Source organism: Pseudoclavibacter helvolus, assembly GCF_014191305.1.
Taxonomy (GTDB): domain Bacteria; phylum Actinomycetota; class Actinomycetes; order Actinomycetales; family Microbacteriaceae; genus Pseudoclavibacter; species Pseudoclavibacter helvolus.
In genome coordinates this window covers 222224-444482 of record NZ_JACHWJ010000003.1, presented here as the reverse complement: position 1 = coordinate 444482, position 222259 = coordinate 222224, and the positions used below count along the sequence as shown (strand labels likewise).

At 68.3% G+C, this 222259-nt stretch carries 221 protein-coding genes, 7 pseudogenes and 2 riboswitches (2 of these 230 cut by a window edge); of the genes and pseudogenes, 103 read left to right on the top strand and 125 right to left on the bottom strand.

Annotated elements, in window-relative coordinates; translation table 11 throughout:
- From FHX72_RS11845 to FHX72_RS11805, 9 genes are all read right to left on the bottom strand, one after another.
- Window positions 1-459, bottom strand: partial view of a pyridoxamine 5'-phosphate oxidase family protein gene (locus FHX72_RS11845; protein ID WP_183625282.1) — the 5' portion only. The gene continues 129 nt to the left of window position 1, outside the view; 459 of the gene's 588 nt are visible here — the first part of the coding sequence; the start codon lies at window positions 457-459; its stop codon lies off the left edge, out of view.
- Window positions 459-2045, bottom strand: coding sequence for a CYTH and CHAD domain-containing protein (locus tag FHX72_RS11840; protein WP_183625281.1), 1587 nt, complete (start codon window positions 2043-2045; stop codon window positions 459-461). Before FHX72_RS11840 ends, FHX72_RS11845 begins: the two co-directional genes overlap by 1 nt.
- A gap of 183 nt (window positions 2046-2228) precedes the next feature.
- Window positions 2229-2636, bottom strand: a complete 408-nt coding sequence (locus FHX72_RS11835; protein WP_244964198.1) for a DoxX family protein — start codon at window positions 2634-2636, stop codon at window positions 2229-2231.
- A gap of 114 nt (window positions 2637-2750) precedes the next feature.
- On the bottom strand, window positions 2751-3503 hold the full coding sequence (locus tag FHX72_RS11830) for an alpha/beta fold hydrolase (RefSeq protein ID WP_068476538.1): 753 nt from the start codon (window positions 3501-3503) through the stop codon (window positions 2751-2753).
- Window positions 3504-3740: 237 nt separating this feature from the next.
- Entirely contained in the window at window positions 3741-5027 is a 1287-nt protein-coding gene (locus tag FHX72_RS11825; protein ID WP_068476535.1) for an adenylosuccinate synthase, read from the bottom strand.
- Between the two features lie 148 nt (window positions 5028-5175).
- Window positions 5176-5613 carry a DUF3151 domain-containing protein gene (locus tag FHX72_RS11820; protein WP_068476534.1) on the bottom strand — a complete coding sequence of 146 codons (438 nt, stop codon included), beginning with the start codon at window positions 5611-5613 and terminating at the stop codon, window positions 5176-5178.
- 80 nt (window positions 5614-5693) lie between these two features.
- Window positions 5694-6137, bottom strand: coding sequence for a PaaI family thioesterase (locus tag FHX72_RS11815; protein ID WP_068476532.1), 444 nt, complete (start codon window positions 6135-6137; stop codon window positions 5694-5696).
- Window positions 6138-6289: 152 nt separating this feature from the next.
- Window positions 6290-6475, bottom strand: a complete 186-nt coding sequence (locus FHX72_RS11810) for a hypothetical protein (RefSeq protein ID WP_183625279.1) — start codon at window positions 6473-6475, stop codon at window positions 6290-6292.
- Between the two features lie 101 nt (window positions 6476-6576).
- Complete coding sequence (locus FHX72_RS11805; protein WP_183625277.1) at window positions 6577-7161, bottom strand: MarR family winged helix-turn-helix transcriptional regulator; 585 nt, start codon at window positions 7159-7161, stop codon at window positions 6577-6579.
- 300 nt (window positions 7162-7461) lie between these two features.
- On the opposite strand from FHX72_RS11805, the gene FHX72_RS11800 reads away from it, so the two are divergent.
- Genes FHX72_RS11800 through FHX72_RS11790 form a run of 3 tightly spaced genes read left to right on the top strand, consistent with a single transcriptional unit; the run spans window position 7462 to window position 9280 of the window.
- Window positions 7462-8292, top strand: a complete 831-nt coding sequence (locus FHX72_RS11800) for a mycofactocin-coupled SDR family oxidoreductase (protein ID WP_183625275.1) — start codon at window positions 7462-7464, stop codon at window positions 8290-8292.
- A 2-nt stretch (window positions 8293-8294) separates the two neighbouring features.
- The gene (locus tag FHX72_RS11795; RefSeq protein ID WP_183625273.1) at window positions 8295-8780 is read left to right on the top strand and encodes a nuclear transport factor 2 family protein; all 486 of its coding nucleotides are present in this window, start codon (window positions 8295-8297) and stop codon (window positions 8778-8780) included.
- Window positions 8777-9280: a nuclear transport factor 2 family protein gene (locus FHX72_RS11790; protein ID WP_183625271.1), complete on the top strand. Its 504-nt coding sequence runs from the start codon at window positions 8777-8779 to the stop codon at window positions 9278-9280. The genes FHX72_RS11795 and FHX72_RS11790 overlap by 4 nt, the downstream gene beginning before the upstream one ends.
- 54 nt (window positions 9281-9334) lie before the next feature.
- Here the strand turns inward: FHX72_RS11790 and FHX72_RS11785 are convergent, their stop codons facing one another.
- A complete protein-coding gene (locus FHX72_RS11785; protein WP_235812572.1) occupies window positions 9335-10969 on the bottom strand; it encodes an AAA family ATPase in 1635 nt (544 codons plus the stop codon).
- Between the two features lie 210 nt (window positions 10970-11179).
- Here FHX72_RS11785 and FHX72_RS11780 point away from each other — a divergent pair, with 210 nt between their 5' ends.
- Together FHX72_RS11780 and FHX72_RS11775 are read left to right on the top strand one after the other, a co-directional pair.
- Window positions 11180-12550 (top strand): NAD-dependent succinate-semialdehyde dehydrogenase, encoded by a 1371-nt coding sequence (locus FHX72_RS11780; RefSeq protein ID WP_183625269.1) that lies wholly within the window; start codon window positions 11180-11182, stop codon window positions 12548-12550.
- Between the two features lie 102 nt (window positions 12551-12652).
- On the top strand, window positions 12653-13813 hold the full coding sequence (locus FHX72_RS11775; protein WP_183625267.1) for an AAA family ATPase: 1161 nt from the start codon (window positions 12653-12655) through the stop codon (window positions 13811-13813).
- 24 nt (window positions 13814-13837) lie between these two features.
- Here the strand turns inward: FHX72_RS11775 and FHX72_RS11770 are convergent, their stop codons facing one another.
- Entirely contained in the window at window positions 13838-15490 is a 1653-nt protein-coding gene (locus tag FHX72_RS11770) for a bifunctional 3'-5' exonuclease/DNA polymerase (RefSeq protein WP_183625265.1), read from the bottom strand.
- Window positions 15491-15638: 148 nt separating this feature from the next.
- On the opposite strand from FHX72_RS11770, the gene FHX72_RS11765 reads away from it, so the two are divergent.
- The 3 genes from FHX72_RS11765 (at window position 15639) to FHX72_RS11755 (ending at window position 17795) form a co-directional block, all read left to right on the top strand.
- A complete protein-coding gene (locus FHX72_RS11765) occupies window positions 15639-16292 on the top strand; it encodes an SRPBCC domain-containing protein (RefSeq protein ID WP_183625263.1) in 654 nt (217 codons plus the stop codon).
- A 105-nt stretch (window positions 16293-16397) separates the two neighbouring features.
- Window positions 16398-17426 (top strand): MsnO8 family LLM class oxidoreductase, encoded by a 1029-nt coding sequence (locus FHX72_RS11760; protein WP_183625261.1) that lies wholly within the window; start codon window positions 16398-16400, stop codon window positions 17424-17426.
- 39 nt (window positions 17427-17465) lie between these two features.
- Window positions 17466-17795 carry a DHCW motif cupin fold protein gene (locus tag FHX72_RS11755; protein WP_183625259.1) on the top strand — a complete coding sequence of 110 codons (330 nt, stop codon included), beginning with the start codon at window positions 17466-17468 and terminating at the stop codon, window positions 17793-17795.
- 26 nt (window positions 17796-17821) lie between these two features.
- Here FHX72_RS11755 and FHX72_RS11750 read toward each other — a convergent pair whose 3' ends face one another.
- Both FHX72_RS11750 and FHX72_RS11745 read right to left on the bottom strand, forming a co-directional pair.
- Entirely contained in the window at window positions 17822-18172 is a 351-nt protein-coding gene (locus tag FHX72_RS11750; RefSeq protein ID WP_183625257.1) for a hypothetical protein, read from the bottom strand.
- A 68-nt stretch (window positions 18173-18240) separates the two neighbouring features.
- Window positions 18241-18999, bottom strand: coding sequence for a methyltransferase domain-containing protein (locus tag FHX72_RS11745; RefSeq protein ID WP_183625255.1), 759 nt, complete (start codon window positions 18997-18999; stop codon window positions 18241-18243).
- 46 nt (window positions 19000-19045) lie between these two features.
- On the opposite strand from FHX72_RS11745, the gene FHX72_RS11740 reads away from it, so the two are divergent.
- Window positions 19046-19549: an SRPBCC family protein gene (locus FHX72_RS11740; RefSeq protein ID WP_183625253.1), complete on the top strand. Its 504-nt coding sequence runs from the start codon at window positions 19046-19048 to the stop codon at window positions 19547-19549.
- Between the two features lie 10 nt (window positions 19550-19559).
- On the opposite strand, the gene FHX72_RS11735 is transcribed toward FHX72_RS11740, so the two are convergent.
- Complete coding sequence (locus FHX72_RS11735; RefSeq protein WP_183625251.1) at window positions 19560-20918, bottom strand: ice-binding family protein; 1359 nt, start codon at window positions 20916-20918, stop codon at window positions 19560-19562.
- A 174-nt stretch (window positions 20919-21092) separates the two neighbouring features.
- Window positions 21093-22121 carry a LysR family transcriptional regulator ArgP gene (locus tag FHX72_RS11730; RefSeq protein WP_183625249.1) on the bottom strand — a complete coding sequence of 343 codons (1029 nt, stop codon included), beginning with the start codon at window positions 22119-22121 and terminating at the stop codon, window positions 21093-21095.
- A gap of 70 nt (window positions 22122-22191) precedes the next feature.
- Here FHX72_RS11730 and FHX72_RS11725 point away from each other — a divergent pair, with 70 nt between their 5' ends.
- From FHX72_RS11725 to FHX72_RS11715, 4 genes are all read left to right on the top strand, one after another.
- Complete coding sequence (locus FHX72_RS11725; RefSeq protein ID WP_068495207.1) at window positions 22192-22806, top strand: LysE/ArgO family amino acid transporter; 615 nt, start codon at window positions 22192-22194, stop codon at window positions 22804-22806.
- A 90-nt stretch (window positions 22807-22896) separates the two neighbouring features.
- Entirely contained in the window at window positions 22897-23028 is a 132-nt protein-coding gene (locus FHX72_RS19435; protein ID WP_276510502.1) for a hypothetical protein, read from the top strand.
- On the top strand, window positions 23025-23372 hold the full coding sequence (locus FHX72_RS11720) for a GntR family transcriptional regulator (protein ID WP_068478158.1): 348 nt from the start codon (window positions 23025-23027) through the stop codon (window positions 23370-23372). Before FHX72_RS19435 ends, FHX72_RS11720 begins: the two co-directional genes overlap by 4 nt.
- Before the next feature lie 95 nt (window positions 23373-23467).
- Entirely contained in the window at window positions 23468-23614 is a 147-nt protein-coding gene (locus FHX72_RS11715; RefSeq protein ID WP_167349042.1) for a hypothetical protein, read from the top strand.
- Window positions 23615-23682: 68 nt separating this feature from the next.
- Here the strand turns inward: FHX72_RS11715 and FHX72_RS11710 are convergent, their stop codons facing one another.
- The 4 genes and pseudogenes from FHX72_RS11710 to kdpB form a co-directional block, all read right to left on the bottom strand.
- Complete coding sequence (locus FHX72_RS11710; protein ID WP_183625247.1) at window positions 23683-24375, bottom strand: response regulator; 693 nt, start codon at window positions 24373-24375, stop codon at window positions 23683-23685.
- Window positions 24372-26773, bottom strand: a pseudogene (locus FHX72_RS20020) (ATP-binding protein). The gene FHX72_RS11710 and the pseudogene FHX72_RS20020 overlap by 4 nt, the downstream one beginning before the upstream one ends.
- 3 nt (window positions 26774-26776) lie before the next feature.
- Entirely contained in the window at window positions 26777-27451 is a 675-nt protein-coding gene (kdpC, locus tag FHX72_RS11690; protein WP_183625245.1) for a potassium-transporting ATPase subunit KdpC, read from the bottom strand.
- Between the two features lie 49 nt (window positions 27452-27500).
- Window positions 27501-28792 (bottom strand): annotated as a pseudogene (kdpB, locus tag FHX72_RS11685) (potassium-transporting ATPase subunit KdpB); the annotation flags it as partial.
- Between the two features lie 310 nt (window positions 28793-29102).
- Between kdpB and FHX72_RS11680 the strand changes: the two are divergent.
- From FHX72_RS11680 to FHX72_RS11670, 3 genes are all read left to right on the top strand, one after another.
- The gene (locus FHX72_RS11680) at window positions 29103-30131 is read left to right on the top strand and encodes a tyrosine-type recombinase/integrase (protein ID WP_244964197.1); all 1029 of its coding nucleotides are present in this window, start codon (window positions 29103-29105) and stop codon (window positions 30129-30131) included.
- Window positions 30128-30466: a helix-turn-helix domain-containing protein gene (locus tag FHX72_RS11675; protein WP_183625243.1), complete on the top strand. Its 339-nt coding sequence runs from the start codon at window positions 30128-30130 to the stop codon at window positions 30464-30466. The genes FHX72_RS11680 and FHX72_RS11675 overlap by 4 nt, the downstream gene beginning before the upstream one ends.
- Before the next feature lie 393 nt (window positions 30467-30859).
- The gene (locus FHX72_RS11670) at window positions 30860-31378 is read left to right on the top strand and encodes a hypothetical protein (RefSeq protein ID WP_156479806.1); all 519 of its coding nucleotides are present in this window, start codon (window positions 30860-30862) and stop codon (window positions 31376-31378) included.
- 42 nt (window positions 31379-31420) lie between these two features.
- On the opposite strand, the gene FHX72_RS11665 is transcribed toward FHX72_RS11670, so the two are convergent.
- Window positions 31421-32872, bottom strand: a complete 1452-nt coding sequence (locus FHX72_RS11665; protein WP_244964229.1) for a SulP family inorganic anion transporter — start codon at window positions 32870-32872, stop codon at window positions 31421-31423.
- Between the two features lie 217 nt (window positions 32873-33089).
- Here FHX72_RS11665 and FHX72_RS11660 point away from each other — a divergent pair, with 217 nt between their 5' ends.
- The 5 genes from FHX72_RS11660 to FHX72_RS11640 all read left to right on the top strand — a co-directional run bounded on the left by FHX72_RS11660 (window position 33090) and on the right by FHX72_RS11640 (window position 36318).
- Window positions 33090-33461, top strand: a complete 372-nt coding sequence (locus FHX72_RS11660; protein WP_183625239.1) for a MerR family transcriptional regulator — start codon at window positions 33090-33092, stop codon at window positions 33459-33461.
- A 208-nt stretch (window positions 33462-33669) separates the two neighbouring features.
- The gene (locus FHX72_RS11655; RefSeq protein WP_156475629.1) at window positions 33670-33843 is read left to right on the top strand and encodes a hypothetical protein; all 174 of its coding nucleotides are present in this window, start codon (window positions 33670-33672) and stop codon (window positions 33841-33843) included.
- A 170-nt stretch (window positions 33844-34013) separates the two neighbouring features.
- Window positions 34014-35687 carry an FAD-dependent oxidoreductase gene (locus tag FHX72_RS11650; protein ID WP_183625237.1) on the top strand — a complete coding sequence of 558 codons (1674 nt, stop codon included), beginning with the start codon at window positions 34014-34016 and terminating at the stop codon, window positions 35685-35687.
- On the top strand, window positions 35684-35983 hold the full coding sequence (locus FHX72_RS11645; protein WP_068478149.1) for a rhodanese-like domain-containing protein: 300 nt from the start codon (window positions 35684-35686) through the stop codon (window positions 35981-35983). Before FHX72_RS11650 ends, FHX72_RS11645 begins: the two co-directional genes overlap by 4 nt.
- A 44-nt stretch (window positions 35984-36027) precedes the next feature.
- The gene (locus FHX72_RS11640; RefSeq protein WP_068478292.1) at window positions 36028-36318 is read left to right on the top strand and encodes a metal-sensitive transcriptional regulator; all 291 of its coding nucleotides are present in this window, start codon (window positions 36028-36030) and stop codon (window positions 36316-36318) included.
- Window positions 36319-36365: 47 nt separating this feature from the next.
- On the opposite strand, the gene FHX72_RS11635 is transcribed toward FHX72_RS11640, so the two are convergent.
- Window positions 36366-36773, bottom strand: coding sequence for an arsenate-mycothiol transferase ArsC (locus FHX72_RS11635; protein ID WP_183625235.1), 408 nt, complete (start codon window positions 36771-36773; stop codon window positions 36366-36368).
- A complete protein-coding gene (locus FHX72_RS11630) occupies window positions 36770-37141 on the bottom strand; it encodes an ArsR/SmtB family transcription factor (RefSeq protein ID WP_068495214.1) in 372 nt (123 codons plus the stop codon). The genes FHX72_RS11635 and FHX72_RS11630 overlap by 4 nt, the downstream gene beginning before the upstream one ends.
- A gap of 100 nt (window positions 37142-37241) precedes the next feature.
- On the opposite strand from FHX72_RS11630, the gene arsB reads away from it, so the two are divergent.
- The 6 genes from arsB to FHX72_RS11600 all read left to right on the top strand — a co-directional run bounded on the left by arsB (window position 37242) and on the right by FHX72_RS11600 (window position 42550).
- Window positions 37242-38336, top strand: a complete 1095-nt coding sequence (arsB, locus tag FHX72_RS11625; RefSeq protein ID WP_068478140.1) for an ACR3 family arsenite efflux transporter — start codon at window positions 37242-37244, stop codon at window positions 38334-38336.
- 33 nt (window positions 38337-38369) lie between these two features.
- Window positions 38370-38780 (top strand): arsenate reductase ArsC, encoded by a 411-nt coding sequence (locus tag FHX72_RS11620; protein ID WP_068478138.1) that lies wholly within the window; start codon window positions 38370-38372, stop codon window positions 38778-38780.
- Window positions 38781-38786: 6 nt separating this feature from the next.
- Entirely contained in the window at window positions 38787-39467 is a 681-nt protein-coding gene (locus FHX72_RS11615) for an arsenate reductase/protein-tyrosine-phosphatase family protein (protein WP_183625233.1), read from the top strand.
- Window positions 39464-40468, top strand: a complete 1005-nt coding sequence (gene trxB / locus FHX72_RS11610) for a thioredoxin-disulfide reductase (RefSeq protein ID WP_183625231.1) — start codon at window positions 39464-39466, stop codon at window positions 40466-40468. The genes FHX72_RS11615 and trxB overlap by 4 nt, the downstream gene beginning before the upstream one ends.
- 16 nt (window positions 40469-40484) lie before the next feature.
- The gene (locus FHX72_RS11605) at window positions 40485-41867 is read left to right on the top strand and encodes an FAD-dependent oxidoreductase (protein WP_183625229.1); all 1383 of its coding nucleotides are present in this window, start codon (window positions 40485-40487) and stop codon (window positions 41865-41867) included.
- 80 nt (window positions 41868-41947) lie between these two features.
- Window positions 41948-42550: a TetR/AcrR family transcriptional regulator gene (locus FHX72_RS11600; RefSeq protein ID WP_221186903.1), complete on the top strand. Its 603-nt coding sequence runs from the start codon at window positions 41948-41950 to the stop codon at window positions 42548-42550.
- Window positions 42551-42768: 218 nt separating this feature from the next.
- Here FHX72_RS11600 and FHX72_RS11595 read toward each other — a convergent pair whose 3' ends face one another.
- Window positions 42769-43398 carry a biotin transporter BioY gene (locus FHX72_RS11595; RefSeq protein WP_183625227.1) on the bottom strand — a complete coding sequence of 210 codons (630 nt, stop codon included), beginning with the start codon at window positions 43396-43398 and terminating at the stop codon, window positions 42769-42771.
- A 69-nt stretch (window positions 43399-43467) separates the two neighbouring features.
- Here FHX72_RS11595 and FHX72_RS11590 point away from each other — a divergent pair, with 69 nt between their 5' ends.
- Window positions 43468-44154, top strand: a complete 687-nt coding sequence (locus FHX72_RS11590; RefSeq protein WP_183625225.1) for a TetR family transcriptional regulator — start codon at window positions 43468-43470, stop codon at window positions 44152-44154.
- Between the two features lie 22 nt (window positions 44155-44176).
- Here FHX72_RS11590 and FHX72_RS11585 read toward each other — a convergent pair whose 3' ends face one another.
- The gene (locus FHX72_RS11585) at window positions 44177-44824 is read right to left on the bottom strand and encodes a TrmH family RNA methyltransferase (RefSeq protein WP_183625223.1); all 648 of its coding nucleotides are present in this window, start codon (window positions 44822-44824) and stop codon (window positions 44177-44179) included.
- A gap of 75 nt (window positions 44825-44899) precedes the next feature.
- Between FHX72_RS11585 and FHX72_RS11580 the strand changes: the two are divergent.
- The 6 genes and pseudogenes from FHX72_RS11580 to FHX72_RS19030 all read left to right on the top strand — a co-directional run.
- A pseudogene (locus tag FHX72_RS11580) lies at window positions 44900-45565 on the top strand (NUDIX hydrolase); the annotation flags it as partial.
- A 7-nt stretch (window positions 45566-45572) separates the two neighbouring features.
- On the top strand, window positions 45573-46871 hold the full coding sequence (gene nadA / locus FHX72_RS11575) for a quinolinate synthase NadA (protein ID WP_183625221.1): 1299 nt from the start codon (window positions 45573-45575) through the stop codon (window positions 46869-46871).
- A gap of 1 nt (window position 46872) precedes the next feature.
- Window positions 46873-48645 carry an L-aspartate oxidase gene (nadB, locus tag FHX72_RS11570; RefSeq protein WP_183625219.1) on the top strand — a complete coding sequence of 591 codons (1773 nt, stop codon included), beginning with the start codon at window positions 46873-46875 and terminating at the stop codon, window positions 48643-48645.
- Window positions 48645-49550: a carboxylating nicotinate-nucleotide diphosphorylase gene (gene nadC / locus FHX72_RS11565; RefSeq protein ID WP_183625217.1), complete on the top strand. Its 906-nt coding sequence runs from the start codon at window positions 48645-48647 to the stop codon at window positions 49548-49550. The genes nadB and nadC overlap by 1 nt, the downstream gene beginning before the upstream one ends.
- 1 nt (window position 49551) lies before the next feature.
- Window positions 49552-50730, top strand: coding sequence for a cysteine desulfurase family protein (locus FHX72_RS11560; RefSeq protein WP_183625215.1), 1179 nt, complete (start codon window positions 49552-49554; stop codon window positions 50728-50730).
- Between the two features lie 40 nt (window positions 50731-50770).
- Complete coding sequence (locus FHX72_RS19030; RefSeq protein ID WP_183625213.1) at window positions 50771-51562, top strand: DUF805 domain-containing protein; 792 nt, start codon at window positions 50771-50773, stop codon at window positions 51560-51562.
- Between the two features lie 69 nt (window positions 51563-51631).
- On the opposite strand, the gene FHX72_RS11550 is transcribed toward FHX72_RS19030, so the two are convergent.
- Entirely contained in the window at window positions 51632-52636 is a 1005-nt protein-coding gene (locus FHX72_RS11550; RefSeq protein WP_420892900.1) for a DNA-methyltransferase, read from the bottom strand.
- 54 nt (window positions 52637-52690) lie between these two features.
- Between FHX72_RS11550 and FHX72_RS11545 the strand changes: the two genes are divergently transcribed.
- The gene (locus tag FHX72_RS11545; RefSeq protein WP_183625211.1) at window positions 52691-53269 is read left to right on the top strand and encodes a sugar O-acetyltransferase; all 579 of its coding nucleotides are present in this window, start codon (window positions 52691-52693) and stop codon (window positions 53267-53269) included.
- 69 nt (window positions 53270-53338) lie between these two features.
- Here FHX72_RS11545 and FHX72_RS11540 read toward each other — a convergent pair whose 3' ends face one another.
- Genes FHX72_RS11540 through FHX72_RS11505 form a run of 8 tightly spaced genes read right to left on the bottom strand, consistent with a single transcriptional unit; the run spans window position 53339 to window position 59475 of the window.
- The gene (locus FHX72_RS11540; RefSeq protein ID WP_183625209.1) at window positions 53339-54169 is read right to left on the bottom strand and encodes a hypothetical protein; all 831 of its coding nucleotides are present in this window, start codon (window positions 54167-54169) and stop codon (window positions 53339-53341) included.
- Window positions 54166-54798, bottom strand: a complete 633-nt coding sequence (locus FHX72_RS11535; protein ID WP_183625207.1) for a hypothetical protein — start codon at window positions 54796-54798, stop codon at window positions 54166-54168. The genes FHX72_RS11540 and FHX72_RS11535 overlap by 4 nt, the downstream gene beginning before the upstream one ends.
- A 4-nt stretch (window positions 54799-54802) precedes the next feature.
- On the bottom strand, window positions 54803-55051 hold the full coding sequence (locus FHX72_RS11530) for a hypothetical protein (RefSeq protein WP_183625205.1): 249 nt from the start codon (window positions 55049-55051) through the stop codon (window positions 54803-54805).
- Window positions 55051-55434, bottom strand: coding sequence for a hypothetical protein (locus tag FHX72_RS11525; protein ID WP_183625203.1), 384 nt, complete (start codon window positions 55432-55434; stop codon window positions 55051-55053). The genes FHX72_RS11530 and FHX72_RS11525 overlap by 1 nt, the downstream gene beginning before the upstream one ends.
- A 7-nt stretch (window positions 55435-55441) precedes the next feature.
- Complete coding sequence (locus FHX72_RS11520; protein WP_068478104.1) at window positions 55442-55705, bottom strand: hypothetical protein; 264 nt, start codon at window positions 55703-55705, stop codon at window positions 55442-55444.
- A 43-nt stretch (window positions 55706-55748) separates the two neighbouring features.
- Complete coding sequence (locus FHX72_RS11515; protein ID WP_183625201.1) at window positions 55749-56195, bottom strand: hypothetical protein; 447 nt, start codon at window positions 56193-56195, stop codon at window positions 55749-55751.
- Entirely contained in the window at window positions 56192-58876 is a 2685-nt protein-coding gene (locus FHX72_RS11510; protein WP_183625199.1) for an FtsK/SpoIIIE domain-containing protein, read from the bottom strand. The genes FHX72_RS11515 and FHX72_RS11510 overlap by 4 nt, the downstream gene beginning before the upstream one ends.
- Window positions 58873-59475: a hypothetical protein gene (locus FHX72_RS11505; protein WP_082775127.1), complete on the bottom strand. Its 603-nt coding sequence runs from the start codon at window positions 59473-59475 to the stop codon at window positions 58873-58875. Before FHX72_RS11505 ends, FHX72_RS11510 begins: the two co-directional genes overlap by 4 nt.
- Window positions 59476-59645: 170 nt before the next feature.
- On the opposite strand from FHX72_RS11505, the gene FHX72_RS11500 reads away from it, so the two are divergent.
- Window positions 59646-60410, top strand: coding sequence for a TMEM175 family protein (locus FHX72_RS11500; protein ID WP_183625197.1), 765 nt, complete (start codon window positions 59646-59648; stop codon window positions 60408-60410).
- A gap of 25 nt (window positions 60411-60435) precedes the next feature.
- Here the strand turns inward: FHX72_RS11500 and FHX72_RS11495 are convergent, their stop codons facing one another.
- The 5 genes from FHX72_RS11495 to pyrE all read right to left on the bottom strand — a co-directional run bounded on the left by FHX72_RS11495 (window position 60436) and on the right by pyrE (window position 64349).
- Window positions 60436-61503: an ABC transporter substrate-binding protein gene (locus FHX72_RS11495; RefSeq protein WP_183625195.1), complete on the bottom strand. Its 1068-nt coding sequence runs from the start codon at window positions 61501-61503 to the stop codon at window positions 60436-60438.
- Between the two features lie 32 nt (window positions 61504-61535).
- Window positions 61536-62345 (bottom strand): ABC transporter permease, encoded by an 810-nt coding sequence (locus tag FHX72_RS11490; RefSeq protein ID WP_183625193.1) that lies wholly within the window; start codon window positions 62343-62345, stop codon window positions 61536-61538.
- Between the two features lie 100 nt (window positions 62346-62445).
- Window positions 62446-62572, bottom strand: a riboswitch (FMN riboswitch).
- A 182-nt stretch (window positions 62573-62754) separates the two neighbouring features.
- Entirely contained in the window at window positions 62755-63180 is a 426-nt protein-coding gene (locus FHX72_RS11485) for an SRPBCC family protein (protein ID WP_183625191.1), read from the bottom strand.
- A 23-nt stretch (window positions 63181-63203) separates the two neighbouring features.
- Window positions 63204-63776, bottom strand: a complete 573-nt coding sequence (locus tag FHX72_RS11480) for a septum formation family protein (protein WP_183625189.1) — start codon at window positions 63774-63776, stop codon at window positions 63204-63206.
- A 9-nt stretch (window positions 63777-63785) separates the two neighbouring features.
- Window positions 63786-64349, bottom strand: a complete 564-nt coding sequence (gene pyrE, locus FHX72_RS11475; protein ID WP_183625187.1) for an orotate phosphoribosyltransferase — start codon at window positions 64347-64349, stop codon at window positions 63786-63788.
- A 135-nt stretch (window positions 64350-64484) separates the two neighbouring features.
- Here pyrE and FHX72_RS11470 point away from each other — a divergent pair, with 135 nt between their 5' ends.
- Window positions 64485-66167, top strand: a complete 1683-nt coding sequence (locus FHX72_RS11470) for a DUF262 domain-containing protein (protein ID WP_183625185.1) — start codon at window positions 64485-64487, stop codon at window positions 66165-66167.
- Window positions 66168-66256: 89 nt separating this feature from the next.
- On the opposite strand, the gene FHX72_RS11465 is transcribed toward FHX72_RS11470, so the two are convergent.
- The 5 genes from FHX72_RS11465 to FHX72_RS11445 form a co-directional block, all read right to left on the bottom strand.
- Complete coding sequence (locus FHX72_RS11465) at window positions 66257-67330, bottom strand: IS630 family transposase (protein WP_183625183.1); 1074 nt, start codon at window positions 67328-67330, stop codon at window positions 66257-66259.
- Between the two features lie 656 nt (window positions 67331-67986).
- Complete coding sequence (locus tag FHX72_RS11460) at window positions 67987-68823, bottom strand: alpha/beta fold hydrolase (protein ID WP_183625181.1); 837 nt, start codon at window positions 68821-68823, stop codon at window positions 67987-67989.
- An 89-nt stretch (window positions 68824-68912) separates the two neighbouring features.
- Complete coding sequence (locus tag FHX72_RS11455; RefSeq protein ID WP_183625179.1) at window positions 68913-70052, bottom strand: GNAT family N-acetyltransferase; 1140 nt, start codon at window positions 70050-70052, stop codon at window positions 68913-68915.
- Entirely contained in the window at window positions 70049-71116 is a 1068-nt protein-coding gene (locus FHX72_RS11450; RefSeq protein ID WP_183625177.1) for an LLM class flavin-dependent oxidoreductase, read from the bottom strand. The genes FHX72_RS11455 and FHX72_RS11450 overlap by 4 nt, the downstream gene beginning before the upstream one ends.
- Window positions 71113-71964: a DUF1684 domain-containing protein gene (locus tag FHX72_RS11445; RefSeq protein WP_068478082.1), complete on the bottom strand. Its 852-nt coding sequence runs from the start codon at window positions 71962-71964 to the stop codon at window positions 71113-71115. The genes FHX72_RS11450 and FHX72_RS11445 overlap by 4 nt, the downstream gene beginning before the upstream one ends.
- 235 nt (window positions 71965-72199) lie before the next feature.
- Here FHX72_RS11445 and FHX72_RS11440 point away from each other — a divergent pair, with 235 nt between their 5' ends.
- From FHX72_RS11440 to FHX72_RS11425, 4 genes are all read left to right on the top strand, one after another.
- On the top strand, window positions 72200-73468 hold the full coding sequence (locus FHX72_RS11440; protein ID WP_183625175.1) for an ammonium transporter: 1269 nt from the start codon (window positions 72200-72202) through the stop codon (window positions 73466-73468).
- Between the two features lie 143 nt (window positions 73469-73611).
- Window positions 73612-74193, top strand: a complete 582-nt coding sequence (locus FHX72_RS11435) for a hypothetical protein (RefSeq protein ID WP_183625173.1) — start codon at window positions 73612-73614, stop codon at window positions 74191-74193.
- Between the two features lie 146 nt (window positions 74194-74339).
- On the top strand, window positions 74340-74723 hold the full coding sequence (locus tag FHX72_RS11430) for a hypothetical protein (RefSeq protein ID WP_183625171.1): 384 nt from the start codon (window positions 74340-74342) through the stop codon (window positions 74721-74723).
- A gap of 115 nt (window positions 74724-74838) precedes the next feature.
- On the top strand, window positions 74839-75162 hold the full coding sequence (locus tag FHX72_RS11425) for a DUF7882 family protein (RefSeq protein ID WP_183625169.1): 324 nt from the start codon (window positions 74839-74841) through the stop codon (window positions 75160-75162).
- Window positions 75163-75177: 15 nt separating this feature from the next.
- On the opposite strand, the gene FHX72_RS11420 is transcribed toward FHX72_RS11425, so the two are convergent.
- From FHX72_RS11420 to FHX72_RS19025, 4 genes are all read right to left on the bottom strand, one after another.
- Window positions 75178-76440, bottom strand: a complete 1263-nt coding sequence (locus tag FHX72_RS11420; protein WP_183625167.1) for a DUF3500 domain-containing protein — start codon at window positions 76438-76440, stop codon at window positions 75178-75180.
- Window positions 76441-76528: 88 nt separating this feature from the next.
- The gene (locus FHX72_RS11415) at window positions 76529-77446 is read right to left on the bottom strand and encodes a lytic transglycosylase domain-containing protein (protein WP_338110118.1); all 918 of its coding nucleotides are present in this window, start codon (window positions 77444-77446) and stop codon (window positions 76529-76531) included.
- A gap of 10 nt (window positions 77447-77456) precedes the next feature.
- A complete protein-coding gene (locus FHX72_RS11410; protein ID WP_068478077.1) occupies window positions 77457-77810 on the bottom strand; it encodes a DMT family transporter in 354 nt (117 codons plus the stop codon).
- Window positions 77811-77812: 2 nt separating this feature from the next.
- Window positions 77813-78127, bottom strand: a complete 315-nt coding sequence (locus tag FHX72_RS19025) for a DMT family transporter (RefSeq protein WP_068478076.1) — start codon at window positions 78125-78127, stop codon at window positions 77813-77815.
- A gap of 10 nt (window positions 78128-78137) precedes the next feature.
- Window positions 78138-78203: riboswitch (guanidine-III (ykkC-III) riboswitch) on the bottom strand.
- A gap of 137 nt (window positions 78204-78340) precedes the next feature.
- Between FHX72_RS19025 and FHX72_RS11400 the strand changes: the two genes are divergently transcribed.
- Together FHX72_RS11400 and FHX72_RS11395 are read left to right on the top strand one after the other, a co-directional pair.
- Window positions 78341-79681 (top strand): APC family permease, encoded by a 1341-nt coding sequence (locus FHX72_RS11400; RefSeq protein ID WP_183625165.1) that lies wholly within the window; start codon window positions 78341-78343, stop codon window positions 79679-79681.
- Window positions 79682-79797: 116 nt separating this feature from the next.
- The gene (locus FHX72_RS11395) at window positions 79798-80769 is read left to right on the top strand and encodes a manganese catalase family protein (RefSeq protein ID WP_183625162.1); all 972 of its coding nucleotides are present in this window, start codon (window positions 79798-79800) and stop codon (window positions 80767-80769) included.
- 391 nt (window positions 80770-81160) lie between these two features.
- Here FHX72_RS11395 and FHX72_RS11390 read toward each other — a convergent pair whose 3' ends face one another.
- Window positions 81161-82657, bottom strand: a complete 1497-nt coding sequence (locus FHX72_RS11390; RefSeq protein WP_183625160.1) for an HNH endonuclease signature motif containing protein — start codon at window positions 82655-82657, stop codon at window positions 81161-81163.
- A 172-nt stretch (window positions 82658-82829) separates the two neighbouring features.
- On the opposite strand from FHX72_RS11390, the gene FHX72_RS11385 reads away from it, so the two are divergent.
- Entirely contained in the window at window positions 82830-83357 is a 528-nt protein-coding gene (locus FHX72_RS11385; RefSeq protein ID WP_183625158.1) for an MSMEG_6728 family protein, read from the top strand.
- On the opposite strand, the gene FHX72_RS11380 is transcribed toward FHX72_RS11385, so the two are convergent.
- From FHX72_RS11380 to FHX72_RS11345, 8 genes are all read right to left on the bottom strand, one after another.
- Complete coding sequence (locus FHX72_RS11380; RefSeq protein WP_377603689.1) at window positions 83266-84762, bottom strand: PepSY-associated TM helix domain-containing protein; 1497 nt, start codon at window positions 84760-84762, stop codon at window positions 83266-83268. The genes FHX72_RS11385 and FHX72_RS11380 overlap by 92 nt on opposite strands.
- Window positions 84763-86010, bottom strand: a complete 1248-nt coding sequence (locus FHX72_RS11375; protein ID WP_183625156.1) for a Dyp-type peroxidase — start codon at window positions 86008-86010, stop codon at window positions 84763-84765.
- The gene (locus tag FHX72_RS11370) at window positions 86010-86627 is read right to left on the bottom strand and encodes a copper chaperone PCu(A)C (protein WP_183625154.1); all 618 of its coding nucleotides are present in this window, start codon (window positions 86625-86627) and stop codon (window positions 86010-86012) included. Before FHX72_RS11370 ends, FHX72_RS11375 begins: the two co-directional genes overlap by 1 nt.
- Before the next feature lie 49 nt (window positions 86628-86676).
- Window positions 86677-87318: a copper resistance CopC family protein gene (locus FHX72_RS11365; RefSeq protein ID WP_068478054.1), complete on the bottom strand. Its 642-nt coding sequence runs from the start codon at window positions 87316-87318 to the stop codon at window positions 86677-86679.
- 218 nt (window positions 87319-87536) lie between these two features.
- A complete protein-coding gene (locus tag FHX72_RS11360; RefSeq protein WP_183625152.1) occupies window positions 87537-88373 on the bottom strand; it encodes a hypothetical protein in 837 nt (278 codons plus the stop codon).
- A gap of 63 nt (window positions 88374-88436) precedes the next feature.
- Window positions 88437-89753, bottom strand: a complete 1317-nt coding sequence (locus FHX72_RS11355) for a glycosyltransferase (protein ID WP_183625150.1) — start codon at window positions 89751-89753, stop codon at window positions 88437-88439.
- An 11-nt stretch (window positions 89754-89764) separates the two neighbouring features.
- Window positions 89765-90466 (bottom strand): lysophospholipid acyltransferase family protein, encoded by a 702-nt coding sequence (locus FHX72_RS11350; protein ID WP_183625148.1) that lies wholly within the window; start codon window positions 90464-90466, stop codon window positions 89765-89767.
- A 70-nt stretch (window positions 90467-90536) separates the two neighbouring features.
- On the bottom strand, window positions 90537-91088 hold the full coding sequence (locus tag FHX72_RS11345; protein ID WP_183625147.1) for a hypothetical protein: 552 nt from the start codon (window positions 91086-91088) through the stop codon (window positions 90537-90539).
- Between the two features lie 166 nt (window positions 91089-91254).
- Here FHX72_RS11345 and FHX72_RS11340 point away from each other — a divergent pair, with 166 nt between their 5' ends.
- Window positions 91255-92319, top strand: a complete 1065-nt coding sequence (locus tag FHX72_RS11340; RefSeq protein WP_338110117.1) for an alpha/beta hydrolase — start codon at window positions 91255-91257, stop codon at window positions 92317-92319.
- On the opposite strand, the gene FHX72_RS11335 is transcribed toward FHX72_RS11340, so the two are convergent.
- The 5 genes from FHX72_RS11335 to FHX72_RS11315 form a co-directional block, all read right to left on the bottom strand.
- Window positions 92303-93793 (bottom strand): MFS transporter, encoded by a 1491-nt coding sequence (locus FHX72_RS11335; protein ID WP_183625143.1) that lies wholly within the window; start codon window positions 93791-93793, stop codon window positions 92303-92305. The two genes, FHX72_RS11340 and FHX72_RS11335, sit on opposite strands and share 17 nt — an antisense overlap.
- A 17-nt stretch (window positions 93794-93810) precedes the next feature.
- Window positions 93811-94833: an ABC transporter substrate-binding protein gene (locus tag FHX72_RS11330; protein WP_068478045.1), complete on the bottom strand. Its 1023-nt coding sequence runs from the start codon at window positions 94831-94833 to the stop codon at window positions 93811-93813.
- A gap of 123 nt (window positions 94834-94956) precedes the next feature.
- The gene (locus FHX72_RS11325; protein ID WP_068478044.1) at window positions 94957-95775 is read right to left on the bottom strand and encodes an amino acid ABC transporter ATP-binding protein; all 819 of its coding nucleotides are present in this window, start codon (window positions 95773-95775) and stop codon (window positions 94957-94959) included.
- A complete protein-coding gene (locus FHX72_RS11320; RefSeq protein ID WP_221186900.1) occupies window positions 95772-96935 on the bottom strand; it encodes an amino acid ABC transporter permease in 1164 nt (387 codons plus the stop codon). Before FHX72_RS11320 ends, FHX72_RS11325 begins: the two co-directional genes overlap by 4 nt.
- A 377-nt stretch (window positions 96936-97312) precedes the next feature.
- On the bottom strand, window positions 97313-98803 hold the full coding sequence (locus FHX72_RS11315; protein ID WP_183625141.1) for a hypothetical protein: 1491 nt from the start codon (window positions 98801-98803) through the stop codon (window positions 97313-97315).
- 139 nt (window positions 98804-98942) lie between these two features.
- Here FHX72_RS11315 and FHX72_RS11310 point away from each other — a divergent pair, with 139 nt between their 5' ends.
- From FHX72_RS11310 to FHX72_RS19715, 4 genes and pseudogenes are all read left to right on the top strand, one after another.
- Complete coding sequence (locus FHX72_RS11310) at window positions 98943-99989, top strand: Gfo/Idh/MocA family protein (protein ID WP_183625140.1); 1047 nt, start codon at window positions 98943-98945, stop codon at window positions 99987-99989.
- An 89-nt stretch (window positions 99990-100078) separates the two neighbouring features.
- Window positions 100079-101578: pseudogene (locus FHX72_RS11305) on the top strand (NAD-glutamate dehydrogenase); the annotation flags it as partial.
- A 56-nt stretch (window positions 101579-101634) separates the two neighbouring features.
- A pseudogene (locus tag FHX72_RS19720) lies at window positions 101635-103632 on the top strand (NAD-glutamate dehydrogenase domain-containing protein); the annotation flags it as partial.
- The gene (locus tag FHX72_RS19715; protein WP_338110125.1) at window positions 103630-104865 is read left to right on the top strand and encodes a hypothetical protein; all 1236 of its coding nucleotides are present in this window, start codon (window positions 103630-103632) and stop codon (window positions 104863-104865) included. The pseudogene FHX72_RS19720 and the gene FHX72_RS19715, both read left to right, overlap by 3 nt.
- 180 nt (window positions 104866-105045) lie before the next feature.
- On the opposite strand, the gene FHX72_RS11295 is transcribed toward FHX72_RS19715, so the two are convergent.
- From FHX72_RS11295 to FHX72_RS11275, 5 genes are all read right to left on the bottom strand, one after another.
- Window positions 105046-105795, bottom strand: a complete 750-nt coding sequence (locus FHX72_RS11295) for a GOLPH3/VPS74 family protein (RefSeq protein WP_183625133.1) — start codon at window positions 105793-105795, stop codon at window positions 105046-105048.
- A gap of 61 nt (window positions 105796-105856) precedes the next feature.
- Window positions 105857-106609, bottom strand: a complete 753-nt coding sequence (locus FHX72_RS11290; protein WP_183625131.1) for an ABC transporter permease — start codon at window positions 106607-106609, stop codon at window positions 105857-105859.
- A 5-nt stretch (window positions 106610-106614) separates the two neighbouring features.
- Complete coding sequence (locus FHX72_RS11285) at window positions 106615-107547, bottom strand: ABC transporter ATP-binding protein (RefSeq protein ID WP_183625128.1); 933 nt, start codon at window positions 107545-107547, stop codon at window positions 106615-106617.
- Between the two features lies 1 nt (window position 107548).
- Entirely contained in the window at window positions 107549-107854 is a 306-nt protein-coding gene (locus FHX72_RS11280; RefSeq protein ID WP_068478028.1) for a winged helix-turn-helix domain-containing protein, read from the bottom strand.
- On the bottom strand, window positions 107851-108561 hold the full coding sequence (locus FHX72_RS11275) for a hypothetical protein (RefSeq protein ID WP_183625126.1): 711 nt from the start codon (window positions 108559-108561) through the stop codon (window positions 107851-107853). Before FHX72_RS11275 ends, FHX72_RS11280 begins: the two co-directional genes overlap by 4 nt.
- Window positions 108562-108627: 66 nt before the next feature.
- Between FHX72_RS11275 and FHX72_RS11270 the strand changes: the two genes are divergently transcribed.
- Entirely contained in the window at window positions 108628-109464 is an 837-nt protein-coding gene (locus FHX72_RS11270; protein WP_068478025.1) for an exodeoxyribonuclease III, read from the top strand.
- A 154-nt stretch (window positions 109465-109618) separates the two neighbouring features.
- Here the strand turns inward: FHX72_RS11270 and FHX72_RS19015 are convergent, their stop codons facing one another.
- Window positions 109619-109954 (bottom strand): TetR-like C-terminal domain-containing protein, encoded by a 336-nt coding sequence (locus FHX72_RS19015; protein WP_244964196.1) that lies wholly within the window; start codon window positions 109952-109954, stop codon window positions 109619-109621.
- Between FHX72_RS19015 and FHX72_RS19010 the strand changes: the two genes are divergently transcribed.
- Window positions 109930-110457 carry an SDR family oxidoreductase gene (locus tag FHX72_RS19010; RefSeq protein WP_244964195.1) on the top strand — a complete coding sequence of 176 codons (528 nt, stop codon included), beginning with the start codon at window positions 109930-109932 and terminating at the stop codon, window positions 110455-110457. The two genes, FHX72_RS19015 and FHX72_RS19010, sit on opposite strands and share 25 nt — an antisense overlap.
- A gap of 25 nt (window positions 110458-110482) precedes the next feature.
- Here the strand turns inward: FHX72_RS19010 and FHX72_RS11260 are convergent, their stop codons facing one another.
- From FHX72_RS11260 to FHX72_RS11250, 3 genes are all read right to left on the bottom strand, one after another.
- A complete protein-coding gene (locus FHX72_RS11260; RefSeq protein ID WP_377603679.1) occupies window positions 110483-111202 on the bottom strand; it encodes an NUDIX hydrolase in 720 nt (239 codons plus the stop codon).
- Between the two features lie 159 nt (window positions 111203-111361).
- Window positions 111362-111895 carry a ferritin gene (locus FHX72_RS11255; RefSeq protein ID WP_068478023.1) on the bottom strand — a complete coding sequence of 178 codons (534 nt, stop codon included), beginning with the start codon at window positions 111893-111895 and terminating at the stop codon, window positions 111362-111364.
- Complete coding sequence (locus FHX72_RS11250) at window positions 111892-112446, bottom strand: hypothetical protein (protein WP_183625120.1); 555 nt, start codon at window positions 112444-112446, stop codon at window positions 111892-111894. The genes FHX72_RS11255 and FHX72_RS11250 overlap by 4 nt, the downstream gene beginning before the upstream one ends.
- 92 nt (window positions 112447-112538) lie before the next feature.
- On the opposite strand from FHX72_RS11250, the gene FHX72_RS11245 reads away from it, so the two are divergent.
- Window positions 112539-113198, top strand: coding sequence for a helix-turn-helix domain-containing protein (locus tag FHX72_RS11245; protein WP_183625118.1), 660 nt, complete (start codon window positions 112539-112541; stop codon window positions 113196-113198).
- Window positions 113199-113252: 54 nt separating this feature from the next.
- Window positions 113253-113972, top strand: a complete 720-nt coding sequence (locus FHX72_RS11240) for a GOLPH3/VPS74 family protein (protein ID WP_183625116.1) — start codon at window positions 113253-113255, stop codon at window positions 113970-113972.
- Window positions 113973-114099: 127 nt separating this feature from the next.
- Here FHX72_RS11240 and FHX72_RS11235 read toward each other — a convergent pair whose 3' ends face one another.
- The 3 genes from FHX72_RS11235 to FHX72_RS11225 all read right to left on the bottom strand — a co-directional run bounded on the left by FHX72_RS11235 (window position 114100) and on the right by FHX72_RS11225 (window position 118706).
- Window positions 114100-116580, bottom strand: a complete 2481-nt coding sequence (locus tag FHX72_RS11235; RefSeq protein ID WP_183625114.1) for a YhgE/Pip domain-containing protein — start codon at window positions 116578-116580, stop codon at window positions 114100-114102.
- A gap of 14 nt (window positions 116581-116594) precedes the next feature.
- A complete protein-coding gene (locus FHX72_RS11230) occupies window positions 116595-117251 on the bottom strand; it encodes a TetR/AcrR family transcriptional regulator (protein ID WP_183625112.1) in 657 nt (218 codons plus the stop codon).
- A 210-nt stretch (window positions 117252-117461) separates the two neighbouring features.
- Window positions 117462-118706, bottom strand: a complete 1245-nt coding sequence (locus FHX72_RS11225) for an FAD-binding protein (protein WP_338110115.1) — start codon at window positions 118704-118706, stop codon at window positions 117462-117464.
- A gap of 452 nt (window positions 118707-119158) precedes the next feature.
- Between FHX72_RS11225 and FHX72_RS11220 the strand changes: the two genes are divergently transcribed.
- The gene (locus tag FHX72_RS11220; RefSeq protein ID WP_183625108.1) at window positions 119159-119701 is read left to right on the top strand and encodes an AAA family ATPase; all 543 of its coding nucleotides are present in this window, start codon (window positions 119159-119161) and stop codon (window positions 119699-119701) included.
- Window positions 119702-120042: 341 nt separating this feature from the next.
- On the opposite strand, the gene FHX72_RS11215 is transcribed toward FHX72_RS11220, so the two are convergent.
- The 5 genes and pseudogenes from FHX72_RS11215 to FHX72_RS11195 all read right to left on the bottom strand — a co-directional run.
- Entirely contained in the window at window positions 120043-121419 is a 1377-nt protein-coding gene (locus FHX72_RS11215) for an FMN-binding glutamate synthase family protein (protein ID WP_221186899.1), read from the bottom strand.
- Between the two features lie 19 nt (window positions 121420-121438).
- Complete coding sequence (locus tag FHX72_RS11210; protein ID WP_282857299.1) at window positions 121439-122188, bottom strand: GltB/FmdC/FwdC-like GXGXG domain-containing protein; 750 nt, start codon at window positions 122186-122188, stop codon at window positions 121439-121441.
- Window positions 122176-123084: a class II glutamine amidotransferase domain-containing protein gene (locus tag FHX72_RS11205; protein ID WP_183625107.1), complete on the bottom strand. Its 909-nt coding sequence runs from the start codon at window positions 123082-123084 to the stop codon at window positions 122176-122178. Before FHX72_RS11205 ends, FHX72_RS11210 begins: the two co-directional genes overlap by 13 nt.
- A 50-nt stretch (window positions 123085-123134) precedes the next feature.
- Window positions 123135-124550, bottom strand: a complete 1416-nt coding sequence (gene glnT / locus FHX72_RS11200; RefSeq protein ID WP_244964194.1) for a type III glutamate--ammonia ligase — start codon at window positions 124548-124550, stop codon at window positions 123135-123137.
- 318 nt (window positions 124551-124868) lie between these two features.
- Window positions 124869-125888: pseudogene (locus FHX72_RS11195) on the bottom strand (IS110 family RNA-guided transposase); the annotation flags it as partial.
- 236 nt (window positions 125889-126124) lie between these two features.
- On the opposite strand from FHX72_RS11195, the gene FHX72_RS11190 reads away from it, so the two are divergent.
- The 6 genes from FHX72_RS11190 (at window position 126125) to FHX72_RS11165 (ending at window position 130097) form a co-directional block, all read left to right on the top strand.
- The gene (locus FHX72_RS11190; RefSeq protein ID WP_183625103.1) at window positions 126125-127093 is read left to right on the top strand and encodes an aldo/keto reductase; all 969 of its coding nucleotides are present in this window, start codon (window positions 126125-126127) and stop codon (window positions 127091-127093) included.
- Window positions 127094-127211: 118 nt separating this feature from the next.
- The gene (gene fabG, locus FHX72_RS11185) at window positions 127212-128024 is read left to right on the top strand and encodes a 3-oxoacyl-ACP reductase FabG (RefSeq protein ID WP_183625101.1); all 813 of its coding nucleotides are present in this window, start codon (window positions 127212-127214) and stop codon (window positions 128022-128024) included.
- 97 nt (window positions 128025-128121) lie between these two features.
- Window positions 128122-128379, top strand: coding sequence for a hypothetical protein (locus FHX72_RS11180; protein ID WP_183625099.1), 258 nt, complete (start codon window positions 128122-128124; stop codon window positions 128377-128379).
- A 177-nt stretch (window positions 128380-128556) separates the two neighbouring features.
- Complete coding sequence (locus FHX72_RS11175; protein WP_068477998.1) at window positions 128557-128943, top strand: hypothetical protein; 387 nt, start codon at window positions 128557-128559, stop codon at window positions 128941-128943.
- 249 nt (window positions 128944-129192) lie between these two features.
- The gene (locus tag FHX72_RS11170; RefSeq protein WP_244964222.1) at window positions 129193-129720 is read left to right on the top strand and encodes a PadR family transcriptional regulator; all 528 of its coding nucleotides are present in this window, start codon (window positions 129193-129195) and stop codon (window positions 129718-129720) included.
- Entirely contained in the window at window positions 129717-130097 is a 381-nt protein-coding gene (locus tag FHX72_RS11165) for a hypothetical protein (protein ID WP_183625095.1), read from the top strand. Before FHX72_RS11170 ends, FHX72_RS11165 begins: the two co-directional genes overlap by 4 nt.
- Before the next feature lie 113 nt (window positions 130098-130210).
- Here FHX72_RS11165 and FHX72_RS11160 read toward each other — a convergent pair whose 3' ends face one another.
- The 3 genes from FHX72_RS11160 to FHX72_RS11150 form a co-directional block, all read right to left on the bottom strand.
- Complete coding sequence (locus tag FHX72_RS11160) at window positions 130211-130906, bottom strand: cache domain-containing protein (RefSeq protein WP_183625093.1); 696 nt, start codon at window positions 130904-130906, stop codon at window positions 130211-130213.
- Between the two features lie 108 nt (window positions 130907-131014).
- On the bottom strand, window positions 131015-131515 hold the full coding sequence (locus FHX72_RS11155) for a DUF5956 family protein (protein WP_068477994.1): 501 nt from the start codon (window positions 131513-131515) through the stop codon (window positions 131015-131017).
- Between the two features lie 58 nt (window positions 131516-131573).
- Window positions 131574-132374 carry a FadR/GntR family transcriptional regulator gene (locus FHX72_RS11150; protein ID WP_338110114.1) on the bottom strand — a complete coding sequence of 267 codons (801 nt, stop codon included), beginning with the start codon at window positions 132372-132374 and terminating at the stop codon, window positions 131574-131576.
- 115 nt (window positions 132375-132489) lie between these two features.
- On the opposite strand from FHX72_RS11150, the gene FHX72_RS11145 reads away from it, so the two are divergent.
- The 4 genes from FHX72_RS11145 to FHX72_RS11130 all read left to right on the top strand — a co-directional run bounded on the left by FHX72_RS11145 (window position 132490) and on the right by FHX72_RS11130 (window position 136585).
- Window positions 132490-133560: an ABC transporter ATP-binding protein gene (locus FHX72_RS11145; RefSeq protein ID WP_244964193.1), complete on the top strand. Its 1071-nt coding sequence runs from the start codon at window positions 132490-132492 to the stop codon at window positions 133558-133560.
- 69 nt (window positions 133561-133629) lie between these two features.
- Window positions 133630-134811 carry an ABC transporter substrate-binding protein gene (locus FHX72_RS11140; protein WP_183625087.1) on the top strand — a complete coding sequence of 394 codons (1182 nt, stop codon included), beginning with the start codon at window positions 133630-133632 and terminating at the stop codon, window positions 134809-134811.
- Window positions 134812-134909: 98 nt separating this feature from the next.
- A complete protein-coding gene (locus tag FHX72_RS11135) occupies window positions 134910-135764 on the top strand; it encodes an ABC transporter permease (protein WP_068477991.1) in 855 nt (284 codons plus the stop codon).
- Window positions 135765-135781: 17 nt separating this feature from the next.
- The gene (locus FHX72_RS11130; RefSeq protein ID WP_183625085.1) at window positions 135782-136585 is read left to right on the top strand and encodes an ABC transporter permease; all 804 of its coding nucleotides are present in this window, start codon (window positions 135782-135784) and stop codon (window positions 136583-136585) included.
- A gap of 151 nt (window positions 136586-136736) precedes the next feature.
- On the opposite strand, the gene FHX72_RS11125 is transcribed toward FHX72_RS11130, so the two are convergent.
- From FHX72_RS11125 to FHX72_RS11115, 3 genes are all read right to left on the bottom strand, one after another.
- A complete protein-coding gene (locus FHX72_RS11125; protein ID WP_183625083.1) occupies window positions 136737-137873 on the bottom strand; it encodes a DUF7822 domain-containing protein in 1137 nt (378 codons plus the stop codon).
- A 131-nt stretch (window positions 137874-138004) separates the two neighbouring features.
- Complete coding sequence (locus FHX72_RS11120) at window positions 138005-139057, bottom strand: cation-transporting ATPase (RefSeq protein ID WP_183625082.1); 1053 nt, start codon at window positions 139055-139057, stop codon at window positions 138005-138007.
- Between the two features lie 56 nt (window positions 139058-139113).
- Complete coding sequence (locus FHX72_RS11115; protein WP_183625080.1) at window positions 139114-140088, bottom strand: prenyltransferase/squalene oxidase repeat-containing protein; 975 nt, start codon at window positions 140086-140088, stop codon at window positions 139114-139116.
- 162 nt (window positions 140089-140250) lie between these two features.
- On the opposite strand from FHX72_RS11115, the gene FHX72_RS11110 reads away from it, so the two are divergent.
- Window positions 140251-141759, top strand: coding sequence for an RNB domain-containing ribonuclease (locus FHX72_RS11110; protein ID WP_183625078.1), 1509 nt, complete (start codon window positions 140251-140253; stop codon window positions 141757-141759).
- A gap of 4 nt (window positions 141760-141763) precedes the next feature.
- On the opposite strand, the gene FHX72_RS11105 is transcribed toward FHX72_RS11110, so the two are convergent.
- Window positions 141764-141988: a hypothetical protein gene (locus FHX72_RS11105; protein ID WP_068477982.1), complete on the bottom strand. Its 225-nt coding sequence runs from the start codon at window positions 141986-141988 to the stop codon at window positions 141764-141766.
- 309 nt (window positions 141989-142297) lie between these two features.
- Here FHX72_RS11105 and FHX72_RS11100 point away from each other — a divergent pair, with 309 nt between their 5' ends.
- Genes FHX72_RS11100 through FHX72_RS11090 form a run of 3 tightly spaced genes read left to right on the top strand, consistent with a single transcriptional unit; the run spans window position 142298 to window position 144856 of the window.
- Window positions 142298-143281: a Gfo/Idh/MocA family protein gene (locus FHX72_RS11100; RefSeq protein ID WP_183625076.1), complete on the top strand. Its 984-nt coding sequence runs from the start codon at window positions 142298-142300 to the stop codon at window positions 143279-143281.
- Window positions 143278-144303, top strand: a complete 1026-nt coding sequence (locus FHX72_RS11095; RefSeq protein WP_068477979.1) for a lactonase family protein — start codon at window positions 143278-143280, stop codon at window positions 144301-144303. Before FHX72_RS11100 ends, FHX72_RS11095 begins: the two co-directional genes overlap by 4 nt.
- A 28-nt stretch (window positions 144304-144331) precedes the next feature.
- Complete coding sequence (locus tag FHX72_RS11090) at window positions 144332-144856, top strand: GNAT family N-acetyltransferase (protein ID WP_183625074.1); 525 nt, start codon at window positions 144332-144334, stop codon at window positions 144854-144856.
- On the opposite strand, the gene FHX72_RS11085 is transcribed toward FHX72_RS11090, so the two are convergent.
- Complete coding sequence (locus FHX72_RS11085) at window positions 144822-145727, bottom strand: LysR family transcriptional regulator (protein ID WP_068495313.1); 906 nt, start codon at window positions 145725-145727, stop codon at window positions 144822-144824. The genes FHX72_RS11090 and FHX72_RS11085 overlap by 35 nt on opposite strands.
- Before the next feature lie 75 nt (window positions 145728-145802).
- Here FHX72_RS11085 and FHX72_RS11080 point away from each other — a divergent pair, with 75 nt between their 5' ends.
- From FHX72_RS11080 to FHX72_RS11060, 5 genes are all read left to right on the top strand, one after another.
- Complete coding sequence (locus tag FHX72_RS11080) at window positions 145803-147350, top strand: aminotransferase class I/II-fold pyridoxal phosphate-dependent enzyme (RefSeq protein ID WP_183625072.1); 1548 nt, start codon at window positions 145803-145805, stop codon at window positions 147348-147350.
- Between the two features lie 65 nt (window positions 147351-147415).
- Window positions 147416-148861 carry an amino acid permease gene (locus tag FHX72_RS11075; RefSeq protein WP_183625070.1) on the top strand — a complete coding sequence of 482 codons (1446 nt, stop codon included), beginning with the start codon at window positions 147416-147418 and terminating at the stop codon, window positions 148859-148861.
- 83 nt (window positions 148862-148944) lie between these two features.
- Entirely contained in the window at window positions 148945-149142 is a 198-nt protein-coding gene (locus FHX72_RS11070; RefSeq protein ID WP_156479813.1) for a hypothetical protein, read from the top strand.
- 14 nt (window positions 149143-149156) lie between these two features.
- Entirely contained in the window at window positions 149157-149351 is a 195-nt protein-coding gene (locus tag FHX72_RS11065; RefSeq protein ID WP_183625424.1) for a hypervirulence associated TUDOR domain-containing protein, read from the top strand.
- A 9-nt stretch (window positions 149352-149360) separates the two neighbouring features.
- The gene (locus FHX72_RS11060; protein WP_183625068.1) at window positions 149361-150224 is read left to right on the top strand and encodes a Cof-type HAD-IIB family hydrolase; all 864 of its coding nucleotides are present in this window, start codon (window positions 149361-149363) and stop codon (window positions 150222-150224) included.
- Window positions 150225-150596: 372 nt separating this feature from the next.
- On the opposite strand, the gene FHX72_RS11055 is transcribed toward FHX72_RS11060, so the two are convergent.
- The 4 genes from FHX72_RS11055 to rhaI are packed head-to-tail and all read right to left on the bottom strand — an operon-like array spanning window position 150597 to window position 156610.
- Window positions 150597-151856, bottom strand: coding sequence for an alpha-hydroxy acid oxidase (locus FHX72_RS11055; protein WP_183625066.1), 1260 nt, complete (start codon window positions 151854-151856; stop codon window positions 150597-150599).
- 19 nt (window positions 151857-151875) lie between these two features.
- On the bottom strand, window positions 151876-153357 hold the full coding sequence (locus tag FHX72_RS11050; RefSeq protein ID WP_183625064.1) for a rhamnulokinase: 1482 nt from the start codon (window positions 153355-153357) through the stop codon (window positions 151876-151878).
- Window positions 153357-155393 carry a bifunctional rhamnulose-1-phosphate aldolase/short-chain dehydrogenase gene (locus FHX72_RS11045; RefSeq protein WP_068495297.1) on the bottom strand — a complete coding sequence of 679 codons (2037 nt, stop codon included), beginning with the start codon at window positions 155391-155393 and terminating at the stop codon, window positions 153357-153359. The genes FHX72_RS11050 and FHX72_RS11045 overlap by 1 nt, the downstream gene beginning before the upstream one ends.
- Window positions 155394-155443: 50 nt before the next feature.
- Complete coding sequence (gene rhaI, locus FHX72_RS11040) at window positions 155444-156610, bottom strand: L-rhamnose isomerase (RefSeq protein ID WP_183625062.1); 1167 nt, start codon at window positions 156608-156610, stop codon at window positions 155444-155446.
- A 311-nt stretch (window positions 156611-156921) separates the two neighbouring features.
- On the opposite strand from rhaI, the gene FHX72_RS11035 reads away from it, so the two are divergent.
- The 4 genes from FHX72_RS11035 to FHX72_RS11020 all read left to right on the top strand — a co-directional run bounded on the left by FHX72_RS11035 (window position 156922) and on the right by FHX72_RS11020 (window position 161609).
- Window positions 156922-157932: a LacI family DNA-binding transcriptional regulator gene (locus FHX72_RS11035; protein ID WP_183625060.1), complete on the top strand. Its 1011-nt coding sequence runs from the start codon at window positions 156922-156924 to the stop codon at window positions 157930-157932.
- A gap of 282 nt (window positions 157933-158214) precedes the next feature.
- Window positions 158215-159423 (top strand): IS110 family RNA-guided transposase, encoded by a 1209-nt coding sequence (locus tag FHX72_RS11030; RefSeq protein ID WP_068483986.1) that lies wholly within the window; start codon window positions 158215-158217, stop codon window positions 159421-159423.
- A 232-nt stretch (window positions 159424-159655) separates the two neighbouring features.
- Window positions 159656-160171, top strand: coding sequence for an adenine phosphoribosyltransferase (locus FHX72_RS11025; protein ID WP_068477953.1), 516 nt, complete (start codon window positions 159656-159658; stop codon window positions 160169-160171).
- Window positions 160172-160241: 70 nt separating this feature from the next.
- Complete coding sequence (locus FHX72_RS11020; RefSeq protein WP_183625058.1) at window positions 160242-161609, top strand: amidohydrolase family protein; 1368 nt, start codon at window positions 160242-160244, stop codon at window positions 161607-161609.
- A 53-nt stretch (window positions 161610-161662) separates the two neighbouring features.
- Here the strand turns inward: FHX72_RS11020 and FHX72_RS11015 are convergent, their stop codons facing one another.
- From FHX72_RS11015 to FHX72_RS10990, 6 genes are read right to left on the bottom strand one after another with little or no spacing between them, the layout of a single operon-like run.
- Complete coding sequence (locus FHX72_RS11015; protein WP_183625056.1) at window positions 161663-162541, bottom strand: ABC transporter permease; 879 nt, start codon at window positions 162539-162541, stop codon at window positions 161663-161665.
- The gene (locus tag FHX72_RS11010) at window positions 162538-163347 is read right to left on the bottom strand and encodes an ABC transporter permease (protein ID WP_183625054.1); all 810 of its coding nucleotides are present in this window, start codon (window positions 163345-163347) and stop codon (window positions 162538-162540) included. Before FHX72_RS11010 ends, FHX72_RS11015 begins: the two co-directional genes overlap by 4 nt.
- A gap of 2 nt (window positions 163348-163349) precedes the next feature.
- On the bottom strand, window positions 163350-164174 hold the full coding sequence (locus FHX72_RS11005) for an ABC transporter ATP-binding protein (protein WP_068477947.1): 825 nt from the start codon (window positions 164172-164174) through the stop codon (window positions 163350-163352).
- Between the two features lie 4 nt (window positions 164175-164178).
- Window positions 164179-165270 carry an ABC transporter substrate-binding protein gene (locus FHX72_RS11000; RefSeq protein WP_068477946.1) on the bottom strand — a complete coding sequence of 364 codons (1092 nt, stop codon included), beginning with the start codon at window positions 165268-165270 and terminating at the stop codon, window positions 164179-164181.
- A 44-nt stretch (window positions 165271-165314) separates the two neighbouring features.
- Window positions 165315-168071 carry a molybdopterin cofactor-binding domain-containing protein gene (locus FHX72_RS10995; protein ID WP_183625053.1) on the bottom strand — a complete coding sequence of 919 codons (2757 nt, stop codon included), beginning with the start codon at window positions 168069-168071 and terminating at the stop codon, window positions 165315-165317.
- Window positions 168068-168895 (bottom strand): FAD binding domain-containing protein, encoded by an 828-nt coding sequence (locus tag FHX72_RS10990; protein ID WP_183625051.1) that lies wholly within the window; start codon window positions 168893-168895, stop codon window positions 168068-168070. Before FHX72_RS10990 ends, FHX72_RS10995 begins: the two co-directional genes overlap by 4 nt.
- A 169-nt stretch (window positions 168896-169064) precedes the next feature.
- On the opposite strand from FHX72_RS10990, the gene FHX72_RS10985 reads away from it, so the two are divergent.
- Window positions 169065-170177, top strand: a complete 1113-nt coding sequence (locus tag FHX72_RS10985) for an XdhC family protein (RefSeq protein WP_183625049.1) — start codon at window positions 169065-169067, stop codon at window positions 170175-170177.
- Between the two features lie 399 nt (window positions 170178-170576).
- Window positions 170577-171128 (top strand): nucleotidyltransferase family protein, encoded by a 552-nt coding sequence (locus tag FHX72_RS10980; protein ID WP_183625047.1) that lies wholly within the window; start codon window positions 170577-170579, stop codon window positions 171126-171128.
- A 210-nt stretch (window positions 171129-171338) separates the two neighbouring features.
- Here FHX72_RS10980 and FHX72_RS10975 read toward each other — a convergent pair whose 3' ends face one another.
- The 6 genes from FHX72_RS10975 to FHX72_RS10950 all read right to left on the bottom strand — a co-directional run bounded on the left by FHX72_RS10975 (window position 171339) and on the right by FHX72_RS10950 (window position 177569).
- Window positions 171339-171671, bottom strand: coding sequence for an L-rhamnose mutarotase (locus tag FHX72_RS10975; RefSeq protein WP_068477937.1), 333 nt, complete (start codon window positions 171669-171671; stop codon window positions 171339-171341).
- Between the two features lie 343 nt (window positions 171672-172014).
- Entirely contained in the window at window positions 172015-173046 is a 1032-nt protein-coding gene (rhaS, locus tag FHX72_RS10970) for a rhamnose ABC transporter substrate-binding protein (protein ID WP_068477936.1), read from the bottom strand.
- Between the two features lie 79 nt (window positions 173047-173125).
- A complete protein-coding gene (locus FHX72_RS10965; protein WP_183625045.1) occupies window positions 173126-174196 on the bottom strand; it encodes an ABC transporter permease in 1071 nt (356 codons plus the stop codon).
- Complete coding sequence (locus FHX72_RS10960) at window positions 174193-175245, bottom strand: ABC transporter permease (protein WP_183625043.1); 1053 nt, start codon at window positions 175243-175245, stop codon at window positions 174193-174195. Before FHX72_RS10960 ends, FHX72_RS10965 begins: the two co-directional genes overlap by 4 nt.
- Window positions 175245-176753: a sugar ABC transporter ATP-binding protein gene (locus tag FHX72_RS10955; protein WP_183625041.1), complete on the bottom strand. Its 1509-nt coding sequence runs from the start codon at window positions 176751-176753 to the stop codon at window positions 175245-175247. The genes FHX72_RS10960 and FHX72_RS10955 overlap by 1 nt, the downstream gene beginning before the upstream one ends.
- 192 nt (window positions 176754-176945) lie before the next feature.
- Window positions 176946-177569: a TetR/AcrR family transcriptional regulator gene (locus FHX72_RS10950; RefSeq protein ID WP_183625040.1), complete on the bottom strand. Its 624-nt coding sequence runs from the start codon at window positions 177567-177569 to the stop codon at window positions 176946-176948.
- A 159-nt stretch (window positions 177570-177728) separates the two neighbouring features.
- On the opposite strand from FHX72_RS10950, the gene FHX72_RS10945 reads away from it, so the two are divergent.
- Window positions 177729-181229: a glycosyl hydrolase gene (locus tag FHX72_RS10945; protein WP_183625038.1), complete on the top strand. Its 3501-nt coding sequence runs from the start codon at window positions 177729-177731 to the stop codon at window positions 181227-181229.
- A 78-nt stretch (window positions 181230-181307) separates the two neighbouring features.
- Here FHX72_RS10945 and FHX72_RS10940 read toward each other — a convergent pair whose 3' ends face one another.
- Window positions 181308-181691: a winged helix-turn-helix transcriptional regulator gene (locus tag FHX72_RS10940; RefSeq protein WP_183625036.1), complete on the bottom strand. Its 384-nt coding sequence runs from the start codon at window positions 181689-181691 to the stop codon at window positions 181308-181310.
- A gap of 76 nt (window positions 181692-181767) precedes the next feature.
- Here FHX72_RS10940 and FHX72_RS10935 point away from each other — a divergent pair, with 76 nt between their 5' ends.
- The 5 genes from FHX72_RS10935 (at window position 181768) to FHX72_RS10915 (ending at window position 186456) form a co-directional block, all read left to right on the top strand.
- Window positions 181768-182178 (top strand): RidA family protein, encoded by a 411-nt coding sequence (locus tag FHX72_RS10935; protein WP_183625034.1) that lies wholly within the window; start codon window positions 181768-181770, stop codon window positions 182176-182178.
- Between the two features lie 134 nt (window positions 182179-182312).
- Entirely contained in the window at window positions 182313-183344 is a 1032-nt protein-coding gene (locus FHX72_RS10930; RefSeq protein ID WP_244964192.1) for an NADPH:quinone oxidoreductase family protein, read from the top strand.
- Between the two features lie 101 nt (window positions 183345-183445).
- Window positions 183446-184573 carry a Gfo/Idh/MocA family protein gene (locus tag FHX72_RS10925; RefSeq protein WP_183625033.1) on the top strand — a complete coding sequence of 376 codons (1128 nt, stop codon included), beginning with the start codon at window positions 183446-183448 and terminating at the stop codon, window positions 184571-184573.
- Between the two features lie 45 nt (window positions 184574-184618).
- Window positions 184619-185848 (top strand): MFS transporter, encoded by a 1230-nt coding sequence (locus FHX72_RS10920; protein WP_183625032.1) that lies wholly within the window; start codon window positions 184619-184621, stop codon window positions 185846-185848.
- Between the two features lie 89 nt (window positions 185849-185937).
- On the top strand, window positions 185938-186456 hold the full coding sequence (locus tag FHX72_RS10915) for a hypothetical protein (protein WP_183625031.1): 519 nt from the start codon (window positions 185938-185940) through the stop codon (window positions 186454-186456).
- A 32-nt stretch (window positions 186457-186488) separates the two neighbouring features.
- On the opposite strand, the gene FHX72_RS10910 is transcribed toward FHX72_RS10915, so the two are convergent.
- The gene (locus tag FHX72_RS10910; RefSeq protein WP_338110113.1) at window positions 186489-187418 is read right to left on the bottom strand and encodes a DMT family transporter; all 930 of its coding nucleotides are present in this window, start codon (window positions 187416-187418) and stop codon (window positions 186489-186491) included.
- Window positions 187419-187673: 255 nt separating this feature from the next.
- On the opposite strand from FHX72_RS10910, the gene FHX72_RS10905 reads away from it, so the two are divergent.
- The 4 genes from FHX72_RS10905 to FHX72_RS10890 are packed head-to-tail and all read left to right on the top strand — an operon-like array spanning window position 187674 to window position 190407.
- Window positions 187674-188420, top strand: coding sequence for a DUF429 domain-containing protein (locus FHX72_RS10905; RefSeq protein ID WP_183625030.1), 747 nt, complete (start codon window positions 187674-187676; stop codon window positions 188418-188420).
- A 5-nt stretch (window positions 188421-188425) separates the two neighbouring features.
- The gene (locus tag FHX72_RS10900; RefSeq protein WP_244964191.1) at window positions 188426-189106 is read left to right on the top strand and encodes an esterase/lipase family protein; all 681 of its coding nucleotides are present in this window, start codon (window positions 188426-188428) and stop codon (window positions 189104-189106) included.
- A gap of 43 nt (window positions 189107-189149) precedes the next feature.
- Entirely contained in the window at window positions 189150-189926 is a 777-nt protein-coding gene (locus FHX72_RS10895; RefSeq protein WP_183625029.1) for a class I SAM-dependent methyltransferase, read from the top strand.
- A 43-nt stretch (window positions 189927-189969) separates the two neighbouring features.
- Window positions 189970-190407, top strand: coding sequence for a VOC family protein (locus FHX72_RS10890; RefSeq protein WP_104285568.1), 438 nt, complete (start codon window positions 189970-189972; stop codon window positions 190405-190407).
- Window positions 190408-190416: 9 nt separating this feature from the next.
- On the opposite strand, the gene FHX72_RS10885 is transcribed toward FHX72_RS10890, so the two are convergent.
- Both FHX72_RS10885 and FHX72_RS10880 read right to left on the bottom strand, forming a co-directional pair.
- Window positions 190417-191286: an SDR family oxidoreductase gene (locus FHX72_RS10885; protein ID WP_183625028.1), complete on the bottom strand. Its 870-nt coding sequence runs from the start codon at window positions 191284-191286 to the stop codon at window positions 190417-190419.
- A gap of 138 nt (window positions 191287-191424) precedes the next feature.
- The gene (locus FHX72_RS10880; protein ID WP_183625026.1) at window positions 191425-191793 is read right to left on the bottom strand and encodes a winged helix-turn-helix transcriptional regulator; all 369 of its coding nucleotides are present in this window, start codon (window positions 191791-191793) and stop codon (window positions 191425-191427) included.
- A gap of 179 nt (window positions 191794-191972) precedes the next feature.
- On the opposite strand from FHX72_RS10880, the gene FHX72_RS10875 reads away from it, so the two are divergent.
- Window positions 191973-192617 carry an NAD(P)-dependent oxidoreductase gene (locus FHX72_RS10875; RefSeq protein ID WP_183625024.1) on the top strand — a complete coding sequence of 215 codons (645 nt, stop codon included), beginning with the start codon at window positions 191973-191975 and terminating at the stop codon, window positions 192615-192617.
- A gap of 142 nt (window positions 192618-192759) precedes the next feature.
- On the opposite strand, the gene FHX72_RS10870 is transcribed toward FHX72_RS10875, so the two are convergent.
- From FHX72_RS10870 to FHX72_RS10855, 4 genes are all read right to left on the bottom strand, one after another.
- A complete protein-coding gene (locus FHX72_RS10870) occupies window positions 192760-193785 on the bottom strand; it encodes an NAD(P)-dependent alcohol dehydrogenase (protein WP_183625022.1) in 1026 nt (341 codons plus the stop codon).
- An 89-nt stretch (window positions 193786-193874) separates the two neighbouring features.
- Window positions 193875-194435, bottom strand: coding sequence for a hypothetical protein (locus FHX72_RS10865; protein WP_183625020.1), 561 nt, complete (start codon window positions 194433-194435; stop codon window positions 193875-193877).
- A gap of 41 nt (window positions 194436-194476) precedes the next feature.
- Complete coding sequence (locus FHX72_RS10860) at window positions 194477-195139, bottom strand: GAP family protein (RefSeq protein WP_221186897.1); 663 nt, start codon at window positions 195137-195139, stop codon at window positions 194477-194479.
- Between the two features lie 203 nt (window positions 195140-195342).
- Complete coding sequence (locus FHX72_RS10855) at window positions 195343-196674, bottom strand: aminotransferase class III-fold pyridoxal phosphate-dependent enzyme (protein ID WP_221186896.1); 1332 nt, start codon at window positions 196672-196674, stop codon at window positions 195343-195345.
- A gap of 235 nt (window positions 196675-196909) precedes the next feature.
- Between FHX72_RS10855 and FHX72_RS10850 the strand changes: the two genes are divergently transcribed.
- The 3 genes from FHX72_RS10850 to FHX72_RS10840 all read left to right on the top strand — a co-directional run bounded on the left by FHX72_RS10850 (window position 196910) and on the right by FHX72_RS10840 (window position 199767).
- The gene (locus FHX72_RS10850; RefSeq protein WP_183625017.1) at window positions 196910-197959 is read left to right on the top strand and encodes a phosphotransferase enzyme family protein; all 1050 of its coding nucleotides are present in this window, start codon (window positions 196910-196912) and stop codon (window positions 197957-197959) included.
- 82 nt (window positions 197960-198041) lie between these two features.
- Complete coding sequence (locus tag FHX72_RS10845; protein ID WP_183625015.1) at window positions 198042-199295, top strand: ammonium transporter; 1254 nt, start codon at window positions 198042-198044, stop codon at window positions 199293-199295.
- Window positions 199296-199428: 133 nt separating this feature from the next.
- Window positions 199429-199767 (top strand): P-II family nitrogen regulator, encoded by a 339-nt coding sequence (locus tag FHX72_RS10840; RefSeq protein ID WP_068477926.1) that lies wholly within the window; start codon window positions 199429-199431, stop codon window positions 199765-199767.
- 90 nt (window positions 199768-199857) lie between these two features.
- Here the strand turns inward: FHX72_RS10840 and FHX72_RS10835 are convergent, their stop codons facing one another.
- Window positions 199858-200352: a GNAT family N-acetyltransferase gene (locus tag FHX72_RS10835; RefSeq protein WP_183625014.1), complete on the bottom strand. Its 495-nt coding sequence runs from the start codon at window positions 200350-200352 to the stop codon at window positions 199858-199860.
- 70 nt (window positions 200353-200422) lie between these two features.
- Here FHX72_RS10835 and FHX72_RS10830 point away from each other — a divergent pair, with 70 nt between their 5' ends.
- Window positions 200423-201322: a LysR family transcriptional regulator gene (locus tag FHX72_RS10830; protein WP_183625013.1), complete on the top strand. Its 900-nt coding sequence runs from the start codon at window positions 200423-200425 to the stop codon at window positions 201320-201322.
- A gap of 22 nt (window positions 201323-201344) precedes the next feature.
- Here FHX72_RS10830 and FHX72_RS10825 read toward each other — a convergent pair whose 3' ends face one another.
- On the bottom strand, window positions 201345-201890 hold the full coding sequence (locus FHX72_RS10825) for a CGNR zinc finger domain-containing protein (protein WP_068481052.1): 546 nt from the start codon (window positions 201888-201890) through the stop codon (window positions 201345-201347).
- Window positions 201891-201928: 38 nt separating this feature from the next.
- On the opposite strand from FHX72_RS10825, the gene FHX72_RS10820 reads away from it, so the two are divergent.
- Window positions 201929-202939, top strand: a complete 1011-nt coding sequence (locus tag FHX72_RS10820; RefSeq protein WP_183625012.1) for an EamA family transporter — start codon at window positions 201929-201931, stop codon at window positions 202937-202939.
- Window positions 202940-203149: 210 nt separating this feature from the next.
- Here the strand turns inward: FHX72_RS10820 and FHX72_RS10815 are convergent, their stop codons facing one another.
- The 3 genes from FHX72_RS10815 to FHX72_RS10805 all read right to left on the bottom strand — a co-directional run bounded on the left by FHX72_RS10815 (window position 203150) and on the right by FHX72_RS10805 (window position 205413).
- Window positions 203150-203752, bottom strand: a complete 603-nt coding sequence (locus FHX72_RS10815) for a 2'-5' RNA ligase family protein (protein ID WP_183625011.1) — start codon at window positions 203750-203752, stop codon at window positions 203150-203152.
- Window positions 203753-203813: 61 nt separating this feature from the next.
- A complete protein-coding gene (locus tag FHX72_RS10810; RefSeq protein ID WP_183625010.1) occupies window positions 203814-204707 on the bottom strand; it encodes a dihydrodipicolinate synthase family protein in 894 nt (297 codons plus the stop codon).
- Entirely contained in the window at window positions 204700-205413 is a 714-nt protein-coding gene (locus FHX72_RS10805; protein ID WP_183625009.1) for an NUDIX domain-containing protein, read from the bottom strand. The genes FHX72_RS10810 and FHX72_RS10805 overlap by 8 nt, the downstream gene beginning before the upstream one ends.
- A gap of 242 nt (window positions 205414-205655) precedes the next feature.
- Here FHX72_RS10805 and FHX72_RS10800 point away from each other — a divergent pair.
- The 3 genes and pseudogenes from FHX72_RS10800 to FHX72_RS10790 form a co-directional block, all read left to right on the top strand.
- Window positions 205656-206555 (top strand): annotated as a pseudogene (locus tag FHX72_RS10800) (transposase); the annotation flags it as partial.
- Window positions 206556-206914: 359 nt separating this feature from the next.
- Window positions 206915-207496, top strand: coding sequence for a nitroreductase family protein (locus tag FHX72_RS10795; RefSeq protein ID WP_183625006.1), 582 nt, complete (start codon window positions 206915-206917; stop codon window positions 207494-207496).
- A gap of 153 nt (window positions 207497-207649) precedes the next feature.
- On the top strand, window positions 207650-208429 hold the full coding sequence (locus tag FHX72_RS10790) for an isocitrate lyase/PEP mutase family protein (protein ID WP_183625004.1): 780 nt from the start codon (window positions 207650-207652) through the stop codon (window positions 208427-208429).
- A 108-nt stretch (window positions 208430-208537) separates the two neighbouring features.
- Here FHX72_RS10790 and FHX72_RS10785 read toward each other — a convergent pair whose 3' ends face one another.
- Together FHX72_RS10785 and FHX72_RS10780 are read right to left on the bottom strand one after the other, a co-directional pair.
- Window positions 208538-209065, bottom strand: coding sequence for a hypothetical protein (locus tag FHX72_RS10785; RefSeq protein ID WP_183625003.1), 528 nt, complete (start codon window positions 209063-209065; stop codon window positions 208538-208540).
- A gap of 202 nt (window positions 209066-209267) precedes the next feature.
- On the bottom strand, window positions 209268-211439 hold the full coding sequence (locus tag FHX72_RS10780) for an ATP-dependent Clp protease ATP-binding subunit (RefSeq protein WP_082775386.1): 2172 nt from the start codon (window positions 211437-211439) through the stop codon (window positions 209268-209270).
- Window positions 211440-211643: 204 nt separating this feature from the next.
- Here FHX72_RS10780 and FHX72_RS10775 point away from each other — a divergent pair, with 204 nt between their 5' ends.
- On the top strand, window positions 211644-212210 hold the full coding sequence (locus FHX72_RS10775) for a methylated-DNA--[protein]-cysteine S-methyltransferase (protein WP_183625001.1): 567 nt from the start codon (window positions 211644-211646) through the stop codon (window positions 212208-212210).
- A 115-nt stretch (window positions 212211-212325) separates the two neighbouring features.
- Window positions 212326-213177 carry a hypothetical protein gene (locus FHX72_RS10770; RefSeq protein WP_068481028.1) on the top strand — a complete coding sequence of 284 codons (852 nt, stop codon included), beginning with the start codon at window positions 212326-212328 and terminating at the stop codon, window positions 213175-213177.
- A gap of 50 nt (window positions 213178-213227) precedes the next feature.
- Here the strand turns inward: FHX72_RS10770 and FHX72_RS10765 are convergent, their stop codons facing one another.
- Both FHX72_RS10765 and FHX72_RS10760 read right to left on the bottom strand, forming a co-directional pair.
- Window positions 213228-213644, bottom strand: coding sequence for an META domain-containing protein (locus FHX72_RS10765; protein WP_183624999.1), 417 nt, complete (start codon window positions 213642-213644; stop codon window positions 213228-213230).
- Between the two features lie 28 nt (window positions 213645-213672).
- Window positions 213673-214623 (bottom strand): hypothetical protein, encoded by a 951-nt coding sequence (locus tag FHX72_RS10760; protein WP_068481020.1) that lies wholly within the window; start codon window positions 214621-214623, stop codon window positions 213673-213675.
- A gap of 145 nt (window positions 214624-214768) precedes the next feature.
- Between FHX72_RS10760 and FHX72_RS10755 the strand changes: the two genes are divergently transcribed.
- Both FHX72_RS10755 and FHX72_RS10750 read left to right on the top strand, forming a co-directional pair.
- A complete protein-coding gene (locus tag FHX72_RS10755) occupies window positions 214769-215548 on the top strand; it encodes an L-threonylcarbamoyladenylate synthase (RefSeq protein ID WP_183624997.1) in 780 nt (259 codons plus the stop codon).
- A gap of 88 nt (window positions 215549-215636) precedes the next feature.
- Window positions 215637-216974: a hypothetical protein gene (locus FHX72_RS10750; protein ID WP_183624990.1), complete on the top strand. Its 1338-nt coding sequence runs from the start codon at window positions 215637-215639 to the stop codon at window positions 216972-216974.
- Between the two features lie 131 nt (window positions 216975-217105).
- On the opposite strand, the gene FHX72_RS10745 is transcribed toward FHX72_RS10750, so the two are convergent.
- Genes FHX72_RS10745 through FHX72_RS10735 form a run of 3 tightly spaced genes read right to left on the bottom strand, consistent with a single transcriptional unit; the run spans window position 217106 to window position 218929 of the window.
- A complete protein-coding gene (locus FHX72_RS10745; RefSeq protein ID WP_183624988.1) occupies window positions 217106-218293 on the bottom strand; it encodes a zeta toxin family protein in 1188 nt (395 codons plus the stop codon).
- Window positions 218293-218553, bottom strand: a complete 261-nt coding sequence (locus FHX72_RS10740; protein ID WP_183624986.1) for a hypothetical protein — start codon at window positions 218551-218553, stop codon at window positions 218293-218295. The genes FHX72_RS10745 and FHX72_RS10740 overlap by 1 nt, the downstream gene beginning before the upstream one ends.
- A 49-nt stretch (window positions 218554-218602) precedes the next feature.
- On the bottom strand, window positions 218603-218929 hold the full coding sequence (locus FHX72_RS10735; RefSeq protein WP_183624984.1) for a hypothetical protein: 327 nt from the start codon (window positions 218927-218929) through the stop codon (window positions 218603-218605).
- 72 nt (window positions 218930-219001) lie between these two features.
- Between FHX72_RS10735 and FHX72_RS10730 the strand changes: the two genes are divergently transcribed.
- A complete protein-coding gene (locus FHX72_RS10730) occupies window positions 219002-219139 on the top strand; it encodes a hypothetical protein (protein WP_183624982.1) in 138 nt (45 codons plus the stop codon).
- Here the strand turns inward: FHX72_RS10730 and FHX72_RS10725 are convergent.
- The 3 genes from FHX72_RS10725 to FHX72_RS10715 form a co-directional block, all read right to left on the bottom strand.
- Window positions 219136-220683, bottom strand: coding sequence for a maltokinase N-terminal cap-like domain-containing protein (locus tag FHX72_RS10725; protein ID WP_183624980.1), 1548 nt, complete (start codon window positions 220681-220683; stop codon window positions 219136-219138). The genes FHX72_RS10730 and FHX72_RS10725 overlap by 4 nt on opposite strands.
- 68 nt (window positions 220684-220751) lie before the next feature.
- Entirely contained in the window at window positions 220752-221870 is a 1119-nt protein-coding gene (locus FHX72_RS19710; protein WP_156479618.1) for a class I SAM-dependent methyltransferase, read from the bottom strand.
- Between the two features lie 2 nt (window positions 221871-221872).
- Window positions 221873-222259, bottom strand: partial view of a pyridoxamine 5'-phosphate oxidase family protein gene (locus FHX72_RS10715; RefSeq protein ID WP_068480997.1) — the 3' portion only. It continues 69 nt past the right edge of the window; only the last 387 of its 456 coding nucleotides appear in the window; its start codon lies beyond the right edge, outside the window — the gene reads right to left on this strand; it ends in the stop codon at window positions 221873-221875.

Sequence of the window (222259 nt, the reverse complement as noted above, 5' to 3'; positions counted from 1 at the left end):
GTAGGCCGCCTCGTCGTCGTTTGAGTTGGCGCTCGAGTCGCCGCCCGCAGCAGCATCGGCTTGAGGAAGCGGACTCCCCGGACTCAGCGGCGACGCGAACAGCTGCTTGGTTCCCGCGCCGAAGGAGTCCCAAGCGGTTCGACGGATGCGCTCGTCGGTGACGAGCTCGGCCCGGCCCTCGAGGCGCAGCTGCACATCCGCATCCGCGTCGTAGAAGGTGATCGCCACGAGCGGGTTCTGGTCGATCTCCCCAACCTTCGCCGAGAGCACGTGCGTCGAGAAGAAGACCGTGCCAGCATCGGCGTCGGCCTCGCGCAGGATGACGGCGCGCACGTGCGGCTGGCCGTCGATTCCGGCAGTGCTGAGGAACCCGAGCGTGAACGCGGTGCGGGCACGGGTCGCCGCATCCAGCGCATCCCAGATGGTCGATGCGCTCGCGATGCCGTTGTTGACTGCCATCAGACGAGGTCGTCGAGCAGGTCTCGGGCTCGAACCAATTCGGCGTCGTGCCGGTCACGGATGCGCTCCCGCGCACTCTCGAGCACTTCGACCGTCTCCCCAGGTAGCTCCACCCCGTCGCTCGCCTCGGCCTGGACCCGAGCGATCAGGCTCGTCAGCTCGTCGTCGAGGAGCGCACCATCCTGCACACCGCCGAAGACCTTCGCGACCCGCTTCCAGGCTTTCCGCTCGCCGCCAGCCTTGAGGTCCGGCAGCCCCTCAAGCGCCTCGAATGCGTACCTCACCGACTTCACGGACTTGCGCACATCGTGCCAGCGCTCAGACTTCTGCGGCTTCTTCCGCGCACGGTCGGTGCGAGCGGCCACTCGGCGCATCGCGTCCCGAGCCGCACGCCGCATGGCGCCCGCCGCGCGAAGCTCCGCGCGTGCCGCAAGCGGCGGATCGGCGAGGAAATCGACGATCTTGACGTGCAGGGCGTCCCAGCGGGCGCTATCCACTGCTGCCAGGAACTCGGAGAACGCGGCTTCGTGGCGCTCCCCCAGCCAGCCGAGGACAAGGTGCTGCACCTCGCCGACCCTGAGCTGCGTTTCATCCGCACCCAGCGCCTCAAACTCCGCCGCGAGCACCTCAGAGAGCACCTCAGCGTCGCGCGGCTCACCGAGCACGCGGCCCACCCATCGAAGCTCATCACGCAGCTCGTCCGTGGCACCCTTCTTGAACACGTCGGCGAACACCGTCAGCAGGCTGCGGAGGCGGCGGACGGCGACCCGCGTCTGGTGGACCGCATCCGGCTCATCGGTGCGGGCGAGCGCCTCGCTCGCCTGGAACTCGCCGAAGCGCCGCGCAAGCGCCGCTACGACGGCCGCGCCGACCGGGCCGCCCGCCGTTGCTGGCGGAGTCGCCTCGACCCCTTCGAGCGACCGAACCATCTTCGACTTGTGCGCGGAGGCCACCAGCCCGGCAGCGAAGAGGGCCGACTCGACCTCGTCGAAGACCCGTAGCGGGGCATCGCCTACAAGCTCGACCTCGTACTCACGCCACGCCAGCTCACGCTGGTGACCGAGCCGCACAACCTTCGCGTGCACGTCGTCCTCGCAGATGAGCGCCACGAGCGGTCGCTCGGCACCCTCGGTGTCCGCGGCGCCCCACACCTCGGTTGTCGTGCGCATCGTCGTCAGCTCGACAAGCGGCAGCACGGGGCGATCGCCCAGAATCTCCGCGAACTCGGCCCTCAGCTCTGGCGGCACGCGGCGCGGTGAGCCAACCGGCGCGTGCAGCTCGATGCGCTCGTCACCGCTGCGCGGCCGCTTCAGGTGCCACCCCTCGTCGTCCCCTCCCGTGCGGCGACGCAGCACGCAGCGCGCGCCGAGAATCACCAGGTCAGGGCTGTCGACGTACTCGGCAACAAGCTTCTCCGTGTTCGGCTCTCCGGCACTCAGGCCACCGCCGAGCTTCGACAGGTCCGGCTTGGCCGAGCCCTCGGGGATGTCGTACTTGCGCTCGACCTCCCGCTGCTGTGTCGGCGTGCGTGTCTGCTCAGTCTGCCCGGTCGAACTGCCCTGACCGCTCTGCCCTTCGATACCCATCAAAGCAGGCTAGCGCCCGCACCTGGCGGCGAGCGGCGCTTGCCCCGCGCACGGCTGGCTTTCACGGCCGAGCGTCGAACTTCGGTGACAACTCGGCGTCATGCGACGGTGAGCGGAGGGCACCAGCCGGTTGTCACTGAAGTTCACGGCGGATGCGCCGCCGCTCCACCGGCGGGGCCGGGTCTACGCGCGGAGCGCGGCCTTGATGAGCGGGACCTGCAGTGGAAGGCGCGCGACCGAGACGACAAACGCGACGGCGGACTTCGCGTCCTTCTTCCTCACTGCACGTCGCCCGAGGTCGACGCTCATCTGCGCGTTGGCGGGCCACACCGCGAGCAGCACGGCCGCGCTCGCGAGCCCCGCCGCCGGACGGGTGGATTCGCGCAGCAGGCCGGCAGCGCAGGCCAGCTCGGCGACTCCCGACGCAACAACAAGCTCTCGCGCTTTCCCTCGCAGCGGCTTCGGGATGATCGGCTCGAACACAGCAGGCTTCACGAGGTGGATGACCCCGGAGATAGCAAACGGAACGACGACGATCCACGGGATGCTTCCGTCGTGTTTGCGAGCGGGACGCTTCAGTGCCTTCGACATGTAGGCATCCTGCCGCCCACGGCCGAGCGCCGGCCCAGGCATCCCTTGACCGCGTCGGCTAGGTCCCGTCGCAGCGCAGGCGAGTCCGCACCGGCGCCGGGCTTCGAGTCGGCGTCAGGCTTCTTCCGCGAGGAAGGCGAGGGCAGCCGCGCGGAAGTCACGCGAGCCTGGCGCGTTGAAGTGGTGGCGATCCGGGATCTCGAAGAAGCGGGCCTGCGGCGTCGCAGCCGAGAGCGCCCTCGATCCCTCGATGATCCCGTCGAGGGAGCCCGTCGCGAACAGCACGGGCTGCTGCGGGACGCGTCCCAGGTCGGGGTCCGCCTTGCCGGATGCGCGCATCCCTTCTGCGATCGCGAGGAGCGCACGCAGGTCGTTGCCGCCGACGCGCTCGGTGAGGGCGAGGTAGTTCTGTGTCACCGGGTCCTGCACAGGCGTGCCGTGGTCGATGAGCTCACGGACCTGCCCGATGTCGAGGCGCCCGAGCGGCACCCCGTCCGGCACTCCGCCGAGCACAACGCGCGGGATGCGGTCGGCGAAGTCCTGGGCGACTTCCCACCCGACGCGCGCGCCGAGCGAGTAGCCCACGTACAGGGCCGTGTCGACGAGGTAGGCGTCGAGCACCGCCTCGACGTCGGAAGCAAGCGTGCGGATGTCGTAGTCGCGGCCCTCGTGCGGCTTGTCGCTCTGCCCGTGTCCGCGCTGGTCGAGCCCGAGCACGCGGTAGCCGGCTCGCAGCAGGTCGCGCACCCAGCCGGTCGCGACCCAGTTGTCTTTCGTGCTCGAGGCGAAGCCGTGCACGACGATGACGGTGGGCGCATCCGGCTCACCCCAGGTGTACGTGGCAATGCGGTGACCGTCGCCGACCATCACGAACTGGGGGTCAGGCAAGACGGTCAGGGCGGCGGGAGCGCTATTCACGTCGTCGATTGTCTCAGGCCGCGGGAGCCCCGCCGCTCACTCCCGCAACGCTGCGACTCGCGATGGGTTCCGCGTCCGCGGAAGTCTTCGCGGGGCCTCACGAAGGGGCACAGCGAGAAGGCCCGGACGGTCCCCATCTGGGGTTCCGTCCGGGCCTTCCTCGAACAACTGTGGCCGGCTGGCCCGTTAGTCGATGAGGTCGTGGATCTGGATGATCTCGTCGCGCTTCGGGCCGACGCCGATCGCGGAGATGCGGGCACCGGAGAGACGCTCGAGGGCCTTCACGTAGAGCTGCGCGTTCTCGGGCAGCTCCTCGAAGGTGCGGCAGCCGGAGAGGTCTTCCGTCCAGCCGTCGAAGTACTCGTAGATGGGCTTCGCGTGGTGGATGTCCGACTGCGACACGGGCATCTCGTCGAAGCGGACACCGTCGACGTCGTAGGCGACGCAGACGGGGATGCTCTCGATGCCACTGAGCACGTCGAGCTTCGTCATGACGAAGTCGGTGACGCCGTTGATGCGTGCCGTGTAGCGCGCGACGGGAACGTCGTACCAGCCGGTGCGGCGCGGGCGCCCCGTCGTGGTGCCGAACTCGCCGCCGCGGGTGCGGAGCAGCTCGCCCCACTCGTCGAACAGCTCGGTCGGGAAGGGGCCGGCGCCGACGCGCGTGATGTAGGCCTTGACGATGCCGATGATGCGGTTGATCTGGGTTGGCCCGACGCCTGCACCCGTGGATGCGCCTCCCGCGGTCGACGACGAGGACGTCACGTACGGGTAGGTGCCGTGGTCGACGTCGAGCATGGTGGCCTGGCCACCCTCGAAGACGACGTTGCGGCCCGCGTTGAGGGCGTCGTACAGCTCGAGCGAGGTGTCGCCGACCATGGGGCGGAGGCGTTCAGCGTGCACGAGGAGCGCATCCACGATCTCGTTGACCGTGATCGCGCGGCGGTTGTAGACCTTCACGAGGAGGTGGTTCTTGCCGAAGAGCGCGGCTTCGACCTTCTGGCGCAGGATGTTCTCGTCGAAGAGATCCTGCACGCGGATGCCGATGCGGTTGATCTTGTCGGCGTAGGCCGGCCCGATGCCGCGGCCGGTCGTGCCGATCTGGCGCTTTCCGAGGAAGCGCTCAGTCACCTTGTCGAGGGTCGTGTGGTAGCCCGTGATGAGGTGCGCGTTCGCGGAGACACGCAGCTTCGAGGTGTCGACGCCGCGCTCCTCGAGGTGGTCGATCTCGTGGAACAGCACGTCGAGGTCGATGACAACCCCGTTGCCGATGACCGGGGTCACGCCCGGGGTGAGGATGCCGGACGGCAGCAGGTGCAGCGCGTACTTCTCGTTGCCGATCACGACCGTGTGACCTGCGTTGTTGCCGCCGTTGAACTTCACGACGTAGTCGATGCGGTCGCCGAGGAGGTCAGTCGCCTTACCCTTGCCCTCGTCGCCCCACTGGCCGCCGATAATCGCTACGCCTGGCATGTGTGCCCCTGTTCTCTGTCGGATCGGCGCAGCTCGCGCCTGTCGTGTGCGTGGCGTGAGCCACGCGGTTGGGCTGGCCGATTCTGCGGCCCCGCCCCTTCCCTGCTTGTCCTGTGGTGTGACCCGGTGCGTCCGAGCGGATGCCCGCTCAGTCGGCCGCGTACGTCCGATCGATCTCGATGATCGCCTGCGGGTCAGCGTCATGCAGCAGGTCGGCGAGCCGCTCCGGCTCACCTTCCTCCCCGATCTCCGCCGCGCTTCGCCGGAGCGCGTAGAACGCGCGCAGGACTCCCCTGTTCGGCTCGTGCGACCACGGAACCGGGCCCTGCCCGCGCCAGCCCGCCTTGCGGAGCGCGTCGAGCCCGCGGTGGTAGCCGACCCGCGCATACGCGTACGCGCCGATCGTGTTGCCCTCGGCGTGTGCCGCATCCGCCAGCGCGGCCCAGGCCAGCGAAGACGCGGGGTGCTTCTCGACGATGGCCGCGAGCGCGGCCTGGTCGTGAGGCAGGTTCGAGAGGTCGTCGACGACCTCTGGCTCAGCAGCGAGGCGCGTCTCGGGGATACCGAGGAGATTCGTTCCGGTCACGGGACCCGATTCTATCCTGTGGTTGTTTCGGGGGCGCGGCCGGGCGCAAAGCTGTGGAAAGCGGCCGGCTCACCCAAGGGTCAACGGCTCGGGAAGATGGCGCAGGTACTCGTCGCCGTGGCGAGGAGTACCTCGCTGGAATCACGGAGCTCCGCTTCGACGAACGCTGCCCGCGCCCCCGACTTCACGACCCGGCCGCGGACTCGTACTGGCCCGGTCTCGGCCGTCATCGGCCGCAGGAAGCTGACCTTGATCTCGAGCGAGGTGTAGGCCTGCCCCGGACGCAGCGTCGTGTGGACCGCCGTCCCGCACGCCGAGTCGAGGAGCGTCGCGGCGAATCCGCCGTGGACGGTCCCGATCGGGTTGTAGTGCGTCCGGTCCGGCACACCCTCGAACACGACCTCGCCCTCAGCGAAGCTCACGACGGACATACCGAAATGCTGCGCGATCGGTGCGATCTCCGCCCCGCTCGCGAGGTGCGCCTGCAGTTGTTCGAGTCCGGTCATCGATGCGAGGTCGGTCATGTCGCTCCCTTGCGCCACGGCATCCGGGGTGGATGCGCATCCCGAGCCTGGCACCAATCGACCGGCCGGCCGAGCGCGTTGTGCCGACCATCCAAGTGAGCAAGACGACGTGCCGAGCGGGGCTGGGGCCTCCCTACCAGGACATCCTGCGCCTACCGGGGCATGAAGGCGAAGAAGGAGACGGCGATGCCGATCGAGATCGTGGCTCCGACGAAGCAGAGCGCGAGCAGCTCGCCAGGCATCACGGTGCGCTGGTACACATCCCAATATCGGTCCTCTGCCCGTCGTCGAGCGTCGGCTACTGCAGTGCGGTTGAGCCTTCGTCGTTGTCCGAGCATCTATGTAGCTTATCTAACTAAATATCTTGAACAAGGGGGTTGACTCGCATCGGCGCAGCGAGTAGGAAGCACCGCGACGATGCGGGATGCGGGATGCTCGACTAGCAGCCGTGCACAACCATGACCGGGGCATCGTCTGGACCCTCGGCCACTTGAGCGCCGGAGCCGTCGCCGGCGTCCACACCTTCAGGCTCTGGCGCCGCGACGGACCCGACCATTCCGGAGAGGAACTTGGCGACGCCGTCGAGCTCCTCGACACTCAGGGAATCCACGACGGCGATCATCCGCTGATGCATGACACCGAGGGTCTCTCGAACTTCCTTGTCCGACTCCCCGGTCGCCGCGATGATCGAAGCACGACGATCCGTCGGGTGCGGCCGACGTTCGACGTGACCGCTCTTCACGAGGCGATCCACCAGGCCCGTCACGGATGCGGAGGAGATATTGAGGCGCTCCCCAAGGTCTTTCTGCACAACGGCCTTGCCGTGCCTCTGCTGCTGGAGCAGGAAGCGAAGCGCGAGAAGGTCGTTCTCGTTCATGCGCATCGACGACCGCGTTCTGGCGCGCATCTTCGCCTCTGCCTCGCGGTACTCGCGAAGCAGGTTTAGCACGTCGACCGAGGTCGCGTGCTCCCCACCCGTGGGGTACCAGTACCCGGACGAGCGCTCGGCTGGCTTGTGCGCCATGGTCCTCCTCGTGCTGGCGCGCTGGACGCTAGGGAAACTAGTTCAACAAACTAGCAAAAGCGGATGCGGAACCGGCCACAAAACACAGATCGGCGCGCACATGCCGGTTTCCTGTCGACATTTCCGCCCGTGACGCCCGGGGAAGCTCCGCGACCGGCGACGACGCCCGAATGTCGGAGGTCGGTGAGACTGTCAGCCCAGCGCAGCGACTTCATCAGGCCAGCGCAGCAACTTCATGAGCCCAGCGCGGTAACTCTATGAGCCCAGCACAGCCACTTCATGAGGAGGAACAGGGTAGGCATGTCGGACGCACGACGGAACAGTTCGGGCAGACTCGCGGGATCCACCGCGCTCATCACTGGGGCGGCCGGCGGCATCGGCAGCGCCACGGTCCGTCGCCTCGCTCAGGAGGGGGCGAATATCGTCGCGCTCGACCGGGCGGAGTCGAGTGAGCGGCTCGCTGAAGTCGTGGCAGGCGCCGAGTCCCTCGGAGTTCGCGCCCTCGCGGTGCACGCCGACGTGACCGATCAGGGATCGCTTGATGCGGCCGTCCGGCACGGGGTCGACACACTCGGGGCATTCGATGTTGTCTTCGCGAACGCGGGAGTCCTCGGATCCGGGCTGGCGGAAGACGTCACCGAGGACGACTGGAACGCGCAGATCGACGTGAATCTCGGCGGCGTGTGGCGCACGGTGAAGGCCGCGATCCCCGTCCTCAAGGCCGAGGTGAGCCCTGGAAGCATCATCATCACCTCCTCGAGCGCCGGCCTGCGCGCCTCTGGCGGCGGGGGAACGTACGCGGCCGCGAAGCACGGCGTGGTCGGGCTCGCACGGGCGTGGGCGCACGAGCTCGGCCCATACGGCGTGCGGGTCAACACCATCCACCCCACCGCCGTCGCCACCCCTCTCGTCATGAACGACGCCAACCTGCGCGCATCCAGGCCAGACCTCGAGAACCCGACGCCGGACGACGTCCGAGAGCTCTGGAGTCGAGGCAAGCTCCTCGATGTTGGCTGGATCGAGCCCGTCGACGTCGCCAACGCCGTCCTCTTCCTGGCCTCATCCGAGGCTCGCTACATCACCGGAATCCAGCTGCCGATCGACGCTGGCTCGACAATAAAATGGGGCTGAACATGACCGCACTCACCGCAGACGAACTGACTGCAGACGACCGCTGGGGAATCCAGCAGACTCTTGCCCTCTACGGGCATTTCGTCGACAACGGCGAATGGGAGGCGCTCGCCACGATCGTCGGGGCGGATGCACGCTTCGAGACGCCAGCCGGCACCTTCGCAGGGCCCTCGGGAGCGCAGACCTTCGAGCTGCAGCTCGCCACGGCTTCGGGCGGGCACCTCCCGTCTCACCACACGCTCAACACCGTCATCCGCGCCGGTGACGCGCCGGGCACCGCCGTGGCCTGGAGCCGCTACGTGCTCGTCACCTACGAAGCGTCGGCCGCGGGCGGCGACTACCTCGATACCCTGGAAGAGCGCGACGGCACCTGGGTCATCACGAGCCGTCGGGTCACCGAGCGCAACCGCCAGCGACCGGACGGCGAGTACTCAGCCGCTGGCGCTGAGACGTTCGACTCGTTCGAGGCGTTCGAGGCGGGGCGATGACGACGGCAGCGGCAGGCACCGCGGATGCGCGGGACTCGACTGGAAACGTCTCTGATGCGCGGGTCTCGGCAAACGACGCCGCGGAAGTCCTTGACGTGCTCGCACGCTACGGGCAGCTCATCGACAACCGCGACTGGGCCCACCTGCGGAAGGTCTTCACGACCAACTTCTCGTTCGGAACCGGCCCGAACGCGGTGCGCGGCGACGAAGCGCTCGCCCGCGTCATCAACACCGTGAAGCCGTATCACCCGCACTACACGACCGACACGGCACTGCATCGCGTCGATGCCAGCACGATCAAGTCCTGGTCGAAGTTCCTCCTCGTCCGCACGGACGGCACGACGGCAAGCGGCGACTACATCGACACGTTCGTGCGCACGGCGGATGGCTGGCGCATCAAGGTGCGCGACTTCAGCCGAGGGACGCGCCCACCGAGCGACCCTGGCGGCGCATCCACGCGCACCTTCACGTCAACGTACTGGCGGGCTCCCTCCAGCTGAGGAACGAGCACCGGTGGCGTCCGGGCGTCCCGGCCCGTGCTTGACTGTCCCGGCTCAGCGCTCAGATTCGGGCGTCTGCTCGTCGAGCTCCGGACGGTAGACGTCGCCCGAATCGGGCACGTATGCGGTCCAGCCTGGGTCGACCTGGGCGCCCAGCGGGATGTAGGTGACGGCGCCGGTGCGGTCGCCCTCCGCCGTGGAGATGATCTCCATCCCACCTTCGCCCAGCTCATCGCCGCTCGGTTCCGTGCCGTCGCCGAGTAGCCGCCGTGTGAGCGCGGACTGCGCCGACATCAGCTCGTCGAGCTCGTGCAGCAGAATGCTGTCGTCAGGTTCGACGCCTGCCCTTGCCGCGGCGAGCACCGCACGGCGGACAAGCTCCTTCGCGAACGAACCCGTGGTCTGCTCGGCGCGCTCGGCCGCCTCCCTGAGCGCCGCCTCGTTGAAGGGCAGACCTGCTGAGTACTTCTCGAGGAGCCGGAAGCGTTCCGGCCCACCCGGGAGCGCGATCTCGACGGCAAGATCGACTCGACCTGGCCTGGACACCAGGGCGCGCTCGAGCACCTGCACTCGGTTCGTGGTCATGATGAAGGCGACGTCAGCGTCGCCGTCGAGCCCGTCGAGCGCATCGAGCACCTCGAAGAGCAGCGGTTGCGGCGACGCGTGCCGCTCCATTGCAACGAGGTCGATGTCTTCCATCACGACGATCGACGGCTGCAGCGTGCGCGCGAGCTCGGCCGCCGCACCGATGTATTGGATGCTTGACCCGGTCAGCAGCACGGCTGTCACTCCCTCGGTGCGGCTCAGGAGGTGCCTGACGGTGAGCGTCTTCCCGGTGCCGGGAGGGCCGTAGAGGAGCACGCCGCGCTTGAGGTGCTGGCCGGCGGCGAGCAGCGCCTCGCGCTGCTTCCCGATCTCGACGACGTGGGCGATCACCGAGTCGAGCACTCCACTGGGGAGGATCACGTCGGTGTCGGCCACGTTCGGCCGCTCCAGGAACGACGCACCAGCGTCCATCCGGTAGTCGCTGTTCTCGAAGGTGAGCACCTTGCCGCGCAGCACGGAGCGCTCGACCATGAGCGAGCGGACTTCGCTGAGCAGCTGGGAGACGAGCGGGGCGGATGCGGCGAGCACCTCGAGCTGCCCTTGCGGACGCCCCATGTCGCCGCGAGCGGCTCGCTGCATCACGACAACCGGCTCACCCAGGTAGGTGAAGAGGCGAGCGCCGAAGCTCACGACCTGTCGGGTGGTCGATGGGCCGGTCGCTTTCTCTGCGTATTCGGCCGGGCCGCTCCTGAAGCGCATGTGCGCACTCGTGATCAGTTCCGCGAGTCCGGCGTGGGCGTGGGCCGATCCCCCGGCCACGCCGATGAGCTGCGCGTCACCGCGGCCTGCGAGTTCTTCGAGCGCGAGATCTGCATCGACGATGCGGTAGCTCGCGAAGTCCTCCACGACGACCGGCAAGGCCGCGGCGTCGGCCCCGAGGAACTCGCTCAGCTCGTCCCCGAACGGTGTGCGCTGGGCTGCCTGCTCGGCCGGGGACTCGTTGACTCGGTCGAGGAAGCGCTTGAAGGCGCGCAGGAAGTCGTTGTCTTCCGTCGCGCCCGCGCTGGGTTCCCCGCCTGGCAGCGTGCCAGGCTGGTCGCTGGTGCGCCCGCCGCGTGCATCCGGTCTCTGCATCTCGAACATGCCCGCCTCTCAGCGGCGGGCGTCTCCCGCCGGTCGAGAGCATAGGGCTGCGCGGCTGGGAGCGCGCGAAGTCCAGGACACGGGGCGCCTGAGAAAAATGAACGACATTTAGTAAATCCGGTCCCGAACCCTGGGTTTCATAGGCCGCATCTCCTAGGCTTCACCCAATCGCGCGATGTTGCGCGCACGCATCCAATGTCTGGAGTGAGTTTGAGCACCTACGTAGTTGTGAACCCAGCGACTGGCGAGCAGGGAGAGGAATTCCCGCTCGTCACCGAGGACGGCATCGAGACTGCCCTGCAGAGCCTCGATGGTGCGTACCGCACCTGGTCGAAGCCCAGCACCGTCGCGGAGCGCGCCGCCCTCATGAGCCGCGCCGCCGAGCTGCACCGCGAGCGCCGCGAGGAACTCGCCGAGATCATCACGCGCGAGATGGGCAAGCCCATGGAGCAGTCGTACGGCGAGGTCGACTTCAGCGCCGACATCCTGCAGTACTACGCCGACAACGCGGAGAACTTCCTGAAGGATGCACCGATCGAGCTGCTCGGCGGCGAGGGCACGGCTCTCATCCGCCGCACCGCCATCGGGCCGCTCCTCGGCATCATGCCGTGGAACTTCCCGTACTACCAGGTCGCCCGCTTCGCCGGTCCGAACCTGGTGCTCGGCAACCCGATCCTGCTGAAGCACGCGGGCCAGTGCCCTGAGTCTGCGTCCGCTCTCGAGAGGATCTTCGCGGATGCGGGCTTCCCGGAAGGCGCGTACGTCAACATCTTCGCCACCAACGAGCAGATCGCCGACATCATCGCTGACGACCGCATCCACGGTGTCTCGCTGACCGGTTCGGAGCGCGCAGGCGCGGCCGTCGCCGAGATCGCCGGGCGCAACCTCAAGAAGGTTGTGCTCGAGCTCGGCGGGTCTGACCCGTTCATCCTGCTCAGCACCGACAGCGTCGACGAGGCCGTCGAGGCCGCGGTCGCAGCCCGCCTCGACAACTCGGGTCAGGCTTGCAACGGCGCGAAGCGCATGATCGTCATCGACTCGCTCTACGACGAGTTCGCCGAGAAGTTCACGGCCGCGATGTCCGCGGTCTCCCCCGTCGACCCGACGAAGGACGACGCCGAGCTCGGGCCGCTCTCGTCGGCACCGGCGACCAAGAACCTCGCCGAACAGGTCGAGCGCGCCGTCGCGCAGGGCGCGCAGCTGCTCGCAGGCGGCGGCCACGACGGGAACTTCTTCCAGTCGACGGTGCTCGCCGGAGTCACGCCGGATAACGACGCGTACACCGAGGAGTTCTTCGGGCCGGTTGCAGCGCTCTACAAGGTCAGCAGCGAAGAGGAGGCCGTCGAGCTCGCCAACGCGACCCCCTTCGGTCTCGGCTCGTACCTGTTCACGACCGACCAGGAGCAGGCGCAGCGCGTCGCCGACGCCATCGAAGCAGGCATGGTCTACATCAACGGAGTCGGCCTCGACAGCCCGGAGCTGCCGTTCGGCGGCGTGAAGCGCTCGGGCTTCGGCCGCGAGCTCGGCTCGCTCGGCATCGAGGAGTTCGTCAACAAGAAGCTCATCCGCCAGGTCAAGTAGGCCTCGTCGACCGGAAGCCCCTCGCGTCGGAGTTCAGCTCCGCCGAGGGGCTTCTTCGCGCCCTCAGTGATGTTTGTCGGCGGCACCTCCTAGCGTGTGAGCATGCTTGAACTCCTCGCCATCGAGAACTACCGGTCCATCAAGAGCGTCACGGTGGGGCTCGAACGCCTGAACGTCGTCACGGGCGCAAACGGCAGCGGCAAGTCGAACCTGTACCGCGCCCTTCGGCTACTGCACGACATCATCCGCGAGGGCGCCCTGTCGTCGCTGGCCATGGAGGGCGGCTTGCGCGCGGCACTGCACGCGGGCGAGCGATCGCGCGGAACCCCAGTCTCCCTCAAGCTCGGGCTTCGCACCTCGACCGCCTCGTACGCGACCGACCTCGGCATGCCACCGGTGAAGCATCCGCGGCCCCTGCAGAACTTCGCGATCGACCTCGGAATCCCGGTCATCTCAGACTTCCCGTTCGACCCGGTCGTCAAGAGCGAACTCGTCTGGTCGAGCGAGCTGCTGCGGCCATCGACGACGCTCGTCGAGCGGCGAGGGAACCTGGTCAAGGTGCGCGACGCCAACTTCAAACTGGTGCATGCCGAGTGGAGCGTCCGCGAAGCCGAGTCGATGCTCGCGACCCTCGCCGACCCATCCACGGCGCCAGAGCTCTCCGCACTCCGGGAGTCGGCGCGCGGCTGGCGCTTCCTCGACTACCTGCGCACCGACGCCGCGGCACCATCGAGGCTTCCGAGCCCCGCGACCTTCACGCCCGTGCTCCCGGACGACGGCTCACGGCTGCCGGCGGCGCTCGCGACCGTGCAGCGTGTCGGTCACGCGAAGGCCTTCCACGCCGCCATCGACGCGGCCTTCCCGGGGTCGCGGGTCGGCATCGAGGAGGACGAGTCGGGCATGGCGAGGCTCGTCATGTCGCAGCCTGGCCTCGCTCGACCACTGGATGCGCGGGAGCTGTCGGACGGCACGCTTCGGATGATCCTGCTCGCCACCGCCCTCCTGTCACCGCGGATGCCGGAGCTGCTGGTCCTCAACGAGCCGGAGGCGAGTCTCCACCCCAGCCTGCTCCCGACGCTCGCCGGCCTGATCCGACGCGCGTCCGAGCAGACGCAGGTCATCGTCGTCACGCACTCTCAGCCCCTCGTGGACGGGCTGCGCGACGACGCGAACGTCATCGAACTCGAGAAGGAAGGGGGCTCCACGAGCATCCGCGGCCAGCTCCAGTTCGAAGGGCCGCAGTGGGTGTGGCCGAAGCGCTGAGCCTGGGAGCGGCGTCGAGAGGCGCTACTTTGCCTCGCCGTAACTGTCGACGACGTGCGCGACAACGGGGAAGGTGACCTGGCTGCCCGAAAACAGAAGCCGTCCGGCCTCGGCCGCGGCCGCCACGACCTCCGCTGCCGCCCGCTCGGCGACTTCAGCGGGCGCGTGCACCACGACTTCGTCGTGCAGGAAATAGGCGAGGTGCGCGGTCTGCTCGAGTGGCGCATCCACGACGGCCCCGCTCGCTCCGCCTGCCACCGTGCCGAGCTTGGCGAGGCGCTGCCTGATGCCCGCCATCCAGGTGAGCGCCCACTCGGCGGCGGTGCCCTGCACGATGAAGTTGCGGGTGAAGCGGCCGAAGTCACGCGGCGAGAACTCCGCGGGTGGCCATGGCGAGGTGCGCCCAAGCCAGGTGTGCACCTGCTGGCCGCGCTCGCCCGACCGCGCGGCCGAGGCCACGAGCCCCATGGCCCGCGGGTAGGCCCGCTCCAGCCCTGGAAGCAGGACAGCACTCTGGCCGGTCGTCGCTCCGTACATGGCGCCGAGCATCGCGACCTTCGCGCTGTCGCGATCGGGCACGACGCCGCGGTCGACGAACGCTGTGTACATGTCGCGCTGCGCGCCGGCCCTGGCCATTGCCTCGTCGCCCGACATCGCGGCGAGGATGCGCGGCTCGAGCTGGGCCGCGTCGGCCACGATGAGTTTCCAGCCAGGGTCGGCGACCACGGCGTTACGGATCTCCTTCGGGAGCTGCATGGCCCCGCCGCCGCTTGTCGCCCAGCGGCCAGTCACGACGCCACCGGGGACATAGTCGGGCCGAAAGCGTCCCCCGTGGATCCACTCGTCTCGCCACGTCCACCCGTTCGCCGTGAAGAGGCGGTGCAGGCGCTTGTAATGCAGCAGCGCCTCAACGACGGGGTGCTCCTTCCCCCAGAGCTCCCACTTACTGGTGCTCGCGACGTCGAGCCCCGCCCGCCGCAGGGCCGCGAGCAGATCTTTCGGGGAATCGACGTTGAGCGTCGGCTCGCCGAGCGCGGCCCGGACCGCCGACGCTGCGGCTTCGAGCTTCGCGGGCCGCCCGCCGGCGCCCCGCGGCCCGAGCACGTCGACAAGCACACGCTCGTGGCGCTCAACACTGAACGGCATGCCCGCTGCGCGCAGCTCAGCGGCGACCAGTGCACCCGCGCTCTCCGCCCCGACGAGGAACGCGAGGGCACCCTTCCGGGGGCCCTCCTGGTCGGCGGCTTCGAGGGCCCCGAGCTGCGCCTCGAAGAGCTCACGAGTTGCGTCGGGCGTGCCCGGGTTCTCGGCGTCAAGGTCGAAAAGGCCATCGCCGGGGTGCGCGCCCCCTCGTGCGTCCGCGACGTCGAGGCTCGCATCGAGGTAGCCGGCCGTGATGAGGATGCGACCCGCAAGGCGAAGGTCGTGGCATCTGCCGACCCGCACGCCGTGGGCGAGAAGCCGCGGCACGATGTCCTGGCTGTTCCACACCCAGCGGATGGGATCACTCGCCGGCGCCGACCGCTCGCGCTCGGACACCAGCTGCGCGAGGGCGATCGCGTCAGGAGCCACCACGACCGCCGCGGTAGCCCTCGCCGCCGCGGCAGAGACAGGACCGGCGTCGCGGCGGTCTTCGAGCGCGAAACCGCGCTCGAGCGACGTGACCAGGATGTGCATCCGTTCATTGTGCGCCAGACCACGGACAAGCCGAGCCGCACCGACAAGCCGAGCCCGGCCTGATGATCCTCAGCGCCGATCCCGGTCGGGGCTCCGCGAATTCCCCGGGTCTGTGGGATTCCACAACAACGCCGGGCACTCTGGCCACATGGAAACGAAACCGGTATCCTCCGCCGGAGCGTCAACCGAGAGCCTCGAGAACGTCACGCGCAGCGTCGCGCGAGACGGCACGAGCTACGTGGTCACGCTCGAGCGCACCTTCCCGAACTCACCGGAAACCGTGTGGGCGGCGTGCACAACACCATATGGACTCTCCCGCTGGTTCGAGCCACTCGAAGGCGAGCTCACACGCGGCGGAAGGTACAGGCTGACCGCGAGCGGCACATCCGGCACCATCGAACGCTGCGAGCCGAACTCAGCACTCCAGGTGACGTGGGAGTACGACGGCGACGTCAGCCGTGTCCGCCTGACCCTCGAGCCCGCCGACACAGGCGGCACCGGCGGCACCCACCTCGCGCTGCACCACACCGTCCCGGACAACGAGCACTGGGCGCAGTACGGCCCGGCAGCCACCGGCATCGGCTGGGACGGCGCCCTCCTCGCCCTCTCCCTGGCCCTCGCCGACGAGGGCCTCGACGTGCAAGGCGCCATGTCCGCCTTCAACGACGCCGACGAGGGCAAGCAGTTCGTCGAGTCAGCTGCCGACCGCTGGTGCATCGCGCACCTCAGCGCTGGCGAGGATCCCGACGATGCGCACGACTCGGCCGCCCGCACCGCCTCCTTCTACCTCGGTGACGAGTAGCTCCAGCCTGGCCCGAGCTGGTCTCCCTGGGCCACCAGTGGGGCCACACGACACGCGACGCGAATCGCCGGGAACAGCAGTAGCGTGCGGACGGTTGCACTCAAGGTGACTGTTCCTCTCTCAATCCTTGACCTCGCCCCCATCGCCCCCGGCCAGACCGTCAGGGAGAGCTTCCAAGCAAGCGTTGAACTCGCCCAGGCCGCGGAACGGTCCGGATACCGCCGCGTCTGGTACGCCGAGCACCACAACATGCCAACGATCGCCTCGAGCGCAACCAGCGTCCTCATCGGGCACATCGCATCGCAGACCTCCACGATCCGCCTCGGCGCCGGCGGCGTCATGCTCCCGAACCACTCGCCACTTGTCATTGCCGAGCAGTTCGGGACCCTCGCCACCCTGTACCCGGATCGCATCGACCTCGGCCTCGGGCGTGCCCCTGGCAGCGACCAGGCGACCTTCCGCGCGCTGCGGCGCTCCCCCGCGTCAGCAAACGAGTTCCCGCAGGACGTCCTCGAGTTGCAGGCGTTCCTCCGCGGCGAATCGACCATCCCGGGCGTGCAGGCCGTGCCAGGCGGAGGCACCAACGTGCCCCTCTACATCCTCGGCTCGAGCCTCTTCGGTGCACAGCTCGCCGCGCAACTCGGCCTTCCGTACGCCTTCGCGTCCCACTTCGCACCCGACCAGCTGTTCCAGGCCATCGCGCTCTACCGCGAGCAGTTCCAGCCGTCCGAGCAGCTCGCCGCGCCGCACCTCATCGTCGGCGTCAACGTCGTCGCGGCCCTCGACTCGGCGGATGCGCAGGAGCAATTCACGCAATCCCGCCGGTCGCGCCTCCGCAGCATCCTCCTCCGCGGACCCAACTCCGACTTCACCGACGAGCAGATGGACCAGATCATCGCGAGCCCCCAGGGGCAGCAGATCGCGAACATGATGCGCTACACGGCCGTCGGGACGGGCCAGGAGGTGCGCGACTACCTCACCGAGTTCGCCGAGGCGACGGGTGCAGACGAGCTCATCATCGGGCACGGCGCCCTCCAGAGCTCCGACCGCATCCGCTCCCTCGAGATCACCGCCGACGCGATGCGCGACGCAGAGACCGCAGCGCGGCCGCTCGAGAACGCCGAACCCGCCTAGACGGCGAGCCCGCCGGCTCGGGCGGGGTAGCGTCGACGCATGGATCTCCTCGGGCACGCGTTCACCACAACCGACTGGGCGGCCCTGAGGCCAACCGTGCACTCGGGGACCACAGGCGAGGCGACCTGGCGCACCGAGCAGATCGGCGAGACGCGCATCCGCATGGTCGACTATTCGCCCGGCTACCTTGCCGACCACTGGTGCTCGCGTGGCCACGTGCCGTTTGTCCTCGAGGGCACGCTCGACACCGAACTCGACGACGGGCGCCGCGTCACCCTCAAGGCCGGTCAGAGCTACCAGGTTGGCACCGACATGGAAGCGCACCGCTCAATCACGACCACCGGCGCGAAACTCTTCGTCGTCGACTAGCCAGCGCTCCTGGCCGTCACGAAAACCTAGGGCGCGCGTCGAGCCCCGCCCGTCCCGCCGGTCCCGTCATCGTCTGGGTCGCTGGGGAGCCTTCCGTTGGCCGTCGCCGCGGCAGCCGACGCGTCAGAGGAGCTCCCGAACGCGAACACGTTTGCGAGCTTTCCGACAGCCCCCAGCAGGTCACCCTTCTCGGCGGCTGGCTCGGCTCCTGACTTCTCCTCGCTCGCGGTGAGGTCGGACGGGTCCCCAACCGGGTCTCCTGCGACCGACTCTCCGAGGCGCTCGTCGCTGTGCTGGTTGTCTTTCATGGTGGCTCCCGCCGTTTGGTTGCGGTGGTGCTCGCGGATGCTCTCCGCGGAGGTCGTCGGCCAAGGCAAGCACGCGTTCCTCCGCGTCTCGTGAGCGAAGACGGCGAAGGACTGGCAGAGAGTCAGCTGAAAATCGCTCAGGCGGGCAGGCGCGCCTCGATGAGGTGGCGCGTCGAGTGCGCGACGAAGGGCCCCTCGCTCTGGATGAGGTCGTGGAGCTCGCGCAGGCGTCCCAGATACGCGCCGACGGTGAAGCCCGGCACCCACCAGATCACCTTCCGCAGCAGGTACACGACCGCCCCGACGTCGCTGATCTCGACGCGGAGCCGCTCCTCACGGAGGTCGACGATCTCGAGGCCGGCAGCCCTCGCGGCGTCGGCCTCGACCTCGGCCCGCCGCTCCAGCCTCGCCTCGGGTTGGGGGCCGAGGAAGAACTCGATGAGCTCGAAGGCGCTGGCGGGCCCGACGTGCTGGGCGAAGTAGGCGCCGCCTGGCCGCAAGACGCGCGCGATCTCAGACCACCAGATCGTAGCGGGATGCCGGCTCGTCACAAGGTCGAAGGCTCCGCTCGCGAAGGGCAGCGGCGGCTCGTCAGGGTCGTCGACGACGGCCACTCCCCGTGGGTGCAGGAGCTGAGTCGCCTTCGCGACGTTCGGTGGGAACGACTCCGTCGCCACGGCGAGCGGCGGCACGATTGGTGACATCGCGAGCGCCTCGCCCCCACCGGTCTGGATGTCGAGTGATGCGCTGGCGTGCGCCATCCGTTCGCCGAGGAGGCGCGAGTAGCCCCAGCTGGGTCGCTCCTCCGTGGCCCGCCCCTCCAGCCAGGAGAAGTCCCAGCCGTCGACGTCGGCGGCCTCGGCCTCCGCGATGAGGTCCTCGAATGTTGCGCTCATGGCCCCATCCTCCCTGATGGCTGGCGGGCGCGTGTGACGATGGAGCATGCCCGTCGTCGAGTCTCGCTGCGTTGTTCACGTCGCCCCGGCGGTCGCGTTCGCCGTGTCCCAGACCACTGGCGAGGTGCGGATGCGGTGGGATCCGTTCATCCGCCGCCAGCACTTCCTCGACGGGGCCGCGCTGCCCGCGAAGGGTGTGCGCACCTTCACGGTGCAGCGCCTCGGCTTCCGCATGATCAGCGAGGACGTCTCCTACAACCCGCCGTCGAACGTGGGGATGAAGGTGACGGAAGGCTCCTGGTTCTTCGAGAGGCTCGGCGGGGGTTGGCGGTTCAGCCAGGCGCCGGACGACGAAGGCACCGGCCAGCCCGCGACTCTTGCCGTCTGGCGGTACAACTTCGCATGCAAGCCCAGGTGGCTCGCGCCCCTCGCCGAGCGAATCGGCGGGTGCCTTCTGCAGCGCGACATCGACCGCCGCATCGCGGGCTTCGTTCGTGGATGCGAAGACCCGGTTGTGCTCGCGGCGGTCGCTGCCTCACCGCTCACCTGAAGCCGAGCCCCTAGACCTCGTGGTTGTTGCGACGGCGAAGGCCTGCGACGAGCAAGGCTCCACCGGCCGCGAGAACAGTCAGCACACCAAGCAGCCACGGGCCGACATCGTCACCACCCGTGACAGCGAGGTCGGGCGAGCCGGGCGTTCCGGGAGCCAGCGGTGCGACAGACGGGGTCGCAGCTGAAGCCGTGGGGGCACCCGTGACGGTCGGGCTCTGGGTTGGGGTTGCGGTTGGGGTTGCGGAGGCGGTCGCGGTCGGCGTTTCCGTCGGCGTCACAGTCGCAGTCGCGGTCGCGGTCGCGGTCGCAGTCGCCGTCGGAGTCGCAGTCGCCGTCGCCGTCGGAGTCGCAGTCGCAGTCGCCGTCGGAGTCGCAGTCGCAGTCGCAGTCGGCGTCGCAGTCGGCGTCGGCGTCGGCGTCGGCGTCGGCGTCGGCGTCGCGGTCATAGTCGGAGTCGTGGTGGCGGTGGGCGTCACCGTGGGCGAAACGGTCGGGGTCGCGGTCGTCGGAGGGCTGGTCACAGTCGGCCCCGTCGTGCCGGTCGGCTCCGTCGTGCCGGTCGGCTCCGTCGTGCCGGTCGGAGGGACCGTGGTGACGGGCGGCACAGTGGCGCCTGTGCTGCATTCGCTGTTCGTGAACGTGTTGCTGTCGAGCGTGACCGAACCGTTCCGAGCGAGCGCGCGTCCGTCGACCGTCGAGGCCGTGTTGATGGTGATTGAAGTCAAAGCGAGGATCGAGCCGACAAAGCTCGTATCGGTGTCCAGAGTCGCTGAACTCCCGATCTGCCAGAACACGTTGCACGCTTGAGCACCGTTCAAGAGTGCGACCGTGCTGTTCGGCGCCGTCGTGAGCGCCGAACCGACCTGGAAGATGAAGACGGAATCGGGATCACCCTCGGCGTCGAGGGAGAGGGTCCCCGTGAGCCCGGCCGTGCTCGTCGCCTCGTAGACGCCGGGGGTCAGCGTCTGCCCGCCGAGGTCAGCGGTGATCTGTGAATCGTCAGCCTGCGCCGCGAGCGCGTTGTACGCGATCGTGAGGTCGGACTGCGCCTGGAGGGAGTGGGCGTCGGTGGCGTGCACATTACCGAGCACTTCCCCTGGTGGGAACCCGGTCAGCGCCGTCCCAGGGTTCACGCCCAGGTCAGCCCCAAGCTTGCTCGGCCCGGTGTTCGACACGCATTGGCCTGCCAGCACCGAGTAGCTCCCGGCAGTGCCGAGGTCGACGGCGGTTCCGATGGCCTGAGCCGATTGACTGCCGAGCATGCCGGGGAGCAGGCCTGCAACCGCGAGGGCCGACCCGCCGATGATGAGGAGGCGCTTTCGCCGCGAAAATGATTGGGAGGTGCTGTGGACGGGTGGTTTTCCCATGGGAGCCTCCTACAGGCGCTGGGGGACGCACGAGAGCCGCGACGGTATGCGGAGAGTATTTGACTCGCGACGAGACTTTTGGGGCTTGCGCATCGACCGCCCCGACCACAGAGTTGGTCGCCTCGTCCGCCGCAATGAGCCCGGCCTTGCCGCGCCGCGCGGATTGGCCCCGCGTCAGAGATGCTTGCCTGCCACCTCCGCCACGACCAGCGCAGTCCTCTGGAGCGCTGCCGTGTGCAGCTGCCACTGCTGCCAGAACAGGGGCACGTCGATCGACGCCCCTGGGTCGATCTCAACGAGCGAGGCGTCGTCGCCCAGCTGCAGTTCGGGGACAAGCCCCCAGCCGAACCCGAGGCGGATGGCGCGCACGAAGTCGGCGGACGAGGGCACGAAGTGGCACGGCGGGCTCGCCGGGTCTACGCCGAGGCCGCGCAGGTACCGATCCTGGAGCGTATCGGCGCGGTCGAACACGACAACCGGGGCGCGACCGAGCGAGGCAGCGAGCGTCCGCACACCGACACCGGCGCGGCCACGACCATCCCAATCCCCATCCCCATCCCCATCCCGATCCCGATCCCGAACCCGATCCCGATCCCGAACCCGATCCCGATCCCGATCACCGAACCAGCGATCCGCGAACTCGGGTGACGCCATCGGGATGTATCGCATCGCCCCCAACAGCACCGAGCTGCAGCCCTGCACCGGCACGGGGTCCGCCGTGATGGCGGCTGTCACGGTGCCCCGCCGCAGCAGTTCGGTGGTCTGGGTCTCGTCGGCCCGGCGCAGGTCGAAGGCGATCTCCCCGGCCAGGGACGCAAGCGCTGGCAGGAGCCAGGTCGCGAGCGAATCCGCGTTGACGGCGACCGCGAGCCGTTCGAGGACCGGCTCCTCGTCGCCCCCATCCGCGCCCACACCGGATGCACCGCCCACCCGGCCGAGGACACTCGACGCTTCCCTGCCGAGCGCATCCACCTGCCGTGCGAGGCGCAGCAGCACCTCGCCGGACTCGGTGGGCGCGACCGGCTTGCTGCGCTGCAGCAGCACGCGACCCGTCTGGCTCTCGAGCGACTTGATGCGTTGACTGATGGCCGAGGGCGTCACCCGCAGCTCGCGAGCGGCGGCCTCGAACGTCCCTGTCTCGACTGCAGCCCGAAGGGCGGCGAGGCGCTGAGGGTCGAAGTCGTGCACAGGAGAAATTGGCATGAAGCAATGCTAATGATTCACAAGAAACATGAGCTGGCATCAACTGCCAGCGCGGCAATATCGTCGCGGCATGACCTTGGATCTGCTCACGCCACTCGCCGGATTCGGCTTCGGCCTTTCCCTCATCGTCGCGATCGGCGCGCAGAACGCGTTTGTGCTGCGCCAAGGCCTGCTCCGCAAGCACGTCCTCGCGGTTGTCGCCGTGTGCGCCCTCTCAGACGCGCTCCTCATCCTGCTCGGCATCGGCGGCGCCGGCATCGTCTTCACGGCGCTCCCCTGGCTGACGACCGTTGTCCGGATCGCGGGCGCCGCCTTCCTCCTGACCTACGCCGTTCTCGCCGCTCGCCGGGCGATCAAACCGAAGGCGATGGATGCGGCCGACCCGCAGGCTTCGCCCACACTGCTCCCGACAGTGCTCACGGTGCTTGCACTGACCTGGCTCAACCCGCACGTCTACCTGGACACAGTGGTCTTGCTCGGCTCAGTCGCGAACACCCACGGCGAAGCGCGCTGGCTGTTCGGAGCCGGCGCGGCCGTCGCGAGCATCGTCTGGTTCACGGCGCTCGGCTACGGCGCGCGCCTCTTACAGCCGATCTTCGCGCGACCATCCGCCTGGCGGGTCCTCGACGCGATCATCGCGCTTGTGATGGCGAGCATCGCGGCGTCGCTGCTCATCGGGCTCTGACGTCGCTAGCGGATGCTGAGCTCAAGGTGCAGGAGTCGGAGGGGCAGCCGGAGCGCAGCTGAGCGCCCCGGCTACACCTGGGGCACCAGCATGGCCGCGCTCGAGCCGCTGCTCACCTGGGGAGGCCGCGTCGTTCGCGGGCTCGGCATCGCCCTGCTCTTCCTCGTCGGTCTCACGCACCGGAGCGGACGGGCGCGCCGGAGCGGACGGGCACGGCCATGAGCGAGGGCACGGCAGAGCAGGTCGCCGCCCACTTCCGTGGGCTGGTCCTCGCGGGGCGGATCGGAGCGGGCGAACGGCTCCCGACCGTGCGCCAGACGGCTCGGGACTTCGGGGTCGCGCTCGGCACTGCCGCCAGGGCGTACCGCATGCTTGAGGCCGAGGGCACGATCGTCACGCGGGGCGCCGCCGGCACGCGGGTGGCAGACCAGCCGTCAGCGCTGCCCGGCGGCGTCATCGCGAAGCTCCGTGCAGCCGTCGAGGATGCCAAGGCGGCGGGCACGTCCAAGGCCGAGGTCCTCAACGCTCTCCAGGCGATCTGGGACGCCGAGCACGAGCAGCCCTAGCCCACAGCGGAGCCCGAGGGAAGCCCCGCTGACTCCCCAGCCGGGAGCGCTATCGTCGCCCCAGTCAAGAAAGACCCCCGACCGGAAGGCCAACGATGAGCGACCAGAAGATCTCCCACGACAGCGAAGGCGAAGAGAAGCCGAACGGTCTCGGCGAGGACGGCACGATCCCCAACTCCGACGACGGCGTCGCGGTCGGCTATGACCCGGACGCCTCCACGTTTGAGCCAGAAGAGGACTGACCCGGCCTGCCCGAAAGGTGGAACGTGGCCCGCGACGCATCTGCTTCGCGGGCCACAGCCGTCGACAGTTAGGCGGGCTCGACCACGAGCCGGTACCCCATACCGGCCTCCGTGAGCAGGTGGCGAGGCTCCGAGGGCACCGGTTCGAGCTTCTTTCGCAGCTGAGACAGGTACAGCCTGAGGTAGCCGGTGTCGGTGACGTGCTCAGAACCCCAGATGCTCGTGAGCAGCATCTGCCGCGTCACGAGCTTCCCCGCGTTGCGGACGAGCAGCTCGAGCACCTGCCACTCGGTGGGCGTGAGTCTCACGTGCGTCGCCTCGCCGTCCACGGTGCGCACGACGCTCTTCGCCGCAAGGTCGACCGACACCTCACCGAATACGACAACAGGTGCGGCGTCGCCCTGCGGAACGCGACGCGACAGGGCACGGATGCGCGCGAGCAGCTCGTCCACGGAGAACGGCTTCGTCACGTAGTCGTCGGCCCCCGCGTCGAGCGCGTCCACCTTGTCGCCCGCACCGCTGCGCCCGGAGACGACGAGGATGGGCGCCTCCGACCAGCCGCGGATGACCTGGATGACCTCGAGCCCGTCGAGCTCGGGCATGCCGAGGTCGAGGAGGTACAGGTCGGGGTGGCTGTCGATGGCCACCGAGATGGCGTCCGCGCCGTCTCGGGCGACCAGGACCTGGTACCCCTTGGCAGTGAGGGTGATGCGTAGGGCGCGCAGCAGCTGCGGGTCGTCGTCCGCGATCAGGATCTTCACGCGCGGCCTCCCTGGCTTTCTCCGTGGCTCTCTCCGTGCACGTCGCCCGTGACCGGTAGCGTCACGACCATCGTGAGCCCGCCGCCCGGGGTGTCTTCCGGCACCAGTGTGCCGTGCATCCCCTTGACAAACCCCTTCGAGATCGCGAGTCCCAACCCGAGGCCGGTCGTGTTGTCCGTGTCGCCGAGGCGCTGGAACGGCACGAACTCGTCCTCGCGGCGCTCGGCCGGTATGCCTGGCCCGTGGTCGACGACCCTGATCTGCACGCGTCCCCCGAACTCGCTCGTCGCGAGCCGCACCCGCCTGCCCGTTGGTGAATGGCGCACCGCGTTGGCGAGGAGGTTCACGAGCACGCGCTGCAGCAGGGCCGGGTCGGCGGCGACGGATGCGGCGCTCGGGTCGAGCGCCAGCTCCACGCTGTCGGGGCCGAGCTGGAGCTCGTCGAGCGCTGGCACGATCACGTCGGCGGGGTCCGTCTGCATGATCGAGACGGCGAGCGCCCCCGACTGGAGACGGCTCACGTCGAGCAGGTCCGTGACGAGGGAGGCGAGGGTGCCGAGGCTCTCGTCTGCGGCCTCCAGGAGTTCCTCGCGATCGCCGACGCTGAGCTCCTGACCGGCCGAGCGGAGCCCGCTGACCGCCGCCGTCGCCGCAGCGAGTGGCCGCCGCAGGTCGTGGCTGAGCGCCGAGAGGAGCGCACGTCGCACTTTGTCGGACGCAGCGAGCGGGGCGACCTCGTCGGCCGCGTCCCGCAGGTCGCTGTGTTCGAGGGCCGCGCCGAGCTGCGCCACGATGACCGTGAGGAGGCGCCGCTCCGACGCGTCGAGCTCGCGCCCGTGCAGCTCGAGCACTGCCCCGGTGCCGTTCGCGGACGCCGCCGCCACGGGGACGGCCGTGTGCTGATTCCGCGCACCGGCTCCCCGCAGCTCGCGAGCACGCGAGACTCGGCTTCGCTCGCAACACGAGTATCCCGGCCACGAGCATCCTGAGCATCCCGGCCCCGCGCATCCCGCGCATCAACGAGCCGCACCCCGGCGAGCCCGAACGCCTCGCGAGTGCGCTCGACAAGCGCCTGCATGGCGTTCTGCCCCCGCAGCACGCTGCCCGCGACGGTCTGCAGGAGCTGCGACTCGGCGGCCGCCCGCCGCGCCTCGCGCGTCTTGCGGGCAGCGCGGTCGACGACGAGGCTCACGAGCGCCGCGATGACGACGTAGAGCACGATCGCGAGGAGGTGGCTCGGCTCCGTGATGAGGACCGTGCCGAACGGGGCAACGAAGAAGAAATCGAGGGTGACACCCGACAGCACAGCCGCGAAGAGCGCCGGCCAGAGCCCGCAGACGAGGGCGACCGCGACGACCAGCAGCTGGTAGCTGAGCGCGTGCGTCGTGAACGAGTCGACGCTGCCGAGCGACGCGAGCAGCCACGTGAGCAGAGGACCGGCGACGAGGGCGAGCACGAACCCGGCGATTCTGCGACGCATCGTGAGCGCCCCGCCGAACCTGGGCAGCCTGAGTCCGCCGCCTGCCTTCGCGTGGTTCACGATGTGGACGTCGATGCTGCCCGCCTCGCGCGTGACCATGCTGCCGACGCTGGGCCCCGTGAGCAGCGCCGAGAGCCTGCTCCGGCGGCTCACCCCCGATGACCAGCTGCGTCGCGTTGACCGATCTCGCGAACTCGATGAGGGCCGCGGGGATGTCCTCCCCGACCACCTGGTGGTAGCTGCCGCCGAGCTGCTCGACGAGTGCTCGCTGCCGCGCGAGGTGCGAGGGGTCGCCCGCGCGCAGCCCGTCCTGGCTCGTGACGTGCAGGGCGAGCAGCTCGCCGCTCCCCGACCTGGCCGCGATGCGCGCCCCGCGGCGCAGCAGCGTCTCCCCCTCCGCCCCGCCCGTGAGCGTCACGACGACCCGCTCGCGCGCCTCCCACGTGGAGTTGATGCCGTGCTCGTCGCGGTAGCTCTTCAGCGACTGGTCGACCTCGTCAGCGAGCCACAGCAGCGCCAGCTCGCGCAGCGCCGTCAGGTTGCCGAGGCGGAAGTAGTTGGAGAGCGCCGCGTCGACCCGCTCGGCCGGGTACACGAGCCCGCCGGCGAGCCGGTCCCGCAGGGTCTGCGGCGACAGGTCGACGACCTCGACCTGGTCGGCCCGGCGCAGCACGTCGTCCGGGATGGTCTCGCGCTGCGGCGCCCCCGTGATCTGCTCGACAACGTCGTTCAGCGACTCGATGTGCTGGATGTTCACCGTCGACAGCGCGTCGCGGCTCTGCCGTGGGTCTCGACAACCGCGACGACGACGTCTCGGCCGGCCTCGCGCATCCGCTTGCCCTCGTGGAGCATCGCGAACGTCTTGCCGACGCCGGGGGCAGCGCCGAGCAGCACCCGCAGCCGTCCCCGCTTCGCCATGGCTCAGTTCTCCTGGCTTCCTTGGGTCGAGGCGCTTCCGGGGGTCGAGGCCTGCAGCTCGCCAAGCGCCTGGTTGAGCTCGAGCACGTTGACGGTGGCATCCCCCAGGAACCCGAGGACGGGGCCAGCCGTATGCGCTGCGACAAGAGTACGGACCTCAGCGGGGTCGAGCCCACGCGCCGCCGCGACCCGCTCGACCTGCAGCGCCGCATACTCGGGGCTGATGTGCGGGTCGAGGCCGGACGCCGAGGCCGTCACCGCATCCACTGGCACCTCGTCGAGCGCAACCCCGTTGAACTCGGCGATCTGGGCGCGGCGCTCCTCGATGGCCGCGACCAGGTCGGCGTTCTCTGGCCCGAGGTTCGAACCGGAGGAGGCGCCGGAGTCGTAGCCGTCGCCCGCCGCCGACGGGCGCGACTGGAAGAACTCGGGCAGCGGGCTGCCTTCGGCGTCCAGGTACGCCTGCCCGATGAGGCTCGAGCCGACGACCTCGCCGGGCTCGCCCGCCTCCCCGCCAGGGCCGCGCAGCAGCGAGCCGTTTGCCTGCGCCGCGAACGCGAGCTGCCCGAGCCCAGTGATGACAAGCGTGCAGCCGATGCCGAGCACGGCAGTGAAGAGGAGCATCGCCCGAACGGCGACCCAGGTGGTGCGCGCCGTGGCGCGAGTTGACGAGTTCATGAGGAGTCCTGTCAGTTCTGTCTTGGAGAAACCGGTTGGGCGGCCGGGCTCAGAAGCCGGGGATGAGGCGCACGACGAGGTCGATGAGCCAGATGCCGACGAAGGGGGCGATGATGCCGCCGAGCCCGTACACGAGGAGGTTGCGCCCGAGGGTGCTCGAGGCGTTCGCGGGGCGGTACTTCACGCCCCGCAGGGCTAGCGGAACGAGCAGCACAATGACAACGGCGTTGAAGATGATCGCCGACAGCACGGCCGAGGCCGGCGAGTGGAGACCCATGATGTTGAGCACCCCGAGCCCCGGTAACACGCCCATGAACATGGCGGGGATGATCGCGAAGTACTTGGCGATGTCGTTCGAGATGGAGAACGTCGTGAGCGCGCCCCGCGTGATGAGGAGCTGCTTGCCGATACGCACCACGTCGATGAGCTTCGTCGGATCGGAGTCGAGGTCGACCATGTTGCCCGCCTCCTTCGCCGCAGACGTACCCGTATTCATGGCCACGCCGACGTCGGCCTGCGCAAGCGCAGGGGCGTCGTTCGTGCCGTCGCCCGTCATCGCGACGAGGTTGCCGCCCTCCTGCTCTCGGCGGATGTAGGCGAGCTTCTGCTCCGGCGTCGCCTCAGCGAGGAAGTCGTCGACTCCGGCTTCCTTCGCGATCGCTGCGGCCGTGAGCGGGTTGTCCCCCGTCACCATGACCGTGCGGATGCCCATGGAGCGCAGCTCCGCGAACCGCTCGCTCAGCCCCTCCTTCACGACGTCTTCAGGTGCACGACCCCGAGCACGCGGCCAGAGACCGCCCCCGCGACCGGTGTATCCATCATCGCGACGACCAGCGGGGTACCGCCGCTCTGCGAGATGCGACGCGTCGCCTCCTCGAGCTCCCCGAGCTGCGCGGCTTCCACCGACGAGCCCTCGTCGGCCAGCCAGGCGGTCACGGCAGACCCGGCGCCCTTGCGGATGCGCGAGCCGTCCGGTAGGTCGAGCCCCGACATTCGGGTCTGCGCCGTGAACGGAACGATCACGCCACGCGCGTCGCCGTCCGCCCCGCCCGCGGGGGCGCCGACGTCGACGCCCTCCTGGCTGGCGAGTTCGACGATCGAGACGCCCTCAGGGGTCGGGTCGGCGAGCGACGAGAGGGCCGCGGCCCTGACCAGGTCCTGCTCTCGCACCCCGACCATCCGCACGAACTCGGATGCCCGGCGGTTGCCGTACGTGATGGTGCCGGTCTTGTCGAGCAAGAGGGTCGTCACGTCGCCGGCGGCCTCGACCGCTCGACCAGACATGGCGAGCACGTTGCGCTGCACGAGCCTGTCCATGCCCGCGATGCCGATTGCCGAGAGACTGAGCATTATTCGTCTCGTGCGTGCCGCGGAACCGCAGGCTTTCGAGCCGGGCGCGCCACAACTCGAGCGAGGGTTTCGAAGGGTCGAGTTTCGAATCGAGCCGCTTGCGCTGAAATGGCGGCCGGTCGTGGACGTACTGGTGCGAAACGGGTCGATCTGACCTGGGTGCCAGAGGTGCGGTTAGCTCTCACTCGTGCATCATTGTTGAATCTGATGCAACACTTGGCGGGTGAGCGAGCAGCGCAGTTCTCGTGGCTTCCCAGGCAGACTGGATGCCAATGTCGTGCCCCTGAACCAGGAATGATTCTTGTTTGACGGCATGCTGGCGGGGTGGGCTGACCAGCAAGTGAGTCGTGGGCTCGCTCGATCAACGATCACCGCATGCATCGCGATGATCCGTCGTCTGCGTGAGTTCGCGGATGCGTACCCGTGGGCGTGGACGCCCGAGGATCTCGAAGCGTTCAGTGTGGAGTTGGCGTCGGGCGCGCGGCCGGTGACGAAATCGACACTGCGCGGATATCAGGTCGTTGTGCGCGCGTTTTGCGACTTCATCATCGATGCCCGCTATCCGTGGGTTGCCGAGTGTGTGGAGAAATTTGGGGAGCCTCCTGTCCAGATTTGCCACGAGTGGAACACGCTCGCGCACATCGTCGAGTACGAGGGGCGACCGCAGCGGCGAGCATTGACCTACGACGAGCTCGAACTGTTCTTCGCGGCCGCAGATGAGCGAGTGGCGGCGATCCAGCGCGCTGGGCGCAAGGGAGCGCTCTCTGCGTTGCGTGACGCCGTCCTCTTCAAGACCGTCTACGCCTTCGGGCTCCGCCGACGCGAAGCAGCCGGTCTGGATCTGGCGGACGTGAGATCTAGCCCAGGAGCTCCGAGATTCGGAGAGTGCGGTGGCGTATATGTGAGGTGGGGCAAGGCATCTCGAGGCTCCGGGCCGAAGCGACGAACGGTACTGGCGGTCCCGGAGTTCGACTGGGCAGTCGAGGGGCCTCGGCAGTGGATAGAGGAGGATCGAGCGCTCTATGGAGCTTCACGCTCTGATGCTCTCTGGCTGACCGAGCGAGGAACACGAGTGTCATTGCGGTATCTCGATTTCCGTTTCGCCGAGCTTCGAGACCATCTGGGACTGCCTCCGGAGTTGACTGTGCACGCGTTGCGACACTCGTATGTGACGAATCTGATCGAGTGGGGGTATGCCGAGCGCTTCGTGCAGGACCAGGTTGGGCATGCCTACGCGTCGACGACGGCGATCTACACCTCGGACGGTGATGACTTCAAGAACCGCGTCCTCGCTGCTGCCCTTCGACGAATCTATGGAGACGATTCATGACCACTCCCACCATCCAGTGGAATTTGCGAAAGCTCATGGCGGCCAACGGCATGTTCCAGACCACGGACCTCATCGAGCCGTTGCGAAAGCACGGCGTCAACCTGTCGCGGGAGCAGGTGTACCGGCTGGTGACAAAAGTTCCGGAGCGGCTCAACATGGCTGTCCTCGTCGCGCTGTGCCACATCTTCGGCTGTGGGCCAAACGATCTCGTAGAGATCCCGGACGTCGCGGCGGCGCGAGAGCGAAGCGTAGTTAACGGGTCAACGTCCTCGCCTGTGGTCCAACGTGAGCTGAAGCCGGTGCCGGCTCGGATTCAGCGTCCACCCAAGGCATAGAACCGTGGCGACGTGGGCGGATTGTTGCGACAACTGCCACCGAGACGTGATCAGTCGATACCAGCTGCTCGGAGGCCGGATCTGCAACGCCTGCTACAGCGGGTTGCGCAGGAATCCTGACCGATGCCCCGGTTGTGCAGAGATTCGCGTGCTGGCATATCTCGACAGTGTCGGTGCGCGCGTCTGTGCCGCATGCGTGGGGCGGGTCGATCGGTTCGGATGCAAGAGCAGCATTTGCAGCTCTCGACGATGGATCAGGCAGTCATTGATCGCTACTTCGTCGCGGCGTCCAGCCGTGATGTGCTGAGGCGGTTCCTCACCTGGGCAGCGGAGTCTGGGCTGTGCACGAGAGTCGAGGTTCCGCGGGTGCGCAGCGGGCCGCACCAAGCGGCCATGTCAGACGAAGCGCTGGCGGAACTCGCCGAGCGAGTCTTGGCGGACGTGGCGTTGTCTCCAGTCGGGCGCCTTCTCGCGTTGTTCGCGATCGTCTACGCGCAACCCGTCCGATCAAGCGTCGAGCTCCGCCTCGAGGCGGTGGAACGGCGTGAGGGGCGAGTGTCGATCAGGTTCGCTGCGACCCGAGTCCTCTTGCCGGCCACTATCGCCGAACTTCTCCAGGAGCATCTCGAGCAGCTTGAAGCACGCGGAAGCTACCACCCGATCGCGAATGAGTGGCTCTTTCCCGGCATCGTGCCAGGACGACATCTCGCGGCGGGCACGGGCATTGGGCTACTCACGCGCGCGGGCCTTAGCGCGCGAGCACTTCGCACGTCCAGGCTCGCCCTGCTTTCGCAGACCGTACCGGCCAGGGTGCTCGCTGATGTCATCGGGATCAGCACACAGACCGCGCATGCCCGGAGCGTTGCTTCCGGTGGTACCTGGCAGGACTATCCACACCTTCGAGTCACATGATCGAGCGGGGATCTCTAGTTCTTGAGCGCCAGCGGCATTGGCCTAGTGGCTGGAGGCCATTCCGCCGCTGAGTCGTTGGTGGAAGACCGTGGTCGCGTCGTTCATGCCCTCGATATGCACGGTCTTGTCGTTGGCTTCGTACTTGGTGACGATCGCGTCGAGCGCGGCGACGGTCGAGGCGTCCCAGATGTGGGATCGGGACATGTCGATGACGATGCGGTCCGGGTCGGCTGTGTACTCGAACTGCGTGGTGAGGTCGTTGCTGGAGGCGAAGAATAGCTCGCCTTCCACGTCGTAGTGGGCGGTGTCGCCGTCGATGCGGCGGGTGACGTTGGTGAAGTGCGCGACGCGGCGGGCGAAGAGGACCATTGCGACGAGCACGCCGAGCACGACGCCGATGGCGAGGTTGTGGGTCCAGACGGTCGCGACGACGGTGATGAGCATGACCGCGAGCTCACTCTTGGGCATTCGCTTCAGCGTGGCCGGGGTGATGCTGTGCCAATCGAAGGTCGCGATGGAGACCACGATCATCACGGCAACGAGGGCCGCCATGGGAATGACCGCGACCACGTCACCGAGGGCGAGGACGAGAACCAGCAGGAAGACGCCGGCGAGGAACGTCGAAATTCGGGTGCGAGCGCCGGACGCCTTCACGTTGATCATGGTCTGGCCGATCATCGCGCATCCGCCCATCCCGCCGAAGACGCCGGAGAGCATGTTCGCGACGCCCTGCGCCCAGGTCTCGCGGGTCTTGCGGGAGTGAGTGTCGGTGATCTCGTCGACGAGCTTCGCGGTCATGAGGGATTCGAGGATGCCGACGACCGCCATCGCGATGGCGAACGGGGCGATGATCTGCAGCGTCTCCAGGTTGAGTGGCACGTTCGGGATGAACAGCTCGGGCAGACTGCGCGGCAGCTCTCCCTGATCGCCAACGGTGGGCACGTTCAGGCCGAAGACCACGGCGGCACCGGTCAGCAGCACGATCGCCACGAGCGGCGCGGGTACGACTTTCGTGAGCCTCGGCAGCAGGTACATGATGAGGAGCCCTGCGACGACGAGCGGGTAGACGAGCCAGGGCACGCCGAGCAGCTGCGGCACCTGCGAGATGAAGATGAGGATGGCGAGGGCGTTCACGAATCCGACCATGACGCTGCGTGGGATGAAGCGCATGAGCTTCGCGACTCCGAGCAGGGCGAGGACGATCTGGATGAGCCCTCCGAGGATGACGGTGGCGATGAAGTAGTCCATGCCGTAGTCGCGCGCGACGGGTGCGATGACAAGCGCGATGGCGCCGGTCGCGGCGGTGATCATCGCGGGTCGGCCACCGAGGAACGCGATGGCGACAGCCATCACGAACGACGAGAACAATCCAAGTCGAGGGTCGACACCGGCGATGATCGAGAACGCGATCGCTTCGGGGATGAGGGCGATCGCCACGACAAGACCAGCGAGCACTTCGCGGGTCAGGATGCGGGGGCTCCGTAGCGCCTGCATGACGGTCGGTTCGATGCGGTAGCGGGAAGAGAGATCGGAAGTAGGGGCGACTGTTGTCACGGGAGCTCCTCGGTGGGTGCGGGAATAGGACGAGGGAGCACGCTCCGTTGCGCACCGCGAGAGCCTGAGCATCTCGGAAAGAGTGAGAGGATCGCGGAGAACCGCGAGCTCGCACAAACCTACCGTAACGTGAGAGTTAAGCCAAGAGGGGCACGAGATGACCGAGGAAACGATGCAGATCGGCAAGCTCGCCGACCGCACCGGCATGTCGATTCGGTCTTTGCGCCACTACGACGAGATCGGGTTGCTTGTGCCCTCGGCCCGCACCGAGGGCGGGTTCCGCCTCTACACCGCTGAGGACGAAGAGCGGTTGCTGCTCATCCGCCGCATGAAGCCGCTGGGCTACAGCCTGGAGCAGATGCGAGAGCTGCTGGACGTCGTCGACGAGCTCGAGGCGCACCCGGAGGACACCGAAAACCGGGCCCGACTGGATGAGATTCGCGCTGAAGCGCTTGAACGCCAGGCGAAGCTCCGCAAACAGGTAGCCGCCGCCGACGAGTTCGTGGAACGCCTCGCTGCCCTGGAGTAGGACCACCGGCTAGACGTGTCCTGATCATCGCATGCCTGTCATGCACGAATCACTCGACTACCAGGTACTCCTCGAGGAGCGCGAAAAGACGTTGCGCCATCAGACAGCGAGGGCAGTCGCGAGACCTACTAGCCCGACGCGCCCCGCAAGCATGAGTACGGAGTCGGCACGACCCCACCCTGATCGGCGCTTTCGCGGAGACCGATACATGCAGCCCTTGGAGGACAAGACCGAACAGGAGGCGCTCGACGTCGGCACTGCGGTTGACGCCGCAACGTCGTCGGCGACGCCCTCCATCCCCTCAGCGTCCGGAGCGCCCGAGAAGTCGAGCAAAGAAGCCGCCACCGCGTTCGGGTTTCTCGTGCCCCGCGCACCGCTCTGACCGCGGAACACCCCGGAGCACTTCGTCGACGTGCGCACCGCACCCCGCCCAGCTCGCCTTGCCGCAGGTGCGGCATGTCGTTCGTCGACACATCCTGACTCTCCTCTGCTCGTGGTGGCTCCAGTGGCCCACCTGAGTGAGCAATATACCCCATGGGGTATATTGCTCACATGCGAACAATCATCATCGGCGGAGTCGCCGCAGGCATGTCCGCGGCGACTCGCTTGCGTCGACTCGACGAGCAGCGAGAGATCATCGTCTTCGAGCGAGGCGAGTACGTGTCGTTCGCGAACTGCGGCCTGCCGTACTACATCGGCGGCGTCGTCCCGGAGCGCTCGGCGCTGCTTCTGCAGACGCCAGGGACCCTGCGCGCTCGCTTCGACCTCGACGTGCGCGTGCTCCACGAGGTCACCTCAATCGACCCCATCGCGCACACCGTGACCGTCACATCGCTCCGAACGGGCGACGTGTACGTGGAGCACTACGACGAGCTTGTCCTGGCCGCTGGCGCCGAGAGCTCCCCTGGCCTCGATCTGGGCGACGTCCCCACTCGAGACCTGCGCACGATTCCAGATGTCGACGCCATCATGGCGACCCTCGGGCAGTTGGAGACACCTTCGGACCTGCACGCCGTCGTCATCGGGGCCGGGTTCATCGGCCTCGAGGCCGCCGAGAACCTGCGCAGGCGCGGCGCGCACGTCACGCTGATCCAGCGGAGTGCGCAGATCTTCGCACCGCTCGATAGTGAGATGACCGCCCCGATCCTGCGTGAGCTCCGTGACGCAGGCATCGGCGTGCGCACCAGGACGACCGTGGCCAAGGGGGCGAGAGGCCACGTGGAGTTGAGTGACGGGAGCATGATCCGAGCTGACCTTGTCGTCACGGCCGGTGGCGTCCGTCCGGCCACCTCCCTAGCTCGCGGAGCAGGCCTCCGACTCGGCCCGACAGGCGGAATCGAAGTGGATGCACACCAGCGAACGAGCGACCCCTCCGTCTGGGCCGTGGGTGACGGCGTCGAGAAGATCGACCACGTCAGCGGGGAGGCGACGCTTGTGACGATGGCGGGCCTCGCCAATCGGCACGGTCGAGCGGCCGCAGACGACATCGCGGCCCACCGAGCGCACCCCGCGGCTCCAGCACTTGGCACCGCGATCATCGGCATGTTCGGCGCAACTGCCGCCAGCATCGGATGGAACGAGCGTCGACTGCGAGCGTCCGGCAGAGCGCACCGAGTCATTCACTCCCACCCGATGTCACACGCTGGCTACTACCCGGGGGCCCAGCAGATGTCGATGAAGCTGCTCGTCGATCCAACATCCGACAAGATCCTCGGCGCGCAGATCGTCGGCAGGGACGGCGTCGACAAGCGCATGGACGTCATCTCCGTCGCCATGAGCGCGGGCATCACGGCCAGCGGGTTGTCCCGTCTCGAGCTCTCCTACGCACCGCAGTACGGCTCCGCGAAGGATCCGATCAACCTGCTCGGCTACATCGCCGAGAACCATGCCACCGGGACGGCCGTTTCCGTGCAGTGGCACGAGCTCTCGGAGGCCCTCGCAGCAGGTGCCCACCTCGTCGATGTGCGAAGCCACGACGAGTACGCGGCTGGGGCGATTCCAGGCGCCGTCAACATCCCTCTCGATGAGCTGCGCGCGCGTCACACAGAGCTGCCGGATCGTCCGATCATCGTGCACTGCCAGGTGGGGCAACGAGGACACACGGCCGCACGCCTCCTCAGCCAGCTCGGGTACGAGGTCCGTAACCTCGATGGCGGCTGGCTCACCTGGAGTCACGGCACCGAATCCGCACCAGAAGCCGACACAACACCCCGGAGGGCATCATGAACACCATCACCGTAGACCGGCTCGCACACCTTGACGACGCCGTCGTCATCGACGTTCGCGAGGCGGACGAGTATGCGACGGGGCACGTTCCCGGCGCCGTGAGCCTGCCCCTGTCGACACTCCAGGAGAACCTGCAGAGCGTGCCCCGCGACACTCCAGTGCACGTGATCTGCCAGGCCGGCGGTCGCAGCGCGAAGGCGACTCAGCTCTTCACTGGCCTCGGCATCGACGCCACCAATGTCACGGGAGGCACGCAGGCCTGGATCGACGAGCAACTTCCCCTCGAGCGCCCGTGACCGAGCAGACAGCCGAAGCTGGCACCCTCCACGACGCCCAGGCGATGCGGAAGGTCAGAAGCCGCCTCTCCCGCGCGCACGGCCAGCTCGCAGCGGTGATCGCCGCCATCGACCGGGGCGGCGACTGCAGAGAAGTGGTCACTCAGCTCTCGGCGGTGTCGAGCGCAATCGACAGGGCGGGATTCCTCATCATTTCCACCGCGCTTCGCGAGTGCCTTGTCGATGAGCACGAAGCACCCGAGGATCCCGCTGGAGCGGCACTCCCGGTCGAGAAGTCAGCCTCCAAGAAGCTCACTGTCGATGAGTTGGAGAAGCTCTTCTTGAGCCTCGCCTGAACGACGGATGCAGGCCGCGAACATTGGCACGAGCTCGCGTGCAGGCGTCAGAGGCGCGTCAGCAGATCGCTGACGCGCGCTCTGATGTCGTCCCGCACGAGGCGCATGCGCTCCAGGCCTTCGATGCCGCGCTCGGAGGGCTCGTCCGTGATCCACGTCTCGATCTCCACACCAGGCGTCTCGGGGACGCGCGCTTCTGCGCCGAGCACGACGATGAGGTCGGCCGCGTCGATCATCTCCGGCGTGAGCTGCTTCGGATGCTCGTCTCCGACGCTCACGCCGATCTCGGCGAGCGAGTCCACGGACTGCTGATTGAGAGCAGCGCCGGGCTTGGTGCCCGCAGACGTGATGTGCACCTCGGGGCCGGCGACGGAGCGCATGAGCGCTGCGGCCATCTGCGACTTGCCGCCGTTCTTCTGGCAGACGAAGACGATGTTGCGAGGACTGGTGGTCATCGGGTCGCTCCGGTGAGTTCGTTGCTGGTGAGGAGGGCGGCGAGCGAGTCGAGCGCGCCAGGGACGAGACTGAAGTAGGCCCACGAGCCGCGCTTCTCGCGGGCGAGGATGCCCGCCTCGACCAGGATCTTCAGGTGGTGGGAGACGGTGGGCTGCCCGAGTCCGAGCGGCTCCGTGAGGTCGCAGGCGCACGCCTCCGCCTTCTCCTGCGCCGCGATCATCGAGATGAGCCGCAGTCGGGCCGGGTCGGCGATGACTTTGAGGGTGCGGGCGAGCTTCTCGGCGTTCTCCGCGGAGATCGCCTCGTCGGTGAGGGGCTCGCAGCAGGCGGTCACGTCGGTGAGCGGCAGGAGTTGTGTGAACGACATCTGAACGTCCTCCAAGGAAATTGACAGTCATCGATACCCTAGCCATACTCGTATCGATCCGCATCAATATCGACCGAGATCAATATCTCTCTGGAGCTTCATGACTGCTGTCACCCCGCCCGTCAAGCTCGGCACCACGGACCGGTTCCTGCCGGTCTGGATCATCGCGGCCATGGCCCTCGGCCTCGCTCTCGCGGTATTCGTCCCCGTCGTCGGGGAAGCGCTGCACGCGTTCGAGATCGGCTCGGTGAGCGTCCCGATCGCCATCGGGCTGCTGGTGATGATGTATCCGGTGCTCGCGAAGGTCCGCTACTCGGATGCCCGAGCCGTCGCCGGTGACCGGAAGCTCCTGATCTCCTCGCTCGTCATGAACTGGCTCGTAGGACCCGCCCTCATGTTCGCCCTTGCATGGCTGCTGCTGCCGGACCTGCCCGAGTACCGCACCGGGCTCATCATCGTGGGACTTGCTCGCTGCATCGCGATGGTGCTCATCTGGAACGACCTCGCCTGCGGGGACCGGGAAGCGGCCGCGTTCCTCGTGGCGCTGAACTCCGTATTCCAGGTCATCATGTTCGGGGCGCTCGGCTGGTTCTACCTGCAACTGCTCCCGTCCTGGCTGGGCCTGCCCACGACCAGCGCGGACTTCTCGTTCTGGGCGATCACCCTGAGCGTGCTCGTGTTCCTCGGCATCCCGCTGCTCGCCGGCTACCTGTCTCGGCGCATCGGGGAATCCACAAAAGGCCGCGACTGGTACGAGTCCCGGTTCCTGCCCAGGGTCGGCCCGTTCGCGCTCTACGGGCTGCTGTTCACCATCGTCATGCTCTTCGCCCTCCAGGGGCAGCAGGTCATCGACCGCCCCTGGGACGTCGCACGCATCGCTCTGCCGCTGCTCATCTACTTCGCCGTTACTTTCCTCCTCGGCTTCGGGCTCGGGAAACTCGTGGGTCTCGGTTACGAGCGCACCACGACGCTCGCGTTCACCGCGGCTGGCAACAACTTCGAGCTCGCCATCGCGGTCGCCATCGGCACGTTCGGCGCGACCAGCGGGCAGGCCCTCGCGGGCATCGTCGGCCCGCTGATCGAGGTGCCCGTACTCGTCGCCCTCGTCTACGTCGCGCTCTGGCTGCGCCCGCGACTCTTCCCCGCCGCAGCAGCCACCCCGGCACCCGCTGCATCGTCGACCACCCTCGTCTGACCCCGCTCCACCCAGCCCTTTGAAAGGCCCCTGATGTCCAAGAAACCTTCCGTGCTGTTTGTCTGCGTCCACAACGCTGGCCGCTCCCAGATGGCCGCCGGCTATCTCACCGCCCTCGCCGGCGGGCGCATCGAGGTGCTCTCGGCCGGGAGCGAGCCGAAAGACCAGATCAACCCCGTCGCCGTCGAGGCCATGGCCGAAGAGGGCATCGATATCGCGGGCAACACCCCCAAGGTGCTGACCACGGAAGCCGTGCAGGCCTCAGATGTCGTCATCACCATGGGCTGCGGCGACGCCTGCCCCTTCTTCCCTGGCAAGCGCTACGAGGACTGGAAGCTCGACGACCCCGCAGGTCAGGGCATTGAGGCCGTGCGTCCCATCCGCGACGACATCAAGCAGCGCGTCGAAGCGCTCATCGCTGACCTGCTTTCCGTGAAGGCGTAGCCGACCATGACCGATCTCAGCCAGCGCAGGGGCCTGCCCGGCCTCAGCTACCCCGAGGCGGCGCTGCACCGCCTCGCCGACCAGCTCGCCGAGCAGTTCACGGGCATCCTGAACAGGGAGACCGTCGAGCGGTACGTGCTCGAGTCGTACGCGGCACTCCTGCGCACCTCCGCCGTGAAAGCCCACCTGATCACCAACACCACCAGGTTCGTGAAGGAGCGTCTCACTGCTCTCGCGCAAGCCAAGGGCGCCATCGCCCGGCCCGTGCCGGAGATCCTGTTCCTGTGCGAGCAGAATGCAGGCCGCTCCCAGATGGCGGCCGTCCTCACGCAGGCGCTGGCGGGCGACCAGGTGCACGTGCGCTCCGCCGGCTCCGCACCGGCGAAGACCCTCCACCCGGAAGCGGTCGATGCGATGGCGGAGCTCGGCCTCGACCTCGGCCAGGAATTCCCCAAGCCCCTCACCGACGACGTCGTGCAGGCCGCGGATGTTGTCGTCACGATGGGCTGCGGCGACGCATGCCCGATCTACCCCGGCAAGCAGTACCAGGACTGGAACCTCACCGACCCCTCCGGCCTCGGGGCCGACGAGGTGCGGGTGATCCGCGACCAGCTCCACACGCACGTCACCGAGCTGCTCGCCAGCCTCGGCGTCACCCCCATCGCGCTGGAAGGCTCCCGCGCGTGAGCGTCGAGAACGTCATCGTCGTCGGCTCCGGGCCCGCCGGGTACACAGCTGCGATCTACCTCGCCCGCGCAGGGCTCTCTCCGGTGCTGCTCACCAGCGCGGTCGAAGCGGGCGGAGCCCTCGTGAACACCACGGAGGTCGAGAACTTCCCCGGTTTCCCGTCCGGCATCCTCGGCCCCGACCTGATGGAGAACATGCGGCAGCAGGCCGAGCGGTTCGGGACGCGCATCGTCATCGACGACGCCACGGAGTTGCAGCTCGAGGGTCCGGTCAAGACCGTCGAAACCGGATACTCGGGCACCTTCGAGGCGCACGCCATCGTCCTGGCCATGGGGTCCGCGTACCGGAAGCTCGGTGTTCCGGGTGAGGAGCGATTGACCGGGCACGGGGTGTCCTGGTGCGCGACGTGCGACGGGTTCTTCTTCAAGGGCCAGGACATCGCGGTCGTGGGCGGTGGGGACTCCGCCCTGGAGGAGGCGATGTTCCTGACTCGCTTCGCGAACAGCGTCACGCTCATCCACCGCCGCGATTCGCTGCGTGCGTCGAAGATCATGCAGGATCGCGCGTTCGCGAACCCGCGCATCACCGTGCGCTGGGACTCGGAGGTGCTCGAGGCCGTCGGCACCGATCACCTCGAATCGCTGCGCCTGCGCGACACGGTCACGGGTGAGCTCGGCGAGCTGTCCGCGACGGGCCTGTTCATCGCCGTCGGGCACGACCCCCGCAGCGAGCTCGTCGACGGGCAGGTCGACGTCGACGACAACCGGTACGTGCGCGTGAGCGCACCCACCACCCACACCTCCCTTCCCGGGGTGTTCGCGGCAGGCGACCTGGTCGACTTCCGGTATCGGCAGGCGATCACCGCTGCGGGCACCGGCTGCGCCGCAGCCCAAGACGCGGAGCACTACCTCGCTTCCGCGGGCCTCGCCACCTACCCGCAGGCCGCCACCGCACAACTCGACACGGTAGAGCTCGACACCGCCGCAACCACCGTCCGCTGATCCCAAGGAGTCACCCATGACCGCCTCCCCTGCCCTCACCCCCGCGGCGACCACCGCGCTCGACGCGTTGCCGGTCGCGATCATCGGCGCGGGGCCAGTTGGCCTCGCCGCCGCCGCGCAGCTGCTGGAGCGAGGGCAGGAGGTGGTCGTGTTCGAAGCGGGAGACCAGGCTGGAGCCTCTGTCGCGGCGTGGGGGCACACGCGCTTGTTCTCGCCGTGGGAGTACCTCGTCGACGAAGCTGCTGCGCGTCTCCTGGATGAGGCCGATTGGGAAGCGCCGCCTGCCAAGACTCTCCCCACCGGGCAGCAGCTCGTCGACGACTATCTCTTGCCGCTCGCCGCGGTGCCAGCTCTTGCGGACCGCATCCGCTACGGGCACCGGGTGCTCGCGGTCACGCGCCGTGGCCTGGACCGCACTCGCACGCTCGGACGCGAACGCGCCCCCTTCGTGCTCCGCACCGAATCAGCAGCTGGGGTCACGGAAACGCTCGCGCGTGCAGTGATCGACGCGTCCGGCACGTACGAGACGAGCAACGCCATCGGCTCCAGCGGCCTCGAGCCCATCGGCGCAGACCAGGTGCGCGAGCACCTCAGTCACGCCCTGCCCGACGTGCTCGGCAAGGACCGTGCTCAATTCGCGGGGAAACGCGTCCTCGTCGTCGGTGCCGGCCACTCCGCCGCGAACACCCTGCTGAAGCTCGCCTCCCTTGCGAAGCGGGAACCTGCCACGCAGATCTTCTGGGCCATTCGAGGCACGCAGCCCACCCGCGTGTACGGGTCCGCCAACGACGAGCTCGCAGCGCGAGGTGAGCTCGGCGGGGCCATCCGGGCGCTCGTGACCTCAGGGCAGGTGCAGCTCCTCGACCAGTTCGAGATCGACGCTCTCGCCCCCGCGGAGGATGGCGGCGTCCGCGTCACCGGACTCCGCGCGGGAGTCGCCGCCTCCGTCGACGTCGCCGTGATCGTGAACGCGACCGGGTTCCGCCCCAATCTTGACCTGCTGCGCGAACTCCGACTCGACCTCGACACCGTCGTGGAAGCGCCCCGAGCACTCGCGCCGCTGATCGATCCGAACGCGCACTCCTGTGGCACGGTCTACCCGCACGGCGTGGACGAGCTCACCCACCCAGAACCCGGCTTCTACATCGCCGGCATGAAGAGCTACGGCCGCGCCCCCACCTTCCTGCTCCTCACCGGGTACGAGCAAGTGCGGTCCATCGCGGACGAGCTCGCCGGACACCACGAGCAAGCGCGCCTCGTCACGCTCGTGCTCCCGGAAACCGGCGTGTGCTCCACCAGCACACACGAGGAGAGCGACGGCGCGAGCTGTGAAGCACCAACGCCAGTCAGCGCTGGCGGGCAGGAAGTAACAGCGCCAGCGTCTGGCTGCTGCGCCTAGACGGGCACCTGGTGCGACGGGCAGCTGGTGCAGAATCCAAGGAATCGGTCCTCAAGAGCGCGAGTAATGCTCCACGAATATTGCTCGGTACCAGTAGCATCCGCACGACGAGCGCGACGAAGCTCCTCGACGCCGCCGAGGAGCTGTTCTTCAGCCATGGCATCCATGCGACCCCAGTCGACGCCGTAATCGAGCGTGCCGGCGTCTCGGCAGCGACGATGTACCGCGGCTACGCGAGCAAGGAGGCGCTGCTCGCGGCAACCCTCGCCCGCCGCCAGGACGAGTGGCTCGAGACCTGGGATGCAGCGATCGCCCGCCAGGAGACTCGGGAGGGGCGCATCCTCGCCGTCTTTGATGCACTCGACACATTCCGCGGGCATCGAGTGCGGGCCCAGTGGTGCGCCTTTCTGGGCGCTGCGGCCGAGTACGCAGACGCTCCGACCGAGGTTCGGGACGCCATCGACACCGACACCGAATCACTGCGCGGGCGACTCACAGCCAGCATCGCGGGCGACGCGACCCCGTCGCCGGAGGGCGGCGAGCTGGCAGAAGCACTCCTACTGATCGTCTCCGGCGACCTAGCCATGCGCCTTCGGGACTCGAGACACACGACGGCCTCCGCTCGCCGCATCGCGGCCGCCCTCATCCGCGACCACGCGAAGGGCACCAAACTGGACCGGTGACCAGCTGGGAAACCTGTGGTTTCTCGACAGAGTTGATCACGTTCTGGCGAATCTGGGCCGCCTCACATGCGCCGGAGACTAACGTCGCTGACGCCAAGTGGCTGCACGCACGCTCGGCCCCACGGGGCCTCGACGCTGTGCATGCAACTCGCGGCGCGACTGGATCGGGGGATCGGGGTCGCGCCGCGAGTTTGGCATCGCAGGAAATCAGGTCGCGATCAGCGCCTGAGGAGCTTCCAGGCCGACGGCAGCAGCGCGCTCACGGCCGCGATCTTGATGGCATCGCCGATGAGGAACGGGACGACGCCAAGTGCGAGCGCGGTGCCGAAGTCGACGCCGAGCGAGACCGCAAGCCACGGCACGCCGGCCGCGTACACGAGGAGCGTACCCAGCACGGAGGCGCCGACCGTGGATGCGACGTGACGGTCAGCCCGGCGACGGGCGAGCGCCCCGACGGCGACCGCGGCGAGCACGTAGCCGACGATGTAGCCGAAGGACGGGAAGAGGACGCCGGAGGCGCCGTCGGCGAAGATCGGCGCTCCGAGAGCACCGAGCGCGAGGTACAGGCCGGCGCTCGCCGCCGCGCGGGCGGGCCCGAGGGACGCACCCGTCAGCAGCACGGCGAAGGTCGCGAGCGAGACGGGCACGGGCGTGAACGGCAGAGGGATGACGATGAAGCCCGCCGCGATGAGGAAGAGGGTGCCGCCGAGCACGAGCGCGACATTGCGGAGCACAGCACCGGAGAAAGCCCCGGATGCGGACCCGACTCCAGCAACGAGGTCGGCGAGGACACGCGGCGCCGGGCCGCTGGCGGGACGCCCGGAGGCGCCGATCGATTCGGTGCTCATGGGGGTGATGACCTTTCTCCGGAAACTCCTGAACGGTGTTCAGTGAACAGTGTTCAGTAGATTAGCGTCATGACACCCCGTGGTCCAACCGGAGGAGCTCCGCGTGACGCCCCACGCGCAGCCGCGAACAGCCTCGACAAGCTCAGCCGCAGCGAAATCGTGACGACCGCACTCGAAGTCCTCGACGAACACGGCCTCCCGAACCTCTCGATGCGACGTATCAGCGACTATCTGGAGGTGCAGCCGAGCGCCCTCTACTGGCATTTCTCGAACAAGCAGTCGCTGCTCGCTGGCGTGAGCGATCGCATCCTGCAGCCACTCACCGCTGAGACCTGGCTTTTCCCGGACCAAGGGACACAACAGGGCACGCAACAGACCCGCACCCTCGCAATTCAATTGCGCGGGGCGCTGCTCTCGCGCCGGGACGGTGCCGAACTCGTCTCGAGCTCCTTCGCCCTCGACCTCCTTACCGTCGACCTCGCAACGATGATCTCCGGTGCCGCCCATAGCGACTTTGGTCTGGGCACACCTCAGAGTCGGACTTGTGCGGAAGCGATCGTCCACTACACGATCGGGCAGGCCTTCCACGAGCAGCAGCAGGCCCACGCTGCAACAGTCGGCGCACTTCAACCGCGGAGCATCAGCCCGTACATCCTTCAGGACCCCACCGAACGCTTCACCGCCGGCCTCGACCTCATCCTCGCCGGAGCGGCAGCCCTCGCAAGCCAGACGGACACCCCGGACACACAGAGCTAGGCGAAGGAGTTAGGTGAAGCACCTAGGCGAAGTCGACGTGCTGGAGCACCCAGGTGTGCATGGCGACGGCGGCCGCCGCTGACGCGTTGATCGAGCGGGTCGAGCCGAACTGCGAGATCTCGAGCACCGCATCCGAGACCTCGATCGCCTCCTCCGAGACACCGGGCCCCTCCTGCCCGAACAGCAGCACGCACCGCTCCGGGAGCTCGTAGGTCTCCATGGGCACGCAGCCCGGCACATTGTCGATGGCGAGCACCGGCATCTCCTCGCCCCTCGCCCACTGGATGAACGCCGCGACGCTCTCGTGGTGCACGACGTGCTGGTAGCGGTCGGTGACCATGGCGCCGCGCTTGTTCCAGCGGCGCTTGCCGACGATGTGCACCGTGTCGGCCGCGAACGCGTTGGCACTGCGCACGATCGAGCCGATGTTCATGTCGTGCTGCCAGTTCTCGATGGCGACGTGAAACGCGTGGCGCTTCGTGTCGAGGTCGGCGACGATCGCATCCATCGACCAGTAGCGGTAGCGGTCGATGACGTTGCGGCGATCGCCGTGCTCAAGCAGCTCCGCGTCGAACCACGGACCCTCGGGCCACTCCTCGCGACCACCCGGCCAGGGGCCAACCCCGTGCGGGGCGTCGTCTTCACTGCCGAACTGCTGCTGTTCACTCACCGCCACAGCCTAGGCGGGCGTGGCGTACACTGCACTTAGAGTCGAACTGACCATAAGTGACAGGAGGAGCAAAGCATGCCAGGCACCAACGCGACCCTCGCCGTCTCCACGGTGATCTTCGCGCTGCGCCCGTCGCCCCCCTCGTCGCACCGCGCCCCCGCACCGACGATCTGGGTGCCCCTCGTGCGGCGACAGCGGCAGCCGTTCATCGATCTGCTCGCCCTGCCTGGCGGGCCGCTCGGCGACGAAGACCTCGCCGCCGCCGCCTCCCGCACTCTCTTCGAGACCATGCGCCTCGCCCCCAAGTACCTCGAGCAGCTCTACGCCTTCGGCGACGCCGACCGCGTCTTCGGCAGCGACCCGCGCGTCGTGTCCGTCGTTTACTGGGCGCTGGTCGGGAACGAGGAGGCAAGCTCGGCCCGCCTCGGCGACAACGTGCGGTGGCACCCCGTCGACAGCCTCCCGCCCCTCGCCTTCGACCACCGCCGCATCATCGACTACGCGCTCTGGCGTCTCCGCAACAAGGTCGAGTACAGCTCGATCGCGCACAGCTTCCTGGGCGAGTCCTTCACCCTCGCCCAGCTGCGCGAGGTCTACGAGGCCGTGCTCGACAGACCGCTCGACGCCGCCAACTTCCGCCGCGACATGCTCGCCTCGCAGTCCCTCGCCGAGACCGGCGAGACCCTCGCGGGTACGAGGCACCGACCCCCGAAGCTCTACCGCTACCTCCCCCAGAAAGACCAGAGCCATGACAACAACCGCTTCAGTGCACACGACCATCACGCGCATCCAGACCGGGAAGCAGGCCGGCGAGAGCTGCTCTCCGGAACTCGTGAAGTCGCCGTGGGTGTTCGACCTGCAAGCTCCGTCCTACGGGCCTGGGGCGTCAATGGCCGACCGGCTGCCAACAGCGGCGCCCCGGCAGGAGCTGCTGCCGGAGGAGTACCGGACGGCGAGTGACGAGGAGATCCACGCGCGCATCCTCGCCGCGAAGGCGACGCTCGGCGACCGGGTCGTGACCCTCGGCCACTTCTACCAGCGCAACGAGGTGGTGCAGTACGCCGACTTCATCGGCGACTCCTTCCAGCTCGCGAACGCGGCGAAGGCCAAGCCGGAGGCCGAGGCCATCGTGTTCTGCGGCGTGCATTTCATGGCCGAGACGGCCGACATCGTGTCCTCGCCTGACCAGGTTGTCATCCTCCCGAACCTCGCGGCCGGGTGCTCGATGGCCGATATGGCAGACAGTGACTCGGTCGAGGAATGCTGGGAGCAGCTCACCGAGCTCTACGGCACGGAGCCGGACGCCGACGGCCGCGTGCCCGTCATCCCCGTCACCTACATGAACTCCTCCGCCGACCTGAAGGCGTTCTGCGGGCGCAACGGGGGCATCGTCTGCACGTCGTCCAATGCGGAGACGGTGCTCAAGTGGGCCTTCGAGCGCGGGCAGCGGGTGCTGTTCTTCCCCGATCAGCACCTCGGCCGCAACACGGCGAAGGCCATGGGCGTGCCAACGGAGGAGATGCCCCTCTGGAACTCGCGCCGCCCCCTCGGCGGACAGACGCCAGAGACGCTCGACGCCGCCAAGGTGATCCTCTGGAACGGCTTCTGCTCCGTCCACAAGCGCTTCACCGTCGCGCAGATCGAGAAGGCTCGCGCCGAGTACCCGGAGGTGCGCGTCATCGTGCACCCCGAATGCCCCATGGCCATCGTCGACGCGGCCGACGAGTACGGCTCCACGGACTACATCACGAAGGCCATCGCGGCCGCCCCCGCCGGGTCCGTGTTCGCGATCGGCACCGAGATCAACCTCGTGCAGCGCCTCGCGGCCGAGTACCCGCAGCACACGATCTTCTGCCTCGACCCCGTCGTGTGCCCCTGCTCGACCATGTACCGCATCCACCCCAGCTACATCGCCTGGGTACTCGAGGGGCTCGTGGCAGGCGAGGTGCGCAACCAGATCAGCGTCCCCGCCCACGTCGCCGAGCCCGCGAGGGTCGCGGTCGAGCGGATGCTCGCGGCCAGGCCAGACACCACGATGGCGTCCTGACATGGCCGCGGCGGTTGGCCTGCCCAGGGAAGGCGGGCGCCTGCGAGTCCTTGTGGTCGGCAGCGGCATCGCGGGGCTGACGGCGGCGCTCGCCGCCTCCGCCGACGGGCACGAGGTGACCGTCGCCACGAAGTCGACGCTCGACGACACGGCAACGGCCCACGCACAAGGCGGTATCGCGGCCGTGATCGATGCCGGTGCTGGTGCTGGTGCTGGTGACAGCGTCGCGGCACACGTGCGCGACACCCTCACCGCGGGCGCTGGGCTCGGCGATCGGCGTGCGATCGAGGTGCTGTGCGGCTCGGCGGATGCGCGCATCCGCGAGCTAATCGCGCTCGGCACGCGCTTCGATGGTGCGTCGAGTGGTCAACTCGCGCGCGGGCTCGAAGCCGCGCACTCGCATCCGCGCATCCTGCACGCGTTCGGAGACTCGACCGGCCGCGAGATCCAGCGGGCGCTGAGCGGAGCCGTCCGCGGGGCGGCCGAGCGCGGAGAGCTGCGGCTGCTTGAGCAGACATTCCTCGCGGACCTCGCGCAGGACGTGGCGCACGACGGTGGGCGCGACGGCGCCCGGGTTGTCGGCGCGTGGCTGCTCGGCCGCGGCGAGACCTCGCCGAGCTTCTTCGCGGCCGACGCGGTGCTGCTGGCGACGGGTGGGGCCGGGCGGCTGTTCGCGCACACGAGCAACCCCGAGGTGTCGACGGGCGACGGCATCGCCGCCGCGGCGCGAGCCGGCGCGACGATCGCCAACCTGGAGTTCGTGCAGTTCCACCCGACCGTGCTTGCCGGGTCTGGCGGCGCGCTCATCTCGGAGGCCGTGCGCGGCGAGGGCGCCGTGCTGCTCAACGAGGCCGGCGAGCGGTTCCTCGTCGGCGTGCACGCCGACGCCGAGCTCGCCCCGCGCGACGTCGTGGCGCGCGCCATCGCCGACGAGATGGCGAAGCAAGGCGGGCGCCCCGTGCGCCTCGACGCGCGACACCTGGGCCGCGAGTTCCTGGAGCGCCGCTTCCCGAGCATCACGGCCCGCATCGACGAGAGCGGGCTCGACTGGTCGAGCGAGACGGTGCCCGTCACGCCGGCGGCGCACTACCTGATGGGCGGGGTCGTGACCGACCTGTTCGGTCGCACGAGCATCCCTGGGCTCTACGCGGCCGGCGAGACGGCCCGCACCGGCGTGCACGGCGCGAACCGGCTCGCCTCGAACTCGCTGCTCGAGGGTGCCGTCTTCGGGCGCCGCGTCGCGGAGGCTCTGCTCGAGCAAGCGCTCGACCCCGACGCGAGGCTAGAACGCTCCCCGCTCGCTGGCCAACATCCGTGCAGATCTGCCCCCGCAGACCCTGTTCGGCCGTTTTCTGGCCGGAATCGCACTCAAGTTGGACAGGCAACGTCGCGCGACGAAGGTCCGGCCTTCTCCAGATGGGCCCTGCAGCAGCTCATGTGGGCGAACGCGGGCCTGCACCGCAGCGGTCCGGCGCTTGAAGAAGCGATGCGAACACTCGACACGTGGTCTAGCTCCCGCCCGGTGGCGACGCCGGTCGCGCCGGTCGCGCCGGTCGCGACGGTCGCGACGGTCGCCGAGCGCGAAGACGCGAACCTGCTGCTCCTCGCGCGGCTCACGGTCGCCGCAGCCTTGGTCAGAGAAGAGTCGGTCGGCGCGCACTTCCGTACCGATCGGCCCAGCCGTACCGATCAGCCCAGCCGTACCGACCTGCCGAGCAACACCGACCTGTCCGCAGCCCGACTCCACCTCCCACAGAAGGCAATGGCCCACTGATGCTGACTTCCGCCCACATCGCGACGGCCGTGAGCGCCGCCCTGCTCGAGGACGCCCCTTGGGGCGACATCACGGTCGAGACGCTCATCCCGGGCGACGCGACCGCGTGCGCAACCCTCGTGGCGCGGGAGCCCGGCGTGCTCTCCGGCATCGAGGTGTTCGCTGCCGCGTTCCGGCTGACCGATGCGCGCATCCACGTCGAGCGGCACGCGGCCGACGGCGACGTGTTCGCTCCTGGGCAGACCCTCGCGACCGTCACCGGGCCGGCGAGGTCGGTGCTCACGGCCGAGCGGGTCGCGCTGAACTTCGCGCAACGCATGAGCGGCATCGCGAGCCTCACGCGGAGCTACGTCGACGCCGTGGCGCACACCTCTGCCCGCATCACCGACACCCGCAAGACGACGCCGGGCCTCCGCGCCTTCGAGCGGCACGCCGTGGCGAGCGGTGGCGGCCGCAACCACCGCTTCTCGCTCTCCGACGCCGTCATGGCGAAGGACAACCACCTGGCCGTGCTCGTGCAGCAGTCCGGCCTGAGCCTCACGGAGGCGCTGCTCGCCGCGCGCGCGAAGCTCGGCCACACGACACACTTCGAGGTGGAGGTCGACCGGCTCGACCAGGTCGCCCCGGTGCTCGCGGCGGGCGTCGACACGATCATGCTCGACAACTTCTCGATCGCCGAGCTGCGAGAAGGCGTGGAGCTCATCGCGGGCCGCGCGACGGTGGAAGCGAGCGGCGGGGTGAGCCTCGACACGGTGGCGGCGATCGCCGAGACTGGCGTCGACGTCATCTCGGTTGGCGCCCTCACGCACAGCGCGCGCGCCATCGACCTTGGGCTCGACATGACGCTCGAGGTCGCCACCGAGTCCGCCTTCGAGACCGCGCCCGCCACGGGGGCCGGCGCCTGACATGCTCCACCTCGACAACGCCGCGACCTCGCCCGTGAGGGAGGAGGCGCTCGCCGCGGCCTGGCCGTACCTGACCGCATCCTTCGGCAACCCGTCGAGCACGCACGGCCTCGGCGAGCAGGCGGCGGCCGCGCTCGCCGATGCCCGCAAGAGCGTGGCGGCGGCGCTCGGCTGCCGCGCCTCCGAGGTGATCTTCACCTCGGGAGGCACCGAGGCGAACAACCTCGCGATCAAGGGCATCGCCCTCGGCAACCCGCGCGGGCGGCACCTCGTGACGAGCCGAATCGAGCACGAGTCGGTGCTCGCATCCGTCGACTACCTGGCGCGACTCCACGGCTTCGAGGTGACGTTCGTCGAGGTGGATGCGCGTGGCCTGGTCACGGAGGAAGCGCTCGCGGCGGCTCTCCGCGACGACACGACGCTCGTCTCGCTGTCGACGGCGAACAACGAGGTCGGCACGGTGCAGGATGCGCCGGCGCTCGCAGCCGTCGCCCACGCCCGCGGGGTCCCCTTTCACGCTGACGCGATCCAGGCAGCCGGCTCGCTCGACCTGTCGATGGCGGCAACCGGCGTGGATGCGCTCAGCGTGTCTGGCCACAAGCTCGGCGCGCCGAAGGGCGTCGGGGTTCTTGCGGTGCGCGCGCGGCTCCCGCTCGAGCCGCTCATCCACGGCGGCGGGCAAGAACGAGGGCGCCGCTCCGGCACGGAGAACGTCGCGTTCGCGGTGGCGTGCGCAGTGGCCCTGCGGCTCGCCGAGGCGGAACGGCTGGCGCAACAAGAGCAGCCGGCCCGGGAGCAGCCGCTGCCGGGGAGCGCCCGCGACGCCTTCATCGCGGACGTGCTCGCGCGCATCCCGGATGCACGCCTCACGGGCCACCCATCGGCTCGCCTGCCCCGGCATGCCTCGTTTGTGCTGCCAGGTGTGAACGGCGAAACGGTGCTCCTCGAGCTCGAGCAGCGCGGCGTGCTCGCGTCTGCCGGAGCGGCGTGCGCGGCCGGGCACGACGAGCCGTCCCACGTGCTCCTCGCGCTCGGCATCGCGGAGGACGACGCGCGAACTGCGTTGCGGTTCACGTGGGGAGCATCCACCACTTCGGTGGACCTCGAAGGGGTCGCCGAGGCGCTCGCCGACGTCACCTCGAAAGTCTCCTCCCTTACACGCCCACCTGCTCTGCAATAGGGTTTGCCGTTGCACCATTCGATCGAGCACAGAGGAACACATGAGCTACGGACAGCTTCCAGCTAGCCAGCCAGCACTCGACCAGCCGTACTACGGGGCGCCCTTCCCCGTGGCCATCACGCGCTTCGTAAAGAAGGCGTTTGTCTACCGCGGGCGGGCGAGCCGCAGCGAGTACTGGTGGGTCGCCTTGGCCCTCGCAGGAGTCACGATCGTCTTCAACGCGATCTCGATGGGCTTCGACGCGTCCGACAGCAGGGGCCTCGCGATCGGCGGCGTCCTGTTCGGCCTCCTCAGCCTGCTCGTCAACCTCGCGCTGCTCCTGCCATCGATCTCGCTCACGGTGCGCCGCCTCCACGACGCGAACTTCTCCGGCTTCTTCGCGTTCCTCGGCCTCGTGCCGTTCCTCGGACCGATCGCCCTCATCGTGTTCGCGTGCCTGCCGTCCGTGCAGCAGGGAGCTCGCTTCGACGGGACAGGACAGTACGTCGCACCGGCTCAGGCCTACGGCCAGCAGCAGGGCTACGGCCAGCAGCAGGGCTACGGCCAGCAGCCCCACGACCAGCAGCCGCCAGCCCAGCCCTACGGACAGCAGCCGAGCGCCGCTCCCTACCAGGCGCCCGCGCAGCCCCAGGCACCCGCACAGCCCCAGACTCCGGGCCAATACCAGACCCCTGGGCAGTACCAGGCTCCGGGCCAGTACAGCGCACCGAACCAGTATTCGGCGCAGCCCTCGGCCCCTTCGCAGCAGACGGAGTCGGCCCAGTCGGACCCGTACTCCACTCCTGATGAGAGCGACGCCCCTTCTTCGACGAACTACGGGCAGCCCCGCTAGCCCGAAGCCGTCACGAGCCAACCCGGAGCCCTCACGGGTCTCCCGAAACGGGCCAGGCAGCGCCGCGACTCAGCGGCTCGGCCTGGCCCGTTTTGGTGCCGCCGACAGCAGCCGCGTGCCGTCCTTCGTGAGCTTGCGGTACTCGACGCCCTCGGGGCCGAGGCGCCCCCGCATGGTGCGCAGCGCATCCACGGACGCGTCCACGGTCACGAATCGGCGCCCGGTCTCGCGCGCGACGGCCGCCGTCGTGCCGGAGCCGCCGAAGAAGTCGGCCACCCAGTCCCCCTCGCGGCTCGAGGCCCGGATCATGCGCCGCAGCAGGCCCGCCGGCTTCTGCGTCGCGTAGCCGGTGCGCTCCTTGCCGGTCGGCGACACGATGGTGTGCCACCAGACGTCGGTCGGCAGCTTCCCGCGTTCGCGCTTCTCCTCGGTCACGAGGCCGGGCGCCATGTACGGTTCCCGGTCGACCTCGGCGGCGTCGAAGTGGTACCGCTTCGGGTCTTTCACGTAGACGAGGATCGTGTCGTGCTTCGCCGGCCACCGCTTCGAGGTGCGCGCCCCGTAGTCGTACGCCCAGATGATCTCGTTGAGGAACTTGTCCCGCCCCACGAGCGCGTCGAGCACGACCTTCGCGTAGTGCGATTCCCGGTAGTCGAGGTGCAGGTAGAGGGTGCCGGTCTGGTCGAGGAGGCGCCACGCCTCCACGAGCCGAGGCTCGAGGAACCCCCAGTAGTCGGCGAACTCGTCGTTGAACGCCGACAGCTCGCCCAGGGTGTGTTCGTAGCTGCGCCCCTGGAAGCCGGTGCGGGTGAGAGGTGTGGATGCTGGAGCGTCAGTGTCCGCCGGCGGCACGTCGTGCGCGAGCGCCTCACCCAGCTCGGCGGCCTCGACCGATTCTTCGACGGGCGACTGCCGCTTCACCTTCACCGACTGTCGCGTCTGTTGCTTGCCGGTGTTGAAGGGCGGGTCGAGGTAGATGACCTGGAAGGCACCGTCGGGGAGGCGACGCATGGCGTCGAGGTTGTCGCCGTGCACCACGAGGTCGGGGCTGGCGGCGTTCCACAGCGAGGTCACGTGTCGAGGTTAACGTGACTCGGCCATCTGAGGTGCAAGCTAGGGTTTTGTGCCATGACGCTGAACCTCGACGATGGCCGCACGATGAAGCAGCGGATGCTCGCGGGTGACCTCTATCACGCGGACGATGCCGAGCTTTCGGAGGGGTCGCAGCGCGCGATCCGGCTGCAGGCTGAGTTCAACGCGACGTACCCGGTCGACGGGGAGCGTGCATCCGAGATCCTCGCCGACCTCATCGGCGACCTCGGCAAGGACGTCGCCGTGAAGGCGCCGCTCTACGTTGATTACGGCTCGAACATCACGATCGGCGACGGCACGTTTGTGAACGTCGGGCTCGTGGCCCTCGACGTCACGCCCATCACGATCGGGGCGCACTGCCAGATCGGGCCGAACGTGCAGCTGCTGACGCCGACGCATCCGCTCGACCCCGAGCCGCGACGCGCGGGCTACGAGGCGGGCGAGCCGATCACGCTCGGCGACAACGTGTGGCTCGGCGGCGGCGTCATCGTCTGCCCTGGCGTCACGATCGGCGAGAACACGGTCGTCGGTGCGGGCGCCGTCGTCACGAAGGACCTCCCCGCGAACGTCGTCGCGGTTGGCAACCCTGCGAAGGTCATCCGGACTCTCGGCTAGCTGAGGAGACAAGACTGTGCGCACCGTCGATGAGCTCACCCGTTAGATGAGCTCCGACGGTAGATGAGCTCAGAGGGCGCTTCGATACTTCTCCACGTCGACACGCGCTTGGTCGAGTGCCCTTGCGCTCGCAATGACGGCCTCCGTCGCCTCCTCAACCGACCGAGTCGCCTGGCGATACGACGAGCGTGACGAGCCCTGCAGATACGCGTCGACGGACGCTCCAAGCGGCTTGATCCGTCCGGTCATGAGCTCCACAAGCTGGGCGCGCCCGACCTTGAGCGCGGCCACGAGTTCCCCGAGGCGCTTGTCGAGATCTCGAACGCTGCGGATCGGCCCCGATGGAGGAGCCGCAGCCGGGCCCCCCGCGTTCGAAATCGACCTCGTCGCCGATTGACGCCCTTCCGTGCTTGCGGAGCGCGGCGGAGCTGCCGTGAACCCCTTGATGAGTCCGCCCGCGAGTGTCATCGTCGTCGCCGCAACCATCAGCGGAACGGTCACTGTCGGCGCGAACAGGGGCGTCACGGACGCGACGCCTGAAGCCACGGCGCTCAGGTCGTTCAGGAGCGATGAGCTGGCCGCCAGAGCCGCCCTACCCCTGGAAGTGCCTGCTGGCGCGCTGTTCCACGCGTCGACGACCTTCATCGTGTCCTCGGCGGCGTTCAAGGCCCCCACGACGCCCTTCGGCACCGCGATCGCCGCCGTGATGAGCGCCTCACTAAGCCCAAATGCCGGCGTGCCGTCACCGAGGGTTTCCTTGAGGGACTTCGAAGCTTCCAAGGGCACGACAAGGAAGCCGTCGATGCGCGCGCCTACTCCCGCAAGCTTCTTGATCAGGTCGCGTGCAGCCCGGCCTTCACCGCCCGAGGACACGGATCCCGACGCCTGCGCACCGGTCACGTCGCCGGTGCGTCCGCACTCAGGTCGAGCCGGCCGAGCCCGTGCAGCAGCATGTGCAGCACCGTGCCCGCGACATCGGCGTCACTTGCCGCGTCCACGTGGGCCTGCTGGGTCAGAAATCGACGCACCTCGCGGATGCTCTGCCCGGTCCGCGCGTACAGCCAGAACCAGTAGTAGACCCCGCTCACAGCAAACACCTGGCCATCCCCGCGCTCGATGCCAAGCCCTTCACCCTTGAGACCCCTGCTGCGCCCCGAAGGGCGCACCACACAGTCGTCGAGCCAATCGGCGACGGTTTCGGGCGACCCCGATCGCACCAACCCAGCCTCCACCAGCTGCATCCAGTCGGCATGGGTCGCGACGCTGCGCTCGCTCTCGAGGAGCGCAACGATCTCCGCCCCTGTCCGCACCACACGGCAGTGGGCGAGGATCTCGGCGGTTCCGGGCCCGAGCCGGATGAGCGAGCCTGCACGCATGAAGGTCGCAACGGTTTCGAACGCCTCTTCGGGCGCCGAGTACGGGAGCGTGCCCAGGTACTCACCGACGCTCACCACGATCTCCTCAGCGGTGGGCAAGCCAATCGCTGCGCCAGCAGGTTCCGGGAGCCTCCACGTGTTGTTGTCGTTCACCAGGTCACCCCGCCAATCCGGCCGCGAACCTCGCTGCCTCTTGCGACGACGCCAGCGCATCCGCCGACATGGTCTGCCAAAGACGAACCGCGTCAACAAGTGCCGCCTGCGCCGAAGCCGCTTCTGGCGTCGCGTCGATGGCGGTTGCCGCGCTCGAGAGCGCAGAAGTTACTCCGGTTCGGTCGTTTGCGAGGCGCCCGCAGGATCCGCTGAGCAGCTGCACGGCTAGGCTCAGGCGCTTGAGTTCGCTCATCAGAACTTCCTCATCGCCTGCGCTGCGATCGCGCGCTGTCGTTCCAACTCCCGCAGCCGTTCGAGCTCGCGACGGCAATCCGCCTGCTCGGCTTCGAGGCGCCGCGCCGCGCCGTGCAGGTCAGCGAGCGCGCGCTCAAGGACGGCAACAAAGGCCCTCGCGTTGGCCTCCGTCGCACCGAGCGAGCGCGCCAGTCTGGTGTCAACGCCCGTCGCCGAGCCCGCCACGAGTGCGCGCGCGGATGCGGCGACGCCGCGGGCGCCCGAGCCGAGCGAGCGTCCGTCCGCAAGGCACGAGTTTGCTGCGCCTTGTGCCCTGCGCATCCCCGCCAGAGAATCGTCAATCTCTGCGATGCGCGCCATCAGAGCATGTTCGGTCGACATGCTCGACCTATAGGCTCGCCGCGTACTCGCGGCTGATCTGCGCGGCACGCTCCAGCGCCGCCGTTGCTTCCTGCACTTTGCGCGCCGCATCCTGCAGGCTGTTGACGACCTCCTTGTCTTTGCGCTGCGTCGAGCCTCCGATCGCCTGCTCGACCGCGGTGACCTGCGATCGGAACGTGTTCTGGAAACCTGTCAGGCTCGCCCCGGTCCTGCGGGTCTCCTGCGAGAGCGCGTCGATCTGCGACTTGAGCTGAGTGAGCTGTGAGGCCATGGCCTATCTCCGAGGTTCGGTCATACAAATGGGTGTGCGTAGGTCACGCGAGAACGAGGGATGGGAGGACGTGCAGCGTGATCATGCCCACCACTGCCAGGCCGAGCCAGGTCCACGTGAGGACCTTCCTCGGCGCAGCCAAGCGGCGCTCTTCCGCTTCCGCTCGCTCACCCGCCTCCAGTAGAGACGCGTGGCCCCACCGCTGACGGATTGCTTGCTCCTGCGCGTGAATGTCCTGCGCGGCGCGCACACGTCCGGGCGCATCCCACGATTCGACCCCCAGCGTCGCTCCCAGCGAGCCGACGCTGTCGCGCATGTTCGCAACGCTTGACGCCTCCGCGTCATGCTCAGCGCGTGCCGTGGCCAGTTCCCTAGCGGCTTCCGCCTGAGCGCGCCGCTGCTCCTCTTCGAGTCGGCGCTGGGCGCGCGCCAGCTGCGCGTCCGCGTGCGCAAGCTCGCGCAGTGCCTCGTTCACTCGCGTCGAATTCATGTGCGCACTCCAGGCTCAACGAGGGGACGTTCCACGAAAAGGCGGTAGGGCACGGCCACAGCTGCTTCAGTCGCCCCCGCGCGCACGTACACGAACCGAGGCTCCCCCTGGGGCGCTTCGGCGTTGTAGCCGAGCAGCTGCCTCAGCTCCGCGAGGGGCACCTCCGCGAGCGCGTAGCCACCGACCCCGCCGCTGCCATCTCGCGCGTAACCGAATACCTGATCGAGAGACGCGAACGACTGCGCGCTGACCACCAGGTCGCAATCGGCCGAGTGGCCCGTGGCGAGCCGTTGGAGAATCAGCTGCGCCGAGATCTGCTCCGAAAACGGGTCGTCCGGGTTCGCCAGCACTGCCTCGCTCAGTCCCGGAGCGCGCTGGAGGTCGGAGAAGACGACAAGCGTGCCGCTCCCACGCAGGGTCGACTCGAACTCGAACAGCCAACGCGCGGCGTCTGCGACGTCGACCGTGGTCAGTTCGGGCTGCGCGAGCTGCGCATGCTGCGTCGTGAGGGTCGCGAGCGCGCCGCGGCTCCAGTCGAGTAGTTCGCGACCGCCAACAACGACGACGCGCCGATAGGCGCCTCCCAGGAATGCGCTCTCGATGCTGGAGCGCACAAGCTGCTCCCGGACTGTGACATCCGACCCGACAACGGCGAGCGCATTCATGGGGTCGCTGCCGAAGACATGCGCGACGGACGTGCCGAAGACATCGACGGCGGCGCCTAGCTGAACGCATCGAAGCGGACCCGCATCCCGCGCGTGCATCGGCGGCTCAGCAAACGAAGTGCCGATGAAGACGTGTGGCCGGGCAGTCCCAGCGTGCTCCTCCCACAGTCGCCGCTGCAAGCGAGCGGTAAACGCGGCTTCGGCGTACGTCGACATGCCGACGATGTTCTCGTCCGGGTTCTGTCCGCCGCCGCTGTTCACGACAACCTCTCCGCGGAACCGCAACTTGGCGGCCGCCCTGTTGCCGGGGCTCAGAATGGTCTGCGATTCGCTCTCCGGATTCCAGAGCGATATGCGCGTGGACACCTGCGCGAGGATACCGTCGAGCCTCGTCGCTAGACTCCTGATGCCACTCAGCGTCTGTGTGGCGAGCACGATGTGGATGCCCGCAACGCGCCCCTGCCTCACGATCTGGTCGAGCAGCTGCACCGACGAGGACGCAAGTTCGTCTTCGCCGTCGAACAACACTTGGAACTCGTCAACGACGACCACAACACGCGGCAGCTCGTGGCCCGCCGCGCGGTACGCGTCGTAGTTGGCCACACCGACCGACTTAAACAGCGACGAACGCTCACTCCTCAATCGTGAGATGTGTCGAAGTGTGGCCACCCCGAACTGACGGTCGCTTTCGAGTGCGACGACCTTCGCATGAGGCAGCCAGCCCTCGGCAGAGTCGCCGGCGAAACGCTGGAACTCGAGCCCTTCCTTGAAGTCGAGGAGCAACATCTCGACCTCCTGCGGCGGATACTTGGCCGCGATCGCGTAGATCAGCGCGAGGAGCAGGTTCGACTTACCCTGGCCGACGGCACCGCCGATGAGCGCGTTCGGCGTAGGCGGGTTCTGGCTCCTGAGCCCAACCGTGAGCGGCTTCCCGTCGTGCCTCTCGCCGATGACCACTTCGATGCCGTGCGCGCTCGACACGTTCGTGGCGGCCGGGAGCAGCCGCTCCGCCGGCACGACGGGTCCAGCGCTTGACGTTGCTTCGCGGATACTCGCCGCCACAACTTCGCGTGCGTTCCCCGCGTCGAGCGGTGGCAGCGGCGTGAACGGCAGCTCAGCGTCGGCGAGGTGCAGGGTCGCGTTGCCGCGGTCGTCAAACGTGATGGTCGTCGCCTGGCCTTCTGCACCATCCAACACATCCTCGGTTTGAGCGATGCGCACGGCAAGCAAGCCGAGGGCAGCCCCGCGGTGCGCGACCCGGTCGAGCGCCGCGCGCTCGCGCAGCGAGCCGGGCACGAGGTCTACGACCAGTACGTCGAGGACCGGTGCGGGTGTCGCCTGCCGCCAGATGTCGGCGATACTCCCCGCACCGGCCACCCGCAGCTGCTCTGCCATGACCGTCATCGAATCGGTGAGCTGCTCGAGTCGCTTCTGGAAGTCGTACTCGTTCACGAAGGCACGCGGGAAGGAGCCACGTTGGGCGTGGTCGCGCAGTTCCGCGAACGCGCCGAGGATGCCGCGGACCTGAGGGTCGAACACGGTGAGGCGGAGCGAGGACAGCGGCACGGAGGCGACGATGCGCCCGAACAGCGCCTCGGCGAAGGCGGTCGCGTGTTCCTTGTCGCCCCGGAGCACGAGGCCCCGTGCGCCGAAGAGGGGAATCAGCACCGGGGCGCCCTTGGCGATTCCGATGGCGACACCCTGCGGCGGCACGTCAAGCAGACCGAAGTCGAACGTTCGCGCGACCACGCCCAGCGCACCCGGGATGCTCTCCAGTTCGTGCCTCAACGCCGCGACCGCGCGATCGCTGCGCTGATGCTGCTCCGCGTCCGCCATCGCATTCGCGGCCCGGTGGTGCGATCGAAGATCCGCCACCTGGTCCCGCTCACGGCGCTCAGCGGCCGCAAGGCGGTCGGCGTTCTCTGTCTGCCTGTGACGGGCGGAGGCGTCGACGTCGGCGAGCAGCGCCTTCATGTCGTCGCGTAGCTTGGTCGAGAGGGGCGGGAAGGCGCTCATCGACGACCGCCGATCGCCCAGGTCACGATGAAGAGAACGCCGAAAGCGAGGGTCGCAAAGACTGCTGACCCGGCGTCGGCATCGACTGCCCCGTAGGCGACAGGCTGCATGATCAGGAGGTAGAGCAGGCAGAACGCTCCCACGATGCCGAGAATCACGCGGAGCGCGCGCGGTACTGCGAGCGTCAACAGCAGGCTGCAGGCGAGCGCGATCGTGAGGGGCCACACGAACGTGCCTGTCGCGTCCTCCAGGACGGACTGCCTAGTAGCCCCGGGTGGGATGGCGCTCGGCGCCTCACGAATCACGAGGGCCAGGAGAACGACGAGGTAGACGCTCAGAGCAATTGCCGGAACAGCAAGTACCACTGATCGGATATCGACGATTCTCTGCCTCGGATACGGGTTCCGCAGCCGAGCACGCAGGAAACGCATCGATCGTTCGGCACGCTTGCGCTCCTCCGCCGAGATGCCCGCATCCGGTGCCTGAACCCAAGCGAGGGCTGCATCGAGCGACGACGACGTCACACGGTGCCCCTCCACGGCGATGCTCGCTTCTCCAACGGCGGCACCCGCCGCGTTTACCACCTGGTGACCAGTCATGTTCTCCTCGATTCCGCCGAGCGTGAGGCTAGCAGGAGGTTGGCCCGTTCCAATCGCCTTGGGGAGCACTAGCCTCCAGATCCGCGCATTTCACTCCCTCATCATGGAAACTGGTCATCGTGGGCACTTCCCGCCGCACCTCGCCCCCTCACGAGTACGGAGCATCCCCCATGGCTTCACGCAGCTACGCACGAGGCACCACGGAGTTCGATCGCGGGCTGACGTTCTTCGATGCGATCTTCGCGGTCGCGATCACGCTCCTCATCGTCAGCATCGAGCCGCCGACGGCGGAGCACTGGGCGAGCTGGGATGCGCTCGCCGGCTCCGGGGTACTCGACCAGCTGCTGGCGTTCACGATCAGCTTCTTCGTGATCGCGAACTTCTGGAAGGTCAACCATCGACTCATGGGCCAGGTGTCGGCCCTCGACGGGGCGCTCCTGAACGCCAATATCGTCGCCATGTTCTTCGTCGTCGTGCTGCCATTCACGACCGCGGCGATGAGCGAGGCGACCCTCGACACGCAGCCTCTGCCGGTGGTCGTCTACGCCGTGAGCATCATCTGCGCGTCGCTTGCGCAGCACATGATCTGGGTGGTCGCCGTGCGCCGCGGGCTAACGGAGGACTCGGCGGCTGCGCGTCGACGTTCGGCGTTCACGTTCGTGGTTCCCGCCGTCTTCGCGCTCTCGATCCCGGTCGCCTACCTCTTCGGCCCCGACCCGGCGCGCTACACCTGGCTGCTCCTTCTGCTCACGGGCCCCGTCACTGCGGCCATCCAGACGCGGATGGCCGCGCGCGACCCTGACACCTCGGCCTCTGACGCCCGTCCCCCGACGCCGCATCCCCAGGCCCCTCATCCCCGGCGCAAGAATGAGCCAGAAGCACGCTCCCTTCGACAGGAACGTGCTTCTGACTCACTCTTCGCGCCGGGACGGTGAGGTCTGGCGCCGAGCGCCGCCATGCCTAGCCCTGAGGCACGTACGCGTTCGTGAAGGCGTCGCCTTCGAGGGGCTTCTCGAGCAGGTCCTGCTCGTTCATGAAGGTCGCCATCGTTGCCCAGACTTCGGCGTCGTTCGTGAAGAGCGGCTGGCCGTCCTGCGCCGAGAGGAATGGGATGGTCGCCTCGAGCGTCGCGAGCGCGTCGCTCTTCGCCTCGTCCGTGTAGAGGGTGGGGATGTACTCGGAGGCGATGTCGATCGACTCCTCCGGGTTGTCGATCACGTACTGCGTCGCGAGGGCAAGCGCCTCGAGCACTGGCGTGATCGCCGCGTCGTCGCCTTCGATGATCGAGTCGGCAACTCCGAGCGACGGGCCGACGAGGGTCGGCGCATCCGCGGGCGCGATCTCGATGGTGCGCACCGGGAAGCCCGCCTTCTCGAACTGCACGGCGTCGTTGTTGATGTAGCCCATGACGCCGTCGACGGCGCCCGTCGTGAGGGCCGCCTGCTGCGTGTAGCCGATGTGCTCGATCTTCACGTCGTCGGCCGTCAGCCCGTTGCTCTGCAGCAGCGAGAGGAGCGCAAAGTACGTCTGTCCGTAGGGGCCGGGCGTTCCGATCGTCTTGCCGCGCGCATCCGCGGCGGTCTTGATGTCGGAGTCTTCCGGCACGATGAGCGTCGCCGGGTACGTGTTGTAGAGCGTCGCGACCGACGTGACCGGGATGTCGGCGGCGCGAGCCTGCGTGATCTCGTCGCCGCCGGCGTACACGAAGTCTTCCGTGCCGTTCGCGAGCGCCCCGAAGAGGTCCTCGCCCTCGCCGTGGTGGCGCAGCTCGACGTCCACGCCCTCGTCCTCGAAGAAGCCCTTCGCCTCGGCGACGTAGAACGGCACGAACTGGATGTTCGGGGTGTAGGTGAGGCCGATCGTCACGGCCCCCGCGGGCTGGGCCGTCGCATCCGTGCTGTTGCCGTCGGCGGAGGTCGAGCAGCCGGCGAGCACGGCGACGGCCGCCACGGCACCGGCCGCGATGAGGGAGCGCAATGCCCGCGAGCCGCGTGAGCCGCGGCCGGAGCTGGTGTGGCGAGTGTTCATGAGCGTCTCCTGGTCGAGAGATGAGGTGTGGGTCAGGCGGGGAGGGGCTCGTCGGCGAGCACGCGGGCGCGCCGCTTCGACTTGGGTTCGTCGTCGTTCCAGGTGACGGCGTTCTGGAACAGGCGCATGAGGATGTAGAGCGTCACGGCGAGGAGGACAAGCATGAGGAGGGTCGAGAAGATGCCGGGGATGTCGTTGGCGTCCCTGTTGAGCGTGAGGAGCATCCCGAGTCCCCTGCCGCCCATCGTGAACTCGCCGACGACGGCGCCCGTGATCGAGAGCGTCACGCCAGCCCGGATGCCGGCGAGCACGCTCGGCAGGGCGAGCGGCCCCTCCACCCACCACAGCAGCTGGTACCAGTTGGCGCCGTCAATGCGGCCGGCTTCGATGACGTCCTGCGGCAGCTGCCGCACGCCGAGGACGGTGGTGACGAGCATCGGGAAGAACGACATGATGGCGCACAGCACGACCGTCGGGGCGAGGCCGTAGCCGATCCACAGCACGAGCAGCGGGGCGAGCGCAATGGCCGGCACTGCCTGGGATGCGGCGACGTACGGGGTCACGGCGACGTCGACCCACGGAAGCCTGGCGATGAGGTAGCCGAGCGGCACGGCGACGACGATCGCGAGGAGGCTACCGAGGAGGGCAGCAGAGAGCGTCACCCAGGCGTGAGCCAGCATGGGCCCCTTCGTCACGTCGAGCCAGAAGCGCTCGGCGAGCTGGCCGGGGGCCGGCAGGAACTGCGGCGAGATGAGGCCAGCAGCCGTGACGAGCCACCACACAGCGAGCACCACTACCGCCACCGACATCGGTGCGAGGATGCGTGCTGACGTCGTGTTCATCTACCCGGCTTTCGTGAAAGCTCCGGGGATGACGAGGCGCGTGGGCTCGCCGAACGGGTCAGCGGGTTCCACGAGCTGACGGTACGCCAAGGCGTGCCGTCACGTGCGCCTCCCTTCCGGACTTTCACCGTCGGTTCCGGAATTTCACCAGATCAGCCACTCCCTTGCGGGAGCAGGTCGCGGACTATAACCGCCGGCTCGGAATTACACCGACCCCGGAGCACGTGGACTCTGCCGTCAGATTACGCCAGGTCCCCGGGAAGCGCGACATCGTGACGCTCCGCGACAAGCGAACGCACCCAGGGAATACGCCGCCGCCGTCGCCGCGATCATCTCGGGATGGGTTACACACACGCGGATGGCTTGCAACGCATCCCGAAGCGCGAAAGCCATCCCGAAACGTGGCTGGCTAGCTGGCGGCCTGCGCCTCCGCGGTCTTCTTCGCGCTGCGGAGCTCGCTGGCGATCGCGGCTGCTGCGATGGGCTTCGCGAGGCCGAGGCGCTCGGCGATGCCGCCGGCGTCGAACTCCGCATCCACCGTCACGCGGGTGCTGGCCGGGGTGATCGCCTCGGTGCGCACCTCGGCGGCGAAGGACGCACGGCCCTCGACCGATTCCCAGCGAAGGCGCTTGCCCGGCTCGTTGACGACGACCTTCGCGTCGATCGAGCGTCGCTGCCCGACGAGCTCGACGTCCCACCGGATGAGGTCGGGGCCGAGCACCTCGACGTGCTTCACGATGCTGAGGACGCTCGGGAGCGACTCCGGCTCGGCGTAGAGGTTGAAGAGCACGTCGACGGGCACATCGATGTCGATGGATTCACTCACGGAGGTCATGCGATGAGCGTAGCCGTCGCACGCTACCGGTTAGCCGCGAGCGAGCCGGTCGTGGTTGCCCCCGGTGTGGAGGCGAAGCAGCGGTAGCCGCGCAGCCCCGCGTCCCAGTCCGCCTGGTTCAGGGGGTAGCTGGCCTCGATGACCAGCCCTGGCACGGCCGCAGCCGCGGCGGTGTCGAGGACGTCGCTCGCCTGGCACGTGATCTGGGCGCGGTCCCTGAGCGCCTCCTCGCCCGGATACTCGGCGTCCGCAGACAGCGTCGTTGCCTCGACCTCGGCGAGCAGCTGCCCCGAGTGCTCGGCGTCGCACTCGACGACATCGAACCTGGGCTCCCAGGGCGAGACGTAGTCGCGGATGCACTGGCCCGGCTCGAGCAGCGACGCGTCGACGCCCGCGAGTGGCACCTCGGTGAGCGCGGGCCCGGCCGTCTCCTCTGGCGGGACCTGCCCGTCGCCGAACGGCTGGAGCCAGACTCCGAGCGCGGCCCCACCGAGGAGGAGGACCCCGATCAGCGCTGCGAGGACGCCGCGGTTGCGGCGCTTCGCGGCGCGCTCCACCTGCTGCTCGCGCGCCTCAGGCGTGGGGGTCGCTGCCATGGGGAGTGCCTAGGCGAGGCCCAGGTCTTCGAGGCCGATCGCGGCGCGATACGGGTAGCCCGCGGCTTCGATGACGCCCTGCGCTTCCGTGGCGCGGTCGACGATGACGGCGACGCCGACGACCTTCGCGCCGACCTTCTCGAGGGCTTCGATGGCCTTGAGTGGCGAGCCGCCCGTGGTGGACGTGTCCTCGAGCACGACGACCCGCTTGCCTTCCAGATCCGGCCCTTCCACCTGGCGGCCGCGGCCGTGGTCCTTCGGCTCCTTGCGCACGACGAACGCGTCGACGATCTTGCCCTGCGCGAGCCCCTGGTGCATGACGGCGCTCGCGAGCGGGTCTGCACCCATCGTGAGGCCGCCGACTGCATCCACCGGTGCACCCGTGATGGTCTCGAACTCTTCGATGACCTCGAGCAGCACGCGGCCGATGAGCGGCGAGGCACGGTGGTCGAGGCTCAGCTTGCGGAGGTCGATGTAGTACGTCGCCTTCTTCCCGCTCGTGAGGGTGAAGTCGCCGTGGAACACGGCTTCGTCGCGGATGAGTTCGATGAGGGCGTCGCGGTCTGTCGTCACGGGTCAAGCCTACAGATGTGCAACGGCCGCCCGGGCCGATGAACCAAGTACATGGTTTGACCTGTGGATAACCCCACTTCACCCCTCGGCCATGTAGGTTTCAACTTAGGAATCCAAGAGAACCAGGGGCACTCCATGACCGGAAGCAGCATTGACTTCAATCTTGACGGCATCGGCCACCAGCTGGGCGACCGCCTCATGGAAGTTCCCCTATATCAAAGATCTTATTCGTGGGGCAAAGACCAAGTTATGGACTTTAGGTCAGACATTCGGAACGCGTTTAATTCCGACATGGCCGAGCACTTCATGGGAACTATCGTACTGTCGGGCCCTCGGGGGGCCGCAGCGACCGTGATCGACGGACAACAGCGCCTGGCCACTACCACTCTCCTACTTGCCGCGCTTCGCGACTACTACGATTCTCGAGGTGACTCGAATCGCGCCAACGCCATCGATAGCGAATTCCTCAACACTTTCCGTGACGAGACTGGCACCCACGAACCCCGCTTAACGCTCAACGCTGAAGACAACGAGTTCTTCCGCAAATTTATTGTGAGAGGTAGCCCCACCTTGCTACCTAGTCGCGATTCACACAAACTTATAGCCGACGCGTACGAAGCGCTGTTGGAGTTCGTCACAGAGGAGGCATCCTTAGCTGGGAACGCCTGGGTCGCGCGACTAGTCAAGTGGCGCAAATTCATCGAGATGAATCTTCGCGTCATTTATGTCGCTGTGCCGACAGAATCAGACGCTTTCATGATCTTCGAGACCTTGAATGACCGCGGCGCCGACCTGACACTCGCCGATCTCCTAAAGAACTATCTTTTCGGAAAGGCGAGCAGTGCTACGAATGGCTTGGAGCAGGTTCGAGAGCGCTGGCTTGTCGCACTCGGAGCAGTCGATACCAACCAAGAGCTCTTCATCAACTTTCTACGCCAGCTCTGGAGTAGCCGCAACGGGGCAACTAGGGAAAGAGACTTGTACAAGAAGATCAAGAGCGAGGTCGTGACCGAACAACAGGCCATAGCCTTCAGCTCAGACATTCAGACTGCTTCTCGACTGTACGCGGCGCTCCTCGCTGGTGACCACGACTACTGGAGCAGTTGGGGGACCGAAACACGCAGCAACGTCGAAACACTGAATCGCCTTGGGCTGGAACAGAACCGACCGATGCTTCTAGCTGCACTGCAGCACTTCTCTCAATCGGAAGCAAAGAAACTTCTTCGACTCGCAGTCAGCTGGGGCGTTCGTGGACTTATCACCGGGGGTAGCGGTGCAGGTTCCACAGAAAAAGCTTACTGCGACGCGGCCGTCGCGATCCGGTCTGGGTCTGTCAAGATTGCGAGAGAGGTGCTGCCAAACCTTGAATCCATAGTTGCTACCGACAGCGAATTCGAGGCTTCGTTCTCAGTTGCGCGCGTCACCAAAACGAGCCTCTCCAGGTACTACCTTCTGGCGCTAGAGTCTCACGCTACCAGCCAACATGAACCCGAACTTGTACCAAATAAGGACGAAGAAGCGGTGAACCTAGAGCATGTCCTGCCGAAGAACTCCAGCCGCACTGAGTGGCCCAAGTTCACAGAAGAGGACTCACGGCAATGGGCAGACAGGCTCGGCAATCACGCACTCCTCCAGAAAAGCAAGAACAACAGGATTGGGAACAAAGCATTCTCTATCAAGAAGCCCATACTGGAGAAATCCTCGTTCAACCTCACCCGGTCAGTTGGCGAGAAAGCGGCATGGACATCGACTGAAATCGAGGAACGCCAGAAGAGCATGGCAGCATCTGCACCTAAGGTCTGGCCCAGAAACCTGTGATCGGAGCGACCCAGGTCGAGGGATCAAGAGCCCTGGATCATGCACCACAGACGCGGTTCGGACCTGATCTTTTGCGCCAATTCGTGGTGCTAGTGTCGCGTTTCTGAAGTTGGTTGACGGTTCGCTTTCGCGAGGATCTCGTCGCTGGTCTTGGTCCAGACGAATGGGTGCTTTCGGTCGTTCCAGCCAGTGATGAACTGCCGGATCTTCGCGTTGAGGTCTTTCACCGAGGTGAAAATCCCGCGACGGATCGCTTGCCGGTCGATGATCCCGAACCACACCTCGACCAAGTTCAACCACGACCCGGACGTCGGCGTGAAATGAACGTGGAAGCGGGGTCGTTTCTCGAGCCAGGTCTTGACCTCTGGCGTTTTGTGGGTGGCGTAGTTGTCCATCACGAGGTGCAGGTCCCGTTCCGGGTAGGCGCGGTCGAGTTGCCGGAGGAACGAGAGGAACTCTTGCCGGCGATGCTTGGGTTTGACCGCTCCGGTGACGTGTCCGGTCGCGACGTCTAATGCAGCGAACAGTGTGGTCGTGCCGTGGCGCTTGTAATCATGCGTGCGCTTCTCGGTGTCCCCGATCCGCATCGGCAGCATGGGTGCGGTCCGGTCAAGGGCCTGGATCTGGGACTTCTCGTCCACGCAGAGCACGATCGCGTTCTCGGGCGGCGCGAGATACAAGCCGACAACGTCGGTGACCTTCCCGACGAGCTCCGGGTCGGTCGAGAACTTGAACGTCTCCGACTTCCATGGCTGCACCCCGTACTCCCGCCACGCCCTGGCCACCGTCGCGTTCCCAACCCCCAGGCGCTGCGCGAGCAGGCGCGAGGACCAATGTGTCACGCCGTACTTCTTCGGCGGGGCCGTCAAGGTCGCTGCCACGATCTCGGCATGATCGAGATGCTTCGGCCGGCCAGAGCGCGGCGCATCGGAGAGCCCCGCAATTCCGGCCTCGGCATACCGTTTCCGCCACTTCCACACCGAGGTCGTCGTAGTCCCAACCTCGGCCGCGATCCGCGAGTTCGCGACACCTTCCGAGGCGAGCAGCACGATCCGCGCTCGCATCGACAGGCCCGCACGAATACTCGTCGACCGAGCCCACGACACCAACTCAACACGATCCACGTCAAGGAGTAGCAGAGCCGCAGCAGGAGAATTCGCCATTCCACATTCTCCCAAACACAAACCGTTTAGGAACTAACGACACGCAGCACTAGTGTGCTCACACTGATGAGCTCTGGGCTGGATGGCCTGGCGAAGGCGGCACGCAAACCGTTCACGTGGCGTTAGTAGGCAGCGACGGCATCTGCGATGGTTGCATCAGGATGCTCTCTGGTCCAAGCAAGCAGGGTGGCGCCTGTGGGCAATCCGTGTGCGTCCCGTTTCGGAGGATTAGGGCCGCTGGTCGTGCTCGACGTTCCTGATCCGTCTGCCCCGGACGAGGTGGTCGGGTCGAGTTCGCTGGTCTTCGTCACGGTGTTCGTCTTCATCACGCCTCCTCCGGCCAGCGCCTCGCTGGCCTTCGTTGTCTCGGGATGCTTCCGGTCCTGCGCGTCGAGCTGTGCTGCGTTTCGAGCTGCTGCCAGCCCATCAATCCCCTCGGCCTGCTGTCAAGCGCCCAGGGCTGTCGATGGCCCGGATTCGCCCGATCCAGCGACTCCCAGCGAACTCTGCGAACCCTGCAATGGCGGCGATCCCGTCGCCTCCAGGGCCGCCAAGCGCGCGCACACTGTGAGATCGCCGAGACGCCGAGACCCGGCCACCGAATGAACGGTGGCCGGGTCTCGGCGTTCGGCGGAGTTGGCGCCCTCCTCGCGAAATCAGCGGCCGAGGAACTCCGGCACGACCCGGTTCCACTCGTCGACGTGACTCACGTTGACGCCGTGGGGCGCATCCGCCACGACGTACAGCTCGGAGCCGGCGACGGCCTCGTTCGTGCGAGCTCCGGACCCCTCGAAGGGCACGGTCGCGTCGCTGTCGCCGTGGATGACAAGCGTCGGCACCTTCACGGCCTGCAGGTCGTCACGGAAGTCGGTGCTCGCGAACGCCGCCATGGCCTGCAGGGCGGCGGGCTTGAACGCCTGCTTGGTCAGCTCGATGGCAGCCTGGCGCTCCTGCTCGGAGACGACGAGCTTGTCGTCGACCGAGTAGAACGTGGTGATGAAGCCGTCATAGAACGTCTCCTGGTTGGCGGTGAGCGCGGCCGTCATCTTGGCGGCCTCTCCAGCCTCGAGGGGGCCGTCCGGGTTGCCGACGGTCTTCAGCAGGTACGGCGGGACAGCGGATGCGAAGACGACGCTGTGCACGCGCTCGTCGCCGAACTTCGCGAGGTAGCGGGCCACTTCGCCGCCGCCCATGGAGAAGCCGACGAGGGTGACCTCGCGCAGGTCGAGGGCTTCGAGCACCGACTGCAGGTCGTCGGCGAAGCTGTCGTAGCTGTACCCCGTGAGGGGCTTGTCGCTGCGGCCGAAGCCGCGGCGGTCGTAGGTCACGACGCGGTGGCCGGCGGCCTCGAAGGCCGGCACCTGGTGGTTCCAGGCTTCGCCCGAGAGCGGCCAGCCGTGGATGAGGACAACGGGGCGACCGGTTCCGCCCGTGTCGTCGACGTGGAGCTTCGTGTCCGCGAGCAGGCCGTGGTGTGCGGTGATCTCAGTCATTGCGATGCCTTCCCGCGCCGCGACTTGCGACGCATCGGGAATCATTCGGAACCGGCCTCCGCATCGGATCGGTGGCTCGGAGGCAACGCTCAGACGTCGATCGTGAAGGCGAGGAGCTGGAACGGCGGCCGCCCGTCGCCGGGGTCGACCGTGCGCACGCGCGACTCGAGGATGGAGAAGCCGAGCCGCTCGTAGAGGCGGTGCGCTCGCACCATCTGCGGTCCGCTGTTCATGACCACGCGCCGCAGCCCGCGCCGTCGCGCGAGCTCGATGACGAGCCTGGTGAGGATCGCGCCGACCCCGCGCCCGCGAGCGCCGGGATCGACGGCGAGCAGCCGGAAGTCGAGCTCCTCGTCGCTCTCGGGCAGCGTCGTGAGGTGCTCCCCCGGCTTCGGCGTCACGACGGATCCGAGCAGCTCCCCGCTCAGCGCATCCACGGCGACCCACACCTGACCGGCTTCGGCGCGCTCGGCGACGGAGACGATGTCGTCGCGGTAGTTGCCCGAGATCGTGTACTCGAGTTCGTAGGCGCGCAGCGAGAGGGCCGAGACGGCGTCGATCTCGTTCGGCCGCACGAGACGCACCACGACGCCGGGGTCGAGCTGCAACGGCAGCCGGTAGTCGATGTGCGGGATGCGGGATGCGTCGGCGACCGCCTCGGTGTCGCTCGCGTCGTCGGCCCCGTTGGTGCGCCGATACCCCAGGCCCTCGTAGAGCGCCTGCGCGGCGAGGTTCTTGCCTCCCGTGTCGAGCACGAGCGCGGATGCGCCCCACCCGAGGGCCGTCTCGCTCGCCGCCTGCATCAGGCGCTTCGCGACGCCGAGCCGCTGCGCGGTGGGTGAGACGGCGAGGAGGCGCACCTCCGCCTCATCCCCCGTGGCGAGGCGCGATGGGCCCGTGCCGGCGCGCGCGATGCTGAGCGTGCCCACGATCTCGGCGCCGTCGCGACCGCCGGAACCGTCGCGTTCGGCGACGAGCACGGCACCAGCTGCGGCTCGGCCTTCGACGTCGCGCACGAAGCGTCTGCGCTCTTCGCCGACCTGCAGGTGCCCGTACGGCCCAGCGGCGAACGCCGCCTCGCTGACACGGACGACCTCGGGCCAATCGGCGGGCGTTGCCTCGCGAACGCGGAGCACAGCGGGCACAGCGGGCACAGCGGGCACAGCGGGCCTTGCGGGCCCCGGCCCGGCCGACGCCGCCTGCGTCGGCACGGGTGCGGTCTGCGTCATGCGGCGGATGCCCCGACCAGCTCGTCGCTCCAGAGCGTCGTGGGGAACTCCTCGCGGAGCGCTGGGATGACGGCGGTGGCGAAGTACTCCAGCTGGTCGAGCTGCTGCTCGTGCGGGAGCGTGGTGGGGAGGCTGATCGACTGCAGGTCGTGGCCGAAGGCGCCGTGGAAGCGGCCGATCTTGTCGATCACCTGCTGCGGGCTGCCGACGAGAGCCGGCCCCTCGGCGATGGCGTGGTCGATGTCTCGGAACACGGAGTTGTTGCCTGGCACGTTGGTGGCGGCGACGAGGGCCTCGTAGACGGGCCCGTACTGCTCCTTCGCCTCCTGGGAGGTCTCGGCGATGAAGAGCGAGCCCGCGCCCGCGCCGACGAACGCGGTGCGGGGGTCATGGCCGTGGCGCTCGAACTCGTCCCGGTAGTGGCGCACGAGCACCTCGTAGTTGCGCAGGGGCTGGATGGCGTTCGCCGAGAAGAGCGGGTCGCCCCACTTCGCCGCGAGGGCTGCTGAGGCGAGCGTCGTCGCCGAGCCGTGCCACACGCGGGGCGGTCCGGCATACGGCCGCGGCAGGGTCGTGACCTTCGTGAGGGGACGCGTGAACTCGCTGCCTGGCCAGTCGAGGTCGGTCTCGCGCCAGAGCTGCCGCAGGAGCGCGTACTTCTCGGCGAGGAGCTCCCACTGGTCGTCGATCTCGAGACCAAAGAGGGGGAACTGGGCGACCTCGTTGCCCTTGCCGATCGTGATCTCGAGGCGGCCTCGCGAGAGCTGGTCGATCGTCGCGAAGTCCTCGGCGACACGCACGGGGTCGAGGATGGACAGCACGGTCACGCCCGTCTGCAGGCGGATCGTGGAGGTCTGGGCGGCGATGGCCCCGAGCAGCACGCTCGGCGACGACGACAGGAAACGGCCGGCGTGGCGCTCGCCCACGGAGAAGGCGTCGAAGCCGAGTTCCTCCGCCCGCAACGCGAACTCGAGGGTCTCGTGGAGGCGCTCCGAGGGCGTCAGCTGCTCACCCGTGACCGGGTTGGCGACGTACGGGACGATGTCGAGGACTTGGAACTTCACGCGGCCTCGCCCGCCTTCGTGAGTGGCGTCTTCTCGCCGGCCTCGATGCCGACCGGGAGGCGGTTCTCGGCGGGCGGCAGTGGGCACGTCGCGAAGACCGTGTACGCGCATGGGAGGTTCACGGCGCGGTTGAAGTCGACCGTGACGCGACCATCCGCATCCGGTGCCGCGATGGCGAGGGAGCGGTTCGCGGCGTACGTCGTGAGGCCGCTTGTCGCATCCGTGAACAGCACGAAGAGCGAGCCGGGCTCGTGGCCGTTGAAGGCCGTGAGCGAGAACTGCTCGCCCCGCAGCTCGAAGGTCACCTTGCCAGGAGAGGAGTAGACGTGCTCGAGGCCCTCGACGGCGGCGCCGACCGTGACGTCGCGCGGCTCATCGAACGCCTCGAAGGTGCCCTCCGCGCGCCAGCGCAGGTTCGGCAGGTAGGTAGGTGTCCCCGAGTAGGAGGCCAGGTAGTCGTAGTCGGGGTCGCGCGGGCGCACGATCGTGAAGCCGCCGCGCTTAGCGATCTCGATGAGGACCTTGCCTGCGCGCGCGTTCACGCCGTCGCGCTCGGCGATGCACGGGAAGCGGTGCAGGCGAGGGCCCTGGAGGAGCAGCCCGTCAGCCTCGAGCGTCTCGCCATCGGCGAGGTCGACGATCGCCTGACCGTCCTCGAGCGACCAGGTGCCAGGGATCCCTTCGATGGCCTGGGGCTCCTCCGAGAGGAAGTTGAGGCTCGTCACTGCGAGGAAGCCGTGGCCGTCGGTGCGCCGCTTCTCGTGCTCGACATGCCACGCCTCCCAGTCCCGGTTGAACTGGGCGCGGTCGACGGATGCGTCTTGGACGAGGGAAGCCGAGGTGCTCATGCGGGGATGGTAGGCAGACGCCGACCGCAACCGTAAGACGGGGACTACGCCGGGCTACTCAGGGCGTCACATTCCGCAAGGCAAGGCGTGCGCTTCCCGCGACACCGCGGAAACACGACCGCAACACACTTCGTTCGTTCGCGTAACACCACCGCCGCGCAGGCGAAACAGGCTGAGCGCAAGCTGAGTGCACCCCGACGCCCCACGTGCGTCCCTTGCAGAGAGGTCTACAACGATGGATCAAGGAAATACCGCATTCATCCTCTTCGCGGCGGCGCTCGTGCTGCTGATGACACCAGGACTCGCCTTCTTCTACGGCGGCCTCGTGAAAGCGAAGAGCGTCATCAGCATGATGATGATGAGCTTCGGCGCGATCGGCCTGATCGGAGTGCTGTGGGTGCTCTTCGGCTACTCGATCGCCTTCCCGGCGGCCGAGGGCCTCAGCCCCCTGTTCGCGATCGACCCGTCCGCGATGGGGCTCTCCAGCCTCCTCGAAGTTCCTGAGGACGCCGCCTACCCGCCGCTCGCGTTCGCCGCCTTCCAGGCGACCTTCGCGATCATCACCGTCGCGCTGGTCTCCGGCGCCATCGCCGACCGCGCGAAGTTCGGCTCGTGGATGATCTTCGCCGGCATCTGGGCGACCGTCGTCTACTTCCCCGTCGCCAGCTGGGTCTTCAACTTCGGCCTCGCCGAAGACGGCTCCTTCGCGTACGGCGGATGGACCACCTACGGGCTGCAGGAAACGTTCGGCCTCGGCGTCATCGACTTCGCCGGTGGCACGGCAGTGCACATCACGGCCGGTGCGGCCGCTCTTGCCCTCGCGCTTGTCCTCGGCCGCCGCGTCGGCTTCGGCAAGGGAGCGCATGTCCCCCACAACCCGCCGTTTGTGCTCCTCGGCGCAGGCCTCCTCTGGTTCGGCTGGTTCGGCTTCAACGCCGGCTCCGAGCTCGCAGCTGACGGCGTCGCAGCCCTCGCCGTCGTCAACACGATCGCGGCCCCAGCGGCGGCGCTCCTCGCCTGGCTCGTCGTCGAGAAGATCCGCGACGGCAAGCCCACCTCCGTTGGTGCCGCATCCGGTGCCGTCGCTGGCCTGGTCGCCATCACGCCCGCCTGCGCTTCGCTCGACCCGGTGTGGGCGATCCTCCTCGGCGTCATCGCCGGTGCGGTCTGCGCCATCGCGATCGACCTTAAGTTCAAGCTGGGCCTCGACGACTCGCTCGACGTCGTGGGCATCCACCTCGTCGGCGGCCTCATCGGAACCCTCTACCTGGGCTTCTTCGCCAACGGCACCGGCCTCTTCCTCGGAGGGAACGGCACGCAGCTGCTCGTGCAGGCCATCGCAGCCTTCGCGATCATGGCGTACTCGTTCGTCGGTGCCCTCGTCATCGGATTTGTCATCCACAAGACGATCGGCTTCCGCGTCAAGGACGAGGACGAGATCGCCGGACTCGACACCGTCTCGCACGGTGAAGCCGGCTACGTGCTCGAGGATGCCCGCGTCTAGCATCCGCACCGCACACCGAGCATCCGCTCACTGACCATGAAGGTGGCGGCACAGTTTCCCGACTGGCCGCCACCTTCTGGCCATTTCTCCCCCGGTCGGCTGACCCCCACCAACTGAGCTTCACGCAGATTGGACGCCGTTCGATGAAGATCGTCACGCCGCAGTCGCTGCCACGGGAACGACTCGGCACGGACCTCCGCTCCGGGAGCGTGCACGAGATCTGGCGCGACCCAGACGACGAGGTCGACCCGAGGTGGAGCCTCTCCCTCGTCGACGTGAAGCGCAACGTGAAGTCGCTGCATCGACCGGAGGGGACGGTCGACCACTGGCTCGGCATCAGCGGGCCGCAGCTTCGGCTCGTGGATGGCACCAGGCAGGAGAAGGTGCGGGCCGATCACCAGATCGTGGTCGAGTCGACGACGCCGCTGCTCCTGCTGCGCAGCTCCATCGGCCGCGCGAAGAGCACCCGACTGCTGCGGGTGACGCGCAAGTCGGAGATGCAGCCCATCATCCTCGGCCGGGTGTTCGTGAGCGACCCCATCGAGTTCGACCCTGACGTTCGGGCCATCTACCTCATCAGCGGTCGCCTCCGCCTCGCCGACACCGAGCTCGCTGAGGGCGAGGCGGCGATCTTCGACGAAACGGTGCCGCCGGTCATGCACTCTGACGGCGCCTTCGTGGCGACCATGGCGATCCCCTGCGTTGAGGTTCCGCCGGGCTCGTGACCCGCCCGTGACCTGCCGTGACCGCGCTGTCTCCGCCGGTGCCCAACCGTTACCGTCCGTGGCACCCCGCGCGCGCTGTAAGCCCATACGGTGATTCCCATACTGCGATTAGGGCGCCGCACGGTGCGGACGGACAGGGAGCATCCATGAGCATCAACTCGACGAGCCGGACAATTCTTGCGGCGGGGCTCGTGCTCGCAGCCCTCGGGCTCGCGGGATGCTCGTCGGCCGACTCCGAGCCCGCCCCGTCGGCATCCCTCGTCGCCGAGTACACGATCGAGCCGACGCTTGCCCTCACTCGCGAAGAGGCGGTCAGTAAGTGCGTCGCGGCGATCAAGGACCAGTACGCGGAGCCGGTGCCAGGAGACGAATCCGGGCTGACCTCGTATGACCGCATCTTCGGCAGCCTCGAGCCGGAGGTCTCTCAGGAGGGCAGTGACTGGGTTGTCTCCTACACGGGCGCCGAGGCGTTCTACCTCGAGTGCAGCACCCAGGGCGACCAGGTGAAAGTCGCGCTGCCCGGCTACTGATGACGCACTTACCTAAACAAATCTCCATGAGAAGTCAAGAGATTCAGGTCTAACTGCTCTGTTCAATACCGTCGTCTGGCGCGGAAATGCTCACCGCATCCGCGCCAGACAAACTATGGGCACCTTTATCTACGACAACACACCGGCCGAGTTCGACGACCGCGTGCTCGCGCACCTCGAAGCGGTCGTCGCACTGAAGTTCAAGCGAGGCGAGGCGTTCCTGCTGAGCTGCCGCAACGACGCCATGTCCGGCGGAGGCCGCGACACCGTGTGGATGAGCGCCAACGTACCCGTCCTCTTCAACTATCAGGGCGCGCGGCCCAGCGACCTCGACCAGAGCGTCATCGAGCGCCTCCTCCGCATGGCGAATAGCCCCGGCGGATTGGTTTCGCCGAGCCCGGACGACTTCGAGATGACGTCACCGGCGGGCCTGGCCTAGAAGCACCGCTCTGGCCTAGCCGTTTGGCGGGGTGCCGCCGTCGCTCGGTGCTCCCCCGCCGCCTATCCCGGTCGCCGCCGCCTGCGTGACGCTGTTCGCGTAGTCGTTTGTCGGGTCGCGGTAGATGGTGTGGACGTGGCCCCAGCCGCTCGTGGTGACGCCGCTCACATCCGCCCCCGCGGAGCCCTGCTGGCTCGCGAACTCGACGTACGCCTTCGGGCCGGAAATCTGGAAGTAGATGCCGTCGCCCTGCGTCATGTCGTAGACGGTCGACCCGGACCAGTTGATGTACGTGTCGTCGAGGGTCGCCTCGATCTCGGCGAGCGCGTTGGCCGTGGTCTCCTCGTCGGCGAGCCCAACCCAGTTGGCGATGACGTCGAGCAGGAGCTGCTTCTGCTCGTCCGTCAGCTCTGACCCCGCGAGCCCGGTGCCGGTCGGGTAGTCGCAGGTCGATCCTGGCGCGCAGACCATGCTCGCGACCTCTTCACCCTGGTACAGCTCGGCCTGCTGCTCGGCCGTGAGGCTGTCGTAGAACGCAAATGCGCTCTCGTAGAGAGCAGAGAAGGGCTGCACCTCGTTGCCGTTCTCGTCGGTGTAGACGGCGGGCTGCACGCCGAGGTGGGTCGGGGCGAACGTGATGGCGTCGGACGCTCCGTCGAGCGTCGCATTGATGCCGAGGTGGTGACCGCCGAACTGCACCTCCCACGCGCTCGAGTCGGAGGTGTCGCCGAAGAAGGCGATGTAGTACTGGCCGAGCGAGGCCTCCGTGCTGCTGCTGTTGTCGAGGAGGTACTGGTCGCCGTTCATGATCCCCGTGACCGTCGCGTAGCCCTCGTCGCTGAGCAGCGCCTCGAGCACCTTGAGGGCCGCGGCCTGCTGCACCTCGGTCAGGTCGGAGAGGTTGAGGCCGGCGCGCTCGACAAATGTGACGGGGAAGTTCGACCACGACGTCGACTTCGTCTCGTCGTCGTACGCGTAGGTGAGCTGCTCGACCTGCTCGGCCGAGAGGGTCGCCATGAACGCCTCGGCTGCGGCGGTCGTGTCGGCGATCGTCTGCGCGGTCGTTCCCGTCGACGCGTCGGCAGTGACACTCTCCGCCGTCGCGGCGGCCGAGCTGGTCGCCGAGGTGGCGGTCGTGGCAGCCGACGCCGCGCTGTCCACGGCCGCGCATCCCGACAGGGCGAGGCTTCCGGCGAGAAGGACCGAGGCGATCCAGGCCGTTCTCTTGCGGCCCGAGCGCCGCTTCGCATCCACGTCTACAAGCTTGATTTTCTCCATGAGGATGACCGTACGAAGCGGCACTATCGCTTCCCTACGCAGTTCCTATGAAGTTCCTACGACGCGGAAGCCTTGCGACGCGGTGTTCCTACGGTGCGTAGAGCTCGGCGTAGGCCGCGACTTCGCGGGCGTACTCGGCCGGCAGGTTGTAGGCCGAGATGGCGGAGTTCCAGCCCTCGTCGGTCGTGAGGTCTCCGCCCCGCTCGCAGAGGTACGCAGCGGCCGTCTGCACGGCGTCGTCGATGTGGTGAGGGTCGGCGACCCCGTCGAAGTTCGCGTCCTGCCCGTGCTTCGCCCACGTCTCCGGGATGAACTGCATGGGGCCGACCGCGCGGTCCCACTCGGTGTCACCGTCGAGGGCGCCGCCGTCGGTGTCTGGGATCGCGAGGAACCCGGCGCTTCCATCGAGGGGCACCCCGATGATGGGCGGCTCGACCTGGCCAGAGTCCAGCACCTGCGACCCGCCGTACGTGCCGTGCTTGGACTCGACCGCGCCGATGCCGGCGAGCGTGTTCCAGCCGATCCCGCACTCCGGACGTGTCTCCGCGACTCGGATCGCGGCGCCCGCGTACGCCGAAAGCGCCCGCACCGGGATGCCGGTCGCCTCGGAGGTCGCCTGCGCCCAAGTGGGCGACGGCAGCTCAGCCACCGGTACATTCCAGATGCCGTAGCCGGCCGACTCGGGGAGCAGTTGGGCCGGGGCCGTGGGGTAGCCCTCGGCGGACGGATCCAGATACGGCTCCGTCTGCACCTGCTGCTCCTGGGCCCTGCTGCCAACTTCGTCCTCGCCGTAAGCCGGCGAGAAGAAGGACCCGGCGCATCCCGTCAGCAGCGAAGCCGACCCGATGCCGACGCCGACGGTCAGGAGGAGACGGGTGCGAGCGGGGGAGCTTGCAGACGAGACGATGATGCGGGCCCTTCCTGGGTGCAGCGATGGGGTCGGCGGATTCAGCTGGAGCCGAAAGACACAGCGTACGTGCGACCGCGGACACTCGACTGGACGCACGCCGAGCACTTCAGTCGCGCGAGACTTCCCCTGCTGGTAGCGCTTTCTTCTCGGGCACAAGCTTCAGGCCGATGACGGCGAGGATGATGCCTGCGATAAAGACGGCCTTCCACGCGGAGAACGCTTCGTCGCCGGTCGCCATCGCGTAGATGACGGTGAGGGCAGCCCCAATGCCGACCCAGACGGCGTAGGCCGTGCCGATCGGGATGCGCGCCGCGGCCCAGCCGAGGCCGATCATGCTGAGTACGAGGGCGACGAAGAAGACGATTGTCGGGACGGGCTGCGTGAACCCGTCGGAGTGGCCGAGGGCCGTGGCCCAGACGGCCTCGAGGATTCCGCTGACGATAAGCGCGATCCATGCCATGGTCAGCTCACCACCTTGAGGCCGACGACGGAGCCGACGAGCAGCAGGAGCAGCAGCACTCGTGCGACGGAGACACGCTCCTGCTTCGTGATCATGGCCCAGATGACGGTGAGGGTCGCGCCGATGCCGACCCACACGGCGTAGGCGGTGCCGGTGGGCAGCTGCGTCATCGCCCACGCGAGGCCAGCCATGCTGACCGTGAGCGACACGAGAAACACGACGACGGGGACGGGCTTCTTGAACCCCTTCGAAGCGGAGAGAGCTGAGGCCCAGACGGCCTCGAGCATCCCGGACAGAATTAATACGAGCCAAGCCACGACATATCCTTCTGAGTCAGTCTTGTCGTGGTGCGGGTACTGCTCCCTCGTCCGCAAGCCCGATTCCGGGGATTCAAGGTCCAACGGTAGCAACACCCCACGCCAATGGCCAGGGTGCGTGCGCATGCGGATGCAGATGCGGTGCGGATGCACAGCTCAGGCACCCCTGACAAGGGCCAGCTGCATGCCCGGGCCGCGCCGCAGACTCGTTGCATGAGCTCCCCCGCACCTGCCTCGCCGGCGACCCCGGCCCTCAAACGCGACGTCACTGGGCTCCTGCTCTTCGTCTTCATCCTCGGCGACGTGCTCGGGGCAGGCATCTACGCCCTCGTGGGCACCATCTCGGGCGAGGTGGGCGGCGTCACCTGGTTGCCGCTACTGGTCGCGCTTGGCATGGCGCTGCTCACGGCGGCGTCGTACGCGGAGCTCGTCACCAAGTACCCGAAGGCTGGCGGTTCGGCGGTGTTCGCGCAGCGCGCCTACCGTTCGGAGTTCGTGTCGTTCATGGTCGGCTTCTGCATGCTCGCCGCCGGTGTCGTGAGCGCGGCCAGCCTCGCGCTCGCGTTCAGCGGCGACTACCTGGCGACGTTCATCGATGTGCCACCCGTCGTCGGCGCGACCCTGCTGCTCGTGCTCATCGCCCTCGTCAACCTGCGCGGCATCAAGGAATCGCTGCGCTCCAACATCGTCATGACCTGCATCGAGCTGACCGGGCTCGTGCTCGTCGTGGTGCTCGTTGGCGTGCTCGTCGCGGGTGGCAGCGGCGACGTCGGCCGTGCCGTGTCGTTCGGAGACGACATCGATCCGTTCCCCGCCGTGCTCGGCGCTGCGCTGCTCGCGTACTACTCGTACGTGGGGTTCGAGACGTCGGCGAACCTCATCGAAGAGGTACGCGAGCCGTCGAAGGTGTACCCGAAGGCGCTGTTCTTCTCGCTGCTGACCGCGGGCGCCATGTACATGCTTGTCGGCACCGCCGCATCCATCGCCGTGCCCTCGGGTGAGCTCGCCGAGTCGACGGGCCCGCTGCTCAACGTCATCGAGGCCACCGGGGTTCCCGTGCCGACGTGGCTGTTCAGCGCGATCGCCCTCATCGCCGTTGCCAACGGCGCCCTGCTGACCATGATCATGGCAAGCCGCCTCACCTACGGCATGGCGGGCGAGGGACTGTTGCCGCGGGCGCTCGGGCGAGTGCTCCCCGGCCGTCGCACCCCGTGGGTCGCGATCGTCGTGACGACGGCCTGTGCCATCGTCCTCACCGCGACGGGTGGCATCGCCGTGCTCGCCGAGACGGTCGTCATCCTGCTGCCCATCGTGTTCATCAGCACCAACCTCGCCGTGCTCGTGCTGCGCCGCGACAAGGTCGACCACGCCCACTTCAGAGCCTGGACGGCGCTGCCCGTGCTCGCCATCGTGTCCTGCCTCGTGCTCCTGACCCAGCAGAGCGGCGAGGTCTGGCTGCGGGGCGGCATCATCGTCACGGTCGGTGTCGCCACGTACTTCGTGCTGAGGTTCGCGCGACGGCGGGTCAGCGACGGGAACTCGAACCGGGCCTAGGGTTCTCCACCCTCGCCTCCGTCGGCGATACCCCTCGGGGAAACACAGGCCCGCTTGGTCTGGTGGGATCAACGGCGCCTCCAAGGCGTCGGGCTCGATGACGAAGAGACTCCCCCATGTACTTCCACGCACAGACCTGGATCAACGACATCGCCGACGGCGAACCCGACCCCGCGGCCGCCAATGCGCTGCAGGAGGGACTCGGCGGGCAGTTCGGCGAGATGCGCACCATGATGCAGTACCTCTTCCAAGCAATGAACTTCCGCGGCCCAAGCGCCAAGCCGTACCGGGACCTCATTCAGGGCATCGGCACCGAGGAAATCAGCCACGTCGAACTCATCGGAACCACCATCTCGCGCCTCCTCGACGGGTCGCCCAAGTACACCGGCAAGCTCACCGACCCCGTCGACAAGCCGGGCGCCGGGGGCGCGACGCCGCTGAAGATCGCCCTCGACACGAGCAACATCCACCACTACCTCGTCGGCGCGCAGGGTGCGCTGCCGGTGGATGCGGCGGGCAACCCGTGGAGCGGCAGCTACGTGTACAACTCCAGCAACCTGCCCCTCGACCTGCTGTACAACCTCATGCTCGAGTCGACGGGGCGCCTGCAGAAGTGCCGCATCTACGAGATGACAGACGACCCCACGGCCCGCGCGACGATCGCGTACCTGATCGTGCGCGATCAGGCCCACGAGAACGCGTACGCGAGGGCCCTCGAGACGCTCGGCGTCAACTGGAACGCCCTCCTGCCCATCCCGAAGACCAACGCCGAGTCGTTCCCCGAGGTGAAGAAGCTCCTCGAGCTTGGCCTGCAGAGCAAGCAGTACTCGTTCGACCTCGACGGGAAGTCGGAGGCGGGCAAGATCTTCCAAGGAGCTTCCCCGTCCAACGACGGCACCACGCTGGATGCCTCCGAGCAGGCGCCCGCCGGGGCTCCGTCGTTCATCGCCGACGAGCGCCTCGAGGAGTTCGCTCCCGGACTCGACGCCGACCTGCTCGCGCTCGTTCAGGCAACGGCCGAGCTCGAGCTCTCCGAGGTCAACGGGTTCTACGGGTTCTACGGGTTCTACGGGCCAACGACGAAGTAGCTCGGGCTCGCGCTGTTCTCGCCCGCCGCAGCCGCACGGAGCGGCCGGGAGCCAAACGGAATCGCGCGAAATCGCGCGTCGTCGGCGCCGCGTCGGCGCGCGACCGAGGGCGACAGCGGAACCGCCTGGCCAGTGCGGGACTGGGCAGTGCTGGTCCCGGGACGGGACCGGACGAGACCGGACGAGACCGGACGAGACCGGACGAGACGGGACGAGACGGGACGAGACCGGACGAGACGGGACGAGACCGGACGAGACGGGACGGGACCGGACGAGACGGGACCGGACCGAACGGGAACGGACGGGACGGATGCCGAGTGCCGGCACCCGGCACCTGACTCCGCGTCTCAGCCTGTCCCTGTACCCGCACCCGCACCCGCACCCGATGGAACTAGAACGGCGGAGGTTCGAGGCCAGGGTCGGGACAAGCCTCGTTCGACTGTCCCTCGCTCCACTGTCCCTCTCTTGACCGTCCCTCTCTTGACCGCCCGGTCTCACTGTCCGGCGGCCGCACCCTGTACGTTCGGCCGTCGACCTGCAGTCCTGGTTCGCCCGGCGGCGATGGCACGAAGGTCACACCTCGCGGTTCGGGGCTGTCGATGAGGGCAATGCCCGTGGGTGAAACCCACTCGATGACACCGCCGGGGAGCTGTCGCATCTGCCACCCGGTGTTGCCCTTGACCGTGTGGTTCCAGCGGCAGAGATCGGCGAGGTTGACGAGGCTCGTCGGCCCACCTTCCGATGCCGGGATCGTGTGGTCGAGGTCGCAGTTCTCGGCGGGGAGCCGGCAGCCCGGGAAACGGCAGTGCACGTCCCGCGCCCGCAGCCAGGCGCGCATGGCCTCCGTCGGCCGGTAGCGGTCAACCTCGACCACCGTTCCCGTGATCGGATGCGTCAGGATGCGCTCGAAGACCGGCGCTGCTGCGGCGAGCTCCCGCGCCAAGCTCATCGGGATCGGAGTGACGCCGTCGAGAAGCGCAGGGGTCGTATCGATGGCCGCACCGGCACCGCCGCCCGCGGCACCGCCATCCGCGAGCATCGTCAACACGGGGATCGCGACGGATGCCTTCGCGACGATCCCCGCGGCCTGCGGACACGACGTCAGCTCGCCCGTGAGCAACAGCTCGGCGAACACGTCGGCCTGCACCTGGTGGAACGTTCGAGGGTCGTCGGAATCATCGCCCCTCGCCGAGATGATGGCCTTCGCCATCTCGGACAGGCGCCCATCGATGGCAGTCAGCACGGGCAGCGAGTGACGCACGCCAAGCGAGCCCATGCCGTCCTGTTCCCGCGTGACGAGCACCGCCCGGGACTTCATCGCCTGCTCGTAGCGCTGCTCCAACGACGACGCTGTCAGCCGCTCCGCCTGTTTGATGGCGAAGTCCTTCAACCTGCCAGGCGACGTCGAACGCGCCTTCTCGAGCACCACCTGCACAAACAGCTCACGACGCGCGGCCTGCTCGGCGGGGTCGTCGTGCACGACGATCGCCCCGGCCGCACACACGATGCGGGCGTGCGCCATCGAGACCTCACCCGCCGCGAGCGCCGCGTGCACAAGCGGGAAGTCCTCCGTGAGAACCGCCGAGCGGCCCATGATGCCGGCGACGGCCTGCCGCGACGAGTTCGTGACCGCCGCGATCTCCGCCTTCCACGAACGCAGCGCCCACTCCTGTTCGAGCGTGCCCTCGCGCTCGTCCTCGGCGACGGCGGTTCGCGCCGCGAGCGCGTAGACGCGGGCCTGCTCGGCCTGCGCGCGGGCGAGGTCGGCGTCGGCATCAGCGACGAGCCGGACCACGAGGAAACGCTCGAGGATGCGCACGCGCTCGACCATCGGAGCGGGTGGCTTCCACCCCTCCGGGATCCTCGTCGCGAGCGCTTCATCGATCATGCAGACAGCCTCTCCCCGACCACCGACATTCTTGGTCCGGTCCGAACTTCTGCCCGCCTACCGACCCGTCTCCCCGTCTGCCTGCCTGCCGACCGATTTGCCTGCACCTCTTCCAGGGAACCAAGAAACGCGCTCCCCGCATCCGCTGATCCCCGCGGGGTAGAACGGACGGATGCAGACCTTCCTCCCCTACCCCGACTTCGCCGAGTCGGCCAGCGTGCTCGACCGGCAGCGCCTCGGCAAGCAGCGCGTCGAGACCCTGCAGGTCATGAAGGCGCTCACCGTGCCCGGGTACGGGTGGCAGCAGCACCCAGTCGTGAAGATGTGGATCGGCTACGAGCGCACCCTGCTCGACTACCAGGACGCGTTCTGCGCCGAATGGGTGGGGCGCGGATACGCCGACACGTGCGCCGAGAAGACGCTCGTCGTCTTCGAAGAGGCCGCGGAGAGCAGAGGGCCGGACTTCCGGGAGTCCGGCCCTCCGCCGTGGCTCGGCGATGAGGCCCTGCACGAGTCACACCGCTCGAAGCTCGTCGCCAAGGACGAGCAGTTCTACGGCGCGATCTTCCCCGAGGCCGAGCGCGGCCTCGACTACGTGTGGCCCGGCGTCACCTCGAGCTCGCAGGACCCGCCCGTCGGCGAGCGAACAGCCCCACGACAACGTCGACGGCCAGGAACGCGGCCAAGCTCACCCCGATGAGCGGCAGGAACATCCCGACAGCCAAGGTCGCAGCGAGCACAATCAGCGCGCCCCACCACGGCGCACGCAGCAGCGCTCCGCGCGGAGGCGCAGCACCCACACCCCGCGACGGGTCGTGCTTCGGCCTCCGCTGCCACCACATCACGTAGCCCCACACGACCATGCCCGCGATGCCGACCGCGACCGCGAAGAGCACCAGCTGGTTCGCGAGGCCGAACAGCGACCCCATGTGCAGGTCGATGCCCCACCGACTGAGCTTCGCGACGAGCCCAAACCCGGCAAAGTCGACCCGGTCGGTGACCTGCATCGTCGCGCCGTTGATCGCGACCGCGTCCACCTCCGTCGGGAAGCTCCGCTGGATCTCCTGCACAACCCACGCCGCCCCCGGCTCGGCAGGAGGCCTGATCTCGACAAGCCCCGTGTTGACGTTCACCTCGCGGGCGACGGACAGGACCGAGTCATAGGCGCCTGGGCTCAGCTCGCCTGCCGCACCCGCCGAACCGCTCGGAGCCGGCGCCCCGTGCCCGGCGTGCTCGCCGCCAGCCGCATCGGCCGTTCCGTCGAGGCTCGTGCTGAGCGACGGGGTTGTCCAGCCGACAGCCGCGCGCAGCTCGGTGAAGTTCGCTCCGCCGTACTGCGACCAGGTGATGCCCGTCACGGACAGGAAGAGCGCCCCGGCCAGCACCCAGATACCGGTGGATGCGTGCAGGCTGCGGGTGCGCACGTACCCCGTCGCCGTGAGGTTCGGCCGCAGGAGGTCGCGTTGCGACGCGACTCGCTTCGCCTTCCGCGCCCGCCGATAGCGGGTCGCCCAGAGGCAGGCTCCCGCGAGCGCGACGACACCAAGCCAGGAGGCCGCGAGCTCGCTGTACAGCCTGCCGGCGTCGCCCAGGTGGAGACTGCGGTGCAGGTCGGAGATCCACGTGCGCAGCGGCAGCGAGCCCGACGTGCCGTAGACGGGCAGGTGGCCGCGGATCTCCGCCGTCGCCGGGTCGACGAAGACCGCACGCGTCTTGCTCTCCCCGAGGCTCGCATCCGTGTACATGACTCGCGTCGTGTCGCCCGGGTTGGGGGCAGGGCGGACGGCGACGATCGTCGCGGCGGCGCCCGTCTCGATGTGCGAGGTGTCCGCGGCGACATACGCGTCCGCTGCCCTGATCTGATCGGCGAGCGGCAGGGAGCTTGCTGCGACCGGCGCGTGCAGCTCGTCGTCGTACACAAGCTGCTCGAGTTGCGGAGTCAACGCGTAGAGGGCGCCGCTCGCGGCCGCGACCAGAATGAACGGCCCGACGAACACCCCTGCCATGAAGTGCAGCCGCAGGAGGAGCTGGCCGAACCATCCGCCGCGCCCGGCCCGGCTTGCGGGAGATCCGGGCGCGGCGGCGAGTAGACGTGCGTGCAACACTCACCTCAGGATCCCCTCGCCGATGTATCCACCGTCAGCGCACCCAGGAGGGACGACGAAGACCGCCGAGCCGATCGGCGTTGTCCATTCGTTGAGCAGGTCGAGCTCGTCGAGGCGCTTCTGCACGGGCACGAACTGCGCGTCCACATCCGCTTGGAAGGCGATGAAGACCAGCCCCGAGTTGGAGATCTGCTCTCCCGTCGGGGCGTCGTCGTAGTTGTACGCGCGCCTGAAGAACCGCTCAGCGGTGTCCTCCGAGCGTGCCCGGCGCATGTGCGAGTACTCGGCGATGACGGGGAACCCGGCCGCGTTCTTCGCCGTGAAGTCGGGCTCGTCGTGCTCCTCGACGCCAGTGAGCGGCGCCCCGTTCGCGAGGGTGCGCCCCACCGACTGCTCGCGGCCGCTACGGTCGAGCCTGTCCCACTTGTCGAGGTCCATGCGGATGCGCCGCACGACCATGCCGGTCCCTCCCGCGAAGGCCCCATCCCGGATCCAGACGAGCTGCTCGAAGTCGGGCGTCGGCGGTGCCGGGTTGACGGTGCCGTCGACCTGCCCGAACAGGTTCCGCATCGTCGTGCCCGGGACCTCCGAGCCCCGAGCGCGCCGGAACCCTGGCTGCGTCCACCGCACGCTCGCGAAGCTGCGCGTGTCCTTCAGCAGCATGCGCAAGGCGTGGGCCACCGTGAACGGGTCGTCGGCCGCGACCTGCAGCAGCAGGTCGCCGTCGCTCCACGAAGCCTCGAGGCAGTCGATCCCGAACGCCGGAAGGGGTCGCAGCCAGGATGGTGCCTGCATCGCCGGGGTGGATGCGCGGCGCACGAACTCCGGGCCGAACCCGAACGTCACCGTCAAGTTAGCCGGCACGTGTGCGAGCTCGGGCTCCGAGTCGGCAAGCGCTGGTTCGCCGCGCGTGAGCCGCGCCGCGTCGTCGGTGAGGAGCTGCATGAGCCTCCGCAAAGCGTCGCGGTCGATGCCGTCGCGCAGGTCGAGCGCGACGAGGGTCGCCTGCGCCTGCGGAGGAGTCGAGATGCCGGCCTGATGAGCCCCGTGGAATGGCACGATGCCGGAACCCGCATCCGCTGCCCCGACCTCCGTTCCCCTGACTTCCGCCGGTTCCTGCCGCCCCGCGAGGCGAAGCGCCTGGTCTGCGCCGATGGCCGCGGCCGCGCCGAACCCGGCGACAGCTCCCCCGAAGAGGAGCTGCCGCCGAGTCGGGCGGGTGCGACCAGGAGCCTGGTCGCCCGTCATCAGCTGTTGTCCGCGTGCTCGGAGTGGTCCATCTCGGAGTGGTCCATCTCCATGTCGCCGCCCATGTCACCCATGTCGCCGTCTTCGTAGTTCTCGTTCGCACCCGCGTAGTCCTTCGCGGGGGCCGTGAAGTCGAGGGTCGAGTCGTCCGAGAATGTGAGCGTGAAGCTCAGCTCGTCGCCCGCGACGACGGGCTCCGGCAGGTCCATGAGCATGATGTGGTTGCCGCCGGGTTCGAGCGTCAGCGTCTCCCCTGGGGCGATCGTGAACCCGCCGCCCTTCTCGCGCATCGTCATCGCACCCGTCTCGTTCTCGACGGTCTCGTGAAGTTCGAGGGCCGTGGATGCCGGGCTCGCGACCGAGACGATCGTCACGTCCCCCTCACCCGTGTTGTTGATCTCGCCGAACGCGGCGGACATGCCGGAGTCGGCCGCCTTGACCCAGGTGTTCTCGACGGTGACGGACTCCGCGGCTGACGTCGCGGGTCCCGAATCGGGCGCCGACGTGGTCGAGGTACCGCATCCGGTGAGCATGAGGGCTGCCGAGGCGAGAAACGCCGCCGAGGCGAAGGGGCGGACGTGGGCGCGGCTCGGCGTGGGCGTTGCGGTGCTGTTCATGATCAGAGTTCCTTTGCAGAGAGAAGAGAAAGAGTGAGGGCCGGCAACGTCAGCGCGCATCGGTGCTGTCCGCGCTCGCGGTGCTGTCGGCGTCTGCCGCGGGCGTGGGGACCTTGCGAGACCGGACAACAACCCAGGCGACGCCGAGCGCAACCAACGCACCCAGACCGCCAATGAGGAGCATCCGGGGCACGTCGAGCGCCGACCGCGAGGTGATCTCGGCCGTCGGCTCCGTCGTCGCGCCGGAGGGGGATTCGCTTTCCGTAGGCGTCGCCGCGGTCACAGAGGGGGTCGGCTCGGGCGCCGACGTCGACGCGGCGGCAGCCGCATCCGCTGCCGCCGGGTCGCCGACCGTGAACGGGACCGTGCCCGTGATCGGGTGCCCATCAGACGAGACGACGCGCCAGTTGATGGCGTACGTGCCGTCTGGCAGCGCTTCGTCGATGGTGCTCGTGACGGTCGTGCCGTCGATGACGAGCTCGCCGGTCGCCCAGTCCTGGCCCGCCGCGTCCTGAAGGACGATCATCGGCCCGATCTCCATGATGTTGGCGGAGTAGGTGAGCGTGATGTCCGTCGGCGACGCGTCAAGCGCAGCTTCGGGAGCCGGCGAGCTCTGGACGAGCTGGTCGTGCGCCTGCGCGGGCGCCGCCCCGGCAACGCCGAAGAGGCAGGCGAGGAGCAGCGCGATCATGGCGGATACCGCCGCGGTTGCGCGCGTTGCTCGTAGGGAATTTGGAGTCGTGGATGTTGGTGCTGAGTCGAAAGACATCTCGAGAGTTCCTCGGGTCTGTCCGCCCGCGCACGAAGCGGACGCGCAGAGGGCGCGCGGCTGTCGCTGACGGAGAATGATCGACGCCGAACAGCACCGGGCGGCGCCTCAGCGGGAAAGCGGAGGCGCGGGAGTTGGTGCTAGTTCGAGGTCGCGAATGCTGATGGCATCGCGAAGACCGGCGGGCCGCGCCGCCGCTGCGCGCGCTCGACGCGCACCTGCAGCGCAGGCACCCAGGGCAGCTCGAGCGGCGCCGAATCGACGGCGGCGGCCGGGCGCAGGGCGCGAGCGAGGATCAGGAAGAGCATGCGGGCGGTCGGCAACAGCAGCTCGACGGCCGCATCCTTGGCCTTGGCGAGGCTCGTGAGAAGCGTCTCGCCGAAATACAGGGCGAGCGCCGTCAGCACTGCGGCGACGGCGTGCATCGCCCACATGAGCGGGGCATCGTGCCCCAGGTGAAGGGCGGCAGCGGATGAGCCTGCGCTGGCGTTCGTGGCGAAGTCCGCCAGGGCCGATGAGGCGGCGAGCTGCCCGTGCCCCGAGTGGCCGGCGTGCACATCCGTCGTCGCCCCGACCCCCACCGCTGCGGGCGGCGTGCCGAGCACAAACAGTGTGTGGAACAGGAACTGGCTCGCCCCGACGGAGAGCGCGAGGCGAACCGAGTCGGTGCGGATGCGCGCGAGCAGCAGGCAGGCGAGCACGGCAAGCCCGAACGGGAACGCGATGCCGACGAGGCCAGGCATGCCGCCGCCCGCGAAGACGTGCGAGGCGAGGGCAATGAACGTGGAGACCGACGCGGCGATAAACGCGAGGCGAACGCGGCGCACCCTCGCGGCGTCTCGCGGACGCGCATCGACGGGCGGGGCCAGGCTGGCGTCCCGGTCGAGGTGAAGGTCCCGGTCGAGATCGAGGTCCCGGTCGAGGTCCGGCAGGTCCACTTCACCCACGGCGGGGGTCAGCAGGCCGGGGGAAGTCACTCCAGAAGTCTATGCGCGTCTTCTACTGCTCGTAGACGCCACAGCTCCAGGCAACGTGGCGGGCTACGCCTCGTAGGCGCGGCCCTTCCACGCGACGCGGCGGCGCCCCGCGAGCGCGTACACGGGCAGCACCAGCAGCGGGCTGACCGGCCCGAGCAGCCCCTCCGCGAGGTCCAGCGGGCCACGCCTCCCCGTGACGACGTTCACGATCGCGCGGTCGAGCAGCCCAGCGATGCGCGCAAAGCGCAGGATGCGCCCGGTCGGAGAGTGCCGGTCCGCTGAGTCGAGTCCGGGGCGCAGCACCCAGGGCGCCGTGTACACGCACACCGTGAGGAGGCTCGTCGCGACCATGAGCGCGCGCGACCCGTGGTGGAGGCCGAGCAGCGACTTCGCGAAGCCGCGCACAGAACTGCGGTAGCCGTCGTACATGCGCACGCCGATCGCGCCGCCTCCGCGCGAGACGACCACCCGACCGCCGACGGCGCGCATCCGTTCGGCGAGGCGCATGTCCTCGACCAGCTCGCCCTTCACTGCCTCGTGGCCGCCGATTCGGTCGTAGGCGGCGCGCGTGAACGCCATCACCTGGCCGTTCGCGACGACCGGCGCCCGGCGCCCCTGCAGCGCCACGGGCACCGAGCCGAGGACGACGGCGTCGTTGAGCGGCGTGATGAGGCGCTCGCCGAGCGTGCGCGTCTCCTGTCGCGGGAACACCGTGAGGAGGTCGGCCCGGGATGCACGCATGGTCGCCAGCAGCGCATCGAGCGCCCCAGGATTCCAGAGGACGTCGGCGTCGGTGAAGATCAGCACGTCGTCGTCCGGGGGCCGCGCGGCGGCGTGCGCCTCGCAAGTCTCTGAAGTCTCTGAAGTCTCTGAAGTCTCTGAAGTCTCTGACCAACATCCGTGCGATTTCGAACGTTTTCGGCCTGAAGCGCGCGCTGGAGGCGGATCCTGCACTGAAGTTGGACACTGGCTCGCGCGAACGGCCGCGTCGCCGGGGGCGGGAGCAGCGGCCGCGGCGAGCTGCGTGCACGCCCAGTTCTTGCCCGTCCAGCCATCTGGCCGGGGCGAGCCCACCAGAACCCGCGCGCCCACCCCATCGGCGACGGCGCGAGTCGCATCGGCCGACTCGTCGTCGAGCACAACCACCTCGTCGGCGCCCTGGTCGAGGAAACCCGGCAGCGTCTCGCGCAGCGTCGACTCCTCGTCGCGGGCGGGAACCAAGAGGAAGACCCGCGAGGTCGAGGCATCGGATGCGCCACCGCTCCCGCCCTTGCTCCTAGCTCCAGGCCGGAGGCTCGGCTGTGTCAGGACGTTCGCCAGCAGGACGGCGGCCCTCGCCCCGAGATACGCGAGGGAGACGCCGGCGACGATTCGGCTCACGAGCGACCGGCTCACCCTCGGCCCCGCTCGCCTCGACGTGAGCGATGTATCCCGAGCCCCTCTGGCTTTGTCAGGTAGGCGAGCATCCGCCCTGCCACCCCGACCCGATCGCGCCGGAAGCGCTGCGCGTCGAAGACGACGCGGTAGCCGGGCAACGGGCGCGCGGGATCGGCCGCGTCGAGTGCGCGGTCGAGCTCCTCGAGCATGGATCCGAGCGAGGCGGCGAGCTGCTCGGGCCGCACGGGCTCCCCGAACCGGATGAACGCCTCGGGCTTCGCGGCACCCCGCAGGACAACGCGGATCGCGACGGGCACCAGAGGCACGCCTGCGCGCTGCGCGACCCATTCGGCCCCGGGATGCAGGGCCGCGAGGCCCCGCCCGGCCCGCAGCTCGCCCTCGGGGAAGATCAGCGCCCAGTCTCCCGAGCTGGCCCGTTCGGCAAGCAGGCGAAGCGCCCGCGGCGGCACCGCCCCGACGAGTCTGAGGAACGGGAAACGCTGCAGCTGCTCATCGCCCATCATGACGGCGACATCGGAGCCGATGTTTCTGGCGTAGAGACCGATCAGGTAGGCGTCCCACCACGAGGCGTGGTTGGCGGCGAGCACCGCGCCGCCAACCGGCGGCCTGCCGGTGACGGCGATCGACAGCAGCCCCGTTCGCACGTCGCGCACGGCGCTGCGGACGAGGAGTGCGCGAGCCAGGCGAAGCATCATGGTGTTCCCGACGCTAGCGCAGCAGCACCTGCGACGAGCCGAGAGCTCGACAGACCAACGAGGCCACGCATCACCAGCCGCGCAGGGCGGCCGCGACGACGCCGCCGACGACAAGCACGAAGACAAGAAGGTCGGTCCAGGTCGCGACGAGTTCGTTGGTGCCCTTGCCGCGCTTTCCGAGGTGCCGGATGCCCGCGAGCCCCAGGTAGATGGCGCCAGGCAGCGCACCGAGAAGACCCCAGCCGGGCACAAGCGATGACACGAGCGCCACGGCTCCGAGGCTGAGGTTGGCGAGCCCGAGCTCCTGGACGACCTGGGCGGTCGCGGTATAGGTCGCGGTATCAGCCGCGGTATCAACCTCTGTGCCGGTCGAAGTGGTCGCGGCATCGGCGTGGCCTTGCTCGTCCGCTCCTTCTGGCGCCGCCCCGAGGATCGTCTGCGTGGTGCGCCGCGGGTTCGTGAGCTGTCTGATGCCGGCGACGATGAGGCGCGAGCCGACGCCCCAGAACGCGAACCAGATGCCGAACACGAGAGCGGGGTTGCCGCCCGCGACGCCCAGGTGCACTCCACCGAAGACAAGCGGGAGCACCACGGTCTGGAGGATCACGAGGAGGGCGTACATGCAGGAACCGATCGCATCGGGATGCCCAGAACAACAGCACCGATCGGAGCGGTCGGCGCTGCAGGGTGACATCGAGGGGGTGATCTGCAACCTATTCCATGCCGACTCCCGCAGACAACACGGCGACGTGCGTTTGCATGGAACCAGGTACTGCAAGAATGCGATGGTGAGCATCCCCCCGAGTGTCACGCCGAGACCAGCCAAGAACGCGGCGAAGCCCTGGTACCGCCGCAAGAGCAGGACGGTGCCGCTTGGCGTGCTGTCCGCCGGTCTTGTGGGGGCGATCATCTGGGTGTCGAATCCCTGGCCGGCGGCAATGGTGATCCGCTCCCTCTTCGAGCTGGACGCGAAGCGCACGGTCACCGAGATGGAGGCGTTCGCGCCGACGGCCGACAGCCTGCAATCGCAGCTCGACGTGCCCTACGGCGACGACGGCGCCGACACGACGTTCGACCTGTACTCCCCCGCCGGCACAAGCGAGGCGCTGCCGACGGTCGTGTGGATCCACGGGGGCGCGTGGATCTCGGGCGGAAAGCAGAACGTCGACCCGTACGTGCAGATCCTCGCGGCCGAGGGGTTCACGACGGTGGCGTTGAACTACACGGTGGCGCCGGAGGCGACGTATCCGACGGCGCTCACCCAGCTCAACGATGCGTTGGCGCACCTCATCACGAACGCCGCCGCATACAACATCGACCCGAGCCGGATCATCCTCGCTGGCGATTCGGCGGGCGCGCAGCTCGCGAGCCAGCTCGCGACCCTTGCGACGAACCCCGAGTACGCGGAGCTCGTCGGCCTCTCCCCGGCGCTCGCGGCCGACCAGCTTGCTGGCATGGTCTTGAACTGCGGCATCTACGACGTGAGCGGCATCCCCAGCGCGCCCGGCCTCGGGGGCTACGGCTTCCGCGTAGCGCTCTGGGCCTACCAGGGCGATAAGGACTGGGCGACCACTCCCGCCGGTCAGGAGATGTCGACCCTTGACTACGTGACCGCCGACTTCCCGCAGACCTGGATCTCAGGGGGCAATGCCGACCCGCTTACGGCCAACCAGTCACAGCCGTTCGCGGCCAAGCTGCAGGGCCTCGGCGTCCCCGTCACGACAGTCTTCTACCCGGAGAACCACGAGCCGGCGCTGCAGCACGAGTACCAGTTCAAGCTCGAGGGGGCGGATGCGCAGAGCGCGCTGACCTCGACGATCAATTTCCTGAAGTCGGTCACGGCTCCCGAGTGAGCGAGGCCTCGTCCGGCTGGTGGCGACGGTTCCCGTCGGCCGCCGAGATGAGGAGCGCGCCAAGGGAAGCGGCGATCGTGATCGACGCGGCCGCACCGAAGGCGAAGCTCGCCGGCATGGTCGCCGACGCTGCCAGGTAAGTGCCCGCGTATATGGACAGCGCAAGCGCTGCGGAGAGCCGCTGGCTGAGCTGGTAGAAGCCCGCCGCCACACCGTTCACGCCCGCCGGCGCCTCGTTGAGGGTGAGCGACTGGTTCGAGGGTGTGAAGAGCCCCGCGAAGAAACCCTGCAGCGCGCCCGCCCCGACGACGCCGAGCAGGATGAGCGGCTCGGAGCCCGCTGTCACGAGCGCGACCTCCGCCGTCACGGCGAGCAGCGCGAGGCCAAGCGCCCACGTGATGCCGCTGCGCCCGAAGCGACGCACGAGCCGCCAGCTCAGCATCGAGCCGATCACCATGCCGAGCGCGCGCGGCGTCAGCAGCAGCGCCGCCGCGAAGGGCGAGTAGCCGAGCCCGTCGATGAGGAAGAGCGTCGTGAGCAGGCCCAATCCAAGTGCGGAACCGAACGTCAGCGTTGCCACGGCGGTGCCGAGCAGGTAGCCGCGGCTGCGCGCGAGCGCCGGGTGCAGCACCGCCGGCCCGTCGCCCGCGTGCGCGCGCCGTTCCCAGAGCGCGAACGCGACGAAGAAGGCCACCCCCGTAAACGCGAGCGCGGCCAGCAGCCAGCCGCCGCTCGCCGCCGCGACCAGTAGGGCGAGGGTACCGGCGCCGAGCAACACGACGCCCACCACATCCACCTGGCGCAGCGCGATCCGCAAACCACCCGGCACCGCCACAGGTCGCGGCAGCACAAACACCGCCGCGACGATCAGCACCACGGCGAGAGGGACGGCGAGGAGGAAGACGAGCCGCCATCCCGTGCTGTCCGGCAGAACAGTCAGCAGGATCCCCCCACCGAGCGGACCGACGAGCCCCGCCGCCGAGCCCGCGGTTGTGTACCCCGAGAGCGCGCGCGAGCGCATGATGCCGCGGAACGTGTCCTGGAAGAGCCCGAGGACCTGCGGGTTGACGATGCCCGCGCCGAACCCCTGCACGAGGCGCGCGACGATCACGGTCGTCGCGTCGTCCGCGAGCGCCGCCGCGAACCCGGCCACGGCGAACAGCACGAGCCCCAGCATGTACAGGAATCGCCGACCGAGCAGGTCGCCGAGTCGCCCGGCGCCGACAAGCGCGAGCCCGAACGCGAGCGAGTACGAGGAGGTCAGCCACTGCACCTGCGCGGCATCCGCATCGAGGGAACGCTGGATGCTCGGCACGGCGAAGCTGAACACGGCCTGGTCGAGGAGGGTCGTGAAGGCCGTCGCGACACCGAGGGCCAGCACGAGCCCGTTGGCTCGGCTCGACGTCGAGTGGACGGCTGGCGCGGCGAAACCCGCCGCACCCTCAACCTTCGAGGATGCGGCGGGTTCCGTCACGGATGCGTGGGAGATTTCTACTCCTCGCGCGGGAGACCCGCGGGGTTCACCTCGGAGACGTCGATGCGCTCATCCTGCAGGCCCCAGCGGTCGAGGATGGCGTCGTACTGGCCGTTCTCGATGGCGTGGTTGAGGACGATCTCGACTGCCTCGATGAGCCCGTTGTCCTTGGCCGTGCCGGCGGCGATCGCCGCGTTGGCCGGGTAGCCGCCGTTGACGGTTCCGACGAGCTTCGTCTCCCCGTCGGTGGCTGCCTTGAACGCTGCCGTCGCGTTGGGACCGAAGTTCGCGTCCACTCGACCGGACTGGAGCGCCAGCGTTCCGGCCGCGTCGTCCTCGTAGTACTGGAAGTCGACCGGCTCGAGTCCAGCAGCCTTGTTCTCCTCATCCCAACCGAGGAGGATCTTCTCCTGGTTGGTGCCAGCTCCGACGATGATCGAAAGGCCGGCGACGTCCTTCGCCTCGGTGATCGACTCGATCTCGCTGTCGGCCTTCACGTAGAAGCCGAGCACGTCCTGGCGGTACGTGGCGAAGTCGAAGAGGTCCTTGCGCTCTTCGGTGACCGTCACGTTCGACGTGATCAGGTCGTACTTGCCTGACTGGATGCCGAGGGGCCAGTCGGCCCAAGCCGCGACCTCGCCCTTGAGCTCGAGGCCGAGCCCATCCGCGATCAGCTGCGCGAAGTCGGCTTCGCTGCCGAGGCGGGTCACGTTGTCGTCCTCGGCGAGGAAGCTAAGCGGCGGGATGTACGCGCTGCCGACGACCGTGAGCTTGCCTGCCTCGGCCGGCTGCCAGCCGGAAGCCTCGAGCGCCGCGATGGCCTCGGGGACCGGGTCGATCTGCGGGCGGCCGTCGACGTTGGCGCTGGTCAGGTCGAACTGGATGAGGTCGCTCGCCGTCGCCGCACCTTCGGGCTCCGCCGCCGTGACCGGGGCCGACTGGCCGTTGACGATGAGCGTCGTCGCGACGACTCCGATGACGGCGAGCGCCGCCACACCGCCGGCGATGACGCCGACCTTCTTCTTGTTGAGCTTTGCCATGAGAGGCACCTTTCGAGGTGGATGTGTTGCTGAAGTTTCGGGGGAAATCAGGGTCGAGAAGGGGTGGGTCCGGAGGTTCCGGGCCCAAGAGGCGGGAGGGGCTGCCGTCCGCGGAAAGACGCCCTAGAGCACCTTGCGGATGAAGTCCTGCGTGCGCGGATGCTTGGGGTTCGTGAGGACCTGGTCAGGAGTGCCCTGCTCGATGATGCGGCCCGCGTCGAGGAAGACGATGCGGTCGGCGACCTCACGTGCGAAGCCGATCTCGTGCGTCACGATGACCAGTGTCGTGCCGCCGTGCGCGAGCTCGCGGATCACGTCGAGCACCTCACCGACCAGCTCGGGGTCGAGCGCGCTCGTCGGCTCGTCGAAGAGGAGCACGTCCGGCTTGAGGGCAAGCGCCCTCGCGATCGCGACGCGCTGCTGCTGGCCGCCGGAGAGCTGGCGCGGGTAATGGTGCTCCTTGCCCTCGAGCCCCACCCGCTGCAGGAGCTTGCGGGCCTGCGCCTCAGCATCCGCCTTCGACGCCCGCTGCAGCGCGACCGGGGCGGCCGTGATGTTCTGCAACGCAGTGAGGTGCGGGAAGAGGTTGAAGTTCTGGAAGACCATGCCAACCCTCGTACGGCGGCGAAGCGTTTCAGCTTCGCGCAGCTCGAAGAGGCGGTCTCCCTTCCTGACGTAGCCGATGTACTCGCCATCGATGAGGATCGACCCGCCGTCGACGGACTCGAGGTGGTTGATGGTGCGCAGCAGCGTCGACTTTCCTGAACCGGACGGGCCGAGCAGTGCAACGACCTCGCCTGGTTCGATCTCGAGGTCGATGTCGTGCAGCACCTCGTGGGCACCGTACGACTTGCTCACGCCGCACACGCTGACCTGACCGGATGCTGCGCTGCTGCGCTCGAGTTCGGCTTCGACGTTCCGGTTGATGGTTGCCTGGCTCATGCTTCGCTCACGTCCTTCCGTGCTGGTGCTGGTGCTGGTGGTGCTCCTGCTGGGATCCCGTTCTTTTTCCGGTCGAGGGCCTTCTTGCTCTCGGCAGCCTTTCCGTCCGGCTTCTCGGGGTCCTCGCGTTGTTTCTCTGTGCCTCCGCTTTGCTCACCGTCGTCGAGCAGTGCCCACTTCTCGGAGATCCAGGCCCTCGCCTTCTGGATGGGCGTCGGCGGCAGCTCACGGTGGGCGCCCTTCGAGAAGTGGCGCTCGATGTAGTACTGGGCGATCGAGAGGAGTGTCGTGATGATGGCGTACCAGACGACCGCGACGAGCAACAGCGGGATGATGCGCTGGTTGCGGTTGTAGATGACCTGCACCGTGTAGAACAGCTCGGGCAGGGCGACGACGAACACCACCGAGGTGCCCTTCACGAGCCCGATGATCTCGTTGAAGGCGTTCGGCGTGATGGCGCGCGCCGCCTGCGGCAGGATGATGCGGAAGAAGCGGTACCGGCGCGGGAGGCCAAGCGCGGCGGATGCTTCCAGCTGGCCCTGGTCGACCGAGAGGATGCCGGCGCGGATGATCTCCGCAGAGTAGGCCGCCTGGTGCAGGGAGAGGCCGAGCGTCGCGGCGGCGAACGAAGAGATGAGCTGCACGGTCGGGAACTCGACGAGCCAGAAGTCGGTCGTGAAGGGCGTCCCGAGGCCGAGCGTCGGATACAGGTAGCCGAGGTTGTACCAGACCACGAGCTGCACGACGAGCGGTACCGAGCGGAAGAACCAGATGAAGCTCCAGGAGAAGGAGTTCAGCAGCGGCGACTTCGAAAGGCGGGCGAGCGCGAGCAGGGCACCGAGCACGAAGCCGATGACCCCGGAGATGACTGTGAGCTGCAGCGTCAGGATGAGCGAGTTGAGCACGATCTCGCTGAAGAAGTACTCCCCGAACACGTTCCACTCGTAGCGCTGGTTCGTGACGAGCGACCACGCGAACTGGGCGACCGCGAACACTGCGACGGCGGAGAGGATCCACAGCACCCAGTGCTTGGGGTGCACGACCTTGAGGTGCTCACCCGGCCCGAGCGTCTGCATCCGGCGGCTCGCCAATGGCGTGGCGTCGTCCGGGGGCGTCGACGGCGGGCTGTCGGTGGTCGGTGCGGTGTCGAGTTGTGACATCGCGTTCTCCTCTCGGCGGTCCCTCAGGATCAAGGGGCTGGCCCTTAGGTTTGAGGGCATGTCGAGAAGGTATGGGCACGCGGATGCCCGTCAGTAGCGGCCGGTACTCGAAAGTTCCGAGAGGGACGCGCGGCGCAGTGTTGCGTCACACGCGGTCACGCCGTCGCCAGGTGAAGGGTCAGCGAGGGGGCAGCGAGAGGGCAGCGGTCGCCGTGCACAAGGTGAGACCTCGACAGAGTTGTGGCGGGATGCATTTCCGGCGCGCCCCAGGTGCACAAAGCCACAACTCTCGGGCCGCGGATGCCAATTCTCCGCAACGCACGGCACGCACGCAACGCGCACAACGCGCACAACAAGAGGCGCCCGCGGTCGTCTGATTAGCTGGCGACCTGGATATTCCAGGGCAGTGGGGTGCCATCGATCTTCGTGGCCTCGGAGACCTCGATGACGGAGGGCCCGGCGGGCCAGGAAGTCGCCACGACCTCCGGGATCTCTGCCGTGATGTAGTCGAACTGCGAGCCGTGCACTGAGATCGCGAGGCGTCCGTAGTCACCCGACGTGACCGAGACCTCACCGCCAGCACCCGTGTACAGGTAGAGACCTGGGCCGACCCCATCGACCGCTGTGTCGAAGGGCGGAAGCACCGAGATCGGCAGGATCTCGGCCGTCCACTCCCCCTCGCTCATGAACATGATGCTGTCGACTACCAACGGTGCCGGGTCGTCACCGATCGACTGCGCGAAGGCCGCCTCGGTGTTGATGAGCCACTGCGCCGTGCCACCGGTCGCTCGCTCCACGTACTCGAAGCCAATGACCTGGTCGCCGCTGTACATCGAGGCGGTGAGCCCACCGACCTTGTCGTCGACCTGCAGCACGGCCAGCTGGCCGATGCCTTCCGGCAGCACGACATTGAGGTTGGCCTCGCCGTATCCCCCAACGGGGCTTCCGGCCTGCAAGGTGAACTCGGGAAGGGCACCGGTCTCGATAGCGTCACCCTCGAGACCGACCGGCGTCGACTGGCTGATCGACTCGCTGCTGACGTCCTCGTCGCCGCTCGAGGTGCCCGGCAGCACCTGCAGGATCTGGACACCGGCCGCGGCCGCCAGCAGGAGGATGGCGAGGATCGCAGCCGCGATACCCTTCGAGCCCGACTTGAAGCCCCGCTTGATCGGCCCGGCCGAGAACAAGATTGCGATAACCACAGGGATCCAGTAGCCCAGGAACGCAGCGACGACAGCCGCGAGCCCCGCGAAGATCGCGAACCCTGGCCCGAAGCCAGGCTGCCCCAGGTGGGCGGCATTCTTCGCGGCTGGCCCCTTGGCCGCACGGCTCTTGGGCACGGCGGGGGTCGGATGCACGCCAGGCGTGGCGGCCTGCGAAACCGGAGGGAGAGGCGGGGCAGGGTTGGGGGTGAGCGCCTGCTGGGAGCCGGGTTCCGGGCTGTGCGCCTGGCTCGGCGCCTGGGCCGGCGTCTGCGCTCGCCGACGCTGCAACGCGTCGTTAGCAGAGCCGTGCGAGTACGCGAGTCCGCGCTGCGCACCCTCGCCGCTGCGGTCAAGGTCATAAGTGGCACGCGCGGCGGTGCTCGTCGCGGCCCGCCCCTCGTCGCGGGCGAGCTGCTCGGCCGCGCGCTGCGCATCCCGTGCCGCCTGACCGGCGGCCCGCTGCGCGTCCTGCGAGCGCTGCTCGAGCGCCCGCTGGCCGTCCTGCGCGCGCTGTTCGGCGTCGCGCTGCCCGTCTCTTGCGCGCTGCTCGCGCTCCAACTCGATGCGGTCGGCGCCGCGGCTGGCCGTGTCGGCCCATTGCCTCACGAAGTCAGGTGCCCGGTAGTCCGCCGGCGGCGTGTAGCCGTTCCTGCCATCACTCACGGTCGCACCCCCTCGTATTGCTGTCTGCGCTCATTCAACACCACACCTCCGACGCTGGAGCCGTTGTCGCACGGGCACCACTGACGTACCCTTGTCCTGTCATTAGAACGAATCGCTTCAGCGCAGAATCGAGAACCCCATGAGCGCATCCACCCCGTCCCGTATCGGCGTCGTCGGCTACGGGGCTGGCGGGCACCGTTTCCACGTGCCCTACATCCAGGCCGTCGACGGCTGGGAGCTGGCGGGCGTCGTGACACGCTCTCCTGAGCGGCGGGCGATCCTCGCCGCCGAAGCGCCGGGAGTCCCAGCCTTCGATTCCCTGGATGCGCTCATCGACTCGGGTGTGGACGCCGTCGTCATCACGACCCCGCCAGACACGCGCCGCGAACTGGTGCTGCGCGCCCTCAAGCGCGGCGTGCACGTGGTCGCTGACAAGCCCTTCGCGCCAACCGCGGAGGGAGCCCGCGAGCTGCAGGCCGCCGCCGAGCGCAGCGGACGCATCCTCACCGCCTACCAGAACCGCCGCTGGGACACCGACCTCGTGACCCTCAAGAAGGTCATCGACGACGGCAGGCTCGGCGAGATCTGGCGAGTCTCCTCGCGCATGGACCAAGACGACTCTGGCACCCTCGAGACCGGGCCCGCCCACGGGTTGCTCCGCGACCTCGGCAGCCACCTCGTCGACCAGATGGCGCACCTCTTCGGGCCCGTCGAGCGCGTGAGCGCCCATCTCGATATCACCTCCGTCGACGGCGTCGAGGTCGACTGCGGCTTCGACCTCGCCCTGCACCACGCGAGCGGCGCCTTCTCCCGCGTCGCCTCGAGCAAGATCAACCATCTCGAGGGCCGCGAACTCATCGCCTACGGCGACCTCGGTTCCTACGAGTCGCGGATGGACGACGTGCAGACCGCGCAGATCGACGCGGGCCTGCGCCCAGCATCCGCCACTGATGCCCCCGACTGGGGCCTCGAGGCAGAGGAGCGCTGGGGAGTCCTGCACACCGCAGCGGGCAGCACCCCCGTGCCGTCCGCGCGCGGCGACTACTCGGAGTTCTACCGGACGCTGCTCGCCGCAGTCCGCGGCGAATCCGCTCCCCCGGTACTGCTCGAACAGGCCGTGCACACCGTCGAGATCCTGGATGCGGCCAGGGAGAGCGCGCGCACGGGACACACCGTCTCCATCTGAGCGGCGCCCCGCCCCCTCCACCCCGGCTACCATCGAGGCACGGGGTGCGCTGGCGGGCCAATGGAGGCCCGCCCATAAAGGGGTAGGGAATGATCCACGGAACTGAATTCACTGGCCTGCGCGAGGTGCTCGACGACGTCGAGCCGAGCCTCAGGGCAGGCCTCGAGCGTCTGATCGACGACGTCGACGCTGACGACACCGCAACACGGGAACCGCGCGACATCGTGGGGGCGGCCGCCACGATGCGGAGGCTCGCGTCCCGCAGGCAAGAAGACGAGACCCTCGTCGCCGTGTTCACGCCGACGCTCAAGGAGGACGGCTGGAGCTCGCGGCGCACGATCGTCGACATCTGCACCTCGGACGCCCCATTCCTCGTCGACTCGGTGACGGCGGCGATCGCCAGACAGGGCCTGGCCGTCCATCTCCTCGCGCATCCAGTCGTCTCGGTGCGCCGCGACGAAGCCGGCGAGCTGCTCGAGATGCACACGCACGGCGGAACGCTCGAGTCGTGGATCCACCTCGAAGTCGACAGAGTCGCCACCGAGGAGGCGCGCGAAGAGCTGGCCGACCGGCTTCAGCACGTACTCGCCGACGTCCACTCCGCTGTTGCCGACTGGCGTCCGATGCGTCGTGCCTGCCTCGACCTCGTCACCGACCTGCGCACCGAGCCGCCCACGAGCGTCACGCAGGAGGAGATCGCCTCCGCCGTCGAGTTCCTGACCTGGCTCGCCGAAGACAACTTCACCTTCCTTGGCTACCGCGAGTACTCGCTGGAGACGGATGAGGAGGGCGAGGAGGTCCTGCGCCCGCTGCCACACACGGGGCTCGGCATCCTGCGCAGGCCATCGACGGTGAGCACCCGCCTCACCCCGGAGGCTCAGCGCACGGCACGCGAACCGCGGCTCCTCACCATCACGAAGGCCAACTCGCACGCCACCGTCCACCGCGACGTGTACCTCGACTACATCGGCATCCGCAGCTTCGACGAGGCAGGCAACGTCACCGGCGAGCTCCGCTTCCTCGGCATGTTCACCTCGGTCGCCTACGCCGCATCCGTGCTCACCCTGCCGATCGTCGGCGCCAAGGTGAGAGCCGTGCTCGGCGCGTCCGGCCACGCCCCAAACTCTCACTCAGGCAAGGACCTCCTCCAGACCCTCGAGCAGTACCCGCGCGACGAGCTCTTCCAGGACAGCGTCGAACACCTCCACGCCGTGGCCTCCGAGGTCAGCAGGCTTCGCGAACGGCGCCGCTACCGCATCTTCCTGCGCCGCGACGAGTTCGGCCGCTTCGCCTCCGCGCTCATCTACCTGCCGCGAGACCGCTACAACACCACGGTGCGCCTGCGCATCGAAGAACTGCTGCGCACGACGTTCGACGCGATCCAGGTCGACCACGCCACCCGCGTCGGAGAATCCCCCCTCGCCCAGCTGCACTTCGTCGTGCGAGCACCCAAGGGAACCCCGCTTCCCGAGGTCTCCGAGCAGGAGCTGCAGCCTCGCATCGAGCGCGCGATCCGCGGCTGGGACGAGGAGCTCGTGGATGGGCTGCACCGCATCTACGACGAGGAGCGTGCCGCGGAGATCCTCGGCCGGTACGCCTCGGCGTTCCCTGAGGGCTACAAGGAGAACATCCCCCGGAGGACGCGGTGCACGACATCGCGCTCCTCGAGCAGTTGGACGACACCACGGCCTTTGCTGTCCACCTCTACGCACCAGAACGGGACGAGCCTGGGAAGCGCTACTTCACGTTCGCCTCCCACGACGTGTACCCCATCACGAGGGTCCTCCCCGCGCTCACCGACCTCGGCGTCGATGTCGTCGACGAGCACCCGTACGTCATCACGCTGCCCGACGGCACGAACCTGCACATCTCCGACTTCGGGCTGACCGCGCCGAGCGCGGCGGTCTGGAACGACGCCGAGTGGGGCGCCGAGCTGGAGTCGGTGTTCACCGCCGTCTGGTCGGGTGAGTCGGAGACCGACCGTCTGAACTCGCTTGTGCTGCTCGGCGGGCTGCGCTGGCGCCAGATCGTGATCCTCCGCGCCATCAGCATGTACCTGCGCCAGATCGGCGCGACCTTCTCGGTCGAGTACATCGAGCAGGCGCTCATCGAGAACCCGCTGATCGCCGCCGACATCGTGCGGCTCTTCGAGGCGAAGTTCGACCCGGAGCTGACCGGCGATCGCGACGCCGAGCTTGTGAGCCTCACCGAGCGACTGCTCGCAGCGCTCGACGACGTCGCGAGCCTCGACCACGACCGCATCCTGCGCTCCATGATCGGCATCGTGGAAGCCACCTGGCGCACGAACTTCTACCAGGTGGATGAGGCGGGCAAGCCCAAGCACTGGGTCTCGATGAAGCTCGACTGCACGCGCGTGCCCGGGCTCCCGAAGCCGCATCCCATGGCCGAGATCTGGGTGTACTCACCCGAGGTCGAAGGCGTGCACCTGCGGTTCGGTCGGGTCGCGCGCGGTGGGCTGCGCTGGAGCGACCGCCGCGAGGACTTCCGCACCGAGGTGCTTGGCCTCGTGAAGGCGCAGATGGTGAAGAACGCCGTCATCGTGCCGACGGGCTCGAAGGGCGGCTTCTTCGCGAAGCAGCTGCCCGCCCCGAGCGACAGGGGTGCCTGGCTCGAGGGCGGCAAGTCCGCCTACCGCACCTTCATCCGCGCTCTCCTCGACATCACCGACAACCGCGACGGCACCGAGATCGTGCCGCCTGCGAACGTGGTTCGCCATGACGGCGAGGACCCGTACCTCGTGGTCGCTGCCGACAAGGGCACGGCGTCGTTCTCGGACATCGCCAACGGCATCTCCGAGGGCTACGACTTCTGGCTCGCGGATGCGTTCGCATCCGGCGGCTCTGCCGGTTACGACCACAAGGGCATGGGCATCACGGCCCGCGGCGCCTGGGAGTCGGTCAAGCGGCACTTCCGCGAGCTGGGCCACGACACGCAGACGCAGGACTTCACGGTCGTCGGCGTCGGTGACATGTCCGGCGATGTGTTTGGCAACGGCATGCTGCGCTCGGAGCACATCCGCCTCGTCGCGGCCTTCGACCACCGGCACGTGTTCATCGACCCGAACCCGGATGCTGCCGCGACGTTCGTGGAGCGGCAGCGGCTCTTCGACCTCCCCGGTTCCTCGTGGGACGACTTCGACCGCAGCGTCATGTCGGAGGGCGGCGGGGTCTTCCCGCTCACCCAGAAGTCGATTCCCGTGACGCCCCAGATGCGGGAGGCGCTCGGCCTCGACGCCGACGTGTAGCGCGTCACCCCGCTCGAGCTGAAGAAGGCCGTGCTCCTGGCCCCCGTCGACCTGCTCTGGAACGGCGCCATCGGCACCTACATCAAGGCCAGCGACGAGACGAGTGCGGAGATCGGCGACCGCGGCAACGACGCGATCCGCGTCGACGGCCGCGAGCTTCGGCTCCGGGTCGTCAGTGAGGGCGGCAACCTGGGCGTCAGCCAGCGTGGCCGCATCGAGGCCGCGCTCTCCGGCGTGAGCCTGAACACCGACGCCATCGACAACTCGGCGGGCGTCGGCACCTCCGACCGCGAGGTGAACATCAAGATCCTCCTCGGCGCCGTCGAACGCGACGGGCGCCTCGACCGCGAGGCACGCAACGAAGTGCTGCGCGCCATGACGGATGAGGTCGCAGCCCAGGTGCTGCGCGACAACTACGAGCAGAACGTGCTCCTCGGCAACTCGCGCTCGAACGCTGCGCAGATGCTGCCCTCGCACAAGCGCCTCATCACGTGGCTCGAGGAGCGCGACGAGCTCGACCGCGAGCTCGAGTTCCTACCGAGCAACGCCGAGATCAAGCGTCGAGTCGAGGAGGGGCGCGGGCTCACGAGGCCCGAGTTCTCCATGCTCGTCGCCTATGCGAAGCTCGCCCTCAAGAGCGACCTCGCCTCCACCGAGCTCGCCGACGACCCCTGGTTCGCGAACACGCTCGCTGCGTACTTCCCCGCCGAGGTACGGGAGCAGTACGGTGACGACCTGCACGCGCATCCACTGCGGCAGGAGATTGTCGTCAACGCCGTCGTGAACTCGATGGTCAACCGCGGCGGCATCACGTTCGCTTACCGGGCGGCCGACGAGACGGGCGCCACGAGCGAGGAGATCGCGAGGGCGTACGTCGCGGCCCGCGAGATCTTCGACCTGCGCGGGTTTGTCATCGAGATCGAGACGACCGACAACGTCGTCTCGACCTCCACACAGACCGAGCTGTACCTGGGCTTCCGCCGCCTGCTCGACCGCGCCACGCGCTGGTTCGTGCAGCACCGGCCAGACCGCATCGACATCGGCGAGGAAATCACCCGCTTCACCGAGCCGGTCGCCCAGTTCGCGACGCGGATCGGCGAACTGCAGCAGGGCGTCGAGCGCGAGCGCTTCGCAGAGCGCGTGAGCGAATTCGAGGCAGCGGGCGTCCCACACGCCCTCGCGCTGCGCGGTGCTGGCCTGCTCGAGCTCATGCCGCTGCTCGACATCATCGAGCGTGCCGGGAACGAGGGGTGGGACCTCGAGGAGTTCGCGGGCGTCTACTACTCGCTGTCGGCCCGCGTCAGCTTCGACGACATGCTCACGCGCGTCACGGCGCTGCCGCAGGACGACCGCTGGGGGTCCATGGCACGCGCCGCGATGCGCGACGACCTCTACGCAGTGATGGTCGAGCTCGCCGCATCCGTCATCTCGCAGACCGAGCCGACCGAACCGACCGAACCGGACGCGCGCGTCGACGCGTGGATCGCCGGGCTCGGCGTGACAGCTACCCGCGCGCTCGACGAGGCGTCGGATGCGGTGCACGCGGGCGAAGACACGGGCCTCGCCACGCTGTCGGTCGCGCTGCGCCGCCTCCGCTCGCTCGTGCGCTGACCCCGGCGGGCGGGCCGGGCGCATCTGCCCGGCCTCGACCCGCCGCCCGCTTGCTCGCCGCGCCCCAGCCCACCCGCCGCGAAAGTTGTGGCTGGTTGTTCTTGCCGTTGTTCGCAAGAGCAGCAAGCCACAACTCTGCGCGCCCTTGCGGGGCGGGGCGGGCAGTCGGAGCAGGCGTGCTCAGTCTCGGGTCGTGATGACGAGCGTCGAGACGGTCGCGAGCATGACGAGCTGCGCCTCGCGGATCATGGCGCCGAGCTCGCCGGCGACTGCGGCCGAGTCGACCAGCTCCTCCGCGCGCTTCGACATGGATGCACGATCGAGGTCGGGGAACACGCGCGGCAGCACCCGCACCGCGTGGAGCAGCGCGAGGGCCGCGGCGACCCGGTCGGCCTCACGCGGATCGGCGCCGCCCGTGAGCAGCGCTCGAGCCTCCGCCTGGATGGAGTCCTCGAGCTGCGCGTTCTCACCGCGCGGCCAGCGCTCCGAGAAGGTGCCGCCGAGGAACTTCTTCTCCTCGTGACCGAGCACCCCGGCGTCGACGAACTCCCCCGCGATGCCCTCCTTGAGCTTGGTCGCCTCCGACTTGGGTCCGCCGAAGCCGACGATGAGCTTCACCGCGGAGTCGGGCTTGCGGCCCACGGCTGTCTCGACAAGCGCCTCGAGGTTGGCGTCGGCACCCGCCGGGTCGAGCGGCTGGCCGACCGCGACGAACGTGCCGGGCTTGGCGTCAGCATCCACCCCCGACTCGGTCCCTGCTGAGCCCGCGATACGGAGCCTGCCGAGCATGATGAGCTCGATGAGGCCGGCCGCCGACAGCACCTGCGCAAGCGCAGACCTGTCGACGAGCGGCCTCCCCGTCTCGTCGTCGAGAGCCAGTAGGAACACGGCCTGCGGCACGGTCACGGTCACTTCCCCTGTGGTGTCCATGACCTGACGCTAGGGAACCAGGCTGGGCAGGGCCTCTATCCGCAGCCGTCTGACCTCAGGCCTAGGAGAACTTGCGGCCCTCGTCGCGCTTGTAGAAGAAGACGGCGAGGAAGCCGAGAACGGCCGTCCAGGCGAGCAGCCCGAAGAGTGCCCACGTCGGGAACTCCCCGCCAGAGACCACCGCGATGACCACCTCTCGCGCCTGCCGCACGGGCAGCGCCTTCGAGGCCGCATCCAGCCAGCCGGGGAACATCATCGGCGGGAGGAAGAGGCCGCCGCCGAACGCGAGCAGGAACATGAGCACCTGCGTGATCGCGATCGCCGCCTTCGGGCCGGCCGTCGTGCCGACGATCGCGCCGATGAGCGCGGAGGGAATGGCCGTGAGCACCACCGCGACGAGGCCGAGCACCACCTGCAGGAGGGTCGGAGCGGCGGCCGTGAAGAGACCGCCGACAACGAGCAGCGGGATGATCGAGACGGTCGCCATCACTAGCGTCCCGATCACGAGCCCCGCGATGCGCGCCGACGGCTTCCCCGGCAACGTGCGAAGGTACGGCACCCAGGGCTTCGAGCGCTGCTCGGCGAGATCCAGGCCGAGACTGAAGAGCCCGTTTGTCATGAACGCGAACACGATCATCGAGGCGACCGCCTGCGTCGCGATTGTCGGATCCTGGGCGATCGCGCGCTGCGGCAGCACGAAGAAGCAGAACGCGAGCGTCGGGAAGACGAGCGACCCGATGATGGCGATGGGCACGCGCGCCGTCTCGATGAGCGAGTACTTCACGTGCGTGGCGATAAGTGCTGCAGTGGACATGGTCCTCAGCTCCTGTTCTGGGAGTTCTTGCCGAGTTGCGAGGCCTGGGGGTTCTGCGTCATCGCGAGGAAGGCCTCCTCCAGAGTCGCCCCGCGCACCGTCAGGTCGGCGAAGGGGACACCGGATGCGACGAGCGAGCGGATGAACGCGTCTGAGTCGCGCACGAGCGCGGTCACGAGCCCAGCATCCGCCGTCTCGGTCAGGGCATCCGGGTCGATGGTCAGGATGCGATCCGCATCCACTCCCCGCATCGTGACGCGCCTGCGGGAGACACTGCCGACAACCGACGCGAGACTGCCATCGGTGATGACGTTGCCGTGGTCGATGACCACGACCCGCTCGGCGAGCTGCTCGATCTCTTCGAGGTGGTGGCTCGTGACGATGACGGCACAGCCGGCGCGATGCTTGGCACGCAGGGCGTCCCACAGACTGCGGCGCGCGTCGACGTCGAGGCCGGTCGTGGGCTCGTCGAGCAGGACAAGTTCGGGGTCGCCGACAAACGCGAGCGCAACGGCGAGCCTGCGCTGCTGGCCACCCGAGAGTGAGCCGCACTGCTTCTTCAGCAGCGGGCCGAGGTCGAACGCATCCACCAGCCCACCCCGAGCGGCAGGCTTCGGGAAGTGCGCCGCAACGTAGTCGAGGACCTCCCCGACCTTGAGCGCCTCGGGCAGCGCGCTCGCCTGCGGCGTGGACCCGACGCGGGTTCGCCTGCGGACGTCGAGCGGGTCGCCGCCGAAGAGTCGCACGGTGCCGGTCGTCGGTGACCGAAGGCCGAGGAGCAGCGAGAGCAGCGTCGTCTTGCCCGCGCCGTTCGGGCCGAGGAGGCCGACGCACTCGCCGGCGGCGACGTCAAGCGAGACGCCGTCGAGCGCGACGTTGGGGCCGAACCGCTTAACGACGTTGTCAACCTCGACGATGGTGGTGGGCTGTGCGTTCATGTCATCCCCCGAGGAGTTTCAGAAGCGCCGTCCGGTAGCTGCGAAACGCAGCTCGCCCGGCGGGGCTGATGGTCAGATACGTGACGGGCTTGCGCCCGGCGAAGGCCTTGTCGATGACGACGTACCCGGCGTCCTCGAGCTTCGAGAGGTGCGTCGTGAGGTTGCCTGCCGTCATGTCGAGGAGGCTGCGCAGCTTCTGGAACGTCATCTCGTCGCCGTCGTCGAGACTCTCGGCGAGGGTCGTCATGATGCGGAGCCGGGCGGGCGCGTGGATGATCGGGTCGAGATCGGTGCTCGGGTCACTCATGCTCGCGCCCCGTCCCGGAGGCTCGGTTCGCTCGAGATGGCACCAGTACGGAGCAAGACGATGAACGTGATGAAGATGAGCGGGCCAACCGTGCCGTAGACCAGGTAATGCGTCGGGGCTCCGAGCGCCGTGGCGACGACCGCCAACACAACGACCGCGACTCCAAGCGCGAACTGCGCACCCGAGCGCGACATCGCGGCGCCGGCCATGTAGAGCACACCGATCGTGATGACGAAGATGCCAGGCATGAGCAGCGGCGCGAGGGCGGGGTTCTGCACCTGACGCAGGAGCGACGCGGCGAAGCAGTAGGCGCCCATCATCGAGATCGACCACGAGAAGCCGTAGAGCGTGCCCGCGGTGTTGCTGCGACCCCGCATCCCTCGCCCCATCGAGATACCGGAGACGACAGACACGATGATGCCGACCAGCATGAGCGCGCCGAAGATGCTGAAGGCCGTCGCGGTCGGGATGCGCAGGAGCGGGTTGGCGCCGCCGCCTTCAGCGCTCCAGAGCGCCAGGAAGCCGACGAACCAGGCGACCGCCCAGGTGCCGAGGAGGATGTAGAGCGCCCGGTCGAGGCGGTTGCGCGTGGTGCGCTGCTGGCCCTGCATGAGGGCGAGCATCTCGCTTGGGGCGAGGGCCGCCTCGCTGTCCTGCGCCTGTGCAGGCGTGGCGTCGGCGGGGCGAGAGCGTCCGTTGGTGTCCATACAAACTAGTATGCGTTACAAACTGGTTTGCGTCAAGCGAACTGTCTGGGAGATAGCCTGGACGCCATGCGCATCGCCACCTGGAACGTCAACTCCATCCGGGCCCGCTCGGGCCGAGTCATCGACTGGATGGTGCGCGCCGACATCGACGTGCTCGCGATGCAGGAGATCAAGTGCAAGCCCGAGCAGTTCCCCCGCGAGGTCTTCGAGGAGGCCGGCTACGAGCTCGAGATCCACGGCCTCAGCCAGTGGAACGGCGTCGCCTTCGCGAGCCGCCTCCCCATGAGCGACCCCGAGATCACGTTCGCCGACATGCCCGGCTTCGGCAAGGTCACCCCTGAGGGCACACTCCCCCTCGAGGCCCGCGCGCTCGGCGTCACCGTCGAAGACGTGCGCCTGTGGTCGCTCTACGTGCCGAACGGCCGCGAGCTCACGAACGACCACTACCCGTACAAGCTCGCGTGGCTCAAGGCGCTGCTCGCCGACATGCGCACGTGGCAGCAGAAGCATCCAGACACCCCGCTCGCCCTCATGGGCGACTTCAACATCGCGCCGCTCGACATCGACGTGTGGGACCTCGCCGCGTTTGTCGACTCGACCCACGTCTCGGCGCCGGAGCGCGCCGCCTTCGAGGCGTTCCTCGAGGCCGGCTTCGTCGACACCGTGCGCTCGCGCGGCGTCGAGGGCTACACCTACTGGGACTACAAGTCGCTCCGCTTCCCCCGCAACGAGGGTATGCGCATCGACTTCATCCTCGGCAACCAGGAGTTCGACGACCTCGTCGTGGATGCATCCATTGAGCGCGACGAGCGCAAGGGCGACGGCCCGAGCGACCATGTGCCCGTCGTCGTGGAGCTCGACCTCGAGACCTCCCTCGACGATGACCGCCCCATGATCTTCTAGGTCACGTCAGCCCGCCCACCGCTGCCCGCTGCCCGCCGCTGCCCACTGCCGGCTGCCCGCCGGCTGCCCGCCGCCGGCTGAGTCTCGGGATGGGTTCCTCACCTCGGGATGGCTTGCAACCCATCCGGAGACGAGAAAGCCATCCCGAGACCACTCAGGCTCTGCCCCGGTAGTCGGCCGAGGCCGCCCCGTAGAGCGTGTTCGCCACGAGTGCCACCGCGAATTCCTCGTCGAGCGGCGCATCCGGCACCAGGAGCCGGTTGTAGCAGGCTCCCCAGAGCTGGTCGACAAGCAGCTGGAGGTCGACGTCGGCCCGCAGCTGCCCACGCTCCGCCGCCTTGCGAAAGTAGTCGACGGCGAGCGTCCGCCGCGGCCGGGTGTAGCGCTCGGAGACCGCCGCGGCGAGGTCAGTGTCGGACTGGGCGGCGCCGACTCCGTCGGCGCGATGTCGCCGACGAGACGGCGATGTCCTCCCTCTTCGAGACCGCAACTGAGCACTTCGGCGGCGTCGACGTCGTCGTCCACACAGCGGGCATCATGCCACTCGCCCCCATCGCCGAGATGGAGCTGGAGACCTTCGACCGCATCCAGCGCGTCAGCGTTCGAGGCACCTTCGTCGTCGACCAGCTCGCGGCCCGCACGGTGCGACCAGGGGGCGCGATCATCAACTTCTCGACGTCGATCACCCGCCTGCAGATGCCGAGCTACGGCGCCTACGCGGCGTCGAAGGCCGCCGTCGAGTCGCTGGCGCTGATCCTCGCCCGCGAGTTGCGCGGCCGAGACATCACCGTCAACACCGTCGCGCCCGGCCCGACAGCCACCCCTCTCTTTTTCGAGGGCAAGCCGCAGCGCGTCATCGATCACATCGCCTCGCTGAGCCCCATGGAGAGGCTCGGCAGCCCGGACGACATCGCCGAGGTCACCGCGTTCCTCGCCGGCCCGGGCCGCTGGGTCAACGGCCAGACCATCTACGCGAACGGCGGCACAGCCTGAGCAACCTCTGACCTCAGATCCTGAGCTACCCCTCAGGGAGCTCGAACTCCTGCGACTCGTCCCACGGCTCGGTCCAGCCGAGACGGTCGAAGATGCCGTCGAGCAGCATCGCCGTGAAGCCCCACACGAGGTGCTCGCCGCTGTCGTTCCTGACCATGAAGCCGGGGCCGCGCCACTCCTCCCCGTCGCGCCGAAGCACCGTGATGCCGCGGTTCGCGGGGTTCAGGAGGTCGGCGACGGGCGCCCGGAACACGGCAGCCGACTCCGCCTCGTCCACGACTCCCACCTCTGACGCGCGCCGCCACCAGGCGAGCACGGGCGTCACGAGGTGCCGCGAGTATGTGAGCGGAACGGGCTCGAGCGGGCCGAGCACGTCGATACCGTCGGCGTCGAGCCCCGTCTCCTCGACAGCCTCCCGCAGCGCGGCGGCGATCACATCGCGGTCTTCCGGGTCGACACGACCGCCGGGGAACGCGACCTGCCCCGGATGCGAGCGCAGCGTCGAGGCGCGAGCGAGCAGCAGCACGTCGAGGTCTCGCGAGACGGCGCCGGCCTGCGCGTCCCGGTCGCTGGGCAGCGAGTCGAGCATCCCGAACAGGATGAGCACGGCCGCCGAGCGTGAGACGCGCACGATCCGCTCGTCGACGGGCGAGAGCGGCACGGCGGGCTCTCGCCCGGCAGCGACACGCTCGGCGAGCTCGGTCAGCTGCGCACGAGCGGCCTTCGTCGTCGATTCGGGATGCACCGCTTCAGGGTACGCGGGCCCGCGCCTTCGTTTCGGGATGGCTTCCACGCTTCGGGATGGCTTGCAAGCCATCCGCGTGCGTGGAAGCCATCCCGAGCCTGCGGGAGCGCGGTGCCGGCGAGCGTCAGCGGCGGCGGCGAGGGTGGTCGTGGTGAGCGCCTAGAGCGCGCCGCCGGCCGCGGCAGGAGCATCCGCGTCCTGACCGCCGTCACCGATCGTCTCGCGAGCGATGAAGTTCTCGATGTCGAACAGGTTGTCGCCTGCGCGCTTGGCGATCGTCACGAGCGTCGACATGGAGGCGACCTCCTCTACCTGCTCCTTGAGGAACCAGAGCATCGCCTGCTCACCGATGGCGTCACCCTCAGCGCGCGCCGCGCGGAACAGCGCCTCGATCTGCGAGGTCACCTCCTGCTCCTGCGCGAGGGCAAGCGCGATGGGCTCCACGACGTCGGCGAACTCGGTCTTCGGGGCCGCGACGCCGGGGATCGTGACGCCCAGGTCGCGGTCGAGGCGGTACTGCACGAGCATCATCGCGTGGTTCCGCTCTTCCACCGACTGCTGATAGAAGTGCGCAGCGAGCTGCGGGAGGTCGTGGTTGTCGAACCAGACGGCGATCGCAATGTACTGCTGCGATGCCGCGAACTCGTTGCCGATCTGGGTGGTCAGAAGCTCATTGAACGTAGGCGTAGTCACGCAGCCACGCTACTCCCCGAGGGTTTCGCGTGGCGGTCAAGTTTCGTCGCGGTGCGGATCGTCCAGAACGCCAGCGCCACGCCGGTCGCCAGTACGAACGGGAGGCACGCAAGCACGAAGGTGTCACCGATGATCGCGCCAGTACTCCCCCAGTACTTGGTCTGGTCGGCATCGACCCCGATGCCCGCGACAAGACTGTTCACGATGACGGCCACGCTCAGGGCGGCGCACGCGGATGCCGCCAGGACCGCGATCGACGCGACCCAGAGCAGCGACGGGCGAAGGCTGAGCGCGATGGCTCTCGTCACGTCGAGCGCCAGCCACACGCCGAGCGCAACCGCTGCGGCGATGCACGCGTACGCAACTGCGATGAGCGTGCCGGCGAGGCGAGCACCCTCGGTCGAGTCGCGGTCGACGCTGGAGCCGGCTGCCGCGCCCGGGAAGACGAGCAGCATGTACGCGAGGAAACCAGCGATGACCGCGAGGAGCCCGGCCCTCAGCGCGACGCGCCACAGCCAACCCCGTTTGGCGCCTCTCCTCGTTTTCCCCATGCTCGCAACGCTAGGGGCAGGCGCGCCAAGCACCAAACGGCGCGAGCGGGCTGGGCGTCGAAGCTAGGCTGGAACGAAACCTCGGAGGCTGCATGAGCGACGCACACGACCACGACGAGATCGGCGTGGGGTCCGTGCACCGCGAGATCGACCCGGCCACGGTCGGCCCGCAGCCGGGCGACCTCGAGCGCGCCATAGCCGCCCAGGTGCGCGCGTACCGGCTCGCCACCGGCATGTCCGTCGCCGAGATGGCCGACAAGGTCGGCATCTCGAAGGCCATGCTTTCGAAGATCGAGAACGCCCTCACCTCCTGCAGCCTCACCACCCTCGGCCGCCTCGCCCACGGCCTCGACGTGCCCGTCACCGCGCTCTTCCGCGGCGTCGACTCCGACCGCGAGGCCGTTTACGTGCCGGCAGGGCACGGCGCGCAGATCGTTCGCCGCGGCTCACGATCTGGCCACCTCTACGAGCTCCTCGGCGCACTCCGCGGCCAGCACAAGCGTATGGAAGCCGTACTCGTAACCCTCACCGAGGCGAGCGAAGTGTTTCCCCTCTTCCAGCATCCCGGCACCGAGCTGCTTTACATGCTCCAGGGCCGCATGGCCTACGGGCACGGGGATGCGCGCTACGAGATGGGGCCAGGCGACACCCTGCAGTTCGACGGCGAGGGGCCTCATGGGCCCGAGGAGCTCATCGAGCTGCCCGCCCGCTTCCTGTCCGTCACGGCCTACGGCGACCGCGCGGAGGGTTGAGGCTCGGGTGCTACCTTGGCGCGCACGACGACTCGAGCACCAGCCGGGGGACTCATGGAACAGCCCGACCGCATCCCGACCGCCGCCAGCACCGAACCGCAGCCGCTGCTCGCGGAAGACCTGCTGCTCCTGCTCTTCAGCCCAGAAGACGGGACCATCGGCGGCGAAGGAACGCTCTTCTACGTGCTCGGCGGCGCCGTGCTCACCGAGCTGGCGCTGAGCGACCAGGTGGCGATCGAGAAGGCCGGCTTGCGCGGCACCCTGGTTCTCTCCGTCGGGGAGACCCCGCCGGCCGACGAGATCCTTCGCACGGCGTGGGAGTACTCGAAGGACAAGCGCCGCGAAGTGCAGGGGATGCTCACCTCGATCGGGCCGAGCCTGCGCGGCCAACTGCTGGAGAGCCTCGTCGACCGCGGCGACCTGGAGCGCGAGAAGGGCAAGGCGTTTGGGTTCATCCCGACCACCACCCTCAGCGAAGGCGATACCGGTCGGCGCGCGGCGCTCATGAGCCGTGTCCAGGCCGTGCTCATCGACGGCGCAGAGCCCGACGCTCGCACGGCCGCCCTCGCCGCGCTCCTCTCGGCGAGCGGCGCCCTGCCCACCCTGCATCGGGAGATCCCCTGGGAAACTGACGTCATCAACCGCGCCAGGGCCCTCGAGGAGGGCGACTGGGGCGCCGCCGCGGCGAGCTCCGCCGTCGCGCGCACTATGAACGCGATCACCATCAACGCCGCAGTCGCGGCGAGCGTCGCCGCCAACGCGGCCAACAGCTAGGCCCCGCGGAAGGTCTCGCAGCGGTTTCGGGATGGCTTCCGCATCTCGGGATGGGTTGCAAGCCATCCCGAGATGCGGAAGCCATCCCGAGTCGGCGCCGTGGCGCCGCCGTGGCGCCACGGAAGCGCTAGACCGCGGCGACTTCCTGGACGTGTGCGGCAGCGGGTGCAGTGGCCGGCTTCAGCCGTTCGCGGCGCCGCTTGATGACGATCGACAGGGTCGTGAGCGTGAGGGCCGCGACGAGCCAGACGGTGAGCATCCCGTACGCCTCGCCGATGCCGATCGAACCTCCCGCGACCAGCGAGCGGAACGCGGTGACGGCGTAGTTCAGCGGCAGCCACGAGTGGATGAGCTGGAAGAACGCCGGCGTCGTCTCGACCGGGTACGTGCCGCCGGCGGAAGAGAGCTGGAGCACGATCATGATGAGTGCGAGGAAACGGCCGGGAGGGCCGAGCAGCGCGTTGAACGCCTGGTTGACGGCGACGAACGTAACGCTCGTGAGCAGTGCGAGCGCGACGAGCCCAAGCGTGTTCGCGGGCTCGAGCCCCAAGCCGAAGCGTACGATCGTGAGCATGAGCAGACTCTGCGCGGCTCCGAGGATCGCGCCGGGGGCGAAGCTGCGCAAGGCCACAACCAGCGCCGGTTGGCGGCCGAGCACAAGTCGTTCCCGCAGCGGCGGGAACATCAGGTAGTAGGCGAGCGCGCCGACCCAGAGGCCGAGCGTCATGAAGTACGGCGCGAGGCCGTAGCCGTAGGCGGGCACCTCGTTGAGGCGGTTCTTCGTGATTTCGACGGGTGTCGATGTGACGCCGGCGAGGTGGTCAGCCTGCGCGTCCGTGTAGCTGGGGATGTCGGCAACACCGTCGTCGAGGCCGTCCGCGAGCGTCTTGCTGCCGTCGGCGAGCTGCGTGATGCCGTCGTTCAGCTTCGTGCCGCCCGACTCGGCGTCGGCGGTCCCGTCGGCGAGCGTCGTCGCGCCCGACGAGAGCTCGGCTGCGCCAGAGGCGAGTTTCGGCGTCGACTGCGCGAGCGTGGATGCGCCCTCCGAGAGCGCCTGCGTTCCCGTCGCGAGCGTGGATGCGCCGTCGGCGAGCGACTGCGTGCCGGCCGCGAGCGTGGATGCGCCGTCGGCGAGCGACTGCGTGCCGGCCGCGAGCGTGGAAGCGCCGGTCGAGAGCTGCTCGACTCCGGTCGCGAGTTCGGCCGACTTGCTTGAGGCTGTCGAGACCGCGGTGACGAGCTCGTCGATCTTACCGCTGAGCGGCGAGACGCCGCTTGAGAGCTGGGTGGCGCCGGCCGCGAGTTCGGTGGACTTCGCTTCCAGGTAGCTCAGCCCTGTGCCCGCGCCGGCGTCGCCGACGAGCGCGGACGTGCCGCCGGAGAGCTCAGCAGCCTTCGCGCCGAGGGTCTGCCCTGACGTAGAGAGCTGCGTCAGCAGCTCCTTTCGCTGCGCATCGGACAGCGAGTCGTACTGGGCGAGCAGTGCATCGATGCCGCCGGAGAGTTCCCCCGCCCCGGTGGCGAGCTTCGTTGCGCCCTCGTTGAGAGTCCCGGCCGATCCAAGCGCTGTGTCGAGCCCACCGGCGAGCGCTGTCGCGCCGCTGTCGAGGGTCGTCGCCCCTGTCGTCAGCGTTGTGATGCTCGCAGGCAGGTCGGTCGTCTGCGAGTTCAACTCCGCCAGCCCGGCGCTGAGGAGCTGCGCCCCGGAGCTCGCCGTGGCCAGGTTCGTGCTGAGCGTTTGCGCACCCTCGTTCGCGGAGCCCGCGCCCGTGCTCAGCTGCTGGGCTCCCGCGTTTGCGGTTGCCGCGCCCGTGCTGAGCTCCTGCGCGCCCGAGTTCGCGGTCGCGAGGCCCGTGTTCAGCTGCTGCACACCAGCGTCCACCTGCGTTGCCCCCTCGGCGAGGGTCGCGCTGCCGTCGGCGAGCGTGAGCCCGCCCGCGCGCAGCTGACCGAGACCGACAACGAGCTCGCCGGAACCCGTGCGCGCCTGCTCGGCGCCGTCGTTGAGCTCGGTCGCACCATCCGCGGCCTCGGAGACGCTCTCGTGGATGTCGGTGAACCCCACGTAGACGTTGCGCAGGTACTCATCGGAGACCTCCGCAGCGAGCTCGTCGGCGACGGTCGTGCCGACGGTCGACGCGATGTTGCCGACGATGATGTTCGCGCCGTCGTTGGTCGTGATGGACAGGCGCGCGATTGCCGCGTCCAGCGGGTCGTCGCCGCCCGCCGAGACCGCGGCGGCCGAGAAGCCGTCCGGAATGTCGAGCACGGCAAGCACCTTGCCAGACTCGAGCGCGCTCTGCGCCTCGTCCGCCGACATCTCGTGCCAGCTGAAGTTGTTCGACTCGGTGCTGTCGACGAGCTTCTCGGTGAGCGTCGCCCCCAGGTCGACGGGCTCGGCGGGCTCTCCGTCTGTCGTGGTCGCGGGGGTCGCGGGCTGGTCGCTATTCACAATGGCCGCGTTGATGTGGTCGAGGCGGTGCGTCGGGTCTTCGTTCGACCAGATGAGCGAGCCCGCGTAGATGAGTGGGATGAGCGCGATGCCGACGATGACGATGAGCGTCCGCCGGTGCGTGCGCACGAAATCGAGGAGAGAGAAAGAACGCATATGCGTGGGAAGTCCTATGAGCGAACGTGCTCGACGCGGAGGGCGTCAAGCTCGGCGACAGTCGCGCCGGAGGATGCAAGAAGCAGGGAGGAGAGGCGCTCGACGAGCTCGTCGATGGATGCGCGTGCATCCGCCGAGCTCTCGCTCCCGGCCTCGGAATCGGCGGCAGCGAAGAGCCACCTCGTGACGTGCCACATGGCGCCGGCCGCGAGGAACTCGGCGCGATCCCGTGGGGAGTCGGGCCCTGGGCGGCGGCGGATGACCGGGCCGAGCGGCGAAGACTCGAGGAGCCTCGTGGCGAGGTACGTGATGACGTCGCCCGTGAGGAGGCCGAAGCTGGTCTCGAGCGCGGCCCGGTAGAAGGGGGCGTCGGCGGCGAGCTCGTGGAGCAGTGCGCGAAGCGTCCCGCGCACGAACATCGGCCACGATGGGTCGTCGCCGAGGCTCGGGATGCGCTCGAACGCCGCCTGCAGCCGACGGAGGGCTGCCTCGCGGATGAGCGCGGCCGTGTCGTCGAAGTGCTTGTAGAACGTGGGGCGGCTCACGCCGGCCCGGCCCACGATGTCAGTGATGCTGCGCTGAGCGGCGTCGGTTCCCTCGTCGAGCAGTTCGACGACGGCGGCGATGAGCGCCGCCCGCGAGCGGACGAACCTCGCATCTTCCTGGGTCATTGCTCTCCTCGATCACAACTAATTTACAAATGTAAATTAGCACGATCGACTGACATTGCAACAGAGGCTGATCAAGCTCGCTGCAGTCCCGACTCTGACCAACTTCCGGGACGAAACGCGCGCATCCACCCCCGAGGGCCACAAATGACACGTCTGATCACACAAGTCGGCCACGTCGCGCGCTGGCGGGGCCGGCGCCCAGCCGCCGACCTACCGCAGCACGCACCGCGTGAAGTCGTTCGCGAAGACGCCGTTCGGGTCGTAGCGCTCGACGAGCTTCCGGAAGTCACCGAACCGCGGGTACCGCTCAGCGACGGCAACTCGCTCGTCGAAGACCTTACCCCAGTGCGGGCGACCGCCGAGCGGCTCGAAGATCTCGTCGAGCAGCGGCAGCAGCTCCGCGACCTCCGGGTCCTGCTTCCACGTGAAGTGCAGGCCGACAGCGTCGTTGCCGTGCATGGGGCTCAGCCAGAGGGAGTCGCGTGCAATGGTGCGCACCTCGTTGACCAGCAGGTGGGGGCGGATACGGTCGGCGATGCTCGAGAGCGCGAGCAGAGCATCCTGCGCCCGGAGGCGTGGGATGAGGTACTCGCTCTGCAGCTCCTCGCCGTTGGAGGGCTGGAACTCGAGCTTGAAGTGCGGCAGACGCTCGTACCAGGGGCCAGCGACGCCGAACTGCTCGCTGCAGGCGACGGCGGAGATGCCACGGATGGGGTGCAGCGCCTCGGTCGCGGGCATCGCGCCGTAGAAGTCGCGCGGTGAGAGCTCGCTCGCGAGCTGCTTCACCCACACCTGGTCGATGACCTCGGGCTCCGCCCACGTCGTGAAGGCGCTCACGCTGTAGCCGGCGCCCGTGATCTCGTCGAAGTTCTCGAGCAGCGCTGCGAACGGCAGGTTCTCGAAGACCCGCTGCCGCACCTCGAAGTGAGGCACGACATCGAGGCGGATGCGCGTCACCACGCCGAGAGCGCCCAGCGAGACGACGGCCCCGTCGAAGCCCTCGTCGCCGCGCTGCAGCACGACCACCTCGCCGTCGCCCGCGACGAACTCGATGGCCGCGACGGCGGCGGCAAGGCTGCGGTTGGTGTTTCCGGAGCCGTGGGTGCCCGTCGCGACCGCCCCCGCGATGGAGATGTGCGGGAGGGAGGCGAGGTTCGCGAGCGCCAGGCCGTGTTCGGCGAGGTCGATCGCGAGCTCGCCGTAACGAGTGCCAGCCCCGATCGACACCCAGCGCCGGTCCTCGTCGATGCGCAGCGGGCTGCGCAGGCCCCGCGTCGAGACCTGCACCCCGCTCGTGTCGGCGATCCGATTGAACGAGTGCCCGCTGCCGAGCGCCCGCACCGACTGCCCGGCGGCAACGGCGGCGCGCACCACCTCGCTGACCTCGGCGGTGCTCGCCGGGACGGCGACGCGCTCCGCCTCGAAGGTGATGTTGCCAGCCCAGTTGGAGGTCACTGCTGTCCTGCTTTCTGCGACGTTGCGAAGTGGATGCACCCGGCGGGCTCGAGCGGACCGTCAGGCCTGGAGCTCTACCGCCGTCCACGATACGGGGGGCAGGGTGAGTTGGACTGTCGCTGGCCAACTTCCGGGACGAAACCGGAGCATCCGGCTCGCTAGCCCCTCGAGGCACCCTCTGATCACGGAAGTTGGCCAAGCGGACTGTGGCCTAGAGGGTGGTAGGCGGAGTGGCGGCCGGCTGCACTGAAACGCGAGCCAACTGGACGCACGAACAGCATCGCCTGACCAACATGAGTGCAATATCGCGCCTGACGAGCGCCAAACACGGAGAAAGCGCCGATATCGCACTGATGTTGGCCAGAGGGAATGGCTAAGAGGGTGGAGACGGAGTGTGAGGCGGCGGCGAAAGCGATGGCGATGGCGCGTGCGACGCCCTAGGCTCGCTTGCCATGCGGATCGTCGTGTCGGGAACTCATGCGAGCGGCAAGAGCACGCTCATCAGCGACTTCGCGGCCGCGCACCCCGAGTTCACGGTCTTGCCTGACCCGTTCGAGGAGCTACCGGATGACAGCTTCGACGAACTCGACGCCGGCCTCTTCAGCCGGCAGCTGGACATCGCCGCACGTCGCCTGGCCGAGTTCCCGGAGGGGTCCGACCTGATCGCCGAGCGCGGGCCTCTCGACTTCCTCGCCTACCTGCACGCGCTCGAGGCGCTCGGCCGAATCGGCGAATCCACCTCGGCGCTCGAGCGCGCAGCAGCCGTCACGCAGCGCGCGGCCGAGCACGCCGATCTCCTCGTGCTCCTCTCCCTTGGCTACAGCGACCAGATCCGGGTCGGCGACGATGAAGACCCCGAGCTTCGCCTCGCGATGAACGCCGCCCTCCTCGACCTCGCAGGCGATCCAGACCTCGCGGGCACCCGCATCCTCGAGCTCGGAGGCACCCAGGCGGAGCGCCTCGCGCAGCTCGAGGCCGCGCTCCGAAACACCTGAAACCCTCGACGCATGACCAACTTCCGTGATCAAGCCTGTGACCGCCGCGTCAGATCCGCCCACGGGGCAGGCTCGTCACGGAAGTTGGCCGGGTGAGACGGGAAGGGCCGGGCCCACCGCCGCGGAAGTGGGGAGCCCGCCACCCTCGACGTGGGACCAACTTCCGTGACGAAACCGGGGCATCCGACGCTTTCGGGGCCCCGGCAAAGTGTCTCGTCACGGAAGTTGGTCAGGCAGCGGAGATGGAGAGGCGGAGGAGGAGGAGGCGGAGGAGGCGGAGGAGGCGGAGGAGGCGGAGGCGGAGGAGGCGGAGGAGGCAGAGGCCTCGCTCCGCCTCAGCATCAGTACTGCTTGCCGGGGATCCAGCTCGTGCCGGCGAGCGGCACGTTCGCCATGGCGGCGGACTCGACGGTCAGCGCGACGAGGTCCTCCGGCTCGAGGTTGCGGATGTGCGACTTGCCGCAGGCGCGGGCGATGGTCTGCGCCTCCATCGTGAGCACACGCAGGTAGTTCGCGAGGCGACGCCCGCCCTCGACGGGGTTGAGGCGGGATGCGAGCTCCGGGTCCTGCGTGGAGATGCCTGCCGGGTCGCGCCCGTCCTGGAAGTCGTCGTAGAAGCCCGCGGCCGAGCCGAGACGCGCGTACTCCTGCTGATAGCGAGGGTCGTTGTCGCCGAGCGCGATGAGCGCGGCCGTGCCGATCGCGACCGCGTCGGCGCCGAGAGCCATCGCCTTGGCCACGTCGGCGCCCGTGCGGATGCCGCCCGACACGATGAGCTGCACCTTGCGGTGCATCCCGAGCTCCTGCAACGCCGCGACGGCCTGCGGGATCGCGGCGAGCGTGGGGATGCCGACGTTCTCGATGAACACCTGCTGCGTTGCCGCGGTTCCACCCTGCATGCCGTCGAGCACCACGACGTCGGCACCGGCCTTCACGGCGAGCGCCGTGTCGTAGTAGGGCCGCGATGCGCCGATCTTCACGTAGATCGGCTTCTCCCAGCCGGTGATCTCGCGCAGCTCGGCGATCTTGATCGTGAGGTCGTCCGGGCCCGTCCAGTCGGGATGCCGGCTCGCGGAACGCTGGTCGATGCCGATGGGCAGGGTGCGCATCCCGGCCACGCGCTCGGTGATCTTCTGACCGAGCAGCATGCCGCCGCCGCCCGGCTTCGCGCCCTGCCCGAGCACGATCTCGATCGCGTCGGCCTTGCGCAGGTCGTCGGGGTTCATCCCGTAGCGGGAGGGCAGGTACTGGTACACGAGGTGCTTCGACTGCCCGCGCTCCTCCGGCGTCATGCCGCCGTCGCCCGTGGTGGTCGACGTGCCGACCTCGGACGCGCCGCGCCCGAGCGCCTCCTTCGCGTTCGCGGAAAGGGCACCGAAGCTCATGCCCGCGATCGTCACGGGGATGTCGAGGTGCAGAGGCTTCGACGCGAAGCGGTCGCCGAGCACGACGTCGGTACCGCAGCGCTCGCGGTACCCCTCGAGCGGGTAGCGAGACATGGATGCGCCGAGGAACAGCAGGTCATCGAAGTGCGGCAAATGGCGCTTCGCACCCCAGCCGCGGATGTCGTAGATGCCCGTCCGTGCGGCGCGCTGGATGTCGGAGATCGTCGCGCGGTCGAAGGTGGCCGACTCACGGAGGCCGAGCTGGGCGAGCTCCGCGGGTGACTGCGTGGCCGACTGGCTGGCCGTGGAGGTGGGCTGCTCGATGATGGTCATGAGGAACTCTTCCTTCGGCCTAGTAGGCGTTGTCGACGTTGAAGTGGTAGAGCTTGCGGGCCGAGCCGTAGCGCTTGAACGCGGCCGGATCGTCGTCACGACCCGCCGCGAGCAGCAGCTCGGCGAGCTCTGCGAGGTGCTCGTCGCGCATGGGCTTCTCGATGCAGTCGGCGCCGAGCGATTCGACGGTGCCCTGCACGTAGATGCGCGTCTCGTAGATGGAGTCACCGAGCGCCTCGCCCGCGTCGCCGCACACGACGAGGCGTCCGGCCTGCGCCATGAACGCCGACATGTGGCCGATGCTGCCGCCCACGACGATGTCCACGCCCTTCATGGAGATGCCGCAGCGCGCCCCGGCGTTGCCGTCGATCACGACGAGCCCGCCGTGGCCGGTCGCGGCCGCCGACTGCGAGGCGTCGCCCGTGACGTGCACGGTGCCGCTCATGATGTTCTCCGCGAGCCCGACCCCGGCGTTGCCATTGATCGTGACGGTGCCCCGCTGGTGCATCCCGGCGGCGTAGTAGCCGACGTGCCCGTCGATTGTGACGTCGATGGCCGAGTTGATGCCGACCGCGACGTTGTGCTTACCGGCGGGGTGCTGGATGCTCCAGCGCGTCCCGTCTTCGGCCGCCTGCACGGCCGCGTTGACGACCCGCACATGCTGGCCGGCGAGGTCGATCGCGGTGGGGCCCGACGCGGCCGAAACGGGGGCGGGTGCTGCTGCGGCCACTGGCGCTGCCGCGTACTGGGTGCTGTCTAGAGTGACCACGTGTAGACCTTTCCGGGGACTGGTTCGAAGATGTCGGCCGATTCGATGCCGGGGAGCTGCGCGAGGGCGCGGTACTCGGAGGCCATGGCCACGTAGTCGTCGGTGACGGCGACGATGGCTGGCTTGCAGGCGATGGGGTCGCGCACGATGGCCATGCTGTCGGCGGTCGTGACGACAAGCGTGTAGAAGCCGTCGAAGACCTCGCCGAGGTTGATGAGCGCCTCCTCGAGGGTGTCGCCCTGCTCCAGGCGGGAGGCGATATAGCGCGCGCCGACCTCGGTGTCGTTCTCGGAGTCGAACTGAACGCCAGTGCGCTTCAGCTCGCGGCGGATGGACGCGTGGTTCGAGAACGAGCCATTGTGCACAAGGCACAGGTCGTCTGCGACGGCGAACGGATGCGTACCGCCGGCAGTCACGGCCGACTCGGTGGCCATACGGGTGTGCGAGACGCCCTGGCTGCCTGACATAGACTCGAGGCCATGGTTGGAGGCGACATCCATGGGGTTGCCGACGCTCTTCATGACGGCGAGGTGGCCGCCGCGACCGATGATGGTGGCGGTCGGAAGGGCCGCGCTGACGGCATCGGCGAGGATGCTCGTGGACAGCTCGCCGCTCACGAGCGTCGTGTCGCCGACCACCGACACCTTGGGTGCGGCCCCTGCAGGCAGGGTGCGCTCGAGCTCGGCGGTCAGCTCTTCGGCGGTGAGCAGCTGCGTGCCGCCGAGCAGGCTGAGGGTCGACGCCGCGCTGCCGGTGAGGTCGGGGTTGTCGTAGACGGCGAGGCCCGCGGAGTCGGGTCCGCGGTCGACCATCTCGCACAGCATGGTCGAGAGCAGGTCGCCCATCTGCGGCCTGAGCTGGGGGTTGCGCAACTGCAGCGCGGCGATTCCACACACGGGCGTGGTCCTTTCGAGGTTGAGCTGGTTGTTCTTCAGAGAGCGAGGGGCTAGAAGGCGGTGAGGTAGGTGTCGAGTTCCCAGTCGCTGACCTGGGCGTGCCAGGTGAGGAACTCGGTCTCCTTGGCGTCGGCGAAGTACCGGCCGGTGGCTTCGTCGCCGCTGAGGCTGGCGAGGATCACGGGGTCGCGGCGCAGCGCTTCGACGGCGTGGAGGAGCGTCGCGGGGAGCACGGCGGCGCCTTCGGGCGCCTGACCGGGCCCCGAGGGGTGGCCGGGGTCGCGGCTGTTGTCGATGCCGTCGATGCCCGCCATGATCGACGTCGCGACCGCCAGGTAGGGGTTGGCGGCGCCGTCACCCGAGCGGAGCTCGACGCGCTTGTTGTCCGGCACGCGCACCATGTGGGTTCGGTCGTTGCCGCCGTACGACGCCTTCCGCGGCGACCAGGTCGCGCCGGAGCTCGACGTCGCCGAGCCGATGCGCTTGTACGAGTTCACGGAAGGTGCGAGGAACGCCTGCAGCGCCGGCGCGTGCTCGAGGAGACCTGCCACGAAGCCGTACGCGACAGGCGAGAGGCCGAGGCCCCGAGCATCCGCTGCCGATTCGGTCGAGTCGGCGGGGAAGAGCGGCTCGTCCTGGTCACTCCAGAGGGAGAGGTGCAGGTGGAGGCCAGTGCCCGTGCGGTTCGTGAAGGGCTTCGGCATGAACGTCGCCGTCATGCCGCGCTCCTCGGCGAGCACGTTGAGGATGTAGCGCAGCGTGATGACGCGGTCGGCCGTGGTGAGGGCGTCGGCGTAGTCGAAGTTCTGCTCAAACTGGCCCGCGCCGTCCTCGTGGTCGTTGGCGTAGTTGCCCCAGCCGAGCGAGTTGATGGCCGTCGAGACGGATGCGAGGTGGTCGTACATCCGCGTCACGCCGCGGGCGTCGTAGCAGGGCCGCGGACCGTTGTCGCGCTTGTCTGCGGGCGAGAGCTTGCCGTCTTCGGCGCGGTCAACGAGGAAGTACTCGACCTCGGCGCCGACCTTGGCCGTCATGCCCCGCGTCGCGAGTTCTGCGATGGCGCGCTTCAGGATGTTGCGGGGCGCGTACGGCCACGGCTCCCCGTTGACGTACGGGTCGCAGTGCACGAGCGCGAGGCCTTCGCGGACAAACGGCAGCGGGGTAAACGAGTCGAGGTCGGGGATGGCGATGAGGTCGGGGTCGTGCTGCTCCTGGCCGATGAGGCCGGCGGCGAAGCCAGCGAACCCGAGCGCTCCGGCCTCGAGCTCATCGGCCGCCGAGGTCGGCACGAGCTTCGCGCAGGGCTTGCCGTTGAGGTCGACGAAGGTGGCGAGGATGAACTGCACGCCGTGCGCCTGGGCGAGGTCGCGGAGCGTGATGCGGTCGCCCGCGATCTCCCTTTCGACCAGCTTGGGGGCTAGTTGTGTCATCGTCGTCTCCCGCATGGTGTTGATGTTACCTGACATGAAACCTTGTTCGCCAATAGTAGACATGCGGATGTTTCGAGAGCGTTCGTGCCTGTAAACACTGGGTTACGGGAAGCGGCGCCAGCACGAAGGGGGACCTCGCAGGCACTCCCTCACTGATGCTCCTATTGGTTGTCAAGCCGCGGTGAGCCATTCGCGGTAGCTGTTCGCGAGGTCGTCATCGCGGTGTTTTCCGAGCTCGAGTTTCGAGATCGTGGCGGGCCAGACGTTGAAGTGTTCCGCGACGGTCGTGAGGCTCAGTTTCCGTGCCTGTCGCAGCGGGCGAAGGTCATCGGTCACTGGGACCTCTACGATCGTGGTGAGCAGGGTGAACACCTCGCGCGCGATCGCTCGCTTCAAGCAACGGATGATCTCCTTGTTGCTGTGCCCCAGCGCGCGCTTGCGCGCGACGTAGTCGCGCGTGCGAGGCTCGTACGACATACGAACCAACGCGATCCGGTGCAACGCGGCGTTCGCTTGCCGGTCCCCGCCTCGATTCAACCGGTGACGCGTCGTCTTCCCCGACGAAGCCGGGATCGGACTGACCCCGGCCAGCGCCGCGAATGAGGCCTCGCTGCGGAGCCGGTCCGGATTGTCGCCCGCGGTGACCAACAACTGCGCAGCCGTGATCGTGCCGATGCCTTTCGCCGCGACAAGAGCCGGGTTCGCGGCCGCAGTCAACGCCGCCAGCGCTTGATCGAGGTCGCTGACCTCCTCGCCCAACAGCTGGTGACGCCTCGCGAGCGATCGCAGGCCCTGCCCGACCGCGGCGAGTAACGGATCGGTCGAGAGCCGCAACCGGGCCAGCGCCGCGATCAGTGCCTTGTCGCCCAGCGACCGGTAACGCTCCCGGATCAGGTCCGGAGCCGTGACCAGGAGAGACTTGATCTGGACTATCGCGGCGGTGCGCGCCTTGACCGCGCTGCGACGCGCGACCACCAGATACCGGATCGCCTCGACCTGCCCGGCCCCCGCTTTCGGTGTCGCATGCTCCTCCTGGGCGAGCGCGGCCCGCGCCGCCGCGTAGGCATCCAACGGGTCAGACTTCCCGCGCGTTCGACGGAGCTGTCGATTCGGCCGCAACACCTCAACAACCACGAACCCAGCCGCTCCCAGGTGGCGCGCCAGGCCAGCACCGTAGGAACCGGTCCCCTCGACCCCGACGCGCACGGCCATCCCGAAGGCGGTCAGGAACGCGGCCAGCGCCGCGTAGCCGGCCGGTGTGGTCGGGAACTGCGCATCACCGAGTTGTTTCCCGTTGCTATCGATCACCGCGGCATGATGCGTGTCCGCGTGCGTATCGACACCCGCGAAGATTTTCTCGAGTCTTGTTGTCATGATGGTCCTGCCCTTCTTGATCGGATCGGCAGCCGACCGGGCGGGCAGACAGGACGTTGATGGGGCCTCTTCGACCAGGCTCCTATGAGGTCATGTCCGCCTGGTCGGCGCACTCACAAGGCGCCCCGTCCCAGCCGACGGATCAAAGCAAAGACACGAAGTCAGTCGGTGGCAGAGCCAGACCAAAACGAGGCCCTATAAGCATCAACGTCGGTGGTGCGCCATACGCTTCAGGCATGGAGTACACGAACCTCGGACGAACCGGCCTGCGCGTCAGCCGCCTCGCGCTCGGCTGCATGAGTTTTGGCGACCCGAAGCGCGGTCTGCACAGCTGGACCCTCGACGACGACGCGGCGGCACCGCTGCTCCGCCAGGCCGTTGAGCTCGGCATCACCTTCTGGGACACCGCGAACGTCTACCAGCAGGGCACGAGCGAGGAGGTCATCGGCCGCGCGGTGCGCCGCTTCAGCCGCCGCGAAGACATCGTGCTAGCGACCAAGCTCTCAGGAAAGATGCACGACGGCCCCGGCGGATCGGGCCTGTCGCGGAAGGCGATCCTCGAGCAGGCGAACGCCTCTCTCGAGCGACTCGGTACCGACCACATCGACGTGCTCTACATCCACCGCTTCGACGAGAGCACCCCCGTCGAAGAGACCATGCAGGCACTCGACAACCTCGTCCGCGCAGGCAAGGTGCGCTACCTCGGCGCGTCGTCGATGTACGCGTGGCAGTTCGCGAAGCTGCAGCGGGCCGCGGCCGTCGGCGGGTGGACGCCATTCGTCGCGATGCAAGACCAGTACAACCTGCTCAAGCGCGAAGAGGAGCGCGAGATGATCCCGATGTGCGCCGACATGGGCGTCGGGCTCGTGCCCTATTCACCGAACGGCAAGGGCCGCCTGACTCGACCGCGCGGCGAGTCCTCGTCTCGAGCAGAAGTCGACACCGTTGCGAAGGCGTTCGACACCGACTTCGACGGCCCGATCATCGACGTCGTCGAGCAGATCGCCGCCGAGCGGGCGGTACCGATGGCACGCGTTGCCCTCGCTTGGGTACTGCGCAACCCGACAGTGGCGGCACCCATCGTCGGGGCGACGAAGGCCAAGCACCTCGACGACGCCGTCGCAGCGCTCGACCTGCAGCTCACCGACGACGAGGTGGCGCGACTCGAGGCTCCGTATGTGACGCAGCCGCCCTTCTGGTGGTGATGGGCGGCACCGAGCGTAAACAGTGCGTTAAGAGCAGTCGCGGGCACGTTTCGGGGGCAACTCCTGGGCGACCCTGCCGGTGAAATGGGCGCACCCACTCCTTCGCGAAAGGCGCCCCATGCCAACTGCTCCACTCTTCGACCTGTCCGACGCTCGCGTCGTCATCACCGGCGGCACGAAGGGAATCGGCTTCGGCATCGCCAGCGTCTTCGCGCAGGCCGGCGCACGAGTCGCCGTTACTGGTCGCTCGCAAGCCGGGGTGGATGCGGCGGTCGCGGCACTCGCGGCGGTCACGCGGGAGGCAATGCGAGAGGATGCGTCAGGCCGCATCGCGGGCTTCACCGTGGATGTGACCGACCCCGAATCATGCCGGGCGATGGCGTCATCCACCGTCGAGGCGTTCGGTGGCATCGACGTGTTGTGCGCCAACGCGGGCATCTTCCCCCAGGCCGACCTCGCGACGATGACGCCCGCCCAGCTCGACGAGGTGCTCGACACCAACGTCAAGGGCACGATCTACGCCGTCCAGGCTTGCCTGACGGCCCTGCAGGAGTCGGGCCGTGGGCGAATCGTGCTCACCTCATCCATCACCGGCCCTACGACCGGCTACCCGGGATGGTCGCACTACGGCGCCTCGAAGGCGGCCCAGTTGGGGTTCATGCGCACCGCCGCGATCGAGCTCGCGAAGCACGCCATCACCGTCAACGCCGTCCTGCCTGGCAACGTCGAGTCAGCGGGCCTCGAGGAGATGGGCGCCGACTACCTGGCCTCGATGACCTCCGCAGTCCCGCTGCGCAGACTCGGGCGCGCCGAGGAGATCGGGTACGCCGCCGCGTTTCTCGCGACCCGGGAGGCCGGGTACATCACCGGCCAGTCGATCGTCGTCGATGGCGGACAGACACTCCCCGAGTCACCTGATGCGGTGAGCTGATGCACCGCAGCAAGCTGCACTCAAGCAACCCTGTGCCGTTTCCCAGGATTAGCTAGCTAACCTAACTATCGGCTTCCACATCGATCCAAGGAACACCATGAGCCTGCTCGAGATCCCCCGCGAGTCGACGACCCACCCCGTTGTCGAAGCGGCCCCTCGTCAACTCCGCTGGCTGTCTCCCGCCAGCGGCCTCTGGGTAGCCATGCGCGAGACCTCCGCTGGAGACGACTTCGCTGGATTCGTCGAGCTTGTGCAGGGTGAGTTCCGCGCGCACGACGGGCAGGGCAACTTCCTCGGGGCGTTCGCGACGCGCGAATCGGGCCGCGACGCGATCGAGGGCGCAGCGCACGGCTGACGCAACCGGACAAGCGGATACGGGATCAAAACCGACCAACTGGTAAAGTTGGCGGAACCAGACACCAACGACCAGCGACTCCCCCTGTCGCCGGCCGTCACGCGCCAGGGCTGAGCCCGCGCGTAGCGGTCCGCCGAGGATGCTGCTGGCCTACCGCGAGATTGGATCCCATCCCGCATGCCTCTCCTCACCATCCTCATCGGTGCCGCCCTCGTCATCACCGGGGCTGTCGCGTACTTCGTCAGCGACACCGGAAGCCTCACGGCGCTCATCCCGGCAGCCGTCGGCCTACTGCTCGTCATCGCCGGCCTCATCGCCCGCAACCCGAAGCTTCGCAAGCACGCCATCCACGGCGCACTCGCCGTCGCTCTGCTCGGCGCGATCGGCTCGCTCATGAACGTCGCGAAGCTCGGCGACCTCATCGCCGGCACGGCTGAGCGTCCGGGCGCGATCATCAGCAGCACGATCATGCTCGTCCTGCTGGTTGCCCTCATCACGGCCGGCGTACGCTCGTTCATCGCCGCCCGCCGCGGCCGACAGGCACCAGCCGTCACACAGAGCTAGCTCGCCTCTCACCGCCCAGGCTCTCCTGGAAGCGGATGAGGTAGCCGTCGGGGTCCGTCACGAGAAATTGGCGGACCCCGACTTCGCGCTCGCCGACCCGGTACCGCGTCTCCGCGAAGGCCATGAACTGCCCCAGAGCAGACGTGGAACCAGGAGAGCCGCCTGCATCGCCGAACGTCGATCCAAGCACGTGCTGGCGGAGCTAGTCTTATATTCCTATTAGGTATATAAGACTGGAGTTCGGTGCGCATGCGGTTTGTCATCCTTGGTCTCCTCCTCGGCGGCCCACTCTCGCTCTACGAAGTGCAGCGACGCTTCTCGAGCGTCATCTCGCTGTTCTACAGCGCAAGCTCCGGCAGCATCCAGCGCGCACTCCGGACGCTTGTCGACGACGGCCATGTGACCGTCGTCGACGACGACACATCGCCGCGTGGCCGCAAGCTTCACCACGTGACCGAGGCGGGCCGCGACGCCTGGCGAACCTGGATGCTCGAGCCGGCCACCGGCTCCGACCTGGAACAGGCCATGCTCGCGCGTGTCTTCTTCCTCGGCCATCTCGCCGACGCGGATGAGCGGATGCAGGTGCTCACAAGCATCCGCGCACGAGCTGAATCAGAACTCCAGCGACTCGATGCCATCGCGGCGATCAGACCAGACACAGCTCAATTAGGACCGTCGCAGGCTTACCCATTTGCGACCCTCGACTACGGACTCCGCTCGACCAGACTCGCCCTCGAGTGGCTGCGCGAGCTGGAGACAACTGAAGCGAGATCATGAGCATGCTCTTCGCCGTCATCGCCACGGCGGTACTCGCGGGCATAGCCGTCGTGCAAGTTCTCGGCGCCTTGGGCAAGCCCGTTGGTCACCTCCTGTGGGGCGGGCAGCACGAGACTCTGCCCAAGAAGCTGCGCATCGGAAGTGCACTTTCCCTGCTGCTCTACGCGGCCTTCGCGGTGTTGCTGCTCTGCAGGGCAGGAGCCCTGCCGGGCGGCAACTCCGCCTTCGTGGTCGTGGCCACCTGGGCGCTGTTCGGGTACTTCGTCATCGGCATCGTCATGAACGGCATCTCGCGCAGTCGCGCGGAGCGGGCCACGATGACACTGGCCTGCCTGGCCCTCGCAGCATTGACTCTCGGCGTCGCCCTCGAGATCTGAGCCAGAGACTCACCCCGCTGAGCCTGTCCAACTTCCGTGACGAGACCATGCTCTGGTGCGCGCAACCGCCTGGAGGGGAGCATCCATCCCGGAAGTTGGACGAGAAACTAGCTCTAGTCGCGCGTGAGCACCCGCAGCCCGGCGATGGCGCAGTCGCTACTCGCGTAGCCATCAAGAGCGCGCACCGAATCGCCCGGAGCGAGCCGCGTCTCGGTCGACGCGAGCACACGCTGGGACGCGTTCACGACGCTCACGTCGCCGAACTCGCGCAGCGCGGGGAGCAGCTCCCGCTCGACGTCGTCGACGAGGAGGTCCATGGCGACGACCCCCAGGAAACGCTTCCCGTGCCACACGGGCAGGCTGACCGTGAGCGTGTACTCGTCGCTGCAGAGGTAGTCGACGTGCGGGCCTGCGACGTGCCCCTCGCCAGTCTCGTGCGGCACCCGGAACCACTCGAAGCCGCTGTAGTCGATGTGTTCTCGGCTCGGGCTCTGCGCCGCGAGCCGCAACTGCGAGCGCATGGGCCCCTGCCACCAGGACAAGTGGCCGCGCGACGGACCGCGAAGGTCGAGGGATGCGACAAATCCGGCACCGAAGGCAACGGGCGAGGTGCGTTGGAACACCGCGAGTGCGAGCGGCTCGACCAGCTCGTCGAGGTGACGATCCGTGAGCTCGCCCCGCGCCTCGAGGTCGCCGAGCACAGCGCCGAGATTGGCGCTCGCCGAGGCGAGCACGTCGAGTGTCGCCTGGAAGTACTCATCGAGGATGAACGAGGGCCCGTGCCGCACCGCAGTGGCGTCGATCGTCATGGAGCCGCTCCTCTGCATCGGTGATGGCCGATGTTACACAGCCGAGCGCCGCTTGCACAGAGGCCGGGTGATCGGCATCCTCTCCAGACACGCCTCGCCGGACGTCAGTCACCAGGACAGCGGTGGCATCCGCCCGTTCAGGAGTACGCGGAGCGCGGCGTGCATTTCGAGCGCTTGCGTGCGGAGGTCACCAGGGGCGACGTCCTGCACCGCCAGGTTGCACACGCCATTGATCTCCCCCTCGCTGACCCCCTCGGGCAGGCACAGCATCCACTGCACCGCCCGGGGCGGCTCGGGGACTCCCGCTTCCGCGAGGTACTCGACCATGTCGTCGTGGATCTCCGTGATGACGGCCTCGCTCGCCGACATGTCGGCGGGTCCACCGACGCGTTGTCCACCACCGAAGGTCGCGACGACCGGTTCGTACCGTGCAGCCTCCTGGTACACCCAACTCGGGCCGGCAAGGAAAGCGATGAGCGCGAGCCACCCGTTCGGCTCGAGACGCATGAGCTGTGCGGTCTGCGGTGGATCCTGCGGGAAGTCACCCCACGACCACGTAGGAAGTCCCGCGAGCGCGGCGGCGCGCACCTCGTTGTCATTGATCGGCATCTCTTGGCCCCCAGCCATCATTCCCCCTGCTCTCAACCGATTCGCACGGTTAAGAGACCTACTGCTCGAGCAGCGACCTGCGCTTCAGCTCGAGCCGTGCCACGACGTCGACCATGGTCGAGCGCAACGCTTCGCGCGCACCGACAACATCTCCCCGTTCGACCTCGTCGACAAGTCTCAGTATCTCGCCTCGCTGCACCTCGCGCTCCGCGTTGTCCACAGCAAGGAGCCCGAGCAGCGGCGAGACCTCCGATTGCACCCGCATCTGCTCCTTGGTGAGCCGCACCGACTGCCCGAGAGCGCACAGCTCGACGACCACGTCGTCTGCGACGTGGCGCCACTGAGCCGGCGTGGGCTGACTCCCCTTGCCATCCGGGCCCTGCGCGAGGTGCCCACCGAAGGCCATGAGCCTGGAGCGGATCGCATCGACTTCGTTTGGTGCAGCACGGGATGCGGCGAGCTCCAGGCATCCGGCAGTGACGGCGAAGTAGTGCGCGGCGAGGTCGCGCAGTGCAGTACGCGAGATGGAGGCGAGCTCGTCGGCCGCGTGCGACGCAGGGTCCGCGCCAGCCGTGACGAAGCTGCCGCCTCCGCGCCCGCGCTTCGTCGTGACCAGGCCACGCTGGCGCAGCAGCACGAGCGCCTCGCGGACGGTGACCGGCGAGACGCCAAGCGACTTCGCGAGCTCGCTCTCAGGCGGGAGCCGTTCTCCCGCCTGCAGCACGCCCCGGTTGATGGCGACGCTCAGGCGGCGCTCGACCAGGGCCGCCTTGCCCTCGTCAGCGACCGCTTGGAAGACGGCGTTGCGCAGGCGCGACGGCACCCCGGCTTCGGGTTCTGTCTGAGGGATCTGCGGCACCTCGCCATTGTGGCGCATCCGCACTGTTACAACTTGGACACGAGATTGAAATATGACTTCTGGAACTATATGTTTGCGCTTAATCCGCAGACAGCGCCGTTCCAAGGAGGCCCACTTGTCGACCACCGACACACGCGAAGGCGTGACCAACCAGCCAGCCCAGGCAGCCGCAGGCGTCACCCTGACGGGCGTCAGCAAGAGGTTCGGCGACTTCACCGCAGTCGAATCGCTCGACCTGCAGGTCCGCTCCGGCGAGTTCTTCTCGATGCTCGGCCCATCCGGCTCCGGCAAGACCACCGTGCTGCGCATGATCGCCGGATTCGAACAGCCGACAGCGGGCACCATCAGTCTCGGCGGCACCGACGTCACCAACGTGCCGCCGTTCAGCCGCGAGGTCAACACGGTCTTCCAGGACTACGCCCTCTTCCCGCACATGACCGTCGCCCAGAACGTGGCCTACGGCCTCCGAGTGCGCCGCGCGAGCAAAGCAGAGCGCGCCGAGCGGGTACAGCAGGCCCTCGAGCAGGTGCAGCTCGCGCACCTCGCCGACCGCAAGCCCAGCCAGCTCTCCGGCGGGCAGCGGCAGCGCATCGCCCTGGCTCGTGCCCTCATCCTGAAGCCCCGGGTGCTCCTCCTCGACGAGCCCCTCGGCGCCCTCGACAAGCAGCTGCGCGAGCAGATGCAGATCGAGCTCAAGCAGATCCAACGCGAGATCGGCATCACCTTCATCTTCGTCACGCACGACCAAGAGGAGGCGCTGACCCTCAGCGACCGCATCGCCGTCTTCAACAAGGGCCGCATCGAGCAGATCGGCACCCCCATCGAGGTGTACGACTCCCCCGCGACCCCGTTCGTCGCCGGCTTCCTCGGCGTCTCCAACCTCCTCGAAGCGGATGCGGCCAGGTCGGCCACCGGAATCGACGGGCTCGTCAGCATCCGCCCGGAACGCATCACGCTGCACGCCATAGACGAAGCCGTCTCGCCCGGCCTGCACGGGGCCGTCGGAGTCATCGAAGAAGTCGTCTACACGGGCCCGAGCACCCGGTTCATCATCCGCACGGACACGGATGTGCGCCTCATCTCTGAAATGCACAACACCGAGACGAGCACCACGGGCCGCGGTTTCGCGCGCGGCTCCACGGTACGGGTGACCTGGCACGAAGAGCACGTCGCCGTCATCTCCTGACCCGTCTTCCCAATCCGCTCCACCAGTTCCACCTTCCACCACCTGACCCTGAAACCGAAGGACAGCACCATGAAGAAATCGCATGTGGCATTCGCTGCCATGGCCGCCGCATCCGCCCTGGTCCTGACGGGCTGCAGCTCCGACGCGGGAGGCGGGGGCGGCGAAGGCGGCCTCAGCATCGACGTCCCCGACGTGCCCATGCTCGAGGAGCTCGGCGAGGGCGAGGGGCAGGTCAACATCGTCGCCTGGAGCGGATTCGTCGAGCCTGCCTGGAGCGACCAGTTCACGGCAGAGACCGGATGTGTCGTCAACCGCCGCGTCGCCGGCACCAGTGACGAGATGGTCACGCTCATGCGCACGGGCGAGTACGACCTCGTCTCGGCCTCCGGCGACGCGAGCCTGCGACTCATCGCGGGCGGCGACGTCGCGCCCATCAACGTCGACCTCATCCCCAACTTCGGCGACGACATCGTCGAGGGCATGAAGGGCCAGGTGTACGACACGATCAACGGGAAGAGCTACGGCGTCCCGATCGGCCGCGGCGCGAACATCCTGCAGTACAACAGCGAAGTCGTCACAGAGGCGCCCACCAGCTGGGACGTCGCCTGGGAGGCAGACAGCCCGTACGCCGGCCAGATCATCGCGTACGACGCCCCCATCTACATCGCCGACGCCGCCGTGTACCTCATGGCTACCCAACCCGACCTCGGCATCACCAACCCGTACGCGCTCGACGAGACGCAGCTGAACGCGGCAGTCGAGCTGCTCAAGACTCAGAACGGCATCGTCAGCGAGTACTGGAGCGACCCGGTTGCGCAGATCACCTCGTTCACGGGCGGCACGTCGGTTGTCGGCACCTCGTGGGAGGTCCTCCGCAAGCTCTCCGAAGACGACCGCCTCAAGGGTGTGCTGCCGGAGGAAGGCTCAACCGGCTGGTCCGACGCCTGGATGGTTTCCGCTGAATCCGCCAACCCGAACTGCGCCTACCTGTGGATGGACTACACAAGCGCAGCCGAGGTCAACGGCCAGATCGCGATGAACTTCGGCATGGCCCCGGCCAACGGCGCCTTCTGCGAGCTCAACGCCGAGGCGACCGCCCACTGCGAGGAGTTCCACGCCCTCGACGAGGAGTACTTCTCGAAGGTGTGGTTCTGGACCACCCCCATCGAGCAGTGCGTTGACGGCCGCACCGACGTGCAGTGCACGAACTTCCAGGAGTGGACCAACGCCTGGCAGTCCGTGAAGGGCTAAGCCCCATTCCACCCCGGTCGGCGGCGGCGAGACAGCCGCCGCCGACCACCCCTCAGGCATCGCCCACCCAAGCCGTCGACCACTGAAAGGCACCCCTCGTGACGACACTCGACTCGTGGCTCCACCGGCACCGCAGCGCGCGGCTCGGCGGGCTCCTCGCAGCTCCCATGCTGTGGCTCGTCGGCATCTACATCTTCTCGCTGGCCTTCCTGCTCGTGACGGCTTTCTGGGTCACCGACCCGTTCACGTCGAAGGTCAAGCCCAGCTTCACGCTCGCGAACTTCGAGGCGATCATCACGACGCCCGCTTACCTCTCGACGAGTTTCCGCACTCTAGGCATCGCGATCGCCGTGACCCTCATCTGCGCGGCTATCGCCATCCCGCTCGGCATCTTCATGGCGAAGATCGCCAGCCCACGCAACCGCGAGCTCCTGGTCATCGCCATCACCATGCCGCTCTGGGCCGGCTACCTCGTCAAGGTGCTCGCGATGCGCATCACCTTCACGGAAGACGGCCTCTTCAACTGGCTCATGAACCCGTTCGGCATCTCGGGGCCGGGCTTCAGCATCCCGACCGTGATCCTCACGCTCTGCTACCTGTGGTTCCCGTACATGGCCATGCCGGTCTACACGGCCGTCAGGCAGATTCCAGACAATCTCTTCGACGCGGCCTCCGACCTCGGCGCTGGCAACTGGCTCACCGTGCGCTCCGTGGTCCTGCCGCTCATCGTGCCTGCGCTCATCGCCGGCTCCATCTTCACGTTCTCGCTCAGCCTGGGCGACTACATCACCGCCGAGTTCGTGGGCGGCTCAACGCAGATGATCGGCAGCATCATCGCCTCGAACATCAACCTCAACCCGCCGCTCGCCGCCGCCTTCTCCGTCATCCCCATCGCGTTTGTCCTCATCTACCTGCTCTCCGTGCGCCGCACCGGCGCGCTCGAGCGGCTCTAGCGCCTCTAGGAGTCAGCATGCTCAGGCTTTCCAAGACCGCACGCTTCACCCTCGGGGCGTTTGTCATCGCCGTCCTCGGGTTCATCTACGTGCCGCTGCTGCTCGTGGTCGCGAACTCGTTCAGCTCCGCCCGCATCTCCGCCTGGCCGATCCCCGGGTTCTCGCTCGACTGGTGGATCAAGGCGGCAGGCGAGACGTCGCTGCACACGGCGATTCTGAACTCGATCATCACCGCGACCGGCGCGACGATCATCGCCTGCATCCTCGGGACCCTCGTCGCCTTCGCGCTCCAGCGGTACTCGTTCTTCGGGCGCGACGCCGTCAACCTGCTTGTCGTGCTGCCCATCGCGCTCCCCGGCGTCGTCACCGGTGTCGCTCTCAGCAACACGTACTCGAGCATCCTCGACCCCATCGGCATCCAGCTCGGCTACTTCGGGATGATCATCGCCCACGGCACGTTCTGCATCGTCATGGTCTTCAACAACGTGCTCGCGAGGCTGCGGCGCATGAACCAGAGCCTCGAGGAGGCGTCGATGGACCTCGGCGCCGGCATCTGGGAGACCTTCCGCCTCGTCACGTTCCCGCAGTTCCGCTCGGCGTTCATCGCTGGCGCGCTCCTCGCCTTCGCGCTCAGCTTCGACGAGGTTGTCGTCACGATCTTCACCGCCCCGCCGGGCGTCGACACCCTGCCGCTGTGGATCATGAACCAGATGGGCCGACCCAACGAGGCGAGCCTCGTGAACGTCGCCGCGACGGTCCTCATCCTGCTGTCGTTCATCCCCGTCTACTTCTCGCAGCGCCTCACCCGCGGCGACGAGTAGCGCCGCGGGCGGGTCTCCGGCCTTTGCCCACCGGCCAACTTCCGGGACGAGATGCCCTGTCGTTCGCCGTTAGACACCGGATGCGGCCACCAATCACGCAAGTTGGTCAGGGTCCGCTCGCAGACGCCGAGCTCACGGGCAGCGGCGGGTGTCAGCGAACGTGCACGCGCGGCCGGAAGAACGGCAGCGCGACGGGCTTGAACACCCGACCCCGGGTTGCTTTGACGCAACCGACAATCGAAAACACGATGTGCACCGCCGACACTGCCACCCAGATCGTGATGGGGATGCCGATCGGGTAGAACGACGTCGCGAACGATTCGTTGAAACTCGCCAGGTTGACCAGCAACGAGAAGTGCAGCGTCACCAGGAGAACCGTCGCGATCAGGTAGGTCAGGCCCCAGTTCGAGGCAGCCGTCCGGTTCCGCTCGCCAGCGTCGGTCGCCGGACCACGCGACCGACCCGTGATGATCATGACGATGCCCGCGGCAAGCGCACCTATGAACGGGAACGGGATGAGCGCCAGCAGCCCGAGCGCCCACTGGGTGGCCCCGTTCGAGAGCGGCCTCGTGAGGAGGACCTGCTGCGGCTGACCAGTCGGCGGCGGGAACTGCGGTGCCTGCTGGTTCGCAGGCAGCGCGAGCTGAGGCGCCGCCTGAGGTGGCGTCGTCTGATCCCAGGCCTGCGACGGCACCGCGATGTCGACGGCGGGCTCAGCCTGCGGCTGCGGCTGCTCAATCTGGGGCGCCTGCTGCGGATCTCCAGTCGGCGCGAAGTACAGATTGTTCGCCCAGGAGCCGGAGCCCGTGAGTTCGTCGAGCTTGTCCGCGGGCTGCTCAAGCGCATAGCGGATGAGCAGCTCGACGTCGCGCTCAGAATCGCAGACCATGCCCTCGGCTTCCGTGCGCATCTCAGGGAACGGGTTGTCGTCGTCGGTGACGCCGAGCACGTGGATCTCGGCGACCTCCAGCAGCAGGTACCTGCCCCGCTTGTCGGGATCGGCGAGCGCGCTTCGCGCTTCGGCAACCTGCCGCTGCGTTTCCTCATCCTGTGGGAGCTGCGCGAAGAGGCGCTCGAGGTTGGCGACGCCCTGGTCGAAGTCGCCGAGGATCGCCGTGGCGGGCGCGTCCCAGATCGTCGAGGGAACAAGGCGCCCGGAACCCGAGACGAGCAGCTCGTGCACAAGCGGCACGTCCCAATTCCACTCGGAGAGACCGGTGACCCTGGTGAGTGGAGCTCCCTGCCCCGGGGCCTCGTCGACAACGTAGAGGTAGCTGCGATTCGCCATCAGCCGAGCCTAACGGGAACCAACTTCCAAGCCCGTCCTGGCCAACTTCCGTGATGAACGAGGCCACCTACCGCGACAGCAGGCTTCGAAGCCAGATCCATCACGGAAGTTGGTCAGAGCAAGCGGCGCCGCTACTTGCCGAAGAGGTCGCCGAGGCCCGGAATGTCGAAGCCGAAGTTGCCCGCCTGCTCTTCGATGCCGCCGAGGAACTGGTCACCAGCGCCCGTCAGCTGCTCGCCGGCACCGCTCAGCTGCTCGCCGAACCCGCCGACCTGGTCGCCGAGACCGGACACCGCGTCGCCGATTCCGCCGATTCCGCCGAACTCGCCGAGGTCGGCCGTGAGCCCCTCGAAGCCTTCAATTCCGGATGCGGCCATGCCGTCGAAGTCGATACCGGAGGCCATCGCGTCACCGATCAGTGGAAGTGCGACGGAGCTCGCGACGGCTCCGCCGACCACCCCAAGGGCGATGCCGCCGAGCGCGCCAGCACCCGCTCCCGCCGCCGCCGCACCCGCGACCCCCATGCCGCGGCCGAAGCGAGAAGAACCGCCACGGCTCGACCCGGGCGTGAAGTTCCCGCCGCCCCGCGATCCGGCGATGCGCTTGCCCGCGCCGAGCACCTTCGCCATGAAACCGGGTCGCTGCACCTCGCCGCGCGTTGCGGCGCGCGCCAGGTCGTCCGGCGAACTCGACTGCGGGCGATCGTACGGCCCGGACTCGGCGCTCAGGCGCTCCCGCACCTGGTCGCGCTGGGCCGGTGTGAGCCGCTGGAACGCCTCTCGGTGCGCCTGCTCGAGCTGGTCGGGCGCCGCTGTCTTGAGGAGATAGTCGTACTTCGCGATCGCGGCCTTGTCGGCTGCGGTCCCAGAGGCCGCGCCCGCACCGGGGCGCGATCCATAGTTCGGGGCGCTCGGTGGCTGCTGCGCGTACCGATCGTGCTGGGAAGAGGAGCTGTCGCGGCGCGGGTACGCCTGCTGGCTCTGTTGGCTTGGGTTTCTCTGCTGGCTCGGGTAGCTCTGCTGTCCTCGCGGCTGCTGACCGTCGCCCGTCACCTGGTCAGCGACCTTGCGAACCATGTCCTTCCAGTCCCCGGAGCCGCTCTTGCCGCCCCGGTTTGCGCCCGAGTTGCCCGAGTTACCGAGGGCCTTGGAGGCCGCGCCGAGGATCTTGTTGAAGTCAACCATGCGCACATCGTGACCTACCGATCTATGGAGAACGCATGGATCGCATCCGTGTCCGCTCAGAGCGTCGCCGCCGCATCCCGCCGGTCGGGACTGTCCCACCAGTCGAGGATGCGAAGCGCCTGCAACGTGACCCACTTCGACGGCTCACCCTTCGGGGCGTCGACGTGCGCCCAGACATCGCCGAGTAGCCGATGCCCCTGCAGCCAGGTGCCGTCCGGCTGGCGCTGGGAACGGATGATCTCGACCGCCTCCGCCATCCTCGTGTCCGGCCTCGTGCCGTCCGCGAGCGCGGCTGCGCGGAAGTAGTCAGCCGCTCCGAGCACGGAGTACCAGGCGCGGCGCGGGTAGACGAGGCTCGTGGCCTGCTCGTAGAACGGCTCCCCCGTCGACAGCCTGCGGAACAGCGAGCGCTCGAGCAGGTACTCCTCGCCGCGTCGGCGGGATGCGCGCACGCGCCCCGCGTCGCCGGTGGCGAGCTGGTAGTCGAGCAGGCCGATGAGCGAGTTAAGGGTCGAGTGGAATGAGGACTTCGCGGAGCCCTCCACCCACTCGCAGTTCCAGCCGCCGTCGCCCTGCTGGTGGTCGAGGAACCAGGTCACGATGCCATCGACGCCCGCACCGAGCCAGAGCCCGTTCGACAGGGTCCAGGAGTTGATGCAGCAGTCGACTTCGCCGTGCCAGTAGGGCAGGTCGTCGTACTCCCACGTGACCTTCTCGAGCTTCTCGGCCGTGCCTTCGAGCATCCGCGCGTCCATCCCCCACTCGCGGAGGTCCTTGAGCACCCAGGTTGTGGTGGTCCACGGCTGAGGATCGTTGTTCTCCCATCCCCAGCCCTCGGGGAAGAACGCGCCGCCGGCCCAGGTCCCGTCTGGGTCCTGATGCGAGAGGAGCTTGGCCCCGAACCCCTCGGTCGCCATGCGTGAGCGCGTAGCCTTCCACTGCTCCTCGGGCGCACCAAGCAGGTCCCGCTCAACCTGCCATCGCAGCGCAGGGTCGGAGTCCAGCAGCCACGTCTCGAGTTGTGTATCCATGCGGCGCTCCTCGTGCTTGCACCGAGGGTAGCCCGGTCATCGGGCGAATTCGAGAGCTGAACGCACCGCGAGAGGCACGCTCGGCTCGGATGTCAGTGGCACCAGCTACGTTGACGCTATGCAGTCGAGCAGCCGAGTCCCCGCTCAGGAGTTGAGCACCCAATGAGCACGCGCGCAGTGCAGGCAGGCGCAGCCGCCGCGGTGCTCGGCCCCTACCTGGAGCGGCTCCGCACCGAGCTCGAGATCCCTGTCGACTACCCCGCAGATGCGCTTGCCGAGGCGGAGGCCGCGGCGTCGCGGTCGTTTGAGGCAGGGCCCGGCCGACAAGACCTGCGCGAGCTGCCTTTCGTGACGCTCGACCCGGTCGGCTCCCGCGACCTCGACCAGGCCTTCTTCCTGCGTCGGGTCGACGATGCGGTCGGATCAGGCATCGATGACGTCGCCGCCTACGAGGTTTTCTATGCGATCGCCGACGTGGCGGCATTCGTCGAGCCTGGCGGCGCGCTGGACGCCGAGACGCACCGTCGCGCGCTCACCGTGTACGGGCCCGACGGTCGCTACGGACTGCATCCGGCCGTACTCAGTGAGGGTGCCGCGAGCCTGCTCCCAGACGTCGACCGGCCTGCCATCGTGTGGCGGATGCGCCTCGACGGCTCGGGTGAGCTTGTCGGCGACATCGACGTACGTCGATCGATCGTTCGCTCGCGCGCGCAGCTCGACTACCCCGCCGTGCAGCGGCAGCTCGACGAAGGGACCGCGGGCGAGCTCCTGCAGCTCCTGGCCGAGGTGGGCCAGCTGCGCATCGATGCCCAGTTCGCTCGTGGCGGTGCGACCCTCGAGGTGCCTGATCAGGAGATCGAACGCAGCAATGACGGCGCACGCTACACGCTCGTGCTGCGCAAGGCGCTCGCGTGCGAGGAGTTCAACGCGCAGCTGTCGCTGCTCACCGGCATTGCGGCGGCCCGGTTGCAGCGCCGCGCCGGCGTGGGGATCTGGCGCACGCTCGATCCGGCTCGCGACGAGGACGTCGACCGGCTACGCCGCGTCGCGATCACGCTCGGCTTCGAGTGGTCGCCCGGCAAGTCGTACGCGGAGTTCGTCAGAACCATCGACTCGTCGCAGCCCGAGCACGCGGCGTTCGCGACCGAGGCGACCCGCCTGTTCCGCGGTGCCGGCTACGTCGCCTTCGGAACACCAGCCAACCCCGAAGTGCCAAGCGACGCATCCCACAGCGCCATTGCGGCCGAGTACGCGCACGTCACCGCTCCCCTGCGACGCCTCGTCGACCGGTACGGCACCGAGATCGCGCTCGCCTTCTGCGCCGGTGAGCCCGCTCCGGCCTGGGTGGTGGATGCGCTGGACGCGCTCCCCGGCGAGATGGCCGACGGGTCTCGGCGCGCGAACGCGTACGAGCGGGAGACGGTCGACCTGCTCGAGGCCGTGCTGCTCGAGCCGCTGCTCGGCGAGGAGCTGGACGGGATCGTCGTCGAGTCGTCACCAACCGGCGGCGCCGACGGCGGGCAGGCGAAGGCTACGGTGCTGCTGCGAGACCCGGCCGTGCGGGCCAGGCTCGTCGGTGACGCCTCGGCCCTCGAGCTGGGATCCGCGGTGCGAGTGCGCGTCGAAGCCGCGGACCCCGAGAAGCGGGCGGTCACCCTCAGCGTTGCATGATCTGTCAGATCGACGTCCAGGTGAACGAGTAGCCATTGCCGTTGCGGTGGCATGACTCGGTTATCTTGGTCCACGAGCTGATGTAGGTGCGCTGCACGGCCTGGCAGTCGGCGAGCGAGCCGCCGGTCCAGTACATCTGCTCGGTGCCTGCATTGGCGATCGCAGGCGCTGAGACGGCGATACCGACGGCGAAGAGCGCTGCGGTGATGCTTGAGGCGATTCGACGCATGGGGACTCCTTCGACAGGCCCGGCTGGTCCGGGGTGTGGGCGAGCGTAGCCCCGCGATTTGGGGCCATCGGGTGCGTTGGCGTCTCGGCGCGTGACGGGGAGAACTGCCCTCCGCCCTCTCATGCACGACGCGGCCCGGACCTGGGCGTTGCCTTGGCAAAATCGCGCGCGCTTGCAGGCTGCGGTGCTAGCGCAGGCGGCCGTGCAGGCTGAGACTTTGCGTGGGCGGACCCCGAATAGGATCGAAAGCGTGCATTTCTCGACCTCCCCCAAGCTCGCAATCGCCGCCCCGATCATGAGGACGGCCCGATGAGGCTCGCCGTGATCGGCGCGGGGCAGATCGTTGCCGAATTCCTGCCGCACGCCACCGAGGTGCCGGGGCTCGAGCTCGCCGCCATCCAGGGACGCAGGCGCGAGCACCTGGAGACGCTCCAGGAACAGTTCGGGATCGAGCGCGTCTACACCGACCTCGACGAGTGCCTCGCGGACGCATCCATCGACACGGTCTGGGTCGCGCTGCCCAACTCTCTGCACTTCGAGGTCTCACGCCAGGCGCTCGAGGCGGGCAAACACGTCATCTGCGAGAAGCCGTTTGTGCTCGAGGAGTCTGAGCTCGAGGAGCTGCGCGCGCTCGCCACGGCGCGTGACCTGATCCTCATCGAAGCCATCACGACGCAGTACCTTGCGAACTACCGCTGGATCAAGGAGAACCTCGATCGCGTCGGCAAGGTCAAGCTCATCCAGTCCGACTACTCCCAGTACTCCTCGCGGTACAACGCCTTCCGCGAGGGCACCGTGCTGCCCGCCTTCGACCCTGCCCAGGGTGGCGGCGCGCTTATGGACCTCGGCATCTACGCCATCCACTTCGTCGTCGGCCTGCTCGGCCGACCACTGAAGGTCACCTACACGGCGAACGTGCAGCGCGGCGTGGACACCTCCGGAGTGCTTGTCCTCGACTACGGCGACACCACCGCAGTGTGTGTCTGCGCGAAGGATTCCGCAGGGCCCATCCGCAGCAAGATCCAGGGCGAGGACGGCTGGATCGTCGTCGACGGCTCACCGAACGTCATGGCCTCGGTGACCCACGCAGCCAACGGCGGCGACGCAGAGCACGTCGATCTCACGAAGTACCCGCACCGCATGGTGGAGGAGTTCCTGGAGTTCGAGCGCATCATCCGCGAGCACGACACGGCGGAGCGCGACCGCCGCCTCGATCACAGCGCCGACGTGCTCTCCGTCGTCACGACCGCCAGGGCCGCAACCTCAACCGCAACGCAGGAGGAAACCGAATGACCACCCAGCTTGTACTCGTCGCGAACGCCGGCGAAGGCTCCATCTCCGTCTTCCGCTTCGACGGCGCGACCCTCGAGCGCCTGTCCGTTGCAACAGACCTGCAGGGATGCTCGAACTTCGTCGTCGACGCCAGCCGCGACCTCGTCTACGCCGCGGTCAAGGGCCGCCCTGCCGCGATCGTCACGCTGCGCCTCGACCGCGCGTCGGGCGAGCTGAGGTCCATCTCGCGCCGCGATACTCCTCGCGGCGGCCTGAACTATGTCGCCCTGACGCGTGACGGCGGCGCACTGCTCGGCGCTGCCTACTCCGCGAGCTACGGCCTCATCGCGCCGATCAACGACGGCGAGGTCGGCGAGGCGACGACGATCGTCGAGCACCGTCACCTGCACTCGGTCGCCCCGAGCAGCGACGGCCGCTTCGCGTACTTCGTCTCGCTCGGCGACGACGTCGTCGGGCAGTACGCCATCACCGACGACCTCGAACTCGAGGCGCTCGACCCCGTAGGCGCGGTCGCTCCGGCCGGCAGCGGCCCGCGCCACATCGTGCTGAACGGCGCGGAGACCTTCGCCTACGTGATCACCGAATTCAGCGGCGAGGTGCTGCGCTTCGAGCGCGATGCGAGCAACGGCACGCTGTCGTTTGTCGACTCGGCCAGCTACGCGGATGCGTTGCAGGGCCTCCAGCGGGGCGTCCTCGGCGGAAACCCCCTCGAGCCGCGCTCGATCTGGGGAGCGGATGTGCACTGGGGCGCGGACGAGCAGTTCCTGTGGACGTCGGAGCGCACGACAAGCACGCTCGCGCCGCTCACGGTGAACAGCGACGGTTCCCTCGAGGACGCCGCGTCGTTCACCGTCACGCAGCAGCACCCGCGTGGCTTCGGCCTCAGCCCCGACGGCCGATTCCTGGTGGCCGCAGGCGAGGGCGCGACCCAGGTGTCGCTCTACGAGGTCCGCGGCGACCACCTGACGGAGCTGCAGCAGGTCGAGACGGGCGCTGGCGCGAACTGGGTCCGCTGGGTCTGAAGCCCGGTCGCGGTGCTACCTTCGTGCCGTGACTGAGCCGATCATCCGCCCCGCATCTCCCGCCGACGTTCCGCAGATCCTCGATCTGATCCACGGCCTCGCCGTGTACGAGCGCGAACCGGACGCCGTGAAGACGACCGAAGAGCAACTGCACCGCAGCTTCTTCGGCGAGCACCCGGCCGTGTTCGCGACCGTCGCGGAGGCGCCGAACAGCTCCACCAGCGGCGACGCGGGCGGAACCGATGCCGCTGCCCCGCGACTCGATGGCATGGCGCTCTGGTTCCTGAGCTACTCGACGTGGGAGGGCGAGCACGGCATCTGGCTCGAGGACTTGTATGTGCGGGAGGATGCGCGCGGCGGGGGCCTCGGCACGGCGCTGCTCACGTCGCTCGCGGAGGAGTGCGTCGCGAAGGGCTACCGCCGCCTCGAGTGGTCGGTGCTCAAGTGGAACGAACCCTCGATCGGGTTCTACAAGAGCCTCGGCGCGTATCCGATGGACGAATGGGACACGTTCCGGCTCACGGACGAGCCGCTGCAGGCGCTCGGCCGCTGAGCAGGATCTCCGCGAGCCAGCCCGCGGCCGGTGGCGCCGCGCACCTGCGCGTGACGTAGGAGACGTGCCGCTCCCCCAGGTCCTGCACGGCGGGCCGCAGGACGACGTCGAAGTCGGGGTCGATGGCCGCGTTCGTCGAGAGGGCGAAGCCGAGCCCCTCAGCGACAAGCCCGTGGATCATGTAGAGGTCGTCGGTGCGCATGAGTTCGCGCACGGTGTAGCCGAGTGACTGCCCGACGCGGCGCAGCACCCGATCGGACGCCTCGTCGTTGCTACGACTGAAGACCCACGGCACCTCGCGCAGCTCGGCGAAGTCTATGCTCTCGCGGGCGGCCCACTCGCTGTCGCGAGCCACCATGACGCCGTACGGCTCAGTGAGCAGCCGCTGAAGTACGAGGTCGGGCGCGTCGAACGCAGGCTCGACGGACACGTCGTAGATGAGTCCCGCGTGCACCTCTCCGCTCCTCAGCATCCGCACGACCTCCGTCGGCTCCCCCTCGACGACCTCGACGCGCACCGACGTCCGTTTCTGGAGGGCAGCGATCGCGGCGGGCAGGAGGCGCGAGCCCATCGACGCGAACGTGCCGACGCGAAGGGTGACAACTCCGGCGTCACGCTGGTCGGCGACGACCTGCTCCGCCCGGTCGATGCGCGCAACCACCTGTGCGATATCGGCGGCGAATGACTCCCCGAGCGGGGTCAGGGATGTCCCACGCCGCCCGCGGTCGACGAGGCGGGCGCCGAGGTGTGACTCGAGGTTGCGCAGGTGGTGCGTCACCGTCGGCACCCCGTACTGCAGCGCCTTCGCGGCGCCCGTCAGGCTCCCGTGCTCCCGGACGGCGAGGAGCACACGGAACTGCTGCCGGTTCATCACACATAGACCGTGTGTCACTGGGAGCAGGATCCTGCTATATCGCCGTCGCCAGTTCGTTCCTAGCCTGAACCCATGTCCATCCTCCACGCACCCTCCCCGAGCAGCGCCGCTCAGGACACCAGCACCGCCGCACCGACCGAGCGGCACATCCCGAGCGAGCAGTTCGAGACCCCATACGCCGACGCGCTCCGCTCCCTCGCCACCCACGACTGGCAGCGGATGCACGTGCCGGCTCACCACGCGAAGGCCGAGAACGCGCCAGGTGTCGCGAGCCTCGTCGGCGCCGACGCGCTCACCTTCGACTTCCCCATGCTCTTCAGCGGCGTCGACCAGGAGACGTGGCGCCTCACGACACCAGGCCGCGTCACCCCGCTCATGCGGGCGCAGGGCCTCGCGGCCGACGCGTGGGGCGCGAGCCGCGTCTGGTTCACCACCAACGGCGCATCCGGCGGCAACCACGTCGCGACCACGGTTGTCCGCGGTCTCGGCACCGAGTTCGCGGTGCAGCGCAGCGTGCACTCGAGCGTCATCGACGGCATCACCCACACCAGCCTGACGCCCAACTTCGTGCACGGGGCCGTCGACTCCGGGCTCGGGGCCGCGCACGGCGTGACCGCGGCGCAGGTCGCCGCGACCCTCGCCGAGCATCCACGGTCCGCCGCCGTGTACATCGTCACGCCGAGCTACTTCGGCGCGGTCGCCGACGTAGCCGCCATCGCCGCGGTCGCCCACGGGCACGGCGTGCCGCTCATCGTCGACGAGGCTTGGGGCTCGCACTTCGGGATGCACCCGGAGCTGCCCACGAACGCGGTACGCCTCGGCGCCGACCTCGTCATCTCGAGTACCCACAAGGGCGCGGGCTCACTCACGCAGTCGGCGATGCTCCAGCTCGGGCACGGGCCGCACGCGCAGCGACTCGAGTCGTTGGTCGACCGGGTCGTCCGCTCCTACCAGTCGACGAGCTGCAGCGCGCTGCTGCTCGCGTCTCTCGACGAGGCGCGGCGCCACCTCGTGACCCGGCCGGACGCGATCGAGGCGGCCCTCTCATCTGCCAAGCGCATCCGCGGACTCGTGCACGACGACCGCCGCTATCGCGACGCGACGCCGGACATTCTCGCGAGCCCCGACGCCATCGCGAACGACCCGTTCAAGATCGCCATCGACACGCGCGGCGCGGGGATCACTGGCACGGATGCGCACTACCAGCTGCTGCGCGACCACCGGGTCTACTGCGAGCTCGCGACCCCGTCCGCGCTCCTCGCGCTCGTGGGCGCGACCGCGCACGTCGACGTCGACCGCCTCTGGGGCGCACTGCAGGCGCTGCCGGAAGCCGAAGTCGAGCCGGTTCGCCCGGTCTCGCTGCCCGCGAGCTGCGAGCGGGCCATGGGTCTCTCGAAAGCATTCTTTAGTCCCGTCGAGACGGTGCCGTACACGGAGGCGGTGGGCCGAATCTCGGCCGACTCCCTCGCCGCGTACCCGCCAGGCGTACCCAACGTGCTGCCGGGCGAGGTACTCAGCCAGGAGGCCGTCGACTTCCTCAGGCACATGAGCTCGGCCCCGTCCGGCTACGTCCGCGGCGCCAACGACCCGGAACTCAGCACGTTCCGCGTCGTCGCCTGACCCTCGACCCGGCCAGCAACATCCATTCAGACCTCATCGCCAAGACATCAACACAAGGGAGTGTCATGTCCACGACAACCACCACGAAGCCGCCGCAAGGCGAGATGCAGCGGGGCCTCAAGAACCGCCACCTGCAGCTCATCGCCATCGGCGGCGCCATCGGAACGGGACTTTTCCTCGGCTCCGGCAAGCTCATCAGCGTCTCGGGCCCGTCGATCATCTTCGTCTACATGGTGATCGGGTTCTTCGTCTTCTTCATCATGCGAGCCCTCGGCGAGCTCCTCCTCTCGAACCTGCACTACAAGACCTTCGGCGACATCGCGAAGCACATGCTCGGCCCCTGGGCCGGGTTCTTCGTCTCCTGGAACTACTGGTTCTCGTGGGTCATCGCGTGCGTCGCCGACATTGTCGCCATCACGGCCTACGTGCAGTGGTTCAACGCAGACATCCCGAGCTGGCTGCCCGCCCTCGTCGCCGTTGTCGTGCTGACGGTGTTGAACCTGCAGCCCGTGAAGTGGTTCGGCGAGACCGAGTTCTGGTTCGCGATCATCAAGATCGTCGCGATCCTCGGCCTCATCGCCGTCGGCATCGTGCTCATCCTCACGCGCTTCCAGAGCCCGGACGGCGACACCGCCACGCTCTCGAACCTCTGGGAGCACGGCGGGATGTTCCCCATGGGTGCCAGTGGGTTTGTGCTCGGCTTCCAAATGGGTATCTTCTCGTTCATCGGGGTCGAGCTTGTCGGCACCGCCGCGGCCGAGACCGAGAACCCGCGGAAGACCCTGCCGAAGGCCATCAACTCGATCGTCGCGCGCATCCTCATCTTCTACCTCGGGGCCCTCATCGTCATCATGAGCGTCACTCCGTGGGACAAGATCGAGCCGGGCAAGAGCCCCTTCGTGTCGACGCTCGCGATCGCCGGCTTCGGCCTCGCCGCGTTCGCGATCCAGCTGGTGGTGCTCAGCTCGGCCGCCTCGAGCGCCAACTCGGGCCTGTACTCGGGCACACGGATGCTCTTCGGGCTCTCGAAGGACGGGCACGCCCCCAAGGCGTTTGCGATGACGAGCTCAAGGGGCGTGCCGACGAAGGCCGTCTTCTTCACGTGCGTCTTCCTGTTCTCCGCCATCCCGCTGCTCTTCGCGGGCGACGAGGTCATCGCGGCGTTCACGTTCGTCTCGTCGATGTGCGCGACCCTCATCCTCTTCACGTGGGGCTCCATCGTCGTGAGCTACATCGTGTACCTGCGGCGCTACCCCGAGAAGCACCGCGCGTCGAAGTTCAAGCTGCCGCTGGCCCGCGTCGCCCCGTGGCTCGTGCTGGCGTTCTTCGTCTTCATCGCCGGCACACTGCTCTATGGCGACGACACCCGACTGCCGTTCCTCGCCGCGCCGGTGTGGTTCCTCATTCTCACCGTTCTGTGGCAGTTGCAGAAGCGGAAGCTGCAGCGGGACGGGCGGCCGCTGACGGCCCCGATCCCGACCATCGCGCATCCGCTCGACGAAGAAGAGTAGGCGGCGGAGCAGTAGCGCGTGGAGGTCCGGCATCTGCGTCGCGCCTCCACGTCGTGTTCAGGACCAGCGGGCATGCTCTGCTCATGAAGAAGCTGATGCTGAACACCTACATGTGGGTCGCCGTCGCCTTCTACGTCGTCGCCCTCATCGACCTCGGGAACGACGGCAGCATCTGGATCGTCTGGTTCGCCCTCGGCCTGGTCTTCACGATCATCGCCTACCGCCGCCCGTCGGGCATCGCGAAGACCGCCGCAGCTGAAGAGAGCGAGGACACGCCGTGAGCACAGACCTCAGCATGGGCGACCGCGTGAGCTGGAACACATCGCAGGGCCGCACGCAGGGCAAGATCGTCGAGAAGAAGACGAAGGACTTCCAGTTCGACGGGCAGAAGTTCACGGCGTCCGCCGACGAGCCGTCGTACCTCATCGAGTCTGAGAAGTCTGGGGCGAGGGCTGCGCACAAGGGCTCGGCGCTTCGGAAGCTCTCGTAGGCTGGCTGCATGGCAGACACCGTTCTCGAGACCGCCGACCGCCACTACGAGGCCTCCCTCGAGGGGAATGACGTGCGGCTCGTGGTCGCCGACATGGACGGCACGCTGCTGCTCGACGACCACACGGTTCCCGACGAGTTCTGGGGGCTGCTGCAGCGGATGCGCGCGGCTGGCGTCGAGTTCACCCCGGCGAGCGGGCGCCAGTACGCGACGCTCGCGAAGCTCTTCGAGCGCGACTCCGACGGCATGTCGTTCATCGCCGAGAACGGCACGTTCGTGGTGCGCGACGGCAAGGAGGTCAGCTCGCTGACGCTCGACGCCGCGTTCATCGAGCGGGCCATCGCGCTGCTGCGCGGCCTCATCGAGGCCGGCCACGACCTCGGGGTCGTGCTGTGCGGCAAGAAGTCGGCGTACATCGAGCGCGGCGACGATGTCTTCATCGCGGAGGCGCGCAACTACTACGAGGCGCTCACGATCGTCGACGACGTGCTGGACACCGACGACGAGTACGTGAAGATCGCGGTCTACGACTTCGCTGAGGTCGAGACGGGTGCGGCCGCCGAGGTCGACGAGCTGCGCGAGTCGCACCGGGTCGTTGTCTCCGGCCACCACTGGATGGACATCATGCCGCCCGAGGCCAACAAGGGCCTCGCGGTGCGACAGCTGCAGGAGCGCCTCGGCGTGACCGCCGCCCAGACGGCGGTCTTCGGCGACTTCTTCAACGACGTCGAGATGTTCGCCGAAGCCGAGCGCTCCTACGCCATGGCTGGCGCGCATCCCGAGGTCAAGGACATCGCCAAGTACCTCGCGCCCTCCAACCAGGAGCAGGGCGTCGTCACCGTCGTGAGCGCGCTGCTCGACGCGCAGGCATAGGTGTCGAAGCAACCTCCACCTGGCGCCGCGCGACACAGTTACGACACTGATGGGTCTCACCAACCGGTGATGGGTTCCGCCGGACCAGCGTGATGGGTTTCGCCGACTGGTGGTGGGAATTTACCCATCACCAGTCGGGAAAACCCATCACTGACCGGCTGGGACCGAGCCAGCGCAGCGGTCAGCCCGGCGGCCAGCACAGCGCAAAGCAGTTGTGGCACTGTGCTGTTCCCCGGAGCGGGAGCAGCACAGTGCCACAACTTTCCTGCGTGAACGTTGCGCGACCGACGGGCGCATCCGCCGGTCAGCGCGAGGCCTCACCAGCCTCAGCCCTCGTGGGCGCGCAATAGCAGCAGGACGAGCCTGCCGGAACTACGCGCGGTCGGGGGCCGCTTCGATGAACGACGTCGACACGTAGCGCTTCAACTGCGTGACGTGCGACGGGTTCAGCTCTTCGAGGGAGTGCGCGCCGAGGAGCTTCATGGTGCGGATGATCTCGTCGGAGAGGATCGCGATGGTGCGGTCGACGCCCTCACGCCCGCCGGCCATGAGGCCGTACAGGTAGGCGCGGCCGATCATCGTGAAGTTCGCGCCGAGCGCGACCGACGCGACGATGTCTGCACCGTTCATGATGCCGGTGTCGACGCCGATCTCGAGGTCCTTGCCGACCTCGCGTGCGACGGCGGGGAGCAGGTGGAAGGGGATCGGAGCCCGATCCAGCTGCCGCCCGCCGTGGTTCGAGAGGACGATGCCGTCGACGCCGAGGTCGGCAAACGTCTTGGAGTCCTCGAGGTTCTGCACGCCCTTGATGACGATCTTGCCCGGCCACATCTCGCGGATGACCTTGAGGTCCTCGAAGTTGATCGTCGGGTCCATGGCGGAGTCGAGCAGCTCGCCGACCGTGCCGCCCGTCGTCGCGAGCGACGCGAACTCGAGCTTCGGGGTCGTAAGGAAGTCGATCCACCACCAGGGGCGCGGGATGGCGTTGATGATCGTGCCGACCGTGAGCTGCGGCGGGATCGAGAAGCCGTTGCGCTTGTCGCGCAGGCGGGCGCCGGCGACGGGGGTGTCGACCGTGAAGTGCAGCGTGTCGAAGCCTGCCTTCGCGGCGCGCTCGACGAGGCCGTAGGAGATCGAGCGGTCCTTCATGACGTACAGCTGGAACCAGTTGCGGCCGTTCGGGTTGACCTTCGCGACCTCTTCAATGGTCGTCGTGCCGAGCGTCGACAGGGTGAAGGGGATGCCCGCGGCCGCGGCAGCACCGGCGCCTGCAGTCTCACCCTCGGTCTGCATGAGGCGCGTGAACCCGGTCGGGGCGATCGCAAACGGCATCGCCATCGGCCCGCCGAGCACGGTGCTCGACGTGTCGACGTTCGCGACGTCGCGCAGCACGGACGGGTTGAACTCGACGTCTCTGAACGCGGTGCGCGCGCGGCGCAGCGACAGCTCGCCCTCGGCGGCGCCGTCGGTGTAGTCGAAGGCCGCCTTCGGGGTACGTCGCTTCGCGATGCGCCGCAGGTCCTCGATCGTGAGCGCCGAGTTGAGGCGGCGGCGACGGCCGTTGAGGTCGGGCTTCTTGAACTGCATGAGCTCGAGCAGCTCGAGGGGCTTGGGGGCTTGACGTTTCACCATGGGGCAGCTGCCTTTGCTTCTATCGGGTCATCTTCGGGTCGTAGCGGATGATCTGTGTCGATCTGGCGACGATGGAACGGATCTTAGAGAGATTGTCGGGGATCCAACCGTGAGCGCGCGCCTGCACAAGCAGGTTACCCATTGCGGTTGCCTCGACGGGCCCGGCCAGCACGGGCATGCCCGAGCGGTCGGCCGTCGCCTGGCAGAGGAGGGCGTTCTGCGAGCCGCCGCCGACGATGTGGATGACGCTCACGGGATGCTCGGCGAGCGTCGATGCCGTCGTGACGGCGTCGGCGAAGGCTTGCGCGAGGCTCTCCACGATGGAGCGGACGATGCCCGCTGGCGTCGTCGGCGCATCGAGGCCACGCTCGGTGAGCCAGGCCGCGATGCGTCCAGGAATGTCGCCCGGCGCCATGAACACGGAGTCGTTGACGTCGAAGATCGGCACGTCACCGGCCACCTGGGCAGCGTCTGCGAGCAGCTGCTGCAAGGTGGACGAACGCTGCGCGTCCGTCGCCGCTGGCTCCCAGTGGCGCTGCGATTCCGACAGCAGCCACAGGCCCATGACGTTGTGCAGGAAGCGCACGCGGCCGTCGACGCCGCCCTCGTTCGTGAAGTTCGCCTCGCGCGCGGCGTCGGTGACAACCGCCTCGTCGAGCTCGAGGCCCACAAGACCCCACGTGCCGCACGAGATGTAGGCGAAGTCGCGGCCCACGTTGGGGATCGCGACGATCGCCGAGGCGGTGTCGTGCGAGCCGACGGCGACCACGTCGATGTCGCGCCCGACAACCCGCGCCGCTTCGCCCTCGAGCGAGCCGAGCACGGAGCCAGGGTCGACGAGGTGCGGCAGGATGCGCGCGGGCACGCCCACGCGCTCGGCGAGCTCCGTATCCCATCCCCGAGTGTCGGCACGCAGCAGACCGGTCGTGGATGCGTTGGTGCGCTCGGCGACCTGCGCGCCCGTGAGCCAGTAGGCGAGCAGGTCGGGCAGGAGCAGCATCTGCTCGGCGAGGCCAAGCAGCTCTCCGTCGGTCGCGAGCTGGAAGACCGTGTTGAACGGCAGGTGCTGGAGCCCGTTGCGGCGGTACAGCTCCTCCGGCGAGGCGATGGCGTGCACCGCCTCGACGCCGCGCGCGGTCCGCTCGTCCCGGTACGCGTACGGGACGCCCAGCACACGGCCGTCACGCAGGAGCGCGTAGTCGACAGCCCAGGAGTCGATGCCGATGCTCGCGATCTGGCCCGGCGCATCCCGCTCAGCCGCCGCCAGCCCGTCGAGGACGTGCTGGTACAGGCCGAGCAGGTTCCAGTGCAGCCCGTCGCGCGTGCGCACTGGGTTGTTCGGGAAGCGCGCCTCGTGGCGCATCGTGAGCACGCCATCCGTGATCGTGCCCGTGATGACGCGACCGCTCGTGGCGCCGAGGTCGACCGCCGCGACCGTGCGAGGCGCATCCGCCCCACCGCGGCCGCCGGCGGCCGAACCCTGCGTTGCAGCGTCCGTCATCAGCGGAGGAAGGCTGCCGCGACGCCCGAGTCGACGGGGATGTGCAGGCCGGTCGTGCGCGTGAGCTCTGGACCCGTGAGCACGTACACCGCGTCGGCGACGTTCTCGGGCACAACCTCGCGCTTGAGGATGGTGCGGTTCGCGTAGTACTGGCCGAGGTCCTCTTCCTTCACGCCGTAGGTCGCGGCGCGGTTCGCGCCCCAGCCTGCCGCGAAGATGCCGGAGCCGCGCACGACTCCGTCCGGGTTGATGCCGTTGACGCGGATGCCGTGCTCGCCGAGCTCGACCGCGAGGAGGCGGACCTGGTGTGCCTGGTCGGCCTTCGTCGCCGAGTAGGCGATGTTGTTCGGGCCGGCGAAGACGGAGTTCTTCGAGGAGATGTAGATAACGTCACCGCCGAGCTTCTGCTCGATGAGCGCCTTGGCGGCGGCCTTCGACACGAGGAAGGAGCCCTTCGCCATGACGTCGTGCTGCAGGTCCCAGTCCTTCTCGGTCGTCTCGAGCAGCGGCTTCGAGAGCGAGAGGCCAGCGTTGTTGACGACGAGGTCGATGCCGCCGAACGCGAGCAGCGTCGCGTCGATGGCGGCCTGCACGCCGGCGGCGTCCGCGACGTTCGCGGCGACGCCGATCGCGACGTCGGTGTTCCCGAGCTCGGCGGCGGCGGCCTGCGCCTTCTCGAGGTCGAGGTCGGCAACGACGACGCACGCGCCCTCAGCCGCGAGGCGGGTCGCGATTGCCTTGCCGATACCGGATGCAGCGCCAGTGACAAACGCGATGCGCCCCTGGTGCGTCTTCGGCTTCGGCATCCGCTGCAACTTCGCCTCCTCGAGCGCCCAGTACTCGATGCGGAACTTCTCCTCATCCGAGATCGGGGAGTAGCTCGAGAGCGCCTCGGCGCCGCGCATCACGTTGATCGCGTTCAAGTAGAACTCACCGGCGACGCGGGCGGTCTGCTTGTTCTTGCCATACGAGAACATGCCGACGCCAGGCACGAGCACGATGAGCGGGTCCGCGCCGCGGATGGCGGGCGACTCGGCCGTCGCGAACTTGTCGTAGTAGGCCTTGTAGTCGGCGCGGTAGGCCGTGTGCAGCTCCTCGAGGCGAGCGAGCTGCTCCTCGACGGATGCCGTGGTCGGCAGGTCGAGGACCAGCGGCTTGACCTTGGTGCGCAGGAAGTGGTCAGGGCAGCTCGTGCCGAGAGCGGCGAGCTCCGCGAGCTTCTCGCTCGCGAGGAAGTCGAGCACGCGCTCGTCGTCGGTGAAGTGGCCGATCATGGGGGCGTCGTGCGACGCAACGGCGCGGATGGACGGCGCAAGGGCCGCCGCACGTGCGCGTCGCTCGTCGGCGGGGAGCGCCTCGAAGCCGCTCATGACGCCGCCAAACGGGTCGGCCTTGCCGTGTGCATCGATGTATGCCGCTGCAGTGTCGATGATCCAGAGCGAGTTGCGCTCCGACTCCTCGGACGTGTCGCCCCAGGCGGTGATACCGTGGCCGCCGAGGATGCAGCCGATCGCCTGCGGGTTCTCGTCCTTGATGTTCGCGATGTCGAGGCCGAGCTGGAAGCCGGGGCGGCGCCAGGGCACCCAGACGACCTTGTCACCGAAGATCTTCGCCGTCAGCTCTTCGCCGTCGGCCGCCGTCGCGATCGCGATGCCGGAGTCGGGGTGCAGGTGGTCGACGTGCGCCGCATCCACGAGGCCGTGCATGGCCGTGTCGATCGACGGGGCCGCGCCGCCCTTGCCGTGGAGGCAGAAGTCGAAGGCGGCGACCATCTCGTCCTCGCGCTCGACGCCGGGGTAGACGTTCGTGAGCGCCCGGAAGCGGTCGAGGCGGAGCACGGCGAGGCCCTGCTCCGTGAGCGTCCCGAGGTCTCCCCCGGAGCCCTTCACCCAGAGCAGCTCGACGGGCTCACCCGTCACGGGGTCGGTCTCGGTGCCCTTCGCGGAGGTGTTTCCACCCGCGTAGTTCGTGTTCTTCGGGTCTTCGCCGAGGCGGTTGCTGCGCGAGATGAGGTCGGCCGCTGCTGGGTTCGTCATGTCAGTTCCTTCGAAGCTCGTGAGGTCGTGGTCGCGGGGTGGGGTGGCGCTTACGCGCCCCAGCTGGCCTGGACGCCGCCGACGCGCTCCTCGGCGACCTGCTGCTCGTATCCGGATGCACGGAACGCGGCGAGCGGGTTCGCGGGCAGGCCGCGCGACTCGCGCCACTCGGCAAGGGCCGGGCGCACGTCGGTCGAGAACGCGTCCATGTAGATCTCGTGGGCGACAAGCACGTCGCCAGACTTCTGCGCCGCGGTGAGGGCTTCCTTGTCGATGAGCAGCGCACGCGCCGTCATCTCCTGCACGTTGAGGACGGAGCGCATCTGGCCCTGGATCTTCGACTCGACGTTGTGGCACTGGTCGAGCATGAAAGCCACGTCGGGGTTGTTGAGGCCGCCGCCGCGGATGACCTCGGCGAGGATGCGGAAGAGCTGGAACGGGTCTGCCGAGCCCACGATGAGGTCATCGTCGGCGTAGAAGCGCGAGTTGAAGTCGAACGAGCCGAGGCGACCGAGGCGCAGGAGCTGCATGACGATGAACTCGATGTTGGTGCCTGGCGCGTGGTGGCCCGTGTCGAGGCAGACCATGGCCTTGTCGCCGAGGGCGGCGACCTGCACGTAGCTCGTGCCCCAGTCCGGAACGTCCGTGTGGTAGAACGCCGGCTCGAAGAACTTGTACTCGAGCACGAGGCGCTGGTCGTCGCCGATGCGCGCGTAGATCTCCTGCAGCGAGTCGTGGAGGCGGTCCTGGCGGCCGCGCAGGTCGGCCTGGCCCGGGTAGTTGGAGCCTTCGGCGAGCCAGATCTTCAGGTCGCGCGAGCCGGTCTCGTCCATGACGTCGATGCAGCGCAGGTGGTGGTCGACGGCCTTGCGGCGCACGGCGGCATCTTCGTGCGTGAGGGCGCCGAACTTGTAGTCGTCGTCCTGGAACGTGTTGGAGTTGATCGTGCCGAGCTCGACGCCGAGGTCTTCCGCGTGCTTGCGGAGGGCGGCGAAGTCGTCGACGACGTCCCACGGGATGTGCAGGGCCACGCTGGGGGCAAGCGCGGTGTACTTGTTCACCTGGGCCGCATCCGCGATCTTCTCGAACGGGTCGCGCGGCGTGCCAGCCGTCTGGAAGACCTTGAATCGGGTGCCTGAGTTGCCAAACGCCCAGGACGGGAGCTCGATGCCCTGTCCCTCGAGCGCTGCAAGCTGGTCTGCGGAGAGGATGCTCACGGTTCGTCGCCTTCGTTGGTCGGTTGCGGATGCGCTCCCGGGCCGAACGACGTCGTCCACGGCTTCGGAAACACGATCACAGAATTGAATCGTTTCAGTAGGTTCAGGTTACGAGCCGGCGCGCGTGAAGTCAAGAACGTTTCAATCGTCCGTGTCGCTCGCGCGCATCCGCCCTCGCATCCACCACACGCCACCCGAGGAGCCTCACCTCGCGAGTCGCCCCAAATGGTCGCCATTCGTTGCTCAAAACGACCCTTTGCGGCACCTCGCGCGAGCCGGTGGCCTATCCTTCAGACAACCAAAGGAGGCCCATGGCAGTCAGCGTGCGCGACGTCGCGACACTCGCCGGCGTCTCCGTCGGCACCGTCTCGAACGTGCTCAACCATCCCGAGAAGGTCTCGAAGGCGACCGTCGACAAGGTGCAGGCCGCCATCGAGGAGCTCGGCTTCGTGCGCAACGACGCCGCCAGGCAGCTGCGCGCCGGTGAGAGCCGCACGGTCGGCCTCATCGTGCTCGACCTCCGCAACCCCTTCTTCACGGAAGTTGCGCGCGGCGCAGAGGAGCGCGCCGCCGAGCTCGGGTTCTCGGTGCTCGTCGCCAACAGCGACGAGCAGGAGGAGCGCGAGCGCACCCACCTCGGCCTCTTCGAGGAGCAGCGCGTCTTCGGCGTGCTCGTCACCCCGATGGCCGCGAACATGCCCCAGCTCGAGCGCCTCCACAAGCGCGGCACCCCCGTCGTGCTCGTCGACCGCGAGAGCTCGGACGAGCGCTACCCGTCCGTCGCCGTCGACGACCGCACGGGCGGCCGCATCGCCGTCGAGCACCTCCTCGAGACCGGCCACCGGCGCATCGCGTTCGTGGGCGGGCCGATGGAGATCCAGCAGGTCACCGACCGCTTCGAGGGCGCCCGCGACGCCGTGCGCGAGGTCTCCGGCGCGACGCTCGAGGTACTCGCGACGGATGCGCTCTCCATGTCGGAGGGCAGGCGCGCGGGGCTCACCCTCGCCGACCGCGAAGCCGCCGAGCTGCCGGACGCGGTCTTCGCCGCCAACGACATGCTTGCGCTCGGCCTGCTGCAGAGCCTGCAGGGCACAAGCCACGCCACCGTGCCGGAGAACATCGCGCTCATCGGCTACGACGACATCGACTTCGCCGCTTTCGCCTCGACGTCGCTCAGCTCCATCCACCAGCCCGCGCACCTCATTGGCTCGAAAGCCATGGATCTGCTGGTCGCCTCAGCCCGCGACCCCAAGGCGACACCGGAGCACATCCGCTTCACCCCGGAGCTCGTGGCCCGCGCCTCCACGGCGCCCCGCGCCTAGCGCCCTGGCGTCGCGCCCCGCCCCCGTTACCTTCTTCATACCCAGTTCGGGGAGTGATCCTTGGAGGGTGTTGGCCATCCCGGGCTCGGCATGACTCTGTGCCCCCTGTCGCTGTTCATGATCTGGGGGGTGTTGTCACCGAGTCCCGGTTTGGCGGCTTGTGATCGCTGATAGGGACAGGGCCCGGACGTGTTCCGAGTGTCGTTCGTAACGTGGATGTCGAGACTCGCCGCTTCTTGGTTCGGCCAACGCTGGAACCGAAATTTGAGAGGGGAAGGGCTGATGGAAACAAGCATCACCGGACACGACAGCGTCGACGTGTTCATCGGTGTCGATGTCGGCAAAGGCGAGCATCACGCGGTCGCGATCGACCGCACGGGGAAGAAACTCTTCGACAAAGCGCTGCCCAACGACGAGAGCAAACTCCGCGCGCTCATCGATGGGTTGAAGGACCACGGGACGCTACTGTTCGTCGTCGATCAGCCTGCCACGATCGGCGCGCTGCCGATTGCGGTCGCGCAAGCCGCGGGAGTCCTCGTCGGCTACCTGCCGGGGCTCGCGATGCGCCGCATCGCGGACCTCCACGCGGGCGAAGCGAAAACCGACGCGAGAGACGCGGCCATCATCGCGGAAGCCGCCCGGACCCTCCCGCACGCCCTCCGATCGATCCAGCTCGCGGACGAGCAGGTCGCGGAACTCTCGATGCTCTGCGGCTTCGATGACGACCTCGCGGGACAAGTGACCGCGACGAGCAACCGCATCCGCGGCCTGCTCACGCAGATTCACCCCGCGCTCGAACGAGTCCTTGGCCCGCACCTCGATCACAAGGCCGTCGTTGATCTCCTCCAGCGTCACCCCGCGCCCGCGGATCTCGCGAAGCTCGGCCCGACACGGCTAGCCAACCGACTCGTAAAGCTCGCTCCCCGCATGGGCAAACGCCTCGCGGCCGAGATCATGCAGGCGCTCTCCGAGCAGACGGTCGTGGTCGTCGGCACGAACGCTGCCAGCCTCGTCCTGCCGCGCCTCGCGAAACAACTCGAAGACCTCCGCACCCAACGGGCCGAGATCGCGGTCGAGGTTGAACGGCTCGTCGATGCGCACCCTCTTCACCCGGTCTTGACGAGCATGCCAGGAGTCGGCGTCAGGACCGCAGCGAGACTCCTCACCGAAGTCGCCGGGAAACAGTTCGCGACCGCAGGTCACCTCGCGTCCTACGCCGGACTCGCGCCCGTCACGCGACGCTCCGGCTCTTCCATCCGGGGCGAGCACGCCTCCCGACGCGGGAACAAGATCCTGAAACGGACTCTGTTCCTCTCCGCGTTCGCGGCACTGAAAGACCCCGTCTCGCGCACCTACTACGACCGGAAACGCGCGCAAGGCAAACGCCACAACCAAGCCCTCATCGCACTCGCCAGACGACGCTGCGACGTCCTCTACGCAATGCTCCGAGACGGCACCATCTACCAAACCCCGACACCCCAAAACCCTTGACAAAACCATAGGGACACCCTCCTGCAGACCTGGGGCTCGCGCACCTCCCCGCGCCGCCCGGCATGCACAACCCCCAGGTCTGACGGCAACCCGAGCGCAGACCTCGCACTTGCGCACGCGCATCCGGCAAAGCGGATGCGCAACCCCCAGGTCTAGCGAATGAGGTGGCGGCGGGGAGGGAGCGTGCTGACACAGAGCGTGCAAGCGGGCGGGGCGCACGTATCCTGAAGCGGTGACCCCAGAGCTCGCGCGCGCCGAGTCGCTCATCGCGACCATTCCGGACTTCCCAGAAGCGGGCATCCAGTTCCGCGACATCACGCCGCTCTTCGCTGACGGCCCCGCCCTCCGCACCGTGGTCGATGCGGTGATCACGCCGTTCGCCGGTCAGTTCGACGTCGTCGCCGGTGTCGAGGCTCGTGGCTTCCTGCTCGCGGGCGCCATCGCGAACGCGGCGGGGGTCGGCCTCATCCCGATCCGCAAGGCCGGAAAGCTGCCCCGCCCCGCGGCATCGATCACGTACGACCTCGAGTACGGGACGGACAGTCTGGAAGCGGCGCAGGACCTGCCGGCGGGCACCCGCGTCCTGCTCGTCGACGACATCCTGGCGACAGGCGGAACCCTCCGCGCAGGTCAGCAGCTCCTCGAGCGACTCGGCTACGCGCTTGTCGGCACGGCCGTCCTGATGGAGCTCGTCGACCTCGACGGCCAGCAGGTCGCGGGTCCCGTGCATACCCTCTTCGAGGTCTGAACCGCAGCTCGCCACGCGACGCCGCAGAGCCGTGACAGGCCCGAAACATGGGCTGGTTAGCGTAGCGAGCATGTCCCTTCTTGTCACTCACGCGCGCCTCATCACGATCCCGACGGGCTCCACGGATGCCGGGTACATCGAAGACGGGTGGATGCTCGTCGAAGACGGCCGCATCGCCGCGATCGGGAGCGGCACCCCGTCCGTGACCGCCGATGAGACCCTCGACGTGGCCGGGAAGTTTGTCGCCCCCGGGTTCGTCTCGAGCCACTCCCACCTGTTCACGAGCGGACTGAGAGGGCTTGGCGTCGCCGACACCCTCTACGGCTGGTGCGACTCGATGCTCGGCACAACCGCGCACATGACGCCTGAGCAGCTGTACTGGTCGACCCTGCACGGCGCGCTCGACTTCCTCTCGAACGGGGTCACGACCGCCTACAACTTCACCGACCCGCTGCAGGCGTGGGAGTCTATGGTCGACGGGAAGCGCACGGGCACGGCGGGGATCCGCCCGCTCGAGTACCACTACCGTCAGGCGGACGGAACGCTCGACTCCGGCATCCGCTTCGTGGATGCGTCCGGCATGGACGCGACGGTCGGCACCGACGAAGAGATTTTCGCCAGGCTCCAGGCCGAGGTCGCGCACACGAGGGCCATGGACCCGGCGTTTGCGCTCGGCTCGTCCATCATGGGCCAGGTGCAGTGGTCGCCTCGCGACGATTCGGCGGAGCTCGAGGCCGAGGCCATGCGCCGCTTCGGCATCACGAACCAGGCGCACTTCCTCGAGTCCCCTGAGGCGGTCGAGCACCAGCAGTCGAAGTTCGCGCTTTACCGGGATGCGGGCGCCCTCGAGCTCGGCCTCATGTTCGGCCACTTCATCCAGACGACGCCCGAGATCATCGCCGAGGCCGCAGAGCGTGGCGCGAGCATGTCGTGGCAGCCGGCCTCGAACGGCCGCCTCGCCTCGGGCGTCGCGCTTGTGCCGGAGATGCTTGAGCTCGGCATGAAGGTCGGTGTCGGCCTCGACGACCAGGCGTGCACCGATGTGAGCGACCCGTGGCAGAACATGCGCATGGGCATCTACATGCAGCGGGCCCGCACGAAGGACCCGCTGTCGATGATGCCCGAGCTGATGCTGCGCCTGCACACCCTCGGCGGAGCCGAGATCATGGGCGTCGCCGACCAGGTCGGCTCGCTTGAGGTCGGCAAGTTCGCCGACTTCGTTGTCGTCGACCCGCGCTCCCCCGACGTCGGGCCGCTCTGGCACCCGGTGCGCTCCTACGTGCTCGCGATGAACCCCAGGAACCTGGAGGCCGTCTACGTCGGCGGTGAACTCGTGAACCGGGGCGGCGCATCCACCAACCCCCTCGCGGCGGAGGCGTCGGCGAAGCTGCACGAGCTGCCAGCCGCGGTCATCCCGCTGCGCGGCCACCCGCACTGAACGGTGTCGGGGCCGGGAGCAAGCTCCCGGCCCCGACCACTCTGATGGACAGCTCAGCGCTGTGAGACGCCCATACCCATGCGGTCGAGGACAACGTTCTCAATGATCTGCACGAGGTTGTACGACACGAGCGTGATGATGGTGATGAGCGCGATCGAGGTCCACAGCTCGGAGAATTGCGCCTGCGCGTTGAACTTGAGGATCGCCCCGCCGATGCCGGTTCCCGTCGAGAGCCACTCGGCGAGCAGCGCACCAGTCACGGCCCCCGGCACCGAAACGCGGGCGGCCGCGAAGATCGACGGCAGGGCGCCTGGCATGTTGACCTTCAGCAGACTCGTGAGCCGGCCGCCGCCGAACACGTGCACGACGTCGAGGCTCTGCTGACTCGCCCGGCTGAGGCCGAACAGCACGCTCGCGAGCGCCGGGAAGACCACCACGATCGTCCCGATCACCGCGACGGATGCAGTCGTGCCGCGGCCCGTCATGAGGATGATGACGGGCGCGATGGACACGAGCGGGATCGTGCGCAGCAGTAGCACAAGCGGCATGACCCCGGCCTCGATGGCGCGAAAGAGGCTGAAGGCCACCGCCAGGACAACCGCGACCGCCATGCCCACGACGAACCCGAGCGCCGAGTCGGCGAGCGTCTGCCCCACGAGGGGGAACATCTGCGCTCGGTTGTCCGCCGCATCCTCCGACATGAAGAGGAACTCCCACACATCCAGCGGGCCCTTCGCGATGAACGAGGAGATGCCGGTAAGGCTGACAACCGCCTGCCAGAGCAGGAGCAGCACGACGAGCGTGATGCCTGCGGAGCCCAGCGAGCGCAGCACCGTCTTCCGCAGAGCAATGCGACGATCGCGCACGATCCGCACCTTGGCGGCGTCGTCGATCGTGGCCTTCGTCTGCTCGCTCTGCACTGTCGCGGTCATCGCACTGCCTTTCCGGAGACCCACGGCGTGATGAAGCGGATGACAAGCCCGAAGAGCCCGTACGCCGCGAGCGCGAACACCGCGCACAGCAGGAACACCGACCAGACGCCGGCCGAGTCGAGCTGACCCTGCAGGCGGATGAGGGTGGGCCCGACTCCCGCGGTGATGGACCCGAGGTACTCGCCGAGCACCGCGCCGAGGAACGCCGATGGCACGGCGATCTGGAGCGCGTTGAGGATGGCGGGGAGAGCTGCGACGAGGCGAACCTTGCGCATCTGCATCCACGAGCCGCCTCCGAAGACGCGGACGACGTCGAGCGACGCCCGGTCGGCCGATTTGAAGCCGAGGATCGCGCCGACGACCGTCGTGAAGACGCACACGAGCGCCGCGAGGAAGATGGCCGTCTGCGATGGGTCGCCCGGGTTCTTCGCGCCACCCAGGACGACGATCGAGATGCCGCCGACGGCGACGATCGGGAGGCAGTACGTGACGACCGCGACCTGCGTGATGACCGTCTCCAGTCGCGGGAAGACCAACACGACGGTCGCAAGCAGCAGCGCGATGCCGTTGCCCCACACGTAGCCGATGGCCGCAGCCGTGATGGTCGGCGAGAACACGCCCCACGTGCCCGCGATGTTTCCTTGCACGAAGAGCCAGTCGAACACGGCGATCGGCGAGGGCACCGGGGTGAAGCTCGTCCCCTCCGATGGCTGGAAGGCCACGACCGAGACGAGCCACCAGATGAGGATGAGGGCGGCCCCGCCGATGAGCGCGGCGAGCCAGCCGGGGATGCGCTCCCTGGCCATCGTCAGGCCTCGGCTTCTGCGTGTCCGTGCACGCCGAACAGCAGCTCGGACGCCCGGTCGACAAGCGCGTGGAACTCCGGGGTGCGCATCATCTCGGGGGTGCGCGGCCTCGGCAGGTCGACCTCGATGATCTCCTGCACGCGACCTGGCCGCGCCGACATGACGGCGACCCGGTCGGCGAGGAAGATCGCCTCGCTGATGCCGTGCGTGACCAGCAGCGTCGTGGCGGGCTTCTCGGTCCAGATGCGCAGCAGCTCCAGGTTGAGGTTCTGCCGCGTCATGTCGTCGAGCGCCCCGAAGGGCTCATCCAGCAGCAGCACAGAGGGCTTGAGCACGAGGGCCCTCGCGATCGAGGCGCGCTGGCGCATGCCGCCAGACAGCTGGGCGGGCTTGGCGTTCGCGAAGTCGCTGAGGCCCACGAGCGTGATGAGCTCATCCACGTACGCCTTGTCGACCGGGCGCCCCGCGACCTCGAACGGCAGCTCGATGTTCTTGCGGATGCTCCGCCAGGGCAGCAGCGCGTGGTCCTGGAACGCGATCCCCAGCTCGCTGTTCGCGCGAAGCTGGTCCGGCGTCTGCCCGTCGACAAGCGCGCTGCCGGACGTCGGGTGGTCGAGCGCCGCGAGGATGCGCAGGATCGTCGACTTCCCGCATCCGGAAGGCCCGAGCAGCGCGAGGAACGAGCCCTTGTCGGTGTGCAGGTCCGTGTCCTGCAACGCGAGCAGCGATTTCCCGCCGCGCAGGTCGAAGGACTTGGACACCCCGGTGATCTGGATTCCGGTGCCGGTCTCGGCACCGGAATCCGTCGTTGTATCGGTGAGGGTCATGGGATTAGGGCTGGTAGTTCTTCAGCTCGGGGTTCTCGGTGTAGATCTCATCGATGATCGTCGTATCGAAGAGGTCGTCGACCTCGAGCTCCCAACCTGCGGCGGCGAGGGAGGCGATGGACTGCGCCTTGAGCTCGTCCGAGATCGTGAACAGGCCGTTCTCCTCGGTCTCTGGGGTCGAGATGAGCTCGGCCTGGGCCTCGAGGCCCGCCTTGACCTTCGCTGGGTCGAGCTCGCCGAACGTCAGGTCGCCTGCTGCGGCCGACGCGTTGTAGTGCTCGGTCACCTTGGTGACGGTGTCGTCCACCGGCTGCGTGAACGTGTCGGTCCAGCCCTTGATCTCGGCGATGAGGAACGCCTTCACGAGGTCGGGGTTCTCCTCGAGGTACTGCTGCGTCACCGTGATCGCCTCGGCGACATACGGCAAGCCGTTGTCGGCGTAGGCCAGGTTCGTGACCTCGTAGCCCTCCATCTCGACCGTGATGGCCTCGTTGGTCAGGTACGCCATGAAGCCGTCGACCTCACCGTTCATGAGGGGCGTCGGGTCGAAGTCCACGGGCACGACAGTGACCTGGTCCTCGCTGATGCCGTTCGCGGCGAGCAGGGCGTTGAACACGGAGGCGTTCGAGTCCTGCACGCCGATCTTCTTGCCGACCAGGTCCTCAGGCGTCGCGATGTTGCCCTTGTCCGTCAGCGAGAGGATCGTGAACGGGTTCTTCTGGAAGGTCGTCGCGACGATCTTGAGCGGCGCATCCTGTTCCGCGACCGCTGCCCCGACGGAGGCGGCGTCGCTGAGCGCGAACTGCACCGAGCCGGAGAGGAGCTTCGCGACGCCCGTATCGGGGCCAGCGACGCCCTGCACCTCCGAGAACCCGGCCTCGTCGTAGTAGCCGTTGTCGTAGGCGTAGTACTCGCCCGCGAACTCCTCGTTCTTGATCCACGAGTACTGCACGCTGATCTCGCCGTAGTCGGCGGATGCACTCCCCGGGGACGTCTCGGATGCGCTTGGTGAGCACGCGGTGAGGGCAAGCGCGGCCGTTGCGGCGAGAGCGAGTGCCGCAGTTGCGCGGCGGCGAGTTCTGGTGAGTGTGTGCATCGGATCTCCTTGAATGCAGTGGGCTAGTCGCGACACTAGGCAGTTCATATTTCGGGGACGGGTTCGTAGGTGTTACGGGCGTGATTCGCTATCCGCCAGACCCGGTCGCGACTGAAGGGCTGCTCGAACGGACGGCTCCCGAGCGCGCGGGCGATGGCGTTGCCGATGGCGGGAGCAACCGGGTTGTACGGCGACTCGCTCATCGACTTCGCGCCGAAGGGCCCGAGGTCGTCGCTCGTGTCGGCGAAGTACACCTCGGTGTCCGGCACGTCGGCGAACTGCGGCACGCGGTACAGGCGGAACACGGGGTTGGCGACGCGGCCGGTGTCATCCACCAGGACTTCCTCGTACAGGGCGCTGCCGAGGCCCTGTGCAACACCGCCCTCGATCTGCCCGCGGCACTGGGCCGGGTTCATGACGTAGCCGGCGTCGGCGGCGTGCACAGACTGCAGGACGCGCACCGTTCCCGTCTCCGGGTCCACGGCAAGGCGCACGGCGTGCACATTGAACGCGAGCGAGCGGTGCTCGCCGAGTTCGCTGCCGTCCGCCGTGATCTCACCGCCGTTCTCGTCCGCCGCGAGGCGCGCGAACACGACGAGGCCGTTGGAGGTCTCCACGCCGTCCGCCGTGAGCCTCGCCTCTTCCGGGGCGGTCCCGGTGAGGGCCGCCGCGCGCTCGCGCATCCGCTCAGCCAGGGACAGGCAGGCCGCATGCAGCGCCTTCCCCGCGACCGTGATGCCAGCTGACGCGAAGGCGCCAGTGTCGTGCTCGACCGCATCCGTGTCCGAGTTCCACAGCTGGAGTCGTTCGAAGCTCGTGCCGAGGTCGGTGGCCGCGATCTGCTTGAGCACGGTTGTCGTGCCGTTGCCGAACTCGGCCGTGCCCGTCCGCAGCAGGTACGTACCGTCGGCACGAACCGTCGCGGTTGTGTGCGCGATGTGCCCGAAGGGGGCCATCGTCGCGATCATGGCCGCCGCGACGCCCTCGCCGACGAGCCAGCCGGGCGGCGCATCCACCCCGTTGCCGCGGCGCAGCGCGTCCTGCGCGAGGTCGAGGCACTGGTCGAAGCCGTAGCTCCCCCACACGAGGTCGTCGTGCCCCGGGTCGTCGCCCTCGCGGATGGCGTTGCGTCGCCGCAGCTCGAACGGGTCCATGCCGAGCTTCTCCGCGAGCATGTCCATCGCCGACTCGACGCCGAGGATGACCTGCCCGAGCCCGTAGCCGCGGAAGGCGCCGGACGGGACCGTGTTCGTGTACACGACCTCCGCATCCATTCGCCGCAGCGGGACGCGGTAGATGGTCGTCGACTCGGCGAGCGAGTGGAAGAGGACGCCGCGCGAATGGTTGCCGTACGCGCCCGTGTTGCTGAGCAGGTCGAGCTCCATGGCGGTCAGCAGCCCGTCCGCATCGGCGCCGAGCGCGACCTTGACGCGCATCGGGTGCCGGACGGCGGCTCGCTGGAACTCGTCGGTGCGCGAGAACTCGTAGGCGACGGACCTGCCGGTGGCGAGCACCGCGAGCGCAACGAGGTCCTCCGTGAAGATCTCCTGCTTCCCGCCGAAGCCGCCGCCGAGGCGCGCGGCCAGCACTCGCACCCGGTCACGGTCCAGGTCGAAGAGGTGCGCGATCTCGTCGCGTGCGAGGAACGGCACCTGCGTGGAGGAACGGATCACGAGGCGGCCGTCGTCGTCGAGCCAGCCGATCGAGCCGTGCGTTTCGAGCTGAGCGTGCGTGACCCGCGCGGTCTGCCACGTGCCGGAGACGGTGACGGCGCTCGAGGCGAGCGCCTCGGTCACGTCAGGGCCAGCGTGGACGCTTGTGATGACGTTGCGGGCGGCCTCGTCGACTCGCTCCTCCGGCGTGCGGTCCGGGTGCAGGAGTGGCGCCCCCGGCTTGCGGGCTTCTTCCGGGTCGAAGACGGCCGGCATCGGCTCGTACTCGACGCGGACCAGGGACCGCGCCGCATCGGCCGCCTCTGCGGTCTCGGCGACGACGGCCGCGACGCGCTGCCCGATGTGCCGCACGACGCTGTCCAGCAGGAGCGTATCGTCCGGGTCGTCGGTGCGGTGCTCATGGCGGGCCGAAGAGTAGCGGCGCTGCGGCACATCCTCGTGCGTGAAGATGCGCACGACGCCCGGCACGGCAAGTGCCTCCGACGTGGTGATGCTCAGGATGCGCGCGTGCGCGTGCGGGCTCGTCACGACCCGCAGGACGAGCGCGTCGCTCGCGGGATGCCCCGGCGGCAGGTCGAACGTGAACGGCTCGAGGCCCTGGACGATGCGGCGCGCGGCCTCGGGGACCACCGAGTGGCCGACGGTCTGGGCGGGTGGCTCAGGGGCCTGTTTTGCGCAGCTCTGCGCGCACGAGCCAGCGCGTACGGACCCGCAGATCGCCTCCCTTATGGGGCGGTAGCCCGTGCACCGGCACAGGTTTCCCCGCATCCGCTTGTCGAAGTCGTCGAGGTCGGCCTCTCCCAGGGTCGACGCGGTGACGCTCATGCCCGGCGTGCAGAAGCCGCACTGGAAGCCGAACCCCTCCGCCAGTGCCTCCTGGACCGGATGCAGTTCGTCACCCGGCGCGAGGCCGGCGGCGGTCGTGACCGTGCGCCCGTCGACGCGTACAGCCGGGATGAGGCACGAGTGCACGGGAGTGCCGTCGAGGAGCACCGAACATGCGCCGCAGTCGCCGGCGTCACATCCCTTCTTCACAGTCGTGGAGCCGGTCTCCCTCAGCAGCGTGCGCAGGCACTGACCGGGTCGGGGCTCGGAAGTGCGTTCGGTGCCGTCTACTTCGAACTTCACGAGAGCCGCCCCCGGATGCGCTCGGCGAGCACCAAGCTCACGGCGCGACGCCAGTCGGCCGAGCCGAGCGGGTCGGTGTAGTAGCCGTCGGTCTGCCCGATGCGCGCGGCGAGCTCCTCGGCGGTCGGCAGCTGCGCGAACGCGAGCACAGTCGGCCGACTCGTGGCGGCCGTGATCGTGAAGACGCTGCGGCCGTTCCGGTCGATTCGCCCCGTCACGACGGCGCCGGAGCGGCCGTACTCGGCGAGCGCGATCTTGAGGAGCAGGGCGCGCGAGCGCAGCGCTGTCGCGGGCAGGTGGATGCTGTGGAGCACGTCGCCGGGCTGCAGGGCGGTCGTGCCGTCTCCCGTCACGAGCTCCGCGACGGGCATCAGCACGTCCTCGGTGCCGCGCCAGATCTCTGCCGTCCCGTCGAGCGCGACGCACAGCGAGACCATGCCAGCCGCCGCGAAGGCGCGGCAGATGTTGCCCCCGACTGTTGCCGTGTTCCAGATCTTGAACGAGGCGAGAAGCGCATCCGCTGCAGCGCGAACAAGCGAGACCGCCGGCCAGTCCTCCTGCGCCGGCAGCGTCTCGCCCTTGCGCACGCGCTCGGCCCACGCGACCAGCGTCGCGATCGTGCAGGTCGCCGAGATGCGCAGTCCGTCAGCGTCAACCTCGAAGTCTGGCCACAGCATTCCCGTCAGGTCGACGAAGCCGGTTGTCGTCGGCTGGGGCTCGCTCATGAGCCACGTGCCGCCGGCCATGATCGCCTCGCCCGGGGCGAGGAGCAGCTCCTCGCGGCTCCGTGCGACGCGGTACGAGCGCACCGTCGTGATGTCCATGGCACCTCCCGGTCGTGACGCACGCACGAGCATCCACCGGTGCGCGAGATTGATGCTCGGGAGTGAATCAGACGGCCGTTTCGTCGGTGTTTCGATTGTGGGTCGTGAGTCGCGGTCACCTTCACCTGCCCGCAACAGGCACGCAACAGGGCGCGCCTAGCGTTTCGGCATGCGTGGAATCCTGCCGAGAGCCGCCGAGTGGGCGCGGAGCGGTCGCCCGTTCGCGATGGCGACGCTGGTCGCCGTCCGCGGCAGCGCGCCCCGGGAGGTGGGTGCGAGCCTGATCGTGTCGGCCGACGGCGAGGTGTTTGGCAACGTGTCCGGAGGATGCGTCGAGGGCGCCGCCTACGAGCAGTGCCTCGTGGCGATCGAAAGCGACACCGCGAGCGTCGAGACGTTCGGGTACAGCTCAGCGGAGGCGTTCTCCGTCGGACTGAGCTGCGGCGGAGTCGTCGAGGTGCTCGTGCGGCCAGTGCTTCCGGGCAGCGCGGCGGCGCGGGATGTGCTGCTGCTTGCGGAGCGGGAGGCGCGCGCCATGCCAGTGACCTACACGCTGACGGTGACCGGGGCCGATCTCGGGCGAGGCGTCATCGACCAGACGGCGCCGGCCTCGGCGGGGACCGTCACCATCAGCCTCGGTTCGCCGCCTCGGCTCATCATCGTGGGCGCGGTCGAGTTCGCCGTCGCCCTCTCACGCATCGGCGTCGCCGCGGGCATGAGCGTCACGGTTGTCGACCCGCGCGAGGTGTTCGCGACGACGTCGCGGTTCCCGGGCGCGGAGGTTGTTGTCGCCTGGCCGCACCGCTACCTGGCGACCGCCGAGTTGGATGCGCGCACCGCGGTGTGCGTGCTCACGCACGACCCGAAGTTCGACGTCCCGGCGCTGCGCGTCGCCCTCGCCTCCGACGCCGGGTACGTCGGCGTGATGGGAAGCCGGCGTACGCACGAGGAGCGTCTGGAGCGGCTCACGGGGCGCGTTGGATCGTCAGCACCTGGGCAACCAGTGCCTGCGGAAGCGTGGAGGTCCGCGGAAGCTTCGGCGCCGGCGGAGCCGTCGGTGCATGCAGAAGCGTCGGCGCTTGCGGAGCGGCCCGTGCCACCCGAGCAGCTGAAGCGGCTGCGTTCCCCCATCGGCCTCGACCTCGGCGGGCGGACCCCGGAGGAAACGGCCCTCTCGATCCTCGCCGAGATCGTCGCCGACCGGCACGGCGCATCCGGCCGCCGCCTGTCCGAGCTGTCTGGGCCGGTGCATCGGCCGCTTGGCGTGCGCGTCGCCACGTGAGGTGACGCGGATGCGGATTGCTGTGAGGGAGCGCGTGCTGATGCGAGTGAGCCCACGCGTGCGGCGAACCCCGGGCGCTCGCCCTCGGAGTCACTCCGCAAAGACATGCGGCTTGCGCAGCTCGGGCGGCGGATGCGCATGCCAAAGGCCCAGGTCTGCTGCGGCTGAGAGAGACGACGCGGAGACCTGTGGGTTCCGCAGCCCGGGCAGCGGATGCGGGCGCCCAGGGCCCACGTCTGCTGCGGCCGCCGGCAGCAGCCCCGCGGCGACCTGTGGGTTCCGCAGCTCGAACGGCAGATGCGCGTGCCGGAGGCCCAGGTCTGTCGCAGAGGCGCGGAGAGACGTGGGGCAAACACATGCGCAGAGGCAGGCCGAGGTGCTGACGGGCCAGGTCTGCGGATGAGCGTGTGCGGGGTTGTGCTCGCAGCGGGGGCCGGGTCCAGGTTCGGCGGGCCGAAGTCACTGGCGAGCCTTCCGGACGGCACGCCCTGGGTTGCCCGTGCCGTCGAGACGCTGCTCGCATCCGGATGCTCGGACGTGCTGGTCACCCTCGGCGCGGGGCGCGGCGAATCGGCGGCGCTCGTGCCGCCGACCGCGACGGTCGTCCCCGTGCCGGACTGGGCGGAGGGCCTCGCCGCCTCGGTCCGCGCCGCGCTGCGAGCCGCCGAGGCGACCGACGCGGACACTGTCCTGCTGGTTCTGGTCGACACGCCCGACTTGCCGGCGGCTGCTTGCGAACGGGTTCTCGGGGCTGGCGGTTCACTCGCGCGGGCGACCTATGGGGGCAAGCCCGGGCATCCGGTGCTTATCCGGCGCGAGCACTGGGCGTCGCTCGCCTCGAGCTTGGACGGCGATCAAGGCGCCGGCCCGTATTTGGCGGCACACGGTGCGCGCACGGTGGAGTGCGGCGACCTGTGGCACGGCCGCGACATCGACACCCGCCCGGGTTGAGCATCCGTCGGCGCCTGCGCAGCGAACCGCAGGGAACCTCAGCGCGCCCCTCGTGCCCCTCACCTTCTGGCCTTCTGGCCTTCTGGCCCACCCTCCCCTGGCATCCACGCGGCAACTGCCCGTTCGTGTCGAAACGATGAAGCATCGCTCGTGTGGATGCGCGGTCAAGCAGGTCGGGGGCAGGAACCGGCGGAACGTCGCCGGAGTTACCTACGCGCCGAGCTGCTCTTCCAGGTTGAAGACCTCGACGAGGGGCGACGCGGCCTGGTCTGCTCGGCCTTCGAGGCCGTCGAAGAACTGGGACATGTCGGCTTCCCAACGGGCCGCGACGGGCGAAGCCGCGAGATACGCGTTGGCGGCAGCCTCGTCGTCGACGTCGTAGCTGCCGAAGAGCGTGCCGTCCGGCGCGAGGAACAGTGAGTAGTTGCGGCGGCCGGCTGCCGCGATCTCTGCGAGCATCTCTGGCCACACCTCGGCGTGGCGGCGCACGTACTCGTCGATGTGCTGCGGCGCGACCTTGAGCTGGAATCCGATTCTGGGCATGTGATCTCCTACGTTCTGCAGGGCGACGGGCCACAAACGCTGAGGTCGTTGGGCGTGCCCGTCCGAGTTGCCCCGGCTTCTGGTCAATTATCGGGCGAAGTGCGGCGGTCGCCCGTCCGCTCCCCCGGAGTTCCGGGCATCGCCTCCAGCCCTGCGCGCACTTCGCCCGAAAATTGAACTGCGAGTGAGGAGGCGAGCGACGGCGACTGCGCGCGGCGCGGGATGCGCAAACGCCGCGCCGGGAGATGGTCCCGGCGCGGCGTCTGCAGTTCGGTTCGGCGAGGCGACTAGCGCCCGCCTTCAGCGCTGAGGAGGTCCGAGGAGCTCCTCACCACTTCGGCTCCTAGAAGCTGAAGTCGCCGATGTTGTCCTTGTCGAAGACGAAGGGGTCTCCGAGGAGGACGGTGCCGTCGGGGCCCACCGTGTACTCGCCGAGCTCGCCAGCGGTGAACGTGTCGCCTTCAGCACCGGTGATGTCGCCGGCGATGAGGGCCTGAGCGGCGAATGCCGCAAGGTAGCCGAGGTCTTCCGGGTTCCAGAGGGCGAACGAGGTGACGGTGCCGTCTTCGACGAACTCGCGCATCTGGTTCGGCGTGCCGAGACCGGTCACCGCGACCTTGCCCTTGAAGTCAGAGGTCTGGATGTAGCGTGCTGCAGCCGCGATGCCGACCGTCGTGGGCGAGACGATGCCCTTGAGGTTGGGGTGGGTCTGGAGGAGCGCTGCGGTCTTGTCGAACGAGGTCTGGTCGTCGTCGTCGCCGTAGACGGTCTCGACGATGGTGATCTCGGGGTACTCGGTGCCGACGTACGCTTCCATCTTCTCGATCCAGGCGTTCTGGTTCGTGGCGTTGGCCGTTGCGGAGAGGATGGCGATCTCGCCCGATCCACCGATCTGCTCGGCGATGAGGTCGATCTGCGCCTTGGCGATGCCATCGGCGTCAGCCTGGTTGATGAACAGGTCGCGGCACTCGGGGTTGGTGTCGGAGTCGAACGTGACGACCTTCGTGCCAGCGTCGCGTGCCTCGTTGAGGGCGTCGCAGATGGCCTCGGGGTCGTTAGCTGCGATGACGATGCCGCCGACGCCCTGCTGCGTGAGGGTGTTGATGTAGCTGACCTGCGCGTCGGGAGTTGCCTCCGACGGGCCGACCTCGGCGAACGTGCCGCCGAACTCGGTTGCAGCTGCCTCGCCGCCGACGCTGGACGCCTCGAAGTACGGATTTCCAAGGTTCTTGGGGAGGAAGGTGACGGTGAGGTTGCCGGTGTCTCCGCCGCCTGCTGCGGTGTCGTCGCCGCCGGTGGTGCATCCAGTGAGCACAAGTGCTGCACTCACTGCGAGGGCGCCAGCTGCGCTCAGCCGCTTCGTTGCGAGCTTCATGGGGTTTCCCTTCGGGTACTGAGCCGCTCGGTGTTCCGGGCGACGGTTGGGGTGTTGCGTGTGTGGGTGGATGTGGGGCTTAGGACTTGGTGACTTTCCCGCTGGTCGTGCCGACCAGCGGTTTCTCTACTCGGGGCCGCTTGCGGCGGATCCTGGGCAGGAGGCTCGCTCCGACGACGGAGGCGATGAGGAGCACTCCGGTGATGATGTTGATGACGTCGGAGGTGACGTTCGCGAGGCGCAGGGCGCTGGCGAGGACGCCGATGAGGAGGACGGCGGCGACAACTCCGTAGAGCTTGCCGCGTCCGCCGAAGACGGAGACGCCGCCGAGCACAACCGCCGCGATGACCTGCAGTTCGAGGCCGGTCGCGTTGTCGCCTCGTGCCGAGCCGTAGCGGAGCGTGAAGTAGATGCCGGCGAGGGCCGCGAGGAAGCCGGATGCGACGAAGAGGATGAACTTCGTGCGGCCGACGGGGACGCCCGAGAAGTGGGCGGCTTCCTTGGAGAGGCCGATGGCGTAGACGCCGCGGCCGAAGGGCGTGTAGTGGAGCACGACGATGAAGATCGCGAGCAGGATGAGGAACGGGATCATGATGGCCGGGATGGGCGTTCCCACGATCTTGGCCTTCGCGAGGTCCGTCCAGAACTCGGGGAACGAGGTGACGGCGACCGTGCCGAGCACTCCGACGGCGATGCCGCGGAAGAGTGCAAGCGTACCGATGGTGACGGCGAGCGATGGCAGGCCGACCTTCGTGACGAGGAAGCCGTTGAAGGCTCCGCCGAGGAGGCCGACGACGAGCGCCACGAGGGCTGCGAGTTCGAATCCGACGCCCGCTTGGACAAGCGCGCCGGTTGTGACGCTCGAGAGGCCGACCATGGATCCGACCGACAGGTCGATCTCGCCCGTGATCATGATGAGCGTCATCGGCAGGGCGATGATGAGCACCGCGGCGACGTCCATGAGCAGGTAGGTGATGGTGATGGGCTGCGAGAAGCCCTTCACCGTGGCCATCGAGACGACGCAGACCACGACGAGGAGGGCGACGATCGCCATCTCTCGGGTGAAGAGGATGCGGCGCCAGGCTGGCTGCGAGTAGTTCTCGATCGTGCGCTGGGTGGCAGACGACGTTGGGGTCGTGAGAGCGGTCATGATTCCTCCCTCGCTTCGACGAGCTTGCGGGATTGGCGGATGGCGAGCACGCGGTCGAGGACGATCGCGGCGAGGATGAGCACGCCGACGACGGCGCGCTGCCAGAAGTCGGGGATGCCGACGAGCGGGAGCACTCGGTTGATGGTCATGAGGAGCATCGCGCCGATGGCCGCGCCCCACAGGGTTCCGACGCCACCGGTGATGGCGACGCCGCCGATGACTGCAGCTCCCACCGCATCCAGTTCCCAACCGGCGCCGGCCTGGGAGCTGACGGTGCCGTAGCGGGCCGCGTAGAAGACGCCGGCGAGGCCAGCGAGTGCGCCGGAGAGTACAAACGCGGTGAGGACGCGGCGCACGTCGGGCAGACCGTAGAGCTTCGCGGCGTCCGGGTCGGAGCCGATGGCGTAGAACTCGCGGCCCGGGCGGGTGTTCTTCATGACCCAGGCGGCGATGGCGAGCACGACGACGGCGATGATCGTGAGGATCGGGATGGTGAGGATCTGGCCGGTGCCGAGCGCGAGGAAGTCGCGGGGCATGTCGCTTGCATTGATGCGGCTCGATCCAGCCCACATGACGTTGATGCCGCGGTAGGCGTAGAGCGTGCCAAGCGTGATGACCATCGCGGGCACTCGTACGTAGGCGACGAGCGCGCCGTTGACGAAGCCGAGGATGGCGCCGAACAGCACTGCCGCGATGACGACCACGGGGATCGGGATGCCGGGGAAGTCGATGAAGAGGCGGCCCGTGAGGAAGGCGGTGAGGCCGATCACGGAGCCGACCGACAGGTCGACGTTGCGGGTGATGAGCACGATGGCCTGGCCGACGGCGACGAGCAGCAGGATGGACGGCGTCAGGAAGAGGTCGCGCCAGCCGTCTGGGCTGAACAGGAAGTTCGGGTTGGCCACGGTCGCGACGACGAGGACGATCGCGAGGGCGAGGAGGATGCCGAGCTCGCGGGCCTTGCCGAAGTTACCGAAGCGGATGGCCTTCTTGGGCGGCATGGGTGCGCCGGCGGTGGGGTGTGGCCCCTGAGTGGTGGTCGTGGTCATCAGAGCACCACCGTCACTGCGCCGGTCGCGGCGCGCATGACGCTCTCGCTGGTTGCCTGGCTGCGGTCGATTTCCTGGGCGATGCGGCCTTCGTGCATGACAAGCACGCGGTCGGCCATGCCGAGGACTTCTGGGAGCTCCGAGGAGATCATGAGGATTGCCATCCCGGTGCCCGCGAGCTCGGAGAGCAGGCGGTGCACTTCTGACTTGGTGCCGACGTCGATGCCTCGCGTCGGCTCATCGATGATGAGGAGCTTCGGGTTCGTCGCGAGCCACTTGGCGATGACGACCTTCTGCTGGTTGCCGCCCGAGAGGGTGCCTGCGATCGTGTCGAGCGCTTGCGCCTTCACTTCGAGCTTCGTGGCCCACTCGCGGGCGTCGTCGTGCTGCTTGCGGCCGCTGATGACGCCGAACTTCGTGAGCTGGTTCAGGATGACGCTCGTGATGTTCTCGCCGACGCCCGAGTCGACGACGAGCCCCTGCTTGCGGCGGTCTTCGGGGATGAGCGCGAGGCCTGCCTGCATGGCGGCGACGGGCGAGCCCGGCTTGACGACCTTGCCCTCAACCGTGACGCGTCCCGACTTGTATTTGTCGACGCCGAAGACGGCGCGGGCGACCTCGCTGCGGCCGGCGCCGACGAGGCCGGCGAGGCCGACGATCTCGCCGGAGCGGACCGTGAAGTTGATGTCGTGGAAGATGCCGGGGCTCTCGAGGTCCTCGACGACGAGCACGGGCTCGCCGATGACGGCCTCCTGCTTCGGGAACAGCTCGGTGACCTCGCGGCCGACCATCTGCTGTACAAGCGCATCCACGGTCGTCTCGCTGATGAGGTTCGTGGCGATGTAGCTGCCGTCGCGCATGACGGTGACCTTGTCGCAGAGCGCGAAGACCTCGTCGAAGCGGTGGGAGATGAACATGAGGCCGCGGCCCTCGTCGCGCAGGCTGCGCGCGATGGCGAAGAGTCGGTCGACCTCGACGCCGGAGAGGGCGGCGGTCGGCTCGTCCATGATGAGCACTCGCGCGTTGAGGGAGACGGCCTTGGCGATCTCGATGACCTGCTGGTCGGCGATGGAGAGGCCCTCGGCCGGGCGGTCCGGGTCGATGTTCACGCCGAGTCTGGCGAAGAGCGCCTTCGCCTCTTCGCGCATCGCCGCGCGGTTGATGCGGCCGAAGCGGTTCGTGGGCTGGCGGCCCATGAAGATGTTTTCGGTGACCGAGAGGTCGGGGAAGAGCGTCGGCTCCTGGTAGATGACCGCGACGCCCGCGGCCTTCGACTGGGCCGTCGATGTGAAGTTGACGTCTTCGCCGCCGAGCTGGAAGGTGCCGGCGTCGCGCTGGTAGAGGCCAGCGACGATCTTGACGAGCGTGGACTTGCCGGCGCCGTTCTCACCCACGAGTGCGTGGATGGAACCGGACTCGACGGCGATCGTGCCGGATCGGAGTGCGACGACGGATCCGAATGACTTCTGCACATCGCGCAGCTCGAGTACAACTTGCGAACTCGTCACGGTGGCTCCGTTCTCTTCGTTGAGTGTTGCGAGGGATGTTGATGGGGATGCTCGGTGTTGAGCGCTGCGGGCCACTCGTTCTTCACGTACTTTGTGAATCGTTTCAAGCGGCTGGGTGTGACACTACGCGACGCTCGCAGAAAACGTCAAGCCAAGGATGCAGAGTTGTTATCGGCGGGCCACAACCTGCGCCTAGAGCACCTCGGTGACGTAGGACTGGAGCTGCAGTCGGACGGCCGCGGTGGCGTCAATTTCGGGAGCCAGGAGCCATTGCTGCGTGAGCCCACCCCTGAGGCCGGCAATCTGCACCGCCGCAACCTCGATGGGAACGTCAGTGCGGGCGTAGAGCCCCCTCTGGTCGAGATCCGTGAGCGCGTCGAACGCTGTTGAACGCAAGAACTCGTACCAGCGCGCGATCGAGGCGTGTGCTGGATGAGTTGGCGCCAGCGCCTCGGCGGACACGATGCTGAACATGAGGAGGCCGTCCGGCTTCTCAACGTCATGCTCGGCGAGGGCAAGCAGCCCCCTCAGGTACGAGAGTCCAGTCGAGAAGTCGAGACCAACCTCCGCGGCGGCGCGCTGACCGCGGCGCTCGAGCAACGTCTCGAGGAGCGCGGCCTTGTCTGGGAAGTGGTGCAGCACTCCGGTGTGGGACATGCCGGCCTCCACGGCGATCTCGCGGATCGACGCCGCATTGAAGCCCTTGACCGTGAAGACCCGCGTTGCCGCATCCAGGATCTCGTCGCGTCGCGGATGTGGCGTGACGTCCCGTTGCGAGAACCGCGGAACGGGAGAGGCGGCGGTTTCGGGAGGCATACCGCCATTGTCTCTTGCCCGGTTTCCCTAACACGTGTTAGGTTCCCCACTGAATCGATTCAACGCCTGAAGATCGGTTCCAAACGCGCCTGACGCCCCCGCGAATCGGCGCGACAGTTCACACCCCGTCATTGGCAAGGAAGCCAGAGAGGTCCAAAGATGAACGATCCACGAAAACGAGGGCGACGCGCGTTAGCGGTCGGTGCTGCCCTCTCCGTCGCCTGCACGCTCGCAGTCGCCGGTCCAGCCGTCGGAGACGAGTTCTCCACGACGACCAGTGCCATCGACCCGACCCAGTTCGCAGAACCGGGCGTCGACTTCCGGCCGGGCGTTCGCTGGTGGTGGCCGGGCAACGCGGCCAGCCAGGAGGACCTCCTCGCCCAGGTTGACTACCTGCACGAGAACGGCTTCGGCGCCGTCGAGATCGTCGCCTTCTCGAAGGGGTTCCTGACGGAGGAAGGCATCGCTGGCAGCGGCGGCAACGGCGGCTCGATCTATGACGCGGCTCCCGGCTACGACACGGAAGCCATCCTCGGCTACGAGTCGCCCGAGTACTTCGCGAAGCTTGACGCCGTCATCGCGCGCGCCAACGAGCTCGGCATCACCGTCGACCTCAACATCGGCAGCGGCTACCTCGCGAGCGACGACTCCATCGACCTCGAGGACAGCCAGAACACCATGGCGCTGGGCCGGGCTACCGTTCGCGTGGATGCAGCCGGGGCGCTCACCCTCGTCTCCGGTGACGTGTCGGTTCCGACCGGCACCGGCAAGCTCTCGCTCGGCATCCCCCAGGCAGAGGTCAGCCCGTTCTTCGCCTCAGAGAAGTTCGGCTTCGACTTCGGCGAGTGGGACCCGGAGAACGTGCACCTGAACTCGGTCATGCTCGCCCCGATCACGGGCCAGGGCGCAGACCTGACGACGGCCAATCAGACGCTCACCTCCGACTTCAGCTCGGTCAAGACCTACGAGCAGCAGTCGGTGCTCGACCTCGACGCCGCGCAGCTCTCCTACCCGAGCGACGGGGCGACCTCCTTCGCAGTCGACACGTCGACGCTCACCGAGGGCGACTACGAGATCGTTGCCCTCTACAGCGCGACGACGGGCTCGTACGGGTTCAACTCCATCATCGAGAACACCACGACCGACAAGCGCAACTCCGTCGTCGACCACCTCAACCCGGTCGCGATCACGAAGCTCGTCAACGGCTGGCTCGGCGAGGCCGCGCTCAACGACATCGTCGAGTCGCGCGATGTGCGCGCCGCGTTCAACGACAGCTACGAGTTCTACACCGACCGTCACTACAACGACCTCATCCAGGCCGCTGCCGAGTCGCAGGAGCTCCTCGGCTACGACATCACGCCGTACCTGCCCTCGCTCTACTCGATCTACCAGGACTCGTTCCTCATCGACGGGACGCCGACGGTCAAGCCGGAGTACGCGGCGCTCGGCCTGCAGACGCCCGAGGTCAGCCGCTTCGGCGGCGGCAGCGGAGTTCCGCTCCTCGCCACGAACCTCAGCGAGGAGGAGTCGCAGCGCATCGTGCACGACTACGGCGTGCTCCTCAACGACTCGTTCCTGCAGGGCCTCGAGGCCTTCTCGACCACGCTCGGCGAGTACGGCATCGACTACCGCCAGCAGGCGTACAACCCGCCGATCGACACCCTGAAGTCGTCGCAGTACGTCGACATCCCGGAAACCGAGGGCCTCGACGAGTACTCGCTGAAGAGGGTTGCCTCCGGAGCGCACCTCTACGGCAAGAACCTCGTGACCTCCGAGGTCTTCACGCTTGGTTCGGTGCCGTTCCAGATCACGCCCGAGTTCATGAAGCAGGGCTACGACCTCATGGCCACGAGCGGCGTGAACAACTTCTTCTATCACGGGCTCAGTGCCACCTATAGCGGCAATGACGACCCTGCCTTCACCTCGGACGACAACCTCTTCGCCGAGGAGGGGTGGCGCGCCTGGCCCACGATCGGCGTGGAGATGGCCGACACCGCGGGCATCGCCGACTACTACGCATCGATGAACTCCTACGCGTCGCGTGCCAACTACGTCATGCAGTCGGGCACCAACAGCAGTGACGTCGCGATCTACATGCCACTCTTCGGGGCGCTGGCGAGCGGCGGTGGCTTCGGCGGCGGCTCCACGCCACTCGCATCCGTCACCACGGCCCAGGCCAACGGCTGGGCGTGGGATGCGATCAACGACGACACGATCCAGACCGGCCTCAGCTGGGACGGTTCGCACCTCGTCGCGAACGGCGGTAATGCATCCTTCGATGCCATGCTCGTCGAAAGCGGCACCGTGCCCCTCGAGACCATGCAGGCGTTGCAGAAACTCAAGGACGCCGGCGCGCCGATTGTCTTCGTCGACACTGCCCCCGCAACCCAGCCAGGCTACGCGGGCGGCGAGTACGCGGCACTGGATGCACAGGTGAGCGGTATTGCCGCCGCCATGGTCGGCGCCATCGAAGCGGCGGCTGTCCCCGCGGCACTCGCGACTTCGGTCAACGCGCCTATCTCTTATGAGGAGAACGCGGACATCCGCTTCGGTCGTCGCACGTTGCCGACCGGGGGCGAGCTCGCGTACGTACGCAACACGTCCGTGGAGGCGGCCACAGGCGTCAACCTGACGGTGGGCGACGGCCTCGAGACGTGCTGGTGGCTCGACCCGGAGACGGGCGAGATCTTCGACGCGGAGGTCGACGGCAACGTCGTCTCGGCGACGCTCGACGCGAGCGGAGCGGTTGTCCTGCTCTGCGAGCCAGCCGGCACCGGCATCGCCGACGCAGCGGTCTCCGACGGAACTCCGTCGTCGATCGACACCACCGAACGGGGTGTCGCCCACGAGCTCGGCGCGTTCTCACTCGAGGTGACGGCCGACAACATCGGCACGAACGCACCAGGAGAGACGAGCACCTCCGACTACACGGGTGACGTGCTCGGCGACTGGAGCGCCGACGGATTCCTCGGCAACGAGCTGCGCTACGTCACCGATTCGGGCACCTACCGCACTTCAGTCGAGGTCCCGGATGCGGCCGACCTGCTCAAGGATTGCGCCGTGCTCGACCTCGGCATCGTGAACAACGCCGCGACGGTGCGGGTGAACCCCGGCACCGAGCACGAGTTCGAGACGCAGCTGTACGCCGCGCCCTACGAGGTCGACATCGCGCCGGCGCTCGTGAACGGCTCCAACGTCATCGAGATCGACGTGCAGCCTGTGCAGAGCAACCGACGCGAAGGCCTCAAGGAGCTGTACAACAGCGATCCGGTCGCGAACGTGAAGTACCAGGCGTACAACAGCGTGCACGGCGGCTCCGGCCTCATCCCGGCCGGGCTCGTTGGTCCGGTCACGCTGAACAGCGCGGTCGAGAGCATCGCAGAGCCAGAGCCCACGGGCACGGCCGAGCCGACCCCGCAGCCCACCTCAACCGACGGCACGGGGACGACCGCGCCGACCTCGACGCCGGGCAACGGCGGCGATGGCGGTTCCGGCAACGGTTCCGGCGGCTCGGATGCTGGCGGCCAGGACGGCGACCTCGCCACGACGGGCGTCGATGGCAGCCTCGCAGGCTTCCTGTCACTCCTCGGCGTCGTGCTCGCCGGCACCGGAGCGGCGTTCCTCATCAAGAAGCGCCGAGGACGCGTGACGAGCGAGTAGTCACGACGGTCTCGCAACCGCGGCCCCGTGCCTCCACTTCACGAGTGGATGCACGGGGCCGCGGTTCGTTGGTACCGGCTAGGAGCCGATCGCCTCGTCGTCGAACCGATCCCGCGCGGCTTCGATGCGCGGCATCTGCTGCGCTGCCCAGTCGAGGATCGCGTCGATCGGTGGCCGCAGCGTCTTGCCGAGCGGGGTGATGCGGTACTCGACCGCCACCGGCCTTGTGCTGAGCACGATCCGCTCGACGATGCCGTTGCGCTCGAGGCGGCGCAGCGTCGAGGTCAGGGACTTCTGCGTGACGGCGGGGATCACTCTCCGCAGCTCACTGAACCGTGACGGGCGTTCGCACAGTTCGTTGAGGACCTGGAGCGACCATTTGTCGAGGACCTGATCAAGCAACTCGCGATGCGGTGCGGCGATCTCGAACCGCCCCGCGGCATGACTGGTGGTATCCGGCATGACACCCAGTCTCGTTGAAGTGCCTTCCGAACACCAGGTATCCCTGAGATACCACAATCGACCAGAAGGACACCATATGCCCGTCACGCTCTCTTCCCCTGCAAACCTGATGCAGGGAACCCCGTACCACCACGTTGCCGTCGCGACCGGCACGCGGCATGTTTACGTCTCAGGGCAGATCGCCCGCACCGCAGACGGCACTCACGTTGCCCCCGACGACCTCGCCGGCCAGGTGGAACAGGCTCTGCGAAACACTCACACGGGCCTTTCGAGCGCTGGCGCGACCTTCAGCGACGTCGCCCGCCTCACGTTCTACGTGACCGGATGGACGCCAGACAAGATGGGCGCGTTCATGGCCGGCGTTGAGGCCGTCGCAGAGGAGGTGGGCTTGCCGCTTCCGATGCCTCCGGCATCCCTCATCGGCGTCGACTACCTCTTCGAGCCGGACGTGCTCGTCGAAGTCGAAGCGACCGCGATCCTCGACTGAACACCCGCGGACGCCAAGCGGCCTCGCGCCTCGAATCACCCCGACTGGTCGCAAGAGAACGAGCCTTGACGACTACCAAGGGAATCTCACGGGCTACCGGTCTTCTCGAGCACCCACCGGCTAGCTTGGCAGGCATGTCGGATGCCCAGCGGGACCAGCCCACGCACCACGCGACCCGGGGCCGAGCCGCCTCGATGCGCGCGATGGTGAACTCCACGGACGGAGGGCCGCGCAGCCTCGAGCTCCGCGACGTCCCCGTCCCGCACCGGCCACCCGGGCACGTGCTCGTCGAGGTGCGTGCGGCCGGCGTCGCGTTCCCGGATGTGCTGCAGTCGCGCAGCGAGTACCAGCACCGCATCCCGACCCCGTTTGTGCTGGGCAGCGAGTTCGCGGGCGTCGTCGCCGAGGCCGGCGACGATTCGGGCTTCGCGGTCGGCGACCGCGTCTTCGGCGTCGCGAGCCACGGCGCGTTCGCCGAGTACGTCGTCGCGCCCGCCGACCGTGTTCTCCCCTTGCCCGACTCGATCGGCTTCGTCGACGCCGCCGCGCTGCCCATCAACCTCCTGAGCGCCGACTTCGTGCTCCGCGACCGCGGGCAGGTACAGGCCGGCGAGAGTGTGCTCGTCCAGGGCGCGGCGGGCGGGCTCGGACTCGCCCTCATCCAGCAGGCGAAGCTCATCGGCGCCACCGTCATCGCCGTCGTCTCGACCGAGAAGAAGGCAGCCTTGGCACGCTCAGTCGGTGCCGACCACACGGTGTTCGCGGCCGACTTTCTCTCCGAGGTCCGCCAGCTCACGGATCACCGCGGCGTCGACGTCGTGCTGGACCCGGTTGGCGGCGACCGGTTCACCGACTCGCTCCGATGCCTCGCGAAGCGCGGCCGCCTCGTCGTGCTCGGCTTCACGGGCGGGAGCATCCCGACGATGAAGACCAACCGGCTCCTGCTCGGCAACATCTCGGTGGTCGGCGCCGCCTGGGAGGGGCTCATGCCCGAGTGCCTCGTGTCGCTCCCCGAGCAGTGGCAGCGGCTCGTACCGGCCGTCGAGCGCGGCGAGCTGCACGCCTCGATCAGCGAGGTCGTTCCGCTCGAGCAGGCCCCGGAAGCCGTCGCGAGCCTCGACGAGCGCAGGGCCCGCGGCAAGATCGTGATCGATCTCTCCTTGTAACAACCGGGGATTGCGGAAACAACCCGGCGGCGCGTGCTCGCCCGAGCTCAGCGCGACTGAAAGCCCTCGACTCGCTCCCTCCCCAGTGCCAGACTCAGACGATGACCACCCCCGCATCCCCCGCGTTCGTCGCCGGGCTTCCCGCCCCGATCGCCCGCCTCGCGCAGGGCGTCGAGTTGCTCGACCCGGCGGATGCACCCCCGCTCCGCTGGGGGATCCTCGGTGCCGGCCACATCGCGCGCAGGTTCGCGCAGGAGGTGCCCCGGCACACCCGGTCGACGATCACGGCGGTCGGCGCGCGGGACCTGTCTCGTGCCGAAGCCTTCGCCCGGGACCTCGGCGTCGGGCGTGCCCACGGTTCCTACGCCGAACTCATCGCGGACCCGGACGTCGACGCCGTCTACCTCGCGACCATCAACTCGACGCACCACGACCTCGCGCTCGCGTGCATCCGCGCAGGCAAGCCGGTGCTCGTCGAGAAGCCGTTCACCCTCAGCACCGCCGAGGCCCGCGAGGTCTTCGCCGCCGCAGCAGCGCACGGGGTGCTGGTCGTCGACGGCATGTGGACCCGCTTCCTCCCCCAGTTCGTGGTGGCGAGGCAAATCGCCGCGAACGGATCGCTCGGCCGCCTGGTCACCGCGCACGCGAACTTCGCCGGGATCATGCACGCTCCGGTCCCGCGCATCGTGAACGTCGAACAGGGCGGGGGCGCGCTGCTCGACATCGGTGTCTACTCGGTTGCCGCGGTGCACGACCTCCTAGGCCCACCGATCGAGGTCGCCGCGGCAGGCAACCTGCTGCCCGGATATGCCGTCGACGGCTCCGCGTCCGTCATCATGCGCACCGCGAGCGCCGTCGGCACAGCCCGCTGCAGCTTCGAGGGGCGAGCCTCATCGAGGGCGGAGTTCGTCTTCGAACGCGGCATCGCTGAGCTGCCCGAGGAGTTCTTCGTTCCCGGGATGCTCCGCGTGAGCGAGTTCGGCGGCGACGGTTCCGAGCAGTCCTCGGGCGAATCGACCGACGGCGTCAGCGGCGCCGCTGTCACCGAATGGGACGCGACGGTGCCGGGCGGATTCCAGTTCGAGGCCGCCGAGTTCGCGCGCCTGCTGGCGAGCGGATCCACGCAGTCACCGGTGATGCCCTGGCAGGCATCCGTCGAGATCATGGAGATCCTCGACCAGGCACGGGCCGCGATCGGCGTCGTCTACCCGGGCGAGGGTACCTCGTGAGGCGTCGCTAGGCTGGATCTTCTCTCCCATCCTGAAACGGACCCAATGACCGCCTCCCCCCAGCGACGTCGCCTTGCGCTGTTCGTGCTCTTCTTCCTGCCCGGCATCACGATCGCCTCCTGGGTGACACGCACCCCCGACGTTCGGGATGCGCTCGGCGCCTCCACCGCGGAGATGGGGCTGATCTTGTTCGGCCTGTCGGTCGGCTCGATGGTCGGCATCCTCAGTTCGGGACGGCTCGTCAGCAGGTTCGGCGCCCGCCCGGTCATCGCCGTCGGAATGACGCTCGTCGCGGTGAGCGCGCTCACGATCGGGGCGGGGGCCGCGCTGGCGTCGGGCGTCGTCGTCGCGCTCGGTCTCGCGTTCTTCGGCCTCGGCATGGGCGGCGCCGAGGTGGCCCTGAACATCGAAGGGGCCGACGTGGAGCGGCAGCTCGGTAAGTCGACGCTGCCCGCGATGCACGGCTTCTTCAGCCTCGGCACGACCATCGGCGCCGTCGGCGGCATCGTGGCGACGGCCACGTCCTTCCCGATCCTGGCGCATCTCAGCATCGCCGCGGTGGTCGTCGCGGCTGGTCTCGTCTCCTCCATCCGCCTCCTCCCGCCCGCCACCGGCAAGTCGGCGCTTATGGCGAGCAACGTGAGAAAAGACGCGCCAGCCCTCAGCCCGCTCTGGCGCGACAAGACGCTGATGTTGATCGGCGTCATCGTGCTCGCGCTCGCGATGGCCGAGGGCAGCGCCAACGACTGGCTTCCGCTGGTCATGGTCGACGGCCACGGCTTCGACGCGGCCTGGGGCTCCGGCATCTTCGCGGTCTTCGCCCTCTCGATGACCATCGGCCGGTTCGTGGGCGGCTTGTTCGTCGACCGCTTCGGCCGGCCCGCGGTGCTGTGCGCGAGCGCGCTCATCGGAGCGGCGGGGCTGGCGCTCATCATCTTCGTCGACAACCAGGCTGTCGCCGCCGGCGCCGCGATCCTGTGGGGCCTCGGCACCGCGCTCGGCTTCCCCGTCGCGCTGTCGGCGGCCGGAGCATCGGGCGATCGGCCGGATGCACGCGTCGCGTTCGCCGCCACGCTCGGGTACATCGCGTTCCTCGTCGGGCCGCCCGCGCTCGGCTTCCTCGGCGAGGACTTCGGGCTCAGGTCGGCCCTCATCGCCGTGCTGGCGCTCGTCGTCTGCGCCGCCGTCGCGAGCTGGGTGGTCGCCCGTGACGCGTCGCGGCGGCGGGCGGCGGCGGTTACCAACCAAGCCCGCGTCGGAGACCTTGCGGACTGACGCGGGACACGCGCGACACGCGCGACACGCTCACATTCCTCCGGGTCAGCGAAGTGTGCCAGCCTGGAAGGACCGAGCGAGGAGGCTTCATGCGCACCATCCGGCAATCGAAAACCGACGCAGCAGCCGAGCTGTCGCCGCTCCCCGGGGCGCGGACCATCCGCGACATCCGTCACCTCGTGGTTGCCGCGGCCGCCGCGGCAGGCCTCTACTCCATGCTGATGCTCGCTGGTCGTGGCGGCTGCTTCGGCGGAATCAGCGCAGCTTCCGGCGACTTCATCGACTTCGACGGGCAGCCCACCGAGACCGAGCCGCTCTGCTACTCCCTGCAGCTCGGGCCGAGCCCGTTTGTGCTGCTCACCCTCGGCATCATCGTCGTGTCGGCGCTCACCCGCATTCTGCGCACAGCGAGAAGCGAAGCGGATGCGCGCCGCACTCTCGCGCGTGCCACCCTCGCGGTCGTGCTGGTGACGCTCGGATCGATGGTTATCGCCGTTGCGTGGTTCATGCTGCTCCCGGTCGAAGATTGGCGGGGCACGGGGACGCTGATCTTCCCGTTCCCGTTTGCCAACGTCGACGTCGAGACCTGGCCGATCTCCCAGAACTGACTGCGGCCCGGCACGGCTCAGCGCACCGCTGCCTAGAACGCCCGACGGAACGCCTGCGCGTTCGCGACGACCACGCCGACGATCACGATGCCGCCGCCCACGAGCTGTCCGACCGTGAACGGCTGACCCGCCAGCAGGGTGAACGCGACCGTGAACACCGTGATCAGGTTCAGGAAAACGCCGGCTCGAGCCGCCGGAATCACGGCGAGCGCCCGGTTCCAGAGCAGGTAGGACAGCACCGACGGGAACAGGGCGATGAGCAGCAGTGAGGTGAGCGCATCCGCTGAGACCGGGAGCTGCGGGCCACCCGTCACGAGGGTCGCCGGCGCGAGGATGAGGACAGTGACAACCGCCTGGATCGACGTCGACGTGATCGGCGGCAGCGGCGGTGACCTGCGACCGATGATCGTGTAGGCCGTCCAGATGCCCACGGCGCCGAACATGAGCAGCTGCCCGAGCCCGAATCCCGTCTCAAGGAGCGCGCCGATGTCGCCGCCGCTCACGACGATGAACACCCCGACCAGGGCGATCACGACGCCCCCAACCGCGGTGCGCGTGAGGCGCTGCCCCAGGAAGACCGCCGCAGCGACCGCGATGACGGCGGGGTTGAACGCGTTGATGAGCGAAGCGCTGAAGGCGTCGCTGTACTGCAGCGCTGCGTAGAGGCTCAGGTTGTACCCGACCAGCCCCGTGCAGCTGAGCGCCAGCAGCCACGGCCATGCCCGCAGCATCTCTCGCCATTTCGGGCGCTCCACGAAGTGAGCGATCGCGAGCAGCGGCACGGCGGCGAGCGTCCACCGCCACAGCACGAGGCTGAGTGGGTCCATCGTCGTGAGCACGGCCTCGCCGATGATGTAGTTGCTCGCCCAGAACAGGGTGGCACCGAGCAGCGAGAAGACCGCGATCAGCAGCGACCGGCGAGCCGCCGCATCCTGCGTCGCCCCCACCGACCCCACACTCACGAGCGCCCCTCTCTGACCTCGCGCAGCGGAGCGCGCCTCGACGCCGCCAGCCTAGCCAAGCTGCGGCGCGGGTGCGGCCGTTCCGCACCGGTCGGAAGGCCTGGAACTCCCGGTCAGCGGGTCACCCTGACAACTTCGGTGACTCCACGGCTCGAACAGCCGCTTCCGCGGCAGAAAGCTCGCTTCAGTCACCGAAGTTGTCAGCCGCGCCAGACCTGACCGCCCCGCCGGGCGCGTTCGCGTAGCGTGGCGCGGGTGAAAACCGTTGGCGTCGACCTGGCAGCAGAACCCACGCGCACGGCGCTCGCCGGCATCGAGTGGGGTGCGGACGGAGCACGCCTCAGCAACTTGCAGCTCGGCACCTCAGATCCCGAGATCATCGAGCTGGCCGAAGACGCGGTCAGCGTCGGCATCGACTGCGCGTTCGGCTGGCCCATCGAGTTCGTGGAGTTCGTCGCCGCCCACGCCGGCCGGTTGACTGGCGAGCGCACGCACTCCGGCATCGACCTGCGCCGCCGCCTCGCCTACCGGCACACCGACCGGGTCGTGCGCGAGCAGACGGGGCGCTGGCCGCTCAGCGTCTCGACCGACCGGCTCGGCATGACGGCGATCCACTGTGCCGAACTCCTCGAGGGGTTCGCGTCCGCGGGCGAGCGCGTCGACCGCTCGGGCGGCGGGCGCCTCGCCGAGGTGTACCCGGCCGCGGCCCTGCGCGCGTGGGGCCTGCTGACGCCGGGCTACAAGACCAAGCCGGAGGCGCGCATCCTGGCGGCGCAGGTTGTCATGGATGCGCTCCCCCTCCTCGAGACGACGGCCGAGCAGCGCGCGCTCCTGGGCAGGTCCGACGATGCGCTGGACTCCCTCGTCGCTGCCCTCATCGCCAGGGCCCACGCGCTCGGGAAGACACTGCCCGTGCCGCCCGAGCTCCGCGAGGCGGCGGAGGCCGAGGGGTGGGTCGCGCTGCCGACCTGTGGCATCGGCGAGCTCGTGGGCGTCGCATGAGACGCATGCTCCGCTCGATCCGCCGTTCGGCCAAGCGCCTCGGCTGGTGGACGCTTGACTACGCCTACGTCGTCGCCCAGCAGGCCCGGGCCGCGCTCGACCGCACCGACGCCGCAAGCTTCCTCGACGGCCACCGTGCTCCCGTCGTCGTCATCCCCGGCGTCTACGAGCCGTGGCGCTTCATGCTGCCGCTCATTCGCTCCATCCACGCGACGGGGCATCCGGTGCATGTCCTCGACCCGCTCGGCTTCAATACGAAGCCCGTGCCAGAGGCGACCACGCATCTCGTCGACTACCTCGAACGCCAGCGCCTCGACGACGTCATCATCGTCGCCCATAGCAAAGGCGGGCTCGTCGGCAAGTACGCGATGACGCAGGGGGCTGGTGTTCCGCGCATCTGCTCGATGCTGGCGGTGGCGACGCCGTTCGGCGGATCGTCGTACGCGCGACTGCTGTTCGCCCCGAGCCTGCGGATCTTCTCGCCGCGCGACCGCACGATCCTCGCCCTCTCGAGGGAGGAGGAGGTGAACTCGCGCATCGTCTCGGTCTTCGGCTGCTTCGACCCGCACATCCCGAAGGGCAGCTTCCTGCTGGGGGCCGAGAACGTGCGGCTGGAGACGGGCGGGCACTTTCGCGTGCTGCGGCACCCGCGCGTCATGGAGGAGTTCGAGCGCCTGGCTGGCTGACGCCACGGGCGCTTCCCCGACGAACAGCCCTAGCATCAGCACCATGACCCACACGGATGCGCGCAACTGGTTCGACGAGGGCGGGCAGGCCTACGCCCAGTTCCGCCCCACCTACCCGACCTCCCTCGCCGCCGAGCTCGCCCAACTGGCGCTGAGCACCGACCTCGCCGTCGACGTGGGGTGCGGGAACGGCCAGTTCACGACCACGCTCGCGGAGAGCTTCGATCACGTCGTCGGCCTCGACCCGAGCCACGAGCAGATCGCGAACGCGGCCCCGCATCCGCGCGTCGAATACCAGCAGGCGCCGGCCGAGTCGCTGCCGCCGACCCTGGGCGACGGCTCAGTCGGGCTCGTGAGCGCCGCCCAGGCCGCGCACTGGTTCGACCTCCCCAGGTTCTACGACGAGGTCACCCGCGTGAGCGCAGACGGCGGCATCATCGCGCTGCTCTGCTACGGCATCCTGCGCATCGACGACCCATCCATCAACCGACGCGCCCAGCAGTTCTACGCCGAAGACCTCGACGCCTACTGGCCGCCGTCTCGGCGCCTGGTCGAACGCGAGTACCGCGACCTGCCGTTCCCGTTCGAGGAGATCGAGTTCCAGGCCCCGAGCATCCAGAAGCGGCTGACGCTGGATGCGCTGCTCGGCTACTTCTCGACCTGGTCAGCCGTGCGGGCCGCGCGGGAGGCCGGGCAGGCGCGCCTCCTCGAAGACGTCGGGCGCGACCTCGCCGAGCTCTGGGGCGACCCCGCTACTGAGCGACTCACGACCTGGCCCATCGGCGGCCGCGTCGGGTGGGTGCGCCGCACCGGGGCCTGAGCCGCGCGAGGCGCTCTCGACCAGGCTGGGTAGCATGCGGAACATGCCCATCAAACTTGAGAACGTCGGTATCGCCGTCCGCGACATCGAAGCCACCATCGCCTTCTTCACCGACCTCGGTCTCACGGTGCTCGGCCGCGACGAGGTCAGCGGTGACTGGGCCTCGACCGCGGTCGGCCTCGACGGCAACCACGCCAAGATCGCGGTGCTGCAGACGCCGGACGGCCACGGACAGCTCGAGCTCTTCGAGTACATCCACCCCGACGCCATCGAGACCGAGCCGACGCTGCCCAACGAGATCGGCATGCACCGCGTCGCGTTCTCTGTCGACGACATCGACGAATCGCTGGCCATCGCCGCCAAGCACGGCTGCCACCCGCTCCGCGGCGTCGCGAACTACCAGGACGTCTACAAGCTCACCTACTTGCGCGGCCCGAGCGGCATCATCGTGATGCTCGCCCAGGACCTCACGAAGAGCTGACGCGCGCCGCTAGTCGCTGACGCCGAGCTCCCCGCCTGCCAGGTACTCCGCGAACGACAGCGCCGCCCGGCCGGTGATCCGCTCCACATCGTCGGAAACGCGCGACAGCTCACCGCTCGCGATGGCCGTGTACGTGCTGACCCAGGCGTCGTTCTGCCAGGCGGGTGCTCCCCATTTCTTCCTCGACTCGTACGCCTCGTCGAGCGTCTCGTCGTGGAACGTGATGTCCGCGCCCCAAACGTGGGTGATCGCCGCTGCGATCTCGGTCGCCGTGAGCGCCTCCGGGCCAGTCAGGTCGTACGTCGCCCCTTGGTGCGCATCCGGTGCGAGCAGCACGCTCGACGCGACCGCCGCCACGTCGGCGCGGCTCACGATCGACACCCGACCGTCGCCGGCGGGCCCGCGGAGCACGCCGTCGTCGCCCACGAACATCGGCATGACGTCCATGTAGAAGTTGTCGCGCAGGAAGGTCCACGTCATCCCGGAGGCCTTGAGGTGCTCCTCCGTCGCGAAGTGGTCCCGGGCCAACGTGAACGTCGAGTCGGGCGAAGCTCCGAAGAAGGACGTGTACACGACGTGCTCGACCCCGGCGTCTGCGGCCGCGTCGATGAACGCCTTGTGCTCGTCCAGTCGCGACTCGCTCTCCGCCGCCGACACCATGAACAGCGTGCGGATGCCCTGGAGGGCTTCCGTGGATGCGTCGCGATCCGCGTAGCTGAAGGGCGCGACCACGCACCCCGGCAGCCTCGGCGCCTTCGCCGGAGTGCGCGCGAGGAGGAGCTGGGCGGCCCCGGCATCAGCGAGCCGGCGCGCGACGAGGCCGCCGACCGCTCCCGTGCTGCCGGTCACCGCGATGCGGTCGGTGGGTGCTGCGGTCATGATGAACTGCTCGAACTGTCGGTGCTGCTGCGTTGCTGTTCTGCTGTTCTGCCGTCGGTGCTTTTGTTCTGGCTCCGTGCTCGGCTTGCGAGCTTCCTGTTTTCCTGTGTTCGCACATCCGGGCTCAGGCCGGCGGGTTTATCCGCTCGCGGTGTCGTACTCCCGCTGCGCCTCCGCGACACCGGACATGTGCTCGGTCGCCCACTCGGTGAGGACGCGCAACGGGCCGAGCAGGGTGCGACCGGATGCCGTCAGCTCGTAGGCGACGCGCGGCGGCACCTGCGGGAACACGGTGCGCGTGACGAGGCCGTCGCGCTCCAGCCCGCGGAGCGTCTGCGTGAGCATCTTCTGCGAGACGCCGTCGACCGCCGCCTGAATCTCAGAGAAGCGCTTCGGGCCCTCGTGCAGCGTGCCGACGACCAGCACCGTCCAGCGATCGCCGATGCGGTCGAGCAGCCTCCGCGACGGGCAGTCGCGAAGGTACGGGTCCCACAGCGGCTCGGACATGCCCCACCTTTCTTCGGGTAACTGCACGGTACTCAGTTACCGAAGGAGACTCAAGGGATGCACCACAGGCACTTTGCGGTAACTGACGCCCTGCAAAGTGCCTTCTTCCCCTCCCCGCAGTCGGTCTCCTACGGTGACTGTCGGCGCCCGAGACCGGCCGCCGCGACGAAAGGACCACCATGGCCAAGATCACCATCCTCGGCGGAACCGGATACGCCGGAAGCAACCTCGTCAAGGCCGCCGCAACCGCGGGCCACGAGGTCACCTCCGTCAGCCGCTCCGCGCCGGACGCGCAGCTCGACGGCGTCAGCTACGTGACCGGCAGCGTGCTGGAAGACGGCGCCCTCGACCGCGCCTTCGACGGCGCCGAGGTTGTCGTCTCCGCCCTGTCGCCGCGCGGCGAACTCGAGAGGCGCACCCGCGGCGTCCTCGCCACGGCCGCGGCGCTCGCCGCGAAGCAGGGCGTGCGCTTCGGGGTCGTCGGTGGCGCCGGTTCGCTGCTCGTCGCCGAAGGCGGTCCTCGACTCGCCGACACCGACGGCTTCCCGGATGCAGTGAAGCCCGAGGCCGCCGAGATGGCGGGCGTGCTCGACGACCTGCGCGCATCCGACCCCGGACTCGACTGGTTCTACGTGAGCCCCGCCGCCGCCTTCGGCGCGTGGGCACCAGGCGAGGCGCTCGGCGAGTACCGCATCGGCGGCGACGTGCTCCTCACCGATGCCAACGGCGACTCGAACATCTCCGGCGCCGACTTCGCGGCAGCGATCGTCGCCGAGATCGAGTCACCAGCCCACCGCCGCGCGCGCTTCGGCGTCGCGTACTGAGCCGCGCCAGCTCGCGCCCGGTCGCCCCACCTGCCTGGCGTAAGGCGCATCCACACGAGCGGTGCATGTTCGTTTCGAGATGAGCATGCATTGCTCGCGTGGATGCACGCGGGAGCCGGACGGGCGAGAGGGTAAATGCTTGCTACGGGACGATGACCGCGCGGCCGCGGATCTCGCCGGCGTGCAGCTTCTCGTAGGCGGCGGGAGCCTCGTCGAGCGAGAACTGCTCGACGTGGATGTTGATGGCACCGCGCTTCGCGAGCTCCACGACCTCCATGAGCTCCGTCCTGGAGCCCCAGTTGATGGCGCGGCCGGTGACGTCGAGCGGCACCGTCGTCTGACCGATGGGCACAGCCCCGCTCGCGACTCCGACGACCACGACGGACCCGGCGGCAGCGACCATCTTCGCCGACAGGTCGGCGGTCGGCTGGATGCCGACGAAGTCGAAGACCACCGTCGCGCCCAGGCCTCGTGTGAGGTCCTTGACGGCGGGGATCGCATCCGGGTTCGACAAGAAGGTGTGGTCCGCGCCGACTGTGCGGGCGAGCTCGAGCTGCGCCTCGCCGACGTCGAGCACGACAACCGTCGCCGACGAGAGCGCCTTAAGCAGCTGGATCGCGACGTGGCCGAGACCTCCGGAGCCGATGACAACCGCGGTCGTGCCGGGAACGAGCTTCGGCAGCGCCGACTTCACCGCCCGGTACGGGGTGAGTCCGGCGTCGGTGAGCGACACGTTCTTGACGGGGTCGAGGTCGCCGATCGGCACGAGGTGGCGTGCGTCGTCGAAGATCATGTACTCGGCCATGCCGCCGTCACTGTAGATGCCGGGCGCGCGCATCCCCTTCTCGCAGTTCTGCTCAGCCCCGCCGGCGCAGTGGTAGCAGCGTCCGCAGCCCCAGGGCCCGTAGACGATGACAGCCTCGCCGACCTCGACGTCTCGGACGCCGCTGCCGATCGCCTCGACGACACCCGCGACCTCGTGGCCGAGCGTGAGCGGCAGCGGCTTGAAGGAGTACTCCTCCTCGGAGGCGCCCATGATGAACTCGTCCGAGTGGCAGGCGCCGGCGGCCGTCACCTTGAGCAGGATCTCGCCCGCGGCGGGCGTTGGGGTATCGATCTCGACGAGTTCGGGGCGCGAGCCGATCGCGCGGTACTGCAGTGCTTTCATGGCGCTGCCTCTCTCCGGGCGGAGCGACGGCCCGGCTTCAGTGTGCGACGCGAGGCGCCGCGAACCCGGGAGGGGGGTTCCTTCCGATGCTACGCCTCGCTATGTGGAGGGTCAGCGAGTTCCGGCTGGGCGAGCACCGCGCGGCGGCCCCACCAAGCCCTGACACCGCTCCTGACGCCCACCCAGACCGCGAGCAGGAGCAAGACCAGCGCCCCGCATCCACTCGTCGCCCACATGACCGCGCCCAGGCCAGTGTGGTCACCACCGCTGGTGCCGAACGCATCCGCGATATTCATACCGACACCGAACCACGCCCAGAAGAAGGGAAGCCCACCGAGGAAGAGGAGGCCGGAAGCCACGGCAGCGCTCTGGACCCACGTCGCGCCCCGCCTGAAGGAGAGCACAAGACTCCCGAGCCCCAGCAACAACCCCGGGCCCAGGAGCGTGACGACGACCCAGACGTGAATGGTCTCGTTGGAGCGAGCTGCGTGTATGTAGATCTCCTCGAGGCTCATGTCGGGGACCGCCGCGAGCGGGTCGAGCACGAGAACCTGCAGCGTCCCGAGGACCGCGTACCCGGTCACGAGCAGGAACCCGACGCAGCCGACCACGATGGCCGCGGTCGACCGCGGCGCTTTCTCGATGCTCATGTGAGCGAGACTACTCACGACCGCCGAGCCACCCACGACGCTCAGACGAAGAAGGCGGCCACCACGAAGCAGGCCGCCGCGATCGCGAAGTGCAGCCCCGCCATCGGCCGGCTCGCCCTCACCTCGCCGCCGGTGAGTCGGTCGTAGACCTCCCGGAAGCGGTCGCGCGGCCGGTCCTTGAAGACGATGCCGAGCACCAGCGCGAGCACCGTCGGAATGGCGTAGACCACCGTGTAGCCCGCGAGCGCGGTGAGTGCGGCCGGCGCGGGGACGTTGGCGTCGATGAGCCGTTCGACGGCGAAGAACATGGGGAAGGCGTTCGGGAGATCGGCGAGCGTCGCGACCATGCCCAGCGGGAAGGCGGTGATCGGGTTCACCCAGCGCAGCAGCGGATAGCCGCGGCGCTCGCGTGTGCGGAAGCGCCGCACGCCGAACACGACGAACACGACCCCGAAGCCGACGAAGATGATGCGGCGCATCCAAGTCGCGAGATCCTCCACGAGCGTGCCGGCGAAGCTCGCCCCGAAGTAGACGAGCATCGTCAGCCCGAAGAACGCGACGACGGCGCCGGCCGCGTAGACCCATCCGGTTGCCACCGGCCGTTGCACCGTGAGCAGGATGAGGATCACGACGGCGATCGTCGAGAGGTTCAGCGAGTCGACGATCGCGAGCCCGAGCAGCGCAGCGACCAGACCGCCGCTCACTCCTTGCTCTCCCACATGCCGTGGACTCTACCGCGGGCGGGCAACGCAGGCCCCGCCTCGCCTCCGGACACCGGGACGCCTGGCCAACTTGAGTGCTTGTTCGGCCGAAATCGCTCCGAATCGGGGCGCGAAGTTCGAATTGTCACCGAAGTTGGTCACTCGACCCGCCGCGCAACGACCAGGTCCCCGCCTCGCCGCTCGCCTCAGCGCACCGGCACGTCCGCGAGCGCCGCGGCGAGCGCATCCGTGAAGCGGTCGATGTCATGCTCCTGGAACGACAGCGGCGGTCGCACTTTGAGCACGTTGTTGTGCGGCCCCGCTGTCGACGTGAGCACTCGGTGCTCGCGCAGCGCGTTGACCAGAGCGAGTGCCGTCTGGCCGTCCGCCGTCTTGAGCTCCGGGTCCGAGACGATCTCGACGCCCGTGAACTGCCCGGCCCCGCGCACGTCGCCGATACGAGCATCCCCCACCGAGCGGATCGCGGCCCGCAGCTGGTCGCCGACGACTGCCGCACGCTCGGGCAGCCCCTCGTCGCGCAGCACGTCGAGCACCGCCTGAGCTGCCGAGATCGCGACGGGGTTGCCGCCGAAGGTGTTGAAGTACGGGATGCCCGTGGCGAAGGGTTCAAGCACCTCGGGTCGCGCGGCCATGCCGGAGACGGGGATGCCGTTGCCCATGGGCTTGCCCATGGTCACGATGTCCGGCACGATGTCGTGCCGCGAGAAGCCCCACATCCGGGGGCCGAGGCGGCCGAAGCCGGGCTGCACCTCGTCGGCGATCCACACGCCACCGGCCTCGTGGACGGCGTCGAAGGCAGGCCTGAGGAACCCAGCCGGGTCGGCGGCAACCCCGTCGGACGAGAACACCGAGTCCGCGAGGAACGCCGAGAACTTGACGCCGTACTTCGCCAGGTCGGCGATGGCGGCGCGGATGTCGGCCGCGAGCTTCTCGCCGACCAGCTCGGGCGCCGTGCGGTAGGTGTCTGGCCCCGGCACGGTGCGCACCTCGAGCCCGAGCGTCTGCCCGCTCCCGAGCGCGGGAGACACCGCCGAGGTGAGTCCCGACGTGCCGTGGTACGCCTCGCTCGTCACGATGACCCCGGTGCCACCCGTGTAGGCGGCGGCGACGCGCAGGGCGAGGTCGTTCGCCTCGGAGCCCGTGCACTGGTACATGACCTGCCCGATCTCGGCGGGCATCGTCGAGAGCAGGTCCTCGGTGTAGTCGAGGATCGCCTCGTGCAGGTACCTCGTGTGCGTGTTGAGGGTGCCGGCCTGCGCGGCCATCGCCTCGACGACCCGCGGATGGGCGTGTCCGAGGCTCGCGACGTTGTTGTACATGTCGAGGTACTCGACGCCGTCGCTGTCGTACAGGTACGTGCCGCTGCCGCGCACGAGGTGCACGGGGTTCGAGTAGAAGAGCCGGTAGGAGGGCCCGAGGAGCCTCGTGCGCCGCTCGACCATGGCTTCGGTCTCGGCCGCCGCTGAGGACTCCCCCACTCGGTAGCTGTTGCCGTCCATGATCGTGGATCTACTCACGTGGCTTGTCCTCTCCCGCGGGCGCACTTCGCCCGGTCGGCGCTTCGATCCTGGCGGCCCCACACGAGCGGACTGTTTCCTCCTGGTAAATCGTGTGTAACGAGTGTCACTAGAAGCCGCATTTCCAGCGAATCGGCACCTAAACATGGATCACCCCGCACTCAGCCGGCACACACCAGAGCCGCCGCGATCCGCGCATCCGCTGCCCGGATCGCCCCAGCCCGAGGAGACGACCATGATCGAGGCACCGCTCAAGCACCCCGTTTCGGGGCTGCGCGTCTTCGACGCCCTCGTCAAGGGCGAGGCTGCTCCGGCGTGGCTGCACGACGGGATGCTCGCGGCGTTCGGCATCGCGCCCGAGGCTGCGACGAAGCTCATCTCGGTCTCAGAGAACGCGTCCTACCTCGTCGAGCTCGACGACCAGCCCGTCGGGGTCGTACGCCTGCAGCAGCCCGGCTACCAGGAAGGCGACGAGCAGCTGCGCTCCGAGATGCTGTGGGTCGAGGCGATCCGCGACTCCGGATGCGCGGAGGTGCCGTCCCCGATCCCAGGCGCCGACGGTCGGGTGACGCAGAGCATCCAGTCACCTGACGGGCTCACGCTCAAGGCGGTCTACTTCGAGCACGTGCGCGGCTCGATCCTGCAAGACGTGGACGACGCCGCCCCCTGGTTTACGGAGCTCGGGCAGATCACAGCCCGCCTGCACGACCACGCCCGGAGCTGGCGGCGACCCGCAGGCTTCACGCGCTTCACGTGGGGCCTCCCCGACCTGCTCGGATCGACCGCGAGGTGGGGCGACTGGCGCCGCGCATCCCTCACCCCTGCCCAGCTCGACCACCTCGAGCGCGCCGAGATGGCCGCCCTGACACGCGTGCAGGCGGCCCCCGCGGGCTGGCAGGACTGGGGGCTCGTGCACTCCGATCTTCGGCCGACCAACGTGATCCGCGACGGTGAGCGCCTCATCGTCATCGACTTCGATGACTCCGGCTTCAGCTGGTTCCTCTACGACTTCGCGTCAGCGCTCACGTTCCAGGAGCACAAGCCGGAGCTGCGCACGATGGCGCGCAACTGGATCGACGGGTACCGATCCGAGGGGCAGCTGACGGACGCCCAGCTCGAGCTCGGCTGCGCCCTCTCGATGGTGCGCACCCTCACGATGCTCGGCTGGAGCACCACCCACCGCGACGAAGCCCTCCCGCCCGACCTGCAGGGCGGCGGCGTCATCGACGCCGCCCTCCTCGCCGCCGACAAGTTCAAGGCCTCCCCCACCTGGCTCGTCGACTGACTTCGGGGCGTCCACGCCCCGACTGCTCCACCCGTGCATCCCGCACGCTCTTCTCCCATGACCCCCACACAAGGAGCCATGTATGCCCGCTGCCGATCTCGGCTGGATGCTCGCCGCATTCGGCCTCGTCCTCCTGATGTTCCCCGGAATCTCGTTCTTCTACGGAGGAATGCTCAACAGCAAGAACATGCTCAACATGGCCATGATGGTCTTCGGATCCATGGCCGTCGTCGCCGTCATCTACGTGCTGTTTGTGCACGGCATGGTGCTCGGCAACTCGGTGGGCGGCGCCGGCATCATCGGCGACCCGCTCGCGTTTGTCGGCATGGAGTCGTTCATGACCGACTCCTCTGACGGCGACATGATCACGGTCGACGCGTACTGGGGTGCCTTCTACATCCTCTTCGCCGCCATCAGCATCGCGATCGTCGCATCCGGCGCGGCTGGCCGCATGAAGTACTGGGCGTGGCTGGTCTTCGCCGCCCTGTGGACGATCCTCGTCTACGCACCCCTCGCCCACTGGGTGTTCGCGTTCACGAGCGAAGACGGCGAGACGGTCGGCGGGTGGATGCGCAACGTCCTCGGCCTGCACGACTACGCCGGCGGCACGGCGGTGCACATGAACGCTGGCGCTTCGGCCGTTGCCCTCGCCATGGTGCTTGGCCGCCGCAAGAACACAGAGATGCGGCCGCACAACATGCCGCTGGTGCTCCTCGGCGCCGGCCTCCTCTTCTTCGGCTGGATCGGCTTCAACGGCGGCACCGCAGCCGGAGCGAACTTCCTCGCCGGCTACGTGGTGCTCACCACGACCCTCGCCGCACTGACCGGCGCGATGGGCTACTTGCTCATCGAGCGCATCCGCGACAAGCACGCGACGACGCTCGGCATGGCAACCGGCATGATCTCGGGCCTCGTCGGCATCACCCCGGCAGCGGATGCGGTCACCCCGCTCGGCGCCCTTGCGCTCGGCTTCGTCTCCGGCGCCGTCGTAGCGCTCTGCATCGGCTGGAAGAACCGCGCCAAGATCGACGACGCGCTCGACGCCTTCTCCGTGCACGGCATCGGCGGCATCGTCGGAGCGCTGTTCGTGGTGTTCCTCGGCGCGGCCGCGGCACCGGCCGGCGTCACCGGCCTCTTCTTCGGCGGCGACGCGAGCCTCCTCTGGCGCGAGCTCATCGCCATCGTCGTGACCTGCGTGTACGCGTTCGCCGTGACCTACGCGATCGCCTGGGTCATGAACAAGATCGTGCCCATCCGCGTGCCGGACGAGGTCGAGGCTGTCGGACTCGACCGAGGCATCCACGCGGAGCGCGCGTACGAGATGGAAACCCGCTGACGATGATGGATGCACGCAGCGGGGACACCCGCAGGCCCCAGTTCACCCCGCGCGACCAGAACACGCAGACGACGCGCGTCCCGCACGACCAGAACGCCCAGACAACGCCCGCCCAGAAGAGGAGCGCACGCCGATGAAGCTCGTGACCGCAGTGATCCAGCCGACGAAGGTCGACGACGTGAAGGACGCCCTCGAGGCCGCAGGCTTCACGGGCCTCACCATCACCGAGGTGGAGGGGCACGGCCACCAGAAGGGCCTCACCGAGTACTACCGGGGGCAGGCCGTGAAGGTCTCGTTCCGCGCCAAGACGCGCGTGGAGGTGCTTGTCGCCGACGAGACCCTCGACAAGGCGCTCGAGGTTGTCGTCGCCGCTGCCCGCACCGGCAACGTCGGCGACGGCAAGGTGTGGGTGACCGACGTGAGCCACGTCATCCGCGTCCGCACTGGCGAGTCGGGCCCCGCCGCGGTGTAGCCCACGCCGGCCGCGGCGCCCAGATCGTTGTGGCCCGTTGTTGTTCCCGGCACTGGGAGCAGTAATGGGCCACAACTCTGCGCGCTGGTGTCAGCCGAGTTCGAGCCTCATGAAGGTGTCGGCCCGCGCGTAGTAGTCCGCCACGGGCAGTTGCTCTCGAGTGATGCGCGTGAAGCCTGCCGTCTCGTAGAGGTGCAGCGCGGGCAGGAGAGTCGAGTGGGAGCCGAGGAAGACCACGCGACCGCCGAGCTGCGGGGCACGCTCGATAGCCGCGGCGACAAGGCGCCGACCCACTCCCGCCCCCTGAGCCTCCGGCGAGACGCCCATCTTCGCGAGTTCGAACACCCCTTCCCCGTAAGGCAGGAGTGCAACGCAGCCGAGTACGCCGCCGGATTCCGCGCGCGCGAGCAGCACGTCACCACCCGGCTCGAGAATCTCACCGAGGGGGTCGTCGAGCAGCCTGCGATCGTCGGCCGTCACGCTGAAGAGGCGCGAAATCCAGGCTTCGCTGATCTCTCGGAAGGCTGCGGCGTCTTCAAGGGAGGAGAGTGAGGTCACGGTGATGTGGGTCTGGAGCTCTGGCACTCCTCAAGGGTGCCGCGCTCGCATCAAGAGGTCCAATACCGGATGACCGCGACATCAATAAGCTTGGGTTATGGATCCCCGTGTTGAACTGCGCCACCTCCGCTATTTCCTCGCGCTTGCCGAGGAGCTGCACTTCGGCCGCGCCGCCGCTCGCCTGCACATCGCACAGCCCGCACTCTCGCAGCAGATCCGCCAGCTCGAACAGCTGATGGGCGTCCTGCTCTTCACTCGCACGTCGCGTTCCGTCGAGCTGACGGAGGCTGGACGCGGGTTCCACCCGAGAGCGCATGGACTGCTCGCTTTGCTCGCCTCCGATGTGGATGAGGCGCGCCGCGTCGCGCGCGGCGAGTCCGGCCGCATCGACGTCTCGTTCATCTCCTCCGGGGCTGGCATCGTGAGCTCGACGCTGCGCCACTTCACGCTCAGCCGACCAGACGTGCTCGTCGAGCTCCATGAGGGCCCCACTTCAGTGGTGCTGGAGCGCCTGGAACGCGGCACCGCCGACGTAGGGATCGTGCGCGACGCCGACGAACACGATGGGCTCACGATCTCGACCCTCTTCGTGGACCCCTTCATGGCCGTCCTACCAGCCGATCATGAACTGGCCGAACACGAGACGGTCACCGCACCCCAGCTCGCATCGTCACCGCTTGTGCTCTTCCCGCAGGCGTCCGGGTCACGAGCCCACACCCTCACGCTGCGGCCCTTCCGCGAGGCGGGCATCGAGCCACGACTCGGCCACAGCGGTGCGGAGTGGGGCACCATCTTCCACCTTGTCGCGGCGGGGCTGGGCGTCGCACTCGCCCCTGCCAGTGCGGTCGGGCCGCTACCGCGTGGAGCTGTCGCGGTCCCACTCGAGTCAACTCGGACCGTCAGCTCGGTCCAGCTCGCACACAGGGCCAACGACACGAATCCGCTGGTACGCGCATTCAGCGCGACAGCCACGGAAGCGAGGGCCGCGGCCTCGTAACCACCAGGTCCGGCGGTCCTCGTCAGAGCTCCGGATGCTCGCGGCGGCGAGCCCGGTAGGCCGCGACGGCAGACCGGTTCGCGCACCTCGTTGAGCAGAAGCGCTTCGTGCGGTTGCGGGTGAGGTCGACGACAACACCCTCGCAATTGTCGGCGTCGCAGGTGCCGAGGCGGGACATCTCGTCGGCGCGGATGAGGTCGACGACCGCGAGCGCCGTCTCGACCGTGATGCGCTCGTCAAGCGGGCGTTCGGAGTCGACGGCGTGCAGGTGCCAGTCGGCGGTGCCGTGGCGCACAAGCTGCGGGGTCGCGTTGTACTCGACCAGCGTCTGGTTCACGAGCGAGGCTGCGGCATCTCGGTCGGCGGTGAGCAGCTCCCTCAGTCGTGGGCGGATCGCCCGGATGCGCTGGAACTCTGCCTCGTCGCCGTCGAAGCGGCCCGTGTAGCCGAGGTCCCGGAAGAAGTCGGCGAGCTCGCCGCGCGTGCGCAGCGTGACTGGCTCGACGTCGCTGTTCACGAGCGCCGCGGCTGCGGAGAGCGCCTCCTCGGTGTCATTAGTGAAAAGCACCTTTGCAGATTACCAAACCGCGGCTAGTGTCATCTTCTATGAAGGTGAACGCCAATGACACACACAGTGTTGGAACGTCTGCGAGCGCGATCGGGGCATCCGCGACCCCGCTCGTCGCTCCCTCCTCGGCGAACTCTCGCCTTGCATCCGGCCTCCTCTTCGCCCTCATCTCGGCGGGCGCCTTCGCCCTGTCCGGTCCGTTCGCGCGCGGCCTGCTCGATGCAGGCTGGACGCCGGGTGCCGCAGTCACCGCCCGCGTCTCGCTCGCGGCACTTGCGCTTGCACCCGTGGCTCTGATCGCACTGCGCGGCCGCTGGTACCTCCTCGCCAACCGCGGCAACCTCGTGAGGCTCGCGGTCTACGGCGCGATCGCCGTCGCGGGCACGCAGCTCGCCTACTTCACAGCCGTAGCGACCCTGCAGGTTGGTGTCGCGCTGCTCATCGAGTACACGGCACCGGCCATCGTCGTGCTGTGGATGTGGCTGCGGCACCGCCAGCGTCCGCACGCTCTCACCCTCATCGGCGCCGCCGTCGCCGCCGGCGGGCTCTTGCTCGTGCTCCAGATCTTCGGCGGCGTGCAGCTCGATGTCGCGGGCGTACTGTGGGCGCTCGGAGCGATGGTCGGCGTCGCCTTCTACTTCGTCATGTCGGCCGACACCGACACGGAGCTCCCCGGGACGGTGCTCGCCGGCGGCGGGCTCCTGGTCGGCGCTGTTGTGCTTGGCCTCGGCGGCCTTGTCGGCGTCCTACCGATGGCGGTGACGGATGCGCCCGTCGAGCTGGGCGGGGCGTCCATGCCGTGGTGGGTCGCGGTGCTCGTGCTTGGACTCGTGACTGCGGCCGGTGCCTACGTCGCCGGCATCGCAGCAGCGCGCCGCCTCGGGCCCCGACTGACCTCGTTTGTCGGACTCTCCGAGGTCGTCGCAGCGGTGCTGTTCGCGTGGTTGCTGCTCGGCGAGCTCCCCAACCCGGTGCAGCTCGTGGGCGGGGCACTGATCATGGTCGGCGTTGTTGTCGTCCGGCTCGGCGAGGCAAAAATCTCGCGCTAGGCCCCAGGCCACTCAATCTGGCTTCCGACCCGGCCAACTTCCGGGACAAACGGGCGCAGACCGAGGAGAAGCCAGCCCGGCGGGCGCGTCCATCACGGGAGTTGGACGGGCGCGCGTCTCGTCCGGTTGCGGCCCTGGCGCACATCAGCGCGATTCTTGGGAGAATCCGACGAGAACGGCCGCTGCGCCGCAGATCTGCACTGTGCTTGGTCAGCGAAGCTGCTGCGTGGTGCCCGCGCGCGCGTCCCAGAGCCGCAGCTCGGTGGCCAGCACGTGCATCGGCTCGAGGTCGAGCGCGGACACCGCACGCTCCAGGTCGGCGAGCTTCAGCCGTTTTGCGAGCGTGACGTGCGGAGTCCAGCTCCCTGGCGTCCTGTGTGGCAGATCGACCGCGACCTCCTCGCGGCCGGCCAATCGGTGCAGCTCCGCATGGAATTCGAGGAGACCGACGGACGGCACGACGCTCCGCGCGAGGACCGCGCGCGTGCCGTGCACGAATAGCTGGGGCCCGCCGAGCGTGAGAGCGATCGGCAACCGGCCCGCCGCATCCCGGACGGCTTCGACGTCGACGAGCGACGGCTCGCTAGGACCAGGCTCGACCGGCGAAGGACCGGCCGCCGCGCCCGCAAGGTCAGGGCCGGCCTCACACTGCGCCCCCCCCTGCGACCCGCTTCGCACGAGCAGCGAGAGGTGCGGACGATTGCTCACCGAGGCGTGCGCGCCCATGCTGGACACGCCGAGCTCCTGCAGCGCCCGCCACTCGCCTCGGATACGCGCTTCGCTCGCGTGATCGAAGAGCAGTTCGAGGCTCACGATTTCACTCATTAGCCACCGGCCAAGAGCGCGCTCAGTGCAGGCACGGTGCGGGCACGCGTCAGATCGCGCGGAGTGCCGCCGCGACGGCGCGCTGGCCTGCGCCATCCAGCTCGTGGACGGGCCTCGGCAGGTTGACGGTCGGCACGAGGCCGAGCTGCGCGGCGATCGCGGATGCGACTCGATAGCTGCCGTGGGCCCGGAACAGCTCCCACAGCGGGTCGAGGCGTGCAGAGAGGCTCAGCGCGAGTTCGGCTTTGCCGCTCAACGCAGCCCGCGTGATGGCGAGGCTCTCGGCCGGCAGGACGCCGGCGAGCACCGAGTACCAGACGTCGCATCCGCCGAGCAGCCCGGCGGCAGCGTACGGGTCGCCGCTGATGCCCACCGAGATGGGGCCACCGACCTCATCGCGAAGGGCGGTGACTCGCTCGCTCACCTGGGCGACGTCGAGCGACGCCGGCGGGATCTTGATCGATCGCACGAGGTCGAGCCCGGCGATACGCGCGTGGAGGGCGTCGCTCACGACGATCCCCGTCGTCGTCGGGTTGTCGTAGACGATGATCGGCAGGCTCGAAGTCGCAGCGACGTCCTCGTAGAGCCCGTAGACCTCGTCCTCCGTGAGCGGCTGGTACGACACCGGGGCGAGCAGAACCGCCGAGGCACCCGCATCCTCAGCCGTCCGGAGGTTCTCGAGCACGTCACGAGTGCGGAGCGCGCCGATGCCGACGATGACGGGCACCGATCCCGCGTGCTTCACGGTGAGCTTGGCGACGGACGCCCGCTCGCCGAGGTCGAGGTACGCGTAGCTGCCCGTCGAGCCGAGCGCACTGATCGAGTCGACGCCAGCAGCCTGGAGTCGCTCGACGAGAGCCGCGTAACTGGCTGCATCGACGCCCGTCGAAGTGATGGGGGTGAGCGGGAAGGCGCTGACGCCCCGGAAGAGTGAATCAGGCATGCGTTCCTCCTTCGCCAGGCTGTCCTTCAGCGGCGGGCCACGGCAGGTTGAGGGCTGCCCATTGCAGGAGCAGCACGGTCTTCGCATCCTGGATCTCACCGGTTGTGATCATGCGCAGCGCCTCGTCGAAGTCGAGGGCAACCGACTCGATCTCCTCGCCTTCCTCCTCGACGCCTCCCCCGCCCGTGATGGGGGCAGCGGCCGACCAGGGCGCGGCGAAGAAGTGGATGCTCTCGGTCACCGAACCGGGGCTCATGTACAGCTCGAAGACGGGAGTGACCTGCCCGACAACAACCCCGAGCTCTTCCTCCGCTTCGCGACGGATCGCGTCTTCAGGGGAGTCGCCGTCGAGGAGGCCCGCGGCCGTCTCGAGGAGCATGCCGTCCTCGTGACCGTTGACGTAGACCGGGTAGCGGAACTGGCGTCCGAGCAGGATCTGGCGACTGTCGAGATCGTAGAGGAGGATCGTGGCGCCGTTGCCGCGGTCGTAGGTCTCGCGCTGCTGCGTCGCCCATTCGCCGTCGCGCCCGCGGTACCGGAACGTCGTGCGCCGCAGCACGTGCCAGCCGTCTGAGGTGACCTCGACGTTCTCGACCTCGACGTTCGGGTTGCGAGTCAGCTCGCGCCCGGCCTGGTCGAGCCCGGTGCGGCCGCGGCTGTCTGGCACGTCGACGCCGAGGTGCCCGTGGGTGAGTGGATGCGACATGACCCCAAGATACGCAGGGCCACCGACGTTGATGATGGGAGAACTGGTTTCGGGTCTGTCTCTGCCACCGACTGGCACCTGCTTGCGGGGTTGTCTTTCGAATGATTCGACGGCCCGAGGCCAGTGTTTGCTTGGTGTTCTGGCCGGGCGGACGTGACTTCATAGGAGCCTGACCAAAGAGTCCCGTCAACGTCTTGCCTGCCGCCCGACCAGAGTGCCCCTCTTGGGAAGGAAGCACGTCAATGATGACAAACAGTGTTGGGAATGTCGTGGCCGGCGTCGATACGCACGCGGACACGCACCACGCGGCCGTGGTCTCGATCACGGGAGCGCTCCTCGGGGACGCGGAGTTCCCCGCGGCGGGGTTGCAGGTCGCGGAAGTGATCCGCCCCTCGAGAGCAGCGCGTCGGGGCGGGAAGTCCGACCCGATCGACGCGTATGCGGCGGCGCGGGCGGCGCTCGCTGACCCGACGTTGCCGGTCCCGAAGTCCGCGGTCGGGGACAGTGAATCGTTGCGGGTGTTGCTGGCAGCGAGGCGCTCCGCGATGCGCGCGCGAGTCGCAGCTCAGGTCCAGATCACGTCGCTGCTCGTGACCGCTCCCGAGGAACTCCGAGCGCAGCTGCGAGGCTTGTCGGCGCTGCGTCGGCACGCGAAACTGCGCTCGTTGCGCCCGAACGCCTCGGACACGGGATCGGTCACCGAAACGACGCGGGCCGTGTTGCGGCTGCTCGCTCGCCGTTGCGCGGCGCTGGACGAGGAGGTCACGGACCTGGACGAGCAGATCGATGCGCTCTCCCAGCGGGCCGCTCCCGCGTTGCGGGCGGCGTTCGGCGTCGGGCCGGTGACCGCGGCGCAGCTCGTGGTCACCGCGGGCGATAACCCGGAGCGGTTGCGATCCGAGGGAGCGTTCGCGATGCTCGCGGGTACTGCCCCGATCCCAGCGTCTTCGGGGAAGACGACCAGGTTTCGCTTGAACCGGGGCGGGGACCGGGCCGCGAACGCCGCGATCCATCGCATCGCGCTCGTCCGTATCTCGCACGATCAACGCTCGAGGGAGTACTTCGCGCGGCGTCTCAGCGAGGGCAAAACGAAGAAGGAAGCGTTGCGGGCGTTAAAGCGCGCGATCGCTTGGGAAGTGTTCCAACATCTCGTGAAACCGCAGCCCGTCGAAGCGATCGACGACCTCCGCGCACACCGCCTCAGGCTCGGCTACTCGATGAACCACATCGCGCCGCTACTCACGACGAACATCAACCACATGTCACGCGTCGAGCGAGGCATCATCCACGACCCAGACTTCACCCACCGCTACCGACAATGGCTCACCAACGCCGCTTGACAGACATAGGAGCATCAGGCGCATCCGGAAATACGCCGTAACGCTGACGAACACACCCAGCTCGTGGGAATAGCTTGCAGGTACAAGTGGTTGTTGCCGTACGAGTGGCTCCGGCCATGTTCCCCGCAAACCACGAGCGTAAGCGCTTTGAACGGAGTCACATGACCGAGCAGCTGACCGTCCGCAACGAGACCTCCGTCCCGATCCTGGACGCCCTCTCCGACCGCTGGAGCCCACGCGGCTTCGACGCCACGCATGCGATCTCCGACGAGGACATCACGGCGATCCTCGAGGCAGGACGCTGGGCCCCGTCGGCGAGCAACACGCAGCCGACGACCCTCGTCGCGGGTGTCCGCGGGACCGCGACCTTCGACAAGATCTACGGCGCGCTCATGGACTTCAACCTCACGTGGGCCGACCGCGCCTCGCTCCTCATCGCCGTGACCGTCGAGACCGAGCGCGACGGCAAGGCCCTCCGCTGGGCCGAGTACGACGCAGGCCAGGTCGCCGCACACCTCACGATCGAAGGCCAGTCGCGCGGCCTCCACACGCACCAGATGGGCGGCTTCCACGTGGATGCGCTCGCCGAGGCCCTCGAGCTGCCTGCCGGCCGTATCCCGATCACCGTCATCGCCGTGGGCCAGTACGACGCCTCCGACGCGGTGAGCGAGAAGATCCGCGCCCGCGACACTTCGCCCCGCTCGCGCCGCGAGCTCAGCGACTTCGCTTCGATCGAGCGCTGACCAGCCCACGACGGGCCCCCGCTTGGCCTCAGCCGGGTGGCGTATACACGTTGACGGCGGCCGAGACCGCCAGACACGGCCCAGGTGCGCGGCGACCAGCTTCGACACCAAAGCAGCAACTCACGACACGACCGAAGAAGTAAGGACAGCACGATGACAGATGTCAGCACCGCCGACCTCGCCAACCGTTTGGCAGACCTTCACCGAGCCCCCGAGATCCTCCGAGTTGTGAACGTCTGGGACGCGATCAGCGCGAAGACCGTCGCGGCCCTCCCCGAGACGAAGGCCATCGCGACGGCGGGCCACTCGATCGCCGCGTCCTACGGATATGCGGACGGCGGCATGCCGCTCGACGTGGCCCTCGCCGGCGCCAAGGTGATCGTGGATGCGGTCGACCTGCCCGTCACGGCAGACCTCGACGACGGCTACGACGACCCGGCCGAGACGATCCGCCGCGCGATCGGACTCGGCATCGTCGGCGCGAACGTCGAAGACCGCCTGCGGCCGTTCGACGAGTCCGTGGCCCGCGTTGCCGCGATCATCGCCGCCGCCGAGGCGGAAGGCGTCAACTTCCAGCTCAACGCACGCACCGATGCCATCGTGCGCGGAGGCGAGCGTCCCATCTCGGAGAGCATCGACGACGCCATCGCCCGCGGGCGCGCGTTCCTCGACGCCGGCGCAGCCCTCGTCTTCGTGCCGGGCGCCGTCAGCCGTGAGGTCGTCGAGCCCCTCGTCGAAGGCCTTGGCGTCGGCAAGCTGTCCGTCATCGGGCTGCCCGGCGCGCTCACCGCCGCCGAGTTCCAGGAGCTCGGCGTCGCCCGCGTCTCCTACGGCCCGCTCACGCAGCGCGTCGCCCTTCGTGCACTCCGCGACCTCGCGACCGACCTGTACGGCAACGGAGTGATCCCGACCGACACTCCCGCGCTCAACTAAGCACGAGCATCCGCCCTCGCGAGGGGAAACCCTCGCCTGGCGAAATCACAGAGCGGCCTGGTGGTCGTCAGAACTGAGTTCTGACGACCACCAGGCCGCTCTCGGCGTTCAGGTGGCGACGCCCACCTCGCCGGTCGCTGGAGCCGCATCCACCGCACGCTTGCTCGCGCGCGCGCCGAGCGTTCCACGGAACCAGAGGGCGCCCGCAACGGCGAGACACACGATGAACGCGACGAGCGCGCTCACGACGGGAACAAGCGCCTCGCTCGGCCCCGCGACGAACGGCATGAACGCGACGACGAAGAAGACGACGACCGCGATGGCCGGCGAGAAGAGCAGCGGCAGCGTCCACGCCGTGAAGAGGGGCGTCTCGCGCAACGCGATCCACCCGAACGTCGTGCCGACCGCATAGACGGCGTACGCGATGAGACCGACGATGAAGAGGAGCAGCACAAGCGGCACGAGCATGCCGAGGAAGAACTGGTAGGCGTCGCGGCCGAACAGCACCATGACGTCGTCGCTCGCGACAGGTGCCGACGTGAGTCTCCGCAGCGACAGGGCGATGACGCCGACGATGCCGAGCACGGCGACGACGGGTGCGGCAATGAGTGGCAGTATCCAGCGCAGGTGCTCCATGCCGCTCAAGATAAGCGGGCTAGTGGATGCTCCGCTGTCGCGACGCGCCCGAGTTACCCACCAGAGACGTCCTGTCGTCCTCCTTAACGCAGAAGAGTGAGCCAGACGCACCCTCCAGCGAATTGGAGGATGCATCTGGCTCACTCTTAGGTGGGTGTTCCGGCGTCAGCCCAGCCTCAGGCCAGGGCCAGCCCGCCAGTGCCTACTCGACGGCGGCCGTGTGCGGCGTCGTCGACTGCACGTTCAGGGAGTCGCCGTCGCTCGCGACAACCACCGAGACGGTGTCGCCGTCGCGCACGGTGCCCGCGAGCAGCGCCCGCGCGAGGCGGTCGTCGATCTCGCGCTGCATGAGGCGTCGCAGCGGCCGCGCCCCGTAGATCGGGTCGTAGCCGCGCTCGGCCAGCCAGGCACGGGCGTCGTCGTCGACCTTGATCGTGAGGCGACGCTCGCCGAGCCTGCGCTGTAGGCGGTCGATGTAGAGCGCCACGATCTGCGCGAGCTCGTCCTGCGAGAGCGCGCTGAACACCACGATGTCGTCGAGGCGGTTCACGAACTCTGGCTTGAACGACTGCCGGACGGCCGCCATCACGCGGTCCTCTCGCTCCTCGGGAGAAAGGAGCGGGTCGATGAGGAACTGCGACCCCAGGTTGGAGGTGAGGATGAGGATGACATTGCGGAAGTCGACCGTGCGGCCCTGCCCGTCGGTGAGTCGACCGTCGTCGAGCACCTGCAGGAGGATGTCGAAGACCTCCGGATGCGCCTTCTCGACCTCGTCGAACAGCACCACCGAGTACGGCCTGCGCCGCACAGCCTCGGTGAGCTGCCCGCCCTGCTCGTAGCCGACGTACCCGGGAGGGGCGCCGACGAGCCTAGCGACGGAGTGCTTCTCTCCGTACTCGGACATGTCGATGCGGATCATCGCCTTCTCGTCGTCGAACAGCAGCTCCGCGAGGGCACGCGCGAGCTCCGTCTTGCCGACGCCCGTCGGGCCGAGGAAGAGGAACGAACCGGTGGGGCGGTCGGGGTCGGCGATGCCGGCGCGGGTGCGACGGATCGCATCCGCCACCGTTGCCGCCGCCTTCTCCTGGCCGACAAGCCGCTTGCCGAGCTCGGCCTCGAGGTGCAGGAGCTTCTCCATCTCGCCCTGCAGCAGCCTGCCGACGGGGATGCCCGTCCACGCAGCCACGACCCCGGCGATGTCTTCGGCCGTGACGTGGTCGTTGACGAGCTTGGGGCCGCCGTCTTCCGTCGCCTCAGCCTCGTGCAGCTGCTTCTGGATTCCAGGCAGCTCGCCGTAGAGGAGGCGCGACGCGAGCTCGAGGTTGCCCTCGCGCTGCGCCCGGTCGGCGCGCATGCGGATGTTGTCGAGCTGCTCACGCAGCTCGCCGATGCGGTTGAGGGATGCACGCTCGACGTTCCAGCGCGCCTTCAGCTCGCCGAGGCGCGCGTTTTTGGTGTCGAGGTCGGCCCGCAGCGCGGCCAGGCGCTGCTTGGACGCGTCGTCGTGTTCCTTCTTGAGGGCAAGCTCCTCGAGGCGAAGCCGGTCGACCTGCCGCTGGAGGGTGTCGACCTCGACGGGCGAGGAGTCGATCTCCATGCGGAGGCGCGAGGCGGCCTCGTCGATCAGGTCGATCGCCTTGTCCGGGAGCTTTCGGCCTGTGATGTAGCGGTTCGAGAGGGCGGCCGCGGCGACGAGCGCCTGGTCGGCGATCGAAACCTTGTGGTGCGCCTCGTACCGTTCCTTGAGGCCGCGGAGGATCGCGATCGAGTCCTCAACGCTCGGCTCACCGACAAACACCTGCTGGAAGCGGCGCTCGAGCGCCGCGTCCGACTCGATGAACTGGCGATACTCGTCGAGGGTCGTCGCGCCGATCAGGCGCAGCTCACCCCGGGCGAGCATGGGCTTGAGCATGTTGGCGGCCGAGATGCTCGACTCGCCGCCTCCCGCACCCATGAGGGTGTGGAGCTCATCGATGAACGTGATGATGCGGCCGTCAGACTCGGTGATCTCCTTGAGGACGGCCTTGAGACGCTCCTCGAAGTCGCCGCGGTACTTGGCGCCGGCGATGAGCGCCGACATGTCGAGGCTCACGAGCTCCTTGTCTTTGAGCGACTCGGCGACGTCGCCCGCGACGATGCGCTGCGCGAGCCCTTCGACGACCGACGTCTTGCCGACGCCGGGCTCGCCGATGAGGACCGGGTTGTTTTTGGTGCGGCGAGTCAGTACTTGGCTGACGCGCCGAATCTCAGAGTCACGCCCGATGACCGGGTCGAGCTTGCCCGAGCGGGCGATGTCGGTGAGGTTGATTCCGTATTGTTCGAGTGCGCTCTTGGCCTCTTCGTCTGGTGCCTGAGCGCCTTGCATGTTGGCCATGGGGCTCCTTGTTCAAAGTTGCTTTCGACTCGGATGGATCGAGACCCGAACGGGTCAAGAGTTGAGTCGGTGTGACTCAAGTTTAGAGCCTGGAGCGCGCCATTGCCACTCCAGAGCGCTTCATTCAGTCAACTCTCAGCGATGCGTGCTCGCTTGTACTTTGCGGCTGACCGGGGCTTCTCTGAACGTGGCAGAGTTCTCGGCATGGCCCCTGCACCCGAAGCGACCACTCTCCCGCTCCGCACCCTCCGCGTCGGAAGCGTCGAACTGCTCGGCGAGTGGTTCTCGATTGTGAAGGCAGGCGACTCGCAGGCCGTGCGCGCCGCCGGCTTCGGCTGCCCAAGCTCCCTCGCGTATTCGGTCTTCGGCCGCCAGTCGGAGCTCCTCGAGACGGAAGCGCTCGACGACGACGACAGCGCCCTCGCCGCCGTCCGCGCCTACGACAACGGAGACGCATCCCTGCTCGACGCAATCGACGTGCACCAGGAAGGCACCGAGCTGCGCCGCGCCATGTGGCGTGCGGCGAGGCTCGTCGAACCCGGAACCTTGGCGAGCTACGGCGACGTTGCCGCCATTGCCGGGCATCCACGCGCCGCGCGGGCAGCCGCGAGCGCCTGCGGGGCCTGTCTCGTGAGCCTGTTCGTCCCCGTCCACCGCATCGTCCGCGCCAGTGGCAAACTCGCGGGGCACGCCGACGACGTGTCCGTGCGCCAGGCGCTCATCGACCACGAGCAGGCGATGGGGATGGGGATGAGCGCGCCCGTCCGATAGGGGCTCGCCCCGCATGGCTAGCCGTCCAGCCTTCTGCCGCGCCCGTTCGATAGCGTGGCCGTCGACCCAGCGCACGGCAACGCCGGCGAAGCTGCGATCTGAAAACGGGGCGCCGATGCCGAGAAACCGCAACCGCAAGGGAACGCTCGCGGTCGTCGCGAGCGCCCTGCTGCTCATCGGCATCGTGGCGGCCGCGGCACTGCTCGGCGCCCAGACCGGCTGGGTGATCTTCATCGCCCTCGTCGGGTTACCACTGGTCCTCGCGCCTGCCGCGTTGCTTGGGCTTCGCTGGGGCGACGCCCGGATGGCCAAGGCCGGCCCGGGCGTTCTCACCGCCCTCGGTCCGGGCGAGATCCGCGAGGTGGACGCCACAGCCACGCCTGTCACGACCCTCGGCTGGCGCGCCGCCGTGCAGCATCTCCCCTCGCTGCTGCCGCCAGCACGCATCCGCACCCTGATGATCACGGGAGCCGTCGGCGCAGTCTCGGGTGTCTGGCTGACCTTGACCCTCGCCGAGGCGCCCGATCCGTGGCAGAAGGGGGTCGGGGCAGCACTCTTCGGCGTGACCGGGGCCCTTGCGTTCTCCCTCGTGTTCCTGCTGGCCTGGCTGGCCATCGCTCACCGAGACACGCAGCTCGATCGCGGCGCGCGCAGACTCCTCGAGCAATCCGTCAACCCAGCCAACGACCGTATTCGCATCAACATCTCGAGAATCGACGAGCTGCAGGCCGCGATCGATCAGCGACGCGCCGTCTCGCCCCTGCTCCTGCCCATCGCGGCCGGCGCTACCGCTGCCGTGGTCGCCGCCACGGCAGCAGAGCTTGTCCTGTCGGGCGGCGACTTCCCGCGCCTCGCATCCTTCGCGTCGACAACGATGATGCTCTGGCTGGGGCTCACGGGCCTCGGAAGAGTCGAGCAGATCGCCGCAGCTCTGAGCGAAGTGCGATCAGCCGATGGGGCAGCCTGACCCGAACGACTCCGTTCATTCCGCGAAACTGCTCCGTCCTAGCGAAAGGTTCAGTCCTCGCGAATGAAGCGGGCTTCTCCGGCAGAGGTTGGCATCACGATCTCTTCACCGTCGATGGACATGCCCGTGAAGCCGCTGTAGAGCAGGTCTTCCACGATATGGAGATTCGGATCGCATCCGACCTCAGACGCCGCCCAGGAGTCAATACGAATCCGACTACCTGCCACCGAGTACGCCCCACCGGCACCGTTGCACCCGGCCCCGGCGGAGGCGTACTCGTCGGTGAACTTGAGGGTGGCCGTGGCGAACTCGGCAGGAACGCCGCTCGGCGATTGGCTCACCGTCCAGATACCGACCAGCTCCGCCTTGGAGAGCGCCGGTGCGGCACAACCCGTTAATCCGACGACGACGAGGGCCAGCGATGACAGCACCACCCGCGTGCGGCCTGACGTGGGCACGGTGTGCATGATTCCTCCTGTGTCCGCGAGCGTGGTGCTACTTGTACTCGAGCCGCAGACGGAGGCGCTCGCCGACCTCGAACTGCGCGTCGACGAGCTTCAGCGGGTCGAGCTGCAGGTCGCGGAGGTCGATGGGATCCGCGAGCTCGCTGCGGATCTGGCCACGGACGGCAAGGAGCAGCAGGCCGATGATCGGGTTCCGGCTCGTCAGCCGCGGATTGATGAGCTGCAGCTTCAAATCGTCGCCAAGCTGCGCCTCGGTTGTGAACAGCAGACTCGCTCGCAGGAGACCGCGCCTGACCTTGCCCGCCGCGTGCAGGTGCGCCCCGCGTGGCCCGGCTTGAGTGAGCTCGAGGTCGACATCCGAGAGGTGGAACCCCTGGCCCGCGCCAGACTCCGTGACGATGGCGACCAGTGCATCCACGACCTCCTGCTGCTTCGCCGCGACGTCGAGCAGGAGCGTGTCGACAGGGAAGACAGTTGCCGCCTGACCACCTGCCGTGCCCTGCCTCAGCGCGAGCGCCAACTGGCCGCGGTCGTCCTCGGCCCAGTCGACGTGCACACCGCCAGCGGTGATCGTCGCCTCGACGCTCGCGCCCTGGATCCGCGCGGGGACTGCGCGCACACGCACCTCGGCGAGGCGAGCATCCGCCCTCGACGCCTCGGTGCCGAACTCGGGGAACACCGGCGGCGGGGGCGCATCCTCAACCGTCGCGTCGAAGGCCACGTCAAGACCCGTGAGATCGACGTCGAGGCCGAAGAGGTCCCCGGCGAGCGGATGCGCGGTGACGCGTGCCAGGTCGAGGCCCCGCACGTCCATGGTGTTGTCAGCGTCGAAGATCGGCGGCATCGTCTCGCGCACGAACCGCTCAAGGACACGGGCCGCCTCTTCGGGTGTGGTCGGGCGGGGGCCGGATGCGATCACCAGCGCCTCGGGCTCAGCCCCGGAAGATGCAGCGCTGTCTGGGGCCTGCTGGGGAGTCTCCATGTCCTCAACCCTACGGGCGTGGGCTCGGCCGACCCTGGCCGCGTGCCAACACCAAGTAAGATCGATCCTCGACGCGACCCAAGCGGACGCAACAGTTCACTCCGGCTCGACGAGCCCGAGCACCAATTTCGAGAGAAACGCAGCCATGGACAGCAAATTGATCGCGTGGAACGGCGACGTGCAGCCAGAAGCCGTCGAGATCCTCACGGGAGACGGCGGACTCGTCGTCGTCCCGACGAAGGTCGGCTACATCATCATGACCTCCGACAAGGAGGGACTCGAGCGCAAGTTCGAGGCGAAGGAGCGCAACCGCAACAAGCCAGGTGTTGTGCTCTGCGGTTCGCTCGAGCAGCTTCGGGCCCTCGCGCAGCTCACGCCTGAGATCGACGCGTTCTACGAGCGTCACTGGAACGACGACATCCTCCTCGGCTGCATCCTGCCTTGGAAGGAAGAGGCCGTCGCGGCCCTCCCGGATGACGGCACGAAGGAACTCATGATGGACGGCCGCGGTACGAGCTGCTTCGTCATCAAGTTCGGCGTCCCCGGCGAGAAGCTCGCCAAGGAGCTCTACGAGAACCACGGGCGCTTCGCGTTCGCGAGCTCCGCAAACCCTTCCGGCAAGGGCAACCGCGGACTCGTCGAGGGCATCGGCGAGCGCATCCACGACCGCGCTGACCTCATCATCGAGGCCAACGACTACGTCGCATCGATCCAGCCTGAAGCGACGACGGAGACGCGTCACGAGCAGGGCGTCATGATCTCGATGGTCGACGCCGATGGCACGCTCATCCCCGAGCAGGGCGGCCAGCGCTCCATCTCCCCCGCGCCCGTCGTGATCCGCAAGGGCCTCGACATCAACCGCATCATGGCGATCCTCGCTGAGTCGTTCAACAGCTGGGACTTCCGCCAGGGCGAGTACTACTGATTCGCGCCTGTCACGTGGGCTGATCGATGCCCGCGTGACTGGCCGATTCGCTTCGTGAATTGTCGGACGGGCTCGCTACGCTTTCTGCGTGCGAGCCCGTTCTTCTTTTGCTGACCTCACCCGCCTGATCGAGTCGAGGCCCATATCGCGCGGGCGACTGCGCCGCGTCCTCAACGCACCACCTTCCGCTGCGACGACGCGCGAGTGGTGGGCTTCGCTCCCCGACGCCGAGCACAGCCGCCTGCTCAAGCAGGTGCCGCTGCTCGTCGGAAACCTCGACGGCATCCCGTGGGCGGTGCGCGTGCGGGCGAACCGAGAATCTCTCGGGCGGGCCATCAACGCGCTCGAGTCCGGAGCATCCATCGAGCGGGCCCTTGGCAGCGCGAGCGCGTTTGCGGGCGGCGAGATCAAGAGCATCTTGGCGGATGCGAGCCGGGGCGAGCTGCGAGACCGCGAACGGCTTGTGCACCAGCTCAAGGAACTGCACAGCGGGCGTGGTTTTGTCGATCGCGGAGGCAAGCCGAGGTTCGTGCTGGCGTTCGATCCCGAGCGGGACTCGATCGTCGAATACGTGGGGCCAGCGATCTCAGAGTCGGAGGATCCGCTGGCGTCTCCCTTTGCAGAGGGCGTCACATCGGTAGGTGTGTTCGTGCCCGGCAACGAAGCTCGCCTGCTGGACTTCGAGGGCAAGGCGCACACGATGTCGGAGCTGCTGAAGCTCGCGCCGGCAGGCAAGGCTGGGCTTGTTGTGTGGCAGGGCGGCCGGTTCCCGCGCGGGCCGTTGGCGCTGTCGGCAGCGATGGCCGACGGTCTGGCTCGCAAGCTCGGAACGTTCGTGAACTCGATTCCGCGCGACGGACGTGTTGCGTTGACGGCGTTCGGCTTCAGCTTCGGCGGCGGGGTCACGGGGCGCGCTATGTCGCTGGGGATGCGCGTCGATCGGGTTGTGCACGTGTCGAGCGCTGGCCTCGGGCACGGGGTGACGTCGCTTGACGACCTGCCGGCGTCGGCCCGTGTTCCGCACTATTCGCTGCTGGCTCCCGTGGATCCGTCGGTGGGACTGATCCTCGGCATCAACGTGCATCTCCCATTCCTGGGGCGGGCGGGCCATTTCGGCCATGGCGCAGACCCCGCGAGCACGCCCGGAGTGGTGAGGCTGGAGACGGGCGTGCTCGGTGCGGCTCAGGAGAAGCGGTCGGCCGGCGCGCCGCTGTCACTGGGCGACCTGCTGACGGGGCATACGACGATCCTCGAGCAGTGGGGCACAACCGCGAAGCAGAACATGGCGGCGGTCCTCATGGGCGATGGCGCCGAGGTGGAGCTGGCTCCCGATGCGGGGGCGCTAGCCCGCGTCGCGCAGCGCTTCATGCTGCCGTACGCGCCGTTCCTGAAGGTGCGGGAGCCGGAGCTGCGCCGGGTCGGCTGATCCGACGCAGCTTCGGCGGACGCACGTCCCCGGTGTTGCGGGCGCGGTGTTCCGGGGGCAGTGTTGCAGCGGGCAGCCGTTCCAGGTTCAGTGTTCCGAGGTCAGCCGTTCCGGGTTTGGCGGTTCCGGCGTCAGCGGCCGTGGTCGAGTGTCGGCTGCTCGGTTCGACTGCGGGCTGAGTCCAAGAGCTGTTGCGGGTTGGCTTGGAGCTTGGTGCTGGTGTTTCGGCCGAGGTTCGTGCTGAGCTGCGTCTGAAGCTCCGAGTGGAGCTGCGTGTTTGTGATGCGGTTGCGGCTCTGGCCCAGTTGCTCGGCGCGGAAGGGTTCGCCTGTTGCGCCCGCCTTCAGCTGCTGCTCGTTGCGTTCGAGGAGCTCCCGCGCGGCGCTGGTGCGGACCCCGAGGACGGCGAGGTTCGACTCCGCTGCGGTGAGCGAGGGGCTGCCCTGTTCGTGCGCGAGCCTGGCGATTCGGTCGCCGTCTCGGCGGAGGTCATCGATGGTGGCGACCACGTCGCTGCCGAGGTCGGCGCGGTCGAGGACGAAGTTCGCGTCTCGTTCGAAGGTGCCAAGCCAGGTTCGCGCCGCCTCGCTGTCGAGGGTTTCGATCCGCCTCCCGGCGTCGACGGCGGTGCGGGCTTCGGCTCCGTCTCGCGCGCCTGGCGAGCTCGCGGCTGTCGCTTCGATATCTGCGGTGTACACGGCGCGGCCGGCGCGATCGACGACAAGCACCCTGTCGACGTGTCCCTCGGCGATGACTCGCTCCAGCGATTTGGGCATCTGCTCGGCGGCGGCGTCGTGGAACGCCTGAGGAGTCCAACGACCGACGCCCTGGTCACGCACCTGCTCCGCGTAGCGCGACAGCACGCCGAGGCGCGACACCGCCTCGGGAACCGCGAGCGCCCGAACCTCAACTCGGTAGCCCGCATCCCGGAACTCCTTGGCCGTCGCCACGACCGCATCGGGCTGCCTGAAGGTCGTCTCGAAGACAACCGACGCCTGCCGCTCCCGCAGATAGTCGCTCGACATGCGCGCCCACGCGCCAGCTGCCTGCGCCGTCACCTCGGGCATGCGCAGTGGCTCCTCCCGCATGAGGCGCGCATAGTCGGGATGGAACTGGCGGAAGTCGTCACCAACCACGGCAACGGCGCCAGAGTGAGCGCGCTCGGCCAGCGCAACGACACGTGTCTTCCCCGCACCGGGTTGGGCTCCAACCAGGACGAACGTCGGGTCCGGAACTGCGGACTCTGTCTTCAACTTGTCGCTGATAGATCGGTCGAAGATCTCGACAAGCTCCTCGCGACTCAGTTCGTCGCGGAACATCACAGTTCCTCGACCCTGAAACGCGCCACAAAGTCAGCGCGGGCGCGTTGCACATCGTCAAGAGAACCCGGGTCGATATCGCGCGATTCACGCCACACTCGGTGGTTGAGGGAGAGCCACTTTTCCTTCTCCGCTTCGTTCGTCGCCAAGTGCCAGCGCTCCATGTACAGCCCGCCAAGCCGATTCGCGGCTTCACGCATGGCGTCGTAAATCATGGGGTCGTAGTCGTCGACGGGGTCGCTGTTCGCTTCGTCGGTCATGGTCGTCCTCTCGTCGTGGGTGTCCTCGGAGCCCGCGTCTCCATGTCGATCAGCTTGCGCCTCGCGCCGTTCCGCTGCTTTCGCTGCCGCTCGTCTCGACTCGATAGCGCTCGAGAAGCTCATTGCGCTTGCCGACGACGCTCACGTTCGACTGAGCGTCGACGTCGGCGATCTCCTCGCGCAGCGCGGCGAGCTTGTTCTGCCAACGCCGGTATTCGGGAGCGTTTCGTGCACGAGCGGCTTTCGCGGCGTAGAACGCCGCCAGCCGACCGCCCGCATCAAGCAACAAGTCGTAGACCTCGGGTGAGTAGCCTCCGGTACTCGGCACCCCGCGCGGGTCGCCAGGCGAACTGTTGAACGTGTCCTTGCTCGGCACATACATCCTTCCGATTGCGTACTCGCGAAGGTAGTCGTGCGGCGGCAACCCAAACGATGAGCTGGCGAATCTGTGGATAACCTCGACCTCGACGAGGACATGCACGGGCACGGCACGGGCATCCAGGGACAACCCGAACCGCGGACCCCGGAAGCGCCGCCGCCGCGACTGCAGCTGCAATTGCACCTGCGCCTGCCGCTGCCGCCTTAGGCGAGGATGCGCTGCACGGCCCTGACGGGGATCCTCAACCATGCTGGCCGCTGGGATGCCTCGTAGATGACCTCGTACAGGGCCTTGTCGAGTTCGAACACCCTGATGAGCGCGGCGGCTTCCGCGGCGCTCAACGGACGGTCCTCGAGCGACCTGCCGCCGCTGCCGCCGGCCGCACCGGCAAGTTCGCGGGCGTCTGCGGCATCGTGAGCGTCCTCGGCCTGCCGACGAGCGGCCCGCCCCTCGAGCGTGATCGCGCCCGTGTGGCGCCCGACCCTGGCCTCGCCGCTGACGGCGGCCGCGTATCCGTTGAGGAATGACTGACGCGCCCGCGCTGCCCAGTCGCCAGCGACATTGCGCCCGGTTGTCATCTCGAGCGAGCCCGCGACGTAGTCGAACGACCGAAGGATGCCAGCGATATCGCGCTGCGGTGCATCCGCCGTGTTGCGCTGCTCGATGGTGCGCAGCGGCTCCCCCTCGAAGTCGAGGAACACCCAACCGCGGTCCTGAACGGCAAGCACCTGCCCCAGGTGCAGGTCGCCGTGCACTCGCTGCAACCTGGGCCAGTGCATGTCTGCGGCGTGCGCGTACACCTCTTCCGCTGCCCCGCGCAGGCGCTCCAGGGCCGGCGCGACGGCGATCGCCGCGTCCAAGCGCTGACGCATGGCGGCCACCTCGGCCTGCACCTTCGGCACGGTCGATTCGACGCTCGGCAGCACCTCGCGCAACGTGCGGTGCACCTCAGCGGTCGCCTCGCCGAGCGTGTAGGCGGCGTCGCCGAAGTCGTCGCCCGTCTCGGCCGCGCGCAGGGCCACACGCCACGCATCCTCGACACCCGGCAGGAACTCCTGAGCGAACACGAAGTTGCCGGATGCTCGGCCGTCTCGTGCCCGCGGGTCCGGCCAGTACCCCGAGAGGTGGCCGATGGCTGGCGGCACGCGCACGGAGCCGGCAGCGGCGAGCGCCGACTGCAGCGTGACCTCCGGGTTCTCGCCGTCGTGCAGCATGCGGAAGACCTTGAGGATGAGCGGTGCCGCGTCACTGCCATCGGGCAGGCGCATCTCGCAGATGATCGAGGTATTCGACTGCTCACCAGACAGCACGCGGCTCGTCACGAAACTTCCGACGACCGCTCCGGGCATCGGCAACCCATAAGCGGCGATGTCGCTGCGTCCGCCGGCCCCTGGCGCATGTCCCTCGCGCTCGAGGAGCGTGAGGAGCGCTTTCGCGAAGGCAATGTCGTGCGGCCCGTCGACGACGGCGCTCACACGCCCCGACGCGTTGCTGATCGACCCGATGTAGCCGAGGGCAGGCACTCGCGCATCTACCTCGCGAAGCACGGTCGGGACCTGGTACACGACCGGCTCGTCGCCGGAGGAATCGAGGATGCACGGCACGGTCACAAGGTGCACGCCAGCTTCGCCGTTCGGGTTCGCGAGCACGTAGCTACCGAGGTGGGTGAGCTGCGGCGCCCGGCCCTCCCCGCCCGAGTACCACCGCTGCTTAGGCATCCAGTCGCGGAGCATGTGGATGAGATCGGTCATAGCGCCTCCGGTTCAGATCATCAGCCTACCGAACGGATGCCCTCGCGTGGCGCGCATTTGGGCGACAATCAGACACGTTTGTGGCTGATCACCACCGTGAACTTCGCGCCCCGCGCGATCTGCCTGCTCTGACCCACGATTCGCTCGAGCGCGGCACGGTGCGCGAGGCCGGAATTGAACACCGTCAGCATGCTCCCGTCCGGCTTCAGCATCCGCGCCGCCTGCTCGAACAGCGGATGCGCCATGTCCTCGACGACCTCGTGACGGTCGTGGAACGGCGGGTTGAGCAGCACGACGTCGACCGTGCCCGTCTCGATGCTCGAGCCAGAATCTTCGCGGCGGACCTCGACCCTGTCCCCGACCCCGGCGAGGCGGATCGTCTCGCGGGCAGAGGCGGCGGCCGCCCAGGAACGGTCGCTTGCGATGACCTCGAGCTGCGGCCTGAGTCTTGCCACCGCGACAGCGAGCACACCGGTGCCGCAGCCGAGGTCGACGGCAAGGCCGTCCTCGGGCAGCGCGTCCGCGGGCAGGTACTGCAGCACTGCGAGGAGCTCGCGCGTGCCGAGGTCGAGACGAGGACCCGCGAAGGCCCCGCCGTGGCTCGCGATCGCGAACCCGAGCTCGTCGGAGTTCTGCACGATCGGGTACCCCGACTCGGCTCCGAGCAGCTCGGCCCTCGGCGCGCTCGCGTGCAGCACTCGCGATTTCTGCCTGCCGAGGCTCGCAGAGACCTCGCTGAACGAGCGCTCCAACGTCTCGTTCATGCCGCGGCTCATGTGTTTGATGCGGCCTCCCGCGACGATCCGAACGTCAGGATGCGCGTGCGCGGCAACCAGGCGGACGATCTCGTCGAGCTCGGCGAGCGACTTCGGGAGCCGCAACAGCACGAGCCGCACCCCCTCGAACAGGGCCGGCTCGAGCCCAAAGCGCACGGCCTGAAGCGAACGGAAGCTGGCTCGCACCGCTTCATCACTTGCCCGCTCGTCGGTGACGGAGTCGTGGAAGGTGCGTACGACGTCGAGGTCGAAGCGCTCCGCGGCGGCGACGGCGAGCGCACCAGTGGCGTCGCCGACAACGGCGAGCGGCGAGCTCGGGCCACCGAGTGCTGCGGCCTCGTCGAGGATGAGCCGGTCGACGGGGTCAGGCTCAGCGCCGGCCACTACCCTGCCCAGTGCAGTGTCTCCCACGCCTAGGCGACGGTGTCGATGAGGGGCTCGAGCTCTTCGCCCGTGACATAGCGACGCCCGGAGACCTCCACCACCCTGATGGCGACGTACTCGTTCTTGGGGGTCGCGATGAGGGGGCTGACGTCGAGCCCAGCTGCCCACTCGAGCTCAGACTCCGTGCTCAGCACACGCGCCTCACCACGCGCGACGATGCTCGTCGCGAAGCCGTCGCCGAGCGCATCCGCCTGGAACACGACCTCCTTGGCGATGGACGCACCGGCGAGCTTGAAGCCCGGCGCCGACTTGAAGACGATCTCGCCAGCGCTCTCGCTACCGCTGCCTTCGCTGTAGGCGATGTTGAGCGGGTAGATCTCCACGCGGCTGTTCAGTGCAAACGCGATACGCCCGAA

Excerpts from the sequence above, each read along its gene's own strand:
- FHX72_RS11840 (WP_183625281.1), bottom strand. The coding sequence starts at position 2,045 with ATGGGTATCGAAGGGCAGAGCGGTCAGGGCAGTTCGACCGGGCAGACT.
- FHX72_RS11835 (WP_244964198.1), bottom strand. The coding sequence starts at position 2,636 with ATGTCGAAGGCACTGAAGCGTCCCGCTCGCAAACACGACGGAAGCATC.
- FHX72_RS11830 (WP_068476538.1), bottom strand. The coding sequence starts at position 3,503 with ATGGTCGGCGACGGTCACCGCATTGCCACGTACACCTGGGGTGAGCCG.
- FHX72_RS11825 (WP_068476535.1), bottom strand. The coding sequence starts at position 5,027 with ATGCCAGGCGTAGCGATTATCGGCGGCCAGTGGGGCGACGAGGGCAAG.
- FHX72_RS11815 (WP_068476532.1), bottom strand. The coding sequence starts at position 6,137 with ATGACCGACCTCGCATCGATGACCGGACTCGAACAACTGCAGGCGCAC.
- FHX72_RS11810 (WP_183625279.1), bottom strand. The coding sequence starts at position 6,475 with ATGCTCGGACAACGACGAAGGCTCAACCGCACTGCAGTAGCCGACGCT.
- FHX72_RS11805 (WP_183625277.1), bottom strand. The coding sequence starts at position 7,161 with ATGGCGCACAAGCCAGCCGAGCGCTCGTCCGGGTACTGGTACCCCACG.
- FHX72_RS11800 (WP_183625275.1), top strand. The coding sequence starts at position 7,462 with ATGTCGGACGCACGACGGAACAGTTCGGGCAGACTCGCGGGATCCACC.
- FHX72_RS11795 (WP_183625273.1), top strand. The coding sequence starts at position 8,295 with ATGACCGCACTCACCGCAGACGAACTGACTGCAGACGACCGCTGGGGA.
- FHX72_RS11790 (WP_183625271.1), top strand. The coding sequence starts at position 8,777 with ATGACGACGGCAGCGGCAGGCACCGCGGATGCGCGGGACTCGACTGGA.
- FHX72_RS11785 (WP_235812572.1), bottom strand. The coding sequence starts at position 10,969 with ATGTTCGAGATGCAGAGACCGGATGCACGCGGCGGGCGCACCAGCGAC.
- FHX72_RS11775 (WP_183625267.1), top strand. The coding sequence starts at position 12,653 with ATGCTTGAACTCCTCGCCATCGAGAACTACCGGTCCATCAAGAGCGTC.
- FHX72_RS11770 (WP_183625265.1), bottom strand. The coding sequence starts at position 15,490 with ATGCACATCCTGGTCACGTCGCTCGAGCGCGGTTTCGCGCTCGAAGAC.
- FHX72_RS11765 (WP_183625263.1), top strand. The coding sequence starts at position 15,639 with ATGGAAACGAAACCGGTATCCTCCGCCGGAGCGTCAACCGAGAGCCTC.
- FHX72_RS11755 (WP_183625259.1), top strand. The coding sequence starts at position 17,466 with ATGGATCTCCTCGGGCACGCGTTCACCACAACCGACTGGGCGGCCCTG.
- FHX72_RS11745 (WP_183625255.1), bottom strand. The coding sequence starts at position 18,999 with ATGAGCGCAACATTCGAGGACCTCATCGCGGAGGCCGAGGCCGCCGAC.
- FHX72_RS11740 (WP_183625253.1), top strand. The coding sequence starts at position 19,046 with ATGCCCGTCGTCGAGTCTCGCTGCGTTGTTCACGTCGCCCCGGCGGTC.
- FHX72_RS11735 (WP_183625251.1), bottom strand. The coding sequence starts at position 20,918 with ATGGGAAAACCACCCGTCCACAGCACCTCCCAATCATTTTCGCGGCGA.
- FHX72_RS11730 (WP_183625249.1), bottom strand. The coding sequence starts at position 22,121 with ATGCCAATTTCTCCTGTGCACGACTTCGACCCTCAGCGCCTCGCCGCC.
- FHX72_RS11725 (WP_068495207.1), top strand. The coding sequence starts at position 22,192 with ATGACCTTGGATCTGCTCACGCCACTCGCCGGATTCGGCTTCGGCCTT.
- FHX72_RS19435 (WP_276510502.1), top strand. The coding sequence starts at position 22,897 with ATGGCCGCGCTCGAGCCGCTGCTCACCTGGGGAGGCCGCGTCGTTCGC.
- FHX72_RS11720 (WP_068478158.1), top strand. The coding sequence starts at position 23,025 with ATGAGCGAGGGCACGGCAGAGCAGGTCGCCGCCCACTTCCGTGGGCTG.
- FHX72_RS11715 (WP_167349042.1), top strand. The coding sequence starts at position 23,468 with ATGAGCGACCAGAAGATCTCCCACGACAGCGAAGGCGAAGAGAAGCCG.
- kdpC (WP_183625245.1), bottom strand. The coding sequence starts at position 27,451 with ATGAACTCGTCAACTCGCGCCACGGCGCGCACCACCTGGGTCGCCGTT.
- FHX72_RS11675 (WP_183625243.1), top strand. The coding sequence starts at position 30,128 with ATGACCACTCCCACCATCCAGTGGAATTTGCGAAAGCTCATGGCGGCC.
- FHX72_RS11670 (WP_156479806.1), top strand. The coding sequence starts at position 30,860 with ATGTCAGACGAAGCGCTGGCGGAACTCGCCGAGCGAGTCTTGGCGGAC.
- FHX72_RS11665 (WP_244964229.1), bottom strand. The coding sequence starts at position 32,872 with ATGCAGGCGCTACGGAGCCCCCGCATCCTGACCCGCGAAGTGCTCGCT.
- FHX72_RS11660 (WP_183625239.1), top strand. The coding sequence starts at position 33,090 with ATGACCGAGGAAACGATGCAGATCGGCAAGCTCGCCGACCGCACCGGC.
- FHX72_RS11655 (WP_156475629.1), top strand. The coding sequence starts at position 33,670 with ATGCAGCCCTTGGAGGACAAGACCGAACAGGAGGCGCTCGACGTCGGC.
- FHX72_RS11650 (WP_183625237.1), top strand. The coding sequence starts at position 34,014 with ATGCGAACAATCATCATCGGCGGAGTCGCCGCAGGCATGTCCGCGGCG.
- FHX72_RS11645 (WP_068478149.1), top strand. The coding sequence starts at position 35,684 with ATGAACACCATCACCGTAGACCGGCTCGCACACCTTGACGACGCCGTC.
- FHX72_RS11640 (WP_068478292.1), top strand. The coding sequence starts at position 36,028 with ATGCGGAAGGTCAGAAGCCGCCTCTCCCGCGCGCACGGCCAGCTCGCA.
- FHX72_RS11635 (WP_183625235.1), bottom strand. The coding sequence starts at position 36,773 with ATGACCACCAGTCCTCGCAACATCGTCTTCGTCTGCCAGAAGAACGGC.
- FHX72_RS11630 (WP_068495214.1), bottom strand. The coding sequence starts at position 37,141 with ATGTCGTTCACACAACTCCTGCCGCTCACCGACGTGACCGCCTGCTGC.
- arsB (WP_068478140.1), top strand. The coding sequence starts at position 37,242 with ATGACTGCTGTCACCCCGCCCGTCAAGCTCGGCACCACGGACCGGTTC.
- FHX72_RS11620 (WP_068478138.1), top strand. The coding sequence starts at position 38,370 with ATGTCCAAGAAACCTTCCGTGCTGTTTGTCTGCGTCCACAACGCTGGC.
- FHX72_RS11615 (WP_183625233.1), top strand. The coding sequence starts at position 38,787 with ATGACCGATCTCAGCCAGCGCAGGGGCCTGCCCGGCCTCAGCTACCCC.
- FHX72_RS11605 (WP_183625229.1), top strand. The coding sequence starts at position 40,485 with ATGACCGCCTCCCCTGCCCTCACCCCCGCGGCGACCACCGCGCTCGAC.
- FHX72_RS11595 (WP_183625227.1), bottom strand. The coding sequence starts at position 43,398 with ATGAGCACCGAATCGATCGGCGCCTCCGGGCGTCCCGCCAGCGGCCCG.
- FHX72_RS11590 (WP_183625225.1), top strand. The coding sequence starts at position 43,468 with ATGACACCCCGTGGTCCAACCGGAGGAGCTCCGCGTGACGCCCCACGC.
- nadA (WP_183625221.1), top strand. The coding sequence starts at position 45,573 with ATGACAACAACCGCTTCAGTGCACACGACCATCACGCGCATCCAGACC.
- nadB (WP_183625219.1), top strand. The coding sequence starts at position 46,873 with ATGGCCGCGGCGGTTGGCCTGCCCAGGGAAGGCGGGCGCCTGCGAGTC.
- nadC (WP_183625217.1), top strand. The coding sequence starts at position 48,645 with ATGCTGACTTCCGCCCACATCGCGACGGCCGTGAGCGCCGCCCTGCTC.
- FHX72_RS11560 (WP_183625215.1), top strand. The coding sequence starts at position 49,552 with ATGCTCCACCTCGACAACGCCGCGACCTCGCCCGTGAGGGAGGAGGCG.
- FHX72_RS19030 (WP_183625213.1), top strand. The coding sequence starts at position 50,771 with ATGAGCTACGGACAGCTTCCAGCTAGCCAGCCAGCACTCGACCAGCCG.
- FHX72_RS11545 (WP_183625211.1), top strand. The coding sequence starts at position 52,691 with ATGACGCTGAACCTCGACGATGGCCGCACGATGAAGCAGCGGATGCTC.
- FHX72_RS11530 (WP_183625205.1), bottom strand. The coding sequence starts at position 55,051 with ATGAGCGAACTCAAGCGCCTGAGCCTAGCCGTGCAGCTGCTCAGCGGA.
- FHX72_RS11525 (WP_183625203.1), bottom strand. The coding sequence starts at position 55,434 with ATGTCGACCGAACATGCTCTGATGGCGCGCATCGCAGAGATTGACGAT.
- FHX72_RS11520 (WP_068478104.1), bottom strand. The coding sequence starts at position 55,705 with ATGGCCTCACAGCTCACTCAGCTCAAGTCGCAGATCGACGCGCTCTCG.
- FHX72_RS11515 (WP_183625201.1), bottom strand. The coding sequence starts at position 56,195 with ATGAATTCGACGCGAGTGAACGAGGCACTGCGCGAGCTTGCGCACGCG.
- FHX72_RS11510 (WP_183625199.1), bottom strand. The coding sequence starts at position 58,876 with ATGAGCGCCTTCCCGCCCCTCTCGACCAAGCTACGCGACGACATGAAG.
- FHX72_RS11505 (WP_082775127.1), bottom strand. The coding sequence starts at position 59,475 with ATGACTGGTCACCAGGTGGTAAACGCGGCGGGTGCCGCCGTTGGAGAA.
- FHX72_RS11500 (WP_183625197.1), top strand. The coding sequence starts at position 59,646 with ATGGCTTCACGCAGCTACGCACGAGGCACCACGGAGTTCGATCGCGGG.
- FHX72_RS11495 (WP_183625195.1), bottom strand. The coding sequence starts at position 61,503 with ATGAACACTCGCCACACCAGCTCCGGCCGCGGCTCACGCGGCTCGCGG.
- FHX72_RS11490 (WP_183625193.1), bottom strand. The coding sequence starts at position 62,345 with ATGAACACGACGTCAGCACGCATCCTCGCACCGATGTCGGTGGCGGTA.
- FHX72_RS11485 (WP_183625191.1), bottom strand. The coding sequence starts at position 63,180 with ATGACCTCCGTGAGTGAATCCATCGACATCGATGTGCCCGTCGACGTG.
- FHX72_RS11480 (WP_183625189.1), bottom strand. The coding sequence starts at position 63,776 with ATGGCAGCGACCCCCACGCCTGAGGCGCGCGAGCAGCAGGTGGAGCGC.
- FHX72_RS11470 (WP_183625185.1), top strand. The coding sequence starts at position 64,485 with ATGACCGGAAGCAGCATTGACTTCAATCTTGACGGCATCGGCCACCAG.
- FHX72_RS11465 (WP_183625183.1), bottom strand. The coding sequence starts at position 67,330 with ATGGCGAATTCTCCTGCTGCGGCTCTGCTACTCCTTGACGTGGATCGT.
- FHX72_RS11460 (WP_183625181.1), bottom strand. The coding sequence starts at position 68,823 with ATGACTGAGATCACCGCACACCACGGCCTGCTCGCGGACACGAAGCTC.
- FHX72_RS11455 (WP_183625179.1), bottom strand. The coding sequence starts at position 70,052 with ATGACGCAGACCGCACCCGTGCCGACGCAGGCGGCGTCGGCCGGGCCG.
- FHX72_RS11445 (WP_068478082.1), bottom strand. The coding sequence starts at position 71,964 with ATGAGCACCTCGGCTTCCCTCGTCCAAGACGCATCCGTCGACCGCGCC.
- FHX72_RS11440 (WP_183625175.1), top strand. The coding sequence starts at position 72,200 with ATGGATCAAGGAAATACCGCATTCATCCTCTTCGCGGCGGCGCTCGTG.
- FHX72_RS11435 (WP_183625173.1), top strand. The coding sequence starts at position 73,612 with ATGAAGATCGTCACGCCGCAGTCGCTGCCACGGGAACGACTCGGCACG.
- FHX72_RS11430 (WP_183625171.1), top strand. The coding sequence starts at position 74,340 with ATGAGCATCAACTCGACGAGCCGGACAATTCTTGCGGCGGGGCTCGTG.
- FHX72_RS11425 (WP_183625169.1), top strand. The coding sequence starts at position 74,839 with ATGGGCACCTTTATCTACGACAACACACCGGCCGAGTTCGACGACCGC.
- FHX72_RS11420 (WP_183625167.1), bottom strand. The coding sequence starts at position 76,440 with ATGGAGAAAATCAAGCTTGTAGACGTGGATGCGAAGCGGCGCTCGGGC.
- FHX72_RS11410 (WP_068478077.1), bottom strand. The coding sequence starts at position 77,810 with ATGGCATGGATCGCGCTTATCGTCAGCGGAATCCTCGAGGCCGTCTGG.
- FHX72_RS11400 (WP_183625165.1), top strand. The coding sequence starts at position 78,341 with ATGAGCTCCCCCGCACCTGCCTCGCCGGCGACCCCGGCCCTCAAACGC.
- FHX72_RS11395 (WP_183625162.1), top strand. The coding sequence starts at position 79,798 with ATGTACTTCCACGCACAGACCTGGATCAACGACATCGCCGACGGCGAA.
- FHX72_RS11390 (WP_183625160.1), bottom strand. The coding sequence starts at position 82,657 with ATGATCGATGAAGCGCTCGCGACGAGGATCCCGGAGGGGTGGAAGCCA.
- FHX72_RS11385 (WP_183625158.1), top strand. The coding sequence starts at position 82,830 with ATGCAGACCTTCCTCCCCTACCCCGACTTCGCCGAGTCGGCCAGCGTG.
- FHX72_RS11375 (WP_183625156.1), bottom strand. The coding sequence starts at position 86,010 with ATGACGGGCGACCAGGCTCCTGGTCGCACCCGCCCGACTCGGCGGCAG.
- FHX72_RS11370 (WP_183625154.1), bottom strand. The coding sequence starts at position 86,627 with ATGAACAGCACCGCAACGCCCACGCCGAGCCGCGCCCACGTCCGCCCC.
- FHX72_RS11365 (WP_068478054.1), bottom strand. The coding sequence starts at position 87,318 with ATGATCGCGCTGCTCCTCGCCTGCCTCTTCGGCGTTGCCGGGGCGGCG.
- FHX72_RS11350 (WP_183625148.1), bottom strand. The coding sequence starts at position 90,466 with ATGATGCTTCGCCTGGCTCGCGCACTCCTCGTCCGCAGCGCCGTGCGC.
- FHX72_RS11345 (WP_183625147.1), bottom strand. The coding sequence starts at position 91,088 with ATGTACGCCCTCCTCGTGATCCTCCAGACCGTGGTGCTCCCGCTTGTC.
- FHX72_RS11330 (WP_068478045.1), bottom strand. The coding sequence starts at position 94,833 with ATGGCAAAGCTCAACAAGAAGAAGGTCGGCGTCATCGCCGGCGGTGTG.
- FHX72_RS11325 (WP_068478044.1), bottom strand. The coding sequence starts at position 95,775 with ATGAGCCAGGCAACCATCAACCGGAACGTCGAAGCCGAACTCGAGCGC.
- FHX72_RS11320 (WP_221186900.1), bottom strand. The coding sequence starts at position 96,935 with ATGTCACAACTCGACACCGCACCGACCACCGACAGCCCGCCGTCGACG.
- FHX72_RS11310 (WP_183625140.1), top strand. The coding sequence starts at position 98,943 with ATGAGCGCATCCACCCCGTCCCGTATCGGCGTCGTCGGCTACGGGGCT.
- FHX72_RS19715 (WP_338110125.1), top strand. The coding sequence starts at position 103,630 with ATGACGGATGAGGTCGCAGCCCAGGTGCTGCGCGACAACTACGAGCAG.
- FHX72_RS11295 (WP_183625133.1), bottom strand. The coding sequence starts at position 105,795 with ATGGACACCACAGGGGAAGTGACCGTGACCGTGCCGCAGGCCGTGTTC.
- FHX72_RS11290 (WP_183625131.1), bottom strand. The coding sequence starts at position 106,609 with ATGTCCACTGCAGCACTTATCGCCACGCACGTGAAGTACTCGCTCATC.
- FHX72_RS11285 (WP_183625128.1), bottom strand. The coding sequence starts at position 107,547 with ATGAACGCACAGCCCACCACCATCGTCGAGGTTGACAACGTCGTTAAG.
- FHX72_RS11280 (WP_068478028.1), bottom strand. The coding sequence starts at position 107,854 with ATGAGTGACCCGAGCACCGATCTCGACCCGATCATCCACGCGCCCGCC.
- FHX72_RS11275 (WP_183625126.1), bottom strand. The coding sequence starts at position 108,561 with ATGGACACCAACGGACGCTCTCGCCCCGCCGACGCCACGCCTGCACAG.
- FHX72_RS11270 (WP_068478025.1), top strand. The coding sequence starts at position 108,628 with ATGCGCATCGCCACCTGGAACGTCAACTCCATCCGGGCCCGCTCGGGC.
- FHX72_RS19010 (WP_244964195.1), top strand. The coding sequence starts at position 109,930 with ATGTCCTCCCTCTTCGAGACCGCAACTGAGCACTTCGGCGGCGTCGAC.
- FHX72_RS11250 (WP_183625120.1), bottom strand. The coding sequence starts at position 112,446 with ATGGGGAAAACGAGGAGAGGCGCCAAACGGGGTTGGCTGTGGCGCGTC.
- FHX72_RS11245 (WP_183625118.1), top strand. The coding sequence starts at position 112,539 with ATGAGCGACGCACACGACCACGACGAGATCGGCGTGGGGTCCGTGCAC.
- FHX72_RS11240 (WP_183625116.1), top strand. The coding sequence starts at position 113,253 with ATGGAACAGCCCGACCGCATCCCGACCGCCGCCAGCACCGAACCGCAG.
- FHX72_RS11235 (WP_183625114.1), bottom strand. The coding sequence starts at position 116,580 with ATGCGTTCTTTCTCTCTCCTCGATTTCGTGCGCACGCACCGGCGGACG.
- FHX72_RS11230 (WP_183625112.1), bottom strand. The coding sequence starts at position 117,251 with ATGACCCAGGAAGATGCGAGGTTCGTCCGCTCGCGGGCGGCGCTCATC.
- FHX72_RS11220 (WP_183625108.1), top strand. The coding sequence starts at position 119,159 with ATGCGGATCGTCGTGTCGGGAACTCATGCGAGCGGCAAGAGCACGCTC.
- FHX72_RS11215 (WP_221186899.1), bottom strand. The coding sequence starts at position 121,419 with ATGACCATCATCGAGCAGCCCACCTCCACGGCCAGCCAGTCGGCCACG.
- glnT (WP_244964194.1), bottom strand. The coding sequence starts at position 124,550 with ATGTCAGGTAACATCAACACCATGCGGGAGACGACGATGACACAACTA.
- FHX72_RS11190 (WP_183625103.1), top strand. The coding sequence starts at position 126,125 with ATGGAGTACACGAACCTCGGACGAACCGGCCTGCGCGTCAGCCGCCTC.
- fabG (WP_183625101.1), top strand. The coding sequence starts at position 127,212 with ATGCCAACTGCTCCACTCTTCGACCTGTCCGACGCTCGCGTCGTCATC.
- FHX72_RS11180 (WP_183625099.1), top strand. The coding sequence starts at position 128,122 with ATGAGCCTGCTCGAGATCCCCCGCGAGTCGACGACCCACCCCGTTGTC.
- FHX72_RS11175 (WP_068477998.1), top strand. The coding sequence starts at position 128,557 with ATGCCTCTCCTCACCATCCTCATCGGTGCCGCCCTCGTCATCACCGGG.
- FHX72_RS11170 (WP_244964222.1), top strand. The coding sequence starts at position 129,193 with ATGCGGTTTGTCATCCTTGGTCTCCTCCTCGGCGGCCCACTCTCGCTC.
- FHX72_RS11165 (WP_183625095.1), top strand. The coding sequence starts at position 129,717 with ATGAGCATGCTCTTCGCCGTCATCGCCACGGCGGTACTCGCGGGCATA.
- FHX72_RS11160 (WP_183625093.1), bottom strand. The coding sequence starts at position 130,906 with ATGACGATCGACGCCACTGCGGTGCGGCACGGGCCCTCGTTCATCCTC.
- FHX72_RS11155 (WP_068477994.1), bottom strand. The coding sequence starts at position 131,515 with ATGCCGATCAATGACAACGAGGTGCGCGCCGCCGCGCTCGCGGGACTT.
- FHX72_RS11140 (WP_183625087.1), top strand. The coding sequence starts at position 133,630 with ATGAAGAAATCGCATGTGGCATTCGCTGCCATGGCCGCCGCATCCGCC.
- FHX72_RS11130 (WP_183625085.1), top strand. The coding sequence starts at position 135,782 with ATGCTCAGGCTTTCCAAGACCGCACGCTTCACCCTCGGGGCGTTTGTC.
- FHX72_RS11125 (WP_183625083.1), bottom strand. The coding sequence starts at position 137,873 with ATGGCGAATCGCAGCTACCTCTACGTTGTCGACGAGGCCCCGGGGCAG.
- FHX72_RS11120 (WP_183625082.1), bottom strand. The coding sequence starts at position 139,057 with ATGGTTGACTTCAACAAGATCCTCGGCGCGGCCTCCAAGGCCCTCGGT.
- FHX72_RS11115 (WP_183625080.1), bottom strand. The coding sequence starts at position 140,088 with ATGGATACACAACTCGAGACGTGGCTGCTGGACTCCGACCCTGCGCTG.
- FHX72_RS11110 (WP_183625078.1), top strand. The coding sequence starts at position 140,251 with ATGAGCACGCGCGCAGTGCAGGCAGGCGCAGCCGCCGCGGTGCTCGGC.
- FHX72_RS11105 (WP_068477982.1), bottom strand. The coding sequence starts at position 141,988 with ATGCGTCGAATCGCCTCAAGCATCACCGCAGCGCTCTTCGCCGTCGGT.
- FHX72_RS11100 (WP_183625076.1), top strand. The coding sequence starts at position 142,298 with ATGAGGCTCGCCGTGATCGGCGCGGGGCAGATCGTTGCCGAATTCCTG.
- FHX72_RS11095 (WP_068477979.1), top strand. The coding sequence starts at position 143,278 with ATGACCACCCAGCTTGTACTCGTCGCGAACGCCGGCGAAGGCTCCATC.
- FHX72_RS11085 (WP_068495313.1), bottom strand. The coding sequence starts at position 145,727 with ATGAACCGGCAGCAGTTCCGTGTGCTCCTCGCCGTCCGGGAGCACGGG.
- FHX72_RS11080 (WP_183625072.1), top strand. The coding sequence starts at position 145,803 with ATGTCCATCCTCCACGCACCCTCCCCGAGCAGCGCCGCTCAGGACACC.
- FHX72_RS11075 (WP_183625070.1), top strand. The coding sequence starts at position 147,416 with ATGTCCACGACAACCACCACGAAGCCGCCGCAAGGCGAGATGCAGCGG.
- FHX72_RS11070 (WP_156479813.1), top strand. The coding sequence starts at position 148,945 with ATGAAGAAGCTGATGCTGAACACCTACATGTGGGTCGCCGTCGCCTTC.
- FHX72_RS11065 (WP_183625424.1), top strand. The coding sequence starts at position 149,157 with ATGGGCGACCGCGTGAGCTGGAACACATCGCAGGGCCGCACGCAGGGC.
- FHX72_RS11060 (WP_183625068.1), top strand. The coding sequence starts at position 149,361 with ATGGCAGACACCGTTCTCGAGACCGCCGACCGCCACTACGAGGCCTCC.
- FHX72_RS11055 (WP_183625066.1), bottom strand. The coding sequence starts at position 151,856 with ATGGTGAAACGTCAAGCCCCCAAGCCCCTCGAGCTGCTCGAGCTCATG.
- FHX72_RS11050 (WP_183625064.1), bottom strand. The coding sequence starts at position 153,357 with ATGACGGACGCTGCAACGCAGGGTTCGGCCGCCGGCGGCCGCGGTGGG.
- FHX72_RS11045 (WP_068495297.1), bottom strand. The coding sequence starts at position 155,393 with ATGACGAACCCAGCAGCGGCCGACCTCATCTCGCGCAGCAACCGCCTC.
- FHX72_RS11035 (WP_183625060.1), top strand. The coding sequence starts at position 156,922 with ATGGCAGTCAGCGTGCGCGACGTCGCGACACTCGCCGGCGTCTCCGTC.
- FHX72_RS11030 (WP_068483986.1), top strand. The coding sequence starts at position 158,215 with ATGGAAACAAGCATCACCGGACACGACAGCGTCGACGTGTTCATCGGT.
- FHX72_RS11020 (WP_183625058.1), top strand. The coding sequence starts at position 160,242 with ATGTCCCTTCTTGTCACTCACGCGCGCCTCATCACGATCCCGACGGGC.
- FHX72_RS11015 (WP_183625056.1), bottom strand. The coding sequence starts at position 162,541 with ATGACCGCGACAGTGCAGAGCGAGCAGACGAAGGCCACGATCGACGAC.
- FHX72_RS11010 (WP_183625054.1), bottom strand. The coding sequence starts at position 163,347 with ATGGCCAGGGAGCGCATCCCCGGCTGGCTCGCCGCGCTCATCGGCGGG.
- FHX72_RS11005 (WP_068477947.1), bottom strand. The coding sequence starts at position 164,174 with ATGACCCTCACCGATACAACGACGGATTCCGGTGCCGAGACCGGCACC.
- FHX72_RS11000 (WP_068477946.1), bottom strand. The coding sequence starts at position 165,270 with ATGCACACACTCACCAGAACTCGCCGCCGCGCAACTGCGGCACTCGCT.
- FHX72_RS10990 (WP_183625051.1), bottom strand. The coding sequence starts at position 168,895 with ATGGACATCACGACGGTGCGCTCGTACCGCGTCGCACGGAGCCGCGAG.
- FHX72_RS10985 (WP_183625049.1), top strand. The coding sequence starts at position 169,065 with ATGCGTGGAATCCTGCCGAGAGCCGCCGAGTGGGCGCGGAGCGGTCGC.
- FHX72_RS10980 (WP_183625047.1), top strand. The coding sequence starts at position 170,577 with ATGAGCGTGTGCGGGGTTGTGCTCGCAGCGGGGGCCGGGTCCAGGTTC.
- FHX72_RS10975 (WP_068477937.1), bottom strand. The coding sequence starts at position 171,671 with ATGCCCAGAATCGGATTCCAGCTCAAGGTCGCGCCGCAGCACATCGAC.
- rhaS (WP_068477936.1), bottom strand. The coding sequence starts at position 173,046 with ATGAAGCTCGCAACGAAGCGGCTGAGCGCAGCTGGCGCCCTCGCAGTG.
- FHX72_RS10965 (WP_183625045.1), bottom strand. The coding sequence starts at position 174,196 with ATGACCGCTCTCACGACCCCAACGTCGTCTGCCACCCAGCGCACGATC.
- FHX72_RS10960 (WP_183625043.1), bottom strand. The coding sequence starts at position 175,245 with ATGACCACGACCACCACTCAGGGGCCACACCCCACCGCCGGCGCACCC.
- FHX72_RS10950 (WP_183625040.1), bottom strand. The coding sequence starts at position 177,569 with ATGCCTCCCGAAACCGCCGCCTCTCCCGTTCCGCGGTTCTCGCAACGG.
- FHX72_RS10945 (WP_183625038.1), top strand. The coding sequence starts at position 177,729 with ATGAACGATCCACGAAAACGAGGGCGACGCGCGTTAGCGGTCGGTGCT.
- FHX72_RS10940 (WP_183625036.1), bottom strand. The coding sequence starts at position 181,691 with ATGCCGGATACCACCAGTCATGCCGCGGGGCGGTTCGAGATCGCCGCA.
- FHX72_RS10935 (WP_183625034.1), top strand. The coding sequence starts at position 181,768 with ATGCCCGTCACGCTCTCTTCCCCTGCAAACCTGATGCAGGGAACCCCG.
- FHX72_RS10930 (WP_244964192.1), top strand. The coding sequence starts at position 182,313 with ATGTCGGATGCCCAGCGGGACCAGCCCACGCACCACGCGACCCGGGGC.
- FHX72_RS10925 (WP_183625033.1), top strand. The coding sequence starts at position 183,446 with ATGACCACCCCCGCATCCCCCGCGTTCGTCGCCGGGCTTCCCGCCCCG.
- FHX72_RS10920 (WP_183625032.1), top strand. The coding sequence starts at position 184,619 with ATGACCGCCTCCCCCCAGCGACGTCGCCTTGCGCTGTTCGTGCTCTTC.
- FHX72_RS10915 (WP_183625031.1), top strand. The coding sequence starts at position 185,938 with ATGCGCACCATCCGGCAATCGAAAACCGACGCAGCAGCCGAGCTGTCG.
- FHX72_RS10900 (WP_244964191.1), top strand. The coding sequence starts at position 188,426 with ATGCTCCGCTCGATCCGCCGTTCGGCCAAGCGCCTCGGCTGGTGGACG.
- FHX72_RS10895 (WP_183625029.1), top strand. The coding sequence starts at position 189,150 with ATGACCCACACGGATGCGCGCAACTGGTTCGACGAGGGCGGGCAGGCC.
- FHX72_RS10890 (WP_104285568.1), top strand. The coding sequence starts at position 189,970 with ATGCCCATCAAACTTGAGAACGTCGGTATCGCCGTCCGCGACATCGAA.
- FHX72_RS10885 (WP_183625028.1), bottom strand. The coding sequence starts at position 191,286 with ATGACCGCAGCACCCACCGACCGCATCGCGGTGACCGGCAGCACGGGA.
- FHX72_RS10880 (WP_183625026.1), bottom strand. The coding sequence starts at position 191,793 with ATGTCCGAGCCGCTGTGGGACCCGTACCTTCGCGACTGCCCGTCGCGG.
- FHX72_RS10875 (WP_183625024.1), top strand. The coding sequence starts at position 191,973 with ATGGCCAAGATCACCATCCTCGGCGGAACCGGATACGCCGGAAGCAAC.
- FHX72_RS10870 (WP_183625022.1), bottom strand. The coding sequence starts at position 193,785 with ATGAAAGCACTGCAGTACCGCGCGATCGGCTCGCGCCCCGAACTCGTC.
- FHX72_RS10865 (WP_183625020.1), bottom strand. The coding sequence starts at position 194,435 with ATGAGCATCGAGAAAGCGCCGCGGTCGACCGCGGCCATCGTGGTCGGC.
- FHX72_RS10850 (WP_183625017.1), top strand. The coding sequence starts at position 196,910 with ATGATCGAGGCACCGCTCAAGCACCCCGTTTCGGGGCTGCGCGTCTTC.
- FHX72_RS10845 (WP_183625015.1), top strand. The coding sequence starts at position 198,042 with ATGCCCGCTGCCGATCTCGGCTGGATGCTCGCCGCATTCGGCCTCGTC.
- FHX72_RS10840 (WP_068477926.1), top strand. The coding sequence starts at position 199,429 with ATGAAGCTCGTGACCGCAGTGATCCAGCCGACGAAGGTCGACGACGTG.
- FHX72_RS10830 (WP_183625013.1), top strand. The coding sequence starts at position 200,423 with ATGGATCCCCGTGTTGAACTGCGCCACCTCCGCTATTTCCTCGCGCTT.
- FHX72_RS10820 (WP_183625012.1), top strand. The coding sequence starts at position 201,929 with ATGAAGGTGAACGCCAATGACACACACAGTGTTGGAACGTCTGCGAGC.
- FHX72_RS10810 (WP_183625010.1), bottom strand. The coding sequence starts at position 204,707 with ATGCCTGATTCACTCTTCCGGGGCGTCAGCGCCTTCCCGCTCACCCCC.
- FHX72_RS10805 (WP_183625009.1), bottom strand. The coding sequence starts at position 205,413 with ATGTCGCATCCACTCACCCACGGGCACCTCGGCGTCGACGTGCCAGAC.
- FHX72_RS10795 (WP_183625006.1), top strand. The coding sequence starts at position 206,915 with ATGACCGAGCAGCTGACCGTCCGCAACGAGACCTCCGTCCCGATCCTG.
- FHX72_RS10790 (WP_183625004.1), top strand. The coding sequence starts at position 207,650 with ATGACAGATGTCAGCACCGCCGACCTCGCCAACCGTTTGGCAGACCTT.
- FHX72_RS10785 (WP_183625003.1), bottom strand. The coding sequence starts at position 209,065 with ATGGAGCACCTGCGCTGGATACTGCCACTCATTGCCGCACCCGTCGTC.
- FHX72_RS10780 (WP_082775386.1), bottom strand. The coding sequence starts at position 211,439 with ATGGCCAACATGCAAGGCGCTCAGGCACCAGACGAAGAGGCCAAGAGC.
- FHX72_RS10775 (WP_183625001.1), top strand. The coding sequence starts at position 211,644 with ATGGCCCCTGCACCCGAAGCGACCACTCTCCCGCTCCGCACCCTCCGC.
- FHX72_RS10770 (WP_068481028.1), top strand. The coding sequence starts at position 212,326 with ATGCCGAGAAACCGCAACCGCAAGGGAACGCTCGCGGTCGTCGCGAGC.
- FHX72_RS10765 (WP_183624999.1), bottom strand. The coding sequence starts at position 213,644 with ATGCACACCGTGCCCACGTCAGGCCGCACGCGGGTGGTGCTGTCATCG.
- FHX72_RS10760 (WP_068481020.1), bottom strand. The coding sequence starts at position 214,623 with ATGGAGACTCCCCAGCAGGCCCCAGACAGCGCTGCATCTTCCGGGGCT.
- FHX72_RS10755 (WP_183624997.1), top strand. The coding sequence starts at position 214,769 with ATGGACAGCAAATTGATCGCGTGGAACGGCGACGTGCAGCCAGAAGCC.
- FHX72_RS10745 (WP_183624988.1), bottom strand. The coding sequence starts at position 218,293 with ATGTTCCGCGACGAACTGAGTCGCGAGGAGCTTGTCGAGATCTTCGAC.
- FHX72_RS10740 (WP_183624986.1), bottom strand. The coding sequence starts at position 218,553 with ATGACCGACGAAGCGAACAGCGACCCCGTCGACGACTACGACCCCATG.
- FHX72_RS10725 (WP_183624980.1), bottom strand. The coding sequence starts at position 220,683 with ATGACCGATCTCATCCACATGCTCCGCGACTGGATGCCTAAGCAGCGG.